Genomic DNA, 163994 nt, shown 5'->3' on the forward strand with positions numbered 1-163994 from the left:
TAAGACGATCAGCGAAGACATCCGCGACGACATCAAAGACAGCGTCCAGGAATTGACCAAAAAGTACGAAGACCAGGTCAACGAGATGGCCAAGACCAAAGAGAAGGATGTGATGGAAGACTAAGCCTGAAGAAAATTCAGTGCACAGCTTTCAGCAGAGAAAACCAAGACGGTACGGCAGCCTGTGTCGTACCGTCTTTTATTTGCTAGCACTTGAAGCCGAGGCCTTATCTCTGCGAGTACTACCCCAATCGAATCGATCTTGACCCGGTCCTGGCATTCTTCTTATATTCCGCTGCCCGAACCTTATGGTATCGGTAATTCGAACACCTCTCCTTGAGAAAATCTTGCAGAAAATTTTTGGAGCAAGCGGAATGACTGGCAAGGATGCTACTCGCCGACTTCCCCTGGGTAAGTCCTGGGTTCTGGCAGCTGTCGGATTTGTTGTTTTGATCGGTGGAGTCGTCGCCTGGCGACAAGTCACCGGTGGCCCGCAAACTGCGGAAGCTCAAGCCCCTGTCCAACAACGACAGGCAGCCCCAGTGCGTCAAACGGCTTCTGGGCCGTTGGCAGCTCCGGCTGAAGAAGTGGCGGCACCAACGCGGACCGCTCAAAAGATCCAAACGGTCGCGGTTGTCAATCGCGAACCAATCTCACGCGACACCCTGGCCGACGAAGCACTTCGCCGACATGGTGAAGAAGTGCTGGAAAGCCTTCTCAACCGTCACCTGATCTCGATGGCTTGCCAACAAAAGGGCATTCAGATCACCGAGGCGGACATCGATAACGAAATTAACAACATTGCCAAGAAGTTTGGCCTGTCGGTCGATCGCTGGTTGGGTCTTCTCAAAGAAGAACGCAATGTTACGCCGGGTCAGTACCGCCGCGAAATCATCTGGCCAACGCTGGCTCTTCGCAAGTTGGCTGAGAGTCAACTCGCTGTAAGTGACGCTGAAATCCAGATTGAATACGAAAAGAACTACGGTCCGAAAGTCAAAGTCCGCATGATTTCGCTCAGCGAACGCGGCTTGGCCGAAGAACTAAGAGCCAAGGCTGCCGCGAACCCAGATTCATTCGCTGACATGGCCAAAGACCACTCGCAAGACGTCAACAGTGCCGCTGCCCGTGGTTTGATCCCACCAATTCGGAAGCACATTGGTAACCAGGAAATCGAAAACACCGTCTTCGCGATGCAGCCTGGCGATATCTCTCCGGTGCTGTTCGTTCAAGGTCAGTACCTGATCTTCAAGTGCGAAGAGCACCTCGCGGCCGATCCGATCCCTGCGAACAGCTTGCCGGCTATTAAACAGCGTCTAGCCGACATCGTCCGCGAAAGCAAAATGCGTGATGCCGCTGGCGACATTTACGAACAGTTGCAATCGAGCGCTCAGATCGTGAACGTGTTCAACGATCCTAGCAAGTCGTCGCAAATGCCTGGCGTTGCCGCTACGCTCAACGGCCAGCCGGTTAGCATCCAGGAACTGAAGGAAGAATGCATCACCCGTCATGGCGTTGAAGTCTTGGACGGCGAGATCAATCGCAAGATCCTGCAGCAGGAACTGACCCGTCGTCAACTTTCCGTATCGGAAGCGGATCTCGAAGCAGAAATCGTCCGTGCTGCTGACTCGTTTGGCTTCCTCACCAAGGAAGGCAAGCCTGACATGGAAGCCTGGTTGAAGCAGGTCACCCAAGAGCAAGGCGTTTCGGTCGAACTATACGTTCGCGACGCTGTCTGGCCAACGGTCGCCTTGAAGAAGCTTGTGGACAACAAAGTCCAAATCACCGACGAAGACATCACCAAGGGTTTTGCTGCCAACTACGGCGAAAGAGCCCAAGTTCTGGCCGTCGTCCTGGATAGCCAACGCCGTGCTCAGGAAGTCTGGGAAATGGCTCGCCGCAACCCAACCGAACAGTTCTTCGGCGAACTGGCCCGTCAGTACTCGATCGAACCTGTCTCGAAGAACAACGATGGTCAGGTTCCACCGATTCGCCAGAACGGTGGGCAACCAACCATCGAAAAGGAAGCGTTCAATCTGCAGCCAGGCGAGATCTCTGGCATCATCGCTACCGGCAATCAGTACGTCATTCTGTACAGTCTTGGCCTTACCAAGCCGCTGATTAACAGTGTCGAAGACGTCCGCGATGAATTGGTGAAAGAACTGCACGAAAAGAAACTGCGATTGGCAATGGCCGAGGAATTCGAGCGACTGCGTGACAACGCCCAGATCGATAACTTCCTGGCCAATACCACTCAGGCCGGCAAGGCCTACGATTCGGCTGTACGCCAGCAGATGCAGCAGCGAAAGTAAAACCGATCTGGCCTGATCGGCACGATGAGTCAACAAACCAAAAGGACCGTACAAAAGTACGGTCCTTTTTTCGTTGCCCCTTTGTAGCAAGGATTCTGGATGAATTATCTGGCCAAATATCGTATTGTTAAAAGATAGGCCCCCATCCTGGGCATGCAGTTACCCACCCCTTAACGCTTGTCCGTCTCAGTAACTCCATCATGCACGAGATTCCAACCGCCAGACGCCCAGTTCAATGGGCTTCGCAATGCAACTTGCCAGCGCTGCTCATCTTGGTAGCTTTCGTTTGGCTCCTGGCCACTCCCGTTCAGAACTGCTGGGCACAGAATTCACCGCAGGGCTATCCTTTGCTGAACATGGTCCTGTTCGTTCCCTCTGATGTCCAGCCGCCACCAGGCGTTCAGCGCCGCTTCGCTCAGATCGCGGCGATAACCGAAGATTTCTTGGTGAAGGAGATGACCAAGAACGGATACCCTCCGGCAGTGACCACCCCCTTCCCTCGCGACGACAGCGGGAACTACAAGTTCCTCTTCATTCGTGGCGAGCACCCCATGGATAGCGGCAAGTATGACAAACCAGGCTTCCATCCCTCTGTCATCGAGGCGGCGGTAAAAAAGTACAACCTTAGCCGGGATCGCCACATCTGGTGGATCTGGGTTTACCTGGGAGATCCACCCAAGCGGTTTTCTGACTATCGCGGAGGTGGTAACTCATTCGACGGTGGCTGGGCGATTTGCAACTACACGAACATTCCTGGCGAGCTTGACCCGAAGTTCCCATTGGCTGGCGGATTGAATCAGGACCTGACCCTCAAGGCCTGCATCCACGAACTCGGTCATGGCTTGGGGATGCCGCATTTAGGACCGATCTCTCGTGATCGTCGCGGCAATACCCTGATGGGCCCCCAGACAAAGGTTTACCACAACAAAGTCGACGCTCGCGAAAATAAGGTCTATATGTGCGATGCGACGGCGGCCATGCTTTGGAAGCACCCAATTTTCTCAGGTAGCATTGCCCAGCGAACTCAAATGCCTAAGTTTGAATTGACCTCACTCCAAGGCGAGTTCAATCGCAACGGTCGATACCTGGAAATTACCGGAGAGCTGAACACGGACATCCCGGCCCACAGTGTCGTGGTTATCGAGGAAGCACCCCATGGAGGCGGCGATTACTTTCGAAAATCATTCGCTGGCAAGGTCGACCAGAATGGCAAGTTTCGCGTGAAAGTCTCAGAACTTGAGCGAGAACAAGGAGACCTACGCATCCTATTCTGCTTTGAAAACGGCGTGAACACTGGCGATGGGCAAGGGCACGGCGACAAAAGCGGGCTAACGAGACCATACAAGGTCACTCGTCGCGGCGTAGAACTTGTCGAACCTACTGCGGCAGGAAGTTAGGCTCTTGGTTCGATTCGGATCTCGGATCTCACCGAATTAGCGACAAAACACAGTTCGTGGGCTTGGTGATGCATCGCATCGATTTCGTCAGAATTTGGTAAGTTTTCCCCACCAAAAACGACTTTAGGGCGAAGGGTTACCAGAGAGACCGCCGTTTTCCCCGCGCTGTTTTTGTCCATCTTGCCGTTCGGCTGATCGTCGTAGCTATCGACTAGCCAGCCATGCTTGGCCGCCATGGCCAAAAACCAGAGCATATGGCAGCTGGAAATGGCTGCGACAAGGGCCTCTTCCGGATCGACGCCTCTCGGGTCGGACATGGGCGGGGGAAGAAAATGGGGTGACGAGGACGCTCCGATAACGGCTCCGCCGTCGAACCTCCACTCATGAGACCGACGATATTTCTTGTCGAGAAAGTTCTGATCCCCACGTTCCCAATGTACCATCGCCGAGAAGTTTTCCATCGCTTCCTCCTACAAGCCTAGATTCTGACGCCAAGCCGTGAACTCTTCTTACTTTCCGTTGTCCAAAGTGGGCAAGCCAGCCCGAGTCGAGTACGTCTCGCCTTGGCTTACGCGCCTGACGATTTTAGAATATGCATGCCGGTTCCCCTTACTAATTCCGGCAAATTTAACTTTCCACCACTTTGCCGAAATACGACATCCATGTCCGATTCCGCTCACTCCCACGATGACCAACAAGACCCTCCATTTGAGGTTCAATTTGCGCAGCGCGTTTACCGCCTGCCTCCATACATGTTTGGGCGAATTAACGCCTTGCTGTATGACAAGCGAGTCGCCGGGAACGACGTGATCGACATGGGGATGGGTAATCCATCGGACCCACCTGCCGATTATGTCATGGAAAAGATGTGCGAAGCCGTGAAGGACGTTCGCAACCATGGCTACAGCAAGTCCAATGGCATCCGCAACTTACGACGAGAAGTTGCGGCCAAGTACCTCAAGAAATATGGGGTTCGCCTGGATCCAGAATCCGAAGTCATGGTCTGCCTGGGTTCCAAGGAAGGCTTTTCGCATATGTGCCTGGCCATGATGGGCCCCGGCGATACGGCGATTGTTCCAGCACCTTATTTTCCCGTGCACACGTATGCCGTTGCACTGGCTTCCGGGAATGTGATTTCCCTGGACGTTGCCAACAGCGAAAAGTTCCTTTCGAATATCGCTTACACGTGCGAACACCTCTACCCGAAGCCTAAGCTTCTGATCATTTGCTATCCGCACAATCCTTCAACCGTAACCGTGGAACCTGAGTTTTTTGTCGACGTCGTGAAGATCGCCAAAAAGTACGGCCTGATGGTGATCAGCGACTTCGCCTATGCAGACGTTGCGTTCGATGGTTACAAGCCACCTAGCTTCCTCTCGGCTCCAGGTGCCAGCGACGTTGGCGTGGAATTCACGACGATGAGCAAAGGCTACAACATGGCTGGCTGGCGTGTCGGTTTCTGTGCCGGCAATAAAGAGATGATCCGCGGCCTGGGAACCATTAAAGGATACTACGACTACGGCATGTTCCAGGCTATCCAAATTGCCTCGATCATCGCACTGCGTGAAGGGGACGCTGCAGTCGAAGCCCAAAGCCAGATCTACCAAAGCCGCCGAGACGCTCTGGTCGATGGTCTGACTCGCCTTGGCTGGGACGTGACACCACCCCGTGCTGGCATGTTTGTTTGGGCAAAAATCCCCGAAGAATGGCAGAAACGCATGAGCACCATGGACTTTGCCATGATGCTGCTGGAAAAGGGGGACGTAGCTGTCAGCCCTGGTAGCGGCTTCGGGCCAAGCGGCGAAGGTTATCTACGCTTGAGCCTGGTCGAGAATGAGAACCGGCTCCGTCAGGCTGTCCGCCAGATCAAGGGATGCCTTAAAGAGGCTGAAGCAGAATCGGTTACGGCTTAAGTGTTCTAAGGTGTGGCAGAACCGCAGGAATTTGAAATCGAACTTGTCCACAAGACGCAAGCTGTGTGTGTGGGCATGTTTCGATTGAGTGCCGGCGAAGACGATCCGCGGCGATGCCTTCTGGCACTCGAATGCCAACTAGGGCAATTTCAAGCCGCGGACTGGAATTACTTCGACGCGTTGTGTCAAATTCGCGAGCAACTGGAACTCCTTGGGTGGCGTCCACGCTGCTATGGTGCTTGTGAAGATGTGTATCCATCCAATATGTGCCGCGACATGGGCCAAGGCATGGTCGCTTACCGCAACGAGATTGGTCGCCCAGCAGCACAAGAGCATCTGGTCGAAACTTTTGCGACGAGTTCAGAGATTGAACCCGCCTCAGTCGAGCAGCAGCGGGTCTTTTTCCAACGTTGGCTGCAGTCTCCAAGATAAATCTCTGCCTGCAGTGTACGGATTCCCCTAGAGAGCAACTCTAGCCCCTGTACGCGAGATTTAATGGGCCTATAATAGCGGAAATTTGCCCACAGCCAGGGTCTAAACCTACGTAAAAAAAGGAAAGCACCTGCTCGCCGAAACAAGTGCTTTCCCAAAGGCTGTCCAAACTTTCGCTTGGAGACCCACAGCCGTACTCCTTGGTATCGGGCCCCACTTCGGGAAGACTTTAGTCGCGTCAATGAGCGACTTAGTTTCCTTCTCGAAAATGTCCACGGTCGTCCCCCGCGAACCCAGATATAAGAAAACGAAACGACATGTCGCAGCCCGCCAAACTTGCTCTGGAAGATGGAACCGTTTTCACTGGCACCGCATTCGGAGCCATCGGCGAAGTCGCTGGCGAAGCCTGTTTCAACACTTCGATGACCGGCTATCAGGAAATCCTGACCGATCCAAGCTATCGTGGTCAGATCTTGACCATGACCTATCCACAGATCGGTAACTACGGCGTCAACGTCGAGGACATGGAAAGCGCGAAGATCCACATGGCGGGCTTCATCGTTCGCGAAGTAAGCCGCACCGTCAGCAATTTCCGCTCGGACGGATCACTCGACGAGTTCCTGAAGAAAAACAACGTCGTCGGCATGGCTGGCATTGATACACGTGCCCTTGTTCGACGCCTGCGATCCCACGGCTCGATGAAAGCTGTCCTCTCAAGCGTCGACTTGGACGACGCTTCGCTCGTTGAGAAAGCAAAAGCCAGCGCCGGGCTAGTCGGTCGTAACCTTGTCCAGGAAGTCCTCCCCGAACAGCAAAAGATGTGGGAAGAAGACCTCAGCCCCTGGATTAAGATGGGGGATCGCAATCGGGCACTGACCAGCCGAAAAGAACAAGACCTACACGTAGTGGCCTTGGACTACGGCATGAAATGGAACATTCCACGTCATCTGCGTGATCTGGGATGCAAGGTCACGGTGCTTCCCGGAACGGTATCCGCCGAAGAAGTCCTCAGCCACAATCCTGACGGCATATTCCTCTCCAACGGCCCTGGCGACCCGGAACCACTGACTGGCCCAGTCGAGACGATCCAGGGGCTTTTGGGTAAGAAGCCGATCTTCGGCATCTGCTTGGGGCATCAGTTGCTGTCCTTGGCGTGTGGTGCTAAGACATTCAAACTGAAGTTCGGCCATCGAGGAGCCAACCAGCCGGTTCTCGACGTGGAAACAGATAAAGTCGAGATTACCTCGCAGAATCATGGCTTTGCTGTCGAAGAAGCTTCTCTTCCCGATTGCCTGGAGATCACCCATCGCAATCTGAACGACAACACCGTCGCCGGAGTTAAGCACAAAGAATTGCCAGCTTTCAGCGTGCAATATCACCCCGAGGCATCCGCTGGTCCGCATGATAGCGAATACCTGTTCCTCCGGTTTCGCGAAGCGATGGACGAATCGAAGGGTGCTGCGACAGCCTAGCTTGTCGGGGAATCCTTAGTATCCAGCTCAGGTGCATACTTCTTCATGTATGCCAACGCAAACCAGTCATACAGCGTATGAGTGACGATGGGGACGATGATATCCCCCGTGTAGTAGAACCAGAGCCCAAGATAGGCCCCCATGATGGCACTGATGATGAAGTATTCCCTCGTCACGTAATGCACCAGGCCAAATAGCAGGCTGGTTAAGAGAATCGGGACAGCAGGCCCCGCATCGGGCCCCATCAGCTGATGCAAATAAGTCTGAATTACACCTCGAAAGAGTGCCTCTTCGCCCAGGCCAGCCGCCAGGCTGATCATCCCCAGTTCGAAAAGGGTCGCCTCGCGAAACAGGGGTACGATCTGCCGATCCATGTATTCTTGAAGTTCATTTAGCGACTGGAAGTTGGAATACTGCAATACCATGAATGCAGCCAACAATGGCAGCGTCGCCAGTGCCCCTACCCCAATTGCCCCCAATACGGCCGCAGCATGGCCAGTATCCCAACTGGCACTGATCCAGGGGGCGACATCCACCAGCCAGCCGAGCCCCACAGCGACAAATGCCAGGGCCGACTCGAAGAGTACCGCGGTGCGAATAAACCCTTCCGCTCGCTCCCGAGCGGTCATTTCCGGGCCTAGAGGATCTTCGTAGTCGTAGTCGTCTTCGTCGTCAAACACGGAGATTTAATGTCGCTTTCAGGTCTTTTACGCACTGCGGAGTGAGCCACCTTAGCAGGATCGTACGCCCTGCCCTTTGGAATCTATTGTCTTGTTTCTGCCTCGATGCGCCAAACGGCTTGGGAGGCCAATTCGCCAGGATTCTGAAAATCCCGATATGCTAAACGGCGTAAGATGAGGGCTGGTTGACGCTTGCTTGCATTCTCAAGTAAACTTTTCTGCTTATATTCGCATGAAATGCGGCCCTTCTGTGTATTGCTGGCAGGAAGACCCTGCTAGTTGCCAACGAAGGGACACCCCTTTCCGAACAACACTCCAGCGTTTGCGACATTCAAAGGTTTCCAAACATGGCCAAGAAAACGGCAAAGAAATCCAAGCCCTCGAAGATGGTGTACTACTTCGGCAAGACCAAGACCGAAGGAGAAGGGGTCAGCAAGAGCATCCTGGGCGGTAAAGGTCTGAACCTCGCCGACATGACCTCAATCGGTCTGCCGGTTCCTCCAGGTATGACCATCACCACGCAGGTTTGTGCCGACTACTACAAGAACGGCAAGAAGCTGCCCAAGGGTTTGATGGACGAAATCAACGATGCGATTTCGACGCTGGAAAAAGAACTGGGCAAGAAGTTCGGCGACAACAAGAACCCGCTGCTCGTTTCGGTTCGCTCTGGTGCTGCCGTTTCGATGCCAGGCATGATGAACACCATTTTGAATCTCGGTCTTACCGATGAATCGGTGGTCGGCCTGGCTAATGCCACCAACAACGAACGTTTCGCCTACGACGCTTACCGCCGTCTGATCGACATGTTCGGCGACGTGGTGATGGAAGTCGATCGTGAGCACTTCGAAGAAGCTTTCAGCTCGATCAAGAAGAAGTACAAAGCAAACCTCGACAATGAAGTGCCTGCGGAAGGCCTGATCGAACTTTGCAATGAGTACAAAGCGATCTACCAGAAGTACACCGGCGAATCCTTCCCTCAAGATCCTCTGAAGCAGTTAGAACTGGCTGTCGAAGCGGTCTTCAAGTCGTGGAACACCACACGTGCCGTTCGCTACCGCGAAGTGGAAGGTATCCGCGGTCTGCTGGGTACGGCCGTTAACGTTCAGTCGATGGCCTACGGCAACATGGGTCAAGACAGCGGTACCGGCGTGGCTTTCACCCGTAACCCTTCGACCGGCGAAAATAAGTTCTACGGCGAGTTCCTGATCGATGCTCAGGGTGAAGACGTCGTGGCTGGTATTCGTACGCCACAGCCGGTTTCGGAAATGAGCAAGTGGAACAAGGCCGTCTACAAGCAGCTGCTCGAAATCAAAGACACGCTGGAAGCCCACTACAAGGACGTTCAGGACATCGAGTTCACCATTGAAAAGGGTGAGCTGTTCATGCTGCAGACTCGTAACGGTAAGCGTACCGGTGCAGCTGCCGTGAAGATCGCCTGCGACATGGTCAAGGAAGGTCTGATCGACGAAGAGACCGCTTTGCTCCGTATTCCAGCTAACGACCTGACTCAGCTGTTGCTGCCAAGCTTCACCGCAGAATCGAAGAAGGGTGCCACGATCCTGACTCGCGGTCTGCCTGCTTCGCCAGGTGCTGCTGTGGGTGCGTTGGCATTCACCGCCGAAGAAGCTGTCGATCGTACCCACTCTGGCGAAAAGGTCATCCTTTGCCGCAAGGAAACCAGCCCAGAAGACATCGACGGCATGCACTCGGCCGTTGGTATTCTCACCTCGACCGGTGGTATGACCAGTCACGCTGCCGTGGTGGCTCGTGGTTGGGGTCGCTGCTGCGTCGCCGGTGCTGGTGAAATCGAAATCGATGAAAAGGGTCGCAAGATTAAAGTCGGCGGCAAAACCTTCAAGCATTCCGACATCATCTCGATCGATGGATCGACCGGTGAAGTCATGGCCGGAACCGTCGAAACGAGCGAACCTAAGCTCTCCGGTGACTTCGCCAAGGTCATGAAGTGGGCCGACAATCATCGCACGCTGGGCGTTCGTACCAACGCCGATACCCCGAAGGACTCGCAGCGTGCTCGCGACTTCGGTGCTGAAGGTATTGGCCTGTGCCGTACCGAGCACATGTTCTTCGAAGAAGATCGTATCACCAGCATGCGTGAAATGATCCTCGCCGAAACCGAAGCTGATCGTCGTGCCGCTCTGGCCAAGTTGCTGCCATACCAGCGCGAAGACTTCGTCGGCATCTTCACCGCCATGAAGAACCTGCCGGTTACCGTCCGTCTGTTGGATCCACCGCTGCACGAATTCCTGCCGCACGATCCTAAGGCCCAGAAGGAAATGGCCGACACGCTCGGCGTTTCCCCAGCCAAGGTCAAGTCGCGTGTGGCTGCTCTGCACGAAGCCAACCCAATGCTTGGTCACCGTGGTTGCCGCTTGAGCGTGACCTATCCAGAAATTCTGGAAATGCAGGTCACCGCGATCGTCGAAGCTGCAATCGAATGCAAGAAAAACCGCATCAACTGCATGCCGGAAATCATGATCCCGCTGGTTGGTACCGCTGCCGAGCTCCAATTGCTACGTGCCAAGGCAGAAGAGACCATCGAGAAGGCCAAGGCCGACAAGGGCTACAGCGGTCAGCTCGACATCCTGATCGGTACGATGATCGAAATTCCGCGTGCGGCTCTGACAGCTGACGAAGTCGCTGAACACGCCGAGTTCTTCAGCTTCGGTACCAACGACCTCACGCAGATGACCTTCGGTTACAGCCGTGATGACGTCAACACCTTCCTGCCTGACTACACCCGCTTGGAAATCCTGCCGACCGACCCATTCCAGTCGCTCGACACCACTGGTGTTGGTCAGCTGGTCGAAATGGGCGTCACCAAGGGTCGCAAGGGACGTAAGGGGCTGAAGTGCGGTATTTGTGGTGAACACGGTGGTGATCCGGCATCGATCAACTTCTGCCACACCGTCGGTCTCGACTACGTGAGCTGCTCGCCATTCCGCGTGCCAATCGCTCGCCTGGCTGCCGCTCAGGCTGCTATTCGCAACAAGAAGAAGTAAACCTTCGCGTTGCTTATTTGAAAAAGCAAAACGCCGACCTGGAATCAGGTCGGCGTTTTTCATGGTTATCCATCCACAACTATTCTTCCAGGCACATTGCCAGTCCTTCCCGAGTCGCCCAGCGCTGCAGTATCTCTTTCGCGGCAGGGCTCGGATCCTCGTTACTCTTGGCGTTTGCCTGTACGATCGCTTTCCTTTCGGGATCGATTTCGATCGTGACCATGCGTTTCGGACACCCCTTGGCATGGATACGTAGCGACCAGATCGACGATTTCCGTTCGGCACACTGCTCGACGTAATCTCCGACACAGTGATCCATGGCAGCTCCTTCCAGCATCAAGGCCCGATCGTTCAAGAGCTCGAAAATGAGCCACCTTATGTTGCCATCCTGGTGCACCATCGGCTGGACCTCGATCGCATCCCAATGGAAATTCCGTTTGGCCAACGATGGCTGCTTGAGCAATAGTTCTTTCCGCCAGTTGTACATGTGCCGCTGGAGCGAACGAAGCGTTCGGCCTTTCATCGTGAACTCAGGCTGCAGTGGTAGCGGACCACCACCGCGCCCCCAGACCTTCTCGGCAGGCTGGTACTTCTGCTGGTCGATAAAATCGACCAGCATTGACGCTTCAGGTAGGTAGCTCAGCTTCTCACGAATCAGAAAACGAATGACCGTTTCCCAAAACCTTTCGTCACGAGTCAATTCCTTCAGGATCGTGTTCCGAACCAATTCCAGGGCCAACGGTTTGCAACCGCCAAACGCTCGAATTTGGGCCCATCGCATCGCCTCGACAGGGGACAGGTGATCGGGTGCCTTGAGAAAATACTTCGCGGCCGCTGGCGTCAAAGGAATGCCAGGCTTCTCCTTGAACTGGCGCACTCCACTACCGGCGGCCATGTGCACATACAGTTCGTGATACCAACGTTTGGCCTGCGGTCGCATCCAGGCAAACGCCAAGAAGTTAGGCACTGGGTAGCGTTCGAATAAGTGCTTCATTAACGCACGAAACGCAACTCGATTACTTGTCGGCTCCGATAAACAAAATGGTGCCCGCCATGTTTCAGGCTGACGAAACCACTTGGTGCGATACTTCGCCAGATAGCTCAACGCCCTGATATATACGTGAAGATGTTCTGGTTTTCGAATAGCCGAATCAAATCCAACGCTCAAAATTTCAGACTTAGCTCGTACCTCGCGAATCAAATTCCAGTACGCGCGACGGTGTCGCGTGCACGGCTGATGGCAGACGAGCATTTCGTCTACGTATTGCTTCATTTGCTGCTTACGAGAATTCATAGCAACTCATGCTTTCTTAGATGGTTACGGACAAACCGCGAGCGCACACACGCTTCGCGAGTGACTTCAGGTCAAACCAACGATGGGCTGACCAAACACGTCAATGTCCGAGATCCAAGAGCATGAGTACTAACTTTCAGGCCGCGCGTATTTGTCGACGCGCGTACCTTTGCAAAGAGATAAAGAATTGCGGCCAGTCATCACGCCATGCCTGACCGCTGGCAAGAGAGATACTTGCCGCGAGAAAAAGGTTCGCCGAAATCTATTCGAAGCCTTGATTACATAACTATGCTCGGAGCGGTAAAAGCACCCATAGCCGCCGATCACGCAGGAACACGCCCAGCCAGACCAACACGCCAATGATGATCTGCACGATGAAGACGTCCCCTACCCTCCAGTGCGTGCAGATGGCACCGCCAATGTAGCCGGTTAGCAGGATTGCGCCCAAGACGGCTGTTTGCGGGATCAAATAGATGATCGCGACGACCAGTTCCAGGACAGCCAGCGGATACTGGATCTCTATGGGCAATCCCAGATGAGCGAAGCCTTCTTCCAGGCCTGCTCCACCGACAAATTTCCCCACGGCGCTGGCCAGAAAGGCTAGTCCAACCAGACCTGAAAGGACGCGTCCCGTCCACTTGGCTGCCGTTGGCGTCGACTTAGGTTGAACGGTCGTGGTAGCAGGTTCTGTCTCGTTCATCTTCTGATCCTTGGAAAACGTATGGCGATCATCGATCTCAAATATGGACAGACTATTGACCGGATGAACCGGCATGGGCTTGGGCGAACCCGGCTGGGTCCATCCAGAAGACTTCCCAGATATGACCATCCAGATCTTCGAACCCATGTTGAATCATAAACCCATGATCCTTGGGTTCTGCATAGGTCTTGCCGCCAGCGGCTACGGCCTTGTCGACGAACTCGATCACGTCTTCCCGCGATTCTAACTGCAATGCATTCAGCACCTCGGTACTCTTGTGGCTATCGCAGATCGCCTTGGGGGTGAACTCTTTGAAACGGCTTTCCACCAGAAGCATCACCATGATGTTTTCCGACACGATCATGCAAGTGGCGGAATCATCGGTGAATTGCGGATTGAACGTGAAGCCTAATGCCGTGAAGAACTCGACTGTTTTGGTCAGATCTTTCACCGGCAAATTGACGAATAGTTGCTGAATCATCGTTGTTACTTTCTTAGCAGTAGAGAGGGCGTTGCAAGTTACGAGGTAGCCGCCGGCGTAGCTACTTCTTTCTCCGAGATCTCTTTCAGACTTGTGAGTCCTTCGGTGAATTGATCTCCGCACATTTTGTCGACATTGAGAATCAAGTGGAAGATCTTGGCCATAAAGTTGACTTTACCACTCATGCTCCACGTCACGATGGTGCTATCACCTTCCGGCTCGAACGTGAACAGAACATCGTTCTGACATGCCATGGGTGCCGTCATTTGTAAATCAATCTCAATCGACTTGTTAGGTTCGCTCTGAATAATGGTCGTACTTCCGGCACCAGCTTTTCCATTTCCCGACCACCGCATCACGGATCCCTCACCTGCCGCAGGACCTTCTAAGGTCTTCAACATGTTCGGGTCCAGCTTTTCGTAAGGAGACCATGCCTCCCAGGCAGTAAATTGATTGACAAGGGGAAACACAATTTCTGGCGGCGCATCGATCTTCATCGATCGCGAAACCTGAAATTCATTTGGCCGCAGCGAGACTACGATCGTCAGGGCCACAACCAGTACAACAAAGCCAATCAAAAGGTATAACGCCATATTCAACATTCGACGCTTCCCAGGCGAAAGTGCCATTGTTCGTGCTTTCTTCCAAAGGGCAGGTGTTTTATTTCCGGCGGGTATATCGGGTCGTCATGAACTCTTGCCAGACTTCGTTTTCATCCAACATCCTCGCGTGCAGGATACGATGATCCTTGTCGACGATCTCGATAATGTCCTGATACGGTGCCATGCCCTCCTCGGCAAAGTTTTGCCCAGTGGTGTTCAATGTCAGCACTTTGCCTGCGTCGTCGAGTTCACCGCTGGTGTAGACCCAAAGGTTCGTCATGCACGAGGAAATGAACGTCCCGACAAACGACTTCTTCTGCTGGTCATACCCGATTGTCATCTGTGACTGCGCTGTACCGCCCCCTGGCATTCCCCCTTCCATCTCGCAAAGCACCCATACGTCGCCGAGAAGACGCACACGTTCCGTTCCAAACGTTTTGTCCATGGGTGTGTCGCCACCCATATCGACTTCGGTTTCCATGGTCCAGTCGCCCAAAAGGTTCTCTAGCCAGCGGTGTTCGACTTGGGGATCGGCATGCATGCTTCGTGTCCTTGCGATGGGATTAAATGAGGGGGCGATACTCGGCAATCTCGACGGCTATGAGGCTTCTGCCTCCCTGGCCAGTCGTTCCGACATCTCCAGGATCAACAAGTTCATGGCATCGTCTGCGGGACGAATTTCAAAGGGCCCCATACGTACGCCAGGGTGCTTGGACATCAACTGGATCGCGTGATTCAGGTCGCGTGCTTCCAGCAGCAGAATGCCACCAATCTGTTCTTTCGTTTCGATAAAGGGACCATCCGTCACGCGTACCTGACCGTCTTGATGACGCAGGGTAACACCGTTTTGCGGAGCTGAAAGTGCCCCACCACCCGCGAAATGGCCTCCCTTGCGGAGCTCGTTATCGTAGGCCATGCACGCTTCCATCGCCTTTTCGGCTTCTTCCTTGGGCAGGCTCTCCCACATCGCCGCGTCGATGTATCCCAAACAGACAAACTTCATCAGGGTTCTCCTAAAACTGAGGCAAAACTCGATCTTTTACCCCATGGTCGATTCAATGACTTCCAAATCGACAGGCCCCGAAAAAATTACTTGGGAAATGGAGACTAGCTCAATTGCTTGAGCCGTCCCTCAAGAAAACGGCGTTCCGGTTCTTGTTTCGCCAATTCCAGGGCACGGCGATACGCATTCACGGCTTCCATGGTATTGCCCATGCGTCGACACAGATCTGCTCGCGCGGCATGTGCCAGGTGATATTCCGATAGAGTCCCTTCGGTGAGGATGTCGTCAATTATCGTTAAACCAGCCTCGGGGCCGTCGCGCATTGCAATGGCAACAGCTCGATTCAACTCGACGACCGGAGACGACTCAATCCGTGACAGAACGTCATACAGAGCAATGATTTGTGACCAATCCGTTACCTCTGGAGATGACGCTTCGGCATGGACCGCAGCGATCGCGGCCTGGATGGTGTACACGCCAAAACGACGTGTCCGCAGGGCTCGCTGAATGAGTTCGACTCCTTCCGAGATATACTCCTGAATCCATAACGACCGGTCTTGATCCTCCAGCAGGATGATATCCCCAGAAGGGGTCGTGCGGGCCGTTCGACGTGATTCCTGGATCAACATCAGAGCCAAGAGTCCGACGACTTCCGGGTCGGGAAGCAGTTGGGCCAAGAGCCTTCCCAAACGGATTGCTTCCTCCGAGAGATCACAGCGTGTAACTGTCTTGCCGGACGAGGCCGAATACCCTTCATTGAAAACGAGATAGATAACCGACAGCACGGAATCTAATCGCTGCGGCATCTGAGGGACGGTCGGTATTTCAAACGGAATGCCTGCGTCCCGAATCTTTTGCTTCCCCCGCACAATCCGTTGGGCAATTGTCGGAGGTGTGGTGAGAAACGCACTAGCGATCTCTTCCGTGCGAAGCCCACAAACTTCTCGCAATGTCAAAGCTACTTGGGCACTAGGCGGGAGTGCCGGATGACAGCAAGTAAAGATCAGACGAAGCCGGTCATCCTCAATGTTCTCTTCGTCGATTGCAGCAAACTGGTCTTTTTCATGATCCAGTCGCTTGGCAATTTCACCCAACGACTCGTCGAACCTCACACGCCGACGAATCGTATCGATTGCCTTGAAACGCCCTGTCGATACCAACCAGGCACGGGGATTCTGGGGGATTCCCTCTTCCTGCCATTTCACAAAAGCCGAAGTAAACGCCTCGTGCATGGCCTCTTCCGCAAGGTCAAAGTCGTTGAGCAAACGCACTAGCGTCGCAAAGACTCGGCGTGATTCCGCGCGGTAAAGATCATCAACGAATTGACGAAGATCCTGCCGGTCCTCTTCCACCATTGCGGAGAGATCCTGAAACGGGGTAACGTGAGCGCCGTGGAGAGCGTCAGAAAGACTTATTCTTCCTCAACCAACCACTTCTTAGCATCTTCTAAATTCGCTTGGTCAAAATACTTCACGCTGGCCGAGGTAAAGGGCTTGCAGAAAACGGCCATGCCCGATTCCCATTTAGTTTCCCCCACGATCGCCAGGCGTTTGATATCGCTCCAGTGCTTCGCGTCGAACTTAATGTCGTCCCACAATGCCCCCATGGTCCAACCGTGAAAGTCGTGCAATTCAACCAACAGGCGAAGCTTGCCAAACTCGGCGATCTGCTTTTCGATTTCCGGTACGAAGTATTCGTAATCGGCGGCAGTAAGTTTGCCAGTCAGGCGAACAATGGTCAGATCCTTCAGATGCACAACTTCTACGTTTTCACTCATTGCTTGTTGCTCCCTTGTACGCAAACTTGTCGGTGGGTGTTGGTTTCGCCCCGACAGGGGTGAAGCCTTTATTCTAAAGGTCCCGGCGCACCAAACAAATCCTGGACGGACTTTTCTGATTGGCATAGGCTTAATCATCGAAAATGCCTTGCGCATTGTGCCTTATGACCACACTTTTCCATACCAGGCCTCACCATGCCCCTCCTTTTGGTCATTCCCCTGTTGTTGCTGCTGCTAGTCTCGTCCACCACGGCCGCTAACGACATCGAAGTTGCGACGAAAGCTGAACTTCTTCAAGCCGTATCCCAGGCCAATCCTGGCACTGTGATTACCATCACAGCCCATTCGCTGCCGGGTAGCATCTCAATCAAAGATCTACACGGAACAGCCGATAAGCCCGTCGTAATCCGCGGCAAAGAAGTAGACAAGCGTTGTGTCATCGAGGGTGGTAACTTTGGAATGCAAATCTCTGACCCTGCCTATGTGGTGCTCGAAAACCTGGAGATCCGCGGCACCTCACAAAACGGTTTGAACATCGACGATGCTGGGACCTACGACTCCCCTGCTCTGCACGTGACCCTTAGAAATCTGCATGTCCACGATATAGGCCCCGGCGGCAATTGCGACGGCATCAAGCTTTCAGGCGTCGATCATCTCACCATCGAGAACTGCCAGATCGAGCGTTGGGGCAAAGGGGGCTCGGCCATCGATATGGTTGGCTGCCATCAGGCAGTCGTGCGCGATTGCTCCATGACCTTCAACACCATGAACTCGGCCAGTGGGGTCCAACTTAAAGGGGGAACAAGTGAAATAGTTGTTTCGCGGTGCTTATTTGTCGAGTGTGGCCACCGCGGAGTGAACATCGGCGGAAGTACAGGTTTGGCCTATTTCAGACCCCCGGGAGCAACGTATGAAGCAAAAGACATCACCGTCGAGGATTGCACGTTTATCGGCGGAATGGCCGCGATGGCGTTCGTTGGCGTCGATGGAGCCGTCGTCCAGCACAATACGATTGTTGATCCCGCGAAATGGGTCATCCGGATCTTGCAGGAAACGACCGAGCCGGGGTTCGTTCCGTGCCGCAATGGCGTTTTCCGAAACAACGTCATTCAATTCAAAGCCGATCAGGCATTTCGCAGCGTCAACGTTGGTCCACATACCTCGCCCGAGACGTTTCAATTTGAGGGAAACGCCTGGCATGCGATCGATGGCAAGATCTCGGAGCGTGACCTTCGCCTTCCCGTCAAGGAACAGGACGGAATCTACAACATAGACCCCCATTTAAGGCCCATTAAGGGCGGATTGCGAGTAGCAACCTCGGCTCAGCTTCCCAGCATGGTCGGTGCCCGGACAAGCAATCAGCAAGATCGATAGTTGCATCTTTCGGGTCATATTCCTAAATCCTGATAATCTAAAGATTCGTCTCCCTTTCACACGAAATAGCGTCGTCACCATATTTATGGGATAGATGTCATGGCTCGCTGGAAGACTTATCGATTCCACCTGGGTTCTCCCCTGGCGGGGTTCTCGATCCGCATGGCTTTGCCCATTCTGAGTTGGAGTTGGTTTCAAATGCGTATCAGTACGCTGCTGATGCTCGTCCTGCTCGTGAGTGTCGCCATTGCCTGGCGGCGTGATCGAAATGATTTAGCGGACCAAATCATCGATCTGGAAGTCGAACTCGCTCGGGCTCGTGGAGTGAAGACTTCCTGGGGAGTCGAGCAGTTGTATGGGGAACCCAACACGAAAAACTTTGGTGACTATGGTACCGCGTGGGCGTCAGCAACTCCCGATGGACAGGACGAGTGGGTCATTGCTCAGTTTGAGAATGCCGTGACACCGTCAGAACTGCGCATTCACGAGACCTACAACCCTGGTGCCGTCAATAAAGTCTCGATTTTCACGCCGCTTGGTAATGAGTTGGTCGTTTGGAAAGGAGTCGATCCCACCCCGCAAGGTTCAGGCGGCGGAGTCTCGAAGATCCCGCTCGCGACGATCTGGCAAACGAAGAAAGTGAAGATCTATCTCGATTCGAAGAATGTCCGTGGGTGGAATGAAATTGACGCAATCGGATTGGTAGATCAGGGAGGAGAAGTTCAATGGACCAGGCATGCCGAAGCGTCGTCGATCTATGGGTCTCGTTATGGCCTCATAACGGTTTTCTAAGGCTCTCTTCTGCGGGGCGTAGTCGCTACTGTGTAACTACGGCACTTAGCTGGTTCATGATCCAGTCAACGGGCGATACATCCGACTGCTGATCCGACAGCATCTCTGGCTTTCCGGCTCGCTTGTAAGCCAATTGTACCGGCTTCTCGCTTGCATCATCTTCACCAATCACACGCAGCAGGGTAGGAGCCGCCATTGCCAGGAAGCCTGGCACGTCCCCATACTTCGCCCCACCTGGTAAAAGATCCGGTGACCGGATCGAATTCACATGGCCAAACCGAAAACCATTGGTCTTGAGCACCCCAAAATCGAACGCATTCGACTGTGTGGCAATGGCCACACTTCCCAAAGCCGCCATGGTGGGATCAAGAGCAACCAGCCCGATCGACTTCGGTTGTCGATCGTGACTTCGCATGAAGGCTGCCATCGAAAGGATGTCTTGAATCCGCTCGGCGGCGACCGAATGATTGTACCCTAGGGTATAAGCAGCAGCTTCACGTTCATTCTTAACCTTGGGTGTTTGCGAAAGAGGCTGTCCATCGGACAAAAACTCACCCTGATAAACTAGGTCGATAGCAGCGACAGAAATGCCAGAGGATACCAACTTAGCGACCTCAGACTTGAGTCTTCCCCCTGCATCAAAGACGCCTGACTTGCCATCCTGAGACAACCAGAGAACCGTATGGCCATTCCAGTTTTCGTTAGGGTAAAGAAACAAAGCAGGCAATTCAGACTTATTCTGGTCGTTACGTAGCAAACCGGCGATCAGCAAGAAGTCTTCCTGTTGCTGTTTGTTTACCACTTTAAAGTCGACCTGGTCGGTCGCAGGATTCTTCCACCCAACAACAACATCCAACGCCTGATTCACCAGTTGTCGGTACTTGTCGAATGCGTCTGAATCGCCCAGCAATAATGGCTGGATTTGCTCGTCTGACTCCTTTGTTAGCGTTTCCAGCAAGTCACGTTCAAAATCAGGCTTGTACGATGGAAGGTTCTCGTCAGTCCAAACAGAAAGCTCTTCACTTCCTAGCCTGTTGAACGGCCTCTCTTCGGTCGAGGCATTCAAATCGAATGCATTGTTGAGCAACTCGTACATTGCCTTACGAGAGACACGGTTGTAGTTGTGACCAAACTCCGTTCGTGCGGTTAGCTTTACCTGATCTTCTGCATCAAGCAAACCATACAACCTCTTCAGGTCCGGATAACCTTTTTTTTCAAATTCAACCGTCCAGTCATTGGCAGACGTAAGCCCTTGAGGCTTAGGAGCGAAGAGTGCGGCAAACTCGACATTGCCGGTCCCGACACGTAGCAGCGAACAGTTCTCGCAAGTACATCCTCCTTGCATAGCCGTTGAAACCATCACTGCTGGAAAGCTGGCGGCCAAGCGCGGATCAATCGCCGATACCAACATCGTTTGCGTCGCACCGCCACTGGCCCCCGTGACGGCCAAGCGAGATTTGTCGACGTTTGAAAGACCCTCAAGCACATCCAGCGAACGAATACAATTCCAGATTTGGAGGCCCATGACTGACTGCAAATGCGATTCAGCCTGTGGGCTGAAGAACCCCCAGCGATCGTTCGTGTTCATCTCAGCTCGCTGTTTCGCAAACCGGTGAACGAGTTCGTACGATAGCTGTTGACTATCGGCATAGCCAAGCATGTCGATTTGCAAAACCACACACCCCATGCGAGCCAGATGTACCGAGCGGGCTTGTATCGGGTTTTCGGCCGCTATGGCGTCGGCTTCTGCGCCACTTTCAAGTTGTTCTTTGACGGCCTTCTGGTCGGCAACGTAGTATCGCCCGTTCGCCCAATGGCCATGGGGACAAAGAACGCCTGGAAAAGGACCTTCTTTTCCCACCGGTTCGTACAGATTACCCGTGACAAATAGCCCCGGCACGCTCTCCAGTCGTACGTTCGATACGGCATAGTCTTCAAATTCGTGTCGCCCGACCACTGTGTAGTTGAGCGGTGTTCTTGGTGGTAATGGCCAAAGACCGAGTGCGACTTTTAGTTGCGTACGAACCTCTTCCGCTCGGACATTCCACTCGGCAAGACTTGCTGGGGGCGAGAACGGAAAGTAGCCGTCCAGATCCTTTGGTGGAGCCAAGCGAGCATCATCCGGGATTTGCCCAGGCGGAAGAACATCCGCGGCATCTTGAGCATTGGCCAACGAAACAACCGAGCAGGCAAGCACCAGGAATGTGCCTGCCATCGAGAAGACATGAGTTCGTCGCATCGCAGTAATCGTCCTAAAGGTGGGAAAGGAGGGACGAGAGATGACTAGCAGTTTAAGCAACTGCTGTGCGAGATGCGAATCTTTTTAGGAAGCTTTGAGCTTTTCGATTTCTTCCCGAGTCTTGGCAATTTCCTGCTCGACCGCTTCCACTTCACCAGGCTCGTCGGCTTGCTCTTTGACGCCAGCCAGCTTCTGGTTCAACGTTTGCATCTTCTTCTGCAGAATATCGAGACGCTTCTTTTGCTTCTTGTCCATGAAGTCTCCGATGTTTCGGGCTGTGAATAGATTGTGTTGTACTAGCTGTTGGAAGGAGCGGCAATGATCTCACGCATCTTTTGCAGGGCAATCATCGCTTCCATTCCCTGAAGTCCGAAGCATTCGTGCATGAGCATCAACGCATCGTTGAACCGGTTCTGGGTGAGTTCCTGGCGTATACGCATTGCCTTGACCACAACGGCCGTATCGCTTTGATACCTGGCCGAGAACGTTTCCGCACACTTCATGCCGCTATAGGGGGAAAGCCCCAAGATTTGGGCGATAATATCCCCTGCCTGATCGGTTTCGCCTTGTTCGATATGGGAAACAAAGCGAGCAAAAGCGGGGGCCTTTGGCAAACTTACCCCAGGAGCAGGTAACCCGATGAGATCATCACGTTCGACATGTGGTGCCAGTTCCATTGGCGATTGCGTTGCCAAAGGAAAATGAGGCAGTCGAGCCGGCGGTATTTCATCTGCCTGATCTTCCCGGGCAAATAGATCCGAGGTTTCCGGCGATACTGGCTCAGCCGGCAGATTGGCGATCATCTGATTGAGATGTGCCAGCTTGTTTCCCATCTGGTCGTACAGCGTTTCGATTTCACTGAGAAACGACTCACCTTCCGCATCGGCAACGATCTCTTCGGCTTGCTCAAGGATCGCTTCCGTCATGCGAACCAGCAGTTTATCGCGAGCTTGCTTTAAAACGGCCAAGGCCTCATTTCGGTCGGACATGGCAGGCACACCTAATCATCGAGAGGGGAAGAATCTTCGCCGGCGACCTCTTTGGCGATAGCCACCGGCGTGACTCCATCTTAGTCGCTTTCCCCCCGAACGTTAAGAATTCTCGCCGTTGGTAGCTTCAAGGGAAGTGGTTGGGGCCGCAGAATCGGTAGAATCCGCACTTTTGGGCACTCGATCGGCCACACGAAGCGTCCCAGCCATCAAGACCAGAATGACGGCCAGGGCAGCATTGAACTTCAACCAGAAGGCCTCTTTCTCGCGAAACTTCTCGGCATTCTTACTTCGCCCCGAAAGCAAACTGGCGATGTACAGAATCACGAGGGCCAGCAGGAACTTCATTCCAGCCACCGGATGATAGTACTTCTGAGGGAAATCGTAGGTGGTGGCCTGAAGGACCAACGACGCAATCCCACTCAGAACCACAATGCCGGCACAAATCATCACGACCTTGGCCCAACGTGCCCGGATGGCAGCTTTGAGATCGGCCTTTTCGGCGAACTCGGTTGCCTGCATCGCGGGATGCAGTGCGAAGACCATGTATAGCGATCCGCCAACCAGGATGATGGCAGGTAGGATGTGGGCCCAGCGAATGATCAATTCCAGCAGCAAGTCCATTGAGTTATCCTTCGGTTCTCTTATCGGTGTCGCATATGTCGTTTGAAAGTGTTGGTATCATTCCCAATTAGCCTTGGCAAATGCCAAAGCGTCTTCTTTCGTGTGCAGGCGTTTCTCCAGTTGTTCATCACGAACCGCCTCGAGCACTCGTTGAAACTGAGGGCCTGGTTTATATCCGGCCTTAATCAGATCGCTTCCGGATAGAAGAGGATTGGGATTCAATTCTTCCTCGGGCAGGCTCAAACATGAATCGGCGTGTTCAACACCTACCGTGGAATTGCCTCGAGCTCGTTGTACGGCAAACCCAGTCGCAATCAGCAACGGTGCGTTATCTGCGATGAGTAACCGCTGGAGCTTTGGCCAGGCAACCTGATCTGCCTGGCGAATGGTATTTTCGTGCCGCAGAAGCCACTGGATCGTTTTGGTCTCGTCGTTCGTCAGTTTCCACCGCTGACACACCACATCGGCCGGTTGTAGCGGCTTGAGCGGATTGCCGTTCAGCAAGCTATTCTGGCACGCATATCTCAATATTAGCGCCATTGCTGCGCGAAAGTCACAGACAGTCAAACGCTCGAGGGAATGGTACGTTTCGCTCCACCTCAGCGCATGACCAACGGTTGATTCTGCCTCAGGAAGAATTTCCTGCAACAATGTCAGATCACGCAGCATTCGCACGGCAATCATGCGATGTTTATCCGCCAACATCCGCCGCATTTCGGCAGCGATTCGTTCCGCACTGACAACATGAATATGGCTGGCATACTCGCGAATCGCATGCTGAGTTTGTAGTTCCAAATCAAACGCGAACGTTGAACTGAATCGAACCGCTCTAAGCATTCGCAGTTTATCTTCTTCAAAACGTTGAAATGGGTTGCCGATGCTGCGGACAAGGCGATTCTTCAGGTCACGTTGTCCCCCGACATAGTCGAGAACCTTCTCTTGGATGGGATCGTAGAACATCCCGTTGATCGTGAAGTCTCGTCGCTGTGCGTCTTCTTCGGCACTACTGAAGCGAACTTCATCCGGACGACGACCATCGGAATACCCCAGGTCTGTCCGAAATGTCGCAACTTCGACCTGGCCACGCCGTTTGCCTCCTTGCACGGTAATGACGCCAAACGACGCCCCGATCGGCAGAGTACGGTCGTGGCCGAAAACGTCGCGAACCTCGTCAGGTGTGGCATTGGTGGCGACGTCGAAATCCTTCGACGGCTTTCCCAGTAGCAAATCTCGAACGCACCCCCCTGCCCAGAGAGCCTGGAAGCCAGTTGCCTGAAGTTTCTGGACGACTTCGATCGAGAATATTCGGCTTGCTTCGAGATTCATGCTCATCGGCATACTAGTTGAGAAAGGCGTGCGTCCTGGAAACCAATCAACTTATCAGATAACGTCCTACTGGACGATGGACGGGCCGATCCTTTAGATTCGTCGGTACGCGAACTTCAATTGCCAGGAATTAGAAATGTCTGAAGAAACCAGCCTGCCCATCGAAACGACCTGTCTCGAAGTCCAGGAACTGAAAAAACAGAATGCCGATTTCATCCTGCTGGATTGCCGGGAACAGAACGAATTCGATCTGGTTCGGATTGCTGGTTCCACTCTCATTCCAATGAGCGAGATCCAGGATCGCATCGGCGAACTGGATTCCCACCGCCAACGGCACATCGTCGTGCATTGTCACCACGGCGGTCGCAGCATGCGAGTCACCCAGTGGCTGCGTCAGCAGGGCTTCCCCAAAGTACAGAACATGGCCGGAGGAATTCATGCTTGGGCCCAAGATATCGACCCAAGCATGCCCACGTATTAGTCCAGCGACTAGTTGTTTTCTGCTTTGTAAGGACGCTTCGCTTCGGCGTTGGGTTCAGGAAAATCATCTGGAATCGCTTGCGTTACCTTACCAGTAGCAGCCCATTCCGTTCCGCGTAGCAGTGTCGAAATAAAGCCGACACACTCCATGGAATAATCACCATGCCCCATGGGGGTGTGGAAGATCCGCCCTTTGCCGTAGTCGATGGTCATGATCATCGGTTCGTGCCGTCCACTTCCACCGGTCGCCGGATCGGCGTAGGCGGTGGCCAGCACTTTCATGTTTTCGGCCGGTCCACGTAGCTGATCGTACAATTCGTCTTGGGTATGCATCCACGACTTGGGCATGCCGTGGGTGATGGGGTGATCTGCATCTCGCACGATTACTTGAAATGGATGTTGGCGGCCATGGTGTCCCCCGTTCCCCTCGGACGTATCGCGGACGAGTTCTTCATCCTTGCCGAAGTAAACATAGGGGCCACTCTTGGCGTTGCGTCCACCCCATCCCCCTAGTCCGATGATACGGTTGTACTCGTCCCAGTCGCCAAACGAATTATTCGCGGCATGAACGACAACGAACCCGCCCCCATTTCTCACGTACTCGACGAATGCCTCGTCGGTAGCCTTGGGCCATCGTTTGCCGTTGTAATTGCTGACGACTACATCGTAGTTCTTAAATTCGGGAGCGAACCCTTCGGTCGAGTTTTTCCCAGTAGTTGCGACGTCGACCGTAAACTTGCCGGATCCTTCAAGGTACGACTTCATCATCTGCGTCGTTTTCGGCCAGACTCCATGGTTATTCTGACCATCGATAATCAGGGCCTTCAGCTTGGCATCGTCGGCGAAGGTTAAGGTAGAAAGAGCAAATAAAAGCAAGAAAGACCAGGACAACGACAGAATACGCATCGAGGAGGGCTCCAAGGAAGGTCGTAATGGGGACGAGAAACGTGTTCCGATTTACCCCAGTATAAACCAACCTTCCAGCCGATGCGCCAAGCGGTTGTTCAAGCCAACTTAGAATTGCCAGATCAGCAAACAGGCATAATCCAAGTCGTTTCTTTTGCGATTATTTGGCGTACTATCGTAGCGATCTTCCGCACTAAGCTTCAATGAAAGCCCATGATCCAGAGCGATCGTATAACTCGCGTCGGTCACGCTACGGTAGCCCTGGTTTGCTTCAAATGCTGGAAAGAATTCAAATTTGATCTGAAACGACTGCTTCTCGGTAATCTGATGGGTTAGCTCTGAGCCCAAAGTGGCTTCAGGAATGATCCCCTTCTGTGGGCTTCCGTACTCCTGTGAAAAACCAGAACCGATCGACAATGTCCAGTCGGTTGCATCGGTCTTATATGGCTTGTAACTGACACCGCCGTTGAACACCAACCGCATGTCAAAGGCTTTGAATTCATCGTATTCGACATCCGTTTTTTCGAACAACGACCATTTCTCGTGAATCTTCAGCGGCCACTCCAACTTGTGTTTCACATAGGCGTTGTTTTGCGTCAGACCATCTTTGTCGCTCGTACGCAGGTGTCGGATATCCGCTGAAAAGACAGTCGCATCCCCTTCTCGTTTGATCTTAGCACCCACACGCAAACTATTGGATTCTGTATTACCTGTCTGACCGTTCAGGCCCAGTTCAGCACTGTTCTTCCACTTGGCTTTGCCGAACCAGTAGTCGACATGGTAGTACTGGCCGTAAGGAACATAGTCGAAGTAGCCGTATGTATCTTCTTCCTCTTCCTTCGGCTTCTCATCCTTTTTGGCGTCTTTCGGCTTTTCCACCTCTTCTGGCGTAGGCTCTACAGGCTTCTCTTCTTCTGGCTTCGGCTTGGGCAACTCTGGCAGAGGCGGTAACTCTAAGACAGATGTGAGAAAGGACTGCACATCATCCTCAGGCATCAGGTAATGAACGAATTCAGAGTCTGATTTATCAACAGAGGACTGCTCGAAGTAGCTAAGTCCGATCCCATCGAAGTCTTCGCTATCCGCAGCATGCGAATACGACGCTAGCGTCGTAAGCGAGATCAGGGACACAATTAAGATCGAATGTGGAAAGATCCATCCCATTCGGGGAATTTCCTTGTCGGACTCCAAGGTGGGCAATTACCGAGAGGAGTCGTATAAAGAAATTCTGACCTGTTGCCAATACCAATCGTTAGCGCAATGAATGAGCCATGTGCAAAAAAAAGAGCGTCCCGAGCTGCAAGCAGCTAGGGACGCTCTTAATGCTGGCGTACAAGGACTTATGACCTCCGTGCCGCCGTATCAAACTGCAATTGTTTTGGGTGAGCCTATCGACACAATCGTCGAATCCATCTCTTTAGCGGACCTTCACAGCACTGGGTGCGACAAGGTCGGCAACAACAGGGGGTGCACCCTGAGTCAAGTGCTGGGCAAGGCGTTGTAATTCCGACTGGTTCATCGGCAACAATCGCTGCTGGCTCACTTGGCTGGTCAGGCTCTGAATCACCTTCCACGGACTGACTGGCGAGGACGGAGACGAAGCTGGCGTCGGGGATCCAAGTCGAGCGAGGAGCTCCCCCACGGTGGACTGCGCTTCCTCCATATCGCGTCCGGCGCGATTCAATTGTTTCTGCATCGTCAGAAGTTGCTCCAAAGATTGAACCGCAAATTGGGAATCTCCCATCTGGCAGATCAAGTCGGCTTCAATCTGGATCATGTCATTGGCAACTTGACGGGCTTTTTTCGTGCGAGATTGCCCATCAACCAACTCTTGCTGCATCGCAAAAACATTTTGCAAAACCAGGTCTGCCTGCTTCGCTTGCTGTGCTTGCAACACGAGTCGATCCTGCAAGTTGACCAGATCAGCCAGCGTCAATTTTGCCTTGCGAACATCCCCCTGGGCCAGGATCAGCTGCGAGTGCAGATTGGCCGACTGATTGAACGCATGCTCTGCCTGAATCGCGGCAGGATACTGACTGGCAACACGATCATGGAGACTCGAGATACGATCGAGCGTGACCTCAGCCTCGTGCATCGCAAGTTCCATGGCCGTTAGACGTTGAAACTGAGCCAGCAGCTGATCGTTGACCGCGCTAACGCGCTGCGTCAGTTGCTTCTGTTCTTCCAATGAAGCCAACAGATCATTCGTGCCACTGATCGTGGTTGCGGCTTTGCTAAGTTTTTCGACCGAGCGATCCAAACGCGAGACGCGAATGTTGAGATCGTGGAGCTGTTCTTCCGAAGGCCGAACGGCAAAGACGTAGACCAGGACCACGCCTAATATGATCCCAAACGCAAAAGAACCCCAACTATAAGGTTCGTAGGCGTGCTCTTCCCCATCGAAGTTGCGATAACCGTCGCTCATCGTCCACCTGCCTCCTGCGGCCAGCATTCATCCTAGATTTGCTAATCGTTTCCGTACGATAGCAGTGGTTATCGTCACCCTTTATGCAAGCATGAAGGTCTTTTCAGATTGCCCAGTTTAAATTTATATAGGACGGTTCGGGTTGTAGCGAATGAATTACTAGTGCGTTTTCCGTTGGAAGAGGCATCTTTGACAGCATTCAAGCTGAAGCGTTGTGTTGTATTGTTGCCGAGGTTTTGCCCTAGACCCGCTACAACCATCCTGGTACCCTTCGCGCCCACATAAGTCTCGGGCGGTAAGAAAAGGTATTTGGATTATGAGCAACAACTTCAATTTCTTTGAATGGATGCGTAACGGAGTCAAGTCGGCTGTCTTGCTGGGCGTTTCAGACGCCGTGGAAGAAATCGGAATGCCAACCGAAGCCGAAGGCTCTGAAAACAACATGCTGAGCTTCCTGCAAAATGCCAAGACGCAGAAGATCAGTAATGCCTCGAATTCCAGCAGCACCAGCACTCGGACCGGTAGCCGAAAGCGTCTCGGACGTTCGCTGAAAGACATCGAACCATCCGCGAAGTAGTCGAACCAGGCGGTTCACTCCACCACGAATCAAAAAAGGCCATCTGATTCAACTGAATTAGATGGCCTTTACTTTGTTGACCTGTTGCTCTGCAAGTATCAACGGCAAACCGATATCGATGTCGGTTTGCGTTGAAATCGCAACAAATAGCTTTAGGCTGCTCTCGCCTGGGACTCTGGCTGGGCGGAAACAGAGTTTGTCTCCGACTTCTTCGCCGTATGATCGACTCGCGGCTGCTTGGGATTGAACAGTTGAGGAATGGCCTTCTTCAGTCGACCATGCCACCAGAATTTGTTGCGCCAAAGCGGGACATGCGAAAACTCGGGCGTTTCCCAGTCTTTTGCGGCAATACGATCCGCCATCAGAGCAGGGTGAGTTCCCTTATAGGGAACACACGATTGCATGTCGTAAATGTATTCGCCGACTTCTTCGAGGGGTCGATCCTTGATGTTCCGGACCTGCTTTCCCTTCTTGTCAAAGACGTAGAACTGCTGGAATTGAGCAGCCTTCTCAGCCATGGCTTTAGGAGGACGGACATACCCGTAATGGAAGACTCGGGCGTTAATCAGGCTCGAATTCAATCGGTGTCCATTCTTTCCGAAACCACAGGCATCGCCAACGCTACGAATTTGAGGGTCGTTCCGCACAATTCGCACTTGGCGGCGGTAACCCAGCGGATCGCGAATGCTGTAGTCACCCCGGAAGTGTAGATACCGAAAGCGAATTCCGTCGACCCATGGCTTGTGCCAATTGTCTTGCATAGCCTTGCGAATGACAGGGTAATCGACCTCGTGGATCACCTCGTCCGCTTGGATATAGAAAAACCAGTCACCATCGCAACGGTCCATCGCCAGGTTGGTCTGATAGGCCAACACTTCGCCGGCCTTCCGCATTTCAGGGTCCCATGGCGTGATTTCGATATCGATCTTCGGGTCGCCGATTGCTTTCAAGACTTCCAGCGAATTGTCCGAACAATCCCCGACCTGAATGACGAACCGGTCGACCAGTGGCAATACCGACTTAATACTCTCCACAAACGGGTACCCGAAGCGTACACCGTCTCGCAGAATTGTGAATCCACAAACGCGCATTTGACGCATCCTTGCGACGCTAGCATTTCAGTTCACGGCGGTGCTTGCCTGTGAACCGACTGTTGTTCCATAAACTGTGCGTGACGATAACAAATCGATCGGTTTGAAACCAACCCAGTTCACGGACGATCAATTTGCCGCAGCGTCCATTTCCTCTAGCAGATCGGCGAACTGCTGCTCATTGAGAACCGTCACACCTAATGCCTGAGCTTTTTCGAGCTTGCTTCCCGCCTTGTCGCCGGCAACGACGTAGCTGGTCTTCTGGGAAACGCTTCCTGACGCTTTCCCACCTCGGGCTCGAATCAGTTCTTCGATTTCGTCTCGAGTGAATTTCTCCAGTGTGCCTGTCACTACGAACGTCATTCCTCCAAAAACCGCCGGCCCGGCATCTTCACCTCGCTTGGCAGTTTCCATCGAAACACCGACGCCTTTGAGATCTTCGATCGTCTCCTTGCCGAATTCTCCGTGGAAGAATTCACGAACACTCTTGGCGATCACGCCGCCAATGTCTTCGATTTCCGCAATCTCTTCTTCCGAAGCTTCCACCAACTTGTCGATCGTCCCGAAGTGTAGGGCCAAACGCTCTGCGCCTCGGGCACCTACATGGCGGATGGAAAGGGCGTTCAGCAGGCGGCCAAGTCCGCGTGATTTACTTTCCATGGCTGCGGCAACAAGCTTGTCGCCAGATTTCTTCCCCATGCGGGGCAGGGCGGCGATTTGATCCGAAGTAAGTCGATACAAATCGCCGTATGTCTTCACCAACTTCTCGTCGACCAGCATGTCGACCAGCTTGTCCCCCAGGCCTTCGATATCCATCGCATTTCGCGTCGCAAAGTAGCGAATGCGTTCTTTGATCTGGGCCGGGCATCCTTGCCAGTTGGGGCAGCGAATGTAAACGCCTCCCTCATCCTTAACCACAGGCGTACCGCAGGAAGGGCATTCAGTTGGAAAAGGGAAGGGGGGAAGATCTTCCTTTCGTTCGTGTTTTTCAGTGCGAACGATATGCGGAATGATTTTGCCTGCCTTCTCGACGACAACGACATCGCCGATACGAACATCTTTACGTTCGATCTCGTCAGCGTTGTGTAGGCTTGCCCGCGAAACGGTCGTCTCGGCAAGCTCGACCGGCTCCAAAATTGCCACCGGTGTAATGGCCCCCGTTTTGCCGACCTGGACCTCGATATTGTTGACCTTGGTGGTCGCTTCATACTTCTCGAACTTGTAGGCGATCAGCCAGCGAGGGCTCTTGGAGGTCGAGCCGAGTCGTTCACGCTGTTCGAAGCGGTCGACCTTCAGAACGAGCCCATCTACCTCGAATTCCAACTCATGAAGCGACTCAATCAACTCCTGACAGTGTTCGATAGCGGATTCGAAATCGACAAACGATTTAACAAACGGAGTCGCAGGCAATCCGTACGAATTCAACTCTTGTAGGAACTCGGTATGCGAGGCTGCCTTAAGCCCCTCGACGTATCCGACGCCATGACAGAATACCCGCAGGTTTCGCTCTGCGGCGATGCGTGGATCAAGCAAACGAATCGTCCCGGCCGTCACATTACGGGTATTTTTGTAGGCTGGAAGGCCTGCTTCGGCTTGCTTCTCGTTGAGCTTCACCAGGTCGGCGTTGGTCATGTAGATTTCGCCCCGGACTTCCAGTACCGGTGGCACGTCATCGCCGGACAACTTAAGCGGCACGTCGGCGATCGTGCGAACATTATGCGTGATATCGTCCCCAACCGTTCCGTTACCTCGGGTCAGTGCCCGGGTCAGTACACCATTCTCGTACAGAATAGATACCGCTACACCGTCGATCTTGAGTTCGACCACCCAGGCAATCTTTTCATCGGGCAGCAGCTTATTGATGCGTTCGCCGTATTTCTTCAGCTCTTCCAAGCTGTAGGTATTGTCGATCGAAAGCATCGCAATGCGATGTTCATGTTGCTCCAGATACGGAACCGGAGCGTCACCAATCCGCTGCGTCGGGCTATCAGGGGTGATCAGTTCGGGATGCTGCGACTCGATATCCTTGAGCTTGTTGAGCAGCTTATCGTAATCAAGGTCCGAAATCTCTGGACTTGCTTCGACGTAATACTTCCGATCGTGGTAGCGGATCTGGTCACGTAGCTTTTGAATATCCGTTTCAACCGACATGAAAAGATTTCCTTCTTCATTCCCACGAAGCGAGGGCTGGAGTAACCGCAACGACGACCTAAGAGCTATTCCTGACACTCAGGCGGAAACTGGGCGTTATTGGCCGCGTTGGGAACCAGGCACAAGAACTTCAGCGGAGAACTGCCCGTGTTTCGGAACTGATGAACTTCGTCCGGCTCGACCAAAATAGCGTCCCCAGCTTTGATCGGACGGGGGGAGTCGTTTTCCAAGATCACGCCTTCCCCAGCGATCACGTAAACCTCGTGTTCGTACGGGTGATGATGGTGGGGCGTGTATCCTCCCGGGGCGACTTCAAACTGGCGCATGGCAAACAGCGGGGCACCATCTTTTTGACTGATCAATTGTTTAACCTGACAACCGGAAACACCATCCATTTCGACCTTCATGGCGTCGCCTTGATCGATGTTCTGAATCTTCATTTCCAATTCACTCCCTCTAGGAACACGGATACTCGGAACAAAGAAAACTTATCCCACCCCCAGGGCCTGAACAAGTGGACAGTCCTCCCCCCCTGGTATTCTGACAACAACATTCTGGGTAACATGAAAATTCCATTTGCCATGATGGATCACATCCAGAGGAAAGGCGAACCTTGTCGACACTGCAGATAGAGGCCCGAGGGGTCGAAGTTCATAACCTGAAAAAGGTCGATCTCGATATTCCGCACCGTCAGCTGATTGTCTTCTGTGGAGTAAGTGGAAGCGGGAAAACGAGTATGGCCCTCGATACGCTCTACGCCGAGGGACAGCGCCGGTATATCGAAAGCTTCTCTGCCTATACGCGGCAATTTCTCGATCGGCTGGAAAAACCCGAAGCGGATCGGATCGACAATATCCCCCCGGCCCTGGCTGTCACCAAGGTAAACGACACCCGCTCCAGCCGGTCTACGGTGGGCACGGCAACTGAAACCACCGATTATCTCCGGCTTCTTTTCAGCAAGATCGGAAATATTATCTGCCCCAGCTGCAATCAGCCAATTACCAAAGACACCCCGGGGCGCGTCGCCGATCACATCTGCGGGGCAGGGGGAAGCGGCCGGATGATGGTCGCGTTTCCCGTTGCTTGCGAAAGTGATGAGTGCGAAGGGGTCATCGAGCAGTTGCGCGAAGACGGCTTCGTCCGGGCCATCGTGGCTGGCGAGACCATTTCGTTGACCCCGGAACAGGACGAGGCCCTCAGCAAGCGGCTTGAGTATGGCGAAACGATCTCGGTAGTCGTCGACCGACTGACGCTCGAATCGCTCAAGATCGAACGCTTGAGGGAATCGCTCGAAACCGGCTTCGCACACGGCGACGGGGTCTGTGAGATACTGCTTCAGCCCCAGGAAGAAGGCGAACTAAAAGGGCAGGGGAGTGCCGTCGTAATCGATGGAACGACCTGGCAGAGCCTTCGCTACAGTAGCCAACTTCGCTGCGAAGCATGCAACCTGGAATTCATCGAACCAGACCCGCGGCTGTTCAACTTCAATAGCCCCCTGGGGGCCTGTCCCGAGTGCGAAGGCTTCGGCAACATCATCGACATGGACATGGACCTGATCGTCCCTGATCGTCGCAAGTCGATTGCCGAAGGTGCCATCGCCCCTTGGAATACGCCTGCCTACAAGCACGAGTTGGAAGAACTTATCGCGTTGGCTCCCGACTATGACATCCCCATCAATACACCTTACCGCGATCTGACCGAAGCCCAAATCAACCTGATCATCGAAGGCGTACCTGAACGCGAGTTCGGCGGTCTGAAGGGCTTTTTCGCCTGGCTCGAGCGCCGCAAGTACAAAATGCACATGCGCGTCTTCCTCAGCCGCTGGCGAAGCTTTCGCATGTGTGAATCATGTCGAGGAACTCGCCTTCGCCCGGAAGCCCTGGCCGTTCGCGTTAATGGGAAGAATATCGCGGAGATCTCCTCGATGAAAATCGTGGACGCTTTAGAGCACTTCCGCCAATTGAACCTCAGCACCTATGAGAGCGCCCTTTGCCGCCAGGTACTGCCACAAGTACTCGCTCGCTTAGAGTACTTGTGTATTGTGGGGCTTGGTTATCTTGCGTTGGATCGTTCGCTGCGAACCTTGAGTGGTGGCGAAGCGCAACGGGTCACGCTCACCAGCACGCTCGGCTCGAGCCTGGTAAATATGCTGTACGTGCTAGACGAACCAACGGCCGGGCTTCATCCGAGCGACATTACGCGGCTCAATGAAGCGATTATCGACCTGCGGAATCGTGGCAATACGGTGGTTGTCGTCGAGCACGAAGAAACGCTTATTCGTGCCGCTGATCAGATTGTCGAGTTCGGTCCCGGGGCAGGGGAGCGAGGGGGCGAGATCATGTTCCAGGGGTCTCCTTCCGAAATCGAAGGGGACGAAGACAGCCTTACCGGCGAGTTTCTCTCCGGCCACCGCAGCGTGGTCCGCAAACGAGACCGTCGTACGGCCACGCATGGAAGAGTTCGCCTGAAAGGAGCCTGCGGCAATAACCTGAAGAACCTGGAAGTCGAGTTTCCGCTGGGGGTCCTAACGGTTGTCACTGGCGTTTCTGGAGCAGGCAAGAGCTCACTCGTCGATCAAACCCTTTACCCGGCACTTTGCCGCCGCAAAAAGAAAGAGAATATCCAGAGCCTGCCGTATGACGATGTCTTCGGCGACGGCCAGATCGACGACGTCGTACTGGTAGACCAGGGACCGATTGGTCGTTCGCCTCGGTCGAACCCGGTCACCTACATCAAAGCCTTCGACGAAATCCGTAACGTCTTCGCCGGAACCATGCAGGCCCGCACTCGCAACCTGACGGCCAGCCACTTCAGCTTCAACGTTCAAGGTGGCCGCTGCGAGAGTTGCAACGGGGACGGGCACATCGCCATCGACATGCAGTTCATGGCCGACGTCTACGTCAAGTGTCCTGAATGCAAAGGGCAACGCTACAAGAAGGAAGTCCTGGAAATTACCTACCGTGGCAAAAGCATTGCCGACGTGCTGAACATGACCGTTCGCGAGGCGTTCGTCTTCTTCCGCGGTCAGCCCAAGGTACAAGGCAAGCTGAACCTGCTCAACGAAGTGGGCCTCGATTACCTTCGTCTCGGCCAACCGGCCAATACGCTATCGAGCGGGGAAGCCCAACGTTTGAAACTGGCCGGTAATCTGGCGACCACCAAGAAGGCACGTACGCTGTTCCTGATGGATGAACCAACCACCGGCCTACACTTTGCCGACATCGTGCAGCTATTGGATTGCTTTGAAAACCTGCTGCAAATTGGCCATTCGCTGATCGTCGTCGAGCATAACATCCACGTGATGATGGCCGCCGACTATATCATTGACCTGGGCCCGGGTGCCGCCGACGAGGGAGGCAATGTGGTCGCCATGGGTACGCCGGAAGAGATTGCTGCGAATCCCGATTCCATTACCGGGAAGCACTTGGCGGCAGCACTGAAGACCTTGAAAGCATGATCGGACATGGCTTTCTGCATCACTGAGGGAGACGCCGAGATGCTGATTCAGGGAAGCACCTCGACTATCCAGGCCGAGATCTGGTGCTTTCCCGAACAACATGGAATTACGTTTTCTAGCAGTGCCTTCTTAGAAGGTCCATTCAGTTCGCGTGGCAAGACCCTGACAACGAAATTCCAGTTCGTTCCGTCAAAGCTAGGTGCACAAGATGCCTGGAAGGCGACCATACTCGAACCTGTCCTATGGTCTACTCGCACGCCTGCTCTCTATGAAATGCGTGGCATATTCGGCACGTCTTCGACGATTGGTCTCCGAGACATTCGAATCAAGGGCGACAGCTTCTACTGGGAAGATCGACGTTGGGTTGCCCGTGCAACGGCACTCCAGCCGAGAGAAACGCATCTCATGAAGGAGTCTCCATATCAAGATGGACTATTGCCCATCGTACCGCCGCTTGGTTCAGCAGCCTTAGCTCAAACCGATAAAATCGGTTCGGCAATGATCGTCGACGCGACACAAGTTAAGAAGAATGACTTGGCGAGCGAAATCTCCCGGCTTAGCGCCCATGTATCCGTGACGATGATCCTTCTCCCAAACAACTGCGACGAAGATTATCGCGATGCTGCACACTCGCACGTTCTGCTCGGTACTTTCTTGAAAGCCTCACGACAAGTACCGGAATGGGCAGAGTTTATCGCCGTATCCGAATCGCGACTTTCTTTGGGCTGGAGCCCCAATCGTCGACTTCCCATCGTTGCGATGCGAGAATGTAATACAGAGAATCGCTCACCAGCAGAACTTCGCGGCTTGTGCGATCAATTCCAAGCCGATCTCGACCACGGTGCCGACTACGCAGGCCTTTGGCTACTTCCGAAAGCATCTTCATGACCCAGCCGAATCGCGATCCTTTTGCCAGGTACGCTCGTCAGATGAGCTATGCCCGCTTCGGTCGAGAAGGGCAAGAGAAGCTCGCGCAGTCGACGGCGTTGATTGTTGGTCTCGGGGCACTCGGTTCGGTGATCGCAAACACCCTAGCCAGATCAGGCGTGGGAACCGTAAGGATCGTCGATCGCGACTTCGTCGAGTGGAATAACCTTCAGCGGCAAGTCATTTATACGGAAGAGGATGTTCGCCAACGCTTACCTAAAGCAATCGCGGCAAAGAACCACCTGGAAGCAGCCAACGCGGACATTCGAATCGAAGCTGAGATTGCCGATGTCGACCATCGCAATATCCGCCAGCTTTGCGATGGAGTGGATGTCATTGTCGATGGGACAGACAACTTCGAGATTCGGTTTCTGCTCAATGATGCCTCGCTGGAACTTGGTATTCCATGGGTTTACGGCGGTTGCATTGGTGCCGAAGGGCAGACCATGACCATCGTTCCCGGGGAAACGCCCTGCCTGCGATGTGTCGTTCCGGAGTCTCCACCACCAGGCACAACACCAACGTGTGACACGGCTGGAATTCTGGCTCCGATCATCGGGGTAATCGCATCCATTGAAAGCATGGAAGCACTCAAAATACTTAGCGGTCATTCTCAGCAGATTAACCGAACGTTAACCGTGTTCGACCTGTGGGAAAATCGCATCCGCCCAGTCAAGCTAGACGGCCTTAAAGGCAACGCAGACTGCCTAGCTTGCGGCCAGCGCGATTTCGCATGGCTATCGGGGCAAAAGGGGAGCCAGTGGGCGGTTCTCTGTGGGCGAGATGCCGTTCAGTTGAGTTTTCCCGAGGACAACGAGATCGATCTCGCAGAATTTGCCGAGAAACTCAAGCCACTCGGAACGGTTGAGGCGAATCCTTACCTGCTTCGAGCGAACATTGGCGAACATGCGTTTACACTGTTTGGAGACGGGCGTTGTATCGTCCACGGAACCAGCGACCCGGCCGAGGCCCGTTCGCTACATGCCCGCTATATCGGAACGTGAGCCACCATTCTGGTTTTGGATTCCGCAAATCATTACAATGAGAAAAGCTTCCTAAGGCTTTAAATCACCGTAGTTTCACCCTCGTGCGACCAAGGATTTTCCTGTGACGGAACAACCCCACCACCAGTTCAATGAGTCTGACTTCCAACGCATGTTAGATTCCATGTTCGTCGCTGAAAACGAAGAGCTCCTGGCCAAATTGCGGGAACAAATCAAATACGACGAGCAAGTGGAAGAACTTTCCAAAGCGATTGGGATCGAAGACAAAAGTCTCATCCAAAGCTTGATGGACCTCGGCATTACCCCCCATAGCATGGCCGCTTTAACGATGTACCCCATGGTATGCGTTGCCTATGCCGATGGGGTGCTGAACCTTGAGGAACGTGACCTGATCATGAAAATGGCCAACGAATGGAACATGAAACCTGGTGACGCCGGTTTCGAGGTTTTGAATCATTGGCTAGTCGAGGGCCCAACCGAAGATGGTTTCGCGGTCTGGAAGAAGTATATTCAGACCGTCATGACCCAAATGACACCTCAGCAGATCGCTGACCTGAAACTCAGCATCATGAACCGCTCTCACGCCGTTGCGACCGTTGTGGGAGACGTTTTAGGGCGATTTGGCAACCGTACGAACAAAGCGGAAGATGCCCGCCTTGCAGAGATTGAGTCGGTCTTCCCGTAAGATCGGGTGGCACGGGCTCTTCTTTTTTCCACGAATCGTTTGCAAGAATTCGCTCTACTTTGCAAACTAAAGGACTTACAGGGGAATTCCAAGGATCGATTCCCCTGATTCCTTTTCCACTCATCCCAAGCTCGTGGTTCTCATGGAGCGATCCAGCGCGCGACGTCAGGCACTGCTTTTCCTGGTGGGGGTCTGCCTATTAGGTATGACCGCTGGTCGGTCGTTTGGCGTGGAGCTAACCGCACAACTAGCCGAAAACGGATTTGAGAAATTTGGCTCGAAGTGGGTTCTCACTGAAGAACTCGCTTTGAAGCGAGATCTGGATGCCTTGGAAGACATTGTCAAACGCATCATCCCGCTGCGCCGCCAGATCGATCTTGCCGTTGCTGACAACACCTTGCGATGGCAAAAGCAACAAGCGACGTCGAAGCTGATTGACCAAATCGCTATCATTATGCGTCGTTCGGCCGTTGGCACAGACGAAGAGAAAAAGATCCAAAAGCAAGTTGATCAACTCAAGGAAGCTAGTCGGGAACTCAAGGACGGGGTTGACCCAAAACGCTTCGGCGGCCAGCCACACATGCGGGCCATGCTCGAATCATTGACCCTCATGCACCAACAAGCATCTGTCTTGGCAGTTCGCGTGGAGAACGACTCCACTGAGATCAATCAGGCTTATCAAAAACTGTCCAACACAACACAGACTTGGCTGAAAGAGCACCCTGAACTGAGCATCGGTCCACTCTTCCGAGTTGAACAAATTGATCAAGCGGTTCGAAAGGCCCGAGCATCGATCAATTTTGAAGACATCCCGATGTACCTTCAGGGGGATCAAAAGCGAGTTGGAGTTGTTCTAAGCGACCAATTTCCAACCGTCCTCACCGTATGTCCAAAGGACAATCGGCTCATTTTGACTTCCAATATGGCCTACACGATTGGTTTGCGCGATCTAAGCGGGGCCGATAAGGTAACGCTTCCCTGTGGCACCGAAACCAAGGGCCGAACCGGCAAGATTCCCCAGGTCCGCATGGGGTCGGCCACTCTGGTTGATGTATCAGTCATCGTCCTAGAACCCTCGGACGAGCATCTAGGGGGTTTTGTTGGCCTCAAGCTACTTCAGGCCTGGAACCCGACTTTTGCCAAGTCGGGAATTTCTCTTTCTCTCGATGCGTCTAATCAGGCATCAACAGCTTCTCGATAAGGTTCATGCAGCCAAGAACACTCACTCGGCCATCGCAAAGCGGACACCCGCATTTACATGGTTTTTGTGAGTTTTTAGACGACGATGCTTCCATTGCTTTAGATAATGGTAACAATAAGAAACTTGGGAAGTTCCATTTAGGCATCGAGATGAATTTTTGCTGGAGCGAACCAAATTATTTCAAGATTGGGTTTTCCTAGTTTCGGAATAAGCATTATGAATAACCTCGCGGGTTGTTGAATTTTGGCAAACTTTGCGTGTTGGCTAATTTCTATCCATTAGAACGCCGAAAGCGTTCTAGACGGGCAGATAATTGTACACGGCAAAGTTGAACGTATAATTCACTGAGTCGATCACCGCGATAGTATTTTCTGAGGAGTATTGGGGTTGGCGGCGAAACCCAAAATCCTGTGCCTGTGCGATGCCAACAACGATTCCAGTGTTGTTGAGGAACTTCGTCAGGATTTTGAAGTCACGGAAGTGAACAATCCACTTCGCGTGATTGCCAAACTTCGAAACGACCCCTACAGCGGGCTGTTCATTACGACTTCTCATCAAGAGGTCGCCAGCCGAATCAGCAATCTTCTCGAGAACGAGCACATTCTTGATGGCATGCCAGATGGCGTCGCCATGCTCGACCGCGAGAACACCATCCAGTGGGTGAATTCCTGTTTGCAGCGTTGGGCCAATCGAGGCGACTTGGTTGGCCAGAACTTTTACGCGGCACTCAATAGTCCCGAGATCCTTGGCCCTGACTATTGTCCGTTTCATACGGCAATGACAACCGGCCAGGCAAGTGGGTCGACACTACGAACGGAAGACAATCGTTACTTCCACGTACACGCGGCCCCGGTGCTTGTCCCCAACAGTCCGCCGAATAACCTCATCGTTACCGTCCGAGACGTTACCGATGAAGTCATTCAGCGACAAAAGCTCGACGCGATTCATCGTGCGGGGATGGAATTAGCCGATCTGACGACCGAAGAAATCTTCAATATGGAGGTTTCCGAGCGTATCGAACTTCTCAAGAGCAACATCCTGCACTACACCAAGGATCTGCTCAGTTTCGATGTCATTGAGATTCGCCTCTTGGACCAGCGAACCGGCGAACTCGTACCGCTTCTTTCTGTCGGCATCGACAAGGAAGCCGCAGAACGTGAACTCTATGCACAAAGCACCAACAACGGCGTGACCGGCTTTGTGGCATCGACAGGCAAAAGCTACCTTTGCGAAGACACCAGCAAGGATCCGCTTTACCTGGAAGGGTTCAAGGGTGCAAAGAGTTCATTAACGGTTCCTCTGCTGTTGCACGATCAGGTCATCGGATCGTTCAACGTCGAAAGCCCTGAACCGCGGGCATTCACCAACAGCGACTTGCAGTTTCTCGAGATCTTCTGTCGCGACTTGGCCGTCGCGTTGAATACGCTGGAGCTACTCGTTGCTCAGCAAGCCAATACAGCCCAAGCCAGCGTCGAAGCAATTCACAGTGCCGTTGCCTTGCCCATCGACGAAATCCTCAACGATGCCGTGAATGTAATGCAACGTTACATCGGCCACGACGAGGAAGTTGTCGAAAAGCTGAAGAACATCATTCAAAACAGCCGCGATATCAAACGCGTGATTCAACGTGTCGGCGAGAAGATGACGCCAGCCAAGGCAGTTCCGGCTTCGGCCAAGCAAGAACAACGGCCTTTGCTCAGATCCGCTCGCGTTCTGGTCGCCGATGCCGATGAATCAGTCCGCAGTGCGGCTCACGCGTTGTTGGATCGCTACGGCTGCGACGTGGAAACGGCTCATGATGGTGCCGAAGCGTTGTGCATGGTCCGCGCTGGCCTGCACTCCACCGGTTACGACGTCATCATCAGCGACGTTCACCTACCCGATATGTCCGGCCATCAACTCATGGTCAAATTGGGCGGCATTATTTCCCCCGTCCCTATGATTTTGATGACGGGCTTTGGCTACGATCCTGGACATTCAATCGTCAAGGCTCGCCAAGCAGGCCTTCTGCCCAACGCAGTTCTCTACAAACCGTTCCGCCTCGATCAACTGGTCGAAACGGTCGAACGCGTCATGACCGCCTTCGCCAGCACACCGTCGCCGTAGTTCCATCGGCGAAATCTGATCTTACGAGTTAGCTGACGTAACGTAGACTTCATGTAGTCAACTGCCATGCGCTCTAGCGTTTGGCTTTATACATCCCTATTCTGTAGGCGACTTTGGGCTGATTCCTCGTAGATTGCGGCAAAACATGTATGCGTTGATTGCGGTGTTGATGTTGATTGCAGGCGTCGGGCATTTGGCGATTTGGACTCGTCTGCACTGCATGATCCACAGCTTGCCCATCAAACAGTGGATTATTGATCTCGGCGAATATACGTGTTACCTCATGTCGGTACTGATACCGGCCGTCTTTCTGGTGTGGTGGATGCAACAGCCACTCAACCCGCAGGTTTCCGTGAATGAATCGGTCCAGTACTCAAGCGTCTATTACGTCTGGCTAACCTACTGGGCTATCAGTGTGGTCGCGTTCATCGCGGCGAGCCTGCTTTGGCTCCTTTATCAACGCGATGCCCAGATTGCCGCGGCCTACTTCAACGAACGCCTTCTCGCCTCGTTTGATTTTGCAGACCTTGCCCCGCAGTTGTTGACATCGCCCAGCACGCAAATCGCCAGTCTTATTCCGGGGAACGAGATACTGCGTTTGGAGGTCGATCGCAAAGAAATCTTTCTCCCGTGGCTTCCCCAGCAGTTGGATGGTTTTACCATCACGCATCTGTCCGACCTGCATCTCAAAGGACACATGGCCGAAGACTTCTATCGCAAGGTAGTCGATCAGGCCAATGACCTGCAAAGCGAAATGATTGTGATCGCAGGAGATATTTTCGATCGCACCAAGTGCTTTTCGTGGAGCCGCACCCTCGCTGAGCTATCGGCCGAGTGCGGTGTCTACTTCATTCTGGGAAACCACGAAGTACGAACACTTGATACAGACGGCTGCCGGAAAACGCTCGTCAATGAAGGTTTCATTGATCTCGGTGGACGCCACATGGCTTTGATGATTCGAGATTATCCCGTGGTCCTCGCTGGCAATGAGTTGCCGTGGCATATCCCTGCCGCGGATATGCGATCGTTGGACGAGTCCCAATTCGATCAACGTCCCCTCAAGATACTACTCGCTCATACACCGGACCAAATTGACTGGGCGCGATCGTTCGACTTCGATTTGATGCTGGCCGGACATAACCATGGCGGACAGATTCGTTTACCGATAATTGGCCCGGTTGTCAGTCCAAGCTGGCATGGAACGCGTTACGCTGGCGGCGTGTTTTACCGAGATCCCACGCTGATGCACGTTAGTCGAGGCATTAGTGGTACGAGCCCCTTGCGATGGAACTGCCCTCCTGAAATCACGCAGATCGTTTTACGCACAGGGGATCAGACGTAAACGCGACGGTTGTAGATATACCATTCGACTAGCAGGATCAGCAGCGCAAGCACGACCAACCACTTCCAGAACTCGCGCCGCATGGGCAACCAGGCCGATTCCCCAGCGATCGTTTCCCATTGCGTTTCAATTTCCAGCTTCGGTTGAATCTCACTCTCCTGGGCATCGAATATGTTCACGGAGAAGTACCGAGAAACATCTTTCGCATTTCCCTCACGAACTTCGTACGTCCCAAGCTGATCGGTCTCGCCAAAGCTAAACAAGTTATCGGCCGTCGGAGCGATCGTTCGGACACGTCCTGAAGGAGGTATGATATGAACTTCCTTGGCAAATCCACTAGAGCGGAATGCATAGTTTTGACCGGGTCGGATGCTGAATTCCCCCTCCCCTTGTCGTACTCCTCCGAGATACTCGACCAGATTCTTGACAAACACGGGGAAGCTAAGCCGCTTGGTCCATTCCGTATTGAAGAACGTCTTGTCGTCCTCAGATGTCAAAAAAGCGAAACCTAGCACAACGTCTTCAAAACTCTTGCGTGGGGCGATGGTCATGATTGCCCCCTGGTCCGATTCAATAAGTACTGTGCTGCCTGCCGGCGCTTCAAGTGGAGAGGCCTTGTAGATGGAGACGTTTCCTAAATTGACGAAGTTCATCACGGGATGACTTTGCGCCACATCGATAATTTGTGGTAGCACCTGGGCTTCCTGAAAAACCCATCCTTCAACCGGAGGCTTTCTTCCAAAGAAGACCGTGTTCGATTCCGGCATCGTCTCAGGTGCGCAGTCGTCGTAGATGATAACATCGTAGCGACCGCTGGCTGCTTCTTTTGGGTAGTCCTCTCCGGTCAGATAATCAGGCGTTACCAGCGTCACATCGGCAATACGCCGGATTTGATCGGTTGCCAGTGAGAACCGCAAGTAGTTGTTCCCTTCCGTCACAACCAATACCTGGGCTCGCTCAGGCGGACTGATCGCGGCGTAGGCAATATTATCTGCGGGGAACACATCTTTGTGATCGACCTCTAATCGGAGCTTTCCGACATCCAGACTTCCCAGGTCGAACTGGGCCCCGCCGGTGCCATCTTCCTCATCCAAACGAATACGAGCGACATCTAAAAGTTCGTTATTGAAATAAAGGTTAGCCGTCACTTCGGTTGGTTCGGGGCCGAAACGAGCAATGCGGCAGAACACCTGAAGCTCGTCTTCCTTCTCTGGATTTCGCTGGGTGCTGAAAGCCAGGATGCCAACGTTGGAAGAGACTTCGTCTCCGAGTGGGATATAGACAGGCTGCAGATTGCCGAACGAAAAGTCGGTAATCGTTTGAAATCGCCCGTCGCTCAAAATGTAAGCCGTCGCAGGCTTCGCGTCGGCAACCTGAACATCCCCTTCTTCAAATGCCGACTGACCAGGATTCGCCAGGCCTGATGCGACTCGCAAGGCCTCCATGATGTTGGTCGTGTGCTCACTAGGCTGGATCGCGGCGACCTTTGCCGAAAGGACTCGCTGATTGTCCGTAAACTGCTGAGCGACACTGGCCCGGTCGGAAAACGTCACGACCATTCCCACGTCGCCACTGTCCATCTGGTCGATCATTTCCTGCACGCGGCGTTTGGCTTCATCCAATCGCGTGCGTCCCGACTGTTCATCCTTCGATCCCATGCTTGCCGAGTTATCGATCAGAAAGACAAACCGGTCTCCGAGCAGTTTCTGTTCGCCGTCCATGCCAGGACGCAGCACGGCCAGGATCAGCAACAAGATGAAAAGCAGTTGCAAAAAGAGCAGCAGGCTCTGCCTCATCTTCTGCCACAGGCTGTTCACATGAAGATCTTCGATCGTGCGGCTCCACAGGAAGGTGCTAGGAACTTCAAGTGGTTGCCGACGCAGTTTAAGAAAGTACAGGGCAACGATCGCCGGGGGGACCAGTGCCAATAGCGTCCACCCCAAGGGCCCCAAGGTGTTGATAAACCAACTTGTCATCGCAGAAGCCCTCGCTGCCGCATGTAATTGGAAACAAGGTGGCTCACCGAGACATCGGTGTTGGCCAGCATGTAAGCCATACCGCGTTTGGCACAGAAAGTCCGTGCACCATCAACAAACGCATCGAGAGTTCGCTTATAGCGATCCAAAAGGGGACGACTGACGGTAATCTCGGCGATGTCGCCATCTTCGCAGTCGACAAGCTTCAGGTCACCTTTGATCTGCTCGGCGGGATTCAACTCGACCGGAGCCAGCGTCTGAATCACATACACGTCCATCTGCTGAGTGGAAAGAAACCGTAAGGCGGGCTCATAGCCACTTTTATCCATCAGGTCGGTAACCAGAACCAAAATTCCTTTGCCGCTGTTACGCAGACAGAAATTCTTCGCTCCTTCCAGTAGCGGCACATTCTCGCCAGGCTCGATGCTGTTCAAATAGTCAAGCATCCGCCAAACGCTATGCCGCCCTCGCAGTACCGGGCCTGGTTTTCGCATCGGCGTTCCCAGCGTCTCGATTCGTACGCGATCTGTTCGGCACAAACCCACAAAACCAAGCGCGGCAGCCAATTGCTTGGCATACGTGAGCTTGCTTGGCGTGCCGAAGTCCATCGAAGTACTGGCATCGATCAGCGTGTAAAAGTGAAGGTCCTCTTCCTCCAAAAACATCTTCAAAAACAGCCGATCCAGCCGGGCATACATGTTCCAGTCGATGAAACGCAGGTCGTCTCCGGCCACATACGGCCTGAAGTCTGCAAACTCGACGCTCGTCCCCTTTCGTTTGCTACGACGTTCCCCTTTCATTCTTCCCCGAAACACCTTACGGCTGACCAGTTCCATGCGTTCCAACTGGGCCAGCAGTTCCGGAGAAAGGAGATCGGAAACAATATTCGTCTTCGCCATCGAGCTTGGGTGCCTAACAGAGTTTTGCTTCAATCTAGCGGCTTACTTCGCGACCGATGCCAAGACCGTGTCATCTGCCTTTTCCGGAACTTTCTCCAGCAGTTCCAGTAACACATGATCCGTATCGAGCCCTTCAGCTTGGGCCTCGAAATTGAGGATCACGCGATGTCGCATTGCAGGTAGATAAACACGACGGACGTCTTCGTAGCTGACGTTGTAGCGGCCATCCAGCAAAGCACGCACCTTGGCGGTCAAAGCCAGCGTTTGCGCACCACGAGGGCTCGAACCCCAGCGTAGATACTGATTGGTAATCGGTAGCGCCATCGGACCTTCTGGATGGGTGGCCAAGGTTAACCGTACGATGTAATCCTGCACGTGCTTGGCCAGAATCACCTCACGGATCACTTGCTGCCACTTCAGGATTTCGGCCCCCTCCATCACCTTTTCGGCTTCCACCCTGGTTCCCTTGGTGGTGCGGTCGATGATGGTGCCAAGTTCATCCGCCGTCGAATAACCCACAACCAGCTTGAACATGAACCGGTCTAACTGAGCCTCTGGTAGAGGGTAAGTCCCTTCCTGTTCAATCGGGTTCTGCGTGGCCAACACGAAGAAAGGTTTGTCCAGGACATACCGATGACCACCGACGGTTACACAGCCTTCCTGCATCGTCTCGAGCATGGCCGACTGGGTCTTGGGGGTGGCACGATTGATTTCGTCCGCCAGGCAGATCTGGGTGAAGATCGGACCTTTCTGGAACTCAAACACGCGACGGCCATCCGGCGTTTCCATCACCATGTTGGTACCCAAAATGTCCGCAGGCATCAGATCTGGCGTGTATTGAATACGGCTGAAGTTAAGATCTAGCGCTTGCGACAGGGTACGAATAAGCAGCGTCTTGCCGAGCCCCGGAACACCTTCCAGCAGGCAGTGCCCACCGACAAACAGACAAGTCAAAACGCCATGGACGATATCTTCGTGCCCGACGATCACCTTCTGAATTTGCTCTTTGACGGCCAAGTAGCGACTGCGAAATTCGTCAGCTTGCTGCTGCATCGATTCAGCGACACTCATGCGGTTTCCTTGCTGCGGCGAAGTTCTCTGGGGTGTAATTCGGGTTGTGCTTTGATAATGTTGGCAGCCAGGGCAGCCATAGCTATCGTAACTGAAATTGTTTCATATGGGGTGAATCAGACAATTCTAGGATGAATCATTATCATCCAGGTTTCCCCCGGGGCGTTTGCGAGCCTGTTTCTTTGCTTTCAACAAACGCGAAGTGTATGAGTCGTCGTCGGGAGACGAGTCTTCCATGGCTTTCGACTTCTTCGGCGGCCCAGTTGAGGATGGCATCTTTGCGGCCAATTCTTCGTCAACGGCCGATGTCCCGCTGGGCTGATCCAAGCCAACTTCGAATCGTGCGGACGATTTACGCTCGTCATAATCGGCCGTAGCACGCTCTTTGATCATGCGTAGACGTTCCATTCGGTCTTCTTCATCTTCTTTCTCCGGAACGCCAAACATGCGAGCATGAACCCACTGGTAGCTGTGCTTGATCCACTCGGTTCCCAGGGTCACCCGCCGAACGAAGACATCCTCGAAGAAAACCAGTCCGCACAAGACCAGCAAGACGGGCCAGATGTGTTGACTGCTGATCGCCTTAGGAAGTGTGTGTCGGAACGTATCGACATCTAAAAGTTCTTCGACACGTCCAATCGCGAAGTCGCCGTCGATTACCTGCCCCACTTCGCCACCTTCTGGCTTTAATGCAGCCAGGCTATCGACCAAGGCCGAATTCAAACGTTGCTGACGAAACTCAGCCGAGTAAGGGACATTCGCGCCGGTACGAATTGGTGCTTCGCCTGGCCCGGGCAAGATCGACAAAAAATAGCTGCCGGACTTATCCGCAGGAAACTCACCCACGTAGCGTCCCGATGCAACTTGTTCGAGTTGAAAGTCTTTGGATTCCATTTCGGGATCCACTGCGGTACCGGAAAGCTTCAGGAAGTTGAGGTACTCGTCCTTTTCATCGGTGGCAGTAACAACAACTCGTACCTTGCCATCCTTGACCTCGCTGGCAACCGTGAAGTTCCCCTGGTTGTCGGTCGGACGCATGGCATAGCGGACAAACTGAGTAAAGAACTTGTCGTATCCTTCCCAAGAGGTCCAGTTGTTCGCCCAGCGTTTGCCGGCATCGGTTGTTAGAACACCAGTCCGCCCGACTCCGTAGGTCCATGTTGCCATGACGGTAGCATTCTCGGGGTGCTCGGCCGGAACGGGTGCAACCATTCCCACATCGACTAAGGGATTGTCCTTCAAGGTCGTCATCACGTAGCCGTCGAACGATGGAAAGCCATCAATCCCTTCCAGCACCTCATGCGGATAGGTAATTGGGACCATGCCTGGATGATCTTTAATCAGCGGCTGGGCGATTCGACGCGCCTCGCGCTGATAAATTCGAGGAAGTGCTTTTGGATCAGTTACAGCGTAATACTTGCCACCTGTTTGCGTAGCCAATTGCCGTAGCGGGGTACTGCCAGCCGGGCCATGTGTACCGATGGCGACCGTGGTGATTTTAATGTTGGCGTTTACAAACCCCGCTACAGTAGCCGGGTTCGGTGGCGAAGGGTCACCATCGCTGATCACGATCATATGCTTGATCGCGACATTCGCCCCTTTCGCTTGAATCGCATTGAAACCTGCCAGCGACATCTTCATGGCCGGATCGAACTGCGGCATGTCGCCGGGCGTCATTCGATTGAGCCGGGCCAACATCTGATTGCGGTTCGGCCCAACCGGGATCAAGCCATCCGGTGCTCCCCACATCCATTGGTCATTGCCGCTCCAGTGAATCAGTCCGCAGTAGTCCTGGGGCCCCAAGGCTTTGAGAGCTTCGCGAGCAACGACTTTCTGCCAGTAATTGCCCTGTGCGAGTTCCGATGCGTGCATCATCATCACCAGCGCACCGACCGGAACGACCTTAGCGTCCTTGATGTTGAAATCCACCGGCATCGATTTCTCGAGTTCGGTATTCGACCACCCCCCAGCGCCAAAGGCCCTGGGGCCACCAATCATCAACAAACCACAACCCAACTGCTGCGTGTTGCGGACCAGCATCTCGACCTGCTGGTCACTGAAGCTCGAGACGTCCCCTGCCCCGGCCCCGCTCGCCCGGGGAACATCCCCCAGAATCACGCAATCGAATCGCTGCAGTTCGGCCAGCGAGGTGAAGAGTCCATTGCTGGGCATCACCTCGACCTCGATGTTGTTCGCCCTCAGTCGCGAGATCAGAAAATCGAACTCGCCCGGATTTTCCCAGTCTTCAATCAGAAGCACCGATCCTTCACCTCGCACGTGAGCGAAAGCAGAGGCCAGGTTATTCTGGGGCATCGAGTCATCAAGCCGATCATCTGGAACAAAGCGAGCTTCATAAGTATAGAAGTCGCTCTGGTCGATCGTGTGCTCGAATGTCAGTACTTTCTTGCCCGGCTCAAGATCCATCGGCTGCTCGATGAGCACGTCTTCTCGCTTGCCATGCTTCCGAACGACAACCACTTTGCCGCTCACTTTGCCATCGTCATCCGCAGAAGCTTCGGTCATGTTGTTCAAAACAACATTCACCTGCACAGGCTGCCCTTTACGAATGTCACTGGGAAGCGAAATCTTTTCGACGGCCACTTCGGCTCGGCTTGAGAGTTCTACCGGCACCACATCGATACCAATGCCACTTTCGGCAAGCTGCCGGGCAATGTTGGTCGCATCGCCGTACGTTTCGTTACCATCAGTGACGATGACAACACGCTTGGCGGTATCTTCCGAAAACGATGCTTGAGCGAGCTTTAAAGCACCCTCCAGGTTCGTCGCATCAGTGCGAACCTGCATCATGGCTTCCAAACGCCCTTGCTGGATCGGCAGGTTATCGTCGTAAGGGGGAACTTCAATCGCCGCTTCACGACCGAATACCACCACCCCCGCGCGGTCTCCGCGGGCGGCCTGGCGATGCTCGGCAACATCCTTCACGACGTACTGCACCATGGCGGCACGCTTCTCGCGTGGGATGCTTTCCGATTGATCGAGCACGTAGATTACCGTGACGCGGTCGCTCGAATGGCGCAACTGCATTTCGGCCAGGCAGAACACCAGCAGCAAGTAGACCAGCGATCGCAGGCCCAGCGCGAAGAATCTCCGCACTCGTCCCAACCCCGAGATGCTACGAAAGCTAAAGAACCACAACAGTGGCAGCCCCGCCAGCAGCAGCAAAAACCACGGCTTGTTGAACGCAACATCGACGCCAAACATGCGGCTGGGTGACTCCAGAGTTCTGAAAACAGGGACGAGGCCAGACAGATGCACTGGGCAATCTGCCCGACAATTCGAGAAGTCCTTTCATGGTAACGGTTTTGTGCGCGCGTGCCCATAATTTCATCGGCAAAAAATCTAAGAAGCACCCACAAGCCCGCCACCCAGAAGAGAGGGACACTTTCAACGCAACGCAGCTTTGGAAAAGCGAGCCTGTTTATCCGTCATGGTCGGCATTGGTACTGCGATACATCACGTCGCTACGAAGTACGTACTTCACGCCACTTTTCACCTCTTCCCCTTCATGAAGCTGAGGATGGTGAAAGAGCAACGCACTGCCTGCCTTCGGAACAACTCGAAATGTTTGCGGCTGGAAGAACCGTGTACCTCCTCCTTTGAAATCGTCGTTTAGATACACGAGAAACGTAAAATCACTTTTCTCGAAATCGCTTCGTCGATAGCGACCATCGCAATGAGGGGCAAACGACTGACCTGGCTCGTACTTATAAAATCGCAGGCGTTCGTTCAGACCAATCGCATGGCGATGCCGCCACGGATCGATTACCCAGGGTTGGATTCGTTGCCAAAGTATGTTGGCCGTTTCCGGATCATCCGACATCAGCCGCAGATTATTACGAATATCCTTCCGCATCACTTGCCCCTGGGATGTCGAGACGGGTGCCTCCGTAAACCCAATGCCTTCCGCCATCTCGATGTAGCGCGCACACTCCACAGAAGTCAAAAAATTGTGGATGACGTAAACGTAGTCGTAGTGAAATGTTTCGCGATGCATCAAAAGTCACCATTGCGGGGTGTGTGAACATACGTACCAGCAAAGATAACGACAAACCACAAAGGTTCACCGAAGCACGTTCGGTGGATAACGCAGATGACAAGGAAGCGAAACCTCTAAGACGACTTATCCTGACTGCGTGAAACAGCCTGCTGACGAATCTCGTCGCGGGCCTTATTCAACCGCTCAGGCCAAAAGAACTTAGGAGCCTGACCAGGATCATATCCTTCCAGATGGTCCTTCAAGCGGGTCACCGGTTTCGTGTACTTGAGTTCGGTCTTCCCAAAGACTTCCTCGCATAGCTTGGCCAGGCCTGGGTCATATTCCTTCAACTCCGCTCGGGTATCGACATGATTGTGATCGTGATCTGGAGCACGGTTGTTGTCGAACCAAGACTGAACACCTTCGGCAAAGTACTCGTGATGATTCACCGACGCGTACTTCCCCTTCCAGAGCCCAGCGGCCATGGCCTCGTCGTACGCTTTTTTCACACGATCGTCGAAGGTCGGGTCGATGTTCACCATCCCCCGCAAATGAATATTGTGGGCGAATTCATGGATCAAGATGCACTCGGTCGAGTAAGGATCTCCATCGTAGCCCAGAAGGTTTTCTTCGCCGCAGGTGCAGAATGGGTCGGTCTTGGATCCGCCGGTGCCCCGGGCACGAGCATCCCAGTAATCTTTCGGCGTGAAATGGGCGAACTCTGGCAGGTCGGTGGTGTACTCGTTATGGGCAATAATCAGCATTCGCGAGCCACTGGCGACCATCGCATGTTTGATATCCGGTCGCTTACGCAGCATCAGTTCGATCAGGTACGCGGCCTCCTTCAGGGCGTAATCATCCACGGTCTTCGACGCCAGCACTGGGTAACCGCCTGCATCGATGTACTTGCCGTAGAACTCAGGTGCCTTCATTTCCTCCGGTGGAGCCGCCACACGATAAGACGGCTCAGCATGCGCGGATGTGACCAGGAAACCGTACAGAAAACCCGCGGCAGCAATCGATCGAAGAAAGAAGCTAGTCATGTGCTATTCTCAAATGGGATGGATTTCAGGCGAGGTGGCTGCGCTACATGATATATTGCGTACCTCGCGTCTACAAAAAAGAATCCCACGGGCTTTCGTAGCTGGTCTGCACATCAATCCCTTTAGCACGAATACGTTCGGCCGTCTCGTCCAGAAATCGTTGGCCACCTTCCGAAGGCCGACAACGTCCGCGGATTTCTATGCGAACGGTTCGTCCCTGGGCCTTGGGATAGGCTTTCTGCATATCGCCACTTTCGATAAAGCGGAGATAGGTCGCGAGTTTATCTTGTAGCAGTTTTATGTGCTCATCTTCCTCGTCCCAATCTTCCTCATCCATTAATGAGACGACGACGCTACCAGTTTGCTTGCAGATGCCAACGGCATCGATGATGTATTTTTTGGCTAGGGCCATTTCAGGTGTGCCTTCTCTCTGAATCCATTTCGATGTGGGCAAGCCGAGATTACATTCCGGCTAGCCTCCGTTAGACGATTACCTGATTGGCTCGACAGAAATGCTCGAACCCCATTGCCGTATCGAAGCGATCGTCGAATAAGACCATCAATCCGTCCCGAAAGTCCATCCGGATTGCCAGTTGAATCGGTTCTTTCATGGGCATGCCAATGGGATGGGCCCATGTGTTTCCCCAGACCAGTGCTCCCTGCTGGGTCGGCAGGAACCGCATGTCGTTCATTTCGGTCATGTCGTCTGGAGGTTGAATTACGGAGTAGAACAACTGAAACGCTCTGCGTGCCGCGTCTTTCCCCTCGTGTGTTCCTGCGAAGGGAAATACCTGAGGATCTCCGGAAAAATGGATCACAATATCATCCGAAATGAATTCCGACATCGCATCGATCACGCCGGTTGTTTCGGTATACATGCACTCGATAAATCGCCGCGCGATGGCTGCGGCTTCCATCTCTAAATCAGCCGCAGTCACCTGCAAACCATGCTGCTGAAACGTTTGTGCCAGGACGGTCAGCGTCGCCGCCGAAACTGACTGTCCTGCTTCCGCTTTGCGAATGAGTCGATCGGAATACCCGGCCTTTACGGCCAACACCTCCTGAGTCCAACCGAGTTGATTTCGTAGTGACGCGACCTGCTGACCGTTGCAGCGTTTGTTGGAAGAATTTGAATTCTGATTCATCGTGGCTCGCCGATAGAAAGTCCTGGGAAGTTCGCTACAACCGAATCCGCTGGACCCGATGATTCTCGGAATCAATTACATGTACTCGACCAAACCGGTCCAGGATCAGTGCCCAGGGACTGTTGAGTTGACCTGGCTCATGGCCGGAACTTCCCCACGCCCCCAGACTGTTTCCGTCGAGGTCGAACTTCTGCACGCGGTGATTGCTGTACTCAACGACATACAGATGCCCTTTTCCATCGAGCACTAAATCGTACGGATAGCCAAGCTTGCCTGGCTCGCTCCCCTGCTCTCCCCAGATTTTGATCAGCTTCGCCTCGTCACCGGTTGCATCGAAAACCTGAATCCGATGGTTGCAGGCATCGGCGATCCAGATGTGGTCGTTCTCGTCGATCACCATGTTCTGCGGGCGGACGAATTGCCCAGGCTCGCTGCCGTGCCCTCCCCACTGGAAAAGGAAGTTACCTTCAGGATCGAACTTCTGCACGCGGTCGTGCTGGCCGTACTCGCTAATGTAGTAGTTGCCCTGGGAGTCTTGAACCGCTTCGGTAACGAAGCCGAATTCGCCTGGCTGGGAACCTTCCACCCCACCAATCGTTTGTTCGTCCAGCCGCTTGCCGTCCGGCGTGTACACCAGCATGCGGTTGTAGTGGGTATCGGCGACCAGAAGGTTGCCGTTGTTGTCGAAGGATAGTCCCGAGGGGCGACCTTTATAGAATTCAGGGATCTGCCAGGCCCGGCGGAAGTTCCCATCGAGGTCGAAAACCTGGATGCGAGCGGTCATATCAACAATGAACAACTCGTCATCCGGGCTGACGGCCACGGCCCGCGGTTTTTCGAATAACCCTTCTGAAACCCCACGTCGTCCCCACACGACTTCTGGTTCGACACTAGGCCCAGAAGGCGGTAGACAGCCGGAAATGGTCGTCAAACCAAGAGTTAGCAGCACCAAAACCTGTGTGAAAAACGACCATCGGAGGTATCGGGGGGAAAAGAATAGCACGTTGGAACATATTTAAGGGAAAGTCATCGGGCAAAATCGCTTGTGGGGGGATTGCCCCTTTTCGTATAGTAACTTCTTTCAAGATAATAACTTCTGCATCTGAGTCCATTCAACTGCCGATCAAACCCGTAACCGCAGGGCTATCTGCGGCAAAAAAGGTAATGGTCGCAGTCATTCTCAGCTATTCCCAAGAAACTACCTGGAAATTTAAACGTTGCCCGCCACTGTTATTGATGTAAAAGCAGCAGACGACCGCCGAGATGTCGTCCATCGTGCCGTCCAGGCTTTGGCCGAAGGGCAACTCGTGGCTTTTCCCACCGAGACCGTTTATGGGCTGGCCGCATCGGCTTTAAATCCTCAAGCGATCCACAATCTTCGCCATGCCAAAGGTCGCCTGGAAACGAACCCTTTCAGCTTGTGCGTTTCTGGGGCCGATACGCTGTGGGATTACATTCCCAATGCCTCGCCGCTGATGTGCCGGTTGGCTCGCCGCTGCTGGCCAGGCCCCGTAACGCTGGTAATGCCGTGTGACGAAGGTTCTGTGGTTTCGCAGTTTGCCCCCGAGGTTCAACAGGCCGTCTCGCCCAGTGGATTGGTTGGACTGCGTGTTCCGGCTCACGATTTAATCGCCCAGGCAATGCACTTTTTGCCGGGTCCGTTGGCATTAACAAGTGCGAATCTGTCTGGCCAACCCGATGCGATTCACGGAAAAGAGGTCGTAGAAGCCCTGGGAGATCGAGTAGGATTAATATTGGACGATGGCAAGTGCCGGTATGGGCAACCTTCCAGCGTCGTCAAAGTGGAAGGAAATCACTTCCAGATGTTACGTCAGGGTGTCGTTTCGGAGAGTGTCTTGAATCACCTGAGCAGCTACTTTGTCCTGTTTGTATGTACCGGAAACACCTGCCGTAGTCCCATGGCCGAAGTGGTCATGCAGAAACATCTGGCAGACAAAATTGGCACCACCATCGATCAATTAGATCAAAAGGGAATCTTGGTCGCTTCGGCTGGAATTGCTGCCTATCCAGGAGGTCGCGCGGCACCGGAAGCCATCCATATTCTAGGGGCTCGCAGCCTGGATCTGAACGGTCACGCCAGTCAGCCGCTAAGTGACCGATTGGTGGAACAAGCCGATTTGATTTTGACCATGACAGCCGGACACCGCGACGCCATCTTGGCACGGTGGCCGGAAGCGCGTGACCGAATTCAAACCTTGAGTAGCGATGGCCGCGACATAGCCGATCCTATTGGAGGATCGGAAGATGTATATCGCCAATGTCTCGAGCAAATCGAATCCGAAATCAAACAGCGGGTCAAAGACCTCGACTTGGACAACCTCCTTCCCTCCTAGTCTTTTCCTGCCACGCAAGCGGAAGCCTCATCTGTTTTCCGCGGTGGGTGGCGTACGGCCTTTTGTCAAAATGTGACCGCCATGAAAATCGCGATCGGTAGTGATCATCGTGGGTACGAAGTTAAAACGAAGATCATCGAACACCTCAAAAAGCTAGGGCACGAATCGGTCGACTGTGGTGCCCACGACTGCAATAGCATCGACTATCCTGATATCGCCACGGCGGTGGCCGAAAAGATCGTCAACGGAGAAGTTGACCGGGGCATTCTAATTTGCGGTTCTGGCATCGGCATGGCCATCACGGCCAACAAGTTCCCTGGCGTTCGCGCGGCGACCTGTCACGACGATTTGACGGCCGAAATGAGCCGCCGCCACAACAACGTCAACGTGATGTGCCTTTCCGCCGACCTGCTAGGCGAACGCCTGATCGATCGGATGGTCGACCTGTGGATCAACACGGAATTCGAGAAAGGCCGCCATCAGCGGCGTGTCGACAAGATCACAGAAGTCGAAAAACGGTTCTCCAAGGGGGACTAACTGCAGGCAATGTCTTCACCGTTTGCGCAACTGGTTCGCAACATTCTGATTGACGTTACATCCCCTCTCCTTAGAACCGGATTGCTTTCGCTTGAATTTTTCGGCTAATTCTTAGCATAGTTTCTGGGAAATGTGGTTGGTTTAGACCGATTATTTCCAGATTCCTCGGCAAGCTATTCCGTTTATAACGATCGCACTTTCGTCCGAGCCATTTCTGCAGTTTTTCTCCTCGCCGGACGCACTCCAAAATCTTGATGCGAGATCGATTGTTGATAGAGTCATCTAAACAGTCATCGAAAGCGCACGTTTCGATTTCGCATCGTCGTGCATTGCCTCTTTTTCGGAAAGATTGCCAGGAATGGTTCGATTTCGTCGACCCCATCCCGAGGATGTTGAACAGCTGCTCTTGAACGCGAAACTGCGCGACGAGTTAGAGCCGTTCTTCGACGAATCGCTGCAGATTTTGGACAGCGGTCGGGTACCTATCCGCGTAGAAAACGAGTTTCTCAGTGCCATCCTGGCCTGGGAACGTGCCCCGGTCCTGCCCATCGCTCAGTGGTTCACGCCAACCCTTGTTCCGCCCCGTGCCGACCAACTGGCAGCGGAAGAGCTTCACGAAGTTTTGTGGGACATGATCCACAAACTGGCATCACGGCGGATTTATCTCGACTTCACCGATCACCTGAGCGACACCGAACTGTATCGCCTGATCGTGCGTGATATTCTCCCATCGCAAGAGAAGATGGTCGATCTATCGAGCCACTGCATCTACTACAACTGTGCCGAAGTCGACGGCGACGTCGATACGTGGCTTCGGTTCTACGCTTCCGAAGAGGAACGACTCGGCTGGATGGAAGAAACGGGCCAGCCGCTGCCGCCGGTTGAACCTCCCCCCTGCCCCCGCAAGCTACCTGACGGGTCTTGCTAACAGAACACATGAAAGCGAAAGCGAATTTCACCGCGTGCAGATCTAAGCACCGGGGCATGGTGAGATCTGCTTCGCTTTTTTTTACTGGGCGATTTCCTTCTTCTCGCTAGTCTGCAACCAACGGCGTGCCAGGAAGGTAAGCAATAAAGGGAACCCGGCCGAAATCGCAAGGGCAACGACCAGCCATTCCTGCTGGGCAGCCAGATTTCCGAATGCGGAATAAGCCAGGGCAATTCCCGCATTGGCAAGCAAGACCGGCGGCCAGAACTTTCGCCACGAAAGTCCTTGAACACCCAACAACACGACAGCTGCCTCGGCCAGGATCGGCATCGCTCTGGTAACTACCAAAGTGACCACTCCCCAGTTTTCAGCAAACTTTTTTAAACTTTGGGCGTCGGCATCGGCCAGCCATCTTCGCTGAAGCGCCGGCCCCGCCAATTTTGCGAGGCCAAAACCGATTGCCGCGCCGACGGTAAGTCCGGCGAAACATACCGTGGCACCTGCAAATACCCCCAATTTGGCCCCTGCCAATGTATTAACCAGGCTGGACGGCACCGGGAGCAGCACATCCAGCGAAAGCAAACCAAACAGAACAATCGCCATAACCATCGGACTGGGCTGGGTTTCCTCCCACGCCAGGGCGGCTTGTTCCAGCGAATGCCCCCAAATCGCAAAAGGTACGATGGGAATTGCCAACGCCACGGCAATCAGGATCAGGATTTTCACGAATGTCCGCATCGTTTTGCTCGGTGATTCCCCCATTTTTCGTGGCATCTGATTTCTGACTTAACTATCATTTTTACTGGGGTAGGATTACCAAAGTACAGCAACATTCCCTCGCAACGTCGCTGCGAGGTCGGTCACCCTTATAGCTTTCCTGCAAACGATGGATAGAGTCATGGTCTCACGATCACTCATGGCGGCATTGGTTTTGCCGCTTCTAGCAAGTTCCTGCTACGCACAATACTGGGGCGGCCCTTGGGGGGGTGGTTATCACGCATCCACCGCTGCCGAAGGCTACCAACGCGGTTTGGCAGACGTTGTCCGCTCGCAAGGACAATACAATCTTGATACCTCGCGAGCCAACGTCAACCAGCAAGAGGCGAACGCCGCTTACATCGAAAATCGCAACCGAGCCCAAGAGGTTTGGTTTGACATGCGTCGTCGCAACGATGCCTTCCGAGCGGAACAGGCAGGCCCCAGAGTCACCAGCGAACAGATCTTCCGCATCAACGCTCAACGTGCTCCGAAGCGTTTGAATGATGATCAAATCGACCCGGTCACCGGCGAACTACATTGGCCCCTCCTGCTCACGTCGATGATCTACACGCCTTATCGTGAAGTGATCGATGCTGGCTTTGAGAATCGCCATCAGAAGGGTTCGTTTTCTGATTTCGACGCACATCAGACTGTCGTCAAAGCGGTTGATTCGATGTACGACGAATTGAAGAAACGGATTCGCGACTACGAACCACAGCAATACATCGATGCGAACCGCTTCATGGAAGCTCTTTCCCACGACGTGCGTTTCCCTTCCAGCTAAGTCGTCGAAAAAACGTACGCCCCTCACACCTTTGACTTGCAACGCAATACTCTTCTCAATGAATAAGAAACTGGAGACGGCGATGAGTGCCCGTTATTTGTTTGTTTGTGTCGCGCTGTTGTTGTGCGGTACGCTCTCTGCTGCCGAGCCGGACGCCGGCAAGCTGATTGCTGACCTGAAAGCCGGAGGTGACACGGCCTATCAGGCAGCCGACGATCTGGCAGATACCCCCGCAGACAAGGCCGTTCCTGCGCTTACCGAAGCCCTTGGCAGCGACGATTCCGAGCTACAAGGCCGTGCAGCGCGAGCACTGGCACAGTTCGGTAAAGACGCCCACACGGCTTCCCCTGCCTTGGCCAAGCTTCTGGATAGCCCCAATCCTAAAGTCCGAGCCTACGCGGCTTATGCCTTGGGTAAGATCGGCAACGGCAGCAACAAAGCATTGCCGAAGCTGATTGAGTTGATCACAGACGAAGATCCAACCGTGCGTCGCGAAGCTCTGGAAGCGATGTTCGAGATGGATGCCGATCCGGACGTGACTTTGTCTATCATGGTGAATGTGTTGGAGAAAGCGGATCCCGCCATGGTGCTTCCAGTTCTCAGCGAGCTTGCTGAGAAGGGAGAGAAGGCCATTCCTCGTCTTCGTAAGGCTCTGCAAAATGAAAAGGCTGCCTACTGGGCCTGCCTTGTTGCCGCAGAAATGGGGCCAGATGCTGCTCCAGCTGTACCTGAGCTGGCCGCGGTGCTTGATAGCAACGACGCCGAAGTCCGTATGCACGCTCTGATTGCCCTGGGCGAAATCGGACCGGCAGCCAAGCCAGCCATCAGCAAGGTCATTAAGGCCCTGCAGTCGGATGACGTTCCGGCCGTGAAGTACTCGGCTGCGTTCGCCTTGGCTGCGATGGAAGACTCTCAAGCAACCGAGGCACTGCAAAAGGCCGCTGAAGGGAACGACGCATTCCTGAGCCTGATGAGCTACTACGCGGTTGCCAAGCTGAACCCAGACGACAAGCAAAAGATGACCACGGCCGCTACCTTCCTGGTAGAAGCCATGAAGAACGAAAACCCGAACGTGCGTGCCGCAGCAGCTCGCTGCCTGGCAAACCTCCAAGCACCTCCGGAAATCGTTCAACCGATTATCGCCGATGCCCTGCAAGATGCCGACCCGCGTGTTGTGGTGAACATCACCGACGCCGTCGTGAAGATGGGCCCTCATGTTCTGCCGAAGGTCGTTAAGGGCCTGAAGGACGACAAACTGAAGTGGGTCTCGGTGGGCATCATTCGACAATGGGGTGAAGCCGCCCCAGACGCCGTTGCTCCACTTGTGGAAGCCTTGGCCAGCGAAGACGAACTATTCCAAGCCGAGGTGCTGATGACCCTCGGGGCGATTGGCGAAAAGTCCGCCGGAGCTGTCGAACAAATTCGTCCTTTCCTGAAGTCGGACTCGCGTACGCTGCAGATCGACGCCTTGTATGCGTTGGGTCGCATCGGAGCTGGAGCGATCTCGGCCAAAAGCGACATTGAACCACTGCTCGCCAGCGACGACCCCTTCACACAGTTTGCCTCGGCCTGGTCGCTAGCACATATCGCACCTGAAGACGCGGATGTTGCTGCCAAGGCCGTTCCTGTGTTGGTCACCCACCTGTCTGACACTTCGCAGGCCTACATCCCCGGCGAAGCGGCACAGGCACTAGCCAAGTTCGGCGATAAAGCCAAGTCGGCCCTGCCAGAACTTAAGAAGGCCGCCCAGGCAGGCAATGAAGCCGCTGCCGAAGCAGTCAAAGCGATTTCGATGTAAGCATCGGTATCCAATCGAATCGAAGAAGGGCCACCTGGTTGAGGTGGCCTTTCTTTTTGCTAGCAGCCAATGCGTCGGCAAAAGTAGTGTTTGACTTGAACTGATCTTTTACCCAATTAGCAATTTTGCTAGTAATTCTGGGCCGACACTATTTTCTTGAGAATGGATGCCAGAAAGAAGTCTCGCATGTTAGGCAAGGATGCCATGAAGAACATTTACTTACGCTTGGCCGTGATTGGTGGAGTGGTTGCGCTTGGGGCCACCGCAATCGGACAATCGATGTTGGCATCTCGGGATCCCGAGCCCGAGCCGATCGAGATTTCCCAAATCCCACCAGGCACAACGCCGCAGCAGCTTGCGGCATCATTTCCTGACTCGCAGGTAGTGCTCGCGTCGAACGACACACCCGCCGAAACAAGCTCCGATCAGCCAACACCGGCTAAGCCTCCGGTTGCCACCGGGACGCCCACGCCAGCGGCACGGTTCAGCATTTCGGATTCCGAAGAACCAGCTCAGCCCACGCCTGCTGCATCCAATCCCGCCGCTACCGGGGAAGGAAGTGCGCCACCAAGTCGATTCAGTCGATTCCTGGGCAACTCCTCCGCAAATCCAGCCGCAACGGAACCTGCAGCATCCGAACTGTCCACAACGGCAACCTCCGCTGCTGGCAGTCGATTCAGCATCGGCGATACGCCAACTCCAGCCGCCGCGAATCCTGCCGCCGAAGCCACAAACCCAGCCGCTGCTCCAACTCCCATGCCGCCTGGCCCACAAAGCTTTGCCACCGATGCCGCTGGTCCTACGCCAGCCAGTCCAACAGGCATGTCACCGCCACCGGTTCGATTTCAATCCGGTTTACCGGGTGCTGCCGAAAGCGTAGCAGAGCAAGTCAAAGACACGGCCAACACCATTGCATCCGAAGTTAATGTAGCCACCGAAGACGCGTCTTCGGCAGTTCGTGGCGTAGTCGAAAATGCCAATAATCGCTTTTCCTCGATGGTGAATTCGGCGACACAGTCGATTTCCGACCAGGCGGGTGCCATGACCGATGCCGTGAACGAGCAACTGCCGCAAACGGCTCCGATGCAGCCTCGCTTTAGCTCGAATGTTGGTGGAAGCCCAAGTCCTGCTGCAGCGGAATCGGCAACACCAACGCCTCCTAACCCAACTCGATTTTCCGCAACAAACACTGCGACGAACACACCTCAGCCAAGTGTGATGGGCTCGGCGACTCCCCCTGCATATGGGCAAACCCGTGGCTTCTCGGCTTCCCCTTCTCCGGCACCTACCGAGATGGCGGAACAACCACTGCCTGCGTATCAGGAAACATCGCAACCACAGCCGACACGATTTTCGCAACCACCGCAAATCGCATCGCTTCCTTCCGCAGCGGAAGGTGCCATGGTTTCGGCCCGACCTGGCGACATTCATCTTGAGGGGGATCAGCAGCCAAGTATTCGCCTTGAGAAGGTGGCTCCGCCGGAAGTTCAAGTAGGCAAGGTCACCACGTTTGAAGTTCACGTAGAAAACAACGGACAGGTCGACGCATCGAACGTTATCGTACGCGACATGGTCCCGGCCGGTACCAAGCTTGTTTCCACCAGTCCTCAAGCACAACAAGGAGCCGATGGCAGCCTGGTCTGGGATCTGGGTACCTTGCGGCCACAGGAACGCAAGACGCTGAAGCTAGAGATCCTTCCTTTGGAAGAAGGCAACATTGGCAGCGTGGCAAGCGTCGTTTTCTCGGCCAAGGCCTCTGCCAAGTCGATTGTTACCCGACCTAAACTGGAAATCTCACAGTCGAGTGCCGCCACCGTGCTGGCCGGTAATCAGCTGGGGATCACCATCACGATTACCAATCCTGGCACAGGTGCCGCCACCGGCGTCGTTCTCGAAGAAAACGTCCCTGGCAATTTCGCTCATCCAGCCGGGAATGAACTCGAATTTGAAGTTGGCACGCTCAAACCAGGCGAATCTCGCCAGCTTGATCTGGTGCTCAACGCTGTCTCGGCAGGCCGAGTTCAAAATGTTCTCCGTGCCCGAGGCGATGGTAATCTCACGGCAGAACACGCCGTCGAACTGGAAGTGGTCGCACCGAAGCTTCAGGTCGCCATGACCGGGCCCAAGCTGCGATACCTGGAACGCCCAGCGAAATACACCGTTTCGGTCAGCAATCCCGGTACTGCCCCGGCACACGAAATCGACGTCGTCACCTACCTGCCTAAAGGCTTGAAGTTTGTCGAAGCAAACAACGCCGGTCAGTACGACTCGACGCGACATGCGGTCTTCTGGAACCTGCAAGAGTTGCCACCAGCCCAAACAGGCACCGTCGAGTTGGTTGCTTTGCCGATCGAGGCCGGTGATCAGCGGCTACGCGTCGAAGGCTCGGCCAGCAAGGGGCTGACCGCCGAGGATGAATCGACCGTTCGCGTCGAGGGCCTCGCTGCCATCTTCTTCGAGGTCGCCGACGTTGCTGACCCGATTGAAGTTGGCAAGCAGACCACCTACGAAATCAAGGTCGTCAACCAAGGCTCGAAGGAAGCCATGAACATCCAAGTGGCCGCTGCGTTGCCGCAAGGTTTGCGTGCGATTGCTGCCGATGGCGAAGTGCCGGGCCAGGTGCAAGGCCAGCAAGTAGTCTTCCAGCCCATCGGTCGGATCGATCCAAAACAGACGGTCCGCTTGCAAATCCAAGTCCAAGGGACCATGCCTGGCGATCAACGCATCCGCGTTCAAGTTCGCACCGATGGCATTCCTGATCCGATCACCAAGGAAGAAAGCACGACGGTCTATACCGATCAGTAGATCTGCTTGCCAAACCGAGGTAGTACTGGGAATTACGGATGAATTCAAACGATGAGACTTCATCCGATCTTCCGCAGGTGTGGGTAGACTTCCAGTTCGCTGACCCTCAAGGGCGGGTCTCTTTAAACACAGAGGGCTCCCGCCGAGACTTGAAGGAACTGGGCTTAGAATTACACGAGGGACTTCGCCTGCGAGTCTACTGCGATGAGCTATCCACAGTCGGTACCGTCTGTTGGGATCCCGACTGGGAATGGCTTGTCCAAATCGATTGGTCTGACCTTTAGAAGCTCTCGGCCATGTCGCGAGCGTGGTAGCTACTTCGCACGAATGGACCGCTGGCAACTTTGAGGAAGCCCATACTCTTTGCCTGCTGCCCGAGTTCGTCGAACTCTTCCGGACGAAGGTAGCGAACCACCGGCAGATATCGCTTCTGGTCAGGCTGCAAATATTGACCGAGCGTCAGGAAATCGACTTCAGCGTCTCGCAGATCTGCCAAAGTGTCCAGTAGCTCCTCGCGGGTTTCTCCCAGACCAAGCATCAGACCACTCTTGGTCTTCGTTTCGGGAGCGATCTCTTTTACACGCTTCAAAAGCTCCAAGGTCCACGAATAGACCGACTTCGGACCACGGACGCGGCGATAGAGTCTGGGTACGGTCTCGGTGTTGTGGTTGAACACTTCCGGCTTGGCAGCCAGAACACGCTCGAGCGCTTCTTTGGAGTCGATAAAGTCCGGTGTGAGCACTTCGATCGTGGCCCCCGTTCTTTCTCGAACCGCTTCGATACAGCGGTAGTAGTGATCGGCACCACCGTCCGGGAGGTCGTCGCGTGTTACAGACGTGATCACGACATGCTTGAGTCCCAAGCGATAGGCGGCTTCGGCCAGACGTTCCGGTTCGTCCGCGGAAAGCTCTTGCGGAGCACCTCGCGAAACCGAGCAGAAACTGCAAGCACGCGTACAAATGGCCCCCAGAATCATGAAAGTCGCGGTCTGCTGCGAATAGCACTCCATGCGATTGGGGCACTTCGCTTCCTCGCAAACCGTTTCCAAGCCCAACTCTTTCATCAAGTTGGTTGTCTTGTGGCCGGGATCCCCCTTGGGGATATTCCGCTTGAGCCAGCGGGGAAGACGTCGCCCTGAATCTGGCGACGGGATATCGGACGAATCGATTATCGGTAGCTCAACTGGCTGCTTCGCGGGTTCGATCACGGGTTTGCTTGACTACTTCAGGAAACAGAGGATGGCTCGAGTGCCAGGTTGCCTGGGCGGCCTCGAACCGTTGCGCCAAATGGTACGCCACACTCCGTGCGACCTCTCCTATTGTAGGGCACGTCTCTGTTTCTTCCAGGAGACTGCTCATAGTGGCAGGATCTCCGGGACAGGCAAGCTCGGCAGGATTCGCCTCGACACCCACCTGACTGTGGGGTCCGCAACTGACATTCAAGAACGCTCCGTGGCTGGTAACCCAGTTCTGGACGGCGACGCCAATCGCTGCCAGCATACCGCTTCGCCCCCAAAGGCCGAAACGTCCAGGGCGTTTATAGCTGGGAACCTCGAACTGCCGAGCCGTGTCCAACAGTCCATTCTGCAGCCGCTGAAGGTATTCGCCGACAGACCACCCGTAGTGTTTGAGCGGTACGATCGGATAAACGGCCAATTGTCCAGGCGAATGAGCGACACAGGCACCACCGCGTCCGATCCAACGCATTTCGAGGTTCCGGCGTCGCATCTCTTGTGTGGTCAAGCGGATATGTCGCCGAGAGCCCGCTCGGCCTATACTTATCAGCGGTGGATGTTCGCAAAGCAGGCAGGTAATGTGACCATCGTCGCGTCCCCCAGTTTCATAAACCAGGCGTTTTTGCAAAGCGATACACTCATCGAAGTCGACGATTCCCATGTGATGGAAGTCGATGACTGTCGGCTGCCGCCGGACTAAATCGGATGACTGAAAGTCGAATATTTCCACGCGCTCGATATACCTGAGAAGTCGTCGTTGCGAGGTCTTCGTTGGAGGGGGGGAGATTAGCAGGAGGCCCGATCTGAGCCTAGGTCGAAGTTCAGAAAAACTCCCTCTACATGCTGGCATCGCTGACACACCTACCGCCCCATCTGGAAAGTATCGGAAGTGGCCAAGAAGTCAAAAGCTACGAAAAAAGAAGAAAACAAGAACGAAAAGAGCATCGGTGAAAACCGCAAGGCTCGGCACGAATACCAGATTCTTGAGCACCTGGAATGCGGCATTCAACTGACCGGTAGCGAAGTGAAGAGCCTGCGGGACGGCAAACTTCAACTGGCTGAATCGTTTGCGCATGTCGTCAACGGTGAAGTCTTCCTGGTTAACTGCGAGATCTCGCCCTACTCGAATTCGAGCGAGTTCCTCAATCACGAGGCTCGGCGCAAACGCAAACTGCTGCTTCACAAACGTGAGATCATCAAATTCGCCCTGAAAAGCGAAGAAAAGGGGCTCACACTGGTTCCCCTGAAGATGTACTTCAAGCAAGGACGGGCCAAGGTTCTGTTGGGCATCGGTCGTGGTCGGCAAATGCACGATAAACGCGAGAAGCTCAAGAAGGATGTCGCCAAACGGGACATCGATCGGGCCATGAAACGGGGCTAACTACCGCAAATTGCATCGAACCGATCGCTAGCACGTTGCGTAAATGGCTTGGTAGCCAACCTCTTAACACAAACATGCGAACAACATGCACACGCAACTCAATTGCATTTAGGGGTTGGCGCAAAACGTCTCTCGTATTTCAATAGATGCTTGCGCAACTTGTTGCTCCCCTGCCTTATGCCCCATAAGTGGCCATGCTTAAGATCTCGAATCTGAAAAAGTCCTTTCGGCTGCCTACCGGCGAGCGAATGCCGATTTTGGACGTTCCCCAATTCAACGTCGCTGCCGCTGAGCAGATGGTGATCGTGGGACGTAGCGGATGTGGTAAATCGACGCTGCTGCACATGATCTCGGGAATCGGGACGCCTGATTCTGGAACCATCGTTATCAATGGGCTCGACATTACACGGCTTTCCGAAGAAGGACGCGACCGCTTCCGAGCGGAGATGATGGGCTACGTCTTCCAGACGTTTAATCTGCTGCAAGGTTTCACGGCTCTGGAGAACGTGATCTTGGGCATGTCCTTCTCGCGTCATAGCGTCGACCGCGATCGAGCACACGATCTACTTCGTCGTGTCGGGCTGGATCACCGCTTGAATGCCTACCCCCGGACGATGAGTGTCGGCGAACAGCAGCGTGTCGCCGTGGCTCGAGCCCTGGCCAACCGCCCCAAGCTTCTGTTGGCTGATGAGCCAACGGCGAACGTCGATCCTGCCAACCAGCAATCGATCGTCGATTTGATTCGCGAAACGTGCCAGGAAGAAGAAATCTCGCTGGTGATGGTCACCCACGCGATGGAAGTGGCGGAACAATTTCAGCGAATTGAACCCCTTGAGAAACTGAACATGGCATCCCAAGCGAATAAGGCACACGCATGAGCATCTGGCAAATCGCTTGGCGAAGCGTCCGACAACGAGCTTTGGCCTCGTCGTTAACTTCCTTCTCGATGGCACTCGGGGTACTGCTGGTAACGGCGGTACTGCTGGTCTATGGCCTTGTATCGAAGTCGTTCACGGACAACTCCGATCTCGGCTACAACATGATCGCCGGAGCCAAAGGGGGCAAACTTCAGCTGGTGCTGAATACCACCTTCTACCTGAGCGAACCGGTCGAAAACGTTCCGTATACCTTCTATCAGCAGTTCCTCACGAAAAAGCAGCAGGAACAAGAGTTGGAGTTGATGAAGCCGGAAAACCGCGGCGAGTTGACCGACGGCACCTACGCGAAGAACACCGAGTTCGCGATTCCGGTCTGCCTGGGGGACTACTACCAGAACTACCGTGTTGTCGGAACGCTACCCAAGTTCTTCGAGGTCTTCAAAGATTACGACAACGACGAGCCCAAATACTCGTTCCGGGAAGGACGAAACTTTGAAACCTGGAATGACGAGAACGGATATTTCGAGGCGGTTGTTGGATCGATAGTGGCGAATCAAACCGGCTTGAAGATCGGTGATAAGATTGCCGCTTCCCATGGCGGTGATCCGAACGACATCCACACCGATTCACCCTTCACCGTAGTCGGTATCCTTGCCCCTTCAGGTACCCCCAACGACCGGGCCGTCTTCATCAACATGGAAGGCTTCTACCTCATGGCCGGGCATGCCAAGGTGGAAGAAACGGAGGAAGTTGGTGCCAATGTAAGCGGGACCACCATTTCGCGCCGGCAGCCGTTGCCGATCAAACAGCGGGAAGTTACCGCGATCCTCATTCGAACTTCAGATCCCTTTTCTCCGATCATCATCAAGAACCGAGTTAACGAAGGGAACGTTGCCCAAATTGTGATGCCGGTGATGGAGATTACAAGCCTGTTCGAGCTGATTGTCAAACCAATTCAAACGTTGTTGCTGGTCATTACCGTTCTGATTTGCTTTGTCTCGGGAATCTCGATCCTGGTTAGCATCTATAACTCGATGAACGACCGCAAACGCGAAATTGCTGTGATGCGGGCCCTTGGGGCCCGTCGCCGGACGGTGATGGGGATCGTTTTGTCCGAGTCGATCATCCTGTCCGTTGGAGGGGGTATTCTGGGCTGGTTAGGCGCTCATTTCCTATTGTTCGGGGCAAGTCCCATGATTGAGGCACAGACAGGCGTCCAGATTGGGCTGTTCGACCTGGCTCCGCTTCCCAGGAAGCTTGAAGTTCTGATACCTTCGGCGATAATAGAGAACGACTGGATAGGGCCCCTATTTAGTTTAGAGTTCGTGATCGTTCCGGCTCTCATTCTGCTGGCAGTATTGGTTGGCTTTTTGCCTGCCTACACAGCGTATCGTACCGACGTTGCAGAAACACTTAGTTCGTCTCCTTAACGGCGAACTTGGCGGGCCGAGTATCCCCAGGAACGATCCCTCCAGGCGTGCGTGGATGACGCATGCCACCCTCGCCATTTTGCCTCGAACCAAAGAGATATGTTCTTATGCTCACGCGGCTCATGATTCTTTGCGGAGCGTTGGCTTCTACCGTCGCTCTGCTGACCAGTGCCCTGGCGTGTCCTTTCTGCGCGGCTGTCTCACAAACGTTCTCGCAAGAGATCGAATCGATGGATGTCGCGGTGATTGCCAAGTTGGTGGAAGCCCCAGCGATAACTGCCGAGGGAGCCGGCGTGGAAGCCACGTTCGAGATCACCCAGGTCCTCAAAGGCAAAGAACACCTTGGCGATACGAAAACCATTAAGTCGCTCTACTACGGGGAAGGACGCCAAGGCCGAGAGTTCCTGATTCTGGGGACTGAGCCTGAGAACATGATGTGGTCGACCCCGACTCTCCTGACCGACCGTGGCATCAAATACATCAACCAGGTGATCAAGCTGCCAGCCACCGGTAACGACCGCTACGTATTCTTCCAGGATTACCTGGAGGACAAAGACGAAATGCTGGCTCGCGATGCTTACGACGAATTCGCGAATGCCCCGTATAGCGCTCTGCACGACTTGAAGCCAAAGATGAAGCACGATCAACTGGTCGAGTGGATCGAGAACCCAGATATCGCCGCCAACCGTCGACGCTTGTACTTCACGATGCTGGGTGTTTGCGGCACCAAGGCAGATCTTCCTTTGCTGGAAAAGATGCTCAACAGCGAAGAGCGAGCCAACAAATCAGGTCTCGACGCCATGATTGGCTGCTATCTGACCTTGGCGGGTGGGGATGGCCTGCCGCTGATCGAGAAGCTGTATCTGGCCAACAAAGAAGCGGAATACGCGGATACCTACGCCGCGATCATGGCACTCCGCTTTCATGGAACCGAAACCGACATCATCGAGAAAGACCGCCTGCTAAAATCGCTGCACCTGATGCTCGATCGACCTTCGCTGGCCGACTTGGTAATCGCTGACTTTGCTCGCTGGGAAGACTGGTCGGTGATGGACAAGCTAGTCAAGCTATTCAAGGAAGCCGACGAGGAAACCAGCTGGGTTCGCGTGCCAGTCATTCGCTACCTGATGGCTTGCCCGAAACCGGAAGCCAAAGAGTACCTGATCGAACTCGAGAAGATCGATCCTGATGCGATGAAGCGTGCCCAAACTTTCTTCCCTTTCCAGTCGCAAGCAGTACCCACGCGAGCCGATGGCGACAAAATGAAGGAAGAGAACCTGCTGGCCATGGCCGACGTAGATGACAATCAACTGCCTCCGGAAGAAGAGGAAACCGAGATCGGCCAGCCAGACAACGCAGCTCCTTCGGGTACGCCCAAGACCGGTGAACAAACCGCGATGGCCAAGTCGCACGTCACGCGCGACGAACTTTCCACAGCTGGCGATCGAGCACTGGCTGCGGCAATTACAGGAACCGCGGGCACGAACATCGAAGAAACCTCGACCGTAGGACTACTGCAGCGTATTTTTTCGACTTCCATCCCTGTGGTTGTGACATTTGTGTTAATGCTTGCAATCTCAGGCATCCTTTGGAACCCAGGCAACAAAACGTCGCTATAAAAGCGGGATACCTTTATCTCGATTTTCCGTGATAGCGAATCTGAACAAGCAATGAGCACCTCCACCGAACCCCAACCGGCATTCACTGGCGACGTTGATCCGGCGATGTACGAACAGTACCGCTCTATTAGCTCGTTGGCGGTTACGTCCCTTCTCATTGGCTTTATCAGCCTGGTCACCATTCTGGCGATCATGCTGGCTCCGATCCCGGTGGCGGGTATCGCGCTGAGCATTTGGGCGATCATCACCGTTCGCAAAAATACTGCGACACAAACCGGCTTGCCACTGGCATACGCTGGCCTTGTTCTTTCCACGTTTGCGTTGGTGGCCGGCACTAGTCGTTACGTTTACGAAGAGTACATCAACCTGCCGGAAGGGTACGAAGTCATCGCTTTTGGGCTCCTTCAGGAACAACCAGGGCAACCTCTAGGACAGCCAGTGCCAGATTCCGCTTTGGAACTCGACGGCAAGCAGGTGCTGCTTCGCGGATATGTTTACCCGCATGCCCAGAAGTCTGGTCTGACTCGTTTTGTGATGGTTCCCGACTTCGATACGTGCTGCTTCGGTGGACAACCTAAATTGACCGATATGGTGGAAGTTCGCCTTGCTGACCCGCTTTCGGTTGATTTCTCCTTCAATCGACGCAAGATTGGGGGAACGCTACGGGTTCATACCGATTTGAAAAAGATCGAAGACCTGACGGGCGTCTTTTATGAACTGGAAGCTGACTACGTCGATTGATGCATCCCACCCACAAACCGCTCGCCTACCTCTGCTCTTTGACCCTGTGCCTTGTCGTCTTCGGCTGCTGGCCTCCGGAACCACTGCGTCCAGTGAATACGACACACGACACCACATCGCCAAATCAAACCCTCCCCCTGCCCACAGAGGCAATTGGCGTCCGCTCTGAAAAAGAGCCTGCCACTCCCGAAGACACCAATTCTGAAGGCGAATCCGCCCCCCAAGAGAAAACCGACACCGTCGTAACGCAGCCGACATCAACCGATAAGAAGCCGGCAACTGGTACTGAGGCTTCGTCCTCGAAACGACCAGTGCCAAAACCGCAGCCAGGCAAAACACTCGACCTGACGTTCGATGACATCAAATTCGACATCGAGCCAGACGCACCCTTTAAACGTAATATGCTTCCTCAGGCGATCGAGGATCTCAACGGGCAGAAGATCAGCATCGGCGGTTACATGCTTCCCAGCTTCCAGCAAAGGGACATCAAGCAGTTCGTTCTCGTCCGCGACAATATGGAATGCTGCTTTGGCCCTGGGGCCGCACTCTACGACTGTATCCTGATCGAGATGGATGGCCGCGGCGTCGACTTCACCGTTCGTCCTGTGGTAGTTGAAGGGATATTCACCGTCAAAGAATACCAAGACGATAGCGGCAAGCACCTGGCAATCTATCACATGCAAGGTACCGGCGTTCGTTAGCCTGCTTGTCTGAGCCGCGGAGACTCGCGACGTGAATCCATCTTCCGCGGAAATTGAACGCACATCGCGCGGGGCGAATGAAAACGCGGGTATCTGGGCCCTAGGCAACGGGCTCGTCTCCACTACGCTTGTTTCCTACTTCGCCCAAAGTCTTGGTGCTCAGTCGGCAGCTGTCTCTTGGATAATCGCGGCACCAAAGTTAGTTGGCGTCCTGCGCTGGTTCGCCCCAAACCTTTTGAAGCTAGGTGGTAGCTACCGCGCGACCAGCACCTGGGCGTTCCTGTTGTCGGCCGCTTTCCTGCTGCTTTTGCCCCTCAGCTCGGTGCCCGCGTTTTGGCCGTCACCCAAGGTAGCTGTCTGGGCGATTGTCATTTGCTGGTGTATGTACCACCTGGCCGAATATTGCGGCTACGTGGTCTTCGTTGCCTGGCTGATGCAGAACGTGCCGCCGGCGGTTCGTGGCCGATTCTTCGGTCTCCGTGAAAGATGGTTAACGGCTGGCAACCTGATTGGTTTTCTGTTCGCAGGGCTTCTTGGGGCCGTACTTCGCAATGCGTTTGAAGCGGACCTGCGTTGGATATCCTATCCTCTGCTGGCCATCTACGGAGCGCTGGCGATCGGCCTTTCGGTGCTGCCACTCCGGCAAATCCCTGAACCCCAAGTGTCCGCTCCCAACAAGCACTCTCTTGCCGACGACTGGATGCATTGGAGTGGTACGCGTGCTCGCTGGTTTCTTCTCTATGGAACCTGGTTTTCCGCGGCAAACGGGCTCTTTTCGACATTACTCTACATCTATCCCTATCGCGGGCTCGACTTATCCCTCTTTTTGCCCCTAACCATGGCAGCCTCGATGCGGTTAGGGCAATCTCTGATTAGTCGGCCGGTAGGTATCACCGTCGATCGTTTCGGCTGGCGGTCGGTCATGATTTGCGGCCAGGTGTTGATTGCCTTTGGTCCGGTTCTGTTTAGCTTTGGCACCGTCGGATATATCGCAGGCAACTTGATCTGGGTTGCGTATGCACTGATTAACGTGGCCCTTCCCATTGCCATCGTCGATGGACGTCACGACCGAAGTGCCGCACCACCACTGGCGTTTTATTTTGCCTGGACAGGCCTCGTTTACGGCCTGACGGCCCTCGCTGGCCAGAGTGTGGCAGACTTTTTTGTCGCAGCACAGTACCGCGATGACCCTGCCGCCTACGACACTTACTTTCTGGTGGCAACTTTGGCCCGCCTTTCCGCCATACTGCCGTTGGTGCTCCTCCCCGCTGAACGCAAGAGCCACACTTGATAAACTTGGGGGATCACCTCTCCCTCTCCAAGGAATGATCATGGCCATCCAGTCCTGGACCGGTTACTGCACCAACGTTCATGCCGGGGCAAATCTCGAGCAAACACAACAGAATCTCATCACCCATGCCTCGCGAGTCCAACAGATCCTCGGGCCTCAGCAGCCGCTGGGGGTCGGACTTTGGCTCTCGAATTCAACGGCCCAGTCGCTAGTTGAACCCGGCAAGCTGGACGAATTCGCCCAATTGCTGCGCGACAATCAATGGATACCGTACACGTTCAATGGTTTTCCCTTTGGCGATTTCCACAAGTCGATCGTAAAGCACGACGTCTACCTGCCAACCTGGTGGCAGCCAGAACGTTTGGCCTACACCAAGAACCTGGTGACTATCCTCGACCGTCTGCTTTCTGCTGGGGAAGAGGGAAGTATCTCGACGATGCCCATTGCCTGGGGAACGCCAGAGCCCTGCGAGCAGCAGTGGTCGCTTGCCGCCCAGAACATGCTCAGCCTGGTGCAGCACCTTTACGAGTTGGAACAAGCGACCGGCCGGTTGATCTATGTTTGCATCGAACCAGAACCTGGCTGCCTACTCGACACGACCGAGGACGTCATCGAATTCTTTCAGAAGCGACTATTCCCGGCTGGCGACCCAGAGCGTATCCGCCGGTACCTACGCGTCTGTCACGATGTTTGCCACGCGGCGGTCATGTTTGAAGACCAATTGAGCGTGCTCGAGAAGTATGCCCAGGCAGGCATCTTAATCGGTAAGGTGCAGATCTCGTCCGCAATCGAAATCCGTTTCGCCGATCTAACGGAGGACGAACGCCACGCCGTTCTATCGGAAGTCTCGGAATTCGCCGAGGATCGCTACCTGCACCAAACGACCTCGCGCGATGCCGAGGGGACACTGCGTTACTTCGACGATCTCCCTTTTGCACTGCAAGAAGCGTCCCAGAAGGTGCCGGAGAATGAGACGTGGCGAATACACTTCCACATGCCGATTTACCTCGATCAATTCGGCTTGCTGCGAACCACCCAGTCGCACATCCATGACTTTCTTTCCGAGATAAGAAATCACCCAGAAATTCGACACTTCGAGGTCGAAACATATGCCTGGGGCGTGCTCCCCAAGGAACTGCAACACAACGAGCTTGCTGAAGGGATCGCCCAAGAGATCCATTGGCTTCGCCAGCAGCTCACCCACAGCCAACAAGCCTAGGGACTTGCTCATGCAAACCGTTTCCAAGCGTCAAGAGACACACGAGTTCGTCTGGTTCGACAGTCAAGGCAAGAAGCGAGTCTTTCCGTTTCTGTGCTATCAGCCGAGTGCGTTTCAGGCAGAAGCCAAGCTTCCGCTGCTGGTTTTCTTACATGGGGCAGGGGAGCGAGGAACCGATTTGGAATTGGTCAAGAAGCATGGTCCCCCCAAACTAATCGACCAAGGGGAAGACCTACCGTTTGTAACCGTTTCTCCGCAGTGTCCCTTAGACCAGTGGTGGGCGATGCACGAAAACATCAACGGCCTGGTACAGCTCACGCAGTACATACAAAGCGAATATGCCGTCGATACCGACCGGACTTACCTTACCGGGCTGAGCATGGGAGGCTATGGGACCTGGGCGACTGCGGCCGCTTATCCAGGCCTATTCACGGCCATTATCCCCATTTGCGGCGGTGCCGATATGGCGACGGCAGCGAACCTGAAATCGACGCCGGCGTGGGCCTTTCACGGTCGCGATGACGAAATCGTTCCGCTCATTCGAAGCGAAGAAATTGTTAACGCAGTTTCCGAGATTGGTGGTGACTCGCGTCTGACCATTTATGACAATGTGCAGCACGACAGTTGGTCGGAAACCTATGCCAATCAGAAAATTTACGATTGGCTTCTATCGCACAAGATCCGCAACCGGAGTTAAGCCTGATGTCGACTTCTGGAGACAACCCATTCGCTTCACCCGAAGGTACAAGCTACGAGCCTCCTCAAGAGGAAGGGGGCGGAAGTGTTATTCCACGTAGTTCAGTCGACTACATGGAAGCGGTAAGCGATGTCTTCGGTAACCCCAACTGGTTTGTTAATATCCTGCTGGCAGGTGTCGCGTTTCTTCTCTCGGCTGTAATTCCGGTCGTCGGTGCTTTGTTCGCGTGGGGCTATATCGGAGAAATCATCGGGGCGAGGGCATACGGTCGCACGAACAGTTACCCTGATTTCGATCTCAATCGACTTGGCGACTATGTGATGCGCGGCCTTTGGATGTCGCTGGCAGCGTTTGCCGTTTCGATGTGCGTTGTGCCAATCATGATGCTGGCCTGGGGTGTTATGGCCGCATTAATGGCCACCAATAATGACGCGCTCGCCGTCGTTGGTTTCGTAATCTACTTTGTGATGATTATCGCAGGCAACTTGTTTGTGTTTTTTGTCACATGCCCCATAGTCATTCGGGCTGGTATGCTCAACGATCTCGTTTCAGCGTTCGATTTCAAATGGATCATGGACTTTATCAGGAAAATGTGGGTCGAATTATTCCTGGGCGGGATCGTACTCTACTTCGTTGCCATGTTTTTTATGCTGATCGGCTGTTTGGCACTTTGTGTCGGATACATCCCTGCAGCCGGTGCCGTGGCAGTTATGGGTGGGCTTTTTATCACACAGCTCTATCAGGTCTACGTCTACCGCGGCGGCGAGGCTCTGCCGTTCAAAGAAGCGACCAAGCTATAGACGAGATAACACTTAAACCAGGCGGCCGTCTTCTGCGACGACGACCGCTGGTATGGCCTGGGTATCGGTGCAGTTCTCGGCGAACTGGAGAAAAGCGGGACTGGCTCCTCGCAATTGAAATTCCCCTTTCTTGTAAGCCTTCACCGTGAGGGGGCCGTTAGCACGAATGGCAAACGTCACCATCGCGACAAATGAAAACACAACCCCTAAGGCAAGCCAGGAATTCTCTAAGTTAACCATCAGCGCAATCATCCCAATAAAGACCCCCAGCGAAATCAGGCAATAAACAATATTGATTCGCTGCTTGGCATTGCAGTCTCGACAGATGGAATACTCAACGCGGCACTTCCTACGCGTGACAAGATAAACAATCAGGAAGATCAGCATCTGGATCACTAGAAAAAAGATCGCGGGATGCACCCAGTACAAATCCTTCTTACGACGCGTCGAACCATCGTGCTCAGGCAGGACTTCCCCACACTTCACGCACGCATGCGGCAGAATAATCTTGTCGGTCCCCAGAATTCGCTCTCCCTGGATCTCGTACGATCCTGGGACCACCTTTATCGACTCACCAACGGTTGACGGGGAAGCAAACGGATTCGTGGATGTCTGGTCACTTGTCATTGGATTCAAACCCACTTTGCAGGGGGACACTTTGTTGCCTAAGGGTGAGTTTAGTGACTTTCTAAGCGAGAATCGAATCCCAATTCCATTCCCACCGATGAATTTTCAATCGGGATCTGCTATACCAGATGGATTACAGACTCAAAAACTCTGATACCCTTTCCCATAGTGCACCCCCACCATGTCGATCGAACTCCGAAATCGCCTCTTCCAGCAACTCGACCAACTTGTTCTGATTGACCCACATACGCATATTAACTCGCTCGATCCCTCGTCGCACACGCTGGCAGACATTCTCGGATATCACTACTACACCGAGTTGGCCCACTCGGCTGGCGTGCCCAAAGAAAAGATCGAAGAGGAGGGGATCTCCCCCAAGGAGAAGGTTGGCCGTTTGATCGAAAACCTCGGCCCAATTACCAATACTATTCAATACAGCTGGTTCATCGAAATGGCCCAGAAGCTGCTGGATTTCGACGGCGATACGATCGACACCAGCAACTGGGAAGCCTTCTACGACGCTGCGGAAGAAAAGATGTCGGCCGATAGCTGGACCGATACCGTCTTCAGCAAGAGCCGCCTGGAAGGAGTCTTCCTGACCAACGACTTCGATGATCCGCTTGAAGGTTTCGATACCGCCAAATACATCCCTTGCCTGCGAACGGATGACTTGGTTTTCCATCTCACCAATCCTCGCACCAAGGTGCGGCTCTACGAAGCGACCGGTGTCGACATCAGCGACGTAGTGTCGGCCCGCCAGGCGATTGGCAAACTGTTTGATCACTTTGTCCGAAACAACGCCAAGGCCTGTGCGATCTCACTTCCGCCAACTTTCGCGCCGGTCAAGGTTTCGGATGCTCGGGCCAACACGGCGCTGGCAAACGTTCTTTCCAGTGGCACCAGTGCCGATGAAGACGATCAACGTGCCGTCAGCAACTTCATCTTCTGGACGCTGGCCGAGAACTGCCAAGAACGCAAACTGCCGTTCGATCTGATGATTGGCGTCAATCGCAAGGTCTTCCCCGAAGGCGTCTTCCAAGGCCAGGACCTATACGACAGCCGCGTTTCGTTGATTCAGTACAAAGACCTGCTCAACGCGTTTCCTGACGTGACCTTCCCGATCTCGGTCCTCGCGAGCGTGACGAACCAGGAACTGGTCAGCTATTCTTGGATCTTTCCGAACGTCGTGGCCAATGGTCACTGGTGGTATAGCAACACACCGACCTACATTCAGCAGGACTGTGCTGCCCGCCTGGAAGCAATTCCCCGCACGAAGCAGATCGGCTACTACAGCGACATGTACAAAATGGAATTCGCCCTGCCGAAGTTCGCCATGTACAAGCGAATCCTGGCGAAAGTCCTGGCCGAGAACTTTGTCGTCGACCGCGGCTGGTCGGAAGAATCGGCCGTTGAGCTGGGTACCCAGCTCCTGCGAGGCAACGTCGAGACGATTTTTAACGTCGGAAACTAGCCTGCGACCAAGTCGAACTCAAATGAAGCTCACGATGATAGCATCGTGAGCTTTTTCATGGGTTCGTGGGGAAAGACAAAAACTTTCCCTAGAACTGCCCATTAAACGCAACCCACTACCAGTAATACACTTACGAAAATCCACATGTTTATTTCTTAGTAGGTTCGGGCAGATTCTGGACATTTTCTCTCCCTACCTGCGAACCTTTTTTGACCATTAGGCATCTACCCGGTATCCCCGCTGACGGCATTTTCGTCGCACGCTGGGAGAATCTTTGTTGTTGCCGAGTCCATTTCGGCGATTTAAGATTCAAGATCCTTGTACTTGGAAAGTGCCGGGATTTAAAAACTTCCACTTCATAGTTCTCTCACTGCGCGTAGACGCGTAGGAGGATGAAACAATGCGTTCCAACATCATCAACATTCGCGCCAATTTTGCCGCCGTCGTCGCCCGCGTTTTCGTGGTCGCCGTTGATGTTATTCGCAATGCATCCGCCACCTGTCTGCGCCTCTATGGCCATACATGGCAACAGTACGGACCAAAAACGTGGGGCAAGCAAAGCCCCCCGAAACCGTCCGAACACGATTTGCCGTGTGATGCACTGCGATGTCTTGGCGGCGGCAGCCTACTACTAGGCAGTACCGCGTCAATGTCGCTCTCGATGCGATTCCGAAACGAGGGATCGCTGGGCCTGATACCCAGAAGCTAACGGACCAGAAAACCCAAGCAATGTCGCAAGGGTTGGTCCCGCACAATTCGCGAAGCTTCTGAGACGCTAGGCCCCGAGAGCTCGAGTTGTCCTGCTGTGATGCGCTGTATGCCATCCGTTTTCAGGCCATCTCGTCGCCGGGTTCCTTTGTGCCGTGTGCATAGCCGTCGTTTGCCGCCGCATGCACTGATTTCGCCAGAACTGCCCTGAATATATACGTCTGGAAACTATGATGAACGGAAACTTGTACAACGATGAACGGGATCGGATCGTCGATTTGGTCCTTGAAGCTCAGAACGGTGATCGGGATGCATTCGGTCAGCTGGTGGAAATCTTCCAGCCGGTCGTCTTCGCCATCGCTTTGAAGCGTTTGCGTCACTACTGGGAAGCCCAGGAACTGGCTCAGGACGTGTTCATCCAGGCGATGCAGAAGTTGGACCAACTGCGTGAACCGGCTGCCTTCCCAGGCTGGTTGCGTTCGATCGCAGCCCGGATGGCTATCAACCGGGCAGTTCGTCGGCCGCACGATTTCGCTACCGAACCGGAAGCTTTGGCTTCGGTCTGCGTAGAGAACGAAACGCCGCTGCACGCGATTTTGGAAGTCGAACGTCGGGATAACCTGGCAGTCGGCATCAGCCGCCTCGGCGCGATGGACCGGGATACGCTCCAGGCCTTCTACGTCGAAGGACAGTCGCTGCGTGAAATGAGCGATGAATTCGAAGCTCCGATCGGAACGATCAAGCGTCGTTTGCACGTCGCCCGTAAGCGGCTGGCAAAGGAGATGGAAGAATTGGAAGCGGTCGCCGTTTAGGCGACCAACACCAAACTTCTGTCACCCAGTAAGATTGAGTTGACCGCGCCCTTGGGTTCACCCTCCGAGCCCAAGGGCGACTTTTTTGCGCGGCGTTCACTTACGCGTTCCCATTGCTAGGGCAATAGCTCGCTAAGATCTCGTTCAGTTGCTGGTAATCGCCAGGAGTAAACCATTTGCAATAGAACTCGTAGGTTTCGTTGTCCTTTGTGCGCAGTCGAAGCGTGGCCGGCGAATTGATTAGTTGAGAGAGCCCGCTGAATTGAAAGGAAACGATCTCTCTCAGGTCGATCTCATCGTAGTGCTTGTATCTTTCGCGTCGGAATCTGCCGCAAAGCTGATGATCAACAAGCTGCAATCGGCCGTTGTGCCAGGTATCGATGGCCCCTTTTAGGACAAGAACACCGATGACCAGAAATGCCATCACGACATACCAGAAAGTGGGTGGAACTTTCGGTCCGGCCAAGTAGGCCACCAGACCGAGCCAGCATCCTACTAACACCGAAAAAACGCCGGCGATGGCGAGTGTGATAGGCAAACTAAAACGCTGAGGAAAGGTCGTTTGTGCGTTATGGCTTTTCTCAGTGGGTGACGCAAACGGGTTGGCCTGATCTTCACTCATCCGTTTTCGCCATATCGTCTGAATAGAACTTGAGCGTTTCCTTCAGCGGATGCCACTTGCGCGATCCCATCAAGCTCAAGTCCGCCACAAACTCTTTTCCGTTGATGGTCGTGACCACCATGCGATTCCGCGGAGCAAAGGTCACTTTCGCGACTTCATCCCAGGCAAAGTACAGGCCGGTCCACTTGTCCCCGTCTTCAAACTTCGCGCGGATCCCCTCATCGTTAAGCTGAAGCGGGAAACGCTGCCAGGCATGTCGGGCACGGACAGTGTGATTGACGACCGTTGCCACGCAGCTAAACGTCATGAACGCCAACACGCCGTGACCGATCAAAACATCGCTGTTGAAGAAACCGGCCTGAACAATGAGATTGATCCACATGGCCGCGAACACAAGAACCAGACCACCAGCAAAGACTGCCTGGTACTGTTCCCTCGAGACGACTTCTCGGTCCCACACATGAAATTCACGAAACTCCTTCGCCGACACGGCGGCAGGAGATGCAAACGGGTTGGTGGGAACCTCGTTCACGGCATCACGTCGTTAGTGGGATTTCCGAATCGCAGAATGCCTGGTACTTGGCAGCCAACTGCTCCATGGCGTCTTTCCCTTCTGCCCGGACGAGTTGAATCCGCGATCGGCGAATGACTCCCTTCTCCAGGTGAAGCGAGAAGAGCGGAATCGTGACTTCGATCGTTTCTTCATTGAGCCGTTCGGCCTGAATGGAATCACAATCGCCTGGGTAGGCGAATACGGCGTACTGAACCGCATCGAGACAACCAACGGCAACAACCATCGGATCACGCAGTTGGGCGAGGTTGTCATCCCCCAAGCCCGGTGGATTCCATTGACCATCGGCGTTCATCGTGATCACCGAGTTGGCGTCGTCAAAGCGAAACTTAAGCGCCATCTGAGCATCTGAATCGAGCGTGGAAGTCTGCCGAGACAGAATCAATTCGACACCGTCGAGCCCTGGCAGAATCCTCGAGTAGATCTCAGTGGAAAGCTTGTCCTGGTCGGATGTGTATCGCTCGACGAGATCGTTTCCACGTACGTAGAACTCTTCGCGGTTGCCGATCCCCTCGAGATTCCACTCGGCGGCCTGCCAGTTTTTAGGCTGCGAGACGAACTTGGCGTTCATCTTGTTAGGAAATGCGGCGACGGAAAGCTGAAAGTTTTCCGTCTTGCAGCGGTGAATGACGTCGTAGTCGGAGATCCAAATCGAGTTGCTCATGGGCTCGATTTTGTTCGATGCCGGCGACAGCCGAAAGCCCACCGGCAAGAAATAAAAAACCCCGTCGCTCACAAAAGCAAGTCGACGGGGCCGGAACAGAGAAGAGGCCGAAATTTTGCCTTGCGAAATTCACCCTCGCAAAGCGGGTATGGGCGGTATTTAACCGCTGTCCCGGGAATGATGTAGTCGATGATACCAAAAATCGGGAAGGTGTCCACAATAATTTGCAAAGATTCTTGCGAAACCTGTAAGTGGTCTTCTTATTGCGTATTTTACGCGAACTCCCCCTGGCAAAGGCAAGTACCCATGTTCGAGAATACGTTCTAAAACGCATCCCACACCTCCGATTTTAAAACAACGCACCCAGCCCCTGAAAAGGAACGCAATGTCTTCCTATTTAACGAGTTGCGAAAAGGCGGCCCGAGCTGCTGGGGACGTACTAAAGCAGTGGCGCGGCAAGTTCAATGTTCGGGAAAAAGGCAAGGCCGACCTGGTCACCGATGCCGACGACGCAGCCCAAAAGGTGATTGAAGAAATCCTTACGGCCGATTTCCCTGAATTCGAATTTCTAGGAGAAGAGGGGCCGTCTGGCGTGTCACGCAAGACAGGTAGCCCATTCTGCTGGGTCGTCGACCCACTGGATGGCACCATGAACTACGTCCATGGGCTACCCAATTACGCCGTTTCGATTGGCCTCACCGAAGCCGGAAAGGTAATCGCAGGCGTGATTTACGACCCGGTGTTCGATCGCTGTTTCAAGGCCGAGAAAGGGCAGGGGGCCTACCTGAATGACGAGAAAATCGAGGTAAGCGGGGCGCAATCTCTCGACGAAGCCCTGATCGCATTCAGCTTTCCGACAACCGTCAGTCGTGATTCCCAGGTCATCGAAGATTTCATCAATGTTCTGGTAAAAACGCAGGGAATTCGCCGGCTGGGCTCGGCAGCTCTCAATTTGGCCTATGTCGCGGCGGGTCATATGGACGCCTACTGGGCAGCATTCAACAAGCCTTGGGATGTCGCGGCCGGTGCGATCTTGGTCGAAGAAGCCGGGGGCATTGTACAGGGGTTTGGCAATCAACCATTCGATATCAACAAACCCAAAATCGTTGCGACCGCTACCCCCCAATTACAGGCAGAACTTCAAGCCCAAATTGCGAGTTCGTAGAGTTTAGGGGGTTAGCCACCCATAGGGCGGCTCTCCTGATAGGTGCGGGTGGTATAATTGGTGCGACTGGATTTTTTTTCGCAGTTTTCGCAAGCCATTGGCGTTAACCTTTCAGGAAGTACGGTCATGGCTAAATAGACTTAGATTACTACGTCAGGCAGTGGGAATCGTGAAACAGCGGTCACTACAAGCGATCTCCCCATGCAAGTTCAGGACACGTTCTCCACGGCAACTTGCTGGTGCTTGGCGTTCCCCCATGTTCGTTGGGGGCTCCTTTTCAGACTCCTCCTATCACAGATATCTCCCGACTCCATGAACACCGCGTGCCGAGAACATGGTTCCGCACTGCCGGGGCACAGCTATTGTTGCTGGTCGCGCTGGGTCGGCATCGCGCTATTCGCGCTGGTTTTTGTTGCACTCAGCGGTTCGAATCATCTGCTGCATGCCCAAGCAGGTACAACCGGATCGAAAATCGAAGAACGAGAACCCGAAATCATCTACCTGCCCATCAAAGATGGGGCGATTGCCGAAGGCGGTCCTCTTGAACGCGTTCTTGATTTTCCGGCCGAATCGTTCCGAGCCTGGTACAAAGATGTTTACCTGAACCGAAACCCCAAGGACCTTCCCAAGTATTCCTTAGAAAACGTCTCAGCAGACATTCAAGTCCAGGGTCCTAACGCCCTCATCCATGTCACCTACGAAGTCATCCCGCATGCTTCAGGCTGGATTCGGATTCCAATCGGTTTACAAAACGCCATTATTCGATCGAGCGTGGAAGTCTCGCCATCCATGCCGGTACGACCAGATCGTCCTCAAAGCGGTACGACCAGCGGCGGATATGCTTTGTGGTGCGAAGTTCCGGAATCAGATAGCGGACTTCTTTCTCCCCAGCCGGCAGAGACGATCACGTTTCGCGTGACCGCGCTGCTGCCCCTCGCGACGCGAGGAGATGAGACTTCGCTAGAAACCAACCTGCCGGTCGATACCAAGTGCGTGGTCAAGCTGGACATGCCTCAATCGGGTGCCAACATCTCTCACAAGGGGAGCATGGTCGTTAAGGATCCGACCGAACCACCGCCAGTCGACCACAGCCAGCAACACTTGGAATACGCCGGTGGAAGCCTGGGCTTAAGCTGGCGGTTCGATGATCAGGCCATGGAGGAGCAGCCGGTCAATCTGAAGGTGAAGGGAGAACTGGCTGTTTCGGTCGACGTGGACGATACCGTCACAACGATTGCCAAACTACAAGTCGAAAGCACGACCATTCCGTTTGATTCGTTCGTCGTCGAGATCGACGACGATGCCGAGTTCATTCCCCCGGCGACTCCTTCTGCCGTATACGAGATCCATCCGCTCGAGCGGCAAGGTCAGGCGTTTGGCAATCGCTTGCTGGTGGAATTGAGTGAAGCAACCAAAGCCCCCGTTTCTGTGACCATCAACACCAAACAAACCGATCCCGTCCCCGGCGAACGAGGCAAACGGCGTTTTACGGTCGGCCAGTTCAACGTTTTAGGATGTGATATCCAGGATGGCCGTCTGAGCCTTACCGCGGCCGGCAATGTACACGTGACCTGGGATACCCCACGCGTCTTGCGCGAGCAATCGTCGCGAGGAAGCGATGGCATGAACTACCGTGCTACGTTTTCTTACGATCAGCAACCGGCGGCGCTGGTTTTACACACGCTGCCCATCCAATCGACCGCCCGAGTTAAGACAGACTATGAACTTCATGTCGGTAAGCTCAATTCGCAGCTTGTCGGTAAGCTTTCCTATCGCTTACCACGTACGTACAACGACGACCTGGTTATCGACCTGAATGGTTGGAGCATCGACTCTGTCGACACCCAGGGTGCAGCGCAATGGCAAATCGGCGAGGGAGACGCCAACCAATTAATTCTTCCCCTAGCTGGTGAGACAGGTGCCGAAGCCATGACGGTTGCTCCTTACCGCACCATCGAAGTCAACATCAAAGCCCAGCGAGAGCATCAAGGGGAAGACCCTACCGAAGTCAGCCTGCCGTGGCCCATTCCTCGCGCCGAACCGTTAGGGACGGCAACAGTGACGGCTATTCCAGATAACGACATCGAGATCCGCTTTCAGTCAGAAAAAAGCGAAGGCTTCCAACTCGACCGCAGTCGCAGCCAGGAAGTGGAACTCTCTGGCGAGCGAGGAACGATTGTCCTGCGTGCAGCGCCTTCGCAAGAGTCGCTTTTGTTGGGCCTTCGCCTGACACCGGTGGTGCCTCGCTTGATTGTGGGCTCTACGGCAACCGTACGATTGGTCGAAGGCATTGACCATGCGGCAGTGACCCACGAGTTCACTCTTGAGCCATTTCACAGTTCACCAGAACAGGCCGTTTTCAAACTTCCTGAAAACATTCACTTCTTCGAGGTAACAACGGCCGTAATCAATACCGAAGATGTCGCGGGGCAGCGTATCGGCCTGGGTGACAATCAGACGATGGTTTATTCGCTCTCTGATCTTGCGCCCCCCTATCGCATCAAGTTGATGTACAACTCGCCGCTGGAAGAGATTGCTCCGGGTAGCAGCGATTACCAATTGAATTTGATGACGCTCGAATCGACAAGCCTGATCGAAAAGGGAATTGATGTCGACTTCAAGCCATTAGAGCTGACGTTCGAGTCTTCCCAGGAAGTAGACGTCCTTTCCGAGACAGAAGACTGGCGTTCGTTCACAATGAGTCAGCAGGGACAAACCGTGCAACTGCCAGGCGACCAATATAGCCAGGTCCAGTTCTCGGCTCCGTTTTTGACTCCGAAGACCGATGATCGTGTCGTCGTCGACTTCCATTGGCTTCAAGTCGCACTGACCCCGGACGAACGTCGAGATCGAGCTGTGTTCACGCTTCGCACGCTTGCTCCCCATTTAACCATTCAACTTCCCGAAGGCGCGCGACAGCCGGAAGTGTATTGGAATGGAATCGAACAGCCGTTTACCTCAGACGAAGATCGAATCCAACTCGAAATTCCTGAACACCGTGAGACGGGAAGAGACCGATTAGAGGTCTGGTACAAGTTTCCGGTTGGCGAGGGGATGAAATCGTCCCTCATAATCAATTCTCCCACGATCAAAAACTCGGTTTTGGGGACCAGCCAGCCTGGACGAGAAGGGGGATACACGTACCTGCAGATCGTTTCACCTGGAAACTGGCTCATCCTTTCTGCGTCGGGAATGTCCGATGAAATGGATTGGTCGTGGAACGGTGGGCGGTATCGTCGCACGGCTCGTCTAACGCAAAAACAGTTAGAGGCATTGGCAAACACCAACATCTCGACCGTCTATCCCGAAGGGATGCATCGTTCCTTGTACAGTACGATTGGACCGGTCGAGAACGTACGCGTGTCTTCGGCCAAGACGAGTTCACTGATGCTCCTGTTTTCCGGGCTTGCCCTGGCTGTGCTACTCATCCTGTTCTATCTGCCTCAGTCTCGACATGTACTGGTGTTCGGAGTTGCCGCGATCGTGGCGATTGGGGTGGCCGTTACGTATCCCGATTTCGCAGTGCTGATTGGCGAGATGTCCACGCTCGGTATCATGTTGGCCATCTTTGGAATTGTTCTCTATCGACTCGCATCATACCGTGCCCCTGTGAAGTCCGCCGTGCGCGCGAGATCTTCCAGCGATAGTCAGGCTTCGGTACCAGTGACATCTCAGTCTGCTGTCGCCGGGAATTCGGCGGTTTCCACGACTTCCATGCCTGCCGCGGTTCAGTCCAGCGGACAATCTCGATGATCGATTGGCTTCGTAAAACGCTCGGTATCTTCCTGGCGGCATTTGTCATCACAAATACCTACCATGCCCCGTGTGCTGCGCAAGAGACGAACGCCGTCCAGACCATCGAATTCCAACGCGTCTACGTGCCAGAGAATCGTTCGCAAGAGTGGCCTCGATCCGGCTTCGAATTCGCGCCCCAGATGCAGCTCAACGATTTCGAAAAGCTGATTTCCGAGTTTGCGCGAAGTCAAAACGACCTCACTGAAGACCTGGCAGTGAGCAGCCTTACCTATCATGCTACGCTCAATGGGCGTACGCTTCAGGGGGAAGCAGAATTTGAAGTCGAAGTACCGCCAACTGAAACCTCCGGGTTTATTTCGCTGAAGAACTCGAACCTGTTCTACTTCGATCAGCATCAGCGGCTTTCGTCGATGCCGACCCTTTGGGTAGGTGGCAACGGTTCGCGGACTGGCATCTTCCTGAAACAGATTCAACCCTCGTTCACGCTCGATTGGAGCTACCAAGCGACCGCTAGAAGCAGCGACGAGTTGACCGTCGATTTGAGCCTGGCGTTTGCCCCTAAAGTTGATTTCTACCTGGAACTGCCTTCCCAATGGCAAATGGTCCTTCAGGAAGGCATTTTGCTTGACGGCCCGAACATCTCGGATGCCAGCGGTGAAGAAACAAACACCTGGCACCTCAGCCCGCAGTGGCAAGGCAAGCTTCGGTTTTCGCTACTCTCAAGTGACCGACTTTTTCAGTCAGATGCCGCCGTAGCGACGCAGTCAACTCGCTATCACGTTCAAGATAATGTTTGCGAGGTCAACACCCAGGTTTCCCTCCAGTCTCCGCCGCAAGCCACGCTGGATCTTTCGATCCCTAAAGACCTGATCGTGACCCGTGCTTCTGTGAATGGGCTGGTTTTGGAGAACCTTGACCTGCACGATACGGCGGAAGGAAATCAGTCGCTGATCATCCCCCACACCGTTTTTACAATGGGAGAAACGGCGGCCATTTCCGTTCAAGGATTATCACCGATTACGATTGGGAATTATTCTCGTATCGACCTGCCGATCATCAGCACCACCTCACAGCCCACCGAATCGCACGTGGTAGCGGTGCAATTGGATGAAGGAATCAACCTTTCCTTCTGCACGCTCAAGAACGCCCAACAGGTCGAATTCGTCCCGCACAACTCGCTGGGCAGGTCAAACCTTAAGTTTCGACTCTTCGACGAATCGGCTCAGATTGGCCTGCAACTGTTCCGTCGACAAAGCAAGCTGCGCATGTCGATGGGACATAAGGCTACCGTCAACGACCTGATGATTCAGTCTGATAGTGTGCTTCACTTACTTGAGCGCGATAACCCTACCGACCACCTTGAGCTTCCTCTATCGCCAGGCTGGCAGGTCGAGTCGGTTCAACGATTCCCCGAAGGCACGGCCGTTCGCTGGGAAGAAACGACACGCGATCGGCAGCGTCTGCTGCGAATTGAAGACGTGTCCGAGATGGTCGATTTCCAGGTCCGCTTGCGTCGTACACGTGAAAATGACTTTGGGAACCTGAAAATCGCAGACTTCCGCCCCTTCGATTTCCCGCCGGGCATTGGACACATCGAATGGCTTTCGGTGAAGCCTGCTGCGGGATTCGATCTGCAACTAGAACCTGAAGGCCTGGTTGCCCGCCATTTGATCGCGGACGCTCCGGTCGATATCCAGCGTATGTTCGGCACGAAGTGGCAAATCCCTGCGTTTGAAATCCGCGGACGATCCGATCTGCAACACGTGACCCGGGTTACGCGAAAGCGGGCAACCTACGACGCTGAAATCGAAGTGCAAATCCGAGCCAATGAATCGTCCACACGCCGTCAGGCTTCGATCCGTTTGAGCGGCATTGGCCTGTTGCCTGAGACCATTTTCGTCTGGTCGACGCAACCCTGGTCACAGGATGTCACCTGGACTACTCCCGATCTGGCCCCGATTCGCTGGACAGCCATCACGACCTCGGCCGGCGAGGGCCCTAATCAGCGTGATCCGTATTTTATTTACGAATTGCGACCGCCATCGGACAGCACGTTCCCTTTGATCTTGCGCGGTAACTTCCCATTACAAGACACACCGTTTTCCGATCCTCTTTTGCTGGCGGTTCCTTCTGCTGAGTCTCAGTCTGGTGTGCTGACCCTGACAACGCCAGCGACATGCCGCCTTACGGTGGATCCGGCACTGCTCCGTAAGATCTATCTCGATTCCGATTTCGGTACTTCGTCAGAAGTTACAAGACTTGAATACCGTCCCGACGAGATCCGGCGTCTGGCCGAAAACATTTCGCAGTTAGTGAATTGCCAGTGGCAAGGGGGGCAGCCGCTGCCAGATATTTTCTCGACCCAAGCGAACCACTGCATCAGCGTCGAAAACAACGGCCGACAGCGGATGAACTCGGTTTGGACGATCGTTAGTCAACGTTCATCCACCGCCGTATTCACTTTACCCAATGGAGCCCGGGTCGATCTAATTCAGTGGGCTGGAGAACCCTGGACGCTCTGGAAGCAAAGTGGGCAAACGATCGAGGTCGAGGTTCCGGAAGCCGTGTCTTCTGCCGAACTCGAAATGCACTACCAAGTTAATCCAGGCCCGATTTCTCTGATTCGTTCCATTACACCGGAGTTTGCCACAGCCGCATTTCCAACTTCGACTGACGAACGAGAATTCGCGCTAGGTAGCCTGGTCCAGCGAGTTGAATACCCTAGTCCGCGCTGGTCTACGTTTGGTGATCGAATTCGCAATGGGCTTTGGTCCGGACTATTTCAAGCCGATCTGATCTCCGGAGACCAACCGCCACAAGATCTCAACGACAGCGTCATGCCGCTTCCATCAGGATCGATTTGGGTTGTTCATCGCGTTTCCTTGTTAATGGCCAGCCTCACGCTGTTCATGGTCGCCCTGTTCGGCGGTGCCTATGGCTTTCTGAAGATGCCGCGAGTCTTCTGCGTATTGCTGCTGGTGCTGATCCTTTTTGTCCCTTGGCTGCCAGACGTCACCGCTCCTTTGACATCGGCATATTTTCTGGGCCTGATACTAGGGGGCATTGGCTCCTACTTACTCATTCCGCCGGCGATAGCCGATCGGAAATATCCCACAGGATCGACCGTGACCGTGACCAGTTTGGTCGTGGCGTTCACGCTTTGCTGGCTGAACCAAGGGGCGACTCCCACCATGGCGCAGGAACCGATGGCGGATTCCGTGCGGAAAACCACCGTATATCCGGTTCTTATTCCGATCGATTCCCAGCGTAAGCCGGTCGGACAAGCCTATCTTCCCCTGCCGCTCTACGAACGTTTGAGCGATTTGTCGGACCAACCCGAGGACATCATTCCGCTTTGGATCGTTGAAGGAATGCGTTATGAATTCTCCGTCGTCGACTCGCTAGAGTTGACGCCTGAGATAACCGTAACGACCCATATCGAATTGGTCACAGCGAAGACCAATCAGACCATTCGACTCCCGTTCGATTCCAAGCTAGGGACTGGCCTAGATACGGCCGTCGATCAAGTTGGAATGAACTCCGATACGGGAAGCATCCTGCCCAATCCATTCGAAACGACCACGAATGAACTGGTTCTTTCGCTCAAAGAGATGGGGCACCACACGATCGTGATTAAGAGTCGCGTCCCTCTGCAGCAAAGCGAGAGTACCCCTCCGAGCTTGCACATTGACACTCCCTCGCTCGCCAGCACGGCCGTTACCATCGCCGATTCCATGCAGTTGGGCTCTCCACTGATTCGTTTCAATAATCGAGAAATCTCCGTCGAGGCTTCGAGCATCCGGCAAACCATCCCACTGGGAACTGTGACAGGTTTCGACTTGGAATGGAAGTCTTCAGAACTCCAATCAACGTTCGAGTTTCGGGAGTTGGATTTGCTTGAATTCAACGACGAGAATGTTCAACTTCGTGTCCGGCTGGATCTGACGAACCGTCCCACCGAGATCGGCCCGATCCTCATTGCCGTCGACTCGCGGCTGACGCTCGATATGCAGCAAGCTCTGGGCTGGACCGCGGAAGTCAAGTCGACCAGCATTTCCGCCTCAACGCGTACCTATGCCATTCATTTGCTCGACGGCGATACACCTATTCAGCAAGTCGACCTCCGATTCTCGCTCGAAGGTGCGCAGCAGGTTGGGCAGCTTCGTTTTCCCAATGTCGAAGTCATCAATGGATTGCTCCAACGCCGGTGGGTGGCAGTCGCCGCGACGAGTCAATTGCAGGTGCAAAGCCAGGCCCAGTCACGAGTCAGCATCCTGTCGCAAGAAGAGTTCCTAAGAGAATGGAAGGAAGAAGAACCACGGTTTCGCTTTGCCGTTGCCGTTGGCACCATGGAGCCGCTGGATTGGCTTATTTCGACCCGTCCCATCGCAACTCGCGGTAATGCAGATCTTCGCTATCGCCTGAAGTTTGACGAAGATGGCTATGATTTCGACATCAAAGCCCAGATCGAAACCTACTCGGGCAAGCCCAAGCAGTACGTCGTCGAAATGATCCCTGGCTGCGAGGTGGAATCGGTCCAGTACCTGGTCGATGGCCTCTTGCGTCCGATCCAGTGGCACTACGATTCGAAGAGTGGAGAATTGGGCGTCTTGCTGTTGACCGACGTCAGTGGGCTCCAGGAACTTGCCATAAACGGAAGAAAATGGCTTTCTCCCCAAGTGCGCGACGTGAAGATGGCCCCCATCAAGATTCGCGAAGTTCACACCCAGTCGAGCCGTGTCCAGATCACTCGTGATCACTCGGTGCTGGTCCGCACTCCTAGCACCATGAACCTGATTCCAGTGCAGGAAGAAATCTCCGAGCCCAACAACGATCGAAGCGTAAGTGTCGGAATGTGGCAGGTCGTTGATCCGGCACTCCCACTCGAATGGCAGATACTTCCCAACAACGTGGTGATATCCAGTGACCTTTTAACGGTCGTCAACCGACTTGATAGCCAGTGGCGGCTGAAATGGGTTGGCAAGATCGACATCCGCAGTGGGAGTGTTGGCTATCTCCAATGGTTAGTGCCCAAGGAAATCGAGTTGGATGTAACTTCAATCGACGGATTCGACGTAACATCGCGGCTTCTTCCGGACGAATCTGCGTACGTCTATACGTTCGTCCCTCGATCGACACTGCCCAGTTCGTTTTCTTTCGAGTGGCAGGGGACTCTGAAAACGACGCCTGGACGGCGTGTTTCGTTTTCCCCAATCCGATTGATCGGCCAACATCGCGTGAGCCAATGGGTCGCAGTTCCTCGTGAAGTGGACGACCAGGAGGTCCTCTGGTTATCCCAAGCGTTGCGTCCAACGACTGTGTCTGATCGTTGGCTAATCGCCAACTCGCCAGTAACGCATCAACTGCTTAATGCCACGCGGCCAGACTATGTCTGCCAGATGATGCAGCGAGCCAATCCTACCGGCAACCCTGTGGTTAACAGCCTGGAAACGACGCTTCAGCTTGATTCCACCGGAAGAGCCATCGGCCTGACACGCATTTCCGTTCTTCCCCAAGGCAACAATGCTGTCGAATTCAAGATCCCCAATGAGGTCCAAGTTCTCGGACTCTCGGTCGATTTCGATCATCAACGCCACATCGAACATAAGACCGATCGCATCGTCCGCATCCCATTGAAGTCAAACAGTCTCCCGCAGGTAGTGGAAATTGCTTTCTCGTCGAAGTTAGAACCTAGCCAAGATCAACTGTATTACGAGCTCGAACGTCCGTCCCTAAACTTTTCGACCAAGGCCGAAGAACTGCTTCGCATTTCTCTACCTTCTCAATGGACACTTGAGAATGCACCTCATCTCGACCGAGTGGCTTGGAGCCGCGACCAGGTCACCTCGGCGTTTCAGCTAAAAGATGCATCGCGCGACACACAATCGGGGCTCTCAACCGCCGAAATTCAACGTTGGGACAGTCTTCGAATGGAACAGGCATTCACGGCCGTTTCTCAATTTCAAGAGGTACTCCGCCAACAGGGTGAGACCCCCGACAATACGCTGGACATCGTCACCAAACTGCTAGGAGACAATGCGACCGAAGTAGAATCGTGGGCCGTCTCTTCAGATCCTCTGAAGCGGCAAACCTCGGATGCGTATTACGCGGCAGCTCCAACAATGGGTGAGCGTTTTCGTTACTATCGACTCTCAACACCTTCAGGCCCGCTTTCCATCCGCCAGACGTCACCTCACACGTATTCCTACTGGCCACCCATTGCGACAAGCCTGCTTGCCTTGGTGGCGATTGGGCTTCTCGTGGCGACACCCCCGCTTCTGGTTCAAAAGTTTCACCATGCACGAGGTTGGATGAGCCGCAATCCCCAGGTCTGTGGCGTCCTGGTAGGACTCTTTTGGTGGCTATTCCTGCCACCCCATTTCATTGGTTTACTGCTGATTGGGATCGTCGTCTGGGCCTCGCTTCCCTTCCGAGCCAGTGCCCTCTTGGGGCGAAGTTAGCGCAACAAAAGAACTATTCTACGTGGTTTAACAGCTAGCGTCCGACGTGACCATTTCATCGCGCAAACGGGCCTGCTTTCGGCTTGGCACATTTCGCCAATTCTGATAGGTTACCGCTTCCTCAGACAGACAATCCGAGCCGGTCGTGAGGAGGAGGCCTTTCCGAGATCGATGCGAAAGGCAACCAAACGATTGGCATTAAACGCTCTCGGCTAAATACAGCTTTGGCTATTTCGGAAGGAGTCCGGCATGAGTCAAATTAGTCAACGAACTCTACCTGTTCATATCCGTTGGATGATTCGACGTGATATGCAAGAGGTTCTCGATATTGAAAGCCTCAGTTTTGAATACGCCTGGAGCGAAGAAGAGTTCGTCAAATGCCTTCGTGAACGCAACTGCATTGGCATGGTTGCCGAACACGAAGACCGCATCGCCGGATACATGATTTACGAGATTCTCAACACGCGGCTTCATCTCTTGAATTTGGCCGTTGCCCCATCCATGCGTCGCGCCGGCGTTGGTCGCCAGATGATTGGCAAGCTGGTATCCAAGTTGACCCATCGTCGACGCCGACAGATCCTGCTGGAAGTTCGAGAAACGAACCTGGAAGCTCAGAAGTTTTTCCGCAGTCTCGATTTCAAAGCGATTTCGCTTCTGCGTGACTTCTACGAAGATACCACCGAAGACGCCTACCTGATGCAGTACAAGCAGCTTGAGTCCGGTGGTTACACTCCTGTCAATCGAATTGCCCGTCTGGCCAGCTAAACTTCAATGATCTCGTGATGCATTGTCATGAGATCGACGATGGCGATCGTGTGTCGGACAGCCCGAAAGAGTGCTCCGGGGTTAATAACCAGCGTGTGCCCCACCTGGCGAACATTTACCTGGTGGGTATGGCCTGAGCAAACCAGGTCATACTCTTCACTGCGGATCATTCGCATCAACAGTGCCGGATCGTCGCCATGGGTCATACCAATCCGACGACCAGCAAGCTCGATATCGGCAACCTGACCGTAATACTTGCCGCCGCATGCTTTAATCTCTTCTTCCAGCACAGTGCGGCTATCATCCGTGTTGCCATAGACGTAGTGTGTCGGCCACTTCGAGAAAATCTCGACAACGCCCGTACTCCCGATATCACCACAATGTAAAACGTGCTCTACTGAGAACGTTTCCAACATGTACGCGGCCGACTGGGCAAAACGGCTGTGCCCATGCGTGTCGCTTACAATTCCAATTTGCACTTTGTACCCCCTAATCCCGATCAAGAATTGAACGTTTTGTTGGTACTCGGCCTGGCAGCATCCACCTTTCTGGTGGGGATTACTGTCCTTTGGCTTTTTGCTCGCCGTACAGAATACACCATAGTCCAATTTCTATTAGATCGCACGGCTTTTATCTTATTGCGATTTCTTTGGCGAACTAAGGCCCCCAACGAACTTCCGCTCTCGCAAGATCAAGGTGCGGTGATCATTGCTAATCATCGCAGCAGCGTCGACCCATTCTTTATCCATTTGGCCGCCAAACGCCGTGTCCGCTGGTTTGTTGCCCGCGAATTCTTTGGCAACTGGTTCTTTGGCTGGTTCCTTCACGAAACAGGTGCCATCCCGACACGACGCGGGGGAATCGATAATGTGTCAGTCCGCGAGGCGGTGAAGCTTCTCCACGAGGGAAAATGGGTGGGCGTGCTACCAGAAGGTCGAATCAATACCTCAGACCAGTTCATGATGCCCGTTCGCCCTGGTGCCGCTCTGTTAGCTCGCAAAGCCAACGTCCCCATTCTGCCGGTGTACATCGAGGGGGCTCCCTATCACAAAACGGTTACCAGCCCCTTCTTCATGAGTGCCCATGTTTCCATTACCGTGGGCAAACTTATCTACCCGAGCGAGTTTCAATCGGACCAAGCCATGATCGTTGCCGCGGTGAAAGCGATTGCCCAACTTGCCGGTCACTCCGATTACGAGCCAACCCTTGCTGGTAAGAACTGGAAGCCGACCCCTGAAGAGTTAGCTCAGAATCAACCGCCGCCTGAAGATGAACCCTCGGCATAGATGATTGCGTCTAGTTGCGTTTCACTTGCCACAAGGGCTTCTTCCACCAGCGATTCTCCATTGCCATCGGCATACAGCGTGCAGACGGGATGACCCTGCTCAATGATGGTCCCTGGATTTGGGATGTCACCAATTCGAGGCGCAAGCAGCGAATAGGGATTACGAAATGCAAACGCATCATCCATGCGTTCCACCATCTCTTCGGTGACTCGCAGGCTCCGTTTCGCATAGATGATGCGCATGCCGCTCACCCCCACAGCATACTGCGGCAGAAGATCAACCTCCTGGTTTAAGCAAGCCTGAAGGTGATGCTTCATCAACCCATCGTCGCGCATTCGTTCGTGCAGAGGCATTGTCGCCGTCCAGCGAGGGTTTACTTCTAAAAGAACTGGCTCGTCAGCCTCAAGATAGTCGAACCCCCAAAGCCCCTTCATCCCAAATTCATGGTAAATCGCATGAGCGATAGGCTCGATAGCCTCAAAATTCGGCGGATACGTTGAGATTGCCCCAGCAAAGACAAACGGCCCCGGTGCACCATAGTCAGTTCCTACCAAGAGTCGACTTGTCCCCACGATCCAACTTTCATCTCGCATTGATAAAACTACCGCCGACATCGGCACGCCCAGCATCCTTCGCTGAACATAGAATCGGTGGGGCAGTGCAGGCAGCACACTTACCATTTCCATGTTTAAACCACCTGCCGATTTGAAGGGTTTGAGCAGCCACTGGTCGCTCAGTTGCGGATGAATCGGATCGAATGCCGGATCGTAAACGCGATGCGTTTCGGGAAACGCAAAGCCATTTGCCTTCGCCAGGTCCGCCAGCAAAAACGGATCGCGAACCAGTCGAAGCGTTGTCGCTGAATTTCCCAGCAAACGCTTTTCGCCAGCCATCCGCTGGATCAGCCGCGGATAGTTCTCCATTCCTCCGGTGTAGCACCAGGCATCCATGTCAGTTTCGCGCAGCCACCGCGGGGCCGACCAGGGATAGCTTTTCAGTGCCCTGGCTTCACCGATTTGCTGCAGATCATAGTCCGCAAACAGATCCGCGGCCGCAACCGAAACCCCGCTACGGACGAGAGATGCGGCCATTGCCCGGCAACTGGCACCAATCAATCCGATACGACTTACCATGTTCTCTCCAACTACGTGTCCACATTCCGCGCAATCTGGAAGGTTTTTCCCATCCTCGAGATCAGACGTAACCTACGTTTGTAATTAGCAAGGACACTCGTCATCTCTCTCCTTCAGAGAGGTTTGCCGCAGAAGGCTGATCGCCATGTGTTGCCAAAAAGCATCATCGATCAGATGGAAGCGAACTCCCTAAATCTCGTTTCAGATCCTTTTAAATAGTTGGGTTGCCCCGAGCACGCCAGCACGAAATTCCCCTCGGCTCGCCGCAACCAAACAAACTTCTTCCAATTCCCAGGAGAGAGTTTATGTTTCGCCGATCGACTTCCCCCGACGAGGAAATGTCTTACGTAGGTTCCCAGCGAAAACGCGGCATTATCGTCGTGCTGTCCGCGGTACTCATGATTGTCATGATGGCGATGCTCGCTTTCAGCATCGACGTTGGCTACATGTACACCATGCAGTCGCAATTGCAACGTAGCGTCGATGCGGCCACGCTGGCAGGTGCCGGTTCGTTGATCAATGGCGAGGACGCAGCCACCGATGCCGTTCACGAATACCTCGTTCGCAACCCAGTTGGAACGCAGTGGAAAGAATACGATAACCAGCCCATTGATAAAAGTGTTGCCCACTTCATGGACAACTATTCTCAAGGGTTGACGGTCAACTTTGGCGACTGGGACAGTTCAACGCAAGACGTCGTTCCTTCGGATCGCCCGGCATCGACCGTCAAAGTCAGTATGCGGTACGACAACATGCCGTTCTTCTTCGGCCATTTGCTGGGTCGAGATACCTTCAGTGTCCAGGCGAACAGCGCTGCCGCCTATCAGCCTCGCGATATCATGGTTGTTCTGGATCTATCCGGGTCGATGAACGACGACAGTGAATTTAACGCGTTCAACACGTTAGGCGTCGATCACGTCACCGCCAATCAACTTCAAATGTACGAAGAACTCGGTTCCCCTATCTACGGGAACCTGGAGTTTGAACCGAAGTGGGCAGTCGCCAAAGGTCCGGCACCTCAGATCGACTCCCAAGCCCAGGTCACCGTCGAATACCAGTACGACACCGTCGTCGTCAACTCGACCAAGTCGTACGATCGGATTCGCGTTCGTCGACAGAATGGCGATATTATTACGTACTACCCCAGCGGTACCACCGGAACTTACACGCCGGGTGGCCAGGTTCGCGAAGTCTGGGCATATAGCGGCAAGAACGCCGACAACTCCAACCAGGTTCACTACTTCGACTTTACTCGCCGCGATACGTTTATCACCGCCCTCGGACTCGACACCGTCAACTATCCGTACAGCGGAAACTGGGACAGTTACGTCAACTACTGTACCTCCAGTAGTGGCCAGAACAAAAACGCCGGTTTCCGTTACAAGTTTGGCTACCAGAACTTCATCGTCTACTTGCTGGAACAACGATCGCTTCACAGTCAGTCCACCGATATGTGGAAGGCCAGTGCCCAGCCAATCACTGCTTTGAAATCTTCGGTGGCCATGTTCGTCAGCTTTATCCAACAGGCCAACGCCGACGACCAGATGGGGCTTTCGATGTACAACGGGCCGGGAGGCGAGGGTATTCTCGAGTCGACTCTCTCGGATGACTTCGGCTTTATCACGGCCCAGGCCAATCAACGTCAGGCCGGGTACTACCACAACTACACCAATATCTCTGGTGGTATGAAGGTGGCCCGCGAAGAACTGGACGTTCGAGCTCGGCCCGGTGCCTACAAGATGATCGTCTTAATGACCGACGGTGTGGCCAACTGGTACAACGGCGGGGTGAATAGCTCAGCCGCTCGTGATGCCGTGATCAACGAGGCTCACCTGGCTGCCGAAAAAGGTTACGTGATCGTCACCATCAGTATGGGAGCCGGTGCCGACACCCACCTCATGCAACAAGTGGCCGACATCACCCAAGGCTCACATTTCAACATTCCCGGTGGCAAGACTGGCGACGAGTATGCGGAAGAACTGACCGAAGTCTTCCAGAAAATCGCCGGATATCGCCCACTGCGATTGGTCCAGTAAGACCATCGCAGGGAACCGACTCTTCCCGCCAGAGGCCGTCGTGCACCGCTGCCCGCGCGACGGCCTCTTCTCCTTTCGAAGCCTGCGACTTCGTAGTTTGAGGTTTCCAGTATTCTGATTTCCGCCGGGAAGAGCTTCGCTCCTAAGGAAAGATCCCACACATCTTTCATCCCTACACAAAACGGAATACTGAAAACTTCACACTCCCTCAAATCTCTACCGGCTATATGCCCTACCATCAGCCCCCACCACTACTTGCAATTCGGGCATAGTCTGCTATCGTCTTGGCTGTCGGGTGGGTCAAAGTCTTTTTGCCCCTCGGCTTTTCGGGGCTTTCGATGCGTCTTGAGCCTCGTTAAATTAAACGAGTCCCACAGGCCTGCGTTCCGACATCTACTCATGAAAGTCGACGCGGGCATCACCCCGTATCCTCTTAGTTCACGCACGGAGAATCCCGGATGTCGATGTATATCGGAGAAGCCCTCGCTGGCGATGGCAACGAAGTCGCGCATATCGATCTGATGATCGGTTCCAAGGACGGCCCTGTTGGCCACGCTTTTGCTTCGGCCCTGGTCAATCAAACCGCCGGTCACTCCAACCTGCTGGCTGTTTTGACCCCCAACCTGGCCGTTAAGCCTGCAACCGTGACCATCACCAAAGTCACCATCAAGAACTCGAAGCAAGCCGTCCAGATGTTCGGCCCAGCCCAGGCTGCCGTCGCTAAGGCCGTTGCCGACGCTGTCGAACAAGGCGTCATTCCGAAGGATCAATGCGAAGATCTCGTGATCGTGTGTGGTGTCTTCATCCACTGGGAAGCCCAGGACGATAAGAAGATCTACGACTACAACTACGAAGCGACTCTGCAGTCGATCAAGAATGCCATGGCTGGCAAGCCAACCGCCGACGAAGTCATCGCCGGTAAGGAACAAGCGGCTCACCCATTCCGCGGTTTCTAACGAAGTGTTCCGCTTCGGCACCAAATTCTAAGTCCCGCGAGGCTTCATTGAACGCCACGCGGGACTTTTTTGTGTCGATGCTGATCGAGATTCCTACCATCGAGTCCGCTAATCGATCGCGGCCCCCTTCATTGAGCAACTCCCAATGAAAAACATCCTGCTCCAACTCGACACCGATATCCAGCCCAGCACGTTCGATTCGGTCGTCGCCGTCGATTCAGGTGCCGAGGTCATGTTTCGTCATGGTGGCGTTACTCCCGATCAGGTTGCAGGGCTGGTCCATGGTCTCATTTTCACAAGAGCACCCAGCAAGCTGAATCACTCGGCGATCTATGTCGGCGGATCGAATGTCGATAAGGCGGAAGCGCTGCTCGCTGCGGTGACCAAGAGCTTCTTTGGTCCCATGCGTGTGTCGGTGATGATGGACGGCAATGGAGCCAACACCACGGCCGCCGCCGCGGTGATCTGTGGCGCGCGGCATCTCGAATTGAAAGGAACCCAGGCGCTTGTCTTGGGCGGTACCGGCCCCGTGGGACAACGCGCCGCTCGACTCTTGATTCGGGCAGGGGCCAACGTTCGCCTCGCTTCCCGCTCGCTGGAAAAGGCCCAAGCAGCTGCCGAGCAAATTGCCGCGGACGTCCAGTCAGGTTCCCCTGAACCGGTCGCCACCACGGATAATGCCTCCACCGCCGCGGCCCTTGAGGGCGTTCAACTCCTGATCTCCGCCGGTGCGGCCGGGGTAACCCTGGTTCCCCAAACCATTCGCGAGAACGCGAAGGATCTGAAAGTCGCCATCGACTTGAACGCCGTTCCGCCGCTAGGTATCGAGGGGATCGGCTTCCAGGACAAAGCGACCGAGAATCTCGGTCAGATCTGCTACGGAGCCATTGGCGTTGGTGGCACCAAAATGGCCATCCACAAGGCGGCCATCGAGCGACTCTTCAGTCGCAACGATCTGGTTTTGAATGCCGAAGAGATCTTCGCATTGGGAATGGAACTTGAAGGTTAAATTTCACTGCGTGCTATCACCTGCGATCGGTCGACAATAGAAGAGTCGACTCGATAGATCTTAGATGTAGGGGAGAGAACGCATGCGAAAGTGGATGCTGGCATTAGCCGTGCTTGCGGGCACAGCCGTAGGATCATCCGCCCAGGCCGCTGGTCCAGCTCAATACTGGATCGTCGCTCCAGAATCGACGGCATCTCCCATTCTGACGCCTCGCCAGAAAACCCGCTATTCCTACGGCTGGTTCGGCGTGAGCCAGCCCTATCGAACCTCAGGCTATCATCGCGGGTATCAGAATACGTACATCGATTGGACGTTCCGCTAAGCAACTAGCGAGCCGCACCCACGAAGAAGCTGAAGACCTGCGTCTGGTCGGTATCGGCGTGGTTGATTGGGAAGGCAAAGTCCAACGCGATCGGAGCCTGACCAAGTGCTGGCACCGAGATGCGAAGACCAAAACCTGGGGCCACGTCGAAGTCGTCCCACACGATCTTGGTCGATTCTTCGACCGCACCAACGTCAGTGAAGAGCACACCTTTGACCATGTCGTCGGCCGTGATCGGGAAGGTATATTCTACCGACCCCAACAGGCGGAACGGACCACCGACAAATACGTCGCCCGACTTCGGACCAACACGTCGGAAGTCGAAACCACGCAGCGTCGAGAAACCACCAGCGTAGAAGTTCTCGAAAATTGGCGTATCGGCACCGGAGAAACCAGCCCGCGTCGAAAAGCCCAACGTATGCCGCCCGGAACCGTCTGGGCGTTCGCCCAGCAGGAAGTACTGTCGGAAGTCGACTTCTGCCCGCGAGTAGTTGTACTCGCCGAACGCTTGTTCCAAGTTGATCTCGAACAAGTGACCTTCGGTCGGAGCGAAAGCCAAGTCGCGGGTATCGTGCGTGATACTCCAACTTCCGGTGTAAAGATCGTTGCTACCAAGTACCGCGTCGAGTTCCGGTACGCCAGGTACGCGAGGATCGCTGATCTCGACGTCTTCCATACGCAAGCTGACGGCCGTCGAAAGGTCAGGCGTCAGACGGTAACCCAAACCAACTCGGCCACCCACACGCTGTTCGTCCCAGTCGCGATAGATGCGGTTGAAGAAGTAACCACTCAAGTTCAAGCTGACGCGGGTATCAAACAGATACGGCTCGCTGAAGCTCACCATGTAACGCTGAACCTGGGTACCTGGCATGGCTTCGATACGGAACCCCTGCCCTGCCCCTCGCCATGCTCGGCCATTCCAAACATCGTCGAAACGGGTTGGGTAGCGTCGCCAGTCGAAGTTTCGTTCGTCGATCACGATCGAACCGGTCACACCGGCATCGGAGTTGATACCCACACCAAACTGGAATCGCCCGGTTTGGGCTTCTTCAGCACGAATGGTCAGGTCAGCTGTACGACCTGGATCGTAGTAAGGGTTCGGAGTAATAATCGCATCCGGCCCAAGGGGTGGATCATAGATACGAGCACCACCCAGTGGCCGACCATTGTTCGGTGGATAGCCATAAGGATTCAACGGTCCGGTAACCGGGGCCGGAATCGGAGGGCTGCTGTAGGGATAACCTGAGGGATCCTGACTATACATGCCGGTCTCAGGATTCGATGGTGAAGGATAACCCTGCTGGTACTGAACCGGTTGAACCGGTGTTGAGTACTGCTGATACGGATCGTAATTGCCTACCGGAGCACCGGAGGCAGGCATGCCATTTCGGTATTGGTTTGGATTGCCGGGGGAAGACTCGTATGCTGTGCGATCATACGAATCCCAGTTCTGTGCGCTTCCTGGATAACCCTGTGTATCGCGTCCCTGCACATTCCAGTTGGGAGCCGCTTGTTGCCCGTAGCTTCCGCTATTCCAATCTTGAGCCGAAGCTGAGTTCCAACCGGCAAATGTACCAGCAACGAGACTCAGAGCGAGGGTTATCTTCAGCAGTTGTCCGCTTCTGTCCACCTAGGGGTCCTCATTCAGCGTTGGCGCTCGGGGGGGAAATCGAGCTGAACCAGGCTTCTTAGTTGCTGGGCACGGATGAATAAACGGAAGTAGGATAGGGCTGCGGCGGCGAAGGCGCGGCAGCTTCCCGATAAATAGGCTGCGAATAGCGGCTCATTTGCGGCACGGCCTGTTGTGGAGGCAGTTGCTGCGGTGGGGCCGATTGATAGCCGACAGGTTGCCCAGCATACTGCTGTGGCGGATAGGCCTGCGGCTGATAGTTTGGATTTGGGCTTTGACCACGATACGTCTGGCTACCGCCTCGCTCGGCGACCTGAGTTTCGACATCACTCAGCTCGGGCGGAGCAACGGTAATCGAAGGGGTCACACCGCGGTGCGGTTCATTGACAAATAGTTGCGAAGCCTTGATGCGGCGTTCGTCGTCGCGAATCTTCGTGATGTCGATAATGTCGCCTGGCTGTAGCGACATGCGATTCAAGATCACAGCATGCTTCGTGTGAGGAAAGTCGCCGGTAATCTCGACGTTGATGTTTCCAACGCGATACTGATCCCCTTCGCGGATGTCATACACCAGGTCTAACGTGCCTGGGGTTTCCAGGAAGCGAGGTTCCGCTTTCACGTCGGCGTGAATGTAACCCTGCGAACCGTACAGATCGGAAATCGCACGCACGTCGGCGGTCATCTTCTTTTGATCGAAATATTCGCCGCGTTCCATCTTGATCTGCGAGAAGAGCTGTTCGGAATCAAACCGGGTCTGCCCCACGAACGAAATGTTTCGCACTTCGTAACGTGGACCTTCGTCGATGACGAACGTGACATAGGCCCACTTGCCGCTGTCGCTGTACTTGATGATGCGATTAATCTGAGCTTTGAAGAACCCAAGGCTTCGATAGTAGGCCGTCAGGCCATCGACGTCCTGCTCGACCTGGGTCTTATCCAGTTCGCCGTTGAGCACGTAGAACCAGCCTGGCTTGCTTTTGATTTGTGTCTTGAGGCGAGCATCGGTCGCAATCGAATTGCCCACGAAGGTCGTGCTGCCAATTCGAGCCAGCGGCCCTTCATGGATCATGAACGCCACACCCTTGTCTTCGGGATTCAAGCCTTCGACGACCTGCACGGTCGCTTTGCCATGCCCACGGGTATGGTAATAGTCTTCCAGCTTCAGGCGAGCTTCTTCGATGACATACTTGTTGAGCGTGCCTTCCAACTTCATTTCTGATTTCTTCAGCAGCGTCTTATCACGCACCGATTCATTGCCGAGAAACTTGATGTAGGCAATTCGCGGACGTTCCTCGAATTGAAACGTGACGTAGATACCTTCAGCCGACTTATCGGTCAGAATCTGCACGTCGCGAAACAGCCCCGAAGCGGCCAAGCGACGGACGTCCGATTGAATCTGCTCCGGATCGAATTCACGACCAACGCGTGACTTGATCATCGAACGAATCCGCGTCTCGTCTGTCTGGGCGTTTCCCTGCAGACGAATCCCGGTGATCAAAGGTCGAGTCGGATTGTTGGGCGTAATCGGCGATGGAGCGGTGAGTTGCGGCACAATGTCTTGCGCTGCGACCTGATGTCCGGCTAAGCCGAGATAACTGAGCGTAGTCAAGACAACGACACTCGTTAGCCCGTGGCGTATCCACTGCATGAGGTAAATCCCTTTATCAACACTTCTGGCTGGCTTCCGTGCCTACCATCGCGTCCCTTTCGCGCAAAGCTTTGGGTCGCAATGTGGAGAAATACTGAAACGCCAGACTCCTGGCAAGACGAATATCGCCTAGGAGTTACGATGAGCTGAGATACGCATCGGAAAAGTTTATGGTTCAGGCAAAATGTAATGCTAGCGGTGCCTGCGGATATCCCATTTTCCGACTAATTCACGGGTATCAATTGAATGGCATCCAGAATGACAAACCCATCGGTTTCCTGGTTGGATATCACGATCTTCGAGGTTTTGCCAGCCTCCAGAGTCACCATGCCAATCGTCCGAAAGGCTTCTCCGCTTGGCAGAGCAGCCGTTTGATCGACTACTAGTTCGAAGGTGCTTGCCCCATTCGCGATAACCACCGGAACCTTCTTGGCCCGCGTAGGATGCGCCGAGTACGCCATGCGGATCTCGTACTTACCACTCTTGGGCACAGCGAACTCAAACGTTGCTGTCATCGTACCATCCCCCTGCGCCCCATCGTGCAGATAGCTGCCGTCGATGTTGGGTTTGAAATTCGACGATGTGGCCCAAGATCCCTCGAGCTTGGCCGCTGTGTCATCCAGCACGATGCCAGGCAAGCTCTTGGAGGCGATGCTTCCAGTAACCGACTGCTTGGGTAGTTCGGCCAACTCGGGCAGTTCCAGGACCTGCCCTTGTGCCAGCAAGCGTTCTCGAAGTTTCGGATAGGAAAGCGATTGCACGCCCTTCCCCTCTTTCGCGGCCAAAGCAGCAGCAATGCCAGCACTCTGCCCGATGATCATCCAAGTTGGCTCGACACGAATCGAAGAAATCCCCACGTGCGTGCACGACATCGCCACCGGCACCAGCAAGTTGTCACACTCGCCTGGCTTCGGCACGATCGCTCGATACGGAATGTGATAGGCATAGCCATGCGGTCTGCCGGGGATGCGAACCGGGAAGATTGTTCCCTCGTCGGCGACTGTTGAGTCAGCAAACGCTACGCGCTGGCAATCGTGGGAATCGATTGGAAAAGACGATACGGCGATCGGGTCATCCTTTTCTGGCGACTCTAAAATGTCTTTCTGGCTGACAACAAACATCCCCTGCATGCGGCGTCCTTCACGAACATACAACTGTGGAGGAAAGTGCCCTGTCTCGGCGAACTCGTCTTTACATAGGCCCAACCGTGCATACTTGGCCCGCACATCGTCTGGCACGGCGGGGTCGGTAGTCAGGAAGTGATAGAACTCAAGCGTGTACTGTTTATGTTCTTCAAAGATCTTGTCACGCCCGGCCTGATCGGTTTCGCTCCAACCGTTACAAGCCCCGACGAGACCTAGCGAGAACTGTCCACCAATCGAATTGTTCCCATCAAACTTGTTCCCTGGCAGTGGATAAAGATCAATCCCATAGCTGCGGCCACCGGAAGCAATGTAACGGCGGATCGCTTCAAACCGAGCCGGATCGTAGTTGGCTGGCTGCGGCATTGGCACGCGGTTGTCCGCCTCGGCAGTCAAGCACAGCCGAAAGCTATAAACCATCACCAGGCCGTCCCCGGCCGCTTCCTCCCCAGGCTTATCCGTTGTCACCAACGGAAGCAACTTACCATCGGCGTCGAAGCCGTCGATCTTCATCTTACCCTTGGGAAAACGTTTTCCGGCGAGCGATTCGCCGAACTCTGCTTTCCCTTCGCGGCCGATCGTCCAGCTGACATTCGCCGCGGCCATCAGATCACCTTCGTAGGTTGCATCAACGAATGTCTTGGCCTCGAAGGCCCCTTGGTTGGTGAACAATTGCTTGATGGTTGCTCCGTCCATTTTCACCGACGCGAGCACATGCCCTGACAAGACTTCCACGCCTGCCTGCTGGAGCATCGCCATTGTGACTCTCGTAGCCACGTGTGGTTCGTAGGTCCACTTGGCGTTATCCTTCACGCTCACGTCGTAAGGCAACTGGACACCACGAGCCTTGTAGTCCGCTTCGATCCGACGGTGCCATTCATCGAACAGCCCCATCACGGTTGAGCGTACGGTTTGGTTCGAGTCGCTGAAGCTCAGCCCGCCCGTGTTCACGCCACCGACATGCGAGGTTGGCTCCAGCAAAATGACCGAAACTCCTTCCCGCGCGGCTGCAATGGCGGCACAAAACCCGCCGGGGGTCGATCCGTAGACGATGACGTCGGCCGACTTGGTTTCAGCTTGGAGTGAACTTCCGAAGACGCAAACAATCAGGATGCTCAGAGAAACGCTAAGGACCAGAGGCAAGTTGTTCATGGCGTTGACAGGGATTAAAGGCAGGAGCTGGGAAGCTTCGTTATTGTAGTTCAATTCAAACCGCCATTCCAAATAGGTCGCATGATTCAAACTGCTGGAAATGACATATTCGCAAAGCTAAAATTTCCACGACTGGCCAATTGAAAGCGTCGATACACTCAAGGACAAAATGATGCATCATGACCTTTTAGGAGAGATCACAACCGCCGGAGATCAAGATCAGCATGATGCTGTTTTTACGTACGAAAATCGAGAAATCGAGATTACCATTATCCCGGACGGGGAGTCACTCGACGAAGTCGTCGAGTTCGCGGCCAAGGTCGTCTCCCAACTTGCAGAACTCGACCAAACGTCAAAGACCATCATCGTTCGCGATATGCGAGCGACTTATAACGGTGGCTGGAATGAATATGACGAAGCCCAAGAGGACGGAACCTTCATCACGGTAAGTAATCCGGAACTAAGCGAGACGGAGTTTGAGGCCAAGTTCACCCTCAATGGCATCAACATAACAGGCCTCGAATCGATCGATCTTTTCTACGATGACTCAAACCTCTTTTGAGGACACGCCATCTTCGTCCAATCGCTGGATGGTCTCGACTTCAGCAACGCGAGCGCGGAAATGTTTGGCTAAGTGGACGGCCTACTCAAACCGCTGCCAAACGCCATCAATCCGGCGTTCATGCGGCAGATAGCTCGCCTTGTACTGCATGTGGGCATTCCCGGCGACATAGAAGCCGAGGTACAGATACTTGAGCCCCCATGCGCGGCACGCTTCGATCTGTTTGAGTACCGAGAAGTTGCCAATGCCCAGGTCAGGCAGTTCAGAGTCGAAATAGCAGTAAACGGCCGACATCGCCTCTTGGCCGACATCAGCGATCGCGATGCCTACCAGCTTATCGCCAAGGAAGTAGCGAAACTCGCGGCTGTCGCAGCACGTGATACCGATGAACTCTTTCAGACTTCGCAAGTCGACCTCACTGCCCGGCTCGCCAAGCCCCCGGCCTACTTTGTGCTTGTTGTAAAGCTCGACTCGCTGTCGATCGATGATGGGCTCGCCGATCTCGACGCGTAGTTCAACCTCAGCTTTCTTCAGTACCCGGCGATGACGGCGACGTGGCTCGAAATCTTCGACCGGAATGCGGATCGGCTCGCATGCATTACAGCCGGGGCACTGCGTATGGTAAATAAAGATCCCCGATCTTCTGACACCTTCAGAGAGTGCTTGATCGAACGCTTCCGGCGACGCCCGAAAGTCGGTCAGATAGAACGGGAGCACCGCCAGCCGGTTCGGCAGGTAGGGGCACGTCTCTTCGACGTCGATAAATTTTGCCCCGTAGCGATGACTCATCCGAGCTCCCTACACCATTTCAAAATCGAATCGCGGCCGCTGACACATGATTCCGACCGCCATTCAAATTATACGTCTAAAAAACAGGGGAAAGCCGCAAAATCGCGCCGCGAAGCGGATCAAGTGTGAGAAGCAGATGGCTACCCAAGCCTCGAACATCCAGCGACTTCCGCCAAAGAAAAAGGAAGGCTAAAAGCCTCCCTCTCCACCTTGGTTGAACGCCGAGAAGTCGTCTGGCTCGCGGTCGAACGCGTTCTCGAAACGTGTGAAGTCCTTCAGCCACGTCAGTTTGACTTCCCCCACCGGGCCTGCACGCTGCTTACCGATGATAATTTCAGCCTGACCGGCATGCTGCTCGCGTTCCTCACCGTGATGATAATATTCTTCGCGGTGCACAAACATCACCACGTCGGCATCCTGCTCGATAGCCCCGGATTCACGCAAGTGACTCAACTTCGGCTTATTGTCCTTCGAGGCTTCGGCCTGACGATTGAGCTGAGCCAGGCAAAGAATCGGCACGTTCATTTCACGCGCCAAACCCTTCAGACGCCGGGCAATTTTGGCCACCTGTTCCTGTCGCGGATCTTCAGCGTTATCGGGTTCGATCAGCTGCAAATAGTCGATCACGATCAGCCCGAGACGTTTTTCATTACGAATGATACGTCGAGCGGAGGCCGCGATTTCCGCCACTGTTCGGCTGGGGGAGTCGTCGACAAACAGAGGTGCTTCCCCGACAAGCGACGACTTCTCGATCAGGCGAGCCCGGTCTTCGTTACTGAGCGTGCCGTTACGCAATCGATGGCCATTCACGCGGGCCACGCTGCATAGCAAACGATCGCAAAGCTCGACCGAACCCATTTCCAAGCTGACAAACAGCACGGGGACTTTGTCGTGCACGGCGACGTTCTCGGCAATGTTCATGGCGAACGCCGTTTTCCCCATAGCCGGGCGAGCCGCGAGAATCAGCAGCTGGCTACCATGGAAACCGCTCGTCATTTCGTCGAGATCGTTGAAGCCGGTCAGTACGCCATCTTCATTCGCTTCACCGCGCAGACGAGCGTCGATACGCTCCATCGCCTCGGTAACGATCTCGCGCATGCTGGCCATGCTACGGCTATCGCGGCCATCGAGAATGCTGAAGATCTTCTGTTCTGCCCGACCGATCAGTTCTTCCGGCTTGCCTGCTTCCTGGTAAGCGTCCTGCAGGATATCCGTCGCGGCGATGATCAAATTGCGACTGGTCGCTTTCTTACGCACGATCTCGGCGTAGCTGACCGCATGGGCCGCGTGCGGCACGCTACGAGCGACGGTGGCCAGATAGGCGGCACCACCACAGAACTCCCAGTCCCCAGCGTCTCGAAGATGCTCGCTGAGCAGCGTGATATCGATCTTACGACCACTGTTGTGCAGATCGACCATGTGCTCGAAGAGCTTCTTGTTTGCTTCGTCGTAGAAGTCCTCGGGGCGCAGAATCATGATCACGTCGTCGATCACGTCTGGCAGCAGAATAATACTGCCCAGCACGCACTGCTCCGACTCGATACTGCATGGCGGCTGGTTATCAAGAAGGTTGGCGCCTACCTCTTCTCGATCGTCGAAACGCCGCTTTTTGGATTTACTGCCGGTGGCCAAGGATGTGCTCCATCCGTAGGTTGAGGTTACGTCTGCCTGACTTCGATTTCCATGTTACCACGGAGCCAACTCAGGACAACGCTCTCCGCAGATTTAGGGATCTGAATTGTAGGCATCACAAAATAGACGTGATGCCACAAAAAAACTCCTCGGGGAGGCCGAGGAGTTTTTTGTGTGTCCGCTGGGGAAGCTAACAAGGCCGGCGTTCTCGTCAAAGAGCCGACCGAGCTTCGTCACCGTTGGAAATAAAGGGAGTGCGACTTACTAAGACCAGCAAGCTCCGAGTCCAAGGGAATAGGACTCAAGGAGCCTACCGTAGCGTGCTATGCGTGCCACAATTCAGAGCGATGCCGTGCCTGAATTGCGGGACTTGAGCACAGTTAAACTCAGTGCGAAATCCGCACGTTGACTGTCACAGACGAAACTAGTCGCCGGTGACGGTCGGAACCACCCAAACCTTCAATTCCGATTCGATTTCGGCATGAAGGTGAATCTTGACGGTATACAAACCGAGTTCCTTCAGCGGACCCTGCAGGCGAACCTGGTCTGGGGTCACGGTGAAGTTCTGTTCCTTCAAAGCAGCCACGATTTCAACCTGACCGACGCTACCATACAGGTGACCTTCGTCGTTAGCGTTGGCTTCGATGGTAACGCTCTGACGGTTCAACAGATCAGCGATTGCACGCAGACCAGCCAAACGCGACTTTTCGATCTCGGCCAGCTTGGCCTTGTGCTTTTCAACCATCCGCTTGTGGTGGGCGGTTGCGACGGTAGCCAACCCCTGAGGAATCAGGTAGTTGTTGGCGTAACCGGGTCGAACTTCGACGACGTCGCCTGGCTTACCGAGGTGATCCACCGATTGGATCAACAACAGTTCGATACCGCCGTGCTTGCCTTTGGGCAAACGCTTCCAGGGACGTGCTTGGTGCTTTTCAGATCGAGTTGGCATGGTCTTACTATTTCCAATAATAGCCAGTGGTTTGGCGATCTTGTTTTGAATGTCTCGGTGACGTCGACAAGGGTCGACCGCCAGCCACTAAAACGGGATGTCGTCGTCGGCTGCCCCTTGCGAACCACGTCCGCCAAAGCTGCCGTCGTCGTAGGAATCGTAGTCACTGGAACCACCCTGGTTGTAACCGCCACCACCTTGTGGCTGCGATTGACGCTGAGGAGGTCGCGATCCACCGCGGTTTCCACCGCCGCCACTTCCACCTTCGCGTCCGCCGAGCATTTGCATCTTCTCGCCGACAACACGAAGCTTGGACCGCTTCTGACCGTCTGTTTCCCACGTGTCGAGCTTGAGCCGTCCTTCAATCAACACGGACGAACCCTTGCTCAAATACTCGCTGGCGATTTCCGCGGTGCGTCCCCACAGGGTCACATCCACAAAGGTCGTTTCATCGACCCATTCGCCACTCTGATTCTTTCGTCGATCGTTGACCGCCAAGCCTAGCTCGGTAACGGCCATTCCCCCGTTGGAAACGTAGCGAACTTCAATGTCGCGTGTCAGGTTCCCGACCAGAATAACTCGGTTGAAACTTGCCATCGTGACGCTCCTTCAGGGATATCAAAATCGACTAAGTCTTGAACGCAGACTACTGACGACGAACTAGTCGGCAGCTTCGACTGCTTCTTCTTCATCTTCCGACGATACTTCTTCGTCGTCGTCCGAACCGGTGTCATCCGAATCGTCATCGCCGGCGAACTCGTGTCCTTCAGCGTGTGCGATCAGCATATCGACCAGGCGCGGATCCTGCTTGATGAAGAGGAAACGCAGAATGTCATCGCTAATGTTACATGCGTAGTTCAACTCTTCCATCTTGGTGCTTTCCAAGCGGAAGTAGGTCAGCCAGTAAGTACCACGGCGGTGCCCGTCGATCGGGTACGCCAGGCGTTGTTCCGCCCACATGCGGCTGACCAGGATTTCGCCACCCATTTTTTCGACCAGGGCGTTGATTTTTCCGGAGACCCCACTGGGATCCTTTCCATAACGATTGGAGTCCAGAATGAACATCCCCTCATAAACGTAAGCCGCCAAGGTTTCTACTCCTCGAATGTCGACGTCAAAATGATCGGTGAGTGGCTGGCCGCAACTTGCTGGGCCGATAAGCCAACCACATGATTAATTGATTTGTTACCCGTTGTACTGATTCATCGTGTGCACCAGTCCGTGAACGGCCCAGTCTTCTACGACTGAAGCTGCTCGCTCGATGCACACGTCCATCTCCGGCTTTTCGGCCTTGGCAAAGTTGCTCAAGACATAGCCAGCGATGTCCGCTCCTTCCCGAGGAGGTCCGATACCGACACGCAGTCGAGGAACCTCATCCGAGCCAAGCTTCTGAATCACATCAGCCAACCCGTTCTGCCCGCCTGCCGATCCCTTCCCTTTAAGCCGTAACTTGGCCAGAGGAAGATTGAAATCATCGCAGACGATCAAAACGTCTTCCAGCGTCAATTTATAAAAATCGAGCGCCGGTCGTACACTGTTTCCACTTTTGTTCATGAAGGTATGCGGCCAAAGCAACATAAGCTTCTCGCCTCGCACCCCCACCTCGGTCAACTGACCGTTGAACTTCGACTTGGGCTGGGCTGCCGTATATCTTCGCGACAACGTCTCCAGCACGTCAAAGCCCACATTGTGCCGCGTGCCGTCGTACTTCTTACCTGGATTTCCGAGCCCGACAACGAGTTTCATCACATCCAGTCAGCACAACACACGAGGTCATCCGACGCCTTATTTACCGGCGCGGTAGAAGTCGACGTGGAGAACTTCGGTACCGAAAGTGTCCCATTGGACCTCTCGCATCACGACGCTCTCGGACACGTCCCCTTCCAGGGTAATGTCTTTAACACCATGGCGAACAATCGCATCGAATTGCTCGGCACATAGTTCCAAATGCACGACGTCTTTGCCTTCACCGTACAAAACGGCGGGAATCTTCCCGTCGCGACGCAGGTTGCGATTGGCAATCTTGCCGGTCTTTTCTCGCTTCGTGGCTTTGAGTGTTTCGGCCATGAAAACTTGTTCCGCAGTCTGTAAGTGTTGTCTAAGGGCGACCGGGCAAATGGTGTGTCTGGTCGGCTGTTATGAATTAAAAGCGATCCGGCGAAGAAGCGAATGCTCCCTAGGGACCAACTTCGTAATTTTGGAAACTGGTTATTTTGCCAAACTATCTGCAGTTGGCAAGTCCAAACCAGGGCCTTGGCGGTGATTTCATGCCAAGTGAGCTCGTAGCCATGGCGACCAGGGGTACCCAGGCGATCCTCAGCCCTACCAATGGTTACCATGCCAACCCTTGCGGCACATGCCTTAAAGCAAGTATCAAGTACAAGTTAGGCACACCTATCAGCCAATCGACAAAGTTTGCCACGCAGAGCATCACCGCCGGCAAGCCGAAGCATCCCGGGGGATTGCTAATCTGTTTTCTTTAAGAACAATTGAACTGAGCCTCTACCTGCCCCCTGATCGCATTCCCTGAAAACGGAAATCCATGGCCAAATCGACCCGCAGTAAAGTCATCGAGTACGTCGAACCAATCGGTGCCCGAGTTCTTGTTCGCAAGGACGAACCCAAACGGACCACCAAAGGAGGCATTGCTCTCCCGGATCAAGCCGAGATCCCGACGATCACCGGGCGAATCGTGGCCATTTCCACGCAAATCGAAAACGACGAAGACTTCCCCCTTCGCCAATACGACAAAATTCTCTTCCACCCGAAGGAAGCGATCCCTGTCGATTTCGAGACCGACAACCAGCTGTTTGTCGTCCCGGTCGAGGACGTCGTGGCCGTGTTTCGCCGTGAAACCGGTGGCAAAGCCCCTAAAGAAGACTAGGCAATGCTCTCGCGGAACAGCGCACTAATCGACTCGTCGTTATGAATCCGCTTGATCGCCTCACCTAGAAGGGGGGCAACTGATAGCACACGCATATTGGTGAGCAGGTCCTGCGATTTCTGTGGAATGGTGTCGGTCAGAATCAGTTCTTTGATAGGCGCGGCCTGCAAGTAAGCGACGGCTGGCCCACACAGAACACCGTGCGTGGCGGCAATGTAAATCTCTTTCGCACCGGCCTTGTGAACCTCTTTGGCCGCGCCGCAGATCGAGCCGGCGGTACTGATCATGTCGTCGAAGATGATCGCCGTCTTGCCTTGTACGGGCCCACCAATAATGTTCTTCGAGGTGGTCTCGCTGGCGCTGGTTCGCCGCTTGTCGACGATTGCCAACTTCCCATCCAAACGACGATTGTGGTTTACGGCGCGTTTAATGCTGCCGGCATCAGGGCTGACAACGCATAAATCTTCAGTCGGAATACCTAAGCCCAGGAAGTAATGATTCAGCACCGGCGAAGCATTCAAGTGATCGACCGGAACGTTGAAAAAGCCCTGGATCTGAGCGGCATGCAGGTCCATCGTCAGCACACGATCGGCACCGGCACTGGTGATCAGATCGGCGACCAGCTTGGCTGTAATCGGGACGCGTCCTTCGTCTTTGCGGTCCTGGCGTGCGTAGCCGTAGTAAGGAATAACCGCTGTGATTCTCTCGGCACTGGCACGCCGACAACTGTCGATCATGACCAGCAATTCCATGAGATTATTGTTCACCGGGGGACAGGTCGGCTGCACGAGAAACACATCCCGACCGCGGACATCCTCCTCGATCTTGCATTGGATTTCGCCGTCTGGAAACTCGCCCAGGGTAACGCGTCCCAGTTTCAAGTGCAGGAAGTTGCAGACATCTTCCGCAAGCTTGGGATTGGCGCGACCGCTGAAGATTTTGATCTCACGCATGACGTAAACTGGGTAACCGGCTGAGAGTTGTCGATAAAGGTGCTACAAACCAAGAAAGGGGCAGGTGCCCCTCAAACCGCTTCCGTCAGGACTTATTGTAACCAATTTCCGCCATCACACGCTCCACCTCCGCTAATTGCTCGCGAGAGTTGATGCTGTACGCCTCGCATGCCTTCAGGACGGGTAGTGCGTCCACTTTGTCTCCCAGCCCCTTGAGAATCTTGGGGCAATCGGTGAGATAGTATTCTCCCTGGGCGTTATTACTCGTAAGCCGAGCAAGCGCCTCGACCAGTCGCGGAGCCTGGAACACGTAGGTGCTCATGTTGACTTCAGTGATACTACGCTGCTGGGGCGTAGCGTCTTTTTCTTCGACGATCCCCTCAAAAATGCCGGAATCATCACGAACAATGCGACCCAGGCCGGTGGGATCGTCTCGCTTGAGCGTCCCCAACAGACAAGCATGGCCATCGGCCTCGAAGGCCTCGAACAACTCTCCAAGGGAGGAAGCCTGGACCAGCGGCGAGTCTCCCGCCAACACAACGACACTGCCGTCGGTAGATTTCAACTCATCCAGACACATCTGTACGGCGTGCCCAGTCCCCAACTGTTCCTTTTGCTCGACGAAAACAACATCGTCGTGCGACGCAAGAGCCTGCTGAACGTCTTCGGCTCGATATCCGACGACGCAAATGATCTTCTCGACCCCGACTTCGCGCAGCGCGTTCAGGACATACTCGATCATCGGACGCCCTAAAACTGGAAACAGCACCTTGGGCATCTCCGACTGCATTCTGGTCCCTTTACCAGCAGCCAGAACAACTGCAATCCGCTTTCCCATGTCGCCTACTCGCTTCGAGCTCATAGCATTTATGACCAATGGACAGGGCAGAGATCCGTCCGCAAACGGTGGCATCTTGGCATTTTTTGGTCCGGAGTTCCAGAGGCACAAACCCCCTCCACAAAAAACGAATCGACCGGAACCTATTTAAACGTCAAGACTTAGGAATCCAACAAGAAAATTTAACGATCGTAACGGTTCCTCGGGCTACTACCCACCTGAGTCATTTGTCAGCGGAATTAAATTGGGCGTCTGGAATTTGCTTTCAACCCGAAAGTTGAATACCATAACGTGCGGAACAGACAAGTCTTATCCCCCGCATTCTTACCCAGACGGAAGAGGTGCCCTGGTCGCTGCTGGACGGTTAGGGCCCAGGAAGATTTTATGGCTGATCTTACCGCTGAAGAATTTGCGCAGCGCGTTATCGACTTTAACCTTCTCGAACACCGCCAGGTCGAACAGGTCTGGAGTGAATTAGGAACCCGGGAAGTATCGCTCGGCGAATTCCAAAATCTGATGCTCCGCAAAGAGCTGTTGACCAATTACCAGGTCGAACGCGTCGTCAAAGGTCTGCGAACAGGCTATTTCTACGGTGACTACAAGGTTCTGTACATGATCGGTACCGGGACCTTCGCCCGCGTTTTCCGCACGGTCCACAAAGACACCGGCAAAGTGGTCGCCGCCAAGGTGTTGCGGCGGCGCTTCAGCGAAGACCCCAAGCGTGCCTCGCAGTTCATGACCGAAGGCGAACTCGGTAAGGGTCTGCGACACCCGAACATTTGCCCGATCTACGAGGTGCACTCGGAAACGTCGATGCACCAGCACGGTACCAGCTACTTCCTGATTATTGAGTTCATCGAGGGCCAAAACCTGCGCGACCTGCTGCGAATTCGGGGAAAATTCAGCCCGAAAGAAGCCACGCAGCTGATGATCGATATCACCTCGGGGCTGGCCTACGCTGCCGAACGTGGCCTGACCCACCGCGACTTGAAGACCTCGAACGTGCTTATCTCGTCGCGTGGCCGTGCCAAGCTGGTCGACTTTGGTTTGGCCGCATTTGCCGAACAAGTCAGCGAAGATGGCCAGGCATCGAACCCGCGAACGGTCGACTATGCCGGTCTCGAAATCGCGACCAATGCTCCTCGGGACGACCCTCGCAGCGACATCTACTTCGCCGGAGCGATTTACTACCACATGCTTACCGGCGTGCTTCCTCTGTACGAAACGCGCGATCGGCAGAAGCGTCTGGCCGCCAGCCGTTACCTGAACATCGAGCCCATCGCCAAGGTCGCTCCCGACCTGCCGCGTTCGGTGGCTTCGGTTTGTTTGAAGGCGATGGAAACGAATCCAGATCGACGCTATCAAACGAACGGCCAAATGCTCATGGACCTGAAAATGGCCGCCAAACGGCTGGAACTCGGCGACGATTCCACCGCTGGTGAGATCCGTGGAAAGCTTGAAGCTCAGAACGAGGCCCGGATTGCCAAGCAGTTTGAAGGCTACAACAAGACGATCATGATCGTCGAATCGAACATGGACATGCAGAATATCCTGCGTGATCGCCTAAAGAAGTACGGCTACCGCGTCCTGGTCATCAGCGATCCCCAGCGAGCGCTGAGCCGTTTCGCCGAAGATACCTCACCGGCCGATATCATCGTGTTCAGCGCGATCGATATGGGCCAGGCTGCCTTGGAAGGCTTCAACCAGTTTGCCGAAGACATCCACACCAAGGATAAACCGGCGATTTTGATCGTTAAGGAACGCCAGACAGCGATCCGTGAAGCCGCCCAAATGGGCGAAAACCGGGCTATCATGACGATGCCGGTCAAAGTTCGCGAACTTCGAAAGTTGATTCACGAACTGCTGAAAGACCCGCTCGATCCTGAAGAAGCGGATGCCGAGACCGAAGCAGCCCAGTAATTCAGGGCTACTTCGCAGGCTTGGGAATCGCGACCCCCATGTCCTTCAGCATCATCTTCATGTCTTCCCAAACATCCTTCTTTGCCGAAGGGTTCCGCAGCAAATACGCCGGGTGGTACGTCACAACCACCTTGCTGCCACGGTATGGATGAAACTGGCCGCGTAGCTTACCGATCGGGGCCGTTGACTGAAGCAGGTTCGAAATCGCAAATCTTCCCAGGCACACGATGTACTCTGGCTGGACGATTTCTAACTGTCTCTCAAAGTAGGGACGGCAGTTCTCGTTTTCTTCAGTGGTGGGATTCCGATTCCCAGGCGGACGACATTTGAGCGTGTTGAGGATGTACACGTCCTCTCGCTGGAATGTGCATGCCTCGATGATCTGCGTCAGCAATTTACCTGCTCGCCCCACGAATGGTTCACCCAGACGATCCTCGTCCGCTCCGGGAGCTTCGCCGAAAAATGCGATCCGGGCTTTCGGGCTTCCCACGCCAAAGACCGTCTGCGTGCGCGTTTTCGCCAATTCTGCGCAAAGCGTACATCCTGCCACGGTTGCTCGAAGCTGATCGAGTTCTTCCTGCCGCTTCGCCGCCGAAAGCTTGGCATACGCCGCTGGCCATGGCTCGTCGGAAGAACTCGGAAGCACCGGCATCGCAGCAGGTTTGACCGCGGGTTTTGCCGCGGAAATAGTCTCCGTCTTCTTCGGCTTGGGCATCTCGCTGACTCCTTGCGTTACAGGCATTTCCGGTTCGTTTGGGGGTGATGCGACGGGCGTGCTGGGTAGCTCAAGTGCCGCTTGCCTGGCAAGAAACTGCACACCGGACGAGCGCCAGGCCTGGGCCTGTTGAAGAAGAACTCGGCGAATTTCAGGCTCGTCCATGCCGGATGCTGCGGAGTTGGATTTGTCGCTGGGTACTGAGAATTCACGCAGGAATGGGAACGCTAAGAAGTTTTCCCTTACTCAGGCGAGACCTAGCACGTAAAATGAAGTTAATCCATATTAGGGTAAGTAATTCATGCTTTCCTGTCATCCATACTCGCACCCCTGATTGAATTCTGCCCCTATGGCGGTACCCCAAGTAGTTATCATCGGTCGCCCGAACGTCGGTAAATCCAGCATCTTTAACTGGCTTGCCGGGCGACGGCTGGCCATTGTCGACGACGTCGCAGGCGTCACCCGAGACCGTATGGTCCATCTCCAGAAGTGGAACGAACGCTTCTTCGAGATCGTTGATACCGGCGGTATTGGCGTGAATGACGTCGATAATCTTACCGACGAAATCGAACGCCAGATCCAAATCGCCATCGACTCGGCCGATGTCATCCTGTTCGTCGTCGATGTTCGCAGCGGCATGCTTCCGTTGGATCAAAAAGTCGCACAGCGTCTACGAAAGATCGACAAACCGGTCGTGCTGGTCGCCAACAAAGCTGACGCACCGCACATGGATGTCGAAGCCGACCAGTTCTATCGGCTCGGTCGCGGCAAACTGGTTGCCGTCAGCACCCTGCAAAATCGCAACAAGACCGACCTGCTCGATGTGATCGCCGATCGCCTGCCGGACACGGAAGCTTCGCAAGATTCCGAAGGCGAGCATGAAATGAAGGTCGCCATCGTCGGTCGACGAAATGTCGGCAAGAGCACCTTCGTCAATACGCTTGCCCAGGCCGAACGCATGATCGTCAGCGAAGTTGCCGGTACGACCCGAGACAGCGTCGACGTTCGCTTCGAGATGGACGGTAAGTCGTTCGTCGCGATCGATACGCCTGGCCTCCGTCGCCGGGTGAGCGTAAAGACCGACATAGACTACTACAGCACCCACCGTGCCGAGCGCAGCATCCGCCATGCCGACATGACGCTGATGTTCTTCGACGCCTCGCAGCAGATCAGCAAGGTCGACAAGCAACTGGTCCGCTATATCAGCGACGAGTTCAAGCCGTGCATCTTCGTGGTCAATAAGTGGGACCTGTACAACACCCAGATGCCAACCGAGCGTTGGGCGACGTACCTGCACGAGACGTTCCCCATGATGTCGCACGTGCCGATTGCATTTATCACCGGCAAAACGGGCAAGAACGTCAAAACGCTGCTTAATCACGCCCAGATGCTGTACAAGCAATCGCTGTCACGCATCAGCACCGGCGAACTGAACCGGATCTTGAAAGAGATTGTGGCCCACCATCCGCCACCACTGCATAAAAATCGTAAGCCGAAGATCTACTACGCCACGCAAGTTGGGGTGCAACCTCCAACCTTCGTGCTGATGGTGAATATGCCCAAGGCATTTTCGCAGAGCTATCAGCGATACTTGATCTCTTCGTTCCGCGATGCGGTCCCCTTCCCGGAAGTCCCAATCAAGCTTTACCTGAAGAAGCGTGAGTCCGCAGACGAACGGGACGATTTCGGTAAAGTCGGCAAGGCAGACGACGACTCCGAGCATTCCGATGAATTCCTGCCGGAAATCGACGAAGCGGGCGACAGCTCGATTGTCGAACAGTACGACGACGCCAACGAAGAAGCCTGACCCGCTGCGGGGCAAATCGCTTCTTTTAGTTAGGAAACCTTGGCGAGATTTCTCGTAATTTCGTACGTGGAGTGCCATGTCCACATCTGCGTGGACATGTTTCAATAGCGAGTGCCCCTCTTATCCATTTGCGCATCGCACACCGCCTGTTGAAACACACGTAGGGACAACCAGATGATCGTTGGCATTCCCAAGGAAATTAAAAAAGACGAGTACCGCATCGCCATTTTGCCGGTCGGTGCCGAGGAACTGGTTCGCGCCGGGCATACCGTCATCATCGAGAAAGACGCCGGGATTGGCTCAGGCTTAACCAACGAGCAATACCTGGAAGCAGGCGCTCAGCTGGTCGACTCGCCTGCGGCAGTCTTCGCCCAGGCTGATATGATCCTCAAGGTCAAAGAGCCTCAGCCAGAAGAGTTCCCGCTGATCCGACCCGGCCAGATCGTCTTCACCTACTTCCACTTCGCCGCCAGTCGCGAGTTGACGCAAGGAATGATCGATTCCGGTTCGATCTGCCTGGCCTACGAAACACTTCGTGATCGCCGCGGTACCCTGCCACTACTCACCCCCATGAGCGAAGTCGCCGGGCGGATGAGCATCCAGGAAGGGGCTAAGTACCTGGAAAAACCGCAGATGGGTCAAGGTATCCTCCTGGGCGGTGTGCCAGGCGTTGCCCCGGCACATATCACGATCCTCGGTGGTGGTATCGTGGGGGCGAACGCCGCCAAGATCGCCGCTGGCTTCAACGCCGACGTCAACATTCTCGATATCAACATGGACCGTTTGCGTTACCTCGATGACGTGATGCCCCCGAATGTCAACGTGCTGTTCAGCGATCGTCACGTGATTCGCCACCAACTGCAACTGGCCGACCTGGTGATTGGGGCCGTGTTGATTCCTGGGGCGAAAGCCCCCATGCTGGTATCACGTGAAGACCTCAAGCACATGAAGCCTGGCAGCGTGATCATCGACGTCGCCGTCGACCAAGGTGGCTGCATCGAAACCTCGAAACCAACTTCCCACAGCGATCCCACCTACCTGGTCGACGACGTGCTACACTACTGCGTCGCCAACATGCCAGGTGCCGTGGGACGCACCAGCACATTCGCCTTGTGCAACGTCACCCTCCCCTGGGCACTTCGCCTGGCGAACGAGGGAATCGAGAAGTCGCTGGCCGCCTCGCCAGAGCTTCTTACCGCCCTGAATATCCACTCCGGCAAAGTTACCAACCAGGCAGTTGCCGGTACCTTCGATCTCCCCTACCACCCCCTGACTGTTTAGACATGAGCACTTCCTCACCTCAAACGACTGCCCCCGATCCGATTCGTTTTGTCGGGGAAGCGGACGGCCATCTCGTTCTGATCGATCAAACCAAGTTGCCGGTCGACCTGGTTCACGTCGAATGCCGCGATGTCGAAACCGTGTGGGAAGCCATCAAGATGCTGCGAGTCCGGGGAGCACCGGCCATTGGCATCGCTGCCGGGTACGGGGTGATCGTCGGACTACAAACGGCCACCGAAGCGTCGCCGGAAGAGTTCGAGGCCCGCTTCCACGAAGTGGTCGAATACCTGGCAGGCAGCCGCCCTACCGCGGTCAACTTGTTCTGGGCCCTCGATCGCTTGAAGGCCACCTACGCCGCCGAGAAAGCCGCAGGCAAATCCCCCGCCGAGATCCATCAGGCTCTGCTGGCCGAAGCACGCTTCATCCATGAAGACGATCGCCAGGTCTGCCGCGCCATCGGTCGCCATGGCTCCGAGCTCATCCAGTCCGGCAACGGGATCCTCACCCACTGTAACGCTGGCGGCCTGGCCACGGCCGACTACGGCACGGCCCTGGCAGTCATGTTTACCTGCCACGATCAAGGAAAGGCCATCCACGTCTACGTCGACGAAACACGACCGCTACTGCAAGGCTCGCGTCTCACCGCGTGGGAACTGGTACAGCGTGAAATTCCCGCCACGCTCATCTGCGACAACATGGCCGCCCAGGTTATGAAAGAAGGACGCGTAAACGCCGTGATCACCGGCGCGGATCGCATCGCCGCCAACGGGGATTCGGCCAACAAGATCGGCACGTACGGCGTGGCCCTGCTGGCCAAAGCCCACGGCATTCCGTTCTACATCGCCGCACCGATCAGCACGTTCGATCTCACGCTTCCCAATGGCGATGGCATCCCCATCGAACAGCGCGACGCCGTTGAGATCATCCACGGCATGGGCAAGCAGACGGCCCCGGAAAACGTCCAGGTCTACAACCCAGCGTTCGACGTGACCCCAGCCGAACTGATCGCCGGGATCATCACTGAGAAAGGGGTCATCTCACCGGTAACCCCAGAGAACATCGCCCAAACGATTGGCGGTTATCACCCTTCCGGACCCCCTCTCCCTTAGAAGGGAGAGGGTTAGGTTGAGGGATCTATTCTCGGCATCCGAGCTGCTCACGTCGCGGCTTAGGAAACCGTTCACCGTTGATGTAGCAAATCCCGGCACGGAAGAACATTTCACCAAACCACCAGTTCTCGTCCGTGCCTTCCGCAGGCGGAAACTCGCAGGAGGTGTGATAGGTCCACACACCATTGGGATCATATTTCTGAAGGGTCTCTATTACAGTACGGACGTATTCTTCGCTGAGAATCGTATCATTGTAGATCCCGCCGCACACGTGATAACAATCGTCGAAGTCACTGCCGACTCCGAAGTCTTCTCCTACTTGCCATCTGCTTCCTAGAGCCGACTCAATTCCCTCTTGAATTCGAGATATTTCATCTTGAAATCTCTCCTCGTCGTCATCGGTCGGCAGGTCAATCTTTTCAAATGCTTTGTGATATTCGACCGTAAAGTCATCATTCGGCAAGACAACGAATTTCATGAATGATTGCCCGCTCGGCCCTAGTCAAGAAAGGCTGAGTGCCCACACTTAACTGGAAGTCGCGGGCACTCATTTTTAAACGTAAAACCTCTGCTAGATGTCGTAATACAAGCAGAACTCATAAGGATGCGGACGCAGACGAATCGCGTCGGCTTCGTTCTTTCGCTTGTACTCGATCCACGTTTCGATCACGTCCTTGGTGAAGACGTCGCCGCGCAATAGGAACTCGTGATCGGCTGCCAGGGCGTCCAAGGCCTCGTCGAGCGAGCCTGGTGTCTTCGGCACGGCGGCCGCTTCTTCGGGTGGCAAGTCGTAGATGTCCTTGTCCAGTGGCTGACCGGGATCGATCTTATTCTGAATCCCGTCGATCGCGGCCATGGTAATCGCGGCGAACGCCAGGTAGGGATTACAGGTCGGATCAGGGCAACGGAATTCAACCCGCTTGGCCTTCGGGCTGGGGCTGTACATCGGAATACGGCAAGATGCCGAGCGATTCCGCTGCGAGTATGCCAGGTTCACAGGGGCTTCGTAGCCTGGGACCAGTCGCTTGTAGCTGTTGGTTGTGGGGTTAGTGAACGCCAGCACCGCCGGAGCATGTTTCAGCAAACCACCAATCGCGTACAAAGCCGTCTCGCTAAGGCCTGCGTAGCCGCTGCCTGCGAACAGCGGTTCGTTATCTTTCCAGAACGAGAAGTGTGTATGCATGCCGGAACCGTTGTCGCTGAAGACCGGTTTAGGCATGAAGGTCGCCGTTCGGTTGTTTCGCTTAGCGACGTTCTTGATCACGTATTTGTAAATCAACAAATCGTCCGCCATCTTCACCATTTCATTGAACCGCATGTCGATTTCGCACTGACCGGCGGTCGAAACTTCGTGGTGCTGCGCTTCGACGTTCAAGCCACATTCGATCATGGTCTGCATCATTTCGTTACGCAGATCCATCAGCGAATCAGCAGGCGGCACCGGGAAGTAACCTTCCTTGTGACGCAACTTGTAACCGAGGTTCGGCCCTTCGTCGCGGCCGCGGTTCCACTCCCCTTCCACGCTATCGATGTAGTAGAAACCGTGCTGAGGGCGTTGGTCGAAGCGGACGTCATCGAAGACGAAGAACTCGGCTTCCGGGCCGATGAAACACGTATCGGCGATGCCAGTGCTCTTCAGGTAGTTGGCAGCTTTACGGCAGACGTTTCGCGGGTCGCGGGAATAGTCTTCGCGCGTGATTGGGTCTTGAATATTGCAAATCAAAACCAGTGTCGGCAGTTGCGTGAACGGATCGACGAAGGCCGTATCCGGCTGCGGCACCACCAGCATGTCGCTCTCGTTGATTGCCTGCCAGCCGCGGATGCTGGAGCCATCGAAACCGAGGCCATCTTCAAACGTATCTTCGCTGAGGTGGTTCACCGGAATGGTGAAATGCTGCCACAAACCGGGGAAATCCATGAAGCGGAAATCGACCGCTTTCACGTCATTCTCACGGCACAGGGCTAAGACTTCTTTGGGCGTCATGCTTGGGGCTCCCTTTTAAATCGATGGTGACGCTGGGCGGTCAAAACGGGAACCGAGACACCAGTTACCACCTATCCGAGCTAAGTGGCGTCACGATTCCTGCAGGCAACCTCAATATGGCGATTTCACTGCCGCGATTCAATTAGACCGGAAGATTTTCTTCCGGCGGCTGGCCTGCCAGTGCTTGCGGTTCTTCGCGGGAAAAACGATTCATCAGGGCAAGAAAACACGGGAGCATGATCGTGCGGACGACGAACGTATCGAGCAATACACCCACTGTCAGGGCAAATCCAATTTCGATCACCCCCAGCAAGGTTCCCATGCACATCGATGCAAACGTACCGGCCATCACCAGGCCGCAACTGGTAATGATTCCCCCGGTCGTCACCATGCCACGCAGCAGACCCTCACGCTGCCCTAACTTCTTCTGTTCTTCAAACACGCGAGTCGCCAGGTAAACGTTGTAATCCTGGCCGATAGCCGCCAGGATTACGAACAGAAACAACGGTACCTTCCAGTCGAGTGCTTGATACGTGTCGGCGTAGACTGTCCGGAAAAAGAGCTCTGTGATTCCCAGCGTCACGTAGTAGCTGAACAGCACCGAGAGAATCATGTACGCGCATGTCATCGGCCGCCGCAAAATCACCAGCAGCACGAAGAACACCGCCACGATCACCCCCAGCTCGATCCGCTTTTGATCCTGCGTGGTGACCTTCATCAGATCGCGAATCGACGGCGTTGTCCCTTGGATATAGATCTTCGTTTCGTTCCACGGGGGTGGAAGCAAGGCGATTTTTTCGTGAAGGTTAGCTTCGATGTTGTCCATCAGTTTGATCGCATCGTTCGAGAATGGATTGCGATCGGTCAGCACGCGAAATAACGTAATCTTGCCGCTCAGTGCCGGGTCTTGCGCCAGGAAAAACTCCTTTGTTCGGCGATGCTTTCTCAATGTCCACTTATTCAAACCGCGCGAGGAGACCGAGAAATTTGCTGGGCGATCGCCCAGCGGCTGCTCAATGGTAAAGACGCGTTCGACCTTGGAATCGGTCTCGAAAATGGTCTCGGCCAACTGGTTGGTGATGGACTGCCCTTCCGTTTCCGTAAACTGGCCCGCAGAGTTCATCGCCATAATCGTCAGCGGACCGCTTTCGCCCAAGGGAAAATAATCGCGTATCCGTAAGGCGGTCTGCTTTGCCATGCGGTCGTCATCGAGATCACCGAACAAGTCGTACGAGACCTCCACCGCCCTGCCGGTCGTAATTCGCTTGTAAAGACTGGGAAACCCGACGATCCCCAGCAGCAACACCACGACGGTCAACGTAAGACCAGGTCGAGAGCAAACCAATTGAGAAATACGATCCCACCAGCCAGCCGATACAGGGCGGCTTTTCTCGACGAAGGCCTGCGTGTCTCCCCACGGCCAGAACATGATCTGCCCCATGAAACGCATGATCGCCGGAGCCAGGGTCAAACAGGTCAGCAGCGTGATCAACAGACACAGCCCAATCGCCGGTCCGCTATTGCGGTACTTCTCGAAGTCGGCGAAAAACATCATCCCCAGGCCGACCACGGTTGTCATCGCGCTGGCCGTCAGGGCCTCCCCTACCCCGGCCAAGGCCCTTGCAATTGCCGAGTCGTGATCGCGGCAGTTAGCCAGTTCCTCCCGGTAACGTCCGATCAAAAACAGGCAGAAGTCGGTCCCTGCCCCAAACAAGATCACGACGATAAAGATACGCGACGTCTTGAAGACCTTGAAATCAAACCATTCCATCCCTGGCAACAGATGCACCTGGGTTAGCAGCGCAACCAGCCAGGACGAAATAATGAACGACACCGCAATCGAAAGCAGCGGCACCGTCAACAGCATCGGCGTGCGATAGATCAACAGCAGGATGATGATCACCAACAAAATCGTGTAAAGCTCGGTATTGGCGATACTTTCTTTCGCCGCCATGAGCATTTCACCACCAATCGCCGCGTTACCGGTCACGCCGATATCTAGATGTGTGAGCCCTGCTTCCTGGGCCCGCGTGCGCCACGTTTCGACGTACTGGGTCGCCTCTTGCAGAACGCGAATGTTGTCGGTCGCCATGAACTCGTTCCGCGACTCGACGACAATCAACACGGCGTGGCCGTTCTTGCTGGTCAGCATGCCTCCGCGGATCTCCGTGTGCCGCGTGAGAACGTCAAACTGATTCCAGTTGAACACACTTTCTGGAACCAGACCCAATGTTTCGTCTTTCAGCTCCGGATGGATGAACGTGGCCTGATATTGGTACTGCTGCGCCTCGTCGACATCGCCAACCTGTTGGTTCGCATAGGCCATGTTCCACAGCGGCTGCCAATTCTTGCGGTCCAACAGAGCCGACTCGTCCCATGCATCTATGGCATACTGCACCTGCGGCGGCAGCTTGCCATCTGGCTGTTTTTGCTGGTTCGTTTCGTCAGATATTGCTTCCCGATATAGCATCACCCCTTGGGCGTTTTGCAGCGGCGAGGCCATATTATCCGCGAGCCGCAGGTCATCCTCGGTCAGCGGCTGATCCTTCCGGCTGATGGCGAACACCAGTTGGCTTTTGGCTTGTCGATGGGGAAAGGCTTCACGAAAGAGTCGTTCGGCCTCGACGCTGGGCATCCCGGCCGGTAAGAAGGCCAGGTCTCCGTCCAGCGTCACGTCATTCCAGTGCGGCGGCAGAAGAGCCGCTACGAGAGTTAAGACCGTCCAAAAGCAAAGGATGGCTACGGGATAGCGAACAACGAACTTCCCTAGCTTTTGGAAAAACAAGATGCGAGGCCTTCGCCACGAGTCATACGAGCAGAGTGCTGAGCCACATTCTGCGTGGCTTACCCAACCCAATTAATCGTAGCGGCCAGCTTAGACGTCGCCAACCAGACACTGCCACCCCACGGGTGGCAGTCATTTCAGCGCCAATCGCGTTAGCGTTGGTCTTGAACGCGAGTCGACAACCCAGGCACACCCAACAGTTGCCGGGCAGCAACCAGGCCAGCATCCACCACAGGATCGGCTTGCGAAGTGGCCTGCTCGACGGCAGCTTTCACTTCGGAAAGATCAGGCTTGCCAGCGACGCGAACGTTAACGTCCGGAGTCACACCGTTGCGGCTGATTGCACGGCCACTGGGGGAGAAGAACTTAGCCGTGGTCAGGCGAAGCCCCGTTCCGGCGGTTGCCAGCGGGAAGATCCCCTGCACCGAGCCTTTGCCGTAGCTACGCTGTCCGACAACCGTTCCGCGGCGATGATCGCGAATCGCACCGGCGAAGATTTCGCTGGCACTAGCCGAGTTCGCATCGATCAGCACGACCAGCGGCACTCGCCAGGTACCTGGCATGTGGGCGGTGTAATCGAAGTCTTCCCGAGCGTTACGACCGCGGGTCGAGACGATCGTGCCTTGTTCGACGAACAGGTCGACCATGTCCACGGCAGCCGTCAGCAAACCGCCTGGGTTACCGCGAAGGTCGACGACCAGGGCTCGCATCCCATCGCGGTGCAGCCTCCACATTGCCTGGCTCAGATCGGCCGGGGTGTTCTTCTGGAAACTCGTAATCTTCAAGTATCCGATCTTCGACTCGTTGTCGATGATGTGAATGTTATCGACGCTGGGCACTTCCACGCGATCGCGACGAACCATCATATCGCGGGCAGGTTGATTCGGACTGACCACGGTCACGCGGACGCTCGAACCGATCGGGCCCTTCAGCATGTCGGCAGCTTTGTCGGTCGAAATCACTTCGCACTGGTGACCGTCGACGGCGATAATGCGGTCGCCCGAACGGATACCCGACTGATGAGCAGGGCTTCCTTCGATCGCATGCACGATCAGCAGATTACCCGAGTCGGCTTTCAGTTCGACACCCAGACCGACGAAGTTACCTTCGATCTGCGAGTAAACTTCGGTCAGCTGATCTTGCGTGAGGAAGCTGGTATAAGGATCGAGCGAAGCAGCCGTACCACAAGCGAATTCGAGAATCGTTGCGGTTGGCTTCACGCCCAGGTTTTGCCACATTAGTTCGGCGGCGTAATTAGCCATTTCAACGGCTTGCTGCGGCGAGCTGACGTTCTGCCAGTTCACGTTTTCGTTCAGCATGCGTCGGACCTGGTCGATTCGGTTGCGGTCGACGTCCTTCAGGTTTTTGCTGTTGAAAACGTCTTCCTTCAGGGCCACGTCCAACTGCTTGACGCCTTCGCGACTGATATCGCTCCAGCGGGGCGAATCGACATAGCTGGCTTGGACCTTACGCAGAACCTCGTCGTACAGACGCAGCGAATCTTCGCGCGACATCGTTTCGACCGAGCGAATGAAGCTTTGGTCGGTATAACGGCGGCCGACATCATAGTGCAGGCGAGCCAGGTTCGCCTTTCGCTGCACGCTGGAATCAAAACCGTGCAACCGCAGTGCATCTTCGTAGAAGGTAAGTGCTTCGCCCCAACGGCCTTGGCGTTCGAGTTGTTCGCCATTAGCGATGACTTCGCGAACGGCGGTCTCGTCGATGCGAGCTTCGTCGGGAATCCGGACCTGACTGTAGACAGTCGCCGGAGCCAAACAGAGCAGGGCGATCAAAAGAACAATCGCCGACTTGGTTGATTTATTTACTGTGTGCATGATCCGTCGCAGCGTCCAGTGTCCAACGTCACCAGCTACGACGCGATAATCATCAGTCCCATTGAGAACATGGAGTGGACTGACAGCGGGTCGAAGTACCGGCAACTGGGGGGAGTAAATCTCGTGAAGGACGGGCCATCATTTCGACCCAGTCCACTATAGATCACGAAAATGCCCTGGTCAAAAAATCGACGACCCTTTTTGGCGGGATATTTTCCCTAGAAACGCTACAGCCTGACTTCCGGGTTCCGGTGAGTCGGGTTGAGCCTAATTTCGAGTTTTGCGTCGATCGCGCTTCCTGGCGCTGCGGTACTTCCTGAACCGATCCTACTTCTGGGCTTCCTATCGCACTGTATTGTATGCAGGAGGCCCTCAAAAGGTTCGTTTTCGGGGCAAAAACGGCTGAAAATGGCCGAAAGTGCCAGCATTGATGGCGAGATTAAACCGTCTCGGCAAACTATACCAACGGCAGAACGATAGCCATTAGCACCGCACACGTAAAGCTTGTGGCTCCCAGTACCATCAAAAGGGGAGTCCACGTTTTGAGCGCCTCGACTTCGGTCAAACCGCTCATCTTGGCGAAAATCCAGAACCCGCTGTCGTTCATCCAAGATCCGAACAGCGACCCGGCCCCAATGCTGACCGCCAGGTATACCGGGTGAAAGCCGAGAACTTCCGGGTTGGCCAGGCTCACCAGCATGCCGCTCGAGGTGATCATCGCCACGGTGCTCGAGCCTTGGGCGATCTTCAACACCGAAGCAATGCCAAAGCCCAAGAACAGAATCAGCAGTTTGGCCGAAGCGGCGTCCGAGCCGATCGGGAACATGCTCTGAATCGCTTCCCCGACGTTCGCCACCGTCAGCATTGCACCGAACGCCCCACCAGCGGCCGTAATCAAGATGATCAAGCCACCACTCATCAGCGAGACCTCGACCGAAGTAGCCAACTCTTTCAGCGACAACGACCGCTGCACGGCCAACGTCCACATGGCAATGATTGCCGAGATCAGCAGGGCGAAATTCGGATCTCCCAGCATCGACGTCACGTTGGCCGCTTCTCGCGTCCGGGTTCCCCACTGGTAAGGCTTAACCACGTCCTCATCGTAGGCCGACTGCAACACTTCGCGGTTCATCCGCTCGGCAGTCACCGGTGCCATACGGGCCGGGTTCGAGCCAGCCAGCGACATCGCCGTGCTGGAAAGATTCATTCCCAGAAACGCATCTCGGTTCTTGGGAAAGCTCTTGTCTAATAACAGGTAACGATTCAGCCCCGCGCGAAGTTCGTTTTGCTCTTCGCCGTTGAGATCGCCTGATTGCAGTAGCAACTCGGCAATGCGCACTCGTTCTTCATCCCGTCCGTTGCCGCGAATGGTTGCCAACACATGCTTGCCGAAGTTGTTCTCGGTATCAGCGGCTTCGTCGCTTTGAATCCGCCCACGAAATGCAGTCCAGTCGACGATATCTCCCTCGCGCAGCTGCGCTGCACGTTCGGCGTCGGCCATCGTGGTCAGCACGGTGTTGGTCGAAATCAAAATCACCGGCAACAAAACCGGGGCCAGCGATATCCACAGCGAAGGGAGCTTGTCGTCCGGAATCGCTTCCGGTTCTGGCTCGCTTCCCAGCGGACGCATCGGCAATGGCATCAAGCGGTTCATGAACGACGAAAACCACAGCCCGGCACACGCGGCCGGAAAGGCGATCATCGCCCCGATCAAAATCATCAGGCCTTTATCAACGTTCAACTGATCGGCCACAACCAGCGGACCTGGTGTGGGCGGCACCAGCGTATGCGTAATACAACCACCGGTGGCAATCGCCATCACGTACAGCAAATAATTCTTCTGCGTCTTGCGAAACATCGACCGACCCAGCGGCACAAGCAAGTAGAAGACCGTATCGAAGAAGACCGGCACCGCCAGCACGAAACCGCTTCCCATCAGCGCGATCGGCGAACGCCTTTCCCCAAAGACTGACATAAAAGCCCGAACCACGCGGTCAGCCGCGCCACTATCTAACATGCATTTGCCAATGATCGCCGCCAAGGCAATCACAATACCGACGCCGCCAGCCGTTCCGCCAAACGACGAAGCAACACGCGCAAATTTGTCTTGGATCGGGCCATCGGCCATCAAGCTGACAACCATCGCCGCGGTGATCAGTGCCAGAAAGGCATTGGCCCGCATGATGATGATCAGACCGAGAACGGTCGCCATGCCCACAAACAGACAAAGCAAGGAATATTGGTTGGGCGTGATCGCGGATTGAGCGAAGAGAGAGATATCAAACGGAGTCATTCCGGGGATCTCGACTAGCTGGGGCAGGGCAGGGGAGTCATACGAAAAGCTTTCTTTTCTTCAAGAAAGATTTCGTTGAAGATGCCATAACTCTATAGCAAATACAAGTCTTCCCCCACCGATCGACGGTACGATGAGCCAATTGAATCCACTTTTTTGGGGAAACACGCATGTCATCCGGAATTGAGCTGACCGCTAACTGGCTTCGCCGCGCGAAATCGGCCGTTGTGTTCACAGGTGCCGGAATCAGCACCGAAAGTGGCATCCCAGACTTTCGTTCGCCAGGAGGTGTCTGGTCGAAGTATCGCACCGTCTACTTCGACGAGTTCTGTCGTTCCGCCGACGCACGCCATGAATACTGGACGCAAAAGAGCGAAGCCCACGTTGAGTTTGCCGCCGCCAGCCCCAACATCGGCCATCAAACGATCGCCAAGTGGGAAGAGCAAGGACGCATCCGCGGCGTGATCACACAGAACATCGATGGCCTGCATCAGATCGCTGGCAGCCGCGATGTGCTCGAACTGCACGGCACCGCGCGTGAAGTGACCTGCCTGGACTGCAACTGGCGTTCGCCCGTCGATCCACTGGTCGAACAGTTTCGCGCTACCAACGAAGTCCCCCTTTGTCCACAGTGTGGCGACGGACGGCTGAAGCACGCGACGGTCTCGTTCGGACAAGCCTTACCCGAGTTGGTCCTCAACCGCGCGCACCAGTGGTGCCTGGACGCCGACCTGGTAATCACCGTCGGTTCGTCCCTGGTCGTCTACCCAGCCGCAGGCCTGCCCGAAGCAGGCAAACGCAGTGGAGCCAAGCTGGTCATCATCAACCGAGACGAAACGGGCCTCGACACCATCGCCGACATGCTCATCCCCGACAGTTGCGGCGAAGCCCTAGCCGCCATAGACGCAGCGCTATAGCACTCTTGCCCCTCTCCTTAAATAGCAGCCAACAACCTCCCGTCCTCTCGCCCCGCCGGGAAGAGGGCCAGGGTGAAGGGCGAACCAGGGACACGCTTTCAAATTCAAGAGAAGACAACCGCGGATGACGCAGATCTACGCGGATAAGAGCACACAAAAACTATCTTCCAAAAAATCTCCCCCAAACATTTGACATGTATACACATGTTCACATATCTTAGGGAAACCCCTGCGATTCCCCCTCGAATCCAGGACCGGGAAACAGATCCCCCGGGTACCACCCTCAAGTCTGCTTGGGCGTGCGAACACCGTTTTCACTCGACCCACAAGAAAAATGTCCCATCCCGAACAACAACCTGAACAACACGGAGCCGGCCATCACAGCCAGACTCCGCAGGTTGCCGTGCGCGATGGGAACCGCCTGATCTGCCCCTGCTGTGGCGAAGTCCTGATGGTCATCCCCGATCGCCCGATCGAAGAGATGACCATCTTCCAACAGGCCAACCAGGTCCGGGTCTCCCCCAAAGGGGACCCGCGGCGAACGTGCGCGGCCCTGGAAGAAATGATTGCCCGGCAAGAGGCCGAAGAACGGGGCGATCACAAACCTCCGCAAGAGGAAGAACCGCCGCCGGAACCGTTCGTCTACGTGCCAGACCCCAACCGGCTAACGTACCGGGCCGACCCGCTCGTCGAACCGATCGATCCCGAAGTCGCCGCCCACCAGTTCCCCGACATGCGACCTCCCTGGGTCGTCCCCCAGGCAAAGAAACCGCGAAAGACCCCTGCGTACCGAGCACCCCGTGAACGCGACGACAATACGCGCGAACGGGAATGGCAACTGCGGCGCATGAAACGCCCGCCCGAAGAGGCGTGGACGTACGAGTTGGCCAGGCTCTATGCGTGGACCTATTACCGATTGCAGAAACTCGACAGGCAACTGCAGGGCGAGATCTGCGCGAAGCAAGTCGAGTTGGATCGGTTGGAACAAGAGTTGTTCGAGTTGAACCCGGAACTCCAGCCCTTCAAAACGCAACCACGACAAGTGGCGCTAACGGCAACACGTTTGCTAAGTGAAGCGAATGCGAACGCCCCGACATGTAATGCGAGCGAACTGCGAACCGGCGCTCCGCACGCCCAAGCAGACTTGGACGTGGCACCCGGGGAATCGTCTGGTGTGTCGTCCGAAACGTTGAGCAACGTTTCATCTGGCGAGTTGGTTCACGCGTCATCTGCCAAGCCGATCGACGAGCCGACCGTCGAGTTTAAACACGAAACGCCTCATGCCAACGAACGCGGCCCGCCGTGACATGTCAGCTCCAACGGAGCGACCGCTAATAGCCAGGGGCGGCAGCCCCTGGAAAGCGATCGAATCAAAAACATCTTAAGCCCTGAAAGGGCGGCCGAACCGGTGCGCGCACACTCGGCCACCCCTTTGGGGCTTGGGACTCGTTGTTGGTGGCACGGGTACCAGGGGTTTCCACTCCTGGCTATGAACGGTCGCCCCTTTGGGGCTGGCGAGAAGAAGATTGCGCGCGAACATGGCGTTGCCATAATGGACCGCAACAAATGCGATCTCCATCTCAAAGGCCGCGGGTTAGCGTTGTATCTGGTGCGACTGGCTGCGCTGTTCGCTTCCTACGTTTTCCATTGGAATGCCTGCTGGCGAAACACACCCTCACTCTCTCCCCGCCGGGGCGAGGGGATCGGATTTGTGCGCGCGTCGAGTATTGCAGGGCTACGACGGGGCAGGGGAGATCGAAAACTCGCTCTTACAGCAAGCTTTCCAGCAGCAGGCGGATCTTTCGCATTTCTGCCATCTGGTCGGTATCTGGCAGCGGCGGCATATGCACCGTGAGGGCTCGTTTGTAGCCGATTTGTTCGAGCTGTTGGATCAGGCGGCCGTATTCGACTTCGCCTTGGCCGACGCGGACGTGCATTTCGCTTTTGCTGGTATCGCGAAGATAGACGTGACGGACGTACTTCAGCACCTTGTCGTAGCTCTTCACGCCGTCCTCGCGGCAGATGAAGTGGCTCGGATCGAGCGTAATGCCGAGGCCTTTCACGTTGTCGCACAGGACCTGGATCGTGTCGCAGTCTTGCGACAAGCAGCCGACGTGCGTGTGCATGCTGGTGACAATCCCTTCGGTGGCGGAAATCGCGACTAGCTCGCGCAGGTGTTCAACCTCTTCGTTGAAGGGGGTACCAAACTCACCGCTGGGGACGGTGATCGAAGCAACCTTGACCGCTTTGGCCAACTTGCAGATCGCTTCGTACTCGACGTAACGATCATTTCCCTGGGCGCTGGAAAGTAAGCGAAAATTGGAAATCACCAACCGCTGCGTGTCGTGACAAATGTCGATCGCGCGCTGCAGGTTGTTAACCACATCAGAAGGGCGCAGATGCTCGCTGTTTTCGTCCAGCGTCATATCGACGGCGCTGAACTCTAAATCGACCAGCTTTTCCATGCACTCACGCAGGGGTAACTCGGGAAAACACTCGGTCGACGCGGAAACGAACACGGCTCCACTCCTTTAGCTTGCCTGGGGATGTTCCGATTGGGATAAACGCAGATCCGTTACAATCCGGCGTAGCTTACCGGTATTAGGGGCAATTTGACAACACCAGACTCCCAACCGGTCGCAAATTGCCTCAATTGCCGGTAGTTTTGCCCCCTCAAATTGCCACGAGACCACCGGAACGTAGAATATCAGTGCCTGTGGTCCCCCTTTGGCGCAGGTCTTTGAAGTCGATTCCTCATTCAACAAGGCAGGACCTACACAATATGGCCAATCAAGATTCCTCGGACATGGTCCAACCGATTCATAACCAGCCTCAGCCGATCATCATCCAGAACCACCACCACGGCAGCATTTTGTGGCGAATCGCCGCAGCGATTGGCTGGCTGGGGCTGTTCTTTTGCGTGCCGATCATCCTGGGCCTGATGATCAGCTCGGCCAGCTACTACAACACCACCGAAGGGGTCTCCGAAAAATTCTTCGCAGGCAGCAAAACGGCCAGCGATAAGATCGCCGTGATCAACGTCACCGGAGTCATCATGGAAGGGCATGGTTACGTCCGCAAACAGATCGACCTGGTGCGTGAAGACAAAGACGTGAAAGCGGTCGTCGTTCGCGTTGACTCGCCTGGCGGCACCGTGACCGGTTCCGACTACATCCTGCATCACTTGAAGAAGCTCAAAGAAGAACGCGACATTCCGCTGGTTGTCAGCATGGGTGCGATGGCGACTTCTGGTGGTTACTACGTAGCGATGGCGGTCGAAGATGAAGAAAATTCGATCTTCGCCGAACCGACCACCACCACCGGTTCGATTGGTGTGATCATTCCACACTACAACGTCGCCGGTTTGATGAAAGAGTACAACATCGAAGACGACTCGATCATGAGCCACCCACGTAAGCAAATGCTGACCATGACCCGTGAAATGTCAGAAGAGCATCGTGAGATCTTGCAGGAATACGTGAACCAGGCCTTCACGCGTTTCAAAGACATCGTCAAAGAGGGACGCCCAGCGTTTGAGAAGGACCCCGAAAAGCTCGATGTCCTGGCCACCGGCGAAATCTTCACCGCCAACCAGGCCCTGGATAACGGACTGGTCGACCAGATCGGCTTCATCGAAGAAGCCATCGACCGGGTCGCCGAACTAGCCGACATCGACCCCAAGAAGACCCGCGTGGTCACCTACGAACAGCCTGCTGCGTTGTTCGACCTGGGGCTCGCCCAGAACCAGGCCCTGAGCTACGACAAGTTACTCGAAATGTCGGCCCCCAAGGCATACTATATGTCGAGCTATCTGCCCCCAGTGGTCAGTTCGTTCCCCTTCGGCCGATCGAAATAAGCGATTGCCCGCAGAATTCACCAGAAGGAAGACTGCCAGTCAGTCTTCCTTTTTTGTGGGTCGTCAGATCAACATCCGCCCCAGCAACAACACCGTGGCGGAAACAAGAATGATCGAGAGGATGTTCAGCACAATCCCGGCCTTGATCATGCTGCCAATCGGCACCCTGCCAGAGCCGTAAACGATTGCGTTAGGTGGCGTGGCCACCGGCATCATGAATGCACAGCTTGCCGCCAGGGTCGCAGGCACCAGCAGCAATAGCGGCGGAACACCCAGTTCCTGCGAGGCACTGCCCAGCACAGGGTTAAACGTCTGTACGCTGGCCAGGTTCGAGGTGAACTCGGTCAACCATACCATGCCGGTCGCCGTCACGATGACCATCATCGATTCCGACATATTGCTCATCACATTGGCCATGTGCGACCCGAGGTAAAGGTCGAACTTCGAGGCGTTCACGGCCTGGGCCAAAGCAATACCGCCGCCAAACAGCAGCAGCACCCCCCACGGCACCTTTACGGTCGTGCCCCAATCGAGCAGCGGTCCGTGCTCTTTGCCGCCGCGCGGGATGACGAAGCACAGGATGGCCATCGCCATAGCAGTGGTGGCATCGCTGACGAACGTGTGCCCGTTTTCGTCGACGAAATAAATTCCCCAGCCCCAGCCCTCGACCGGCTCTCGTAAGATCCACAGCAAAGCGGTAGCGAAGAAGATGATGCCCGAACGCCATTCTCCAGCGTGAATTGGTCCGAGCTTATGCAGTTCGTCGGCGATCACCGTTCGTCCGCCGAGCGAATCGGAGCTTTGCACCGGGAAAAGCATATAGGCCAGTACACCCCACGTGATCAGCATGAAGACCAGCGAGAAGGGGAGGGCCATCAGCATCCACGACAGAAACGAAATCTGCGGCAGATCTGGATAGTTTTGGCTATAGAACGAGGAGAACGCGATGTTCGGCGGCGTACCGACCAGCGTGGCCACGCCGCCAATACTGGCCGCATAGGCAATGCCCAGCATCAAGCCAATTCCCAAGTTCCGCCGAGCAGCGGGATCGGTCAGCCGCATATCGGCCACGGCCAGAATACTTCCGGCAATCGGCAACATGAGCAGCGTCGTGGCAGTGTTCGAGATCCACATCGACATCAGCCCTGTCGCGACCATAAACCCCAATAGCAGCTTCGCCGGGTTGTCTCCCATGACGTACACAATCGAAAGAGCCACGCGGCGATGCAGCCCCGAACGCTCGATGGCCAGGGCCACCAGAAAACCCCCGAGAAACAGAAACACGTTCTGATCGCCGTAGCTGGCGGCAACATCTTTGACCGACTGAATTCCCAGCAACGGAAACAATACCAGTGGCAGTAACGACGTCGCGGCGAGTGGGGCCGCTTCGGTCAGCCACCAGACACCCATCCAGACGAATGCTCCAGCGATGGCATTGAGCTGCGGCTGTTGAGGATCCAGGTAATACCCCAGCCCAGGCGACAACCACAGGGTAAGCGCGAATGCGGGGCCCAACCACAATCCGATCCTGGCTGCCAAGGTCGGGCGTGGCGCGGTATCACTGGTCAATGGAGGTCCTCTTTACAGACTAGAAGTTGCCCGAGATCTCGACGCGAAGCTGACCACGATTGTCTTCGTTGTTCACGTCGTGCATCTTGAGCAGCAAACGACCCGTTTGAGGAACGTTCATTTGCTTCTGGGTACCGATGGTGAAAGGGACCGTATCTTTATCAGGCGTGGCCGATTTAGCAACAACCCCAATCAGTGATCCGAGTTTGTAATCCCGGATTTCTCGGGGTATCTCCAAGCCATTGGCATCACTTTCGTGAACCAATAGCCACATTCCTTCGGCGCGAAATGCGATTGGGCTCCCCTCGGTGACATCAATCCCGGTGTCTTGCCAGCCTTCTTTCGCTTCGATTGTGACGACCTTTTTGTTGGCATGCGAGAGCTCGCCGTTGATCACTTTCAACTTTTCAACAGCCGGTTTGTAGTTGGGAACCAGCTTGAGGACTTCGCCGAAAACGACGCGGGCCTTTTCCCAATCCTTCTTGCGTGCGTACTCATCACCCAGTTTCTCGGCCTTGGTGACGAACTCGCGATGAAGATCGACCAGGCGTGGATCGGTAGGTAGTTCCAGCGGCTCTTCCTTCGGCGGCTGCTGAGGACGTCGCTGGGCGAAAACATCGGTCGGGCATAGACCAATCACCACGAACAATAAAAAAAGGGGAAGTCGCATTGGGGTAATCCTCACGAGAAGCGCGCTGGAGCAAGACACTATTTAAATTCTAGCTCGTACCCCTTGCAAGTGTTTGGCGAAGATACCCCGTTTGCCCGGCGATTTCTAACGAGAACGCCAGAATCGCGGCATAAACAGTACCAATACCGCAAAGATTTCCAGTCGTCCGATCATCATCAGCGCGGTAAACAGCAGCTTGGTCCACGACGTAAAGTTCGCGTAATTCTGCGTCGCCCCGATAATCCCCAAGCCTGGTCCCACGTTGTTCAGCGTGGCCGCGACAGCCGTAGCGCTGTCGATCAGCTTGTGTTCAATGTGTTCTTCCGACGCACCCCAGGTCGAGTCCGGCTCGAGCGTCACGACCGACAACCAACCAAAAACAAACAGCACGAGAATCAACGAGAAGTAAATCAAGATATTCGTTTGCAGTTCCGGATCATCCACCGGCCTACCGCCTAGTCGCAGCGGACGCACGACCGTCGGGTGATACGACTTTTCCAACTGCAGAAAAAGGATCTTGTGGAACAAGATATGGCGAATCACTTTCAAGCCACCGCCCGTACTGCCTGCACAGCCACCGACGAACATCAACAGAAACAGAACGCCGCGGCCAAAGCTATTCCATTGGTCGAAGTCATGCGTGCCGTAACCGGTTGTCGTGATGATCGAGACCACCTGAAACAATCCGTACCGCAGTGCGTAGAGGAACTCTGAAACGAACGACGTCTCGGGATCGATGATGAAGTCATCGTAGAACATGCCAAAGGTCATCACGGCGATCGTGACACCGACGATGATGCCCATGTAATAACGCCACTCGATGTCACCGATCAAGCGATACGCCTGACCAATCATCATGAAGTAAAGCAGCGTAAAATTGGTGCCTGCCAAAACCATGAAAACGATCACGACGTACTCGATCCAGGCACCACTGACCGGATCGGCCTGGACAAAGTGCCCCAGGCTGGCGTTGTAGGTACTGAAGCCACCAGTAGCGAGCGTACCGAACGCATGGCACACCGCGTCGAAGAAGTTCATACCCAGCAGCCACAGAAGGACGGTCAGCACAAGATTCAGCCCGCAGTACAAACCGGCAAACATCCACGCCGTATGCTGCATACGTGAATGCGAACCTTCCTTGCTGGGACCTGGCATTTCGTTCCGCATGAGCGCCTTGCCTGCCGAGCCTTGCCCGAGGATGACCACGAAGAGCACGATGATCCCCAAGCCGCCGAGAAAGTGCGTACTGCTTCGCCAGAACAACACGCAGTGCGGGATGCTGACCGGGTCTTCCAGGTCGGCAATCACCGTCGCTCCGGTGGTGCTGAAGCCTGATTGCGATTCGAAAATGGCATCGGCGATGCTCATCGAAACGGCGCGAACTCGATAGTGATAGCGGCGATCCAGCGGGGCGTCTTCATCTTCGTCCGGCTCGATCAACGCACCACGCCAGTGCGGCAGTTCGCGCAGTTCGTCGAAGACCTCGTCGAACGGTCGCTGGGGGGCTTCCCCCTTGGTGAGCAGCTTGACCTTGGCATCGTACTGCTGGGCCAGTTTCTCTTTCGAGAGGCCCCGCGCTCCGGCAGCGACCAGCGACTGCACCAACGCGTACTGGTCTTCGGAAAGGGGCGAAACGACGTCGCGGTACACCAGCGGCGCATGCTTGTTCGACTCGAACAGTCGCACCGACAGCTTGTTGCAAGATCCGGACAAAACATACGGCATCGCACCCAGAATGGTGGCGATCAGCCAGCTGAGCCCCACGACCGCCATCGCCTCGCGGCGATAGAGTTCCCCCTTCGAGTTGCGTCCAATGCGCCAAAGGACAGCCCAGCAAATGATGCTCAGCAGAATGGAATAAACGAGCCCAAGAAATCCGTGTGTTTCAAACTGTTGAAAGTTCTCGTCCGTACGATGCCCGATCGTAGGCCAGGCCCACGGCAGGCTGAAGACCATCGTCACCCCGATAATCAGGCAGACGATCGACAGAAGTCGGCACACCAGGCGGTAATTCATGTTGCTGCTAGTTAGGTGTTGCCAGGACGAATGCGTAAACGGGAAACGAACAGACCACGGTTAATCTTCGAACAACTTGACGACCCCATCCAGGGTCGACTCTTCCACCAATACGACCACCGTGTCGCCGGGGGTAAGTCGATCGTCGGCCGATGCGACACGGACATAGTCGGAACTCATAATCGCCGCGATCAAACAGTGGGGCGGCAACTTGAGGTTGGCAATCACGTGCTCGGTCGCTTCCACGCCTGGCATGACCTCGAACTCGACAATCGCGATGCCGCCGCCAGGCAGGTTCTTCTTGGAAATGATGGGGCCGCTGTTGAGCAAACCCAGCACTTGCCGAGCGACCACGTTCCGAGGGCTCACCGCCAGGTTGATTCCCAGCTTCTCGACCACGTTGGCGTAGTCAGGACGCTGGACAATAGCCATGCACTCTTTAGCACCAATTTCTCGTGCCTCGACACAGGCCATGATATTGTTTTCATCGTCGCCGGTACACGCCACAAAGACGTCCATATTCCCGACGCGTTCCTCTTCCAGGATTGCCCGGCGGGTCGCATCGGCGTGAACAACCGTCGTGAATTCGAGCAAGCGCGAGAGGAACTCGCAGCGTTCCATGTTCTCTTCCATGAGGGTGACATGGTAACGCTGACCTTCCAGCATACGAGCTAATGCCAGGCCGGTTTCACCACCACCGGCAATCACCACCGATCGGATCGGTGTAGCTTTGACCTGGAACTTCGATTTGACCGAATCGATTTCTTCACGCGTGCCGATCAACGTGATGTGGTCGCCCAGTTCGATCGAGTTGCCTGCACCGGCGATCCAGGTTTTGCCTTGCCGCTGAATCGTGCCAACACGCACCCCCTTGGGTAGCTTCACTTCTTTGAGCGGCTTGCCGATGGCAGGTGCCGCGTCGTCGCAAATGATTTCCTGGACTTCGAGTTCACCGCGAGCAAAGTTCTCGAGCACCGCACTGCCTGGCGAGCGAATCGCGCGGACGAACTCGACCGCCGAAAGATGCTCGAGGCTCAAAAAGCGATCGATGCGAAAGTGCCGCTGATAATCGAACGTACTAAGGTCGCGAAACACGCGGCCATAAACACGCGCCACGCAGCGTCGGGCCCCCATCGCTTTGGCCATGCTGGCGGCCACGATGTTCACTTCGTCGTCGCCGGTCACTGCCAGGCACAAATCGCAGCCGATAATCCCGGCTTGAAACAGAATGGCCGACTCCGATGCCGAGCCGTGGATGGCACGGATATCGAGTTCCGCGTTGATGATACGTACCGTATCGACGTTCGATTCGACGACCGTCACGCTATGGTTATTGCGACAAAGCAAGTCCGCAATCCACGTACCGACCGTTCCCGAACCCAGAATTACGATTCGCATGGATGATCGCCTCTAGTTTGAAGGGGAAGGTGCGGAAGACTCTGGTTCGCAATTCTTCGCGGCCTTGCCACATCTCAGTCTTTCGCTGGGGATCAGCAAATCTTCCAGAACTTTTCCCCCGAGAATCGTTTCGTGAATGATTCGCTCGGCATCTCCCTCGGTCACACCACCGTACCAGATGGCCTGGGGATAGATCACCACAACCTGACCGTCATCGCATTGATCGAGACAACCAGAGTCGTTGGCACGAACCTGGGCTTTCAATCCCAGGCTTTTGATCTCTTTTTTGAGGGCAGCCCGCAGTTTGGCAGAGTCGTGCTTCCCATCCCGTAGATGCTTGGGAGGCTTGCATTTATTACAGACAAAAATGTGATGCGTAAACTTTGACATACAACACGAGGTGAAAACACTCGGAAGTTGCTTCCCAAGGAAAACAACGGAAAGTTTACCATCCTACGATTTCAGAGCGTGGTTACTAGCCCATTTCCGCTCTTAACCCTCTCCCCCGAGGACGGGGGCGAGAGAAACGAATAAGAAGACTCACTTACGAGTCCCCGTCTTTCAGGCCCAATCGCGATAGCCAATTCCCTTTGCCGGCTTTGTCGTTGCCTGGTTTCGGCGGGGCGGCCTTGGATAGCCTGGCCTTTTCCGACTCGAGCTGGTTGATCTTTTCTTCGAGCTCTGCCCGATCGCGAGCAATTTTGGCTCGCTCGACCGAAATATCGACTTCGGCCTTCCGCAGCTTTTCTTTCCACTGCTCTTGCAGCGTCTTCAGGTTCTCGCGTTCCTGGGCGATCAGTTCGTCCTGATCCAGCATCTGGGCGATGGCATGGGCCCCGTGAGCGACGCCTGCGTCGTTGCTGCTCGACTCTAGTTGTTCGAGCTGCTCGCGCAGTTCCTCGATTTCACGCTGCTTGGCCCGGACAGCGGCGTGACCGTTGTCGATTGCTTCCTGAATCGAAAGCTTCTCGGCGGCCTCTTCCTCGTCGTTGTCGTTGTACTCGGCTTCCAGCTGGGCCAGCATGCGGCGTTTGGTTGCTTCCCAGTCGCTGCCTGAATCGTCGACGACTGTTCCGCCTGACTTCTTCGCCTTCTCGAGATCCTTGGCCAGCTGGGCGTTCTCTTTCTTGAGATCTTTCAAATCGTCCAGGGTCAGTTTCAAGCGACTTTCCAACGACTGCACGCGTTCGTCATCGGGCAGTTCGCCGGATTCGATTTGATGCTTGAGATCGCTAACCTTGTCCAGCAGCGAGTCCCGCTCCTGGCGAAGCTGGGCGAACGCTTCGTCATCGGCACCGCCGCCACCATCGGTTTTGAGTGACTCGTTTTCCTCGCGAAGCTTGACTGTCTCTTCTTGTAGCGATTCGACCTGACGACGTAAGCTGCCGACTTGTTCGCGGCTTTGTTCGTGATCGGAACGGGCCTGCGACAAGGCAACCTGCGATGCCGCCAACTGGCTTTCGAGTTCCCCTTGCGCTTCGTCGATCTGTTTCTTGAGCGACTCGTTTTCGGCTCGCAATTGTTCTTGCGAATCGCTCAGCTCGCCATGCTCGCTCTGACGCTTCTCGAGCTTTTCGGCCAGCTCATCCCGCTCGTGCTTGAGGTGCTCAAGCTCTTGCTCCAGGTGGGCCAGGGCTTCGTGCGACTCGTGCGAGTTTTCCAGCTCGCTGCGGGCCTGATCGCGTTCGCTTTCGATTGCTTTGACCTGTTCTTGCAGGGCTGAAAGCTGCTGCTCTTTGGCATCGAGCGTCTTCTTGAACTCGGCTTGCTGGGCTTCCAGTTGGCTGCTATCCGCGGCGGCGGCGTTGAGTGTTTCGATCTGCCCTTCGAGCTGTTGGACCTGCTCGGAAAGCTTTTGACGTTCGGCTTCCAGGCCACTGACCGAGGCCTGGGCTTCCTGCAGCTGCGTCTGCAGTTGGTTGCTATCGGCCGCGGCGGCATTGAGCGATTCGATCTGCCCTTCCAACTGCTTGACCTGTTCGGCCAGCTTCTGACGTTCTTCTTCGATTCCATTGACCGAAGCCTGAGCGGACTGCAATTGCGTTTGCAGCTGGGCGATTTGTTGCCCTTGCTCCGAATCACTTTCCGAGAGTCGGGCATTGGCTTCGTCGCGCTGCTGTTCGGCGAGCTGTAGCTTGCTGGTCAACTCGTCGGCCCGCATTTTCTCTTCTTGCAGGCGACCTTCCAGATCGGCGTTTTGCGAGCGAGTAGTATTGATCTCTTGATCGAGCTGCGACTTCTCGGCGGCAATCGCATCGAGCTGGTTCTTGAGCTCTTCAGAACGATTCTGTTCGCTGGTGAGTTCGGCCCCCAGTTCGGCGACACTGTCACTGCTGGCCTGCGATGCCTGGCGGGCCTCGTCGAGTTCCGAACGCACACCATCGCGTTCTAGCGTGACTTGGGCGAGTTGCTTTTCGAGATCCGAGATGCGAGCGTTAAGCTGGTTCTGCATCTCTTGGGCCGCTTGGCCGTTCTGCTGAGCGGCCTGAAGATTCTTGAGTGCTTCGCTATGCTTGGCTTGTTGATCGAGAATGTCTTGTTGCAGCGAAGCCTTGGCTTCGTTGGCGGCACGAAGCTCGGACTGAAGTCGATCGCGTACCGATACTAATTCGTTACGCTCGTGATCCCACGCTTGGTGATTACCCTTTTGCTCTTCAAACTTGCGTAACTCGGCCTGGAAGGCCTCTTTCTCCGCGTTGAGCGCATCGATGGACTCGGCCAGTTGCGACGACTGACTTTCGAGCTGCGAATTGGATGACTCAACTTCCGACGTACGGCTATTGAGATGGCTTTCTTTTTCGAGGAGCCCTTGCGAGATCTGCTTCAGTTGCCGCGAAATGCTTTGCTCGATGTCGCTAATTCCCTGGCGATGACGCTCCAGGAATTCGCGCGCACGCTCCCGCTGCAAGGAGGCTTTGCTCGCAATCTCTTCCAAGTTCGCGATGTCTTGAGGGTGAGAATTTACGCCGTCCATGTCCTAATCGATTTCATTAAATGAGACGTGTCCACAACTTCTTGCGTTTCTCATGCCCCTTCCACGCTGCTGCCAATCTTCTGCAATGCTGCCAATCGGTTGCGCGGAGCGGCCTACTGTTCTATAGGTTAGTACCTGCGACGGGTCAAAAACCTGAGGCAGTCTGCGGCAAAGTGCAGTCCCTCGCCAGCGACAACCATGCCGCGTTTGCGACCTGTAACGGTTACTCCGGCGCATGAAAAAAGCCCCCTCCACAAGCAGAGGGGGCTTTTTCGTGTTTTAATTCGTTGCGTCGGCAACTACTTGTTGATCGACTTCTTCGCGGCTTCGACCACGTGATCGGTGGTGATGCCGAAGTAAGGGAACAACTCTTCGGCCGGGGCACTGGCACCAAAGCTCTTCATGCCGACGAATTCGCCCTGGAAGCCCAGTACGCGATCCCAGCACTGACGAAGACCAGCTTCGACGGCGACGCGGGCAGGCACCTCACACGGCATGACCGATTTCTGGTAAGCGGCGTCTTGTTCGTAGAACAGTTCCAAGCAAGGAACACTAATCGCACGGGCTTTAACCCCTTCGGCGGTCAGCTTTTCGTAAGCTTCGATGACCAACGACAGTTCGCTACCGGTACCCATCAGCAGAACTTCCGGCGTGCCTTCACAATCGGCGATGACGTAAGCCCCCTTGGCCGATCCGCTGGGGCAAGCGTACTTCTCGCGATCCAAAGTCGGCAGGTTCTGACGCGTCAACACCAGCACCGAAGGACGATCGGTCAGCTGCATGGCAGCCTTGTAGCACTCGCTGACTTCGTTGGAATCGCCAGGACGGAACACGGCGACGTTCGGGATCGCGCGAATGGCCGCCAAATGTTCGACCGGCTGGTGCGTTGGACCGTCTTCACCAACACCGATCGAATCGTGAGTGAAGATGTAAAGAACCGGAGCACTCATGATCGCCGACAAACGCAGCGAAGGACGCAGGTAATCGCTGAAGACGAAGAAGGTCGAGACGTAAGGACGCAGACCACATAGGGCCATGCCGTTGCCGATCGCAGCCATCGCATGTTCGCGAATACCGAAATGGAAGTTACGTCCACAGTAGGTGCCCGCCTCGAAGTCGCCAGCACCCTCGAAGGTCAGACCGGTTTTGGTCGACGGCTCTAAGTCGGCCGAACCACCCAAGAGACCAGGCACCTTGGCGGCAATCGCGTTCAGGACCTTACCGCTGGAAACACGCGTGGCGATGCCTTTGGCATCGGCGGGGAAACTTGGGATGTCGGCATCCCAACCTTCAGGCAGTTCGCCCGACATGATCGACGACCAGGTAGCGGCCTTTTCAGGGCTGGCCTTCGTCAGCGCGGCGAAGTCTGCGTCCCACTTGGCCTTCGCTTCGGCACCGCGAGCCCCCAGATTGATGTTGAAGTCTTCGTACACTTCGGCAGGAACCTCAAACTTGCCGTAGGTCCAGCCGTAGGCTTCCTTGGTACCGGCGATTTCTGCGTCACCCAGTGGAGCACCGTGAGCACCGTGCGTGTTGGCCTTGGTCGGAGCACCCCAGGCAATGATGCTATGCACGACGATCAAGGTTGGCTTGTCGGTCGTCTTCTTGAATTCGGTGAAGGCCTTGTCCAGGGCGCTGATATCGTTGGCGTCTTTGATATCGATGACATGCCAGCCCATCGCGCGGAACTTGCCGGGGATGTCTTCAGTGAACGCCAGGTCGGTGTCACCTTCGATGGTGATCTTGTTGTCGTCGTAAATCCAGCACAGGTTCGACAGCTTCAAGTGACCGGCGGTCGAAGCGGCTTCAGTGGCAATACCTTCCATCAGGTCACCATCGCTGCACAGAGCGTAGGTGTCGAAACCGAACATCTCGCCGAATCGAGCGGCCTGCCACTTTCCGGCGATAGCCATACCGACGCTGTTGGCAACGCCTTGGCCGAGGGGACCGGTCGTGGTTTCGATGCCGGCAGCTTCGTGAACTTCGGGGTGGCCGGCACATGGGCTGTGCAGTTGGCGGAAGTTACGAATGTTTTCCAGCGTGATCGAAGGTTCGTTCGAACCGTCGGCCTTCTTCACTCCAGCAACATGCAGCGTGCTGTACAGCAGCATCGAGGCATGTCCACACGAGAGGACGAAGCGATCGCGGGAAGCCCAGTTGGGGTTGGCCGGATCGTACTTCAGATGCTTGTTCCAGATCGTATAGGCGATGGGGGCCAACGCCATTGGCGTGCCAGGGTGTCCACTGTTGGCTTGCTGAACGGCATCCATAGACAAGGTACGGATGGCGTTGATCGACAATTGCTCAATACTGGTCGTGGAGGTAGACATATTTCGTTCGAGACTCTCTAGCCAACATAAAAACGGAAATCGCAGATCACCGAGATCTGACAGAGCCCCCTTGGATCGCTCTTAAAATAAGCGAATTTTGCCCTGGTGATCCCGCTGCGACGCGGACACACAAGTCAAGCATTTTAAATGCAAAAGAACGCATAAGTCAACGCAACGGTCGCCCCCCCATGGGTTTGCGAATCGTGGTGGTGCCCTGTTAAAGCGGTCCAGAATCGATTTGAATGAAGTTAATGAGAAGCACCACCCCAGAAATAGGACTCGAAGGTCCCTAAAGGGGAGTTAAAGACGGGAATCTTCCCCCATCTCGAAAGTGGGCCCAGGATGCTAGAAGAAAACGTTGTCGAAAGAATTACAGCACTTGAAGAAAAACACGCCCACCATGAACGCATCATTGCGGACCTGAACGAGGTCATTCTCGACCAACAGAAGCGAATTACCCGTCTGGAGTCGTTAATCCGCCGGGCGGACGATCGAATCGAACGGCTGAGCGTAGCAATAGAACAGCCTCGATCGGCAGAGGACGAGCGTCCTCCGCACTACTAATCAGAGAGCCAACCATCGAAAATTTGGCCAGGGTGCTTATTCGTCGTCGAGCGCGTCGCTCAACATTCCCTTCACCGAATTCATCACTTCAGAAACATAGGCCGTGATGAGCAGGGAGTATTCGTTGAACTCCTCGACGGTATCAATCAACTCACCATCGAAAACCAGTTCGATTTCGGTCTCGAATAGCTCTTCATCCTCGAGAACGATCGTCAGGACGACTTCGCCCTCTTCAGCACCTTCTTCATCGCTAAGCGAGGCACCACCCGTGACGCGATCGATCTGGATGCCGCCCCAGTTAATGCCGCCAATCATGATCTCAAAGACGTCGTTGGCACCGGGCAGAATGATACCGACCTGGAACTGATTCAGGTTGAATACCGGCGGTTGAGGAGGCGGATCGCCGTCACCACCACCTGAACCACCGCCTGGACCGATGACCACACCACCGCCAGGGCCGGTTGGCTCGATCCATGCTTCAGGGTAGTTGGTCGGGAAGGTGATGTTTTCGTCGAAGTAGGACTTGCCGTAGTTGGCGATAAAGTGGCTGAAGTCAGCCAGCCCCACAGCGTACGACTTGTTGAAGTCGGCGAACCACTTCATTCCGTCGGTGCCCGATTCGGTCGTTTCGCCGTATACCTTAATGAACTGAGCGAAGTCGGCGATGCCAATCTTTTGATCTTCGTTCAGATCGTAAATGACCGGCAAGATGCCCAGTTCCGGCATCGTATCGGCCACGGCAGTTACCTGCTGGTCGGCGGACATGGCCGCGATATTTTCCGATGCGAGTTCCAGCGAATAGGGTCCTACGCTACCGGTGGCGAAGTCCATGCGGACGTTATCGCCAAACTGCGGGACGGCCTGGAAGTGAATCCTGGCAAAGAGAACGCGATCGGTGTCGGTTAGCGAAACGCCGGACGAAGTGGCATGGATGTCGCGAACCTGGCCGGCCTGATCATCGAGCTGGAAGGTACCTTGGCCATCAAACGAGCGACCGAATTCGACATCGACCGCTGAAGTCAAATCGGTGCGATAGCCGAGGTCGAGCTTCATGTCTTGAATATCGATCGGCTCTTGCCCTTCACCACGCAGCCAGACTTCGACCACGAAGCGATCCCATTCATGGGTGCGGTCCATCGTTTCCGGCAAGGCATGGGTACGATCAAAGAACTGATCGTCGGGACGCGTTTCATTCGAGAAAACAGCGAACTCTACCATCACAGCAGAATCACCGGCCAGAAGATCCCTGCGCTCCAATAGCTGGAGCGACGACCTTCGCCGAGAAATAGCATTCGACCTGATTTGACGAGAATTCATCCGCCTCTTCTCGAAATCACACGGCTTCGATCACATGCCGCTTAGAGCCTGAATCAGGCAAGGGCTTGTGACCAAATGGATTTTGTATGGGATAGGAGTTGGTTTGATCACGGGCAATCAAACCAGGGAGGGATTGGCTCGTTCCGATTTAGGGGTAGCAAATCGAGCAAGCCTCCCCCAATCCACCTTGGGCCGCTTGCCGGCAATCGTCGTATCGCGAGTTGCCCCTTCGACGTACGACAGCTCATTCGCTATTCCAATTGTTATATACAACAAACAACCCTAAAAAAACCAATAAGTGTCGGAATCATTCAAGTTTTTAAATGGATTCTCCGACATCTCGTTTGACTTTTTGATATGGTCGTTTGCGCGTAAAGCAGTTTGCGGTTCATGACTTAGGTCAATTACTGACTGCGCCAAATTCCATACTTTGAGGCCTTTCGCCTCACTATAGCCCTAAGGAGTTACTTTAATGGCAGAATGGGTTGAAGCCGGCTCGAAAGCCCCCAGTTTTACATTGACAGCCGACGATGGTTCTAAGGTGAAACTTGCCGACCTCAAAGGCTCGATCGTCGTCCTGTACTTCTACCCGAAAGATGACACGCCGGGCTGCACAAAAGAGGCTTGCGCTTTTCGTGATCGCCAGAGCGAGTTGGTAAAACACGGCGTCAAGGTACTTGGGGTAAGCCCCGACGACAAGGACAGTCACATCAAGTTCAAAGAAAAGTACCAGCTCAACTTCCACCTTCTGGTCGACAAAGACCACCAGTTGGCCGAGAAGTACGGAGCCTGGCGCGAGAAAAACATGTACGGCAAGGTCAGCATGGGCATCCAGCGCAGCACGTTCCTGATCGATGCTGAGGGGAAAGTGGCCAAGGTCTGGAAACGCGTCCAGGTAGACGGGCACGACGAGAAAGTGCTTGAAGAAGTGGCCAAGCTGAAAGGGTAGTCAGCCCTTAGACACAGCCATAAAAAAACGGAACCCATGTACTTGGGTTCCGTTTTTTGTTGAAAGTGGGCGATACAGGACTCGAACCTGTGACCCCTACCATGTCAATGTGGCGAACATAGCGTTTTTCCCGAGGTTTTTTAATGCATTGTACCTAATCAGGCTCCCATTTTCGATCAAATTAGGTACAAAACATTGGGTACAGACCACTACCACCGTACCCAATTCAAATGTGTACCTAATGCCGGGAGCCCCCCATGATGAACTACGCTGAATATTGCAAAGCCAACGGCATCCCGTTGGAACTATCGCCACACAAGCCAAGGAACTATTGGAAGAAATACATCGGTGGAAAAACGGAATACTTCAAGCATCCCTTGACCGAAAAGGGCTATGGTGCCGCTCTCGAAGAATACGTTCTGCTCAAGGCGAAACTAGCTGGGGAACGTCCCAACGCCAAGACATACCATCTACACCAGCAGTTGTTCGGCAAGATCGTCGAATATTACGAGGCTTTCGGAACACCAGCCGATGAGCGAAATCTCCACCGAGATGTAAAGAAGTTTCTCGGTTTCTTGGAGGAATGCCTCGCCCAGCCACATCTCGACGACAGAATTCCAGTGATGCTTTTCTGCCAAGATCACCCAACCTTCAAGGCGGAATTTCTGGAAACGCCATACACCTCACTAGGTTCTCCAATCTACGAGCTTCCGACGAAATGGAAGGATCGAATCGCACGAATGGAGCCTGCCAAATTGGACAAGGTTCCTCAGACGATTGAACACTGGGTTGAGGCGTATCTAAAGCGAGTCGATGCTCGGATTGAAAAAGATTCGGCCAAGAGCCGTCGATACAAGATGGCAAACTTCAAGAAGTACGCAGACCTCCAGTCGCATATCTCGGTGATCGACAATAAATATGTGGAGACCTACCACCGACACGTTGAGCAAAGTTCGGTCGTCAGAGACACCAAGATCAGCTACTTCGAGGCTTTCAAAATGATGACCAGATGGTGTGGACGACAAGACGACTGTGATCTTGTGACTCCCACGAACCTCGATAGCAGAGAGTACACGTTCACCGAACCCATGGGGACTGGCCGCAAACGGATGCAGAAGAAGAAACTTCTGTGGACCAAGGAAGAGTTCGATGTGGCTCTCAAACTTCCAGAACCATATCGCTGCTATTGTCTCCTCATGTTGAACTGCGGCTTTCGCCATAAGGACATTTCTGAGCTTCAACATGATGACCTGCATTTGAACGAGGGCAGGATCGTCATCCAAAGGAATAAGCTAAAGCAACAGGCAACGGCTCCGGTGATCTGTTACCCGCTATGGCAAAAGACAATCGAGGCAATTGTCGCAGCAAGAAAGAACATGCCTTCTGATCGGGTCTACGTGTTTCGCAACGAAGACGGTGGACCTGTAGAGGGTGCGCTAAAGACATGGTGGACCAGAAACAAACACGATCACAATCTGGGGCATAAACGCCTCGACATGCTCCGCAAGACTGGCAGTACCATCATTGCTCGATTCAATCAGCATCTTGACGAGATGTACCTTGGAGAGACCCTCAGCACGACCACCAAGATTCATTATTCATTTGCCGATGGCGAACCCAATCATGATCTTGATAAAGCCATTGCTCATCTAGGAGCCCAATTCGGGCTTGCAGAGGAACCAACCCAGACGGTTGAACTTTCTGCCGATGCACTAGAGATGCTTCGTCGTATCCAAAAAAGTGGTAAGATTACTAAGGAAGCAGCAGCGGCATTGAAAGAACTGAATCTATGATCGATCCAGAGTTACAGCGCAGAGACCCGGAATTCAAGCGTAAGCATGACGAGCTACTGCGAAGATTTAAGCGTGAAGCAAACCGAGAAGAACTCACCTTGTGGATATTACCGCTCGTGGTGTTTGTCGTAATCCCATTAATCCTCTCCATAAGCCTACTTACCCTTATCAATATTCTTGTAGATAAATAGTCAATCAAGTGCCTTCACGTTCCTCCTTGATCTTCCTAACAGTGGCTTCAAATTCCTTGAGTTGACGACGAAGAACATCATCGTGTGAGTCGCCAAAATTCCCGAATGCTCTGATGTAACTGGCGACCTCATCACTAATACGGATCGTTACACTCACTTTTCCTCCTTCAACACAAAACGGGAATCGATGATTAAGCCGGTTGGCCCTAATCTCTGGTAATACACGGCTTGGGAGTTTTCCCAGCAGTAGTTGTAGGCAAATTGCTCGCCATCGATCTCCACCGTTTGCATCAATCCTCCATAACAACGTTTGTAATCTGCTACGGATCGGCCCAAGCGGCGACTATGCCGCTCGACCGAATCCCATACACAGTTTTTTCTTCGTCAATCTTCTGGTTCGCCATATTTGGCAAGTGACTCAATTGTGTGTCTGATGCTGGCATCTGTTGCCTTGAACACTTGGTCCTCTGTTAGCTGCCAATTGTCACAAAAACCATAGAATGTCTTTTGATCTGGTTTTGTCTCGCAGTGAGCACAGCAGTGTAGGTAATATTGCAGCATCGTGGTGTTACGACCGGGCCAGCTAATCTTTTCGTTTATCATGACACCACCTTCTTCGATGCCAATTCCATTTGTTCTAGCCCGTTGACGAGTCGTTTCATCGACGCCAAACGTTTCAAAAACATTCCTCGTTCGGCATCCACTGGAATTGATGGTGTATCAGATAGCTCTGCAATCTCGGTTCCTGCAAGCCGTATAAGATCAGACAATACATGGATTGCCTTCTGTTTGTTTGGTGTCACTCTTCTTCTCCTTCGTCGGCCAAATCTTTCGGGCCGAAAATCACACCCAGTAGTGTGATCGGCTCCACGAAAAACAATGAACGTGGAACCGATACACGGCTGGTGCAATGTCCTCGCATCTTATCCGATTTTTAAGATTAGCGCAAATAGTTTTGATTCTCTTTACGACTGCGAGCAATGCTTGCAGATTTGGGTTTTACAACCAAATTTTGGGGTGTACATCCAAGTTTTGATCGCAACAAAAACCTTTGCAAACAATCCGCATATTGTGTTATATTATCGTCTCGACATCACAGGCGATTCATTCGCCGTAGGATGTCGGCGAATGTCATATTTGCCGGGTCTTCTAGCCTGCGACCATGCAGATATTCGTGGCATTCTTTGCACACCAGCATGAGGTCATCCATGTGATTTGCCTCGTCGTAAATGTGTGCATAGGTGAGATGATGCATGTGGTCGCCACGATCCTCTTGGCAATCGTTTGCGGAACATCTCTCGCATCTACCTGCTGCCTGCTGCACCTTTGCACGACGTATGGCTCGCCATTCGTCGCTGCCTAGATAGTCTTCATATTTGCTCATGAAACTATCTAGGTAGCGACGTGCAAATTTTTCGTTAGAAAATTTGCAACGACGTACTACTTAAGAAATGGATGGTCCATTGACCATCCATAAAAAAGAACGCCACGAGGTGTGATTCGTGGCGTACGATGCAATCAAAAATCCAAAGACAGAAAGGAATTCAAATGTCTGATAGACATGATACCCAAGATAATCTAGTAGCGCAAGCCGAAAAAATTTCGGCCACAAAATTCAATGTGTGCAAATCTCTGTTACTACAGGGATACAACCTCATTCCTTCATTCGGCAAAAAGCCGCTTGTGGAATGGAAGAAATACCAGACCAAGCGAGTGAAGGTAAGCGAGGTCAAGGCATGGATGAAGAATCCATGGGAACAATCACCGATCAACTGGCTTTTGTTGACCGGTCATTGTCCATATTCCACAGCAATTGGTGTTGCAATCGTCGATGCCGACGATGAAGAAGCCGTGGCAATTGTGGAGAAACATTGTCCACATACACCGCTCACAATCACCACCAGCCGTGGCAAACACTTTGTTTATCGGATGCCAAAAGAACATGTGGCATGTCGAGGGAAAACCACCATTGCCGGGACAACGTACAATCTCGACATCAAGGCAGATGGTGGTTACGTGGTCACTCCCGGTAGCCAACATCAATCTGGCCACATCTACCGATCTAGTCAGCCGTGGACACAGGAAGTTCTCCAAGCATGTCCTGTGTACGATCCTTCTTGGATTCCGCATGAGACAAAGGAATCTGATTTAGAAGGACATGGAGAATACACAGATCACAATGATGCTTTGCAATTGGTTGAGATGCCAGTACATGTAAGAAAGCTCCAAGCAAAGCAATGGCTTTCTTGGCAAAAGGGAGCGGCGGTTGGTGGATCATCTTGCAGCGGATATTGCCTCAAGCTGGCAATCATTCTTCTGTGGGAATTTGGCCTGCCGGTCGATGATGCCGAAGAGCTTCTGTACGAATGGGGTCAGCGAGCAGATCAACTAGATGAGAACGGGAATTGGTATCCTTGGAGCGATTCCGAAATCAGACACAAGATCAAATCAGCAATTGCCAAATCTTCCAAGATCGGCAGTCGCCTCGACTATGATGCTTGGATGTATCATCGACTTGAGCAGTCGTCGATCATCTCTTACTTCGAGATCGATGATGTCGAAACCGCAGAACAGGTTGCTACCGAACACGACAAAACAAAGATTCACTTCTTCGGAATTGGAGACGTTGTGGCAAACGCTGCAAACCAGAAGGAAGACTGGGTTGTTCCCAACTGGCTAGAATTCGGCTCTTTAGGAATGCTCACCGGTGATCCATTTTCTGGAAAATCCTGCATAACAGCGGAACTGACCGCAAGCATCTGTAAATGGGGCAAGTTCGGCCCCTACGATGTACCTCGTTCTCCGGTGTTACTAATCGACATGGAAAATAAGGACAGGATCATTGCCAGACGACTCGAAAGGGCGTTAGAAGACGACTACGACGCATTACGTGGCAGGTGGAGCCGTGTACATCTTCCAGAGGATGTACTCCCATTGGATGCGGGCAGAATCGAATCGCTCATTTGCCACTACAAAGGTCAGGTCGGCCAGCAAAAGCCATTAGTTATTATCGACACCTTTCGTTCCGCTTTTGATGCTGACGAGATGGATGTGGCATCATGCAAGCAATTGCTTTACCCACTTCAGCGAGTCGCACAAAGACAAGATGCGGCAATTCTCATTCTCCATCATCGACCAAAATCAGGTGCCAAATACAGCGGTCAGACAGCGATCCCCGGTGCCTTAGATTATCTCTGGATGTGGGACAGCGATCCAGAAATAAGACGTGCAAAATTATCTCTGGTTGGAACACGTGGCGATTTGCAGGAGCCATTGGAATTTGAACTCGACGAGGTAACCCAAAGAAATATCTGGGTCGATGCCACGAACGACGACCAATTGGAAAGTCTGGTACGAGGTGCGTTGAAGAATGGAAGGTTAATAAGCCAGAAGGAACTAGTTGCGGAGATTCGCAACGGTTGGCTGGGGACACCACCGGGAGAAAAGAAAACCCGTGGTTTGGTCCAAACTCTTGTAGGACCATTGCTATATCGTGAGCGTGATGGTCACGGTTGGCGATACGGATTGATGGCGTGACCTGTTGCCAAACGGGCTGCCAAACGGCTTGCCATTCGACATCATTTGACGTGGCAAAAAGCCCTGTTTTTCCGGGTATTTATGCCGTTTGGCGGTTGGCACCCCCTTATATCCGCCAACTTGCCAAACGGTCGTTTTGCCACCCCAGCCCCCTCGTCATGCCACCCCTGTCTAAGGACAGGGGGTGGGCAATGCCGAATGGGCGTGCTGACCCCTCATCTTCCACCACTGGCTTCCCTGTATCTTGGGGATACGCAATGGTGCCGACTGCTCCCTATTGCAATAAATAGAACGCAACTCGACTATTTGTCACCGCCTATTGGTCGTATGGACTGCCAAGTGAAGTATTAAGTTTATTGAAGATTCATAAGGCAAACACAAAAAAATTCTTGCAATAACAGATCATTTTCCATACCTTCGTGTGGATCGCAAACCATACCATCACAGAGGCCATCACAAATGAGAATGCAATTGAACGCTACCGTACTGTTTTTTATTCTGTTCTCACTCTATTGCACTGCGAATGCTGAAGAATTCGTTATAGTGCAGGATAAAGTTGACCATGCCTTCGAGCATCGAGAGGAGGCACGAGAGCTTGGCGGCAAAAAGGAATGGACTGAGAAGATTGCAAAGTCTGGGTGGACTTTATACGACTACACGGTTCACATAATTTCCAAGCGTGGACCGGGAACTAGCGCAAACTACAGTGTGAGTGACGACGTAATCGTCGTAGATGGACAAACGGGATACGAACACTTAACTGGTGAAGGAGGAAACTACAAGGCAGTCGTACATGCAGTATTTATCAAGCCATATAAAACGGCTCAAGTTAACGTCAGTTCGTTCTCGGGTAAGCTCTCACTCACGGGAAGCACAGAAGACGAAGATGAATTTGCCGAAATGTCAAAATCCATCATGAACGCCCTAGCTGCAAATATTTCAGCCGACAAGATTGCGACTGTAACCGACACTGCGCTGGATGCAAATGGAGGTAACGGAAATCTATATCTCAATGATTCACCAGACAAGAATAACGCAAATCATCTTTGGAAGACAAAAAAAGTAGGGCAATACAACATGATCCTTTCCAAAATCGAAGGAAAAGCCCTTGATGCAAATGGAGGTACTGGAAATCTATATCTAAACGACTCACCCGACCAAGGTAATGCTAATCATCTTTGGCGTTTAAAGAAGGTGGGTAACAACTTTATGATAATTTCTAAGGTTGCCAATAAAGCGTTAGATTCAAATTCGGGTGGGGCTGGAGACCCTTATTTGCACGAGAACCCTGAAAGCAATAACCGCAATCATTTGTGGAAATTCGTTGACGCATCTGATGGCTTCAAAATCATCCAACCTGTCCACAGGAAGTACGAGTAAACACTGTCTTTGCGGCGGTTTAAGAAGACACCGACTAAATACCGCTTGACTGGTAAGATTTACTACCCTTGACCCTCTGCAAGATCGTTTCTCGCAGAGGGTCTTTTTATGGATTTCTGCAAACTTTTTGCCAATTTCCTCACGGTTCTTACTACATAAGAAAAGGAGGAATACATGCCGAGAAAACACAGCACAACAACCATCACAGTTGCCATCAGCAAAGAACTAAAGGACGAAATCAAAGAAGACGCAGATGCCAAAGACATGACGCTCTCGGAATTCATGAGATGGTTATTCATCTCATGGAAGGAGCAGCAATGAATCAATGGCTCAAAGCTCGCAAGCAAAAGGAAATCATGAAAGAACTGTCCGAGTGGCAGAGGAACTTTCTCACCAAGATCATCGGCAAGACTGGCAATCGCTACCAATGGGTAGCGAAGGAGAGTGGAGAGTGATGGCCGAGGGTAAGTGGACAAACACCAGCATCTCCATGACACCAGAAATGCTCGATGACATCCGCAGGGAAGCCAAACAAAAAGGCTGCTCTGTATCTCACGTGATGCGCACAGGTTGGATGTATTACCAGCATTTTGGATATCCAGCCGTTATTGAATATGAACAGGACTCGTCCAGTCTCCATGCTGGTCTCGTGATCGGTGGTCTGATCGGTCTAACCCTTGGCTCCATATTCGGTCTCGTCGGTGGCTTCGTCTGGGGGTCATGTGGCTAACAAAATTCCAACACATCGCATGGTTCCAAATCGATACGAGCAAAGCCAACAACGTAAGGAAGACCGAGCTTTTTACTCGTCAGCGAGATGGCAGCGATGCCGAAAACGATACATACAACAGCAGCCTCTTTGCGAGTGTGGATGTGGTGAAATGGCAACCGAGGTCCATCACAAAATTGATCGCAAGGAACGACCAGATTTAGCCTTCGATTTTGACAATCTCGAAGCCATGACAAAGCCATGTCACTCCCGTATTACGAGGGAGCGACAACTCGAAAAGAAATCATCAAAGAAGGAGGAAGATGGCAACGTTTAGAAAGAACGAAAAAGACGAGATTGAATTCTTCGACATTGTTCCGAACACACCACAACCGTGTTCACTGGCGATCATAAGCCATTTACTGAGATATTCCGAAGAAGGCAAGCTTGCTCCATATCGAGTGGTGGTGACAACGACACCAGAAAATGAGCTTGTCAATAAACAGCATGTGAACATCATGTTCATCAAAGAAAAGGAGGGGGGCAATTGAATCTGAAAATTGGCGATGTGGTCAGATTGAAATCAGGCGGACCACAGATGACCGTTGACCACATCGAGAATGATGATGTGCATGTTGCTTGGTTCGACGGTCGAAAATGCAAGAGAGTTATTCTCACAGAAATTATGCTTTGCCTCGTCAACGAACAGGAGGACGAATGACAGAACTTGGATCACTTTCTATCAAATTTGATTACGATCCCAATGAGGCTCAATACTTCATAAATGCAGAAGAAAGAACGATCACCTTTCTCGTCAATGGTCAAGCCATTGTCTGTGAGTACCAAGGTACACCAGAACAGTTCTTGGCAATGCTTGACGACAAAATCGCAAATGAACTATCTGGCGATAAAGATGGATTCACGCTCAAAGAAATGAGCCCAGATACACCAACCAACATTCTTGAAATCCGTGTTGCCTTGGGAGAAATCGGTGAAGAGATCACCGACATCGAAGAAAGGATGGAGCGTGTTTGGAAACGCTTCGAGATTCCCGACGATCCTGACCACGTGAGGGACTTTGACGCAGAACTGTATAACATCGTCGGTGATGTGGAGAACATTGCACGCATGACATGCGAAATGTCAGCAAAGATCGAGAAACGAAGAAAACAATTGGAGGACCGTGAAGAAACCTAATGAAATCAACATCGGTGGAGTGGTCTACAAGATCACTTACACCAAGGACAGAGTAAAGACAGATTTGGACAAACGATCACAGTTGTGGGGGCAAATATGCTACCACACGAGGACGATTCGTGTTTTTGAGGGTGAGAACGATCACACACGGCAACCAATCGACCAGTTCCACGTTCTGCTACACGAGGTCATTCATGGCATCATTCGGCAACATGAATTCCTTGAGCATTGCATCAAGGACCGTGATTCAGAAGAAGTGATTGTCGATCAAATCGCTTCGGTTCTTTCCGACACCCTTGTCCGAAATGGTTGGTTCAACCTCGATGATTGGGATGGAACACCGAAGAAAGCGAGGGGCAAATGAGACACATGAATAAGGAGGGTGTTTGAACCATTTCTGGCAGCCCAAAAAATATGGAATGAGCGGCAACATTACGTTCAATGATATCGTTGGTTTGGAAGGCTCAATCGTTGAAGTCTTCGACCAATCCATTCCACAGGTGTTCTCCGATGTTCCGAGGAACCCACTGCATGAGAGCAGGCAGGAGGCAATCAATCATTGCCTAGCGTACCCAACACGAAGACCGACGAACGATCCAATAGAAGCGATATGTTACCGATCACGGCTGATGTCGAAGCAATTAGCACGGACACGTTTATCCATGGGAGGAATCACGATCAGGGACATCATCGGCGTATGAGATGACGCCCCTCTCCCCGTGCTGGGGGAGGTATGGGGGTCGATTTTCTACGGCCCTAGATGACCCAATACGCCGTGGTATGTGTAGTTTTTTCGTGCCGAATTGGGCTTAGGGGTTAACGCCCATGCAGTCTACAGAGCTTGTCATGAATCTCCTGTTCGAGTCTGCCATCACCCATGTTTCGAAGCTCGACTTCCTCACCCACATTGTTCTGGCTAATTGGGCGAGCCAACAAGGTTAGTTCTGCTACTCTAGCTTCCAGCATTGAATTGAGAGAACCCCGAATTGGATGCGTTGGAACTTTTGACTTCAATCTCACGTTCACCGTCAAGAGTTGCGTCGGCAAGATTACGGCATTCGGATTTCCAACCACGATTCCGCTTTCAAGCGAACCGTCGCTGTCGATTGGCTTCCAATTGCTGTGTTCGGAGATGTTCTTGACATGAATCCCCCAATGGGTCGCAATTTGGAATGTGACATTTCTGATAAACAACTGTAATGTCATTTCCACATAGTAGTTTGCTGTGTGGTCCTCAATTTTAGGAATGACGAACTGCCATCCTTCAATTCGAAGAACAGTGCGAGTGACTCGATTTCTCAGATTCTCAAGGTGGTAGTGTGGAGCTTGCTCAGATTTGTCTCCCTGCCGCCAGTAATAAACAAAGTGTTTGTCGTCGTAGTTCGTTTGATGGGGGGCGGTATCGCTTTTTTCGATGATCGCAACGAAAATCGGGTCTTGTGCTTTATCTCTACGATTGACCCTCACCACCTTAAACTGAATTAGATTCGGCATTACGGACTTCGACACAATGCCGTTAAGGTAGCTCTCCATCGCATCCATAGTTTTGAGAGAATCCCAGCCATCGATGTTGTAAGTATAGTCATAGCTTCTGTCGGGTTTCATCTCGGAACGAGACTTGATGACCTGCCCATTCTCCCTGTCAGTGAGCGTTTCCGAGACACCGAAAACAAGGTAGCCACCTTCTGTATTCGCAAATGCCGACACCTCACGTGACACCTTCGCCTTTAGTGCGTTTGCATTTTTTGAATACTCGCCTCTGGCTTTGTATTCCCAGTGGACGTTTTCCCCTATGGTTTGAATGTAATCCAGCAGAGACTCGGCATCTTCAAAATCGGTGATATTGAACGAAGGGTCAGGTTTTCTGTCAGGCATGGCGATTTAGCTTCTGTTCGTGGTACTACTTAGGAGCGACAACTACTTTGACATGAAGCCCGTCAGTTGTCTTTGAGAGGTCGTTTTCCATGCCTCTAGCATTATTGACGTAACCGCTCGGGTCATAGACGAAACAAATCAATGTCCTGTAGTCGGGATGTGAGCGGTATCGCTCGATGTCGATAATCAATTCTTCTCCCAGCTTCTTATCTGTTAGAGACTTCCGTGTCTTTTTGCATTCCACAACAATGCGTTCGGACTTGAGCAAGAAGTCTATTCGTGACGCTGCTCCTGCATGACTGGGTGTCCACTCTTCTGGTCGCACATCTTCAAAGTGGAGCAACAAGAGTGCATGAAGCAAATCTTGTACATCGTATTCGTCCTCGACATCGAGGGTAGCTCGGTTATTGTATCGCTTTCGCAATTGCCTACATACTGAATGAAATCGAAGACAAATCTCTGTAACTACTTCAACTGCATCGATACGAATCTTGGTGTTTGTCGCAGGAAGGCCGAATGTATCGATATTCCACTTCAGATTTTCGAGCATTCGTATTGCGGTAAGAACATGGTTCCGAAAATCCCGAACTTGGTGAATATGCTCAACCCATATTGGTGCATTCCGAAATTCAGGATTGATGCGACTCCATGTCTTAAAGGCAACGACTTGCTTTGACTCCGATCCAAATAGTTGGGTTACGACAAGATCACATTTGTGGGACCATGCATCTAGCCCAACTTTGCTCTTTTGGACTTCTTCGCCCTCTTGCATCAAATCGTCGAGCATCTGCTTGGCTTTTTCGGGAGTTGGACGATCCAAGAGCAAGTTCTCCATTACTTAGCGAAAGCGAGAGGCATTGCCATAGATAAAGGTATGGCAAAAGGCAGAATTCCCAAACCGAAACAAATCAACGACCTGAAGGGCGATACCCACAAAAGGAGACGGCATACCGTTGAGCCGAAGGCTCCTTCTGATCTGCCACAATGCCCCAGTTATCTCGGAGACATTGCTCAAAAGGAATGGGTTCACGTGACAACTCAACTCAAACAAATGGGGCTTTTGTCCACGGCTGATACGACCGCAATTGCCATGTATTGTGCCTCCTTCGAGAGATGGCAGCAAGCGTGCGAAACACGCAAGAAATGCGGGGATTTCATCAAAACCCCAAACGGGCACATGCAGCCGGGGCCATGGATGTCCCAAATTCGGCAGGCTGAAGATAGTTGCCGCAGATGGCTTATTGAATTCGGCCTTACACCGGCAGCCAGAAGCAGAATGGCAATTCCTAAAGAAGCAGCAAAGAGTTCTGTTCTTTCGTTTGCCAAAAAGAAATCTGCATAACTAGATAAGATTGTCCTGTAAGTACCGTGGAAAGCTCTTGCTGGATAGCCTAACGACACCTCAAGCAACTTTGCTTGAGGTGTTTTTTGTTGCCGTCGTCCTAGATACACACGATGGCAAAACGAAGAAAACTAGTTCCGAAACAATACATCGTCACCGATGCAGACCGCAAGGCAATCAAAGAAGGTTGCTGGTTCGACCAAGATGCAGCAGATCATGTCTGCGACTTCATTGAGACATTCTGCGTATACACAAAAAACTTCGATGATGAACTCGTCGGCCATCTAGTTGTATTGCTGCCTTGGCAACGTTGGTTTCTCTCCATGTTGTTTGGATGGAAACGCAAAGATGGAAGACGAAGGTTTCGGGCGGCTTCAGTGTGGATTCCTAAGAAGAATGGAAAGACCACGCTTTGTGCTTGGGTAATTCTTTACCTTTTATGTGCAGATGGTGAACCGGCAGCAGAGGTCTATTCTGCCGCAAATTCGCAGGTACAAGCACGTGAAATTTGGAAGGAATGCAAACACATCATCGATGACTCCCCAGAATTGGCGGAAGTTCTGGAACATGCCAAGTCAACAAGCCGTGTTACATACGAAGCAACACGTTCCTTCTATGCCGCAATCTCTAGCTCCCCAAAAACCGCAGAAGGCTTAAACGCTTCTGGTGTCGTCGTCGATGAAGTTCATCGATTCGACAAACCAAGAGATGAAGACTTCTTCAATGCCCTTAGATGGTCTGGCAAAGCAAGAAAGAATCCCCTCTTCATCACGATTAGCACGGCTGGCGTGTTCGATCCCCAATCAACCGGTTGGAAACTTTATAAAGTCGCCAAGGACATTCTCCAAGGCATCAACACGCAGACCGACATCCTGCCGCTTGTGTATGAGGGAGACCCAGACGACAACTGGCACACGACCACACCAGATGGAAAACCTAACAAGGACTGTGAGAAGGTTTGGAAGAAATCGAATCCTTCATTGGGGATCGCAATCGACATCGATGATTTTAGAAGTGATGTCGAAGCCATCGAACAAAACCCAAGCCAACTATCTGCATTCTTACGGTACAACTTCAATCTGTGGCAATCTTCGTCCATGTCTTGGATCACCGATGACCGGTGGATGACCTGCCAAGGCTCGACCAATCTCTCGCAAGAACAAATTGATTCCATGCGATGGACCGCTGGTCTGGATATGGCTCGCACTATCGACCTTACAGCATTTGTTCTCGTCGGTCGTGATGACGAGAACGACAAGACTTATGTAATTTGTTTCTTTTGGTGTAGCAAGGAGCAGGCATCATTGCGACAGAAACGAGACCAAGTGAACTACGAGACTTGGGCAAACGCTGGATTAATAAGAACCCACGAGGGTGAGGTCATCGATTACAACAAGGTTCGTGCAGACATCTTGAAAATATGCGAGACCTACCCTGTCGAGAAAATCGCCATTGACCGATTCACGGCAAACGCCACCGCTCAACAATTACAGGACGACGGTTTACCGGTGGTCTTCTATGGCCAAGGCTTTAAAGACATGTCTCCTGCCGTTTCCGAGGTCGAGCGTCTGATCTTCTCCAAGGAACTTGTTCACGACAACGCAGTTCTTCGTTGGATGATGTCGAATGTGGAGATAGTCACCGACGATGCAGGAAACGTGAAATGCTCTCGTAAACGATCACGAGAGAAGATCGATGGTGTTATTTCTCTTTGTATGGCGGTAGGTGTGGGAATGGAGCCGGAAAAGAAAAGGTCGGTCTATGAGGACCGGGATATTTTCGTGGTGTGAACATACATAAGGCATGTTCAACATCTTTAATTGGTTCCGCACAGCTACAGAAAAACCGCAGCAATACAGCGATTTCGGCGAACGTTTGGCAAATGTTGGAGGTAGCGTTTCCGTTACCGAAAAAACGGCCATCAATCAGGTCAATGTTTTTGCATGTATTCGAGCAATTTCCGAGACGATGGCAACCTTACCATTCCCTGTCTACAGTCGCTTGGAGAATGGTGGCAAGGATCGTCTGCGAGATCATCCGGTTAATCGGATTCTCAATCTCACGTATGACGGAGAGGGTGATTCCATTGTCTGGCGTGATGCCATGATTGGCCATGTTCTCGGATGGGGAAACGGTTATAGCGAGATCGAGTTTACTCGTGGTGGCGAGGCTTTAGCTGTTCATCTTGTGCCGCCAAATAAAGTAAAGCCAGAACGAACCAAAGCTGGGAAAATCCAATACAAAGTCGAAGACTCTTTTGTGCCTATTCCTGCATCGAAAATGCTCCACATTGCAGGACTTGGTTTTGACGGCGTTCGGGGTTACTCGCCTATCAAGATCGGCAAATCAGCCATCACTCTTGCAATGAATGCTGAGCAATTCGGTTCTACATGGTTCTCAAATGGCTCACGTGGTCAAGCTGTCTTGCGACACACAGAAACCCTAAGTACCGAAGCACAGGCTAGATTAAGAAATAACATTGAACATATCCACCAAGGACCAGAGAACGCTCACCGGTTGTTGATCCTTGAAGAAGGCATGAGCCTAGAACAACTTGGTGTTCCACCAGAGGACGCTCAATTTCTCGGAACACGACTATTTCAACTCCAAGAAATCTGTCGTCTCTATCGAATCTCTCCCGTTGTCGTACAAGAACTATCACGTTCAACATTCAGTAACAATGAACAAGAGATGATCTCTTTCGTGGTCCATACATTACGCCCATGGTGTAGACGATTCGAGAACCAAGTTAACAGAAAGATGTTCTCCGAATCGGAACAAAAACATCTATTCGCTGAACATCTAATTGATGGGTTGCTTCGTGGTGATCGCTCCACACGTGATGCTTCCTATGCAGTTGGTCGTCAATGGGGCTGGTATTCGGCAGATGATGTCTTGGAATTGGAAAACAGAAACCCACTTCCTGACGGACAGGGAAAACAATATCTCGTACCCGGAAACATGATCGATGCCGCTTCATTCGTTAAGAAGACTGAAGAGGAACCAACACCACCGGCACCAGTGGAGGAACCGCAGGACGATTCCCAAGAAGAACCACAACACGGGGAATCGACCGACGATACGACTGACAACACCGAAGCCGCACAAGCTTCCTTGGATTGTGTGAGAGACAACATCGACAGAATGCTTCGTCGTGAGGTGGAATCCATGCGGAAGGCATCACGCAAACCCAACGAATTTCTCAACTTGATGGATGCGTTTTATCAGAACCATCATCTCATGGTTTTCAGGGCCGTCATGCCGTCGCTAACCGCTCTAAATGCCGTGACGGGTCAAACATATAGCATCCATGATCTGACGGCCCAAATCGTTGATACGGGCCAAAATGAACTATTGGATTTGAGCGGTACGGTCGAAGCCGATGAATTGCCCGAAGCCGTGGAACAATGGGCCGAATTGAGGCTGGGAAAAGCCAATGAAATCATAGCCCAACTGGCTACATAGAGGCATGAACAATATAGAACACTTCTTCTCAACGACCGAACTCACCACAGAAGCTAAGGACAATTCACCGGGTACGATCTCGGGTTATTTCCACAAGTGGAACACACTGTCTCATGATCGTGGTGGCTATCGTGTGGTGTTTCGCAAAGGATCATTCTCCAACATCACCGATGGCGATATCAAAGCGTACCGAGATCACGATTACAACATTTATCTCGGGAGAACAGCGAACACCACGCTTCGCTTATCCGAGGACGATGTAGGTACTCCTTTTTCCTTGGACCTTCCCGACACGACCCATGGCCGTGATACCGCTGCATTGATCGAGCGGGAAGATATCGTGGGAATGTCCTTTGGTTATGTTCCCGATAAATACCGCTGGAAGAGGGAAACACAAGGACCGGTACAAGAGCATTTTTCTGGAACCCTCGTCGAGGTCTCTCTCGTGTTCAGTCCTGCGTTTCCAAATACGAACGTACAGAAGAATCATCTCTATTCGCTTAACGAGCCAAACCCCGAGTTTTTGGAATCATTGCAGGAATTTCTAGGGACACCGAACAGAAATTTTGCATTCAGAACTTTGCAACTGATGAAAATTTCGCAACACAACACTAAATAAACAGCAGAAGAAGGAAGTCGTAAGCTCCCATTTTCAAACTGTTACCAAAACTCGACGGCGAACTTGGCATGCTCCCCAAAAACTGGTCCATGTGTTATGAGAGTCTAGAGGCCAATTTCGGCCAAGGAGACTCCCATGACCAAGAAGCGTAAACGACGTAGTCCCGAACAGATCGTTAAAGCCCTGCAAGA

General features: G+C 53.9%; 142 protein-coding genes (1 of these 142 only partly in view). 72 read left to right on the top strand and 70 right to left on the bottom strand.

The features are described from left to right. The 3 genes from frr to C5Y96_RS16420 form a co-directional block, all read left to right on the top strand. Positions 1-124: the final stretch of a ribosome recycling factor gene (gene frr / locus C5Y96_RS16410; RefSeq protein WP_105355498.1), read on the top strand. It extends 437 nt beyond the left edge of the window; 124 of the gene's 561 nt are visible here — the last part of the coding sequence; its start codon lies off the left edge, out of view; its stop codon occupies positions 122-124. A 250-nt stretch (positions 125-374) separates the two neighbouring features. After that, on the top strand, positions 375-2309 hold the full coding sequence (locus tag C5Y96_RS16415) for a peptidylprolyl isomerase (protein ID WP_105355500.1): 1935 nt from the start codon (positions 375-377) through the stop codon (positions 2307-2309). Between the two features lie 200 nt (positions 2310-2509). Beyond that, positions 2510-3706, top strand: coding sequence for a hypothetical protein (locus C5Y96_RS16420; protein WP_105355502.1), 1197 nt, complete (start codon positions 2510-2512; stop codon positions 3704-3706). Here the strand turns inward: C5Y96_RS16420 and C5Y96_RS16425 are convergent. After that, positions 3703-4167 (bottom strand): OsmC family protein, encoded by a 465-nt coding sequence (locus C5Y96_RS16425; protein WP_105355504.1) that lies wholly within the window; start codon positions 4165-4167, stop codon positions 3703-3705. The two genes, C5Y96_RS16420 and C5Y96_RS16425, sit on opposite strands and share 4 nt — an antisense overlap. Before the next feature lie 201 nt (positions 4168-4368). Here C5Y96_RS16425 and C5Y96_RS16430 point away from each other — a divergent pair, with 201 nt between their 5' ends. From C5Y96_RS16430 to carA, 3 genes are all read left to right on the top strand, one after another. Beyond that, positions 4369-5619: an aminotransferase class I/II-fold pyridoxal phosphate-dependent enzyme gene (locus tag C5Y96_RS16430; RefSeq protein WP_105355507.1), complete on the top strand. Its 1251-nt coding sequence runs from the start codon at positions 4369-4371 to the stop codon at positions 5617-5619. A 75-nt stretch (positions 5620-5694) separates the two neighbouring features. After that, the gene (locus C5Y96_RS16435) at positions 5695-6051 is read left to right on the top strand and encodes a hypothetical protein (RefSeq protein WP_146115696.1); all 357 of its coding nucleotides are present in this window, start codon (positions 5695-5697) and stop codon (positions 6049-6051) included. A gap of 317 nt (positions 6052-6368) precedes the next feature. Next, positions 6369-7523, top strand: coding sequence for a glutamine-hydrolyzing carbamoyl-phosphate synthase small subunit (carA, locus tag C5Y96_RS16440; protein ID WP_105355512.1), 1155 nt, complete (start codon positions 6369-6371; stop codon positions 7521-7523). On the opposite strand, the gene C5Y96_RS16445 is transcribed toward carA, so the two are convergent. Then, entirely contained in the window at positions 7520-8203 is a 684-nt protein-coding gene (locus C5Y96_RS16445) for a CPBP family intramembrane glutamic endopeptidase (RefSeq protein WP_105355514.1), read from the bottom strand. The genes carA and C5Y96_RS16445 overlap by 4 nt on opposite strands. 347 nt (positions 8204-8550) lie before the next feature. Between C5Y96_RS16445 and ppdK the strand changes: the two genes are divergently transcribed. After that, complete coding sequence (gene ppdK / locus C5Y96_RS16450) at positions 8551-11223, top strand: pyruvate, phosphate dikinase (protein WP_105355517.1); 2673 nt, start codon at positions 8551-8553, stop codon at positions 11221-11223. A 79-nt stretch (positions 11224-11302) separates the two neighbouring features. Here ppdK and C5Y96_RS16455 read toward each other — a convergent pair whose 3' ends face one another. The 8 genes from C5Y96_RS16455 to C5Y96_RS16490 form a co-directional block, all read right to left on the bottom strand. Next, positions 11303-12217, bottom strand: coding sequence for a PcfJ domain-containing protein (locus tag C5Y96_RS16455; protein ID WP_158261267.1), 915 nt, complete (start codon positions 12215-12217; stop codon positions 11303-11305). 586 nt (positions 12218-12803) lie between these two features. Then, on the bottom strand, positions 12804-13217 hold the full coding sequence (locus tag C5Y96_RS16460; RefSeq protein WP_105355796.1) for a DoxX family protein: 414 nt from the start codon (positions 13215-13217) through the stop codon (positions 12804-12806). Between the two features lie 52 nt (positions 13218-13269). Then, positions 13270-13698, bottom strand: a complete 429-nt coding sequence (locus tag C5Y96_RS16465; RefSeq protein ID WP_105355522.1) for a VOC family protein — start codon at positions 13696-13698, stop codon at positions 13270-13272. Positions 13699-13736: 38 nt separating this feature from the next. Next, positions 13737-14291, bottom strand: a complete 555-nt coding sequence (locus tag C5Y96_RS16470; protein ID WP_105355798.1) for an SRPBCC family protein — start codon at positions 14289-14291, stop codon at positions 13737-13739. 67 nt (positions 14292-14358) lie between these two features. Next, on the bottom strand, positions 14359-14841 hold the full coding sequence (locus C5Y96_RS16475) for a DUF1579 domain-containing protein (protein WP_105355524.1): 483 nt from the start codon (positions 14839-14841) through the stop codon (positions 14359-14361). 57 nt (positions 14842-14898) lie between these two features. After that, the gene (locus C5Y96_RS16480; protein ID WP_105355526.1) at positions 14899-15303 is read right to left on the bottom strand and encodes a YciI family protein; all 405 of its coding nucleotides are present in this window, start codon (positions 15301-15303) and stop codon (positions 14899-14901) included. Between the two features lie 104 nt (positions 15304-15407). Further along, positions 15408-16658 (bottom strand): RNA polymerase sigma factor, encoded by a 1251-nt coding sequence (locus C5Y96_RS16485; protein WP_105355529.1) that lies wholly within the window; start codon positions 16656-16658, stop codon positions 15408-15410. A 56-nt stretch (positions 16659-16714) separates the two neighbouring features. After that, positions 16715-17080 carry an STAS/SEC14 domain-containing protein gene (locus C5Y96_RS16490; RefSeq protein ID WP_105355531.1) on the bottom strand — a complete coding sequence of 122 codons (366 nt, stop codon included), beginning with the start codon at positions 17078-17080 and terminating at the stop codon, positions 16715-16717. Between the two features lie 195 nt (positions 17081-17275). On the opposite strand from C5Y96_RS16490, the gene C5Y96_RS16495 reads away from it, so the two are divergent. Then, complete coding sequence (locus C5Y96_RS16495) at positions 17276-18454, top strand: right-handed parallel beta-helix repeat-containing protein (RefSeq protein ID WP_105355538.1); 1179 nt, start codon at positions 17276-17278, stop codon at positions 18452-18454. Positions 18455-18553: 99 nt separating this feature from the next. Next, entirely contained in the window at positions 18554-19246 is a 693-nt protein-coding gene (locus C5Y96_RS16500; protein WP_105355541.1) for a hypothetical protein, read from the top strand. Between the two features lie 25 nt (positions 19247-19271). Here the strand turns inward: C5Y96_RS16500 and C5Y96_RS16505 are convergent, their stop codons facing one another. From C5Y96_RS16505 to C5Y96_RS16520, 5 genes are all read right to left on the bottom strand, one after another. Beyond that, positions 19272-21485, bottom strand: a complete 2214-nt coding sequence (locus tag C5Y96_RS16505) for an acetylxylan esterase (protein ID WP_105355543.1) — start codon at positions 21483-21485, stop codon at positions 19272-19274. An 84-nt stretch (positions 21486-21569) separates the two neighbouring features. After that, positions 21570-21740, bottom strand: a complete 171-nt coding sequence (locus tag C5Y96_RS27620) for a hypothetical protein (protein WP_199188722.1) — start codon at positions 21738-21740, stop codon at positions 21570-21572. 41 nt (positions 21741-21781) lie between these two features. Further along, positions 21782-22474 (bottom strand): hypothetical protein, encoded by a 693-nt coding sequence (locus C5Y96_RS16510; protein WP_105355546.1) that lies wholly within the window; start codon positions 22472-22474, stop codon positions 21782-21784. Between the two features lie 102 nt (positions 22475-22576). Further along, complete coding sequence (locus C5Y96_RS16515; RefSeq protein ID WP_105355548.1) at positions 22577-23098, bottom strand: hypothetical protein; 522 nt, start codon at positions 23096-23098, stop codon at positions 22577-22579. 57 nt (positions 23099-23155) lie between these two features. After that, on the bottom strand, positions 23156-24424 hold the full coding sequence (locus tag C5Y96_RS16520) for a CCA tRNA nucleotidyltransferase (RefSeq protein WP_158261268.1): 1269 nt from the start codon (positions 24422-24424) through the stop codon (positions 23156-23158). A gap of 136 nt (positions 24425-24560) precedes the next feature. Here C5Y96_RS16520 and C5Y96_RS16525 point away from each other — a divergent pair, with 136 nt between their 5' ends. Next, positions 24561-24905, top strand: coding sequence for a rhodanese-like domain-containing protein (locus C5Y96_RS16525; RefSeq protein ID WP_105355552.1), 345 nt, complete (start codon positions 24561-24563; stop codon positions 24903-24905). A gap of 8 nt (positions 24906-24913) precedes the next feature. Here C5Y96_RS16525 and C5Y96_RS16530 read toward each other — a convergent pair whose 3' ends face one another. The 3 genes from C5Y96_RS16530 to C5Y96_RS16540 all read right to left on the bottom strand — a co-directional run bounded on the left by C5Y96_RS16530 (position 24914) and on the right by C5Y96_RS16540 (position 28235). Next, complete coding sequence (locus tag C5Y96_RS16530; RefSeq protein WP_105355554.1) at positions 24914-25810, bottom strand: ThuA domain-containing protein; 897 nt, start codon at positions 25808-25810, stop codon at positions 24914-24916. A 108-nt stretch (positions 25811-25918) separates the two neighbouring features. Continuing rightward, complete coding sequence (locus tag C5Y96_RS16535; RefSeq protein WP_105355556.1) at positions 25919-26974, bottom strand: YdiY family protein; 1056 nt, start codon at positions 26972-26974, stop codon at positions 25919-25921. A 253-nt stretch (positions 26975-27227) separates the two neighbouring features. Continuing rightward, positions 27228-28235, bottom strand: coding sequence for a hypothetical protein (locus C5Y96_RS16540; protein ID WP_105355558.1), 1008 nt, complete (start codon positions 28233-28235; stop codon positions 27228-27230). 316 nt (positions 28236-28551) lie between these two features. Here C5Y96_RS16540 and C5Y96_RS16545 point away from each other — a divergent pair, with 316 nt between their 5' ends. After that, the gene (locus tag C5Y96_RS16545) at positions 28552-28812 is read left to right on the top strand and encodes a hypothetical protein (RefSeq protein WP_105355561.1); all 261 of its coding nucleotides are present in this window, start codon (positions 28552-28554) and stop codon (positions 28810-28812) included. Between the two features lie 152 nt (positions 28813-28964). On the opposite strand, the gene C5Y96_RS16550 is transcribed toward C5Y96_RS16545, so the two are convergent. From C5Y96_RS16550 to C5Y96_RS16560, 3 genes are all read right to left on the bottom strand, one after another. Then, a complete protein-coding gene (locus C5Y96_RS16550; protein WP_105355564.1) occupies positions 28965-29903 on the bottom strand; it encodes a glycosyl transferase in 939 nt (312 codons plus the stop codon). A gap of 129 nt (positions 29904-30032) precedes the next feature. After that, a complete protein-coding gene (gene ligA, locus C5Y96_RS16555; protein ID WP_105355567.1) occupies positions 30033-32054 on the bottom strand; it encodes an NAD-dependent DNA ligase LigA in 2022 nt (673 codons plus the stop codon). Positions 32055-32119: 65 nt separating this feature from the next. Continuing rightward, on the bottom strand, positions 32120-32494 hold the full coding sequence (locus tag C5Y96_RS16560; protein ID WP_105355569.1) for a cupin domain-containing protein: 375 nt from the start codon (positions 32492-32494) through the stop codon (positions 32120-32122). 173 nt (positions 32495-32667) lie between these two features. On the opposite strand from C5Y96_RS16560, the gene uvrA reads away from it, so the two are divergent. The 7 genes from uvrA to C5Y96_RS16595 all read left to right on the top strand — a co-directional run bounded on the left by uvrA (position 32668) and on the right by C5Y96_RS16595 (position 42776). Continuing rightward, complete coding sequence (uvrA, locus tag C5Y96_RS16565) at positions 32668-35511, top strand: excinuclease ABC subunit UvrA (protein ID WP_105355572.1); 2844 nt, start codon at positions 32668-32670, stop codon at positions 35509-35511. A gap of 6 nt (positions 35512-35517) precedes the next feature. Further along, positions 35518-36399, top strand: a complete 882-nt coding sequence (locus tag C5Y96_RS16570) for a hypothetical protein (RefSeq protein WP_105355574.1) — start codon at positions 35518-35520, stop codon at positions 36397-36399. After that, positions 36396-37442, top strand: coding sequence for a ThiF family adenylyltransferase (locus C5Y96_RS16575; protein ID WP_105355576.1), 1047 nt, complete (start codon positions 36396-36398; stop codon positions 37440-37442). Before C5Y96_RS16570 ends, C5Y96_RS16575 begins: the two co-directional genes overlap by 4 nt. 103 nt (positions 37443-37545) lie before the next feature. Then, on the top strand, positions 37546-38127 hold the full coding sequence (locus tag C5Y96_RS16580; protein ID WP_105355578.1) for a hypothetical protein: 582 nt from the start codon (positions 37546-37548) through the stop codon (positions 38125-38127). Between the two features lie 142 nt (positions 38128-38269). Then, complete coding sequence (locus C5Y96_RS16585; RefSeq protein ID WP_105355580.1) at positions 38270-39328, top strand: hypothetical protein; 1059 nt, start codon at positions 38270-38272, stop codon at positions 39326-39328. Positions 39329-39715: 387 nt separating this feature from the next. Continuing rightward, positions 39716-41434, top strand: coding sequence for a response regulator (locus tag C5Y96_RS16590; RefSeq protein ID WP_105355582.1), 1719 nt, complete (start codon positions 39716-39718; stop codon positions 41432-41434). A 145-nt stretch (positions 41435-41579) separates the two neighbouring features. After that, on the top strand, positions 41580-42776 hold the full coding sequence (locus tag C5Y96_RS16595; RefSeq protein ID WP_105355585.1) for a metallophosphoesterase: 1197 nt from the start codon (positions 41580-41582) through the stop codon (positions 42774-42776). On the opposite strand, the gene C5Y96_RS16600 is transcribed toward C5Y96_RS16595, so the two are convergent. The 9 genes from C5Y96_RS16600 to C5Y96_RS16640 form a co-directional block, all read right to left on the bottom strand. Continuing rightward, positions 42767-44752, bottom strand: coding sequence for a vWA domain-containing protein (locus C5Y96_RS16600; RefSeq protein WP_105355587.1), 1986 nt, complete (start codon positions 44750-44752; stop codon positions 42767-42769). The genes C5Y96_RS16595 and C5Y96_RS16600 overlap by 10 nt on opposite strands. Further along, positions 44749-45651, bottom strand: a complete 903-nt coding sequence (locus C5Y96_RS16605) for a DUF58 domain-containing protein (protein WP_233198996.1) — start codon at positions 45649-45651, stop codon at positions 44749-44751. Before C5Y96_RS16605 ends, C5Y96_RS16600 begins: the two co-directional genes overlap by 4 nt. Positions 45652-45693: 42 nt before the next feature. Then, positions 45694-46722, bottom strand: a complete 1029-nt coding sequence (locus tag C5Y96_RS16610) for an AAA family ATPase (RefSeq protein WP_105355589.1) — start codon at positions 46720-46722, stop codon at positions 45694-45696. 126 nt (positions 46723-46848) lie between these two features. Further along, positions 46849-49944 (bottom strand): VWA domain-containing protein, encoded by a 3096-nt coding sequence (locus C5Y96_RS16615; protein WP_105355592.1) that lies wholly within the window; start codon positions 49942-49944, stop codon positions 46849-46851. A gap of 217 nt (positions 49945-50161) precedes the next feature. Then, positions 50162-50737 carry a prolyl hydroxylase family protein gene (locus C5Y96_RS16620; RefSeq protein ID WP_105355595.1) on the bottom strand — a complete coding sequence of 192 codons (576 nt, stop codon included), beginning with the start codon at positions 50735-50737 and terminating at the stop codon, positions 50162-50164. Between the two features lie 116 nt (positions 50738-50853). After that, complete coding sequence (locus C5Y96_RS16625; protein WP_105355597.1) at positions 50854-51762, bottom strand: hypothetical protein; 909 nt, start codon at positions 51760-51762, stop codon at positions 50854-50856. Positions 51763-51832: 70 nt separating this feature from the next. Then, complete coding sequence (locus tag C5Y96_RS16630; RefSeq protein WP_105355600.1) at positions 51833-52174, bottom strand: DUF6572 domain-containing protein; 342 nt, start codon at positions 52172-52174, stop codon at positions 51833-51835. 70 nt (positions 52175-52244) lie between these two features. Continuing rightward, the gene (locus C5Y96_RS16635; RefSeq protein ID WP_105355602.1) at positions 52245-52907 is read right to left on the bottom strand and encodes a helix-turn-helix domain-containing protein; all 663 of its coding nucleotides are present in this window, start codon (positions 52905-52907) and stop codon (positions 52245-52247) included. 34 nt (positions 52908-52941) lie between these two features. Continuing rightward, positions 52942-53730 carry an NHL repeat-containing protein gene (locus C5Y96_RS16640; protein ID WP_233198997.1) on the bottom strand — a complete coding sequence of 263 codons (789 nt, stop codon included), beginning with the start codon at positions 53728-53730 and terminating at the stop codon, positions 52942-52944. Positions 53731-54124: 394 nt separating this feature from the next. Between C5Y96_RS16640 and C5Y96_RS16645 the strand changes: the two genes are divergently transcribed. The 3 genes from C5Y96_RS16645 (at position 54125) to C5Y96_RS16655 (ending at position 56726) form a co-directional block, all read left to right on the top strand. Continuing rightward, on the top strand, positions 54125-55261 hold the full coding sequence (locus C5Y96_RS16645; RefSeq protein ID WP_105355606.1) for an L-threonylcarbamoyladenylate synthase: 1137 nt from the start codon (positions 54125-54127) through the stop codon (positions 55259-55261). Positions 55262-55342: 81 nt separating this feature from the next. Next, positions 55343-55798, top strand: a complete 456-nt coding sequence (gene rpiB / locus C5Y96_RS16650; protein ID WP_105355608.1) for a ribose 5-phosphate isomerase B — start codon at positions 55343-55345, stop codon at positions 55796-55798. Between the two features lie 358 nt (positions 55799-56156). Further along, the gene (locus C5Y96_RS16655; RefSeq protein ID WP_105355610.1) at positions 56157-56726 is read left to right on the top strand and encodes a hypothetical protein; all 570 of its coding nucleotides are present in this window, start codon (positions 56157-56159) and stop codon (positions 56724-56726) included. A gap of 81 nt (positions 56727-56807) precedes the next feature. On the opposite strand, the gene C5Y96_RS16660 is transcribed toward C5Y96_RS16655, so the two are convergent. Beyond that, complete coding sequence (locus tag C5Y96_RS16660; protein ID WP_158261269.1) at positions 56808-57452, bottom strand: TVP38/TMEM64 family protein; 645 nt, start codon at positions 57450-57452, stop codon at positions 56808-56810. A 172-nt stretch (positions 57453-57624) separates the two neighbouring features. On the opposite strand from C5Y96_RS16660, the gene C5Y96_RS16665 reads away from it, so the two are divergent. The 3 genes from C5Y96_RS16665 (at position 57625) to C5Y96_RS16675 (ending at position 62872) form a co-directional block, all read left to right on the top strand. Next, complete coding sequence (locus C5Y96_RS16665) at positions 57625-58269, top strand: hypothetical protein (protein WP_146115697.1); 645 nt, start codon at positions 57625-57627, stop codon at positions 58267-58269. 82 nt (positions 58270-58351) lie between these two features. Then, on the top strand, positions 58352-60067 hold the full coding sequence (locus C5Y96_RS16670) for a HEAT repeat domain-containing protein (protein ID WP_158261270.1): 1716 nt from the start codon (positions 58352-58354) through the stop codon (positions 60065-60067). Between the two features lie 186 nt (positions 60068-60253). Next, complete coding sequence (locus C5Y96_RS16675) at positions 60254-62872, top strand: DUF11 domain-containing protein (protein ID WP_158261271.1); 2619 nt, start codon at positions 60254-60256, stop codon at positions 62870-62872. 280 nt (positions 62873-63152) lie between these two features. Here the strand turns inward: C5Y96_RS16675 and lipA are convergent, their stop codons facing one another. Continuing rightward, positions 63153-64043 (bottom strand): lipoyl synthase, encoded by an 891-nt coding sequence (gene lipA, locus C5Y96_RS16685; RefSeq protein WP_315850655.1) that lies wholly within the window; start codon positions 64041-64043, stop codon positions 63153-63155. 7 nt (positions 64044-64050) lie between these two features. Further along, a complete protein-coding gene (locus tag C5Y96_RS16690; RefSeq protein WP_146115698.1) occupies positions 64051-64836 on the bottom strand; it encodes a lipoyl(octanoyl) transferase LipB in 786 nt (261 codons plus the stop codon). 159 nt (positions 64837-64995) lie between these two features. On the opposite strand from C5Y96_RS16690, the gene smpB reads away from it, so the two are divergent. The 10 genes from smpB to C5Y96_RS16740 all read left to right on the top strand — a co-directional run bounded on the left by smpB (position 64996) and on the right by C5Y96_RS16740 (position 74863). Continuing rightward, positions 64996-65487: an SsrA-binding protein SmpB gene (gene smpB / locus C5Y96_RS16695; protein WP_105355626.1), complete on the top strand. Its 492-nt coding sequence runs from the start codon at positions 64996-64998 to the stop codon at positions 65485-65487. Positions 65488-65681: 194 nt separating this feature from the next. Then, positions 65682-66365: an ABC transporter ATP-binding protein gene (locus C5Y96_RS16700; protein WP_105355629.1), complete on the top strand. Its 684-nt coding sequence runs from the start codon at positions 65682-65684 to the stop codon at positions 66363-66365. Then, the gene (locus C5Y96_RS16705) at positions 66362-67795 is read left to right on the top strand and encodes an ABC transporter permease (protein WP_105355631.1); all 1434 of its coding nucleotides are present in this window, start codon (positions 66362-66364) and stop codon (positions 67793-67795) included. Before C5Y96_RS16700 ends, C5Y96_RS16705 begins: the two co-directional genes overlap by 4 nt. 107 nt (positions 67796-67902) lie before the next feature. After that, positions 67903-69414: a hypothetical protein gene (locus tag C5Y96_RS16710; RefSeq protein WP_199188723.1), complete on the top strand. Its 1512-nt coding sequence runs from the start codon at positions 67903-67905 to the stop codon at positions 69412-69414. A gap of 51 nt (positions 69415-69465) precedes the next feature. Then, positions 69466-70155 (top strand): DUF3299 domain-containing protein, encoded by a 690-nt coding sequence (locus tag C5Y96_RS16715; RefSeq protein ID WP_105355633.1) that lies wholly within the window; start codon positions 69466-69468, stop codon positions 70153-70155. Then, positions 70155-70856 (top strand): DUF3299 domain-containing protein, encoded by a 702-nt coding sequence (locus tag C5Y96_RS16720; RefSeq protein WP_105355635.1) that lies wholly within the window; start codon positions 70155-70157, stop codon positions 70854-70856. The genes C5Y96_RS16715 and C5Y96_RS16720 overlap by 1 nt, the downstream gene beginning before the upstream one ends. Before the next feature lie 31 nt (positions 70857-70887). Further along, positions 70888-72147: an MFS transporter gene (locus C5Y96_RS16725; protein ID WP_105355638.1), complete on the top strand. Its 1260-nt coding sequence runs from the start codon at positions 70888-70890 to the stop codon at positions 72145-72147. 40 nt (positions 72148-72187) lie between these two features. Beyond that, the gene (gene eboE, locus C5Y96_RS16730) at positions 72188-73366 is read left to right on the top strand and encodes a metabolite traffic protein EboE (protein ID WP_105355641.1); all 1179 of its coding nucleotides are present in this window, start codon (positions 72188-72190) and stop codon (positions 73364-73366) included. Between the two features lie 10 nt (positions 73367-73376). Continuing rightward, positions 73377-74063, top strand: coding sequence for a prolyl oligopeptidase family serine peptidase (locus C5Y96_RS16735; protein WP_158261272.1), 687 nt, complete (start codon positions 73377-73379; stop codon positions 74061-74063). A 5-nt stretch (positions 74064-74068) separates the two neighbouring features. After that, entirely contained in the window at positions 74069-74863 is a 795-nt protein-coding gene (locus C5Y96_RS16740; protein ID WP_105355644.1) for a DUF4013 domain-containing protein, read from the top strand. Positions 74864-74875: 12 nt separating this feature from the next. Here C5Y96_RS16740 and C5Y96_RS16745 read toward each other — a convergent pair whose 3' ends face one another. Further along, a complete protein-coding gene (locus C5Y96_RS16745) occupies positions 74876-75490 on the bottom strand; it encodes a hypothetical protein (protein ID WP_105355645.1) in 615 nt (204 codons plus the stop codon). Positions 75491-75671: 181 nt separating this feature from the next. Between C5Y96_RS16745 and C5Y96_RS16750 the strand changes: the two genes are divergently transcribed. The 3 genes from C5Y96_RS16750 (at position 75672) to C5Y96_RS16760 (ending at position 78481) form a co-directional block, all read left to right on the top strand. After that, the gene (locus C5Y96_RS16750; RefSeq protein ID WP_105355646.1) at positions 75672-76961 is read left to right on the top strand and encodes an amidohydrolase; all 1290 of its coding nucleotides are present in this window, start codon (positions 75672-75674) and stop codon (positions 76959-76961) included. A gap of 400 nt (positions 76962-77361) precedes the next feature. Continuing rightward, a complete protein-coding gene (locus C5Y96_RS16755; protein ID WP_105355647.1) occupies positions 77362-77670 on the top strand; it encodes a hypothetical protein in 309 nt (102 codons plus the stop codon). A 229-nt stretch (positions 77671-77899) separates the two neighbouring features. Continuing rightward, the gene (locus tag C5Y96_RS16760; protein ID WP_233198998.1) at positions 77900-78481 is read left to right on the top strand and encodes an RNA polymerase sigma factor; all 582 of its coding nucleotides are present in this window, start codon (positions 77900-77902) and stop codon (positions 78479-78481) included. A gap of 100 nt (positions 78482-78581) precedes the next feature. Here C5Y96_RS16760 and C5Y96_RS16765 read toward each other — a convergent pair whose 3' ends face one another. Genes C5Y96_RS16765 through C5Y96_RS16775 form a run of 3 tightly spaced genes read right to left on the bottom strand, consistent with a single transcriptional unit; the run spans position 78582 to position 80338 of the window. Beyond that, complete coding sequence (locus tag C5Y96_RS16765) at positions 78582-79103, bottom strand: hypothetical protein (RefSeq protein WP_105355652.1); 522 nt, start codon at positions 79101-79103, stop codon at positions 78582-78584. After that, entirely contained in the window at positions 79096-79635 is a 540-nt protein-coding gene (locus C5Y96_RS16770; RefSeq protein ID WP_105355654.1) for a hypothetical protein, read from the bottom strand. The genes C5Y96_RS16765 and C5Y96_RS16770 overlap by 8 nt, the downstream gene beginning before the upstream one ends. Positions 79636-79639: 4 nt before the next feature. Further along, positions 79640-80338 (bottom strand): hypothetical protein, encoded by a 699-nt coding sequence (locus tag C5Y96_RS16775; protein ID WP_146115699.1) that lies wholly within the window; start codon positions 80336-80338, stop codon positions 79640-79642. Positions 80339-80723: 385 nt separating this feature from the next. Between C5Y96_RS16775 and C5Y96_RS16780 the strand changes: the two genes are divergently transcribed. The 4 genes from C5Y96_RS16780 to rimI all read left to right on the top strand — a co-directional run bounded on the left by C5Y96_RS16780 (position 80724) and on the right by rimI (position 92485). Next, the gene (locus tag C5Y96_RS16780; protein ID WP_105355658.1) at positions 80724-81503 is read left to right on the top strand and encodes an inositol monophosphatase family protein; all 780 of its coding nucleotides are present in this window, start codon (positions 80724-80726) and stop codon (positions 81501-81503) included. A 312-nt stretch (positions 81504-81815) separates the two neighbouring features. Beyond that, positions 81816-85256: a hypothetical protein gene (locus C5Y96_RS16785; protein ID WP_105355660.1), complete on the top strand. Its 3441-nt coding sequence runs from the start codon at positions 81816-81818 to the stop codon at positions 85254-85256. Then, positions 85253-91720 carry a hypothetical protein gene (locus C5Y96_RS16790; RefSeq protein ID WP_105355662.1) on the top strand — a complete coding sequence of 2156 codons (6468 nt, stop codon included), beginning with the start codon at positions 85253-85255 and terminating at the stop codon, positions 91718-91720. The genes C5Y96_RS16785 and C5Y96_RS16790 overlap by 4 nt, the downstream gene beginning before the upstream one ends. Positions 91721-91969: 249 nt before the next feature. Next, positions 91970-92485 (top strand): ribosomal protein S18-alanine N-acetyltransferase, encoded by a 516-nt coding sequence (rimI, locus tag C5Y96_RS16795; protein ID WP_196782175.1) that lies wholly within the window; start codon positions 91970-91972, stop codon positions 92483-92485. Here rimI and C5Y96_RS16800 read toward each other — a convergent pair. Next, positions 92482-92964, bottom strand: a complete 483-nt coding sequence (locus tag C5Y96_RS16800; protein WP_105355804.1) for a YfcE family phosphodiesterase — start codon at positions 92962-92964, stop codon at positions 92482-92484. The genes rimI and C5Y96_RS16800 overlap by 4 nt on opposite strands. On the opposite strand from C5Y96_RS16800, the gene C5Y96_RS16805 reads away from it, so the two are divergent. Next, on the top strand, positions 92935-93771 hold the full coding sequence (locus tag C5Y96_RS16805; protein ID WP_105355667.1) for a lysophospholipid acyltransferase family protein: 837 nt from the start codon (positions 92935-92937) through the stop codon (positions 93769-93771). The two genes, C5Y96_RS16800 and C5Y96_RS16805, sit on opposite strands and share 30 nt — an antisense overlap. Here the strand turns inward: C5Y96_RS16805 and C5Y96_RS16810 are convergent. Further along, positions 93738-94904 (bottom strand): ATP-grasp domain-containing protein, encoded by a 1167-nt coding sequence (locus C5Y96_RS16810; protein WP_105355669.1) that lies wholly within the window; start codon positions 94902-94904, stop codon positions 93738-93740. The two genes, C5Y96_RS16805 and C5Y96_RS16810, sit on opposite strands and share 34 nt — an antisense overlap. Positions 94905-95209: 305 nt before the next feature. Between C5Y96_RS16810 and C5Y96_RS16815 the strand changes: the two genes are divergently transcribed. From C5Y96_RS16815 to C5Y96_RS16830, 4 genes are all read left to right on the top strand, one after another. Further along, entirely contained in the window at positions 95210-96940 is a 1731-nt protein-coding gene (locus tag C5Y96_RS16815; RefSeq protein WP_105355671.1) for a TadE/TadG family protein, read from the top strand. A gap of 458 nt (positions 96941-97398) precedes the next feature. Beyond that, positions 97399-97896 (top strand): formaldehyde-activating enzyme, encoded by a 498-nt coding sequence (gene fae / locus C5Y96_RS16820; RefSeq protein WP_105355673.1) that lies wholly within the window; start codon positions 97399-97401, stop codon positions 97894-97896. 145 nt (positions 97897-98041) lie between these two features. Next, positions 98042-98905 carry a methylene-tetrahydromethanopterin dehydrogenase N-terminal domain-containing protein gene (locus C5Y96_RS16825; protein ID WP_105355676.1) on the top strand — a complete coding sequence of 288 codons (864 nt, stop codon included), beginning with the start codon at positions 98042-98044 and terminating at the stop codon, positions 98903-98905. An 82-nt stretch (positions 98906-98987) separates the two neighbouring features. Continuing rightward, complete coding sequence (locus C5Y96_RS16830; RefSeq protein WP_105355678.1) at positions 98988-99227, top strand: hypothetical protein; 240 nt, start codon at positions 98988-98990, stop codon at positions 99225-99227. Positions 99228-99231: 4 nt separating this feature from the next. Here C5Y96_RS16830 and C5Y96_RS16835 read toward each other — a convergent pair whose 3' ends face one another. The 3 genes from C5Y96_RS16835 to C5Y96_RS16845 all read right to left on the bottom strand — a co-directional run bounded on the left by C5Y96_RS16835 (position 99232) and on the right by C5Y96_RS16845 (position 104799). Beyond that, positions 99232-100857 carry an outer membrane protein assembly factor gene (locus C5Y96_RS16835; protein WP_105355680.1) on the bottom strand — a complete coding sequence of 542 codons (1626 nt, stop codon included), beginning with the start codon at positions 100855-100857 and terminating at the stop codon, positions 99232-99234. 58 nt (positions 100858-100915) lie between these two features. Next, positions 100916-102505: an outer membrane protein assembly factor gene (locus C5Y96_RS16840; protein WP_105355682.1), complete on the bottom strand. Its 1590-nt coding sequence runs from the start codon at positions 102503-102505 to the stop codon at positions 100916-100918. Between the two features lie 224 nt (positions 102506-102729). Then, positions 102730-104799, bottom strand: coding sequence for an FAD-dependent oxidoreductase (locus tag C5Y96_RS16845; RefSeq protein WP_105355807.1), 2070 nt, complete (start codon positions 104797-104799; stop codon positions 102730-102732). Between the two features lie 169 nt (positions 104800-104968). Here C5Y96_RS16845 and C5Y96_RS16850 point away from each other — a divergent pair, with 169 nt between their 5' ends. After that, complete coding sequence (locus C5Y96_RS16850; protein ID WP_105355684.1) at positions 104969-105361, top strand: DUF2262 domain-containing protein; 393 nt, start codon at positions 104969-104971, stop codon at positions 105359-105361. A gap of 81 nt (positions 105362-105442) precedes the next feature. Here the strand turns inward: C5Y96_RS16850 and C5Y96_RS16855 are convergent, their stop codons facing one another. The 7 genes from C5Y96_RS16855 to C5Y96_RS16885 form a co-directional block, all read right to left on the bottom strand. Next, positions 105443-106150 (bottom strand): arginyltransferase, encoded by a 708-nt coding sequence (locus C5Y96_RS16855; RefSeq protein ID WP_105355685.1) that lies wholly within the window; start codon positions 106148-106150, stop codon positions 105443-105445. Positions 106151-106339: 189 nt separating this feature from the next. Then, a complete protein-coding gene (gene dnaB / locus C5Y96_RS16860) occupies positions 106340-107782 on the bottom strand; it encodes a replicative DNA helicase (protein ID WP_105355688.1) in 1443 nt (480 codons plus the stop codon). Positions 107783-108206: 424 nt separating this feature from the next. After that, complete coding sequence (gene rplI, locus C5Y96_RS16865; protein WP_105355690.1) at positions 108207-108731, bottom strand: 50S ribosomal protein L9; 525 nt, start codon at positions 108729-108731, stop codon at positions 108207-108209. Between the two features lie 87 nt (positions 108732-108818). Further along, positions 108819-109328, bottom strand: coding sequence for a single-stranded DNA-binding protein (gene ssb, locus C5Y96_RS16870; protein ID WP_105355692.1), 510 nt, complete (start codon positions 109326-109328; stop codon positions 108819-108821). 63 nt (positions 109329-109391) lie between these two features. Beyond that, positions 109392-109820 carry a 30S ribosomal protein S6 gene (rpsF, locus tag C5Y96_RS16875; protein WP_105355694.1) on the bottom strand — a complete coding sequence of 143 codons (429 nt, stop codon included), beginning with the start codon at positions 109818-109820 and terminating at the stop codon, positions 109392-109394. A 96-nt stretch (positions 109821-109916) separates the two neighbouring features. Then, a complete protein-coding gene (gene pth, locus C5Y96_RS16880; protein ID WP_105355696.1) occupies positions 109917-110477 on the bottom strand; it encodes an aminoacyl-tRNA hydrolase in 561 nt (186 codons plus the stop codon). A gap of 39 nt (positions 110478-110516) precedes the next feature. Then, entirely contained in the window at positions 110517-110798 is a 282-nt protein-coding gene (locus tag C5Y96_RS16885) for a hypothetical protein (protein ID WP_105355698.1), read from the bottom strand. A gap of 475 nt (positions 110799-111273) precedes the next feature. On the opposite strand from C5Y96_RS16885, the gene C5Y96_RS16895 reads away from it, so the two are divergent. After that, complete coding sequence (locus C5Y96_RS16895; protein ID WP_105355702.1) at positions 111274-111615, top strand: co-chaperone GroES; 342 nt, start codon at positions 111274-111276, stop codon at positions 111613-111615. Here C5Y96_RS16895 and C5Y96_RS16900 read toward each other — a convergent pair. After that, the gene (locus tag C5Y96_RS16900) at positions 111612-112559 is read right to left on the bottom strand and encodes a ribose-phosphate diphosphokinase (RefSeq protein WP_409994425.1); all 948 of its coding nucleotides are present in this window, start codon (positions 112557-112559) and stop codon (positions 111612-111614) included. The two genes, C5Y96_RS16895 and C5Y96_RS16900, sit on opposite strands and share 4 nt — an antisense overlap. Before the next feature lie 94 nt (positions 112560-112653). Continuing rightward, entirely contained in the window at positions 112654-113406 is a 753-nt protein-coding gene (locus C5Y96_RS16905; RefSeq protein WP_105355706.1) for a sugar phosphate nucleotidyltransferase, read from the bottom strand. Between the two features lie 384 nt (positions 113407-113790). Here C5Y96_RS16905 and C5Y96_RS16910 point away from each other — a divergent pair, with 384 nt between their 5' ends. Further along, on the top strand, positions 113791-115326 hold the full coding sequence (locus tag C5Y96_RS16910) for a protein kinase domain-containing protein (protein WP_105355708.1): 1536 nt from the start codon (positions 113791-113793) through the stop codon (positions 115324-115326). 7 nt (positions 115327-115333) lie between these two features. On the opposite strand, the gene C5Y96_RS16915 is transcribed toward C5Y96_RS16910, so the two are convergent. Continuing rightward, entirely contained in the window at positions 115334-116206 is an 873-nt protein-coding gene (locus tag C5Y96_RS16915) for a uracil-DNA glycosylase family protein (protein ID WP_105355710.1), read from the bottom strand. Positions 116207-116390: 184 nt separating this feature from the next. On the opposite strand from C5Y96_RS16915, the gene der reads away from it, so the two are divergent. The 3 genes from der (at position 116391) to mtnA (ending at position 120238) form a co-directional block, all read left to right on the top strand. After that, the gene (gene der / locus C5Y96_RS16920; protein ID WP_105355712.1) at positions 116391-117848 is read left to right on the top strand and encodes a ribosome biogenesis GTPase Der; all 1458 of its coding nucleotides are present in this window, start codon (positions 116391-116393) and stop codon (positions 117846-117848) included. A gap of 174 nt (positions 117849-118022) precedes the next feature. Beyond that, a complete protein-coding gene (gene ald, locus C5Y96_RS16925) occupies positions 118023-119129 on the top strand; it encodes an alanine dehydrogenase (RefSeq protein ID WP_105355715.1) in 1107 nt (368 codons plus the stop codon). A 2-nt stretch (positions 119130-119131) separates the two neighbouring features. Beyond that, positions 119132-120238 (top strand): S-methyl-5-thioribose-1-phosphate isomerase, encoded by a 1107-nt coding sequence (gene mtnA, locus C5Y96_RS16930; RefSeq protein WP_105355717.1) that lies wholly within the window; start codon positions 119132-119134, stop codon positions 120236-120238. A 25-nt stretch (positions 120239-120263) separates the two neighbouring features. On the opposite strand, the gene C5Y96_RS16935 is transcribed toward mtnA, so the two are convergent. The 5 genes from C5Y96_RS16935 to C5Y96_RS16955 form a co-directional block, all read right to left on the bottom strand. Continuing rightward, complete coding sequence (locus C5Y96_RS16935; protein WP_105355720.1) at positions 120264-120716, bottom strand: hypothetical protein; 453 nt, start codon at positions 120714-120716, stop codon at positions 120264-120266. Between the two features lie 93 nt (positions 120717-120809). Then, positions 120810-122222, bottom strand: coding sequence for a type I glutamate--ammonia ligase (glnA, locus tag C5Y96_RS16940; protein ID WP_105355722.1), 1413 nt, complete (start codon positions 122220-122222; stop codon positions 120810-120812). A gap of 142 nt (positions 122223-122364) precedes the next feature. Continuing rightward, the gene (locus C5Y96_RS16945; RefSeq protein WP_105355724.1) at positions 122365-125007 is read right to left on the bottom strand and encodes an MMPL family transporter; all 2643 of its coding nucleotides are present in this window, start codon (positions 125005-125007) and stop codon (positions 122365-122367) included. Between the two features lie 152 nt (positions 125008-125159). After that, the gene (locus tag C5Y96_RS16950; RefSeq protein ID WP_105355726.1) at positions 125160-126842 is read right to left on the bottom strand and encodes a S41 family peptidase; all 1683 of its coding nucleotides are present in this window, start codon (positions 126840-126842) and stop codon (positions 125160-125162) included. 457 nt (positions 126843-127299) lie between these two features. Beyond that, on the bottom strand, positions 127300-129135 hold the full coding sequence (locus C5Y96_RS16955) for a GntP family permease (protein ID WP_233198999.1): 1836 nt from the start codon (positions 129133-129135) through the stop codon (positions 127300-127302). A gap of 170 nt (positions 129136-129305) precedes the next feature. Here C5Y96_RS16955 and C5Y96_RS16960 point away from each other — a divergent pair, with 170 nt between their 5' ends. After that, complete coding sequence (locus tag C5Y96_RS16960; RefSeq protein ID WP_105355728.1) at positions 129306-130052, top strand: SIR2 family NAD-dependent protein deacylase; 747 nt, start codon at positions 129306-129308, stop codon at positions 130050-130052. A 334-nt stretch (positions 130053-130386) separates the two neighbouring features. Beyond that, positions 130387-131358: a hypothetical protein gene (locus C5Y96_RS16965; RefSeq protein WP_105355730.1), complete on the top strand. Its 972-nt coding sequence runs from the start codon at positions 130387-130389 to the stop codon at positions 131356-131358. Between the two features lie 463 nt (positions 131359-131821). Here C5Y96_RS16965 and C5Y96_RS16970 read toward each other — a convergent pair whose 3' ends face one another. Next, positions 131822-132571, bottom strand: a complete 750-nt coding sequence (locus C5Y96_RS16970; RefSeq protein WP_233199000.1) for a sugar phosphate isomerase/epimerase family protein — start codon at positions 132569-132571, stop codon at positions 131822-131824. Between the two features lie 263 nt (positions 132572-132834). On the opposite strand from C5Y96_RS16970, the gene sppA reads away from it, so the two are divergent. Next, positions 132835-133908, top strand: coding sequence for a signal peptide peptidase SppA (gene sppA, locus C5Y96_RS16975; protein ID WP_233199001.1), 1074 nt, complete (start codon positions 132835-132837; stop codon positions 133906-133908). A 63-nt stretch (positions 133909-133971) separates the two neighbouring features. On the opposite strand, the gene C5Y96_RS16980 is transcribed toward sppA, so the two are convergent. The 7 genes from C5Y96_RS16980 to tkt all read right to left on the bottom strand — a co-directional run bounded on the left by C5Y96_RS16980 (position 133972) and on the right by tkt (position 144865). Continuing rightward, entirely contained in the window at positions 133972-135429 is a 1458-nt protein-coding gene (locus tag C5Y96_RS16980; RefSeq protein ID WP_158261274.1) for an SLC13 family permease, read from the bottom strand. A 67-nt stretch (positions 135430-135496) separates the two neighbouring features. Beyond that, entirely contained in the window at positions 135497-136147 is a 651-nt protein-coding gene (locus C5Y96_RS16985) for a tetratricopeptide repeat protein (protein WP_105355734.1), read from the bottom strand. A 105-nt stretch (positions 136148-136252) separates the two neighbouring features. Further along, entirely contained in the window at positions 136253-138163 is a 1911-nt protein-coding gene (locus C5Y96_RS16990; protein ID WP_233199002.1) for a TrkH family potassium uptake protein, read from the bottom strand. Positions 138164-138223: 60 nt separating this feature from the next. Then, positions 138224-139561 (bottom strand): Trk system potassium transporter TrkA, encoded by a 1338-nt coding sequence (trkA, locus tag C5Y96_RS16995; protein ID WP_105355737.1) that lies wholly within the window; start codon positions 139559-139561, stop codon positions 138224-138226. Positions 139562-139573: 12 nt separating this feature from the next. After that, positions 139574-139951 (bottom strand): (2Fe-2S) ferredoxin domain-containing protein, encoded by a 378-nt coding sequence (locus C5Y96_RS17000; RefSeq protein ID WP_105355739.1) that lies wholly within the window; start codon positions 139949-139951, stop codon positions 139574-139576. Between the two features lie 154 nt (positions 139952-140105). Beyond that, positions 140106-142535, bottom strand: coding sequence for a hypothetical protein (locus tag C5Y96_RS17005; protein ID WP_105355741.1), 2430 nt, complete (start codon positions 142533-142535; stop codon positions 140106-140108). A gap of 299 nt (positions 142536-142834) precedes the next feature. Beyond that, entirely contained in the window at positions 142835-144865 is a 2031-nt protein-coding gene (gene tkt, locus C5Y96_RS17010; protein ID WP_105355743.1) for a transketolase, read from the bottom strand. A 342-nt stretch (positions 144866-145207) separates the two neighbouring features. Here tkt and C5Y96_RS17015 point away from each other — a divergent pair, with 342 nt between their 5' ends. Then, complete coding sequence (locus C5Y96_RS17015; protein WP_105355746.1) at positions 145208-145429, top strand: SlyX family protein; 222 nt, start codon at positions 145208-145210, stop codon at positions 145427-145429. A 36-nt stretch (positions 145430-145465) separates the two neighbouring features. Here C5Y96_RS17015 and C5Y96_RS17020 read toward each other — a convergent pair whose 3' ends face one another. Then, entirely contained in the window at positions 145466-146647 is a 1182-nt protein-coding gene (locus C5Y96_RS17020; RefSeq protein WP_105355748.1) for a hypothetical protein, read from the bottom strand. A 571-nt stretch (positions 146648-147218) separates the two neighbouring features. Between C5Y96_RS17020 and bcp the strand changes: the two genes are divergently transcribed. Both bcp and C5Y96_RS17030 read left to right on the top strand, forming a co-directional pair. Further along, complete coding sequence (gene bcp, locus C5Y96_RS17025) at positions 147219-147695, top strand: thioredoxin-dependent thiol peroxidase (RefSeq protein WP_105355750.1); 477 nt, start codon at positions 147219-147221, stop codon at positions 147693-147695. A gap of 482 nt (positions 147696-148177) precedes the next feature. Further along, positions 148178-149488 carry a tyrosine-type recombinase/integrase gene (locus C5Y96_RS17030; protein WP_158261275.1) on the top strand — a complete coding sequence of 437 codons (1311 nt, stop codon included), beginning with the start codon at positions 148178-148180 and terminating at the stop codon, positions 149486-149488. A 790-nt stretch (positions 149489-150278) separates the two neighbouring features. Here C5Y96_RS17030 and C5Y96_RS17045 read toward each other — a convergent pair. Beyond that, on the bottom strand, positions 150279-150482 hold the full coding sequence (locus tag C5Y96_RS17045; RefSeq protein ID WP_105355759.1) for a hypothetical protein: 204 nt from the start codon (positions 150480-150482) through the stop codon (positions 150279-150281). Between the two features lie 290 nt (positions 150483-150772). After that, positions 150773-150934, bottom strand: coding sequence for a hypothetical protein (locus C5Y96_RS27430; protein ID WP_158261276.1), 162 nt, complete (start codon positions 150932-150934; stop codon positions 150773-150775). 293 nt (positions 150935-151227) lie between these two features. Here C5Y96_RS27430 and C5Y96_RS17055 point away from each other — a divergent pair, with 293 nt between their 5' ends. The 10 genes from C5Y96_RS17055 to C5Y96_RS17090 all read left to right on the top strand — a co-directional run bounded on the left by C5Y96_RS17055 (position 151228) and on the right by C5Y96_RS17090 (position 156866). After that, positions 151228-153216, top strand: coding sequence for an AAA family ATPase (locus C5Y96_RS17055; RefSeq protein ID WP_158261277.1), 1989 nt, complete (start codon positions 151228-151230; stop codon positions 153214-153216). A gap of 471 nt (positions 153217-153687) precedes the next feature. Further along, entirely contained in the window at positions 153688-154596 is a 909-nt protein-coding gene (locus C5Y96_RS17060; RefSeq protein ID WP_146115700.1) for an RICIN domain-containing protein, read from the top strand. A 174-nt stretch (positions 154597-154770) separates the two neighbouring features. Beyond that, positions 154771-154917 (top strand): ribbon-helix-helix protein, CopG family, encoded by a 147-nt coding sequence (locus C5Y96_RS27110; RefSeq protein ID WP_114322188.1) that lies wholly within the window; start codon positions 154771-154773, stop codon positions 154915-154917. Beyond that, positions 154914-155051, top strand: coding sequence for a hypothetical protein (locus C5Y96_RS27435; protein ID WP_158261278.1), 138 nt, complete (start codon positions 154914-154916; stop codon positions 155049-155051). Before C5Y96_RS27110 ends, C5Y96_RS27435 begins: the two co-directional genes overlap by 4 nt. Continuing rightward, positions 155048-155326 carry a hypothetical protein gene (locus C5Y96_RS17065; RefSeq protein ID WP_146115701.1) on the top strand — a complete coding sequence of 93 codons (279 nt, stop codon included), beginning with the start codon at positions 155048-155050 and terminating at the stop codon, positions 155324-155326. The genes C5Y96_RS27435 and C5Y96_RS17065 overlap by 4 nt, the downstream gene beginning before the upstream one ends. A 19-nt stretch (positions 155327-155345) precedes the next feature. After that, positions 155346-155642, top strand: coding sequence for an HNH endonuclease signature motif containing protein (locus C5Y96_RS28160; protein ID WP_114322189.1), 297 nt, complete (start codon positions 155346-155348; stop codon positions 155640-155642). After that, positions 155629-155856: a hypothetical protein gene (locus tag C5Y96_RS17075; protein WP_105355772.1), complete on the top strand. Its 228-nt coding sequence runs from the start codon at positions 155629-155631 to the stop codon at positions 155854-155856. Before C5Y96_RS28160 ends, C5Y96_RS17075 begins: the two co-directional genes overlap by 14 nt. A gap of 17 nt (positions 155857-155873) precedes the next feature. After that, positions 155874-156026: a DUF2158 domain-containing protein gene (locus C5Y96_RS28165; RefSeq protein WP_409994426.1), complete on the top strand. Its 153-nt coding sequence runs from the start codon at positions 155874-155876 to the stop codon at positions 156024-156026. Beyond that, positions 156023-156502, top strand: coding sequence for a hypothetical protein (locus C5Y96_RS17085; protein WP_105355777.1), 480 nt, complete (start codon positions 156023-156025; stop codon positions 156500-156502). The genes C5Y96_RS28165 and C5Y96_RS17085 overlap by 4 nt, the downstream gene beginning before the upstream one ends. Next, a complete protein-coding gene (locus tag C5Y96_RS17090) occupies positions 156489-156866 on the top strand; it encodes a hypothetical protein (protein ID WP_105355779.1) in 378 nt (125 codons plus the stop codon). Before C5Y96_RS17085 ends, C5Y96_RS17090 begins: the two co-directional genes overlap by 14 nt. A gap of 452 nt (positions 156867-157318) precedes the next feature. On the opposite strand, the gene C5Y96_RS17095 is transcribed toward C5Y96_RS17090, so the two are convergent. Next, positions 157319-158377: a helix-turn-helix domain-containing protein gene (locus C5Y96_RS17095; protein ID WP_105355781.1), complete on the bottom strand. Its 1059-nt coding sequence runs from the start codon at positions 158375-158377 to the stop codon at positions 157319-157321. A 25-nt stretch (positions 158378-158402) separates the two neighbouring features. Further along, entirely contained in the window at positions 158403-159197 is a 795-nt protein-coding gene (locus C5Y96_RS17100) for a hypothetical protein (RefSeq protein WP_199188724.1), read from the bottom strand. Positions 159198-159251: 54 nt separating this feature from the next. On the opposite strand from C5Y96_RS17100, the gene C5Y96_RS17105 reads away from it, so the two are divergent. The 4 genes from C5Y96_RS17105 to C5Y96_RS17120 all read left to right on the top strand — a co-directional run bounded on the left by C5Y96_RS17105 (position 159252) and on the right by C5Y96_RS17120 (position 163803). Continuing rightward, complete coding sequence (locus C5Y96_RS17105) at positions 159252-159719, top strand: phage terminase small subunit P27 family (RefSeq protein WP_105355784.1); 468 nt, start codon at positions 159252-159254, stop codon at positions 159717-159719. A gap of 113 nt (positions 159720-159832) precedes the next feature. Continuing rightward, the gene (locus C5Y96_RS17110; protein ID WP_105355786.1) at positions 159833-161509 is read left to right on the top strand and encodes a terminase large subunit; all 1677 of its coding nucleotides are present in this window, start codon (positions 159833-159835) and stop codon (positions 161507-161509) included. A 13-nt stretch (positions 161510-161522) separates the two neighbouring features. After that, positions 161523-163184, top strand: coding sequence for a phage portal protein (locus C5Y96_RS17115; protein WP_105355789.1), 1662 nt, complete (start codon positions 161523-161525; stop codon positions 163182-163184). A gap of 4 nt (positions 163185-163188) precedes the next feature. Further along, positions 163189-163803 carry an HK97 family phage prohead protease gene (locus C5Y96_RS17120; RefSeq protein ID WP_105355791.1) on the top strand — a complete coding sequence of 205 codons (615 nt, stop codon included), beginning with the start codon at positions 163189-163191 and terminating at the stop codon, positions 163801-163803. Positions 163804-163994: the final 191 nt, after the last annotated feature.

The organism is Blastopirellula marina, from assembly GCF_002967715.1.
In the GTDB taxonomy this organism is placed as follows: Bacteria; Planctomycetota; Planctomycetia; order Pirellulales; family Pirellulaceae; genus Bremerella; species Bremerella marina_B.

What these genes read in the sequence shown, in the direction of transcription:
- C5Y96_RS16965 (WP_105355730.1), top strand. Translation starts at nt 130,387, where the DNA reads ATGTCCCATCCCGAACAACAACCTGAACAACACGGAGCCGGCCATCAC.
- C5Y96_RS16760 (WP_233198998.1), top strand. Translation starts at nt 77,900, where the DNA reads ATGATGAACGGAAACTTGTACAACGATGAACGGGATCGGATCGTCGAT.
- C5Y96_RS16585 (WP_105355580.1), top strand. Translation starts at nt 38,270, where the DNA reads ATGGAGCGATCCAGCGCGCGACGTCAGGCACTGCTTTTCCTGGTGGGG.
- rimI (WP_196782175.1), top strand. Translation starts at nt 91,970, where the DNA reads ATGAGTCAAATTAGTCAACGAACTCTACCTGTTCATATCCGTTGGATG.
- C5Y96_RS16595 (WP_105355585.1), top strand. Translation starts at nt 41,580, where the DNA reads ATGTATGCGTTGATTGCGGTGTTGATGTTGATTGCAGGCGTCGGGCAT.
- rplI (WP_105355690.1), bottom strand. Translation starts at nt 108,731, where the DNA reads ATGCCAACTCGATCTGAAAAGCACCAAGCACGTCCCTGGAAGCGTTTG.
- C5Y96_RS17095 (WP_105355781.1), bottom strand. Translation starts at nt 158,377, where the DNA reads ATGCCTGACAGAAAACCTGACCCTTCGTTCAATATCACCGATTTTGAA.
- C5Y96_RS16605 (WP_233198996.1), bottom strand. Translation starts at nt 45,651, where the DNA reads ATGGCGAAGACGAATATTGTTTCCGATCTCCTTTCTCCGGAACTGCTG.
- C5Y96_RS16485 (WP_105355529.1), bottom strand. Translation starts at nt 16,658, where the DNA reads ATGGTGGAAGAGGACCGGCAGGATCTTCGTCAATTCGTTGATGATCTT.
- tkt (WP_105355743.1), bottom strand. Translation starts at nt 144,865, where the DNA reads ATGTCTACCTCCACGACCAGTATTGAGCAATTGTCGATCAACGCCATC.
- C5Y96_RS16895 (WP_105355702.1), top strand. Translation starts at nt 111,274, where the DNA reads ATGGCCAAATCGACCCGCAGTAAAGTCATCGAGTACGTCGAACCAATC.
- C5Y96_RS16915 (WP_105355710.1), bottom strand. Translation starts at nt 116,206, where the DNA reads ATGGACGAGCCTGAAATTCGCCGAGTTCTTCTTCAACAGGCCCAGGCC.
- C5Y96_RS16905 (WP_105355706.1), bottom strand. Translation starts at nt 113,406, where the DNA reads ATGGGAAAGCGGATTGCAGTTGTTCTGGCTGCTGGTAAAGGGACCAGA.
- C5Y96_RS16655 (WP_105355610.1), top strand. Translation starts at nt 56,157, where the DNA reads ATGGTTCGATTTCGTCGACCCCATCCCGAGGATGTTGAACAGCTGCTC.
- C5Y96_RS16765 (WP_105355652.1), bottom strand. Translation starts at nt 79,103, where the DNA reads ATGAGTGAAGATCAGGCCAACCCGTTTGCGTCACCCACTGAGAAAAGC.
- C5Y96_RS16520 (WP_158261268.1), bottom strand. Translation starts at nt 24,424, where the DNA reads ATGAATCTCGAAGCAAGCCGAATATTCTCGATCGAAGTCGTCCAGAAA.
- C5Y96_RS16845 (WP_105355807.1), bottom strand. Translation starts at nt 104,799, where the DNA reads ATGAACAACTTGCCTCTGGTCCTTAGCGTTTCTCTGAGCATCCTGATT.
- C5Y96_RS16510 (WP_105355546.1), bottom strand. Translation starts at nt 22,474, where the DNA reads ATGTCCGACCGAAATGAGGCCTTGGCCGTTTTAAAGCAAGCTCGCGAT.
- C5Y96_RS16710 (WP_199188723.1), top strand. Translation starts at nt 67,903, where the DNA reads ATGCTCACGCGGCTCATGATTCTTTGCGGAGCGTTGGCTTCTACCGTC.
- C5Y96_RS17000 (WP_105355739.1), bottom strand. Translation starts at nt 139,951, where the DNA reads ATGTCAAAGTTTACGCATCACATTTTTGTCTGTAATAAATGCAAGCCT.
- C5Y96_RS16610 (WP_105355589.1), bottom strand. Translation starts at nt 46,722, where the DNA reads ATGAGTGTCGCTGAATCGATGCAGCAGCAAGCTGACGAATTTCGCAGT.
- C5Y96_RS17110 (WP_105355786.1), top strand. Translation starts at nt 159,833, where the DNA reads ATGGCAAAACGAAGAAAACTAGTTCCGAAACAATACATCGTCACCGAT.
- C5Y96_RS16990 (WP_233199002.1), bottom strand. Translation starts at nt 138,163, where the DNA reads ATGAATTACCGCCTGGTGTGCCGACTTCTGTCGATCGTCTGCCTGATT.
- C5Y96_RS16810 (WP_105355669.1), bottom strand. Translation starts at nt 94,904, where the DNA reads ATGGTAAGTCGTATCGGATTGATTGGTGCCAGTTGCCGGGCAATGGCC.
- C5Y96_RS16540 (WP_105355558.1), bottom strand. Translation starts at nt 28,235, where the DNA reads ATGAGCGACGGTTATCGCAACTTCGATGGGGAAGAGCACGCCTACGAA.
- C5Y96_RS16750 (WP_105355646.1), top strand. Translation starts at nt 75,672, where the DNA reads ATGTCGATCGAACTCCGAAATCGCCTCTTCCAGCAACTCGACCAACTT.
- C5Y96_RS16815 (WP_105355671.1), top strand. Translation starts at nt 95,210, where the DNA reads ATGTTTCGCCGATCGACTTCCCCCGACGAGGAAATGTCTTACGTAGGT.
- C5Y96_RS16675 (WP_158261271.1), top strand. Translation starts at nt 60,254, where the DNA reads ATGTTAGGCAAGGATGCCATGAAGAACATTTACTTACGCTTGGCCGTG.
- C5Y96_RS16840 (WP_105355682.1), bottom strand. Translation starts at nt 102,505, where the DNA reads ATGCAGTGGATACGCCACGGGCTAACGAGTGTCGTTGTCTTGACTACG.
- C5Y96_RS16420 (WP_105355502.1), top strand. Translation starts at nt 2,510, where the DNA reads ATGCACGAGATTCCAACCGCCAGACGCCCAGTTCAATGGGCTTCGCAA.
- C5Y96_RS16490 (WP_105355531.1), bottom strand. Translation starts at nt 17,080, where the DNA reads ATGAGTGAAAACGTAGAAGTTGTGCATCTGAAGGATCTGACCATTGTT.
- C5Y96_RS27430 (WP_158261276.1), bottom strand. Translation starts at nt 150,934, where the DNA reads ATGCATCATCTCACCTATGCACACATTTACGACGAGGCAAATCACATG.
- C5Y96_RS16720 (WP_105355635.1), top strand. Translation starts at nt 70,155, where the DNA reads ATGCATCCCACCCACAAACCGCTCGCCTACCTCTGCTCTTTGACCCTG.
- C5Y96_RS16545 (WP_105355561.1), top strand. Translation starts at nt 28,552, where the DNA reads ATGAGCAACAACTTCAATTTCTTTGAATGGATGCGTAACGGAGTCAAG.
- C5Y96_RS16735 (WP_158261272.1), top strand. Translation starts at nt 73,377, where the DNA reads ATGCAAACCGTTTCCAAGCGTCAAGAGACACACGAGTTCGTCTGGTTC.
- C5Y96_RS27620 (WP_199188722.1), bottom strand. Translation starts at nt 21,740, where the DNA reads ATGGACAAGAAGCAAAAGAAGCGTCTCGATATTCTGCAGAAGAAGATG.
- C5Y96_RS16780 (WP_105355658.1), top strand. Translation starts at nt 80,724, where the DNA reads ATGTCTTCCTATTTAACGAGTTGCGAAAAGGCGGCCCGAGCTGCTGGG.
- C5Y96_RS16700 (WP_105355629.1), top strand. Translation starts at nt 65,682, where the DNA reads ATGCTTAAGATCTCGAATCTGAAAAAGTCCTTTCGGCTGCCTACCGGC.
- C5Y96_RS17020 (WP_105355748.1), bottom strand. Translation starts at nt 146,647, where the DNA reads ATGGTAGAGTTCGCTGTTTTCTCGAATGAAACGCGTCCCGACGATCAG.
- C5Y96_RS17120 (WP_105355791.1), top strand. Translation starts at nt 163,189, where the DNA reads ATGAACAATATAGAACACTTCTTCTCAACGACCGAACTCACCACAGAA.
- der (WP_105355712.1), top strand. Translation starts at nt 116,391, where the DNA reads ATGGCGGTACCCCAAGTAGTTATCATCGGTCGCCCGAACGTCGGTAAA.
- C5Y96_RS16625 (WP_105355597.1), bottom strand. Translation starts at nt 51,762, where the DNA reads ATGACTAGCTTCTTTCTTCGATCGATTGCTGCCGCGGGTTTTCTGTAC.
- C5Y96_RS16500 (WP_105355541.1), top strand. Translation starts at nt 18,554, where the DNA reads ATGGCTCGCTGGAAGACTTATCGATTCCACCTGGGTTCTCCCCTGGCG.
- C5Y96_RS16850 (WP_105355684.1), top strand. Translation starts at nt 104,969, where the DNA reads ATGATGCATCATGACCTTTTAGGAGAGATCACAACCGCCGGAGATCAA.
- C5Y96_RS16575 (WP_105355576.1), top strand. Translation starts at nt 36,396, where the DNA reads ATGACCCAGCCGAATCGCGATCCTTTTGCCAGGTACGCTCGTCAGATG.
- C5Y96_RS16465 (WP_105355522.1), bottom strand. Translation starts at nt 13,698, where the DNA reads ATGATTCAGCAACTATTCGTCAATTTGCCGGTGAAAGATCTGACCAAA.
- C5Y96_RS16435 (WP_146115696.1), top strand. Translation starts at nt 5,695, where the DNA reads ATGTTTCGATTGAGTGCCGGCGAAGACGATCCGCGGCGATGCCTTCTG.
- C5Y96_RS16665 (WP_146115697.1), top strand. Translation starts at nt 57,625, where the DNA reads ATGGTCTCACGATCACTCATGGCGGCATTGGTTTTGCCGCTTCTAGCA.
- C5Y96_RS16670 (WP_158261270.1), top strand. Translation starts at nt 58,352, where the DNA reads ATGAGTGCCCGTTATTTGTTTGTTTGTGTCGCGCTGTTGTTGTGCGGT.
- C5Y96_RS16955 (WP_233198999.1), bottom strand. Translation starts at nt 129,135, where the DNA reads ATGACTCCGTTTGATATCTCTCTCTTCGCTCAATCCGCGATCACGCCC.
- C5Y96_RS16620 (WP_105355595.1), bottom strand. Translation starts at nt 50,737, where the DNA reads ATGCATCGCGAAACATTTCACTACGACTACGTTTACGTCATCCACAAT.
- C5Y96_RS16745 (WP_105355645.1), bottom strand. Translation starts at nt 75,490, where the DNA reads ATGACAAGTGACCAGACATCCACGAATCCGTTTGCTTCCCCGTCAACC.
- C5Y96_RS16790 (WP_105355662.1), top strand. Translation starts at nt 85,253, where the DNA reads ATGATCGATTGGCTTCGTAAAACGCTCGGTATCTTCCTGGCGGCATTT.
- C5Y96_RS16615 (WP_105355592.1), bottom strand. Translation starts at nt 49,944, where the DNA reads ATGTTTGGCGTCGATGTTGCGTTCAACAAGCCGTGGTTTTTGCTGCTG.
- bcp (WP_105355750.1), top strand. Translation starts at nt 147,219, where the DNA reads ATGGCAGAATGGGTTGAAGCCGGCTCGAAAGCCCCCAGTTTTACATTG.
- C5Y96_RS16560 (WP_105355569.1), bottom strand. Translation starts at nt 32,494, where the DNA reads ATGAAGATTCAGAACATCGATCAAGGCGACGCCATGAAGGTCGAAATG.
- C5Y96_RS16525 (WP_105355552.1), top strand. Translation starts at nt 24,561, where the DNA reads ATGTCTGAAGAAACCAGCCTGCCCATCGAAACGACCTGTCTCGAAGTC.
- C5Y96_RS16480 (WP_105355526.1), bottom strand. Translation starts at nt 15,303, where the DNA reads ATGAAGTTTGTCTGTTTGGGATACATCGACGCGGCGATGTGGGAGAGC.
- C5Y96_RS17015 (WP_105355746.1), top strand. Translation starts at nt 145,208, where the DNA reads ATGCTAGAAGAAAACGTTGTCGAAAGAATTACAGCACTTGAAGAAAAA.
- C5Y96_RS16505 (WP_105355543.1), bottom strand. Translation starts at nt 21,485, where the DNA reads ATGCGACGAACTCATGTCTTCTCGATGGCAGGCACATTCCTGGTGCTT.
- C5Y96_RS17115 (WP_105355789.1), top strand. Translation starts at nt 161,523, where the DNA reads ATGTTCAACATCTTTAATTGGTTCCGCACAGCTACAGAAAAACCGCAG.
- C5Y96_RS16530 (WP_105355554.1), bottom strand. Translation starts at nt 25,810, where the DNA reads ATGCGTATTCTGTCGTTGTCCTGGTCTTTCTTGCTTTTATTTGCTCTT.
- ppdK (WP_105355517.1), top strand. Translation starts at nt 8,551, where the DNA reads ATGGCCAAGAAAACGGCAAAGAAATCCAAGCCCTCGAAGATGGTGTAC.
- C5Y96_RS16910 (WP_105355708.1), top strand. Translation starts at nt 113,791, where the DNA reads ATGGCTGATCTTACCGCTGAAGAATTTGCGCAGCGCGTTATCGACTTT.
- C5Y96_RS16570 (WP_105355574.1), top strand. Translation starts at nt 35,518, where the DNA reads ATGGCTTTCTGCATCACTGAGGGAGACGCCGAGATGCTGATTCAGGGA.
- C5Y96_RS16825 (WP_105355676.1), top strand. Translation starts at nt 98,042, where the DNA reads ATGAAAAACATCCTGCTCCAACTCGACACCGATATCCAGCCCAGCACG.
- C5Y96_RS16785 (WP_105355660.1), top strand. Translation starts at nt 81,816, where the DNA reads ATGAACACCGCGTGCCGAGAACATGGTTCCGCACTGCCGGGGCACAGC.
- C5Y96_RS16600 (WP_105355587.1), bottom strand. Translation starts at nt 44,752, where the DNA reads ATGACAAGTTGGTTTATCAACACCTTGGGGCCCTTGGGGTGGACGCTA.
- eboE (WP_105355641.1), top strand. Translation starts at nt 72,188, where the DNA reads ATGGCCATCCAGTCCTGGACCGGTTACTGCACCAACGTTCATGCCGGG.
- C5Y96_RS16775 (WP_146115699.1), bottom strand. Translation starts at nt 80,338, where the DNA reads ATGAGCAACTCGATTTGGATCTCCGACTACGACGTCATTCACCGCTGC.
- C5Y96_RS16550 (WP_105355564.1), bottom strand. Translation starts at nt 29,903, where the DNA reads ATGCGCGTTTGTGGATTCACAATTCTGCGAGACGGTGTACGCTTCGGG.
- C5Y96_RS17085 (WP_105355777.1), top strand. Translation starts at nt 156,023, where the DNA reads ATGACAGAACTTGGATCACTTTCTATCAAATTTGATTACGATCCCAAT.
- C5Y96_RS16535 (WP_105355556.1), bottom strand. Translation starts at nt 26,974, where the DNA reads ATGGGATGGATCTTTCCACATTCGATCTTAATTGTGTCCCTGATCTCG.
- ald (WP_105355715.1), top strand. Translation starts at nt 118,023, where the DNA reads ATGATCGTTGGCATTCCCAAGGAAATTAAAAAAGACGAGTACCGCATC.
- pth (WP_105355696.1), bottom strand. Translation starts at nt 110,477, where the DNA reads ATGAAACTCGTTGTCGGGCTCGGAAATCCAGGTAAGAAGTACGACGGC.
- C5Y96_RS16935 (WP_105355720.1), bottom strand. Translation starts at nt 120,716, where the DNA reads ATGAAATTCGTTGTCTTGCCGAATGATGACTTTACGGTCGAATATCAC.
- C5Y96_RS16715 (WP_105355633.1), top strand. Translation starts at nt 69,466, where the DNA reads ATGAGCACCTCCACCGAACCCCAACCGGCATTCACTGGCGACGTTGAT.
- sppA (WP_233199001.1), top strand. Translation starts at nt 132,835, where the DNA reads ATGGCCAATCAAGATTCCTCGGACATGGTCCAACCGATTCATAACCAG.
- C5Y96_RS16740 (WP_105355644.1), top strand. Translation starts at nt 74,069, where the DNA reads ATGTCGACTTCTGGAGACAACCCATTCGCTTCACCCGAAGGTACAAGC.
- C5Y96_RS16515 (WP_105355548.1), bottom strand. Translation starts at nt 23,098, where the DNA reads ATGGACTTGCTGCTGGAATTGATCATTCGCTGGGCCCACATCCTACCT.
- C5Y96_RS16470 (WP_105355798.1), bottom strand. Translation starts at nt 14,291, where the DNA reads ATGGCGTTATACCTTTTGATTGGCTTTGTTGTACTGGTTGTGGCCCTG.
- rpiB (WP_105355608.1), top strand. Translation starts at nt 55,343, where the DNA reads ATGAAAATCGCGATCGGTAGTGATCATCGTGGGTACGAAGTTAAAACG.
- ssb (WP_105355692.1), bottom strand. Translation starts at nt 109,328, where the DNA reads ATGGCAAGTTTCAACCGAGTTATTCTGGTCGGGAACCTGACACGCGAC.
- C5Y96_RS16455 (WP_158261267.1), bottom strand. Translation starts at nt 12,217, where the DNA reads ATGAAGCACTTATTCGAACGCTACCCAGTGCCTAACTTCTTGGCGTTT.
- C5Y96_RS16950 (WP_105355726.1), bottom strand. Translation starts at nt 126,842, where the DNA reads ATGCACACAGTAAATAAATCAACCAAGTCGGCGATTGTTCTTTTGATC.
- C5Y96_RS27110 (WP_114322188.1), top strand. Translation starts at nt 154,771, where the DNA reads ATGCCGAGAAAACACAGCACAACAACCATCACAGTTGCCATCAGCAAA.
- C5Y96_RS16475 (WP_105355524.1), bottom strand. Translation starts at nt 14,841, where the DNA reads ATGCATGCCGATCCCCAAGTCGAACACCGCTGGCTAGAGAACCTTTTG.
- ligA (WP_105355567.1), bottom strand. Translation starts at nt 32,054, where the DNA reads ATGTCGGTTGAAACGGATATTCAAAAGCTACGTGACCAGATCCGCTAC.
- C5Y96_RS28160 (WP_114322189.1), top strand. Translation starts at nt 155,346, where the DNA reads ATGGTTCCAAATCGATACGAGCAAAGCCAACAACGTAAGGAAGACCGA.
- C5Y96_RS16960 (WP_105355728.1), top strand. Translation starts at nt 129,306, where the DNA reads ATGTCATCCGGAATTGAGCTGACCGCTAACTGGCTTCGCCGCGCGAAA.
- C5Y96_RS17105 (WP_105355784.1), top strand. Translation starts at nt 159,252, where the DNA reads ATGGCAAAAGGCAGAATTCCCAAACCGAAACAAATCAACGACCTGAAG.
- carA (WP_105355512.1), top strand. Translation starts at nt 6,369, where the DNA reads ATGTCGCAGCCCGCCAAACTTGCTCTGGAAGATGGAACCGTTTTCACT.
- trkA (WP_105355737.1), bottom strand. Translation starts at nt 139,561, where the DNA reads ATGCGAATCGTAATTCTGGGTTCGGGAACGGTCGGTACGTGGATTGCG.
- C5Y96_RS17005 (WP_105355741.1), bottom strand. Translation starts at nt 142,535, where the DNA reads ATGGACGGCGTAAATTCTCACCCTCAAGACATCGCGAACTTGGAAGAG.
- glnA (WP_105355722.1), bottom strand. Translation starts at nt 122,222, where the DNA reads ATGACGCCCAAAGAAGTCTTAGCCCTGTGCCGTGAGAATGACGTGAAA.
- C5Y96_RS16425 (WP_105355504.1), bottom strand. Translation starts at nt 4,167, where the DNA reads ATGGAAAACTTCTCGGCGATGGTACATTGGGAACGTGGGGATCAGAAC.
- C5Y96_RS16430 (WP_105355507.1), top strand. Translation starts at nt 4,369, where the DNA reads ATGTCCGATTCCGCTCACTCCCACGATGACCAACAAGACCCTCCATTT.
- C5Y96_RS27435 (WP_158261278.1), top strand. Translation starts at nt 154,914, where the DNA reads ATGAATCAATGGCTCAAAGCTCGCAAGCAAAAGGAAATCATGAAAGAA.
- C5Y96_RS17075 (WP_105355772.1), top strand. Translation starts at nt 155,629, where the DNA reads ATGGCAACGTTTAGAAAGAACGAAAAAGACGAGATTGAATTCTTCGAC.
- fae (WP_105355673.1), top strand. Translation starts at nt 97,399, where the DNA reads ATGTCGATGTATATCGGAGAAGCCCTCGCTGGCGATGGCAACGAAGTC.
- C5Y96_RS16705 (WP_105355631.1), top strand. Translation starts at nt 66,362, where the DNA reads ATGAGCATCTGGCAAATCGCTTGGCGAAGCGTCCGACAACGAGCTTTG.
- C5Y96_RS16755 (WP_105355647.1), top strand. Translation starts at nt 77,362, where the DNA reads ATGCGTTCCAACATCATCAACATTCGCGCCAATTTTGCCGCCGTCGTC.
- C5Y96_RS16985 (WP_105355734.1), bottom strand. Translation starts at nt 136,147, where the DNA reads ATGCGACTTCCCCTTTTTTTATTGTTCGTGGTGATTGGTCTATGCCCG.
- C5Y96_RS16630 (WP_105355600.1), bottom strand. Translation starts at nt 52,174, where the DNA reads ATGGCCCTAGCCAAAAAATACATCATCGATGCCGTTGGCATCTGCAAG.
- C5Y96_RS16460 (WP_105355796.1), bottom strand. Translation starts at nt 13,217, where the DNA reads ATGAACGAGACAGAACCTGCTACCACGACCGTTCAACCTAAGTCGACG.
- mtnA (WP_105355717.1), top strand. Translation starts at nt 119,132, where the DNA reads ATGAGCACTTCCTCACCTCAAACGACTGCCCCCGATCCGATTCGTTTT.
- C5Y96_RS16855 (WP_105355685.1), bottom strand. Translation starts at nt 106,150, where the DNA reads ATGAGTCATCGCTACGGGGCAAAATTTATCGACGTCGAAGAGACGTGC.
- C5Y96_RS16830 (WP_105355678.1), top strand. Translation starts at nt 98,988, where the DNA reads ATGCGAAAGTGGATGCTGGCATTAGCCGTGCTTGCGGGCACAGCCGTA.
- C5Y96_RS16415 (WP_105355500.1), top strand. Translation starts at nt 375, where the DNA reads ATGACTGGCAAGGATGCTACTCGCCGACTTCCCCTGGGTAAGTCCTGG.
- C5Y96_RS16885 (WP_105355698.1), bottom strand. Translation starts at nt 110,798, where the DNA reads ATGGCCGAAACACTCAAAGCCACGAAGCGAGAAAAGACCGGCAAGATT.
- C5Y96_RS16495 (WP_105355538.1), top strand. Translation starts at nt 17,276, where the DNA reads ATGCCCCTCCTTTTGGTCATTCCCCTGTTGTTGCTGCTGCTAGTCTCG.
- C5Y96_RS16805 (WP_105355667.1), top strand. Translation starts at nt 92,935, where the DNA reads ATGCGTGTCGCTTACAATTCCAATTTGCACTTTGTACCCCCTAATCCC.
- C5Y96_RS16635 (WP_105355602.1), bottom strand. Translation starts at nt 52,907, where the DNA reads ATGAATCAGAATTCAAATTCTTCCAACAAACGCTGCAACGGTCAGCAG.
- C5Y96_RS17055 (WP_158261277.1), top strand. Translation starts at nt 151,228, where the DNA reads ATGTCTGATAGACATGATACCCAAGATAATCTAGTAGCGCAAGCCGAA.